This window comes from Nocardia sp. NPDC050412 (assembly GCF_044458825.1).
In the GTDB taxonomy this organism is placed as follows: Bacteria; Actinomycetota; Actinomycetes; order Mycobacteriales; family Mycobacteriaceae; genus Nocardia.
In genome coordinates this window covers 1-230686 of the sequence record NZ_JBITIJ010000001.1, presented here as the reverse complement: position 1 = coordinate 230686, position 230686 = coordinate 1, and the positions used below count along the sequence as shown (strand labels likewise).

The 230686-nt window shown below is 64.7% G+C and carries 198 protein-coding genes and 10 pseudogenes (1 of these 208 cut by a window edge); 104 read left to right on the top strand and 104 right to left on the bottom strand.

What is annotated here, in order from left to right:
* Positions 1 to 580, bottom strand: the start of a protein-coding gene (locus tag ACIBI6_RS01040; RefSeq protein ID WP_396954940.1) for an LLM class flavin-dependent oxidoreductase. The gene continues 851 nt to the left of window position 1, outside the view; only the first 580 of its 1431 coding nucleotides appear in the window; its start codon is at positions 578 to 580; its stop codon lies off the left edge, out of view.
* The gene (locus tag ACIBI6_RS01035; protein WP_364349882.1) at positions 577 to 1800 is read right to left on the bottom strand and encodes an acyl-CoA dehydrogenase family protein; all 1224 of its coding nucleotides are present in this window, start codon (positions 1798 to 1800) and stop codon (positions 577 to 579) included. Before ACIBI6_RS01035 ends, ACIBI6_RS01040 begins: the two co-directional genes overlap by 4 nt.
* 180 nt (positions 1801 to 1980) lie before the next feature.
* On the opposite strand from ACIBI6_RS01035, the gene ACIBI6_RS01030 reads away from it, so the two are divergent.
* Complete coding sequence (locus ACIBI6_RS01030) at positions 1981 to 3123, top strand: LLM class flavin-dependent oxidoreductase (protein ID WP_364349879.1); 1143 nt, start codon at positions 1981 to 1983, stop codon at positions 3121 to 3123.
* Between the two features lie 74 nt (positions 3124 to 3197).
* Here the strand turns inward: ACIBI6_RS01030 and ACIBI6_RS01025 are convergent, their stop codons facing one another.
* Both ACIBI6_RS01025 and ACIBI6_RS01020 read right to left on the bottom strand, forming a co-directional pair.
* Positions 3198 to 3326, bottom strand: coding sequence for a hypothetical protein (locus tag ACIBI6_RS01025; RefSeq protein WP_364349875.1), 129 nt, complete (start codon positions 3324 to 3326; stop codon positions 3198 to 3200).
* A complete protein-coding gene (locus tag ACIBI6_RS01020; RefSeq protein WP_396954939.1) occupies positions 3323 to 4702 on the bottom strand; it encodes a lipase family protein in 1380 nt (459 codons plus the stop codon). Before ACIBI6_RS01020 ends, ACIBI6_RS01025 begins: the two co-directional genes overlap by 4 nt.
* 273 nt (positions 4703 to 4975) lie before the next feature.
* On the opposite strand from ACIBI6_RS01020, the gene ACIBI6_RS01015 reads away from it, so the two are divergent.
* Together ACIBI6_RS01015 and ACIBI6_RS01010 are read left to right on the top strand one after the other, a co-directional pair.
* Positions 4976 to 5452: a GNAT family N-acetyltransferase gene (locus ACIBI6_RS01015; protein WP_364349866.1), complete on the top strand. Its 477-nt coding sequence runs from the start codon at positions 4976 to 4978 to the stop codon at positions 5450 to 5452.
* 99 nt (positions 5453 to 5551) lie between these two features.
* On the top strand, positions 5552 to 7192 hold the full coding sequence (locus ACIBI6_RS01010) for a GMC oxidoreductase (RefSeq protein WP_396954938.1): 1641 nt from the start codon (positions 5552 to 5554) through the stop codon (positions 7190 to 7192).
* A gap of 26 nt (positions 7193 to 7218) precedes the next feature.
* Here ACIBI6_RS01010 and ACIBI6_RS01005 read toward each other — a convergent pair whose 3' ends face one another.
* Positions 7219 to 7539 (bottom strand): DUF3349 domain-containing protein, encoded by a 321-nt coding sequence (locus tag ACIBI6_RS01005; RefSeq protein WP_364349859.1) that lies wholly within the window; start codon positions 7537 to 7539, stop codon positions 7219 to 7221.
* Between the two features lie 422 nt (positions 7540 to 7961).
* Here ACIBI6_RS01005 and ACIBI6_RS01000 point away from each other — a divergent pair, with 422 nt between their 5' ends.
* Positions 7962 to 8237 carry a hypothetical protein gene (locus ACIBI6_RS01000; RefSeq protein WP_364349856.1) on the top strand — a complete coding sequence of 92 codons (276 nt, stop codon included), beginning with the start codon at positions 7962 to 7964 and terminating at the stop codon, positions 8235 to 8237.
* Positions 8238 to 9004: 767 nt separating this feature from the next.
* On the opposite strand, the gene ACIBI6_RS00995 is transcribed toward ACIBI6_RS01000, so the two are convergent.
* A complete protein-coding gene (locus ACIBI6_RS00995) occupies positions 9005 to 10165 on the bottom strand; it encodes a lipase family protein (protein ID WP_396954937.1) in 1161 nt (386 codons plus the stop codon).
* A 680-nt stretch (positions 10166 to 10845) separates the two neighbouring features.
* On the opposite strand from ACIBI6_RS00995, the gene ACIBI6_RS00990 reads away from it, so the two are divergent.
* Positions 10846 to 12336 carry a wax ester/triacylglycerol synthase family O-acyltransferase gene (locus ACIBI6_RS00990; RefSeq protein WP_364349850.1) on the top strand — a complete coding sequence of 497 codons (1491 nt, stop codon included), beginning with the start codon at positions 10846 to 10848 and terminating at the stop codon, positions 12334 to 12336.
* 112 nt (positions 12337 to 12448) lie between these two features.
* Here the strand turns inward: ACIBI6_RS00990 and ACIBI6_RS00985 are convergent, their stop codons facing one another.
* Positions 12449 to 13267, bottom strand: coding sequence for an SDR family NAD(P)-dependent oxidoreductase (locus tag ACIBI6_RS00985; protein ID WP_396954936.1), 819 nt, complete (start codon positions 13265 to 13267; stop codon positions 12449 to 12451).
* 127 nt (positions 13268 to 13394) lie between these two features.
* On the opposite strand from ACIBI6_RS00985, the gene ACIBI6_RS00980 reads away from it, so the two are divergent.
* Positions 13395 to 14042, top strand: coding sequence for a TetR/AcrR family transcriptional regulator (locus ACIBI6_RS00980; protein ID WP_364349844.1), 648 nt, complete (start codon positions 13395 to 13397; stop codon positions 14040 to 14042).
* 135 nt (positions 14043 to 14177) lie between these two features.
* Here the strand turns inward: ACIBI6_RS00980 and ACIBI6_RS00975 are convergent, their stop codons facing one another.
* Positions 14178 to 14822 carry a helix-turn-helix domain-containing protein gene (locus tag ACIBI6_RS00975; RefSeq protein WP_364349841.1) on the bottom strand — a complete coding sequence of 215 codons (645 nt, stop codon included), beginning with the start codon at positions 14820 to 14822 and terminating at the stop codon, positions 14178 to 14180.
* 173 nt (positions 14823 to 14995) lie between these two features.
* Here ACIBI6_RS00975 and ACIBI6_RS00970 point away from each other — a divergent pair, with 173 nt between their 5' ends.
* Positions 14996 to 16276 (top strand): cytochrome P450, encoded by a 1281-nt coding sequence (locus ACIBI6_RS00970; protein ID WP_364349838.1) that lies wholly within the window; start codon positions 14996 to 14998, stop codon positions 16274 to 16276.
* A gap of 292 nt (positions 16277 to 16568) precedes the next feature.
* Here ACIBI6_RS00970 and ACIBI6_RS00965 read toward each other — a convergent pair whose 3' ends face one another.
* Positions 16569 to 18125 carry a carboxylesterase/lipase family protein gene (locus ACIBI6_RS00965; protein ID WP_396954935.1) on the bottom strand — a complete coding sequence of 519 codons (1557 nt, stop codon included), beginning with the start codon at positions 18123 to 18125 and terminating at the stop codon, positions 16569 to 16571.
* A 119-nt stretch (positions 18126 to 18244) separates the two neighbouring features.
* Positions 18245 to 19897, bottom strand: a complete 1653-nt coding sequence (locus ACIBI6_RS00960; protein ID WP_396954934.1) for an MFS transporter — start codon at positions 19895 to 19897, stop codon at positions 18245 to 18247.
* Between the two features lie 370 nt (positions 19898 to 20267).
* Between ACIBI6_RS00960 and ACIBI6_RS00955 the strand changes: the two genes are divergently transcribed.
* Positions 20268 to 21209, top strand: coding sequence for a LysR family transcriptional regulator (locus ACIBI6_RS00955; protein WP_364349826.1), 942 nt, complete (start codon positions 20268 to 20270; stop codon positions 21207 to 21209).
* 60 nt (positions 21210 to 21269) lie between these two features.
* On the opposite strand, the gene ACIBI6_RS00950 is transcribed toward ACIBI6_RS00955, so the two are convergent.
* From ACIBI6_RS00950 to ACIBI6_RS00940, 3 genes are all read right to left on the bottom strand, one after another.
* Entirely contained in the window at positions 21270 to 22079 is an 810-nt protein-coding gene (locus ACIBI6_RS00950; protein WP_396954933.1) for a sugar phosphate isomerase/epimerase family protein, read from the bottom strand.
* 21 nt (positions 22080 to 22100) lie between these two features.
* Positions 22101 to 23177 (bottom strand): dihydrodipicolinate reductase, encoded by a 1077-nt coding sequence (locus ACIBI6_RS00945; protein ID WP_396954932.1) that lies wholly within the window; start codon positions 23175 to 23177, stop codon positions 22101 to 22103.
* Positions 23178 to 23375: 198 nt separating this feature from the next.
* A complete protein-coding gene (locus ACIBI6_RS00940) occupies positions 23376 to 23993 on the bottom strand; it encodes a TetR family transcriptional regulator (protein WP_396954931.1) in 618 nt (205 codons plus the stop codon).
* A gap of 158 nt (positions 23994 to 24151) precedes the next feature.
* Between ACIBI6_RS00940 and ACIBI6_RS00935 the strand changes: the two genes are divergently transcribed.
* From ACIBI6_RS00935 to ACIBI6_RS00915, 5 genes are all read left to right on the top strand, one after another.
* Complete coding sequence (locus ACIBI6_RS00935) at positions 24152 to 24985, top strand: mycofactocin-coupled SDR family oxidoreductase (protein WP_396954930.1); 834 nt, start codon at positions 24152 to 24154, stop codon at positions 24983 to 24985.
* An 11-nt stretch (positions 24986 to 24996) separates the two neighbouring features.
* Positions 24997 to 25818 carry a mycofactocin-coupled SDR family oxidoreductase gene (locus ACIBI6_RS00930; RefSeq protein ID WP_364349811.1) on the top strand — a complete coding sequence of 274 codons (822 nt, stop codon included), beginning with the start codon at positions 24997 to 24999 and terminating at the stop codon, positions 25816 to 25818.
* A 69-nt stretch (positions 25819 to 25887) separates the two neighbouring features.
* Positions 25888 to 26718 (top strand): carboxymuconolactone decarboxylase family protein, encoded by an 831-nt coding sequence (locus ACIBI6_RS00925; RefSeq protein WP_396954929.1) that lies wholly within the window; start codon positions 25888 to 25890, stop codon positions 26716 to 26718.
* A gap of 8 nt (positions 26719 to 26726) precedes the next feature.
* A complete protein-coding gene (locus tag ACIBI6_RS00920) occupies positions 26727 to 28205 on the top strand; it encodes an aldehyde dehydrogenase family protein (RefSeq protein ID WP_364349805.1) in 1479 nt (492 codons plus the stop codon).
* A gap of 324 nt (positions 28206 to 28529) precedes the next feature.
* Positions 28530 to 29342, top strand: a complete 813-nt coding sequence (locus ACIBI6_RS00915; RefSeq protein WP_396954928.1) for an SDR family NAD(P)-dependent oxidoreductase — start codon at positions 28530 to 28532, stop codon at positions 29340 to 29342.
* 58 nt (positions 29343 to 29400) lie between these two features.
* On the opposite strand, the gene ACIBI6_RS00910 is transcribed toward ACIBI6_RS00915, so the two are convergent.
* The gene (locus ACIBI6_RS00910; RefSeq protein ID WP_327099085.1) at positions 29401 to 29820 is read right to left on the bottom strand and encodes a winged helix DNA-binding protein; all 420 of its coding nucleotides are present in this window, start codon (positions 29818 to 29820) and stop codon (positions 29401 to 29403) included.
* Between the two features lie 168 nt (positions 29821 to 29988).
* Between ACIBI6_RS00910 and ACIBI6_RS00905 the strand changes: the two genes are divergently transcribed.
* Complete coding sequence (locus ACIBI6_RS00905; RefSeq protein WP_396954927.1) at positions 29989 to 31875, top strand: hypothetical protein; 1887 nt, start codon at positions 29989 to 29991, stop codon at positions 31873 to 31875.
* A 461-nt stretch (positions 31876 to 32336) separates the two neighbouring features.
* The gene (locus ACIBI6_RS00900; RefSeq protein ID WP_364349794.1) at positions 32337 to 32981 is read left to right on the top strand and encodes a hypothetical protein; all 645 of its coding nucleotides are present in this window, start codon (positions 32337 to 32339) and stop codon (positions 32979 to 32981) included.
* Positions 32982 to 33049: 68 nt separating this feature from the next.
* Here the strand turns inward: ACIBI6_RS00900 and ACIBI6_RS00895 are convergent, their stop codons facing one another.
* The 6 genes from ACIBI6_RS00895 to ACIBI6_RS00870 all read right to left on the bottom strand — a co-directional run bounded on the left by ACIBI6_RS00895 (position 33050) and on the right by ACIBI6_RS00870 (position 39243).
* Complete coding sequence (locus ACIBI6_RS00895; protein ID WP_396954926.1) at positions 33050 to 33868, bottom strand: NAD(P)-dependent oxidoreductase; 819 nt, start codon at positions 33866 to 33868, stop codon at positions 33050 to 33052.
* 154 nt (positions 33869 to 34022) lie between these two features.
* Positions 34023 to 34859, bottom strand: a complete 837-nt coding sequence (locus ACIBI6_RS00890) for a mycofactocin-coupled SDR family oxidoreductase (protein ID WP_396954925.1) — start codon at positions 34857 to 34859, stop codon at positions 34023 to 34025.
* 5 nt (positions 34860 to 34864) lie between these two features.
* Positions 34865 to 35545 carry an SRPBCC family protein gene (locus ACIBI6_RS00885; RefSeq protein ID WP_364349785.1) on the bottom strand — a complete coding sequence of 227 codons (681 nt, stop codon included), beginning with the start codon at positions 35543 to 35545 and terminating at the stop codon, positions 34865 to 34867.
* Positions 35542 to 36033, bottom strand: coding sequence for a (2Fe-2S)-binding protein (locus ACIBI6_RS00880; protein ID WP_364349782.1), 492 nt, complete (start codon positions 36031 to 36033; stop codon positions 35542 to 35544). Before ACIBI6_RS00880 ends, ACIBI6_RS00885 begins: the two co-directional genes overlap by 4 nt.
* Positions 36026 to 36901 (bottom strand): xanthine dehydrogenase family protein subunit M, encoded by an 876-nt coding sequence (locus tag ACIBI6_RS00875; protein ID WP_364349780.1) that lies wholly within the window; start codon positions 36899 to 36901, stop codon positions 36026 to 36028. The genes ACIBI6_RS00880 and ACIBI6_RS00875 overlap by 8 nt, the downstream gene beginning before the upstream one ends.
* On the bottom strand, positions 36898 to 39243 hold the full coding sequence (locus ACIBI6_RS00870) for a xanthine dehydrogenase family protein molybdopterin-binding subunit (protein WP_396954924.1): 2346 nt from the start codon (positions 39241 to 39243) through the stop codon (positions 36898 to 36900). Before ACIBI6_RS00870 ends, ACIBI6_RS00875 begins: the two co-directional genes overlap by 4 nt.
* A gap of 352 nt (positions 39244 to 39595) precedes the next feature.
* Between ACIBI6_RS00870 and ACIBI6_RS00865 the strand changes: the two genes are divergently transcribed.
* On the top strand, positions 39596 to 40672 hold the full coding sequence (locus tag ACIBI6_RS00865) for an XdhC family protein (RefSeq protein WP_396954923.1): 1077 nt from the start codon (positions 39596 to 39598) through the stop codon (positions 40670 to 40672).
* Here ACIBI6_RS00865 and ACIBI6_RS00860 read toward each other — a convergent pair.
* From ACIBI6_RS00860 to ACIBI6_RS00840, 5 genes are all read right to left on the bottom strand, one after another.
* Positions 40636 to 41262, bottom strand: coding sequence for a helix-turn-helix domain-containing protein (locus ACIBI6_RS00860; protein WP_364349773.1), 627 nt, complete (start codon positions 41260 to 41262; stop codon positions 40636 to 40638). The two genes, ACIBI6_RS00865 and ACIBI6_RS00860, sit on opposite strands and share 37 nt — an antisense overlap.
* 42 nt (positions 41263 to 41304) lie before the next feature.
* On the bottom strand, positions 41305 to 41913 hold the full coding sequence (locus ACIBI6_RS00855; protein ID WP_396954922.1) for a TetR family transcriptional regulator: 609 nt from the start codon (positions 41911 to 41913) through the stop codon (positions 41305 to 41307).
* 113 nt (positions 41914 to 42026) lie between these two features.
* Positions 42027 to 42458 carry a nuclear transport factor 2 family protein gene (locus ACIBI6_RS00850; protein ID WP_364349767.1) on the bottom strand — a complete coding sequence of 144 codons (432 nt, stop codon included), beginning with the start codon at positions 42456 to 42458 and terminating at the stop codon, positions 42027 to 42029.
* A gap of 87 nt (positions 42459 to 42545) precedes the next feature.
* Positions 42546 to 42734, bottom strand: a complete 189-nt coding sequence (locus ACIBI6_RS00845) for a ferredoxin (RefSeq protein ID WP_364349764.1) — start codon at positions 42732 to 42734, stop codon at positions 42546 to 42548.
* 428 nt (positions 42735 to 43162) lie between these two features.
* Complete coding sequence (locus tag ACIBI6_RS00840) at positions 43163 to 43366, bottom strand: cold-shock protein (RefSeq protein WP_327099590.1); 204 nt, start codon at positions 43364 to 43366, stop codon at positions 43163 to 43165.
* Positions 43367 to 43623: 257 nt separating this feature from the next.
* Here ACIBI6_RS00840 and ACIBI6_RS00835 point away from each other — a divergent pair, with 257 nt between their 5' ends.
* The 3 genes from ACIBI6_RS00835 (at position 43624) to ACIBI6_RS00825 (ending at position 47264) form a co-directional block, all read left to right on the top strand.
* The gene (locus tag ACIBI6_RS00835) at positions 43624 to 44682 is read left to right on the top strand and encodes an endonuclease/exonuclease/phosphatase family protein (RefSeq protein WP_396954921.1); all 1059 of its coding nucleotides are present in this window, start codon (positions 43624 to 43626) and stop codon (positions 44680 to 44682) included.
* An 18-nt stretch (positions 44683 to 44700) separates the two neighbouring features.
* Positions 44701 to 44982, top strand: a complete 282-nt coding sequence (locus tag ACIBI6_RS00830; protein ID WP_396954920.1) for a hypothetical protein — start codon at positions 44701 to 44703, stop codon at positions 44980 to 44982.
* A 269-nt stretch (positions 44983 to 45251) separates the two neighbouring features.
* Positions 45252 to 47264: a caspase family protein gene (locus ACIBI6_RS00825; RefSeq protein ID WP_396954919.1), complete on the top strand. Its 2013-nt coding sequence runs from the start codon at positions 45252 to 45254 to the stop codon at positions 47262 to 47264.
* Here ACIBI6_RS00825 and ACIBI6_RS00820 read toward each other — a convergent pair.
* Together ACIBI6_RS00820 and ACIBI6_RS00815 are read right to left on the bottom strand one after the other, a co-directional pair.
* Positions 47239 to 47619 (bottom strand): hypothetical protein, encoded by a 381-nt coding sequence (locus ACIBI6_RS00820; protein WP_396954918.1) that lies wholly within the window; start codon positions 47617 to 47619, stop codon positions 47239 to 47241. The genes ACIBI6_RS00825 and ACIBI6_RS00820 overlap by 26 nt on opposite strands.
* A gap of 499 nt (positions 47620 to 48118) precedes the next feature.
* Complete coding sequence (locus ACIBI6_RS00815) at positions 48119 to 49294, bottom strand: SRPBCC family protein (protein WP_396954917.1); 1176 nt, start codon at positions 49292 to 49294, stop codon at positions 48119 to 48121.
* A 95-nt stretch (positions 49295 to 49389) separates the two neighbouring features.
* Here ACIBI6_RS00815 and ACIBI6_RS00810 point away from each other — a divergent pair, with 95 nt between their 5' ends.
* Both ACIBI6_RS00810 and ACIBI6_RS00805 read left to right on the top strand, forming a co-directional pair.
* Complete coding sequence (locus ACIBI6_RS00810) at positions 49390 to 49995, top strand: TetR/AcrR family transcriptional regulator (RefSeq protein ID WP_364349742.1); 606 nt, start codon at positions 49390 to 49392, stop codon at positions 49993 to 49995.
* A 151-nt stretch (positions 49996 to 50146) separates the two neighbouring features.
* Positions 50147 to 51052 (top strand): hypothetical protein, encoded by a 906-nt coding sequence (locus ACIBI6_RS00805; protein WP_396954916.1) that lies wholly within the window; start codon positions 50147 to 50149, stop codon positions 51050 to 51052.
* A 43-nt stretch (positions 51053 to 51095) separates the two neighbouring features.
* On the opposite strand, the gene ACIBI6_RS00800 is transcribed toward ACIBI6_RS00805, so the two are convergent.
* Positions 51096 to 51974 (bottom strand): SDR family NAD(P)-dependent oxidoreductase, encoded by an 879-nt coding sequence (locus ACIBI6_RS00800; protein ID WP_396954915.1) that lies wholly within the window; start codon positions 51972 to 51974, stop codon positions 51096 to 51098.
* A 54-nt stretch (positions 51975 to 52028) separates the two neighbouring features.
* Positions 52029 to 52577, bottom strand: a pseudogene (locus ACIBI6_RS00795) (LLM class flavin-dependent oxidoreductase); the annotation flags it as partial.
* Between the two features lie 425 nt (positions 52578 to 53002).
* On the opposite strand from ACIBI6_RS00795, the gene ACIBI6_RS00790 reads away from it, so the two are divergent.
* From ACIBI6_RS00790 to ACIBI6_RS00740, 11 genes and pseudogenes are all read left to right on the top strand, one after another.
* The gene (locus ACIBI6_RS00790; protein ID WP_396954914.1) at positions 53003 to 54208 is read left to right on the top strand and encodes a cytochrome P450; all 1206 of its coding nucleotides are present in this window, start codon (positions 53003 to 53005) and stop codon (positions 54206 to 54208) included.
* Positions 54208 to 55005 carry an SDR family oxidoreductase gene (locus tag ACIBI6_RS00785; protein ID WP_396954913.1) on the top strand — a complete coding sequence of 266 codons (798 nt, stop codon included), beginning with the start codon at positions 54208 to 54210 and terminating at the stop codon, positions 55003 to 55005. Before ACIBI6_RS00790 ends, ACIBI6_RS00785 begins: the two co-directional genes overlap by 1 nt.
* A complete protein-coding gene (locus ACIBI6_RS00780) occupies positions 55002 to 55202 on the top strand; it encodes a ferredoxin (protein ID WP_329408583.1) in 201 nt (66 codons plus the stop codon). The genes ACIBI6_RS00785 and ACIBI6_RS00780 overlap by 4 nt, the downstream gene beginning before the upstream one ends.
* 55 nt (positions 55203 to 55257) lie before the next feature.
* Positions 55258 to 55380: pseudogene (locus tag ACIBI6_RS00775) on the top strand (nuclear transport factor 2 family protein); the annotation flags it as partial.
* Between the two features lie 183 nt (positions 55381 to 55563).
* Positions 55564 to 57189, top strand: coding sequence for an acyl-CoA synthetase (locus ACIBI6_RS00770; RefSeq protein WP_396954912.1), 1626 nt, complete (start codon positions 55564 to 55566; stop codon positions 57187 to 57189).
* A gap of 71 nt (positions 57190 to 57260) precedes the next feature.
* On the top strand, positions 57261 to 57854 hold the full coding sequence (locus tag ACIBI6_RS00765) for a TetR family transcriptional regulator (RefSeq protein ID WP_364349723.1): 594 nt from the start codon (positions 57261 to 57263) through the stop codon (positions 57852 to 57854).
* Between the two features lie 782 nt (positions 57855 to 58636).
* On the top strand, positions 58637 to 59989 hold the full coding sequence (locus ACIBI6_RS00760; protein ID WP_364349720.1) for a cytochrome P450: 1353 nt from the start codon (positions 58637 to 58639) through the stop codon (positions 59987 to 59989).
* A 49-nt stretch (positions 59990 to 60038) separates the two neighbouring features.
* The gene (locus tag ACIBI6_RS00755) at positions 60039 to 61280 is read left to right on the top strand and encodes a cytochrome P450 (RefSeq protein ID WP_364349717.1); all 1242 of its coding nucleotides are present in this window, start codon (positions 60039 to 60041) and stop codon (positions 61278 to 61280) included.
* Between the two features lie 43 nt (positions 61281 to 61323).
* Positions 61324 to 62580, top strand: a complete 1257-nt coding sequence (locus ACIBI6_RS00750) for a glycosyltransferase family 4 protein (RefSeq protein ID WP_396954911.1) — start codon at positions 61324 to 61326, stop codon at positions 62578 to 62580.
* A gap of 40 nt (positions 62581 to 62620) precedes the next feature.
* Complete coding sequence (locus ACIBI6_RS00745) at positions 62621 to 63352, top strand: class I SAM-dependent methyltransferase (protein ID WP_396954910.1); 732 nt, start codon at positions 62621 to 62623, stop codon at positions 63350 to 63352.
* Entirely contained in the window at positions 63339 to 64364 is a 1026-nt protein-coding gene (locus ACIBI6_RS00740) for a prenyltransferase (protein ID WP_396954909.1), read from the top strand. The genes ACIBI6_RS00745 and ACIBI6_RS00740 overlap by 14 nt, the downstream gene beginning before the upstream one ends.
* A gap of 48 nt (positions 64365 to 64412) precedes the next feature.
* Here the strand turns inward: ACIBI6_RS00740 and ACIBI6_RS00735 are convergent, their stop codons facing one another.
* A complete protein-coding gene (locus tag ACIBI6_RS00735; RefSeq protein WP_396954908.1) occupies positions 64413 to 65090 on the bottom strand; it encodes a class I SAM-dependent methyltransferase in 678 nt (225 codons plus the stop codon).
* Between the two features lie 282 nt (positions 65091 to 65372).
* The gene (locus ACIBI6_RS00730; RefSeq protein ID WP_364349702.1) at positions 65373 to 66113 is read right to left on the bottom strand and encodes a glucose 1-dehydrogenase; all 741 of its coding nucleotides are present in this window, start codon (positions 66111 to 66113) and stop codon (positions 65373 to 65375) included.
* Positions 66114 to 66230: 117 nt separating this feature from the next.
* Between ACIBI6_RS00730 and ACIBI6_RS00725 the strand changes: the two genes are divergently transcribed.
* The 3 genes from ACIBI6_RS00725 to ACIBI6_RS00715 all read left to right on the top strand — a co-directional run bounded on the left by ACIBI6_RS00725 (position 66231) and on the right by ACIBI6_RS00715 (position 67887).
* A complete protein-coding gene (locus ACIBI6_RS00725) occupies positions 66231 to 67331 on the top strand; it encodes a diacylglycerol kinase (protein ID WP_396954907.1) in 1101 nt (366 codons plus the stop codon).
* Between the two features lie 83 nt (positions 67332 to 67414).
* Positions 67415 to 67681, top strand: a complete 267-nt coding sequence (locus ACIBI6_RS00720; RefSeq protein WP_364349696.1) for a hypothetical protein — start codon at positions 67415 to 67417, stop codon at positions 67679 to 67681.
* A gap of 53 nt (positions 67682 to 67734) precedes the next feature.
* Positions 67735 to 67887, top strand: a complete 153-nt coding sequence (locus tag ACIBI6_RS00715; RefSeq protein WP_364350141.1) for a DUF1059 domain-containing protein — start codon at positions 67735 to 67737, stop codon at positions 67885 to 67887.
* A 358-nt stretch (positions 67888 to 68245) separates the two neighbouring features.
* Here the strand turns inward: ACIBI6_RS00715 and ACIBI6_RS00710 are convergent, their stop codons facing one another.
* The 10 genes from ACIBI6_RS00710 to ACIBI6_RS00665 all read right to left on the bottom strand — a co-directional run bounded on the left by ACIBI6_RS00710 (position 68246) and on the right by ACIBI6_RS00665 (position 78005).
* Positions 68246 to 68851, bottom strand: a complete 606-nt coding sequence (locus ACIBI6_RS00710) for a hypothetical protein (RefSeq protein ID WP_364349693.1) — start codon at positions 68849 to 68851, stop codon at positions 68246 to 68248.
* A gap of 47 nt (positions 68852 to 68898) precedes the next feature.
* A complete protein-coding gene (locus ACIBI6_RS00705) occupies positions 68899 to 69855 on the bottom strand; it encodes an MlaD family protein (RefSeq protein ID WP_364349690.1) in 957 nt (318 codons plus the stop codon).
* Positions 69852 to 70949 carry an MlaD family protein gene (locus tag ACIBI6_RS00700; RefSeq protein ID WP_396954906.1) on the bottom strand — a complete coding sequence of 366 codons (1098 nt, stop codon included), beginning with the start codon at positions 70947 to 70949 and terminating at the stop codon, positions 69852 to 69854. Before ACIBI6_RS00700 ends, ACIBI6_RS00705 begins: the two co-directional genes overlap by 4 nt.
* Positions 70946 to 72055: an MlaD family protein gene (locus ACIBI6_RS00695; protein WP_364349684.1), complete on the bottom strand. Its 1110-nt coding sequence runs from the start codon at positions 72053 to 72055 to the stop codon at positions 70946 to 70948. The genes ACIBI6_RS00700 and ACIBI6_RS00695 overlap by 4 nt, the downstream gene beginning before the upstream one ends.
* On the bottom strand, positions 72049 to 73083 hold the full coding sequence (locus ACIBI6_RS00690) for an MlaD family protein (RefSeq protein WP_396954905.1): 1035 nt from the start codon (positions 73081 to 73083) through the stop codon (positions 72049 to 72051). The genes ACIBI6_RS00695 and ACIBI6_RS00690 overlap by 7 nt, the downstream gene beginning before the upstream one ends.
* A complete protein-coding gene (locus tag ACIBI6_RS00685) occupies positions 73071 to 74027 on the bottom strand; it encodes an MlaD family protein (RefSeq protein WP_396954904.1) in 957 nt (318 codons plus the stop codon). The genes ACIBI6_RS00690 and ACIBI6_RS00685 overlap by 13 nt, the downstream gene beginning before the upstream one ends.
* 47 nt (positions 74028 to 74074) lie before the next feature.
* Entirely contained in the window at positions 74075 to 75130 is a 1056-nt protein-coding gene (locus tag ACIBI6_RS00680) for a hypothetical protein (RefSeq protein ID WP_396954903.1), read from the bottom strand.
* Between the two features lie 4 nt (positions 75131 to 75134).
* Complete coding sequence (locus tag ACIBI6_RS00675; protein WP_396954902.1) at positions 75135 to 75998, bottom strand: ABC transporter permease; 864 nt, start codon at positions 75996 to 75998, stop codon at positions 75135 to 75137.
* Positions 75998 to 76855, bottom strand: coding sequence for an MlaE family ABC transporter permease (locus tag ACIBI6_RS00670; RefSeq protein WP_396954901.1), 858 nt, complete (start codon positions 76853 to 76855; stop codon positions 75998 to 76000). The genes ACIBI6_RS00675 and ACIBI6_RS00670 overlap by 1 nt, the downstream gene beginning before the upstream one ends.
* 508 nt (positions 76856 to 77363) lie before the next feature.
* A complete protein-coding gene (locus tag ACIBI6_RS00665; protein WP_396954900.1) occupies positions 77364 to 78005 on the bottom strand; it encodes a TetR/AcrR family transcriptional regulator in 642 nt (213 codons plus the stop codon).
* 88 nt (positions 78006 to 78093) lie between these two features.
* On the opposite strand from ACIBI6_RS00665, the gene ACIBI6_RS00660 reads away from it, so the two are divergent.
* From ACIBI6_RS00660 to ACIBI6_RS00650, 3 genes are all read left to right on the top strand, one after another.
* On the top strand, positions 78094 to 78807 hold the full coding sequence (locus ACIBI6_RS00660) for an SDR family oxidoreductase (protein WP_364349666.1): 714 nt from the start codon (positions 78094 to 78096) through the stop codon (positions 78805 to 78807).
* Between the two features lie 80 nt (positions 78808 to 78887).
* On the top strand, positions 78888 to 79700 hold the full coding sequence (locus ACIBI6_RS00655; RefSeq protein ID WP_396954899.1) for an oxidoreductase: 813 nt from the start codon (positions 78888 to 78890) through the stop codon (positions 79698 to 79700).
* A gap of 32 nt (positions 79701 to 79732) precedes the next feature.
* Positions 79733 to 80584, top strand: a complete 852-nt coding sequence (locus ACIBI6_RS00650; RefSeq protein WP_364349660.1) for an alpha/beta hydrolase — start codon at positions 79733 to 79735, stop codon at positions 80582 to 80584.
* A gap of 165 nt (positions 80585 to 80749) precedes the next feature.
* On the opposite strand, the gene ACIBI6_RS00645 is transcribed toward ACIBI6_RS00650, so the two are convergent.
* From ACIBI6_RS00645 to ACIBI6_RS00635, 3 genes are all read right to left on the bottom strand, one after another.
* On the bottom strand, positions 80750 to 82348 hold the full coding sequence (locus tag ACIBI6_RS00645; RefSeq protein WP_396954898.1) for an AraC family transcriptional regulator: 1599 nt from the start codon (positions 82346 to 82348) through the stop codon (positions 80750 to 80752).
* 277 nt (positions 82349 to 82625) lie between these two features.
* A complete protein-coding gene (locus ACIBI6_RS00640) occupies positions 82626 to 82820 on the bottom strand; it encodes a hypothetical protein (protein WP_396954897.1) in 195 nt (64 codons plus the stop codon).
* Positions 82820 to 84433, bottom strand: a complete 1614-nt coding sequence (locus ACIBI6_RS00635; protein WP_396954896.1) for a GMC family oxidoreductase — start codon at positions 84431 to 84433, stop codon at positions 82820 to 82822. Before ACIBI6_RS00635 ends, ACIBI6_RS00640 begins: the two co-directional genes overlap by 1 nt.
* 208 nt (positions 84434 to 84641) lie before the next feature.
* Between ACIBI6_RS00635 and ACIBI6_RS00630 the strand changes: the two genes are divergently transcribed.
* The gene (locus ACIBI6_RS00630; protein ID WP_364349642.1) at positions 84642 to 85637 is read left to right on the top strand and encodes an alpha/beta hydrolase; all 996 of its coding nucleotides are present in this window, start codon (positions 84642 to 84644) and stop codon (positions 85635 to 85637) included.
* A 300-nt stretch (positions 85638 to 85937) separates the two neighbouring features.
* On the opposite strand, the gene ACIBI6_RS00625 is transcribed toward ACIBI6_RS00630, so the two are convergent.
* A complete protein-coding gene (locus tag ACIBI6_RS00625; RefSeq protein WP_396954895.1) occupies positions 85938 to 86852 on the bottom strand; it encodes a D-alanyl-D-alanine carboxypeptidase family protein in 915 nt (304 codons plus the stop codon).
* A 496-nt stretch (positions 86853 to 87348) separates the two neighbouring features.
* On the opposite strand from ACIBI6_RS00625, the gene ACIBI6_RS00620 reads away from it, so the two are divergent.
* Complete coding sequence (locus tag ACIBI6_RS00620; protein ID WP_396954894.1) at positions 87349 to 88782, top strand: aminobutyraldehyde dehydrogenase; 1434 nt, start codon at positions 87349 to 87351, stop codon at positions 88780 to 88782.
* A 491-nt stretch (positions 88783 to 89273) separates the two neighbouring features.
* Here ACIBI6_RS00620 and ACIBI6_RS00615 read toward each other — a convergent pair whose 3' ends face one another.
* Positions 89274 to 89774 (bottom strand): hypothetical protein, encoded by a 501-nt coding sequence (locus ACIBI6_RS00615; protein WP_396954893.1) that lies wholly within the window; start codon positions 89772 to 89774, stop codon positions 89274 to 89276.
* A 133-nt stretch (positions 89775 to 89907) separates the two neighbouring features.
* On the opposite strand from ACIBI6_RS00615, the gene ACIBI6_RS00610 reads away from it, so the two are divergent.
* Both ACIBI6_RS00610 and ACIBI6_RS00605 read left to right on the top strand, forming a co-directional pair.
* Positions 89908 to 90219: a DUF3467 domain-containing protein gene (locus tag ACIBI6_RS00610; RefSeq protein ID WP_396954892.1), complete on the top strand. Its 312-nt coding sequence runs from the start codon at positions 89908 to 89910 to the stop codon at positions 90217 to 90219.
* An 18-nt stretch (positions 90220 to 90237) separates the two neighbouring features.
* On the top strand, positions 90238 to 90396 hold the full coding sequence (locus ACIBI6_RS00605; protein WP_364349627.1) for a hypothetical protein: 159 nt from the start codon (positions 90238 to 90240) through the stop codon (positions 90394 to 90396).
* Between the two features lie 62 nt (positions 90397 to 90458).
* On the opposite strand, the gene ACIBI6_RS00600 is transcribed toward ACIBI6_RS00605, so the two are convergent.
* Complete coding sequence (locus tag ACIBI6_RS00600; RefSeq protein ID WP_364349624.1) at positions 90459 to 90881, bottom strand: low affinity iron permease family protein; 423 nt, start codon at positions 90879 to 90881, stop codon at positions 90459 to 90461.
* Between the two features lie 151 nt (positions 90882 to 91032).
* Between ACIBI6_RS00600 and ACIBI6_RS00595 the strand changes: the two genes are divergently transcribed.
* Positions 91033 to 91539 carry a flavin reductase family protein gene (locus ACIBI6_RS00595; RefSeq protein ID WP_364349621.1) on the top strand — a complete coding sequence of 169 codons (507 nt, stop codon included), beginning with the start codon at positions 91033 to 91035 and terminating at the stop codon, positions 91537 to 91539.
* 199 nt (positions 91540 to 91738) lie between these two features.
* Complete coding sequence (locus ACIBI6_RS00590; RefSeq protein ID WP_364349618.1) at positions 91739 to 91867, top strand: CDGSH iron-sulfur domain-containing protein; 129 nt, start codon at positions 91739 to 91741, stop codon at positions 91865 to 91867.
* A 767-nt stretch (positions 91868 to 92634) separates the two neighbouring features.
* On the opposite strand, the gene ACIBI6_RS00585 is transcribed toward ACIBI6_RS00590, so the two are convergent.
* From ACIBI6_RS00585 to ACIBI6_RS00575, 3 genes are all read right to left on the bottom strand, one after another.
* Positions 92635 to 93105: a VOC family protein gene (locus tag ACIBI6_RS00585; RefSeq protein ID WP_396954891.1), complete on the bottom strand. Its 471-nt coding sequence runs from the start codon at positions 93103 to 93105 to the stop codon at positions 92635 to 92637.
* A 25-nt stretch (positions 93106 to 93130) separates the two neighbouring features.
* Positions 93131 to 94081: a DUF5996 family protein gene (locus tag ACIBI6_RS00580; RefSeq protein WP_364349612.1), complete on the bottom strand. Its 951-nt coding sequence runs from the start codon at positions 94079 to 94081 to the stop codon at positions 93131 to 93133.
* A gap of 79 nt (positions 94082 to 94160) precedes the next feature.
* Entirely contained in the window at positions 94161 to 94316 is a 156-nt protein-coding gene (locus tag ACIBI6_RS00575; RefSeq protein ID WP_396954890.1) for a hypothetical protein, read from the bottom strand.
* 658 nt (positions 94317 to 94974) lie between these two features.
* Between ACIBI6_RS00575 and ACIBI6_RS00570 the strand changes: the two genes are divergently transcribed.
* A complete protein-coding gene (locus ACIBI6_RS00570) occupies positions 94975 to 96255 on the top strand; it encodes a GNAT family N-acetyltransferase (protein ID WP_364349609.1) in 1281 nt (426 codons plus the stop codon).
* Positions 96256 to 96378: 123 nt separating this feature from the next.
* Here ACIBI6_RS00570 and ACIBI6_RS00565 read toward each other — a convergent pair whose 3' ends face one another.
* From ACIBI6_RS00565 to ACIBI6_RS00555, 3 genes are all read right to left on the bottom strand, one after another.
* Positions 96379 to 96714: a calmodulin gene (locus ACIBI6_RS00565; RefSeq protein WP_364349606.1), complete on the bottom strand. Its 336-nt coding sequence runs from the start codon at positions 96712 to 96714 to the stop codon at positions 96379 to 96381.
* A gap of 162 nt (positions 96715 to 96876) precedes the next feature.
* A complete protein-coding gene (locus ACIBI6_RS00560) occupies positions 96877 to 97908 on the bottom strand; it encodes a MauE/DoxX family redox-associated membrane protein (RefSeq protein WP_364349603.1) in 1032 nt (343 codons plus the stop codon).
* 197 nt (positions 97909 to 98105) lie between these two features.
* Complete coding sequence (locus ACIBI6_RS00555) at positions 98106 to 98711, bottom strand: TetR/AcrR family transcriptional regulator (RefSeq protein WP_396954889.1); 606 nt, start codon at positions 98709 to 98711, stop codon at positions 98106 to 98108.
* Positions 98712 to 98803: 92 nt separating this feature from the next.
* On the opposite strand from ACIBI6_RS00555, the gene ACIBI6_RS00550 reads away from it, so the two are divergent.
* Together ACIBI6_RS00550 and ACIBI6_RS00545 are read left to right on the top strand one after the other, a co-directional pair.
* A complete protein-coding gene (locus tag ACIBI6_RS00550; protein ID WP_396954888.1) occupies positions 98804 to 99652 on the top strand; it encodes an alpha/beta fold hydrolase in 849 nt (282 codons plus the stop codon).
* A 33-nt stretch (positions 99653 to 99685) separates the two neighbouring features.
* A complete protein-coding gene (locus ACIBI6_RS00545) occupies positions 99686 to 100564 on the top strand; it encodes an alpha/beta fold hydrolase (protein WP_396954887.1) in 879 nt (292 codons plus the stop codon).
* Here ACIBI6_RS00545 and ACIBI6_RS00540 read toward each other — a convergent pair.
* From ACIBI6_RS00540 to ACIBI6_RS00530, 3 genes are all read right to left on the bottom strand, one after another.
* A complete protein-coding gene (locus ACIBI6_RS00540; RefSeq protein ID WP_396954886.1) occupies positions 100561 to 101217 on the bottom strand; it encodes a winged helix-turn-helix transcriptional regulator in 657 nt (218 codons plus the stop codon). The genes ACIBI6_RS00545 and ACIBI6_RS00540 overlap by 4 nt on opposite strands.
* Before the next feature lie 193 nt (positions 101218 to 101410).
* Positions 101411 to 102262 (bottom strand): alpha/beta fold hydrolase, encoded by an 852-nt coding sequence (locus ACIBI6_RS00535; RefSeq protein ID WP_396954885.1) that lies wholly within the window; start codon positions 102260 to 102262, stop codon positions 101411 to 101413.
* Positions 102263 to 102332: 70 nt separating this feature from the next.
* The gene (locus tag ACIBI6_RS00530; RefSeq protein ID WP_396954884.1) at positions 102333 to 103424 is read right to left on the bottom strand and encodes an alkene reductase; all 1092 of its coding nucleotides are present in this window, start codon (positions 103422 to 103424) and stop codon (positions 102333 to 102335) included.
* Between the two features lie 242 nt (positions 103425 to 103666).
* On the opposite strand from ACIBI6_RS00530, the gene ACIBI6_RS00525 reads away from it, so the two are divergent.
* On the top strand, positions 103667 to 104374 hold the full coding sequence (locus ACIBI6_RS00525; RefSeq protein ID WP_364360235.1) for an SDR family oxidoreductase: 708 nt from the start codon (positions 103667 to 103669) through the stop codon (positions 104372 to 104374).
* A 49-nt stretch (positions 104375 to 104423) separates the two neighbouring features.
* Here ACIBI6_RS00525 and ACIBI6_RS00520 read toward each other — a convergent pair whose 3' ends face one another.
* The 5 genes from ACIBI6_RS00520 to ACIBI6_RS00500 form a co-directional block, all read right to left on the bottom strand.
* Positions 104424 to 105080, bottom strand: a complete 657-nt coding sequence (locus ACIBI6_RS00520; protein ID WP_396954883.1) for a winged helix-turn-helix transcriptional regulator — start codon at positions 105078 to 105080, stop codon at positions 104424 to 104426.
* A gap of 70 nt (positions 105081 to 105150) precedes the next feature.
* Entirely contained in the window at positions 105151 to 106629 is a 1479-nt protein-coding gene (locus ACIBI6_RS00515; protein ID WP_364359966.1) for an amidase, read from the bottom strand.
* The gene (locus ACIBI6_RS00510; RefSeq protein ID WP_364359969.1) at positions 106619 to 107494 is read right to left on the bottom strand and encodes an SDR family NAD(P)-dependent oxidoreductase; all 876 of its coding nucleotides are present in this window, start codon (positions 107492 to 107494) and stop codon (positions 106619 to 106621) included. Before ACIBI6_RS00510 ends, ACIBI6_RS00515 begins: the two co-directional genes overlap by 11 nt.
* A gap of 313 nt (positions 107495 to 107807) precedes the next feature.
* Positions 107808 to 108416, bottom strand: a complete 609-nt coding sequence (locus ACIBI6_RS00505) for a TetR/AcrR family transcriptional regulator (protein WP_396954882.1) — start codon at positions 108414 to 108416, stop codon at positions 107808 to 107810.
* A gap of 338 nt (positions 108417 to 108754) precedes the next feature.
* Entirely contained in the window at positions 108755 to 109936 is a 1182-nt protein-coding gene (locus ACIBI6_RS00500; RefSeq protein ID WP_364359978.1) for a helix-turn-helix domain-containing protein, read from the bottom strand.
* Positions 109937 to 110065: 129 nt separating this feature from the next.
* Between ACIBI6_RS00500 and ACIBI6_RS00495 the strand changes: the two genes are divergently transcribed.
* From ACIBI6_RS00495 to ACIBI6_RS00485, 3 genes are all read left to right on the top strand, one after another.
* Positions 110066 to 111775, top strand: coding sequence for an aldehyde dehydrogenase family protein (locus ACIBI6_RS00495; RefSeq protein WP_396954881.1), 1710 nt, complete (start codon positions 110066 to 110068; stop codon positions 111773 to 111775).
* A gap of 13 nt (positions 111776 to 111788) precedes the next feature.
* Positions 111789 to 113366, top strand: coding sequence for a GMC family oxidoreductase N-terminal domain-containing protein (locus tag ACIBI6_RS00490; protein ID WP_364359984.1), 1578 nt, complete (start codon positions 111789 to 111791; stop codon positions 113364 to 113366).
* Positions 113367 to 113511: 145 nt separating this feature from the next.
* Positions 113512 to 113745 carry a hypothetical protein gene (locus ACIBI6_RS00485; protein WP_364359990.1) on the top strand — a complete coding sequence of 78 codons (234 nt, stop codon included), beginning with the start codon at positions 113512 to 113514 and terminating at the stop codon, positions 113743 to 113745.
* Positions 113746 to 114129: 384 nt separating this feature from the next.
* Here the strand turns inward: ACIBI6_RS00485 and ACIBI6_RS00480 are convergent, their stop codons facing one another.
* Entirely contained in the window at positions 114130 to 115122 is a 993-nt protein-coding gene (locus ACIBI6_RS00480; protein ID WP_364359993.1) for an NADP-dependent oxidoreductase, read from the bottom strand.
* Positions 115123 to 115649: 527 nt separating this feature from the next.
* On the opposite strand from ACIBI6_RS00480, the pseudogene ACIBI6_RS00475 reads away from it, so the two are divergent.
* Positions 115650 to 115712: pseudogene (locus ACIBI6_RS00475) on the top strand (nitroreductase family deazaflavin-dependent oxidoreductase); the annotation flags it as partial.
* 170 nt (positions 115713 to 115882) lie between these two features.
* Here ACIBI6_RS00475 and ACIBI6_RS00470 read toward each other — a convergent pair.
* Entirely contained in the window at positions 115883 to 116707 is an 825-nt protein-coding gene (locus ACIBI6_RS00470) for an SDR family oxidoreductase (RefSeq protein WP_364359996.1), read from the bottom strand.
* 302 nt (positions 116708 to 117009) lie between these two features.
* Positions 117010 to 117912 (bottom strand): alpha/beta fold hydrolase, encoded by a 903-nt coding sequence (locus tag ACIBI6_RS00465; RefSeq protein ID WP_396954880.1) that lies wholly within the window; start codon positions 117910 to 117912, stop codon positions 117010 to 117012.
* Positions 117913 to 118004: 92 nt separating this feature from the next.
* Here ACIBI6_RS00465 and ACIBI6_RS00460 point away from each other — a divergent pair, with 92 nt between their 5' ends.
* From ACIBI6_RS00460 to ACIBI6_RS00450, 3 genes are all read left to right on the top strand, one after another.
* On the top strand, positions 118005 to 118601 hold the full coding sequence (locus ACIBI6_RS00460) for a helix-turn-helix domain-containing protein (protein WP_364354282.1): 597 nt from the start codon (positions 118005 to 118007) through the stop codon (positions 118599 to 118601).
* 662 nt (positions 118602 to 119263) lie between these two features.
* Positions 119264 to 119965, top strand: a complete 702-nt coding sequence (locus ACIBI6_RS00455; protein WP_364354285.1) for a WHG domain-containing protein — start codon at positions 119264 to 119266, stop codon at positions 119963 to 119965.
* Positions 119966 to 120100: 135 nt separating this feature from the next.
* Positions 120101 to 120994 carry an SDR family oxidoreductase gene (locus tag ACIBI6_RS00450; RefSeq protein ID WP_364354288.1) on the top strand — a complete coding sequence of 298 codons (894 nt, stop codon included), beginning with the start codon at positions 120101 to 120103 and terminating at the stop codon, positions 120992 to 120994.
* Positions 120995 to 121063: 69 nt separating this feature from the next.
* Here the strand turns inward: ACIBI6_RS00450 and ACIBI6_RS00445 are convergent, their stop codons facing one another.
* A complete protein-coding gene (locus ACIBI6_RS00445; protein WP_364354291.1) occupies positions 121064 to 121768 on the bottom strand; it encodes a WHG domain-containing protein in 705 nt (234 codons plus the stop codon).
* 164 nt (positions 121769 to 121932) lie between these two features.
* Here ACIBI6_RS00445 and ACIBI6_RS00440 point away from each other — a divergent pair, with 164 nt between their 5' ends.
* From ACIBI6_RS00440 to ACIBI6_RS00425, 4 genes are all read left to right on the top strand, one after another.
* Entirely contained in the window at positions 121933 to 122898 is a 966-nt protein-coding gene (locus ACIBI6_RS00440) for an enoyl-CoA hydratase/isomerase family protein (RefSeq protein ID WP_364354294.1), read from the top strand.
* Positions 122899 to 122906: 8 nt separating this feature from the next.
* Complete coding sequence (locus ACIBI6_RS00435) at positions 122907 to 123854, top strand: alpha/beta fold hydrolase (RefSeq protein ID WP_364354583.1); 948 nt, start codon at positions 122907 to 122909, stop codon at positions 123852 to 123854.
* A gap of 11 nt (positions 123855 to 123865) precedes the next feature.
* Entirely contained in the window at positions 123866 to 125383 is a 1518-nt protein-coding gene (locus ACIBI6_RS00430; RefSeq protein ID WP_364354297.1) for an AMP-binding protein, read from the top strand.
* Between the two features lie 301 nt (positions 125384 to 125684).
* Complete coding sequence (locus ACIBI6_RS00425) at positions 125685 to 126929, top strand: NADH:flavin oxidoreductase/NADH oxidase family protein (protein WP_364354300.1); 1245 nt, start codon at positions 125685 to 125687, stop codon at positions 126927 to 126929.
* Positions 126930 to 127336: 407 nt separating this feature from the next.
* Here the strand turns inward: ACIBI6_RS00425 and ACIBI6_RS00420 are convergent, their stop codons facing one another.
* The 5 genes from ACIBI6_RS00420 to ACIBI6_RS00400 all read right to left on the bottom strand — a co-directional run bounded on the left by ACIBI6_RS00420 (position 127337) and on the right by ACIBI6_RS00400 (position 132608).
* Complete coding sequence (locus ACIBI6_RS00420; protein ID WP_364354309.1) at positions 127337 to 128287, bottom strand: ABC transporter substrate-binding protein; 951 nt, start codon at positions 128285 to 128287, stop codon at positions 127337 to 127339.
* Between the two features lie 33 nt (positions 128288 to 128320).
* A complete protein-coding gene (locus ACIBI6_RS00415; RefSeq protein ID WP_364354312.1) occupies positions 128321 to 129028 on the bottom strand; it encodes a class II aldolase/adducin family protein in 708 nt (235 codons plus the stop codon).
* Positions 129029 to 129040: 12 nt separating this feature from the next.
* Complete coding sequence (locus ACIBI6_RS00410; RefSeq protein WP_364354315.1) at positions 129041 to 130204, bottom strand: LLM class flavin-dependent oxidoreductase; 1164 nt, start codon at positions 130202 to 130204, stop codon at positions 129041 to 129043.
* Positions 130201 to 131331 (bottom strand): LLM class flavin-dependent oxidoreductase, encoded by a 1131-nt coding sequence (locus tag ACIBI6_RS00405; protein ID WP_396954879.1) that lies wholly within the window; start codon positions 131329 to 131331, stop codon positions 130201 to 130203. The genes ACIBI6_RS00410 and ACIBI6_RS00405 overlap by 4 nt, the downstream gene beginning before the upstream one ends.
* A gap of 227 nt (positions 131332 to 131558) precedes the next feature.
* Complete coding sequence (locus ACIBI6_RS00400; RefSeq protein WP_396954878.1) at positions 131559 to 132608, bottom strand: ABC transporter substrate-binding protein; 1050 nt, start codon at positions 132606 to 132608, stop codon at positions 131559 to 131561.
* Positions 132609 to 132837: 229 nt separating this feature from the next.
* On the opposite strand from ACIBI6_RS00400, the gene ACIBI6_RS00395 reads away from it, so the two are divergent.
* Positions 132838 to 134022, top strand: coding sequence for an IS110 family transposase (locus ACIBI6_RS00395; protein WP_396954877.1), 1185 nt, complete (start codon positions 132838 to 132840; stop codon positions 134020 to 134022).
* A 37-nt stretch (positions 134023 to 134059) separates the two neighbouring features.
* Here the strand turns inward: ACIBI6_RS00395 and ACIBI6_RS00390 are convergent, their stop codons facing one another.
* Genes ACIBI6_RS00390 through ACIBI6_RS00380 form a run of 3 tightly spaced genes read right to left on the bottom strand, consistent with a single transcriptional unit; the run spans position 134060 to position 136708 of the window.
* Positions 134060 to 134821 carry an ABC transporter ATP-binding protein gene (locus ACIBI6_RS00390; protein ID WP_396954876.1) on the bottom strand — a complete coding sequence of 254 codons (762 nt, stop codon included), beginning with the start codon at positions 134819 to 134821 and terminating at the stop codon, positions 134060 to 134062.
* Positions 134818 to 135663, bottom strand: a complete 846-nt coding sequence (locus tag ACIBI6_RS00385; protein ID WP_364354327.1) for an ABC transporter permease — start codon at positions 135661 to 135663, stop codon at positions 134818 to 134820. Before ACIBI6_RS00385 ends, ACIBI6_RS00390 begins: the two co-directional genes overlap by 4 nt.
* A gap of 1 nt (position 135664) precedes the next feature.
* Positions 135665 to 136708: an NrtA/SsuA/CpmA family ABC transporter substrate-binding protein gene (locus ACIBI6_RS00380; RefSeq protein WP_364354329.1), complete on the bottom strand. Its 1044-nt coding sequence runs from the start codon at positions 136706 to 136708 to the stop codon at positions 135665 to 135667.
* A gap of 284 nt (positions 136709 to 136992) precedes the next feature.
* On the opposite strand from ACIBI6_RS00380, the gene ACIBI6_RS00375 reads away from it, so the two are divergent.
* On the top strand, positions 136993 to 137751 hold the full coding sequence (locus ACIBI6_RS00375; protein ID WP_364354331.1) for an IclR family transcriptional regulator: 759 nt from the start codon (positions 136993 to 136995) through the stop codon (positions 137749 to 137751).
* 313 nt (positions 137752 to 138064) lie between these two features.
* On the top strand, positions 138065 to 139015 hold the full coding sequence (locus ACIBI6_RS00370) for a TIGR03564 family F420-dependent LLM class oxidoreductase (RefSeq protein WP_396954875.1): 951 nt from the start codon (positions 138065 to 138067) through the stop codon (positions 139013 to 139015).
* Positions 139016 to 139115: 100 nt separating this feature from the next.
* On the opposite strand, the gene ACIBI6_RS00365 is transcribed toward ACIBI6_RS00370, so the two are convergent.
* Together ACIBI6_RS00365 and ACIBI6_RS00360 are read right to left on the bottom strand one after the other, a co-directional pair.
* Positions 139116 to 139304, bottom strand: a complete 189-nt coding sequence (locus ACIBI6_RS00365) for a hypothetical protein (RefSeq protein WP_396954874.1) — start codon at positions 139302 to 139304, stop codon at positions 139116 to 139118.
* A 403-nt stretch (positions 139305 to 139707) separates the two neighbouring features.
* Entirely contained in the window at positions 139708 to 140646 is a 939-nt protein-coding gene (locus ACIBI6_RS00360; protein ID WP_396954873.1) for a class I SAM-dependent methyltransferase, read from the bottom strand.
* Between the two features lie 153 nt (positions 140647 to 140799).
* Between ACIBI6_RS00360 and ACIBI6_RS00355 the strand changes: the two genes are divergently transcribed.
* Together ACIBI6_RS00355 and ACIBI6_RS00350 are read left to right on the top strand one after the other, a co-directional pair.
* Positions 140800 to 142563: a helix-turn-helix domain-containing protein gene (locus tag ACIBI6_RS00355; RefSeq protein ID WP_364354343.1), complete on the top strand. Its 1764-nt coding sequence runs from the start codon at positions 140800 to 140802 to the stop codon at positions 142561 to 142563.
* A 282-nt stretch (positions 142564 to 142845) separates the two neighbouring features.
* On the top strand, positions 142846 to 143514 hold the full coding sequence (locus ACIBI6_RS00350) for an alpha/beta fold hydrolase (protein WP_396954872.1): 669 nt from the start codon (positions 142846 to 142848) through the stop codon (positions 143512 to 143514).
* A gap of 106 nt (positions 143515 to 143620) precedes the next feature.
* Here the strand turns inward: ACIBI6_RS00350 and ACIBI6_RS00345 are convergent, their stop codons facing one another.
* Positions 143621 to 144214, bottom strand: coding sequence for a TetR-like C-terminal domain-containing protein (locus ACIBI6_RS00345; protein ID WP_364354349.1), 594 nt, complete (start codon positions 144212 to 144214; stop codon positions 143621 to 143623).
* Between the two features lie 713 nt (positions 144215 to 144927).
* Between ACIBI6_RS00345 and ACIBI6_RS00340 the strand changes: the two genes are divergently transcribed.
* The 14 genes from ACIBI6_RS00340 (at position 144928) to ACIBI6_RS00275 (ending at position 160056) form a co-directional block, all read left to right on the top strand.
* Positions 144928 to 145191, top strand: a complete 264-nt coding sequence (locus ACIBI6_RS00340) for a phosphopantetheine-binding protein (RefSeq protein ID WP_040699456.1) — start codon at positions 144928 to 144930, stop codon at positions 145189 to 145191.
* A gap of 38 nt (positions 145192 to 145229) precedes the next feature.
* The gene (locus ACIBI6_RS00335; RefSeq protein ID WP_364354352.1) at positions 145230 to 146366 is read left to right on the top strand and encodes a 3-oxoacyl-ACP synthase; all 1137 of its coding nucleotides are present in this window, start codon (positions 145230 to 145232) and stop codon (positions 146364 to 146366) included.
* The gene (locus tag ACIBI6_RS00330; protein WP_396954871.1) at positions 146363 to 147376 is read left to right on the top strand and encodes a hypothetical protein; all 1014 of its coding nucleotides are present in this window, start codon (positions 146363 to 146365) and stop codon (positions 147374 to 147376) included. The genes ACIBI6_RS00335 and ACIBI6_RS00330 overlap by 4 nt, the downstream gene beginning before the upstream one ends.
* Positions 147373 to 149061, top strand: a complete 1689-nt coding sequence (locus tag ACIBI6_RS00325) for an FAD-dependent monooxygenase (RefSeq protein WP_396954870.1) — start codon at positions 147373 to 147375, stop codon at positions 149059 to 149061. Before ACIBI6_RS00330 ends, ACIBI6_RS00325 begins: the two co-directional genes overlap by 4 nt.
* Positions 149058 to 149552, top strand: a complete 495-nt coding sequence (locus ACIBI6_RS00320) for an SCP2 sterol-binding domain-containing protein (RefSeq protein WP_396954869.1) — start codon at positions 149058 to 149060, stop codon at positions 149550 to 149552. The genes ACIBI6_RS00325 and ACIBI6_RS00320 overlap by 4 nt, the downstream gene beginning before the upstream one ends.
* A complete protein-coding gene (locus ACIBI6_RS00315) occupies positions 149549 to 150826 on the top strand; it encodes a beta-ketoacyl-ACP synthase II (protein WP_364354364.1) in 1278 nt (425 codons plus the stop codon). Before ACIBI6_RS00320 ends, ACIBI6_RS00315 begins: the two co-directional genes overlap by 4 nt.
* A gap of 3 nt (positions 150827 to 150829) precedes the next feature.
* Positions 150830 to 151282 carry a DUF3237 domain-containing protein gene (locus tag ACIBI6_RS00310; RefSeq protein WP_396954868.1) on the top strand — a complete coding sequence of 151 codons (453 nt, stop codon included), beginning with the start codon at positions 150830 to 150832 and terminating at the stop codon, positions 151280 to 151282.
* A gap of 66 nt (positions 151283 to 151348) precedes the next feature.
* Positions 151349 to 152161, top strand: coding sequence for an ABC transporter ATP-binding protein (locus ACIBI6_RS00305; RefSeq protein ID WP_364354370.1), 813 nt, complete (start codon positions 151349 to 151351; stop codon positions 152159 to 152161).
* 8 nt (positions 152162 to 152169) lie between these two features.
* Positions 152170 to 152895 carry an ABC transporter permease gene (locus ACIBI6_RS00300; RefSeq protein ID WP_364354373.1) on the top strand — a complete coding sequence of 242 codons (726 nt, stop codon included), beginning with the start codon at positions 152170 to 152172 and terminating at the stop codon, positions 152893 to 152895.
* A gap of 27 nt (positions 152896 to 152922) precedes the next feature.
* Complete coding sequence (locus ACIBI6_RS00295) at positions 152923 to 153939, top strand: DUF1702 family protein (protein WP_396954867.1); 1017 nt, start codon at positions 152923 to 152925, stop codon at positions 153937 to 153939.
* Positions 153940 to 155568, top strand: a complete 1629-nt coding sequence (locus ACIBI6_RS00290; RefSeq protein ID WP_396954866.1) for a fatty acyl-AMP ligase — start codon at positions 153940 to 153942, stop codon at positions 155566 to 155568.
* 23 nt (positions 155569 to 155591) lie between these two features.
* A complete protein-coding gene (locus ACIBI6_RS00285) occupies positions 155592 to 156266 on the top strand; it encodes an LppX_LprAFG lipoprotein (RefSeq protein ID WP_396954865.1) in 675 nt (224 codons plus the stop codon).
* A 75-nt stretch (positions 156267 to 156341) separates the two neighbouring features.
* The gene (locus tag ACIBI6_RS00280; RefSeq protein WP_364354385.1) at positions 156342 to 156782 is read left to right on the top strand and encodes an SCP2 sterol-binding domain-containing protein; all 441 of its coding nucleotides are present in this window, start codon (positions 156342 to 156344) and stop codon (positions 156780 to 156782) included.
* Positions 156783 to 157035: 253 nt separating this feature from the next.
* Positions 157036 to 160056, top strand: coding sequence for an AAA family ATPase (locus ACIBI6_RS00275; RefSeq protein WP_396954864.1), 3021 nt, complete (start codon positions 157036 to 157038; stop codon positions 160054 to 160056).
* 47 nt (positions 160057 to 160103) lie between these two features.
* Here ACIBI6_RS00275 and ACIBI6_RS00270 read toward each other — a convergent pair whose 3' ends face one another.
* Positions 160104 to 161336 carry an alpha/beta hydrolase fold domain-containing protein gene (locus ACIBI6_RS00270; protein ID WP_396954863.1) on the bottom strand — a complete coding sequence of 411 codons (1233 nt, stop codon included), beginning with the start codon at positions 161334 to 161336 and terminating at the stop codon, positions 160104 to 160106.
* A gap of 108 nt (positions 161337 to 161444) precedes the next feature.
* Between ACIBI6_RS00270 and ACIBI6_RS00265 the strand changes: the two genes are divergently transcribed.
* The 3 genes from ACIBI6_RS00265 to ACIBI6_RS00255 all read left to right on the top strand — a co-directional run bounded on the left by ACIBI6_RS00265 (position 161445) and on the right by ACIBI6_RS00255 (position 164338).
* Complete coding sequence (locus ACIBI6_RS00265) at positions 161445 to 161876, top strand: alpha/beta hydrolase (protein WP_396954862.1); 432 nt, start codon at positions 161445 to 161447, stop codon at positions 161874 to 161876.
* A gap of 18 nt (positions 161877 to 161894) precedes the next feature.
* Positions 161895 to 163118 carry an FAD-dependent monooxygenase gene (locus ACIBI6_RS00260; RefSeq protein WP_396954861.1) on the top strand — a complete coding sequence of 408 codons (1224 nt, stop codon included), beginning with the start codon at positions 161895 to 161897 and terminating at the stop codon, positions 163116 to 163118.
* 254 nt (positions 163119 to 163372) lie between these two features.
* Positions 163373 to 164338: an alpha/beta fold hydrolase gene (locus tag ACIBI6_RS00255; RefSeq protein ID WP_396954860.1), complete on the top strand. Its 966-nt coding sequence runs from the start codon at positions 163373 to 163375 to the stop codon at positions 164336 to 164338.
* Between the two features lie 182 nt (positions 164339 to 164520).
* Here the strand turns inward: ACIBI6_RS00255 and ACIBI6_RS00250 are convergent, their stop codons facing one another.
* On the bottom strand, positions 164521 to 165411 hold the full coding sequence (locus ACIBI6_RS00250) for an alpha/beta fold hydrolase (protein WP_396954859.1): 891 nt from the start codon (positions 165409 to 165411) through the stop codon (positions 164521 to 164523).
* Between the two features lie 112 nt (positions 165412 to 165523).
* Here ACIBI6_RS00250 and ACIBI6_RS00245 point away from each other — a divergent pair, with 112 nt between their 5' ends.
* Both ACIBI6_RS00245 and ACIBI6_RS00240 read left to right on the top strand, forming a co-directional pair.
* On the top strand, positions 165524 to 166621 hold the full coding sequence (locus tag ACIBI6_RS00245) for a glycosyltransferase family 4 protein (protein ID WP_396954858.1): 1098 nt from the start codon (positions 165524 to 165526) through the stop codon (positions 166619 to 166621).
* Positions 166621 to 167490, top strand: a complete 870-nt coding sequence (locus tag ACIBI6_RS00240) for a hypothetical protein (protein WP_364354409.1) — start codon at positions 166621 to 166623, stop codon at positions 167488 to 167490. The genes ACIBI6_RS00245 and ACIBI6_RS00240 overlap by 1 nt, the downstream gene beginning before the upstream one ends.
* Here ACIBI6_RS00240 and ACIBI6_RS00235 read toward each other — a convergent pair.
* The 4 genes from ACIBI6_RS00235 to ACIBI6_RS00220 are packed head-to-tail and all read right to left on the bottom strand — an operon-like array spanning position 167474 to position 170832.
* Complete coding sequence (locus ACIBI6_RS00235; protein WP_396954857.1) at positions 167474 to 168973, bottom strand: CocE/NonD family hydrolase; 1500 nt, start codon at positions 168971 to 168973, stop codon at positions 167474 to 167476. The genes ACIBI6_RS00240 and ACIBI6_RS00235 overlap by 17 nt on opposite strands.
* On the bottom strand, positions 168966 to 169715 hold the full coding sequence (locus tag ACIBI6_RS00230) for a PIG-L family deacetylase (RefSeq protein ID WP_364354415.1): 750 nt from the start codon (positions 169713 to 169715) through the stop codon (positions 168966 to 168968). Before ACIBI6_RS00230 ends, ACIBI6_RS00235 begins: the two co-directional genes overlap by 8 nt.
* Entirely contained in the window at positions 169712 to 170452 is a 741-nt protein-coding gene (locus tag ACIBI6_RS00225) for a lysophospholipid acyltransferase family protein (protein WP_364354418.1), read from the bottom strand. Before ACIBI6_RS00225 ends, ACIBI6_RS00230 begins: the two co-directional genes overlap by 4 nt.
* An 11-nt stretch (positions 170453 to 170463) precedes the next feature.
* Positions 170464 to 170832 (bottom strand): hypothetical protein, encoded by a 369-nt coding sequence (locus ACIBI6_RS00220; RefSeq protein ID WP_396954856.1) that lies wholly within the window; start codon positions 170830 to 170832, stop codon positions 170464 to 170466.
* 621 nt (positions 170833 to 171453) lie between these two features.
* Here ACIBI6_RS00220 and ACIBI6_RS00215 point away from each other — a divergent pair.
* Positions 171454 to 171909, top strand: coding sequence for a site-specific integrase (locus tag ACIBI6_RS00215; RefSeq protein WP_396954855.1), 456 nt, complete (start codon positions 171454 to 171456; stop codon positions 171907 to 171909).
* A 146-nt stretch (positions 171910 to 172055) separates the two neighbouring features.
* Here the strand turns inward: ACIBI6_RS00215 and ACIBI6_RS00210 are convergent, their stop codons facing one another.
* Entirely contained in the window at positions 172056 to 173180 is a 1125-nt protein-coding gene (locus ACIBI6_RS00210; protein ID WP_396954854.1) for an FAD-dependent oxidoreductase, read from the bottom strand.
* A 95-nt stretch (positions 173181 to 173275) separates the two neighbouring features.
* On the opposite strand from ACIBI6_RS00210, the gene ACIBI6_RS00205 reads away from it, so the two are divergent.
* The 4 genes and pseudogenes from ACIBI6_RS00205 (at position 173276) to ACIBI6_RS00190 (ending at position 175456) form a co-directional block, all read left to right on the top strand.
* Positions 173276 to 174103, top strand: a complete 828-nt coding sequence (locus ACIBI6_RS00205) for a TetR/AcrR family transcriptional regulator (RefSeq protein WP_396954853.1) — start codon at positions 173276 to 173278, stop codon at positions 174101 to 174103.
* A 78-nt stretch (positions 174104 to 174181) separates the two neighbouring features.
* Positions 174182 to 174307, top strand: a pseudogene (locus tag ACIBI6_RS00200) (recombinase family protein); the annotation flags it as partial.
* Positions 174308 to 174628: 321 nt separating this feature from the next.
* Positions 174629 to 174775 carry a hypothetical protein gene (locus ACIBI6_RS00195; protein ID WP_364354433.1) on the top strand — a complete coding sequence of 49 codons (147 nt, stop codon included), beginning with the start codon at positions 174629 to 174631 and terminating at the stop codon, positions 174773 to 174775.
* A gap of 426 nt (positions 174776 to 175201) precedes the next feature.
* Positions 175202 to 175456, top strand: coding sequence for an IPT/TIG domain-containing protein (locus tag ACIBI6_RS00190; RefSeq protein ID WP_364354435.1), 255 nt, complete (start codon positions 175202 to 175204; stop codon positions 175454 to 175456).
* 740 nt (positions 175457 to 176196) lie between these two features.
* Here ACIBI6_RS00190 and ACIBI6_RS00185 read toward each other — a convergent pair.
* Positions 176197 to 177036: a dienelactone hydrolase family protein gene (locus ACIBI6_RS00185; RefSeq protein WP_396954852.1), complete on the bottom strand. Its 840-nt coding sequence runs from the start codon at positions 177034 to 177036 to the stop codon at positions 176197 to 176199.
* A 74-nt stretch (positions 177037 to 177110) separates the two neighbouring features.
* Here ACIBI6_RS00185 and ACIBI6_RS00180 point away from each other — a divergent pair, with 74 nt between their 5' ends.
* Both ACIBI6_RS00180 and ACIBI6_RS00175 read left to right on the top strand, forming a co-directional pair.
* Complete coding sequence (locus ACIBI6_RS00180) at positions 177111 to 178100, top strand: GlxA family transcriptional regulator (RefSeq protein WP_396954851.1); 990 nt, start codon at positions 177111 to 177113, stop codon at positions 178098 to 178100.
* A gap of 493 nt (positions 178101 to 178593) precedes the next feature.
* A complete protein-coding gene (locus tag ACIBI6_RS00175; RefSeq protein ID WP_396954850.1) occupies positions 178594 to 180243 on the top strand; it encodes an FAD-dependent oxidoreductase in 1650 nt (549 codons plus the stop codon).
* Positions 180244 to 180248: 5 nt separating this feature from the next.
* Here the strand turns inward: ACIBI6_RS00175 and ACIBI6_RS00170 are convergent, their stop codons facing one another.
* Positions 180249 to 180623: a hypothetical protein gene (locus ACIBI6_RS00170; protein ID WP_396954849.1), complete on the bottom strand. Its 375-nt coding sequence runs from the start codon at positions 180621 to 180623 to the stop codon at positions 180249 to 180251.
* A 27-nt stretch (positions 180624 to 180650) separates the two neighbouring features.
* Between ACIBI6_RS00170 and ACIBI6_RS00165 the strand changes: the two genes are divergently transcribed.
* Entirely contained in the window at positions 180651 to 182057 is a 1407-nt protein-coding gene (locus tag ACIBI6_RS00165; RefSeq protein WP_396954848.1) for a cytochrome P450, read from the top strand.
* Here ACIBI6_RS00165 and ACIBI6_RS00160 read toward each other — a convergent pair.
* Positions 182054 to 182368 carry a hypothetical protein gene (locus ACIBI6_RS00160; protein ID WP_396954847.1) on the bottom strand — a complete coding sequence of 105 codons (315 nt, stop codon included), beginning with the start codon at positions 182366 to 182368 and terminating at the stop codon, positions 182054 to 182056. The genes ACIBI6_RS00165 and ACIBI6_RS00160 overlap by 4 nt on opposite strands.
* 347 nt (positions 182369 to 182715) lie before the next feature.
* The gene (locus ACIBI6_RS00155; RefSeq protein WP_396954846.1) at positions 182716 to 207216 is read right to left on the bottom strand and encodes a non-ribosomal peptide synthase/polyketide synthase; all 24501 of its coding nucleotides are present in this window, start codon (positions 207214 to 207216) and stop codon (positions 182716 to 182718) included.
* A gap of 622 nt (positions 207217 to 207838) precedes the next feature.
* On the opposite strand from ACIBI6_RS00155, the gene ACIBI6_RS00150 reads away from it, so the two are divergent.
* Complete coding sequence (locus tag ACIBI6_RS00150; RefSeq protein ID WP_396954845.1) at positions 207839 to 208156, top strand: hypothetical protein; 318 nt, start codon at positions 207839 to 207841, stop codon at positions 208154 to 208156.
* A gap of 442 nt (positions 208157 to 208598) precedes the next feature.
* Complete coding sequence (locus tag ACIBI6_RS00145; RefSeq protein WP_364354453.1) at positions 208599 to 208787, top strand: IPT/TIG domain-containing protein; 189 nt, start codon at positions 208599 to 208601, stop codon at positions 208785 to 208787.
* Positions 208788 to 208981: 194 nt separating this feature from the next.
* Here the strand turns inward: ACIBI6_RS00145 and ACIBI6_RS00140 are convergent, their stop codons facing one another.
* Positions 208982 to 210286: a cytochrome P450 gene (locus tag ACIBI6_RS00140; protein ID WP_396954844.1), complete on the bottom strand. Its 1305-nt coding sequence runs from the start codon at positions 210284 to 210286 to the stop codon at positions 208982 to 208984.
* A gap of 189 nt (positions 210287 to 210475) precedes the next feature.
* Entirely contained in the window at positions 210476 to 210646 is a 171-nt protein-coding gene (locus ACIBI6_RS00135) for a hypothetical protein (RefSeq protein ID WP_396954843.1), read from the bottom strand.
* 91 nt (positions 210647 to 210737) lie between these two features.
* On the opposite strand from ACIBI6_RS00135, the gene ACIBI6_RS00130 reads away from it, so the two are divergent.
* Together ACIBI6_RS00130 and ACIBI6_RS00125 are read left to right on the top strand one after the other, a co-directional pair.
* Positions 210738 to 210926: a hypothetical protein gene (locus tag ACIBI6_RS00130; protein ID WP_364354462.1), complete on the top strand. Its 189-nt coding sequence runs from the start codon at positions 210738 to 210740 to the stop codon at positions 210924 to 210926.
* A 122-nt stretch (positions 210927 to 211048) separates the two neighbouring features.
* Entirely contained in the window at positions 211049 to 211378 is a 330-nt protein-coding gene (locus tag ACIBI6_RS00125; protein WP_396954842.1) for a hypothetical protein, read from the top strand.
* Between the two features lie 784 nt (positions 211379 to 212162).
* Here the strand turns inward: ACIBI6_RS00125 and ACIBI6_RS00120 are convergent.
* Complete coding sequence (locus tag ACIBI6_RS00120) at positions 212163 to 212567, bottom strand: spore-associated protein A (RefSeq protein ID WP_364354465.1); 405 nt, start codon at positions 212565 to 212567, stop codon at positions 212163 to 212165.
* A 343-nt stretch (positions 212568 to 212910) separates the two neighbouring features.
* On the opposite strand from ACIBI6_RS00120, the gene ACIBI6_RS00115 reads away from it, so the two are divergent.
* Positions 212911 to 213126: a hypothetical protein gene (locus ACIBI6_RS00115; RefSeq protein WP_396954841.1), complete on the top strand. Its 216-nt coding sequence runs from the start codon at positions 212911 to 212913 to the stop codon at positions 213124 to 213126.
* Between the two features lie 34 nt (positions 213127 to 213160).
* Here the strand turns inward: ACIBI6_RS00115 and ACIBI6_RS00110 are convergent, their stop codons facing one another.
* Together ACIBI6_RS00110 and ACIBI6_RS00105 are read right to left on the bottom strand one after the other, a co-directional pair.
* Entirely contained in the window at positions 213161 to 213541 is a 381-nt protein-coding gene (locus ACIBI6_RS00110) for an IS110 family transposase (RefSeq protein ID WP_364354468.1), read from the bottom strand.
* A 130-nt stretch (positions 213542 to 213671) separates the two neighbouring features.
* Positions 213672 to 214100: pseudogene (locus ACIBI6_RS00105) on the bottom strand (transposase); the annotation flags it as partial.
* An 824-nt stretch (positions 214101 to 214924) separates the two neighbouring features.
* On the opposite strand from ACIBI6_RS00105, the gene ACIBI6_RS00100 reads away from it, so the two are divergent.
* Both ACIBI6_RS00100 and ACIBI6_RS00095 read left to right on the top strand, forming a co-directional pair.
* Positions 214925 to 216535 carry an MFS transporter gene (locus ACIBI6_RS00100; RefSeq protein WP_396954840.1) on the top strand — a complete coding sequence of 537 codons (1611 nt, stop codon included), beginning with the start codon at positions 214925 to 214927 and terminating at the stop codon, positions 216533 to 216535.
* Positions 216536 to 216549: 14 nt separating this feature from the next.
* Positions 216550 to 217491 carry a ketopantoate reductase family protein gene (locus ACIBI6_RS00095; protein ID WP_396954839.1) on the top strand — a complete coding sequence of 314 codons (942 nt, stop codon included), beginning with the start codon at positions 216550 to 216552 and terminating at the stop codon, positions 217489 to 217491.
* A gap of 183 nt (positions 217492 to 217674) precedes the next feature.
* On the opposite strand, the gene ACIBI6_RS00090 is transcribed toward ACIBI6_RS00095, so the two are convergent.
* Both ACIBI6_RS00090 and ACIBI6_RS00085 read right to left on the bottom strand, forming a co-directional pair.
* Positions 217675 to 219510 carry an acyl-CoA dehydrogenase gene (locus ACIBI6_RS00090; protein WP_396954838.1) on the bottom strand — a complete coding sequence of 612 codons (1836 nt, stop codon included), beginning with the start codon at positions 219508 to 219510 and terminating at the stop codon, positions 217675 to 217677.
* A 141-nt stretch (positions 219511 to 219651) separates the two neighbouring features.
* Positions 219652 to 220058: pseudogene (locus ACIBI6_RS00085) on the bottom strand (nuclear transport factor 2 family protein).
* A 121-nt stretch (positions 220059 to 220179) separates the two neighbouring features.
* Between ACIBI6_RS00085 and ACIBI6_RS00080 the strand changes: the two are divergent.
* Positions 220180 to 220418: pseudogene (locus ACIBI6_RS00080) on the top strand (PadR family transcriptional regulator); the annotation flags it as partial.
* A 3-nt stretch (positions 220419 to 220421) separates the two neighbouring features.
* Here the strand turns inward: ACIBI6_RS00080 and ACIBI6_RS00075 are convergent.
* The gene (locus ACIBI6_RS00075) at positions 220422 to 220661 is read right to left on the bottom strand and encodes a hypothetical protein (RefSeq protein WP_396954837.1); all 240 of its coding nucleotides are present in this window, start codon (positions 220659 to 220661) and stop codon (positions 220422 to 220424) included.
* 32 nt (positions 220662 to 220693) lie between these two features.
* Between ACIBI6_RS00075 and ACIBI6_RS00070 the strand changes: the two are divergent.
* Positions 220694 to 220846 (top strand): annotated as a pseudogene (locus ACIBI6_RS00070) (Tn3 family transposase); the annotation flags it as partial.
* Between the two features lie 2 nt (positions 220847 to 220848).
* On the opposite strand, the gene ACIBI6_RS00065 reads toward ACIBI6_RS00070, so the two are convergent.
* From ACIBI6_RS00065 to ACIBI6_RS00040, 6 genes and pseudogenes are all read right to left on the bottom strand, one after another.
* Positions 220849 to 220995 (bottom strand): hypothetical protein, encoded by a 147-nt coding sequence (locus ACIBI6_RS00065; protein ID WP_364354483.1) that lies wholly within the window; start codon positions 220993 to 220995, stop codon positions 220849 to 220851.
* Positions 220996 to 221156: 161 nt separating this feature from the next.
* Positions 221157 to 221825: a GPP34 family phosphoprotein gene (locus ACIBI6_RS00060; RefSeq protein WP_396954836.1), complete on the bottom strand. Its 669-nt coding sequence runs from the start codon at positions 221823 to 221825 to the stop codon at positions 221157 to 221159.
* On the bottom strand, positions 221825 to 222361 hold the full coding sequence (locus ACIBI6_RS00055; RefSeq protein ID WP_396954835.1) for a hypothetical protein: 537 nt from the start codon (positions 222359 to 222361) through the stop codon (positions 221825 to 221827). Before ACIBI6_RS00055 ends, ACIBI6_RS00060 begins: the two co-directional genes overlap by 1 nt.
* Entirely contained in the window at positions 222358 to 222636 is a 279-nt protein-coding gene (locus ACIBI6_RS00050; protein ID WP_364354586.1) for a helix-turn-helix transcriptional regulator, read from the bottom strand. The genes ACIBI6_RS00055 and ACIBI6_RS00050 overlap by 4 nt, the downstream gene beginning before the upstream one ends.
* 458 nt (positions 222637 to 223094) lie before the next feature.
* Positions 223095 to 223535: a TY-Chap domain-containing protein gene (locus tag ACIBI6_RS00045; protein ID WP_396955246.1), complete on the bottom strand. Its 441-nt coding sequence runs from the start codon at positions 223533 to 223535 to the stop codon at positions 223095 to 223097.
* 96 nt (positions 223536 to 223631) lie between these two features.
* Positions 223632 to 223977: pseudogene (locus tag ACIBI6_RS00040) on the bottom strand (reverse transcriptase domain-containing protein); the annotation flags it as partial.
* Positions 223978 to 224547: 570 nt separating this feature from the next.
* Here ACIBI6_RS00040 and ACIBI6_RS00035 point away from each other — a divergent pair.
* The 3 genes and pseudogenes from ACIBI6_RS00035 (at position 224548) to ACIBI6_RS00025 (ending at position 226056) form a co-directional block, all read left to right on the top strand.
* Positions 224548 to 225030, top strand: a pseudogene (locus ACIBI6_RS00035) (CAP family protein).
* Positions 225031 to 225263: 233 nt separating this feature from the next.
* Positions 225264 to 225467 (top strand): cold-shock protein, encoded by a 204-nt coding sequence (locus tag ACIBI6_RS00030; RefSeq protein WP_194815528.1) that lies wholly within the window; start codon positions 225264 to 225266, stop codon positions 225465 to 225467.
* A 184-nt stretch (positions 225468 to 225651) separates the two neighbouring features.
* Positions 225652 to 226056, top strand: a complete 405-nt coding sequence (locus ACIBI6_RS00025) for a LapA family protein (protein WP_396954834.1) — start codon at positions 225652 to 225654, stop codon at positions 226054 to 226056.
* A gap of 11 nt (positions 226057 to 226067) precedes the next feature.
* On the opposite strand, the gene ACIBI6_RS00020 is transcribed toward ACIBI6_RS00025, so the two are convergent.
* The 3 genes from ACIBI6_RS00020 to ACIBI6_RS00010 form a co-directional block, all read right to left on the bottom strand.
* On the bottom strand, positions 226068 to 227012 hold the full coding sequence (locus tag ACIBI6_RS00020) for a YihY/virulence factor BrkB family protein (RefSeq protein WP_364354499.1): 945 nt from the start codon (positions 227010 to 227012) through the stop codon (positions 226068 to 226070).
* A 296-nt stretch (positions 227013 to 227308) separates the two neighbouring features.
* Entirely contained in the window at positions 227309 to 227677 is a 369-nt protein-coding gene (locus tag ACIBI6_RS00015) for a hypothetical protein (RefSeq protein ID WP_396954833.1), read from the bottom strand.
* 469 nt (positions 227678 to 228146) lie between these two features.
* The gene (locus ACIBI6_RS00010) at positions 228147 to 228743 is read right to left on the bottom strand and encodes a hypothetical protein (protein WP_396954832.1); all 597 of its coding nucleotides are present in this window, start codon (positions 228741 to 228743) and stop codon (positions 228147 to 228149) included.
* A 373-nt stretch (positions 228744 to 229116) separates the two neighbouring features.
* Between ACIBI6_RS00010 and ACIBI6_RS00005 the strand changes: the two genes are divergently transcribed.
* Entirely contained in the window at positions 229117 to 230448 is a 1332-nt protein-coding gene (locus tag ACIBI6_RS00005) for a hypothetical protein (protein ID WP_396954831.1), read from the top strand.
* The last annotated feature ends 238 nt before the right edge of the window (positions 230449 to 230686 follow it).

Genomic DNA, 230686 nt, shown 5'->3' with positions numbered 1-230686 from the left:
CAGGGTCGACGTAGATGCCCTGCGCGGCATCACGAACCACCGCGTCGTCCTCCCAGGAGCCCTCCCACAGCTTGTACAGGACCTCCAGGTATTCATCGGCCTGGTTGTAGCGCTCGTCGTGGTCCAGCTGGTCGTCGGCACCGAAATTCCTTGCGGCCGAAGGCAAGTAGCCGGTCACGACGTTCCAGCCGATGCGGCCGTTGGTGAGGTGATCGAGGGTGGAGAGTCGACGCGCGAACGGATAGGGGTGTTCGAAGCCGGTGCCGGTGGTGATGCCGAAGCCGAGATGTTCGGTGACCGCGGCCATAGCCGAGACCAGCAGCAACGGGTCGGCCACCGGAATCTGAGCGCCCTGGCGCAGCGCGGCAATGTCGTTGCCGCCGTATACGTCGTAGGTCCCGAGTACGTCGGCGATGAAGATGCCGTCGAAACGGCCCTGCTCCAACAGCTTCGCCAATTCGGTCCAGTAGCTCAGTTCCTTGTACCGGTGCGACTGGTCCTCGGGATGTCGCCACAGACCCGGTGATTGGTGCGCGACACAGTTCATGTCGAAGGCATTGAAGCGAATGCGGCGTGTCACTGCTGGTCTCCCGTCGCGGGCTTGCGCTCACCCGCGCTCCAAGCGAACGGCAGTTGCGTGCCGTTCAGCAGATAATCACCGATTGCCCTTGCCTTTTGGATGGCCGGATTGTGCACCGAGATGGTGCGGGCATTGCGCCAGTGCCGATCCAGTCGCAGGCGCTCGGAGACGACCGACGCACCGCCTACCTCGAACAGCAATGTGGTGGCGGGCAATACGAGATCGATGACCGCGAGTTGTGCCTGTGCGGCGGCGAGTTCCGCTGCCACGATGGACTCTTCGTCCTGTGCACCGCCCGCGAGCACCTTGTCGAGCACATCGGCCACGGCGAGCACGGTCGCCTCGGCGGCGAATGCGGCGGCGGAAAGCCGTCCGATCACCTGTTGCACCAACGGATCCTGGCGTGGCAGGTCGGCGGCCGAATGGGTGTAGCCCCGGGTGCGCGCCGCCACCCACTCGCGGGCATCGCGCTCGGCTCGCTTCGCGATACCGGCGAGCACCGACAGCTGGACCAACTGCAGGTAGGAGGTCGCATAGGTCGGTCCGGGCGCGCCGTAGCCGGGCCCGAGAACGCGCTCCGGCTCGACCGCGACATCGGTGAATTCCGTTGTGCCGCTTGCGGTCAGCCGCTGACCGAAGCCGTCCCAGTCGTCGTGCTGGCGGACGCCGTCGGCATTCGCATCGACGAGCACGCCTACCCGCTCACCGTCGCGATCGGCCGCCGCGAGGATGTAGTCCGCGTAGAGCGAACCGGTGCTGTAGTACTTGGTGCCGTTGAGAAGCCAGCGATCGCCATCCTTGGTCAGCCGCGTGCGGTAATGGTCGACAGCCCCGATGCCCGGCTCGGTGATCGCATTGCCGACGAGCGTGCCACCGGCCGCGGCACGCAGCCAATGCTCACGGTTCTCCCCCGACTCGGCGAGCAACTGGTCCTCGACGAAGGAGAAGTGCACCCGCAATGCCTGCGGCAGATTCGATTCGGCGGCCGCCAATTCGATGAGCAACCGGAACAACTGTCGCACCGTGACGCCGTAACCGCCGAATTCGACCGGCACCCGCAACGCACCGAATTTGGCCTCGCGCAGCCAGCCCACCTCCTCGAAGGGCAGCCGACGATCGATCTCGCGCTCGACCGCGCCTTGCGCGATGCGGTCGAAGATCGGCCCGAAGATCGCATCCAGGTCGGAGTCTGTGGTGGATTTCGCCTCGATGGATGTCATCACCCCACGATCGCGCGGAGATGCCGTCAGCTCACCAGTTATCCGCACTGCGATCTAAACGCGCTGGCAGGAGGTAAGAACCACACAGATTCCAACCGGTGACACGGCTCGGCGACGCTGGCAGCATCGCGGTTGTCCGTGCCCGAAAGCGGCATCCGAACCGGCGAGGAGCAGTTGTCGATGTCACTGTCGTTCCATTGGTTTCTGCCCACCTACGGCGATTCGCGTGGCCTGATCGCCGGTGGTCACGGCACTTCGATGTCCGGTGACCGCCCGGCATCGCTGCGCTACCTCAACCAAATCGGCGCGGCGGCCGAGGACAACGGTTTCGAGGCGGTGCTCACCCCGACCGGCGCCTGGTGCGAGGACGCCTGGCTGACCACCGCCATGCTCGTCGAAACCACCGAAACACTGAAATTCCTGGTGGCGTTCCGCCCCGGACTGCTCAGCCCGACGCTGGCCGCCCAGATGGCCGGGACCTATCAGCGCCATTCCCGCGGCCGCCTACTGTTGAATGTGGTGACCGGCGGCGAACCACACGAACAACAGGCCTACGGTGATTTCCTCGATAAGGAGCAGCGCTACGCACGCACCGCCGAATTCCTGCACGTGGTGCGCGAGCTGTGGGAGTCCCGCGAACCGGTCAGCTTCGAGGGCACCCATATTCAGATCCGCGACGCCCTGCTCAACAACCATCCGGACCCGATCCCGCCGGTCTTCTTCGGCGGCTCCTCCGGCCCCGCCGGACCGGTCGCGGCCCGCTATGCCGACACCTACCTCACCTGGGGTGAACGGCCCGCCGCGGTCGGCAAGAAACTCGATTGGATCCGCGGGCTCGCCGCCGCTGAAAGCCGAGAACTCAGCTACGGCCTGCGCATTCACGTCATCAGCCGCGACACCTCCGAAGCGGCCTGGGCCGTCGCCGATCGACTGCTGTCCGGCCTAGACCCCGCCGAAATCGCCCGTGTGCAGGCCAGTCTCGCGCGCAGCGAATCCGAGGGCCAGCGCCGCATGCTCGATCTGCACGGCGGCCGCACCGACCGTCTGGAGATCGCGCCGAACCTCTGGGCGGGCGTCGGTCTGGTCCGCGGCGGGGCGGGCACCGCCCTGGTCGGCTCACACGAAGAGGTCGCCGACCGGCTGATCGAGTACGCCGAGCTCGGCATCACCCACTTCATCCTCTCCGGCTACCCCCACATCGAAGAGGCCTACTGGTTCGGCGAGGGCGTGCTGCCCATCCTGGAACGCCGCGGCCTGTGGACGCACCCGAACCGCACCGAATCAGGACCGGTAGCAACGCCTTTCGCCACCGCCACGCACTAGCGGGTACCGTCCGGCGTTCTGTGGCGTGCCGCCGTCGGTGATCACGGCGGGGCAGTGGTAGGCGGCGCCGAGCATCAGGCCCGTTGGGCGAAGAGCTGGTCCGACCAGGGCAGGTCGATGCCGGTCTCGGCGGCTTCGCCGTCTTGACGCTGCTCTCTGCGCCGGTTCTGGGCTCGGCCCGCGATCCGCTGGTCCGAGCTCACCGCCCTGGGCATTCACTCGGGGCCGGCTCGCCGCGCAAACGTCCGTCGATCCAGCCGATCTCCCCGGGAAAGCCGGTGAACAGGGCGATGACGTGCTCGCCGGGTTCGGTGCGGTGCACGGCGGGGACGCCGCGCGCGCATTGGTCACGGTAGAGATCGTCACCGTTCTCGTGCGGGATCCAGAAGTCGCTTGCGGCGTGATAGATGTAGAGCGGCGCACCCGATTTACGGCCGGTCAGGCTGAGCTGCCCGAAGATTCGATCCGCGATACCGCTGGTCAGCGGGGCACTGATATTGGCGGCGACATCGATCGGAACGCCGACCACGCCGAGCGGGCCGTTGCTGTCACCACAGGTGTCCTTGATCGGCGAGGTCGCCGCCCACTGGGCCAGATGATTCAAATAGCCGAGAATCTCCGGATGCTCCCGGCTCATCGCCAACGCGACAACCAGCAGAATGCCGGATGCGGAGTTTCCGTTGAAGCGGCTGGCGACCATTCGATAGTCGGTCACGAGTCCACCCATGGCCGCCCCGACCAGCACACCCGACAGTTCCGGCGCGTACTCGTCGAGCAGCATGGCGGCCGCATACGATGCGATCGCGCCACCGGAATATCCGGTAATCGCGAAACGACTGTCCGTGAACTCCGTCGGCAGCATGTGGCGCACCGCGCGAATCGAATCCAGCAGCACATGCCCGGCGACCTTCGGTTCGGCGTAGGCCATCCACGGACCCTCGTGATCGGGAATCAGCACCGCGTAGCCGCGGCTGAGGCCCCAGGCTGTGTTCGGCGGAAACAGATCACCCACATTGAACTTGCTGTGCAACCCGTGCGCCATCGCGTAGCTCGGCGTGCAGCTGAGTCCGAGCGAATTGATCGGCAGGGCATTCACCAACACCGGCCGATCCCCCGGACCCGTCCATGCGGCGGCGGGAATCACCAATGTCGCGGTCCCGAAGGATGGCACACCGGATGCGTCCGTCGTCCGGAACTTCAGCAGGATCGCACGCTGTATCGGCGAAATCGCCAGTGGTGCGGAAGTCGCTGTCACATCACGCCACTCGACGATATCGCCGGGAGCTAGACCATCGAGCCCATCCGGCCACGCGTCGAACATCCGATCCCCCGACGGCGCGGACCGCACTGCCTGCCACAACGCCGCCAAGTCCGCGGGCACCTCACCGGACGGCGGTGACGCGGCAGGCGGAAACGATGGCGCGGGGATATGTGCGTCGATCCACCGCTGCGGATCGGACGGGCCGGGCGACACCGGCGCGGCTGGGCCTCCGGTCGGGTCGGCGTGTGCCGGCGCCGGCCCCACCAGCAGCGAGCAACCCAACGTGCTCGCGACGACGACAGCTCGGAGACTCGACATCTGACACCTTCCGAATTCGACACCCCCGACGGGGGCCAGACTATGTCCCGGTGGAATCACAGCTCGGATCTGTTTGGATTTGTCACGACTGAGCCCGCCCGACATGCTGGCCGAACCCAAAATTTCGAAAACCACTGGCGCACAAGCAACCTTCGATGATCCCCCGGCTCTGCCGCGACATCCGATGCACTGCCGATCACAGATGCTGGTCAGCCGCGTATCGTTCTTGGTGCAGTGGTCCGCGATGACCTATGCCCCGGCACTAGGAAGCTCATGGACATCGTAAGAGCGCCGCAGCCGCAATACCGGCAGGCACGCTTGGCCGACATCGAAGATATCGCGGCCATCGAGGCCGAGGTGTTCGCCGAGCCGTACCTGTATCTGATGCTGCGACAGCTCTACGACCTGCATGGATCCGATTGGCTGGTCGCTGAGCTGGACGGCCGGGTGATCGGCTATGCGCTGACGCTCCATAAGGCGGGCCGGGCGCTGCTGTTCACGTTCGCGGTGGCCGAGCAACACCGGGGCAAAGGCTACGGTCCCGCCCTGCTGCACCAGATGCTGCAGCAGTGCCGGACAGATGGAGCCGAGGTCGTTTATCTGACGGTACGGCCCGACAACCAGCCGGCCGCGGACTTGTTCAAGCGGGCTGGGTTCGAATTCGTCGAACATGATGACCAGTATTTCGGGCCAGGTGAACCGCGAGGTGTGTTCGAGTACCGATTGCGTAGCCGACACCTGGACTCCTGACCGTCAACATCACAATTCGCTCGAGCGCTCAACTAGAACCTGTTACAGTCTGCCGACTCGAGGCACTCTCCTATGCCTCACATCGGAAGGTTTTCGCTCATGTACGACCGACGCCCCTCGGCCAACACCGGCGTTCGCCAAGGGATGAATCGCCGGAAATTCTTGGCGGGCACTGCAATTGCCGCCGGGGCGATGGCGCTCAGCCCGGCCGCGTGGACCGCGAAGGCGTCGGCGGCACCCATCGGCAACGGGGATCACGTGCCGAATCTGATCATCGGCAGCGGCTACGGCGGCGCGGTCGCCGCGCTGCGCCTGTGCCAGGCGGGCAAGCAGGTGGCGATGATCGAGATGGGACAGAACTGGACCACACCCGGCTCGGACGGAAAAGTGTTCTGCACCATGCTCGATCCCGACGAGCGCTCCTATTGGTTCCGGACCAGAACCGAGCAGCCGGTCGGCTATTTCGTCGGGGCGGATATCAACCGGGACATCAGCCCGAGCGACGCCGGTGTGCTCGATTCGGAGCATTTCGCGGCGACCAGGGTGTATCAGGGCCGTGGGGTCGGCGGCGGCTCGCTGGTCAACGGCGGCATGGCTCCGCTGCCGAAACAGGACTACTTCCAACAGATCCTGCCATCGGTCGACGCGACGACGATGTACTCCACCTACTTCCCCCGGGCACAGTCCGCGCTCGGGGTCAACAATGTCGACTCGGCCTGGTTCGAATCCGCCGAATGCTACAAATACGCGCGGGTCAGTCGCACAACCGCCAACAAAGCAGGCTACACAACAACATTCGTGCCCAATGTCTACGACTTCAGCTATATGCAGAAGGAGCAGGCGAATACCGTTACCCGCTCGGCGCTGGCCGGCGAGGTGATCTATGGCAACAACTACGGAAAACGTTCGCTCGACAAGACTTATCTGGCGGTGGCCGCCGCGACCGGCAAGCTGAGCATCTCACCACTACACAAGGTCACCAGCGTGACACCGGCCGCGAGCGGCTACACGGTGGTCATCACACAGATCGATGTGCTCGGCAATACGGTGGCGACCAAAACCGTCACCGCGGACAAAGTCTTCTTCGCGGCGGGCAGCGTCGGCACCAGCAAACTGCTTGTCACCATGAAGGCGCTGGGAAAGCTGCCCAACCTGGCCGATTCGGTCGGCGCGGGCTGGGGCAACAACGGCAATGTGATGGTCGGGCGCGCCGGACTGGATTTGTCCGGCGAGCTCCAATCCGCGATTCCCTGTATGGGCATCGACAACTGGGCCGATGCGAATGGTCCGGTATTCGCCGAAATCGCCCCGTTCCCAACGAGTACCGAGAACGGCGTGAATCTCTATCTGGCGATCACCAAGAACCCCAACCGCGCCGAGTTCACCTACAACTCCGCCACCGGCGGGGTGGATCTGTCCTGGCAGGCGTCGTACACCCAGCCTTCGATCGATGCGGCGAAACGCGTCTTCGATGCCATCAATTCCAAGGCGGGCACGGTTTATCGGTCTGATCTGTTCGGCGTCTACAAGGTCTGGGGCGACGACTTCGTCTACCACCCCCTCGGCGGCTGCCTGCTCGGACAGGCCACCGATAACTACGGCCGACTCAACGGCTACTCCGGGCTATACGTCATCGACGGATCGCTGATTCCGGGCAGCACCGGCGTCAACCCCTTCCTGACAATTACCGGTCTCGCGGAACGCAATATCGAAAAGATCATCGCCACCGACCTGGCATGACACTCGGCCGGTCCGTGCGGGGTCGGTTAGCTTACTTCCCCGTCCGGATCGGACCAGGCGTCATCGATCGGCCAACCCGCGGCCAGCAACTGCGCTCGGACGCGCGCGATATCGGATTCGAGCGGCATCTCATTGGTCAGTTTGGTGATGAGCACGCCGATATCGACCCGGTCAGCTGGTATGGCACCTTGCTGAATGAGCTCATCCGCCACCTGCCGCACCTCCGCTTCGGGCAGCCTCCGCGACAATAGAGCCAGCAGCGGCACATAGTCCGGAGCCGGCACGCCGTGCGGATATCCGGCACGCAACCACGCGACGATTCTGGTGAGGAGATCGGATAGGGCCATAATCCTCCGATCAGATGGGTGACCGACCTGGTTCGCGCCTACCTGCCACCTTCGGCCGCCAAATATCTTGCCGCGCTATCGGATTCGGACCGAGACAACTCTCTCGCCCAGAACGCGTCGCTGTCCTGGTCCAACGGGCAAATCCACCGTCGCCTGGCGTTCGGGTTCGAACATGACGGCGTACGGTCGTATCCGCAACATTGCCACACGATCGGCGGCAAGGGCCGACTGCACAGCCGACTACGAGTGCTGACGACTCCGCGGAAGCTCCGTATCGCTCGAAGGGATGGCGAGCGCCGAAGTCGCGATGGTCGGGGCCGGATCGCGTTCACCATCGGTGGGAAGGTTCGGGCGACGGTCCTGAACGAGTATTGGAATACCGCCTCACCGAGGACCTAGCTGTTCGGAATTTGCGTGAACCGATGATCTGGCACCCCGCACCACGGTCGACCATGCTCACCGACGCCCACCCACCCCCGGGTGACGCAGCGAGCGCCAGAGCATCCCATGAGCCGGACGTGCACCTCCGGGTAAACCTGCGCGGAGTGATCCTGGACTTCATCGCACGGGCCAGCGCCGCCGAGCAGTTCATCGAGGACCACAAGACCCACCACTATGTCGACGCCGTTTCGGTAATCCCGGGCGACGGGCGTGGCCTGCCGCGGCTCCCAAACGAGGAGTTATACGTCGGGCCCTAGAACCGGCCGGCCCGTCCACCAGAGAATGAGTTCTGCATGATGTGACCCGAACTCCACATCGGCTGGAGCATTGACGACGCGGGATGGACTCTATTGCTGCGGCAAGCCCCAGCAGGGGTAATCACGGCCGGCGTCGACAAGGCCGACGCTCTGCGGTGTTCGGCAGATGACGTGCGGTTTGTGGCGATAATCCACCACCAAGTGCGAAGTCGCAGCCTTGTCGCCCGTGAACGTCTGATGGCATTGGGAACAATGGCACACGTTGTGCGCACTCAATGGCCACCAGCACCGGCATCCCCGGCATTTCACCGTCTCCGGCGATCTCGTCTTCATGATCACTCACCCACTCGCACAACCCGGATGCGGTCCGCCATCGCCACTTCGGTCGTACCCGCACCGAGCGGCGGCACACCTTCATCCTCGACCCGCCGAAAAGACCATCCTGCCACGGCATCGTCTCACCCACTTGTCACCCGAACACGAGGAGACCCCTTCCGAGCACTTGGAAGGGGTCTCCTTGTCAACCCAATCGAATCGTTCCGCACTGGACCGAACCAGCCCGGCCACAACCACTTTCACGATCTGCTCAGATAACCACACGGCGATCGTTGTCATCGTGGATCCGGCGACGGGAACTCTTACCGGTCCGATCTCAGCCCGTTACGTACGTCTCGAACTCGAGGCCCCAGCCCGGTCGAGCACTGCGGACCGATGCCGTAGCAACTACGCCGCCGCAACGCGACCGTCGGTGGGCGAGTGCCGATCTCTCAGCAGCTGGCGGGTGCGGGCTCGCCGAGCATCCGGGCGTTCAGCCAGGTCATTACTTCTGGTGCGCCGATCAATGCGGCCGACAGATGCTCGAACGCGGGCACTCGCAGCGTCTGCACCGGCACCCCGGCCGCACACCAGCGGCTGTCGACGTGGTCGATCGCGTCGATCGGAATCAGGGGGTCGGTCGGCGAATGCCATTCGAACACCGGTATTTCCGGCACATCATTGTAGAATTCCAGGCTGTTCTCCCTCAATACCGCCCGAGCTTCAGGGAGGGCAGCGGTAGGGCTGCTGGCGAGGAATTCGCCGGCGCTGCCGCCGACACCGGTGACGAGGATCTGGTTGGTGCAGCTGTTGGCCATGGCGTCCCGGACCGCCAGGCCGCGCTTATTGAGATACGCGCTGACCGGTATCCGCTGCGGGTATTCCCGCTCCAGACCGATCGCCGCCGCCATGGCAAGCCCGAAGGCCGGATGCGTCTCCATGCCCACCGCCTCCGCCATTACCTCCATGTTCATCGGGGCGCCGCCGATGGCCGCGCCCGCAAGCTCCAGTTCCGGCGCGTACGACGGCTGCAGCGCCGCCGCCCATCCGGTGGCCATGCCGCCGCCGGAGTAACCGGCCAGCACCACCCGGCTGTGCTGCACGGCGAGTTCGGGCAGGCGTTTCACCGCCCTGACACCGTCCAATACGATCTTGCCGCCCAAACGCGCAGCCCCGAAAGCGAAGTTCGGGCCGAGATGATCCGGCAGCGCGACACTCCAGCCCTGCGCCAGCGCCGTGTTCAAAATCGACGCCGTGGTAACCAGATTCGGATCGCCGCTGTACAGCTGGTGCGATACCGAGCAGGCGGTGCCAAGAGCATTGATGAAGTGCTGAAACGACAGCAGCGGCCCGTCGGGCTGATGGCCGATGGGGGTAAGGATCGTGGTGGTCGCCGCTATCGGCGCGCCCTGCGAGTTGGTCGACCGGAATTTCACCAGCGTGACGGTGGCGCCGGGGAAGAGGAGCACCGGCGGCAGCGGACGCACGTCGAGCACATCACCGGGCCGGTGCGCCGCCAGATCCGCCGGTGCGGCGTAGAAGGGGTCCGGATCGGGCTCCGGGTACACCGGTTGGGCGGTTGCCGTTGTCGCCAGCAGTAGCCCGAATGCCACGCTACCGAGCGCAGTCAGGACCTTTACTGAACCGCTGCGCCCGCGGCGAGGAAAGCGAAGAAACCGACGAGTCAAGACCATGACCTCCATGAGTAGTTCACGGAATTCGTTTGACCAGCAAGTTCGAGCTCACGTGCACCTTATCGGACGATGATCTGAAAACGGACGAAAGACGAGAAGACTCTGATCTTGACCGAACCACACGCTGCCCACCGACCCACCACCGATCCGAGCCGACAGCGGCGGCGCGGAAACGTCCCCGGCGGCTATGCGGTCAAGGTGTGGGCACCGTAGGCCGATAGATCATCAACGGAGATCGACGCCGCCGTACCGCAGACGCTGCGCGCCGAATCCGTTGATACAGCTACGGGTTCGGCATTGCGCTGGTTCGCCGAAGCTGACGCAGTGCCGGCGCGCTCGCGAGTAATGGGGAGGGCTCGCACGTTTGCACAGAATTAACGTAAAGAGCACACGATCGCGGCCGACTGCACCCCGCCGACCACTAGGCTCAATGACACGTCTTCGACACGGAGGTCGGCGTCACCGCAAGAGCGGAGCGGCTCGAACGGTTCTCATCGCCCACAGATATCGACAGACCATCAATGTGGCGCGGCACCATCACCGCCGGTTGAGCTGAATCGGCAGTCTGTCCTGAAACCCAGCGACAACGCGGAGACCCCATGCCCCATGCCGACCTGAAACCCGCCCGCCACCTCGACGTCCGCATCATGACACCAGGCCAAATCGCCTCCTGCACATCCGCTGAACCAGCGATACCGTCGCAAAGAATTCCGCTATCGGGTGAGAACGGGCCATCCCGGCAACTCAGTTCGCTCGACGTCCTACTGCTCGATGCCGAATCACCCACCATGCTGCTCCACGTCGGGTCGGTCACACTGCTGGAACCACCCACCACAGGTCGCGCACTGGACGTCACCGTACTGCGGCGGTTGATCGCGAGCCGACTACACCTGGTCGCACCCCTGAGGTGGCGACTGCGCACCGTCCCGCTCGGGCTGGACCTCCCCTATTGGGAAGACAGCGACACCATCGACCTCGGATATCACGTGCGCGATGCGCGCCTCCCCGAAGGCTCGACCGATATGGCGCTGGCCGATCTCGCCGCACGTCTGCACGCGCAGCCGCTCGACCGAAATCGACCACTATGGGAATGCCACCTGATCTCGGGATTGACCGACGGCCGCCAAGCCATCTACACCAAGGTCCATCACGCCCTGATCGATGGCGTGTCGGGGGCCGAGGTCATGGCCGCGCTCTTCGATATCGTGCCCGACTCCCAGCCGCCACCGCCACCGCCCGACGGGCTCCGTTTGGGACGAACGCCCAATCCCGCCGAAATACTCGGCCGCGGCATCGCACACACGATGACCCGCCAAACCGATCGGATGCGCCTGCCCATGCGCCTGGGACCGATGCTGCCGAACGCACTCGCCGACATGCGCAAAGCCAATCCCACGCTGCCGAGCAACCGCCCCAACGGCACCGACCGGTCCTTCGCCTTCGTCTCGCTCTCACTCGACACTGTCAAACAGGTCAAGAACAGCTTCGGCGGCACCGTCAACGACGTGGTAATGACTTTGTGCACCACCGCATTTCGCCGCTGGCTACACGACCACGACACACTGGCCGACGACCCGGCCATGGCCGCGATCCCGGTATCAGTGCGCACCCAAGAGCAACTCGGCACCGCGGGCAACCAGTTCTCCATCATGCTGTGCGAACTACCGATCGGCGAACCCGACCCACAACACCGCATGAAACTCACCCACGCCGCCATGCTGGCCGCCAAGGACCACTTCCACGCCACCCCACCGGCCCTGCTGCATTACGCCACAGCGGCCCTCCCCCAGATCCTGCACGGCCTGGCCACCCGCCTACTCCTGCGCGTCGCCGCCCCCGCACTACCCCTGGCCAACATGGTCATTTCCAACGTGCCCGGCCCGCAGATACCGTTGTACGCCGCAGGAATTCGGGTGGCCGGAAGCTACCCCATCTCCGTACTCACCGACCTGTCCGGCCCACTCAACATCACCGTCATGTCCTACAACGGCCACCTCGACTTCGGCATCCTCGCCAGCACCGACACCATCCCGGACGTCTGGAACATCGCCACCTACCTACAGGATGCACTCACCGAGCTGGTTCAATAGCCGCCCAGCCGCAGCAGCGGCTCATGGCTACCGTCTCCGCAGGTCGATCTCTGGGGTCAGCGCATGCGTCCTCCCCCGACTCGACCACCCCACCGATCCACGAGGCTCGCGGTCAGATGGTGCTTCCGCCGTCGGCGAGTAGCGTGCTGCCCGTCATGAAGGCCGAGAGGTCGGATGCGCAGAACAGCACGACTCGGGCGATGTCGTCGGGAACGCCGATACGTCCGATCGGTCCGTTGAGCATCAAGGGGGTGGGCGGGGTAACGCTGTCGGCAACCGGAGCGGTGGCCGCGGCCATCTTCATATTGCCCTCCGTGGGGACGAAACTCGGCGCGACTCCGAGCACTCGGATGCCCAGCGACGCGAGTTCGAGTGCCAGCTCGCGGGTGAGGCCGCGCACAGCGTGCTTGGAGCTTACATAGGCGGCCAAACCCGGTGCGCTACCACGGAATCCGGCGGTCGAGACGATGTTCACGATGACGCCGCCAGTACCCGCATCGGATATGCGCCGCGCTGCCTCGCGTGCGCCGAGGAAGACGCCGCGCGCGTTCACGGCGAATACCTTCTCCCAATCCTGCTCGCCCATCTCGAGCAGCGGGATGCTCGGGAAGACGCCGGCGTTGTTCACCCAGATCTCCAGGCCGCCCAGCTCCGCGACCGCACGGTCGGCCGCCGCCGCCACGGAGGCCGCGTCGGTCACGTCCATGGCAGCGCCGATCACGTGCACGCCGTGCGCTCGTGCCAGCTGCTCGGCGGTGGCTACGGCCAGCTCTTCGTCGATGTCGCCGATCAGGACGTCGGCGCCGGCCTCAGCCAAGCGCAGCGCGATCGCCTTGCCCAGCCCACGAGCACCTCCGGTCACGACCGCCCGCCGGCCCCGCAACGAGACGAGGTCGGCGAGAGATTTGCTCGATACGTCCGCGATGGACATACATGGCCTCCTGTAGCTGCACCGAGTCGACACCTTCGCAGTAAAAGTAACCATGGTGGTAACTTTTTGCAATACTAGACTACGGCGATCGAGAGACTCTGCCCCCGAGAACTGACGAAGGACGCTCGTGACCCCTCCCGCGCAGGCCGATAATCCCGCCGAACAGACTCGGCCGGGGCGGCGCCGCCGCGGCCCGAACGCGGCCACCCCGGCGCGGCGCGCGCAGATCGTTCGCGCCGCACTGGAGAGCTTCGCCCAGCACGGCTACGAGCGCGCCTCCCTGCGCGACATCGCCGCGCGGGCACAGGTGACGCATGCGGCGCTGCTGCGGCACTTCTCCGGCAAGGACGAGCTTCTCGTCGCCGCTTTGAACCAGCGGGACGAGGACGAGGAAAAACTGGCGGCACAGATCCTCGAGGCCGGTACGGCCGGGGAGAGCGTGCTGGGCGAAGTCCTCCGCGCCGAGTTCGACGACCCCGATTACCAGCGCAACTGGATGTCACTCGCTGTCGCGGCGACCGACCCCGCGCATCCGGCGCACGAGTTCTTCACAGGTCGCCGTGAGCGGCTGCGCGCACACCTGGCCAACAGCCCGCTGCCCACCGCCCACGACAGCGAGTACCTTTCGGCCGACGAGAAGGTCACCCTGGTGCTGGCGATGATCGATGGCCTGCGCATCCAATCCCTGCTCGACCCATCTCGCGAAACCCTCGGTCTGCTGGAGGTTTTCATGAAACTGGTGATCACGCCCCGGGACGACAGGCCTGGCGCCTGAGCCAACCAGTCGGCACCGCTCGCACCGGATCGAACTGGGGATCACGATCCGGGCGGCCAGCATGTCCGCCATCCCGCCGGTCGGCACCGACGGCGATGCCGCTGACATGGAACCGGTTGATGTTCCCGCAATCAGCTACTCGTCACCGACCGCTTCTCGCATTGGTGGCGCAAGGGCCACAGCCGACTCACGCGGCGGCAACGGTGTGCCGAAACGTCGCAGGTAGCGTTCGACGAACGCACGCAATTCGGCATGGCCCTGCTCGACCCCCACCGCACTTTCGTTACCGAGAATGCGCGCCGCCCCGGTAAGCAGCATCGACATCACCACCGGTGGAAACTCATCCAGGTCCATGCCGTACGCGCGCAGGACCAGGGTGACGGCGGCGGTCTCGATGTCACGCACCCGTTCCGCATACGCCTTGAGCTCGGCGCCGATCACCTTGCGATGGTTGGCCAATGCCATGAATTCGGTATTCAGCTGAATGAATCGGGAGTCGGCGTTGATCGACCACAAAGCCCGCAACGGATCCTCGTCGGTAAGCACTCGACGCACCCGAGCCAGCTCGCGCTCGGCGCCCGCACGCAGCACGTCGAGAAACAGGTCGTCCATCGTGGGGAAGTAGTAGTACAACAATGCGGGCTTCACCCCGGCCTTGGCCGCCACCCTGCGCGATGTCGCCGCGGCGTACCCCTCTTCGCGCATAATTTGAGCGGTCGCCTCCATGAGTCGGCTACGCGCTCCCGCATCCTTGCCGCTGGCCGCACGCTTGTTGGGCATCAGTGAAACCTCTCGAGAAGAACACCAATACAAGGCATTTCAAGGACATTCACGTCCCTTGACCGTTCACTTCGAGCCGTGGTAAGCATGCATCACCCTAACAGTTTGATCGATCGCTCAGTCTTCTGTCGACTGATCGAGCGCTCCACCCGCCACGAAAGGCCGGCGAGAAAATGACCGATCTGGCCGCAGTCGACTACTTCTCCGACCCCGCCGTCACCCAGAACCCCTACCCCTACCTGGAATACCTGCGTAGTCAGAACCCGGTGTTTCGCGAACCCCGCTACGGCGTCATCGCCGTCACCGGATACCAGGAAGTCATCGAGGTCTTCCGCGACACGGATACCTACTCCGCCGCCGTCTCCATCGGCGGCCCCTTCCCGCCGTTGCCCTTCGAACCCGAAGGCGACGACATCAGCGCCCAAATCGAAGAACACCGACACCAGTTCCCGATCAACGAGTTCATGGTGACGATGGATCCGCCGAACCACACGCGGACCCGGGCGCTGCTGAGCCGACTGATCACCCCCAAACGGCTGAAAGAGAACGAGGACTACATGTGGCAGCTGGTGGATCGCCAGCTCGACGAGTTCCTCGCGAACGGGCGGTGCGAATTCCTGGCCGAGTACGCCAAACCCTTCGCCACCCTCGTCATCGCCGACCTGCTCGGCGTCCCCGACGACGACCGCGACGAATTCCGCGCCACGCTGGCCGGGCACAAGACTCCAGGAAGCCGAGTGGGTGCGCTCGACGGCGAACCGGTGGGCACCAACCCGCTGCAGTGGCTGGACGACCAGTTCAGTGCCTACATCACCGACCGGCAGCGCACTCCGCGCGGGGACATCCTCAGCGTGTTGGCATCAACCACCTACCCCGACGGGACCAACCCCTCGGTCATCGAACTCGTCCGCCCCGCCACTTTCCTGTTCGCCGCCGGGCAGGAAACCGTCACCAAACTGCTCAGCTCCGCCGTTCGGGTGCTGGGCGAACGGCCCGACCTGCAACAGCGGGTTCGTGAGGATCGCAGCCTGATCGGTGGCTTCATCGAGGAATCGCTGCGCATGGAAAGCCCGACAAAAGTCGACTTCCGGCTCGTGAAAAAGACCACCACACTCGGCGGCGTCGACATCCCCGCGGGCACCGTGGTGATGCTGTGCCTGGGTGCCGCCAACCGCGACCCCCGCAAATTCGAGAATCCGGATCAATTCCACATCGACCGCCGTAATGCCCGCGAACACATCGCCTTCGGCCGCGGTATCCACACTTGCGCCGGCGCACCATTGGCCCGAGTCGAAGGCCAGGTCACCCTGAACCGTCTCCTCGACCGCGCCCACGACATCACCATCGATGACACCGCACACGGTCCAACCGGCGAGCGCACCTACAAATACGAACCCACCTTCCTGCTGCGTGGACTCCGCGAACTGCACATCACCTTCACACCCAGCGCGTAGAGAATCGAAGGAGCCGCCGTGGTCGAACGTCGCCGAGTACAAAGACCGCTACGCCTCCTACCGCTTCGAGCTGAGCGACGATGACGTACTGCTCATGTAGTGCCACACACAACCGTGGCCGATACCTCCTGCTGACCGGTGAGAAGCTGACCGCCCGGGAGGCCATGGAGTGGGGCGCGGTCGCGGAGGCGCATCCGAAAGACGAGCTCCTCGACCGCGCCTGGGACCGGCCCTGGACGCGCCGCCAATCGCGGACTGCACGTCCTTCGCCGAGTCTCGCTCGGCACTATCGCTATACGCGTCGCTGCCGCGACGGCTGTAGCAGGGGCATGGCACCGAAGGTGTATTGCTGCCAGAGCCGCCGGGAGGCCTCCTCCGGATACGGGGCAACGGTCGGCTTCGCATCGAGGAGCTGAACCAGCCGCCGGCCCGGCTCGTAAGCGGGCCAGCCCGGATCGCCCGTCGCGGCGAAGCGACCCCAGGTGGCGCGCATCCGGGCCGACAGCTCCAGCGCCTCGGCTGGGGGCTCGGGACCCAGCAGCAGTGGCCCGAGATGCGTTTCGTACGTACCGAACAGCAGCGTTTCGTCGAGTGCGTGGCATGCGCCGAAAGCCCCGCGCCTGTTGGGCGCCGCCCATGTGAGTTCATACATGTGAACACGTCCACCGGCGCCGGCCTGGGCATCCGCGAGATGTAGTGCGGGCATGCGGTATTGGTTGTCGGACTGCACCAGTTCGCACAACTGCGCAGCGGTGGCGTCCGGGAATGCCGCACGATAGGCCCGCTCGCTGCCGGGCCCCGGGCCGTAGAGCCGTAGGTCGAATTCGGCGCGCTCGTCATCGATCGCTTCTAATTCTCCGGTCAGCACCAGAAAGAGCTGGCATTCGTGCCGGTTGTGTCCGATGATGAGGTCGATTTCCCGACCGGCACCGTCCGCGATCGCCTGCCACGGCGTCGTCGGCAGGACCTCACCGTCCACTACGGGAGCGAAGGGCGCGAGCAGGTACGCGGCCGAGCCCCAGGTTTCGGCATACTCACGCATTACGCCGCCCACGGCCGCACCGGCATCCGGCAGTCGCCGCGGGTCAACGCCGGCCAGGTCCGCCACCGTCGGGCGGCGGCCCACGGCCTTCGCGATCACCTCGGCGATGTCGGCGGCCAATTCGTCGGAGAAGTACTTGCCGGGCATGCTCTGCAGGACGGCCCGCCGGAAAAGCCCTGCGGCACTGGGCATCGCCAACAACGCCGCCACCGATCCAGCGCCGGCGGACTCACCGCACACGGTGACCCGGTCGGCGTCGCCACCGAATGCGGCGATGTTCTCCTGCACCCACCACAGAGCGGCGACCTGGTCGAGCAGGCCACGATTCGCCGGGGTTCCGGATATCCGGGCGAACCCCTCCACACCGACCCGGTAGTTGAACGTCACGACGACGACGTCTGCCTCGCGGGCAATCCGGTATGCGTCGTAACCGGGGCTACCGGAAAAACCGAGTTTGTATGCCCCGCCGTAGATCCACACGATAACCGGCCGGCGTTCAGCCGAATCCGGTTGCGGCGTCCAGACATTCACCGTCAACCAGTCGTCGCCCTCCGGGATATCCGACATACCTGTCAGCCCGGCGATTCCCGCTTCCTGCGGTGGTGGCGGACCGAACTCGAATGCGTCGCGGACGCCCGGCCAAGGGGTGGCCGGGCGCGGCGGCGCAAATCGAGCATCGCCCACTGGGGGCTGCGCGAACGGAATCCCACGGAAGACGGCTACCCCGTGCTCGATTCGGCCTCGTACCGCGCCACCACTGGTTCGGACAACAGGTTCGGCCGGCTCGTGGAAAGACGCTTCGGACATAGTCAACCTCGCATTCGGTCGGCGCCGTACGACCGGCGCGCGAAATCGCCTCGGGCCCAAACGCACAAGGCGAGCAGAGCCGACATGCGGCGCCCGGGTGGACGCCGCTTTCTCGGCGATCAGACCTCGAACCCGCCGGTCGCCGGCTTGTCGAACTGGCGCATGGCCACCACGGCGAGCACCAGCGCCACCGCGGCCGCGATGGCGAACATATAGAAGGCGTCGATGTAGGCCGACTCGCTCGGCAACTGCGCCATCGGCCCGGTGTCGAGCTTGCGGTCCTCGACGTGCCCCGGCGCGTTGATATGCAGGATGAGCGGATGTGCCGAGAAGATCGCCGCCGTGGCCGCGGCGGCCGCGGCGGTACCGAAACTGTTGAACGCCCCATACATTCCGGCGCTGATACCCTGCTGTTCCTGCGGTACCGATTCCACCACCATGTTCGGCAGCGTGCCCAGGAAGGCGCCCGCGCCGATACCGGCGATCATCGCAATCAAGGCCAGCTGCAACGGATTCTCGTGATAGAGCGCGAAAAGCACCGACGCAAGAGCGAACATGACTGGCGAGATGATGTAGGGACGCCGTAGCCCGAAGCGGGTGGACAACCAGCCGCACAGTGGTGACACGATCACGTACACCACCGTCATCGCCAGCAGTGCCCGCACTGTGAACTGCAGCAGTGTCAGGTTGAGCCCCGGCAGCTCTCCCTCGACCGAGAAGTACTGCATCATCATCGACGGGGAGATGTTCATTTGCGTCTGCTGCGACGCCTGCGCCGCCGCCTGCTGGGCCGCACCCTCGACGACCTGCCGCTTGATCGCCTCACCGGCGGCGCCGCCGGGCGTCTCGGCAAGGTAGCTCATCAGATAGCCGAGGCCCTGCATGATGCCCACCGATAGGAATGCCGCCGCCATGATGGTGACGAACCGCGGCGTGCGCAGCAATTTCGGGTCCATGATCGGTTCGGGCGTGACCAGTTCCCAGCCGTAGAAGACAATCAGTAGGACAACACCACCGATCAGCCAGGCCAGCGTCGAGAGGCTGGCCCATCCCCAGACGACTCCTTGGCTGAGGTAGATCAGCACGCCGCCGATTCCCGCGCCCAGCAGGACCGCGCCGACCCAGTCGATGCGGCTTTTCACCCGCAGCTTCGTCTCGGGCACGAGGATCGCCAGCGGGATGATCGTCAGCACGGTCCAGCCGACGCAGAACCAGAACAGCGACCGCCAGCTGAAGTGATCGGTCAACAATCCACCGGCCACCGGGCCGAGCACGGCGCCGACCCCGGTACCGCCACCGGCGAGGGCGATGGCCATATTGATGTGCCGACGCGGCATCAGATCGCGAATCAAGCCGTAGGAGACGAATATCGCCGGGAACGCCACCGCCTGCAAACCGCGGCCCAGCAACATCAGTGGCCACGTCGAGGTGACCGCGACCAAGACACTTCCGATCAGAGATGTTCCCAGGCAGGCCAGGATGATCTTCTTCTTGCCGAGGCGATCGGACAGTTTGCCGGCCACCGGGACCAACACTCCGCCCACAATCGCATACAGCGTCGACATCCAGGTCAGCTGACCCGCGCTTTGTTGCGGGAAGTCGGCACCAATGTAGGGCGTGGCCATCGAGACGAAGGTGAAGTAGTACGTCCCGACCTCGGTGGCCAAGACGATCGCCAGAATTATCAGGATCACCCGCATGCGCGAGGCGCCTTCGAGTCGTCCGGTGCCGACCTCGTCAGGACGAGCGACATCCACAGACGGTGTTGCCATGGGCTTGCTTTCTCCCTTCGTCCGCATCCAGCGCGGACTGCTGTGTTCCCCTCCAGAACTACGGATCATCATTATCCAAAAAGGAGAATCACATTTACATGGAATGTACACATCACATATCTCGATGCAGGTTCAGCATCCACACCAGCCCGCCACACCACATGTAGGGCGACTGAACAAATTGTCGAACGCCTGGGTCTGCACCGGCCCCTTCGCGACCACGCCACATCTCACCAGCTCTATCCGGCTATTGACTAGATACCTCACCCGGTGCTATCCATAGCCGAACCCCGTAGTTTGGGCAGACGTCTAGCATCCTGGGCGAACCCGAACAAACTTCGGAATCGAACCAGAGGGCTCGCCGATTGTCATGGACATCAAGCAGCTGACCGCCTTCGTGACGGTCGCCGAGCTGGGCAGCGTGACCAAGGCGGCCGACTCGTTGCATTCGACCCAGTCCTCGGTCACCCGGCAGATCCAGGCCTTGGAGCAGGAACTCGGCGTCACGCTGTTCGAGCGGAACCGCCACGGCATGACGCTGACCATCGCCGGACGGGTGATGGCCGAGCGCAGCCGATCCGCCCTGCTCGAACTCGGTCGCGCACGGGCGGAAATAACGCCGATGCCAGCCGCCACCGGCACGGTCACCGTGGGACTGCTGGAGAGCATGGCCGAGACGATCGGCCTACCACTGGCCACGACCGTTCTTCACGACTATCCCGGGCTGGACCTGCGTGTGGTCGTCAGCGATTCCGGTCACCTACAGCGCAGGATGGACGCAGGCGAGCTGGACGTCTGCCTCACCGCGGAGCGCCCGGGCAGCACAGGACTGTCACCGACACCGTTGGCGACCGAGCAGTTGTGGGCAATCGCCCCGGCGGATGCGCTATTGCGTGCCGACGCGCCGGTTGCGCTGCGCGACGTCGCCGAACACCCGATGGTGCTGCCGCCCCTCGGCAGCGCGTTGCGCGATTTGCTCGACAGCATGGACGTGCGTTTCCAGGTTGTGGTCACCGCTTCGCTGCGGATACAGAAGCAGTTGGTTGCCGGAGGGCGGGGGTGGGCAGTCCTGCCACCCATCGCTTTCGCGGAAGAGCTTGTGGCGCACTCGATCAGCGCTGCGCCGCTGCACGGTCCGCAACTGCAGCGCCGGATCGTCCTGGCCATCGCCCGAACCGCTCGTTCCAACCCGGCGGCGGAAGATGTGGCCCGGCTACTTGCGCGGCTGGTGCGATGCGAGATCCGCGACGGCCGCTGGCCGTCGGCCCGGCTGATCGGCTATCGCGGGGACGACAGCCGTCTCTGCCGTTGACTGGCGCCGGTGAACCCACCGCGGAAGCCGAAAACCGACGCCTGGCAACTTCATTCGTGATCACGGAATGGTGCGACCAGCATCGATCAGGATACGGCGGTTCGTGGCGAGAAGCTCGAACGGATCGGCCTCCGTGATGTCGATCTCGGTGATGTGCCAACAGCCGTCGGGGGCCGCACTTGCCGCGGCGAACACGTCGACGACGCCGGCACCGATCGGGACCTGAGGCTTGGGCTGCATCGGGTCGTCCAGCCCACCTGGGCCGTCCTTCAGATGCAGGGCTGCCACTCGCGCACCCAGCCGGGCCAGAATCTCGACGGGGTCCTGCCCGGCCGACACCGCCCAATAGACGTCGAACTCGGCCACGACGATCGGGTCGAGCAATTCCCACAACACGTCGAAACCGAGTTCACCGCCACTCAATTCGGCCCATTCGAATTGATGGTTGTGATAGCCGAGCCGGATACCACGATCAGCGAGCTGATGCGCGACCCCGTTCATGCGCCCTGCGAACCTCGTGAGCGCCTCCCGGTTCCCGAACACCTCACCGCCGAATCCCTCGACAAGCAGCGGAATCGCCACGATGACGGTGTCCGTCTCCAGGATGCGACACACTTCGGCAACGGCATCCTGGCTGCCCGCGGGAATGGCTGCGTGCACGGTGCTCACGGCGAGCTCGGCAGCGTCGAGGTCCGCCCGCAAGACGCGGGCGTTGGCAAGCAGTTGCTCGGTCGGCGTATTCCAGAAGCCGAGCGCAAACGGCTCGACGTACCGGTAACCGATTTGCGCCAGCCGGGCAAGGGTTCCGGGACGATCGGCCGCGAGCGCATCGCGGACGCTGTAGAGCTGCACACTGAGCGTGCCGGACATGGCGGTACTCCTACGGTCCGATCATGCCAGCGACGCTGTAATAGTAGGCAGATCGACCGCGGTGCGGATGCCGGGTGGGGCTGCGCAGACGAACGGAATCGCGTTGACCGGCCGATTGGCGGTATAGGCCGGTGAGATCTCGTTCATCTGCGTCAGCGGGAACGGAAAGCGCATATCGATGTCCAACGGCGCGTCACCGTCGACCCGCACGCGCCACCCGGTCGGGCGAAGATCCCAGGCGGCGTCGATGTCGGTGGTGCAGTACCAATTGGCGCGAAACTGCAGCAGCACAGTCCCCTTATGATGTCCGGAGATCGTGATTCGTTGCGCCGCAACAGTTCCCGCCTCCAGCGTGCCCGCAACGATCTCTGTCCTGCGGCGAGCGAGCGCGACCTCGGCGGTGGCGTCGACGGTATCCAGCGGCCTGCCGATGGCGTCGGCGACCAGCTGCAGCGACGGGCCGAAGGCGTGCCGCAGATTATCTGCCCGCCGAGTGTCGAACTGCGCGGGCGGGCGGCCGAAGCCCATGATCTCGAACGGGATCGCCGGTGAATCCCGTTGCGACATATCGGCGTATTCCTCGATCGTGAGGCCGCGCAACTCTCGCTGAATCGAGGACAGCACAAGCGGTACCGCTTCGGTGATGAAGCCGGGACTGCTTCCGGTGCTGTGTATCGAGGTGTTCCCGGCCCGGCAGGCGGACTCGACGCGTGCGCGGACGGCCGGGTCCATACTCGCAGGGCGGTGGAATTCGCCGCAGGTGGTGACGATATTGGCCCCCGATTCCAGCAACCGGCACACGGTATCGATATCACAGCGCAGCGGCATGTAGAGCACACAATCGGCGTGGAGGGCGAGGATCTGATCGAGACTGCCGGTAGCCGTGACACCGGTGGCGCCCAGCCCACACAAGTCCCCCGCGTCGCGCCCGACCTTGTCAGCCGAGTAGGCGTAGACACCGGCCAGGGCTAGGTTCGGATGCTCGATCACCCCCCGCAGTGCCCGTGTTCCGACATCGCCGGTAGCCCATTGGACCACCCGATAGGAGGAAGTGGTGGGCGAGTCGACGACGGTGTGGGGCAACGGAACCGATTTCATGCCTGCCTCGTTCGTTCGGTCTTCCTCGACGAGCGTCGGCGGTGGGTCCGGTTGGTTCCGCATGAAGCATGCGTAGTTCGCGTGCACCCTCGACGAGAATGACAATCTCATATTTTGGTAACAGTATTACCACAGGTCAGCCTCCCGGCGGCCAGATTTCCGCGTCACCGCGGCTCGACGAGGCACGGCCGGCTCCGGTCAGGACCCCAGCGCTTCGCCCTCGTGCGCAGCCTCGTACCCGGAGGTCAGCCAGTACACCGTGCGGTCGACGGCGGGCACGATCGCGGATACTTCGATCTCGCCGCACGCGAAGCGTCCCAGGAGGCCGTAGACCAGGCTCGAAAGGATCGTCTCGAGATCTCGCACGAAATCGGCGTCGACGTCGGCCAGCACCGCCATGGCGGCGGGAACGACGGCGTCGAACCCGCGTCGGATCAACTTCTCGCCACCGGGCGTAGAGCGGGCCCGGAAATAGGCGACAAGCAGGGCGGGGTGGCGCTCCCACGGCTCGAAAATGCTGCGCAACACCCGCATCAGACCGGCGTACAGGCTCTCGTCGGCACCGGAGACCTGCGCGTCCAGCCCGGCGTACCGGTTCTCCGCCATCCACCAGTCCAGCGCCGCCAGGATCAGCTCATCCCGGGTGCCATATAGCTTGTAGATCTTGGTCAGCGATACCCGGGCACGCCGTGCGACCTCGCGCAACAGCAATGCTTCGTAGCCCTCGGTCTCGAGCAGTTCCACGACCGCCCGCCGGATCCGGTCGCTCGCCTGCTCCGGCGCCTCTCCCGACTCCACACCCACCCTCGCGATCAAATCCGATTCCTTCCCGCACGCCAGCGAGCGTGCTACTCTCCAATTCTGGTAATCAGATTACCGCAGTACAGCGCACACTTTTGCGCAATATGATAACCGTGTTCTCGCCCGACTCGGCCGGGGCGGCACGGATCCGCTCGGCATGAAGTGAGGATCAAATGGGTTCGTTAGATGGCAAAGTCGCCTTCATCACCGGTGTAGCGCGTGGACAGGGCCGAAGCCACGCTGTGCGATTGGCTACCGAAGGTGCCGACATCATCGGTGTGGACATCTGTTCCGACATCCCCGCCAACCCGTACCCGCTGGCCACGCGTGAGGAGCTCGACGAGACCGTCGCACTCGTGGAGGCCAAGGGCCGTCGCATGCTCGGCTCGGTCGCCGACGTCCGCGACTTTCATCAGATACGTGCCGCCTTGGACTCCGGTGTCGCCGAATTGGGCCGCCTCGACATCGTTTGCGCCAACGCCGGGATCGCCCCGACATCGTTCGACGAGGTTCCGATCGAGACCGAACTCGAAATGTGGAACGCCGTGATCGGAGTCAATCTCTCGGGTGTTTTCCATGTGACCCGCGCAGCGATCCCGCACCTGATCGCCGGTCAGCGTGGGGGCGTCATCACCTTGACCAGTTCCACCGCCGGTCTGGTCGGCCTCGGCGGCATGGAGGGCGGTGGCCTCGGCTACGCCGCCGCCAAGTCCGGCCTCGTCGGCATCATGCGCGTACTGGCGAATGTTCTTGCACCGCACAGTATTCGGGTCAACACCGTGCATCCGACCGCGGTGAACACCATGATGGCCATCAATCCGGCGATGATGGAGTGGGTGCAGAACCATCCCGAATCCGGGGGGCCGCACCTGATGAACCCCATGCCGGTCGCGATGCTCGAACCGGAGGACATCAGCGCGGCGATCGCCTTCCTGGCCTCCGATGAGGCCAAGTACATCACCGGTGTGGCACTGCCCGTCGACGCCGGCTTCTGCAACAAGTTGTGAGCAGGGCCGAGATGACCGAAAACACGCAACCTATCGGACGCGTAGCCGGCAAGCGGGTGCTCATCACCGGCGCGGCGCGCGGTATGGGTCGCAGCCATGCGGTCCGGCTGGCAGAAGAGGGCGCCGACCTGATCCTGATAGATGTCTGCGGACCGCTGCCGGAGATCGAGTACCCACTGTCCACGCCAGCGGATCTGGCGGAGACGGCTCGCCTGGTCGATAAGCACAACCGTCGCGCGATCACCAAAACGGTAGACATCCGGGACGCTGCGGCACTGGCGGCTGCCGTCGCCGACGGCGTGGCACAGCTGGGCGGCCTCGACGCCGTCGTGGCCAATGCCGGTGTACTGACCGCGGGCACATGGGATACGACGACACCCGAGCAGTGGCGGACGGTGGTGGATGTCAACCTCATCGGTACGTGGAACACCTGCGCCGCGGCGCTTCCGCATCTCATCGAGCGCGGCGGCAGCATCGTCAACATCAGCTCGGCGGCCGCTCTCAAGGGCACTCCGCTGCACATCCCCTACACCGCCTCGAAGCTCGGCGTTGTGGGAATGAGCAAGGCACTCGCCAATGAACTTGCGGCACAGAGTGTTCGCGTCAATACGGTACATCCGACCGGAGTCCCCACCGGAATGATCCCGGAGTCACTGTTCAAGCTGCTCACCGAAGCGCGGCCGGATCTGGCGCCGCTGTTCGGCAACGCACTGCCGGTCCCGATGGTCGAGGCCCTCGACATCAGTAATGCCGTGCTGTACCTGGTCTCCGACGAGGCGCGCTACGTCACCGGCATGGAGTTCAAGGTCGACGCCGGCGTCACCCTCAAGTAGCACTCCGCTCCCGCACGCGAGACCCGATCACCGCGCGCCCGGAGCACCGACACAGAAGGCACACAATTCATGACAACAAACACGGTGGGTACCGCGGACCTGGCCCGCTCGGAACGCGGCAAGCGCGAGTTCGCCGAGGTGATGACGTTCCCTGCCCCGGACGATTCGAGCCCGACCATCGCCAATGGCCTGGTCGACTTCGTGTTCGCCGAGATTTGGACCCGTCCCGGCCTGACCCGGCGGGAACGGCGATTCATCACGCTGTCCTGCGTCGCCGACGCCGACGCCGAGCAGCCGATCCTCGACCACGTCTACGCGTCGCTGAACAGCGGTGACATCACCATCACCGAAATACGCGAGGCGGTCCTACATTTCGCGGTCTACGCCGGCTGGCCCAAGGCCTCCCGGTTCAACATGATCGTCGACCAGCAGTGGGAACGCATCAATCGCGAACGCGGACAGGAGGTTCCGCCGCAGGAACCGCTGCTGCCGCTGGTCACTCCCAGCGACCCACAGGCCCGGCTGGCCCGCGGTGAACAGTCCTTCATGGACGTCAACTGCCTGCCCTACTTTCCCGACCGCAACAACCCGTACCAGGGCGCGGGAATTCTCAACTTCGTCTTCGGCGAGATGTGGCTACGGCCGGGGCTGGGGATGAAGGAGCGGCGCCTGATCACTGTCGCTTGTGTGGCATTCCAGGACGCGCCGTACCCGATCATGTCACACGTCTATGCCGCGCTGAAGAGCAAGGATCTGTCCTTCGCTGAAATGGACGAATTCGCATTGCATTTCGCCGCCTATTCCGGTTGGCCGAAGGCGTCCCAGCTCAATCAAGTGATCGCCGAGCAGAAGCCGCGGGTGCTGGAGGAATGGCACGCCGCAGACGGAAAGACACCGTAGGAGCACTCATGTCTACGACAACGGAAACTCTGCAACCGCCCGAACCTCCACTGCGGGGTGGATTGGTCATCGGCGGTGACCGGCTCGAACGGACGTCCGGAGGCAGCCAGGAGCACATCTACCCTGCCACCGGGCGACCCAACGCGACGCTTCATCTGGCAGGACCCGCGGAGATGGACCAGGCAGTCGATTCCGGGTGGGAGGCGCACCGGGAATGGATGTCGTTCACCGCCGACCGCCGCCGAGATCTGCTCATCGATCTGGCGGACGCGGTCGGGCAGGGCATGGCCGACTTCTCGCGGCTCAACGTGCAGGATTACGCGGTACCGGTGTCGCTGGCCATCAATACCGTGCTGCTCGAGCGTTTCCTGCGCCATTTCGCCGGATATGTCGACAAACCGCACGGCCTCAGCACGCCGGTGGCCGGCTCCCTCGACCTCAACTTGATCGAGCGCGAACCCTACGGTGTGGTCGGTGTAATCGCGCCGTGGAACGGCGCCATGGTCGTGGCCGCGTCGTGTGTAGCGCCGGCGTTGGCCGCGGGCAATGCCGTCGTGCTGAAGCCGTCGGTGCTGGCGCCGTTCGCCGCACTGCGTTTCGGAGAGCTGTGTGCGGAGGTCGGGCTTCCGACGGGGCTGGTCAACGTGGTGCCCGCCCGGGCCGAGGGCGGTGACGCGCTCGTGCGGCACCCCGGCATTCGCAAGATCCATTTCACCGGTGGCGGCGACACCGCGCGCAAGATCCTGGCGAGTGCGGCGGTTAATCTGACGCCAGTGGTGGCCGAATTGGGCGGCAAGTCGGCCAACCTTGTCTTCGAGGACGCGAACCTTGATGCGGCGGCACAGCTGGCGGCGTACCAGGGTCCGATCGTGCAGTCGGGGCAGAGCTGCGCTTGCGCCAGCCGCATCCTCGTGCACGAGTCCGTTTATGATGCGTTCCTCGAGAAGTTCGTCGCAGTTGTCGAGGCTGCGAAGATCGGCGATCCGTTCGATCCGACCGTCACGTTCGGACCCGTGATCAGTGCGGGCGACGCCGAACGAATCCTCGGTGTGATCGACCAAGCGGTTACCGACAAATCCGGAGAGCTGATCACGGGCGGCAAACGCATCGGCGGCGATCTGGCCGAGGGCTACTACATCCAGCCCACGGTGTTCGGCAACGTCGACAACTCGTCGGCGCTGGCACAAGTCGAGACCTTCGGCCCGGTCGTATCGGTGATCAAGTTCGCCGACGAGGCGGAAGCGATCCGGATCGCCAACGATTCGCCGTACGGGTTGAACGCCTTCATCCAGACCACCAACCTCACCCGGGCACACCGGGTGGCGCGGCAACTGGAGGCGGGTTCGATCTGGATCAACCAGATCAGCGACATCTCGCCACAGGGACCTTACGGCGGCTACAAGCAGAGCGGCTATGGCCGCACCGGCGGCCTCGATGGCCTGTACGAATTCCTACAGATCAAAAACATCCGGATCGGGATGACCTGAGACATCGACCACGACATCAGCGGGCGTACCGACGATGCGGGCCCGGTGACCGAAACGGCCGCTGGACCCGCACCTCGCCCGTCGATATGCCCGGGGTCGAGCCGCATCCAGACGTTTGACAAATCCGTAGCTACGAGTACGTTCGATTCCGAACTATCTAGTTCGTTACATTTCGGTCCGATGGCTGATCGTCCGAACGGAACGCGGTGATCGTCCAGACCGCCCCCAACGCGGCCGGATCGAAGACAAGCAGCGCCTGGAACGGCCGGAACTTCCACCGCGCATGCGCCGCTGGCGGACACCACTGCCGAGTAAGGAGTCGACATGACTGACCGAACCGTTCTGATCACCGGTTCTACCGATGGTCTCGGGCGGCATCTGGCCACACGTTTGGCGCGGTCCGGAGCGCGGATCCTCGTGCACGGACGCGACAAGGAACGGGCGGAGCAGGTACGCGAGGAGATCCTGGCGGTCGGCGGGCGGGAACCGGAGGTCCTGCTCGCGGATCTGGCCTCGCTACGAGAAGTGGACCAGTTGGCCGAGCAGGTTCGGCGGCGGACAGACCGCCTCGACGTGCTGATCAACAACGCCGGCGTAGGATTCGGCGCACCGGGTGCACCGCGACAGGTCAGCGTCGACGGCGTGGAATTGCGCTTCGCGGTCAATTACCTGGCGGTGTATCGCCTCACTCGGCAGCTGCGGCCGTCGCTCATTGCCTCGGCGCCGTCGCGAGTGGTCAATGTCGCCTCGATCGGGCAGCAGGCACTCGACCTCGCCGACCTCAATTTCGAACATGACTACGACGGGGGTGCGGCCTATCGGCGTGCCAAGCTCGCCGAGATCATGTTCACCTTCGATTTGGCCGAGGAACTGCGCTCGTCCCGCGTTACGGTCACGGCCGTGCATCCGGCCACCTACATGGACACGTCGATGGTGGCCGAGTTCGGCGGATCACCGCTGAGCACCGTCGAAGAGGGCGGCGACGCCGTGATGCACCTGGTCGACGACGAAGTTCCCACCGGCACATACTTCAACGGCAAAGCCGAATCCCGTGCCGACGACCAGGCCTACGATCCCACCGTCCGTGCAGCGCTGCGCCAGCGCTCGGACGAGCTGATCGCCGCGGCCATCGGTTAGGCCCTTCGCGCGTTGCTTCGCCCGCGTGCCACCGGCGTCGTACGCGACGATGGCACGATCATCGATCCGGCAGCAGCACGTCAGCGAGCTCAGCAAGCAGTTCCTTCGCCCGGCGAGCCGCGACCGGATCGCCCAGTGCGGCAACCAAGGCATCGTCTATGCGCGGCGCAGTTCGTCGTGCGATGGCCTTGAACAGGACATCGGTTGGATAGACGAGGGTGCGCCGCCGGTCGGCCGGGTCGATGTCGGTAGCCAAGAGCGCATCGTCGACCAGCCGCGCGACACAGTCGGATACATGGCCCTGAGAGAATGCGACCCGCTCGGTAATCTCGCCGACCGAACTGCCCGGATTGTCGATCACATCGGCCAGTACGGCAATCTCCCCCTCCGGGGGAAGTTCGTCAGCGGATTCGAGACCGGCCTGGCGCGCGAGCTCGATCAGATATCTACCCAGCCGGTGCAGCCGTCTCCCGTCCATTGGACAAGCATACGGCATCATGTATCCATTGGTGCCGATACATTATCATGAATGTATCGGTGCCGATACTATTTCGGAATCGTATCCACACCTCGGGCATCCGCATTACGGTGTTCCGATAACAGCGTTACCAAAGTAGGTAGCGAGCATTACTGTAGGTAGGTGCACATGGGCGATGTGACTCACGTTCGTTCGGCTGGGCGGATCCGGCACTGGTGGCGCATCGCCGTCGTGGTGCTGTCGGTGTCGGCAAGTCTGTCCTGGCAGCCGGCGTGGGCGGAACCACCGGCAAGCGTGGTGACCGCGGACCCATCCGATCAACTGCACATCAAGGCCGACGTCAACGAGCTACCGGTACCGCCCACGGCACCGTCCATCGACGCGGGCTCGTGCACAGAGGCGGTCAACCCGCACAACACCGGCTGCGTCAGCCCTGCCTGGGGCGCGCTGGGCGCGGCGGGTACGTACTACCCCTCGAGTGATTACGCGCTGGTGGGCGCGGTCCTCGCCGGCGCACCGGCGTCGGAGCCCGCCAGCAGTTTCAACGGCCCGCAGGTGCTTCTGGTACACACCGACGGCAACACGTTCCCCAACGGCGATGGCTGGAAGTGCCTGACCTGCGGTGTGTCGTACCCGGCGAGTTGGAGCGACAACAACAATTTCACGTATGCGCTCAACAGTTTCCATGACGGTAAACGGGCCCTGGCAGGCTCGGCCATCATCGACTGCGGCCAGTACCAGTTCGCCGATGAGGAATGCACACCGGCGCAACTGCACGCCTATCCGCTGTACTGGGACGATGGCTCCGGTAAACCCGGCACGCTGCGAGAACCACGCCTGAATCCGGACGACAAGCACATCGGATTCAGCTACATACCGCCGTCGAAGGAAGTCCTCGCAGAGTATGCCTTCGCGGGCACACTGAGATTCGATCAGGCGAACAGCCGCTACGACATCGACAACGTGCGGACCATGTACAATCCGGATCCCGAGTTCCAGCCGTACACGGTCGATGGCAACCAGCTGAAGTTCAACATGGCCGGGATGATCGGCGAGTTCCGCGGCTGGAGCGCCGACGGCACGTCCGCTCTCGGCATCCAGAGCTACGAGTCCGGCGGCATCGACCTGTGGGCAACCGACAACGCCACCGGAAAGTCGCGGCCACTCACCCGCCAGGCGATGTACACCGACCCGAACTCCGGCTCGCCCGACGGCAGGTACCTCCTGTCCGAGCAGGTGATCGGTTCCGGCAGGCTGGACTTCATCTCCGGTCTGCGGGGTATTCCGCCGATCACCGACCAGATGCCGACCACCGGACACATCTCCGGCATTCGCAACAACGGCCAGCGGCGGTTCTTCCTGCCATATCTGGTCGACGCCGACACCGGACGCAGCATGCACGTCGACACCCCCGCCGAACCGAACTGGAACGCCGCCGCCGACCCCGCCTGGCTGGCCGACAGCACCGCAGCGGTATGGGCGGAGAACCTGGTGACAACACCGGCCTGTGGCGGCAGCAACCCGCTGCCCTGCCCGACGTCCGACGAGCCGGGCGGCCGCCACAGCCGGGTGATGATCGCCCGTTTCGATGGTCTCCGGCCGACACCACCGCCCACTGTGGCGTCGGCGCCGGATGTGACGTGGGGCCTGCCGTACCACCCCGGCGACACACTGCCCGCATTCCCGCACCTGCCCGGCGGGACCTACACGCTCGATGGCGCGAAGGGTGGCCAGGCGAAGGTGATGATCACCGAGGACTCGTCGAAGGCACTGATCTCGAAGATCGAAGTCACCTACACCGATTTCCAGAACGACCCCGATGCCACGATCAACGGCAGCGAGAGCGTGGAACGCGGGTCCGACGCCCAGATCTCCGCGATCACCTGGCACGAGAACCTGCGGGTGTCAGGCAGGCATCAGGGAACCAAGGTCACCAGTGAGCCCGGCGGATTCACCCTGTCACCGGCAGTGCTGGAAAACAACTTCCAAGCCACGGGCACCATGACAACCACTATCGATGGGACGACCTACACACAGCCAGCCAACGGGGCATAGCCGAAGCCCGAACGAATCTCCGGCGGCGGACGTATATTCCGCCGCCAGAGATATCAATCTCGGGCGAATTACAGTCGGCGGTTGCGATTCGCAGTCGTCGGATTGGTTGTGCCTTCGAAAGAAGGATTCACGCAGCGCGCAGTTGTGAAACTGCGCCGACAAATTCTTCGGTGCGTCCCTTGTCACAGTCGGCAAACCTACTTACGGTGTATCTGTAGCGATCGAACGCAGAGTCCCGAGATCCAATGGCACACCCCTTTCGGTAGCTGTCCGATAAATCCGCACGGATGGCGACACATTTCGAATGCCTGACGAATTCAGCATTTGCCGCACTGTCGACCGAATACAAGTAATCGGACATCGCGCTCCCCCGATCGGCTACGGAGCGATGTCGCTCCCGAAGACCGTCGATGAAACGGTGCGGGACGACGCCGCTCCAGAATCGGCACGGCACCAGGGCCGTGACGATCACCGCTTTGCTCGACGAGATGGAAACACCGATGGCTGCTCGACCCGTTGATCTCACTTCCCACAAAGCCAGGCGAGCGCACCCGCTCGCCCGCGCGGCAGCAGAGGCCCGCAACCATCGTCAGCGATATCAGTTGGTGGTGGTCGCGCCAGGAATTGCCGAGGTCGTCCGATATGCCGGCGGCTGGCTCTTCGATCGAGTAATGGCTGGATGGGATGTCACCGCGATGATCGCAGATCACACGGACACCCGGCCGCTCGACATTCTCGGTGTGCAGGTCGTCGGCCTCGATGAGGCATTGGAGTCGAGGGTGCGAAGCCCACTGCCACAGACCATCGCCATCGATGCCGGACTGTATGCCGCGGATGCCCGGGTCCGGGACGGGATGCTCGATGTCTTCGATCACATGCTGATCGATCAAGTGATCCTCTGGGGTGATGAGTGTCCCACCGAGATCGACCGTCGGGTCGACTCGGTGCAGCACCGGCTCAGCGTGGCCGCGCGGGCGTTCAAGCTGCGCGCCCTCTCGGCCATCGTCGCCGCGGTGGATACAGCCGAGCCGACCGAGCGATTTCGCAACTGCGCCCTCTATCCCGGAAGTGGCGATTTCGGAGATCTCGTTCCGGCCGCACGGTAGCCGGACTGCTGGAACGAGCCGCCGGGTGCCGAGAAGGACGCAGCAGTTGTTGGCGAATCCGATATCTCTCAGCGGAGTTCGTCCATCAGGGCAAGCGTGGTCTCGGCCGCCGTGAGCACCAGGCCCTTCGGCGCGTCGGCTCGCACAGCGAGATCGGTTATCAGTCCGACGTCCTTGCGCAACAGGTCGGCGGCGTAGATTGCCAGCTGCTGAAGGCTTCCGGCCAGCGGCGCGATCGTGCCCAGCGCAACGCTGTTTCCGCTGCCATGGGCGATGACCTCACCGAGCCGCGTGGTGTCCACACCGAGTTCGCGTCCGAGGTCGAACGTCGTGGCGGCGGTGGCGAGGTTCGCCGTGAACAGCAGATTGTTCAGCAGCTTGGCGACCTGCCCGGCGCCCAGTTCACCGAGATGGACGACATGCCCAGCGTAGGTGTCGAACACCGGCCGGCAACGCTCGACCACCTCGGTCTCGCCGCCGGCCATCACCAACAATCTGCGCTCGGCGGCGGCCTGCCCGCCGCCGCTCACGGGTGCGTCTAACACCGAAATACCCTGGGCTGCAGCTTTTTTCGCCAACTCACGGCAGGTGTCGGGATGCACGGTGCTGTGTACCGCGAGTACGCCACCACTCGCCAGTCCGGCCAGGACCCCTTCCACGCCGTCGACAACCTCGACGACATCAGCGTCGCCGACCACACACACGCACACCAGATCGCTGGCCGCGGCGAGCGCGGCGGGAGAAGCCGCCACCGTCGCGCCGGTGTCCGCGAACGCCGCCAGCGTCTCTGGTCTGCGCGCCCACAATGTGGTCTGGTAGCCCGCATCGATGATGCGGCGCGCCATGGGTCCGCCCTGGCTGCCCAGTCCGATAAAGCCTATGCGCATAGTCAGTCCTTCAGGTGAATTCGAATACTCACGTCGATGGTCTCCGGTAAATCCACACCAGTGGGGTGGACATCAAGCCGGATGACCTGAACGTTGACGAACGGGTTGCGGACGATCGCCTCGACTCGCAGCGCGAATTCCTTTGGTCTTCGGCTTACTTCAGCAGCATGCCGGCGTCGACCGGCAGGGCGACACCGGTAATGAACCTGGCCTCTTCGGAGACCAGGAACAGTGCCGCGTTGGCGATGTCTTCGGCATCGACCCAAGGGGTGGGCAGTACGTGCATGGACTGCGATGCCGGAGCGAAGTCCTCCTTGGTCGGGTTCTCCAGGTCGGGCCGAAACATCCGGAAAGTCTCGTCATTGAGCAGCAGCGGTGTGCCGACCTGGGTCGGGCAGATCGCATTGACGCGAATACTCTTGTCACCCAGCTCTATTGCCAGCGTTCGCATCACACCGATGACGCCATGCTTGGCGGCGATGTAATGTCCGATGTTCGGGTGCGCGCGCAGACCACCGCTGGAGCTGGTGATCACGATGGAACCGCCGCGACCACCCGCGACGAGATGCGGGATGCCTGCCTTTGCAGTGAGCCAGACCCCGGTCAGGTTGACATCGATCATGTCGCGCCAGACCTTCTCACTCATCCGGTCGAGCCGCTTGCCTTCGCTGCCCAGGCCGGCGTTCGCCACCACGATGTCGAGCCGTCCGAACTGCGCGACGCCCTCGTCGACGACCGCTTTCATCGCGTCGTAGTCGCGCACATCCACCTCGGCGGCGATGATTCGGCGGCCGAGCGCCTGCACCTGGTCGACAGTCTCGGCCAGATCCGCCGGCGTCGACATTGGAATGATGACGCCATCGAGCTGCTTGCAGACATCGACGCAGATAATGTCGGCGCCCTCTTGGGCGAGGCGCACGGCGTGGGCACGACCCTGCCCGCGGGCGGCACCGGTAATGAAGGCGACCTTGCCATCAACTCTTCCAGCCATCTGTCTCACCTTTCACGGTGGCGGCGGCGAAGCAACACCACAATGTTCAGCGCCAGTAGCAATGCCACCGCCGGCGGACCGAACCGCTTCAAGCGGCCCATACCGGCCGCTTCGAGCAGGTCGATGGGGTCGGCCGCTACGCGCGGCGCGGTAGCCGACGCCGTCACCCCGGCGCCGACCGCATTGCCGTCGTCTTCGGAATCCGACTCCAGTGCAACGACTTCCGCCGAATCCCGGTCCTCGGCGGCGGTGATCTCCTTGGCCAGGTTCGCGGCGAACCGGCCGATGAGCGTGCCGGCCACCTCGGCCAGGGTGCCGCGACCGAACTGCGCGGGCTTGCCGGTGATAGCCAGGTCCGTCTCCACGACAACGTCGGTAGCACCGTCGGATTCCGCCAGTCGACAGGTGATGACGGCGTGCGCGGTGCCATTGCCACGAGCTTCTCGCCCGCCGCCCTCGAGCACGGCGACCTTGGTTGCCTCGTCGGTCGACCGGAATTTGATAACGCCGGTATAGGTCAGACCGACGGGACCGAGTTTGACTTTGATCTTGCCGGTGTAGCCGCCGTCGTCCTTCCCCGTGAGCATGGCCCCGGGCACACAGGGCGCGATCCGCTCGATGTCGAGCAGCACGTTCCACGCGTCCGACACCGGGACGGGAATGCTGAAGGTGTTCTCGAGCTTCATGCGGGGTCCTTCACAATGCTGCTCTTTTCCGCCGCCGCCCGGACGGCCTTGATGATCCCCTGGTACCCCGTGCAGCGGCACAGGTTTCCGGATATGGCCGCGCGAATCTCCTGGTCCGTGGGATGCGGATTGTCGCGCAGGAATGCGGTCGCCGTGACGACGAAACCCGGTGTGCAGAAACCACATTGCAGGCCATGGTGCTCCCGTAACGCGGCTTGCACGGGCGACAGCTCACCGTCGGCCGCGGCCATCCCCTCCACGGTTGTGATCTCGGCGCCGTCGGCCTGTACAGCGAAAACCAGGCAGGCCCGTACCGCGTCCCCATCCAGCAGTACCGTGCAGGCCCCGCAAACCCCGTGCTCGCAGCCGAGATGGGTGCCGGTCAGCCCGCAGTCGATCCGCAGGAAATCGGCGAGGGTACGCCGGGGTGGCACGACCTTACGCCGCGCAATCCCATTGACCCGCACTTGAATTTCGACATCAGTCATCACTAGCCTCCTGCACCGCACGCCGCCACGCCCGCGCCACCATGACCGCACCGACGCGGCGGCGATAGTCGGCTGATCCATGTAGATCCGACGGCACCGAATCCAGCCCGGACACCGCGGTACGTCCGACGTCCCCGGGGTCCACCTCGCTTGCGGCACGACCGATCAACTCGACCTCGGCCGCACCCGCTCGTACCGCCATCGGTCCGAGTCCGAACAATCCGATCGCACACCAGTCGATGCGCGAATCCGCATCCAGACGCACCGCGACCGTGGCGCCCGCGATAGCGAAATCGCCGCTGCGACGGGCGAATTCCTCGATCGCAAAGCCGCACCGCCCCTGCCGTACCGGAAACACGATGCCGGTCAGCAGTTCATCTTCGGCCAGTTCGGTGCTCCACATCCCGGTGAAGAATTCGGCTACGGCGATCCTCCGGCGCCCGCGCGGTGACAGCGCTTCGAGCTCCGCATCGAGTGTCAGCGCCACCGCCGGATATTCGGCCGCCGCATCGGCATGGGCGATTGATCCACCGATGGTGCCACGGTTGCGGATCTGGAAATGGCCGATCAGCGGGGTCGCCCGCGACAATAGTGGGACCGATCCGCGGATTTCCGCGGACTTGCCGACCGCGGAATGCGTTGTTCCGGCACCGATCCACACTGAATCATCGCGACTGTCGATGCCGCGCAATTCCTTCAGGCGGCGCAAGTCGACGAGGTGGTCGAAGACCGCGAGGCGAAGGATGAGCATCGGCATCAGGCTCTGCCCACCGGCGATCGCCTTGGCTCCGTCGCCGAGTTCGGCCAACAGTTCGACCGCCTCCTGCGCAGTGGCCGGCGCGTGGTACTCGAACGCTGCCGGCTTCACGCTGTCACCGCCCGGGTATCAGCCGCATCGATCAACGCGAGGATCGCAGCGGGGGTGAGCGGCAGCCGGGAGATTTCCACACCGAACGGGGCCAGCGCATCCGCGACCGCGTTGACCACGGCCGGCGAGGAACCGATCGCGCCGCCCTCCCCGACCCCCTTGTAGCCGCCGGGCCCCGGTCCCGGTGTTTCGATGTGACCGAGCTCGATGACCGGCACCTCCGTGGCCGTCGGAATCAAGTAGTCCATGAAAGTGGTGGCGACAGGGTTTCCACTCTCGTCGTAGGCGAGATTCTCGTAGAGCGCCCCACCGATGCCCTGCACCGTGCCGCCGTAGATCTGGCCCTCCACCACACTGGGGTTGATCATGGGGCCGCAGTCCTCGCTGACGATGTAGCGCAGCAGTGTGACCTCGCCGGTCTCGATGTCGACTTCGCACGTGCACAGGTGGGTCGCGTTGGCCCAGATCATCGGGCTCTGCGCTCGATAGCGCCCGCTACATTCCAATCCCGCAGGAACGCCCGACGGCAGCGCATCCGGCTGAAAATAGGCAATTGCGGAGATCTCGGGCAACGACAATTCGGCATCGGGCGCCCCGCGCACCATGGCCCGCCCGTGCGTGAACTCCACCTCGTCGACCGCCACACCCAAGCGATGGGCTGCGATGGCCACAATCCGTTCCCGCAGTACCGATGCCGTCTCGGCGATCGCCCCTGCCACCATCGAGCCGGAACGGCTGCCGCCGGTGCCGGCCCCGAACGGTGTCACAGCCGTATCACCCTGGATGGTGTGGACATCTGCGATGTCCACACCGAGTGCGTCGGCGGTCAGCTGAATCGCGGTTGTCTCCAGGCTGTTTCCCGAGGATCCACCGGCGAGATATACGTTGACCTTGCCCGAGGGCTCGATGCGGATCGTCGCGCCTTCTGTGCCGTGGTACGGGGTCGACGCTGCGGTCGGCTCCAGATATGTACAGGTGCCGACGCCGAGGAAGCGGCCCTGCGCGCGAGCCAGTTCCTGCTCACGGCGGAAGGCCGGATAATCGAGCATCCCGAGCGCCTGCTCGAACGTCTCCAGCGGCGTGACATCGCTGTACCGCATGCCGCTCGGGTTGAGTAGCGGCAGGTCCTCGCGGCGCAACATGTTCCGGCGGCGCAACTCGGCCGGGTCGATGCCCAGTCGCCGTGCGGCGGTGTCGAGCAACACCTCCCGCGCCATCGATTCGAACTGCCACGGTCCGCGATACGCCACTCGCCCGGCAGTGTTGGAGTACAGCATCTTCATCGTGAATGTCGCCGCGGGCACCCGATACGGCCCGGGGAACAGCATCCCGACAACTGCTGCGGCCGTCATGGGCGACGGCACCGGATACGCCCCGACGTTCTGCACGTAGTCGAGAGAGGCGGCCAGAATCGTGCCGTCCCGGCCGAAGGCCATGCGGGCCTCGCCATGGTCCTGGCGTGCCAGCCCCGCTGAGATCAGGTGTTCCTGCCGGTCCTCGATCCATTTCAGCGCGACCGGTACCTTCGTCGCCGCCAGCATGACACAGATGTCTTCGCGCTGGACCACCACCTTCTGCCCGAAGCCACCTCCAGTGTCGCGCACTATGACTCGCACCCGATGCTCGTCGACACCGAGCAGCCGGGCGCAGAAGCCGCGCACCTCGTGCGGCGCCTGGGTCGAGGTCCAGATCGTCATCTCACGGGCCGATGCCGACCACTCCGCGACCACGCCACGGGTCTCCATCGGCACTGGCGTATACGCCTGCTGAAAGATGGTCTGCCGCACCACATTCGGTGCGGCATCGAACAGCGGCGCCATCTCTTCGGCCGGCCGACCGGACAGCTGGCCGGCGACGTTCCGCGGAAAACGGGCGTGCACGAGGGCCTGCGAACCTTCTGCCGTCGTGTAATCGACCACGGCAGGCATCGGCTCGTAGTCGACCACGACCAACTCCGCCGCGTCTTCGGCTAGATATCGGTCGGAGGCGACAACCAGCGCGACCGGATCCCCGACGAACCGGACCTCGTCCTCGGCCAGCGGCGGCCAATTCGACGCAGGCAGGTGCGGCCCATCGATCCGGTACGACTGATCGTGCACGCCGAGATTGAGGTCCGCGGCCAGAAAGACAGCGTAAACCCCGTCGAGCGCAACAGCTTCCGTGGTATCTATTCCGGTGATCCGGGCGCGGGGCAGTGGACTGCGCACAAAGCAGGCGTGCAGCATCCCCGGCCGCGACACATCATCGACGAATGATCCGGCGCCCGTGAGCAGCCTCAAATCCTCGATCCGGCGGACGCGTGTACCGGCATAGGTATCGGCCCTGGTTTGTGCGGTACTCACCGCTCACCCTTTTCCTCGGTATGCCGTGCGATCGACCAACGCCCAGGTGCTCGACTACCCCGGTACTTCGGTTCGTGCATTTGGCCTCCATGTACATCGGATGGCTTCGCGCGACATCGGCGCATACCGCTTTTCCTCAGCTCTAGCCCCGCCTCCAAGTGGACGGCGTTGCGCTGCTCGATCGAATCGAGCGACCCGGATCCGTCATCCGCGGCGGTCCTGTCGGCGCGGCTCTTTGGATCTATATCGTGCTGTCCAACTGTCTAGCATCGGACTCGAACGCCTGTCAATATAGGTGTATGTCGGATATGAGAATGATATTCTCGCCCTGGTACGGCTCGAGAGGATGATCATGCGCGAATTGTCGGCACAGCTGCTGCAATGGCATGCGCAGCGCGCCTCGTATGCCGTAGCCACGGTTGTCGACGTAACCGGAAGCGCGCCACGGCTGCCCGGCGCGACTATGGCCGTGAACGACGCCGGCGCCGTCATCGGCAGCATCTCGGGCGGCTGCGTGGAAGCGGCCGTCTACGACCTCTGCCGTCAGGTACTGCGGTCGGGTACGCCGGCGCGGGAGACGTTCGGCTACAGCGATTCCGACGCCTTCGCGGTCGGGCTCACCTGTGGTGGCGAGGTCGCGGTTCTCGTCCATCGAGTCACCGCCCAGGAGTACCCGGCCATCGAAGCGGTCGTGCGAGCCGAGCATCCGATATCTCTGGTTCGCGATCTGAGAACGGGCGAGATCAGCGCCGTCGGACTACGAGAAACTGCCGGCACGAAGTTCGATCCGGCAGTGGTGCAGCAGGCTTTGGGCATGCTCGACGCGGACTCATCCGGCGTCCGGGTAATCGGATGCGAGGATGCCCAACGCACAGTGTTCATCGAGTCCTTCGGCTCGCAGCCACGCCTGATCGTTTGCGGGGCAACCGATTTCAGCGCCGCACTGTGCCGGGTCGGGCGATTGCTTGGTTACCGGGTCACCATTTGCGATGCGCGATCGGTGTTCACTACACAGGCGCGATTCCCCGACGCCGACGAGGTGGTCGTGGACTGGCCGCATCGGTATCTAGGCCGCACCACGGTTGATTCGCGCACAGCGGTGTGCGTGCTGACACACGATCCGAAGTTCGATATTCCGGTCCTGCAGCTGGCATTGCGGCTACCGATCGGATACGTCGGTGCGATGGGCTCACGCCCCGCCGATGCAGATCGTCGGTCACGTTTGCGGGCAGCAGGTCTCACCGAACCCGAGCTGCGTCGTCTGCACTCACCGATCGGTTTGGAACTGGGCGGACGGACTCCCGAGGAGATCGCGGTGGCGATCGCCGCAGAGATCGTCGCCGTGCGGCGCGGTGGGTCGACCCGGCCGTTGTCCGCGACGAACCGGCCTATTCACGCCGTGTCGGATACGCAGCCGTCACCGGCCTGACCTGCGGCAGCCGCCGGTGGTTCCAAGATGTCGAGGTAGTGTTCGACCAGAGCGAGCATCTCGTCATGACCCATGTCGAAACCGAAGTTGGCTTCCGTCACCATGATTCGCGGCAGGCCTGAGAGCAGCATCGACAGCGTCACCGGCGTAATCTGCGCGGCATCGATCCGGCGCTCCCGCAGGATGAATGTGAAAGCGGTGACCTGGATTTCCCGGTACCGCCGCGCATAAGCCATCAGCTCGGTACGAATTGCCTTGCGATGGTTGGCCAGCGCGATGAACTCCTGCATCAGCGCGTTGCCGCGCGGATCTCGGGACAGTTCCCACAGGGCATGCAGCGGCCGATCCGAGGTCAGCGCTTGCATTTGGCGTTCGAAGTTGGCCTCGGTTCCTTCACTGAAGACCGCGAGGAACAAATCCTCCAAGGTTGGGAAGTAGTAGTGCACCAACGCCGGCTTGACACCCGCCTCGACGGCCACTCGGCGGGTCGTCGCGGCTGCGTACCCCTCCTCGGTCATGACCCGGGCAGTGGCTTCCAGAAGAGTGCGCCGCGTCGCCGAGTCCTTCGCGCCTCGCCTGCGGGTGGACATGACGCGAGGCTATCACTGGGCAGTCGGACAGCAGCGGCTGACTCACGCGGTCAGCGCGCCGCTCGCTCCTGATCGGTCATCCCCGGCGGCAAAATGATCGGTGAGCACGCGAACCGCGTCGGCGATGGCGGGGCGCAGGCGGTCCGCCGGGTATTCCGGTCCGAACAGCATCCGCCGCAACTGTGGCAGGGCCAAACTCCAGTCGACCATCGCGAGAATCAGGAAGACCAGCGTTCGGGGATCACGCTCGCCTGAACCCATCGCAGCCCGCGCGGCCCGGACTTTGTCCGCATAATGTTCGGTGCGTGCCGGTTCGTCGGGAACCAGACCAGCCCCCATTTCGAGCGCCTCCCACATCACCAATCGCAGCGCCCGCGGATGCGCCTGATGGTAGTCGAACAGCCGGACAGCATAATTGCCCAGGTCGGACTCGTCGAGCGGTACCGCCCGAGCCAGTTCCGCCATCGACCGTTCCAGGACCACCGCGAACAATGCCTTCTTGTCGCCGAAGTAGTCGTAGATCGCACGCTTGTTGGCCTTGGCATTGGCCGCGATGCGATCCACTCGCGCCCCGGCAATGCCGTATTCGGCGAACTCTGTCGTAGCGGCAGCGAGAATCCGTTCCTTGGTCGCAGCCGAATCGTATGCCACGAAATCATTGTAACGAAACAGTTCGTTTCACAGCTCGCGCAGGTGGCAGGCGCTTTCAAGCCTGCCACAAGCACATTGCGGCGTATGCCTACTCACTGGTTCACTCAGGGACCTTATGGCAGCACGACACCGGGATTACCGTCAGTCCAGGTGCTCGACAACAACCGGGACGCGATCCGCCAGCCGGACTCGGTGCGACGCAGCAGATCCTGATAGCGACCGGCCGCGAGGAAGCGTTCATCGCCGCGCATATGCTGGGCCAGGTAGTAGCAGCTGTGGGCGGCCTCGTCTCCGGTGATCGTCACGACATGGTTGGTAACGAAATGTTGAGTGGCATCGAGCCTTTCGATCCCCGCCCGAACTCGTGCGAGGATCTGGGCGGGGCCGGTACACCGCTGCTCGGCCGCCGAGTAATCCCAGACGGCGTCTGGCGTAAACAGGCTCTCGAACAGCAGCCAGTCGCGATTGTCGAGGGCAGTGGAGTATGCGGTCACGATGTCGACGACCGCGATCCGGTCAGCGAGCAGTTCTGTGGCGGTGGTCATCTGCGTTCCTGATCGATAATGGTGATAGGAATTTCAAGGGGCCGCTGCGAGCGGATTCGTCCGACATCATCGACACCACGCTGCGACTCAACTCGTTTCGATTGCCTGTTCGGGGCAGGCCTGCGCAGCAGATTCGACCGCCGCGCTGAACTCCTCCGGTACGTCGGACATCTGGACCTGCGCATAGCCGTCGTCGTTGATGGCGAACACCTGCGGACACAGACCGGTGCAGACGCCGTGACCCCGACAACGATCCGAGTCGACGGAGACCTTCATCCGGCACCTCCCTTCCCTACATCGAACTCCACGTGCAACCCGATTCGGCCGCGCCGGAACGAAGGTCGGCACGCCCCTTCGTCGCTCCATTGCGCACTACGGTTGTCAGAGCCACGGACTTCGCAGTCCACGCCGGGCCGCCACTTCGCGAATCCGGGAGAATCTTACTCTCAATATGTGGCAACAATATTCTCGTGAAGTAAGAACGTCAACTGGTCCGATCACCGTAGCCGCTCCTGATCGCGGCACTGTGGATGGTCGGGAGGTAGCGGATCGCACTCCCGACGAGCACGCCGACGCGCACCGCACACCGGTGCGAAGCCAGCCCGAGTTGGTGCTGTCCGGGGTCAGCAGCGCCGCATTCATCGCCCCGAAACACGCAACAGCCCCGCACCCTGAGGGTGCGGGGCTGTTGTGAGCCGCGTCGATCAGATAGCGCGGACGTCCTGGGCCTGCGGGCCCTTCTGTCCTTGTCCGACCTCGAACTCCACGCGCTGTCCTTCTTCGAGGGACTTGAATCCCGAGCCGGATACGGCGGAGTAGTGCACGAAGACGTCAGGGCCGCCACCGTCCTGCGCGATAAAACCGAAGCCCTTTTCGGCGTTGAACCACTTCACACTGCCTTGAGTCATTGCTTACTTCATTCTTTTCTGTAGATGAGCCAAGCGGATCACGTCGATAAGCCTGATCTCACCGGACAATCGTCCCATGGATTCACGGCAGAATACGCATAGTGTGATCCAACCAACCCTCAGCGCCGGTACGGTCACCGACGCGCGACCATCGCTCTGGCGCCCCGGAGATGAGCGTCGGTACCCCACCTGAGCCCTGGACCTGCTGCAACACTGCTCGCAATAGTTGGCATTTCGATGGAGGCGATGATGGGTTGATGACGCGAAGCAACGAGGACATGGGGTCGGCGGGAGCGGGCGGAGCGCTCGCGGCCGGTGCGGTGATGTCCGTTGTCGCTACTGCACCCGCGCCGCTAGAGATCCGGGTGCTCGCATTGAACACGTGGCACAGTGGCAGCAAAGTCTCCAATGGTATTCAACTGATCACTGATCTCATCATCTCGACACAGGCATCGGTCGTGCTGCTCTCGGAGGCAACCGAAGCGACGACCGCCGTCGCGGCCGAACTGGCGCGGCGGGGGCACGAATTCAACGCCGTCGCCTCGCACGACACGGGAATTCTGTCGGTGTCTACGGTCCAGGACAGCGCCGATCTGCAATGGATGGTCAAGGCGCGGTTGAACATTGACGGAAAGCGCCTTACCGTCTACTCCGCACACCTGGAGTATCGCTGGTACGCCTCCAACCTGCCCCGAGGGTACGGACCCGGGGCCCCGGCGCCCGGTGAGTTCGCCGAGCACGAGTGGAACAAGCTGCCGGACGGCCCCGTGACCGACGCCGCCGTGATTCAGCGGGTCAACGCGGCTTCGGACCGCCCCGAAGTCATCAGCAACTTTCTCGCGGACGCGAAAGCCGAGATCGCCGACGGGGCCTCGGTGATCATGGGTGGCGACCTGAACGAGCCGTCGCTACTGGACTGGACGCCCGCCGCAGCGAACTTGTTCGATCACAACGGTGTCGTGTTGGCGTGGGAGACCACTCGACGCCTGCACGAAGCCGGATTCATCGATGCCTACCGATCGATGTATCCGGACCCGGCCACCCATCCCGGCCTCACCTGGCCCTCGGACAACGTCGATGTCGATGTCTCCGAACTCGCCTGGGCTCCCGAGGCCGACGAACGCGACCGCGTCGACTACATCTTCGCCCATGGTGCCGCACTGCGCCTGTCTGCGGTGGGCATCATCGGCCCGCGCGGGTCCATCGTGCGCGGTACCCGAGCGCAAGAACCAACCCAGGACAATTTCCTCGTCACGCCAGCGCAGTGGGGCAGCGACCATAAAGGCATCTTGGCGACATACCAACTCATCGACTGAGGCCATTTCCTGCGCGGGATGTCACCGGTGGCCGGTGCCGTCCTGCCGTGGCGGTTCGACGCGTACCAGCCCGGGCTGGAAGGCGATCACGACGAGTTGGGCGCGGTTCTGGACGCCCAGTTTCGACATGGCGCGCTGGACGTCGGCTCTGTCGTCGGCATCGTGCGAGTGAAGGCCGTTGCGCGTACTGCGGATGCAGTACGAACACCCGCCGAGTACTCGATCCGCAGGCCGCGTGCGATAAAACACCGGCCCGTTCATCGCAGCCATCCGAGCCATGGACGGCATCTGTTCGACTGATCCCGGAATATCGACGACCCCACCGAATTCGTCCTGGGGAGTCCGGCTGGTGTTCTCTGGAACATTAGTGACCGCACCTGATTGCGGCAGTCGGGTACCGCACTACTCATGCAATTGGTGGGCGATGCGATCAGTATTGAACAGTATCCGGGATATTTTTTACCGATGCAATTAATTGAGCGGTGAACTATATGCACTCCCACGAACAGCAATCGGACCAAAGAAAATGTAGACAACGGCAGTGATCGGTGTGCCAGGGTAGGTGAATTGTGGCTGGTCAACGCAGCGCATTGATAGTTGCTTGCGATAGCTATCTGGATCCCAGTCTGCGTAAGTTGCGCGCTCCGACCCGTGACGCGCAGGCGCTTGCCGACGTTCTGCAGGATCCACTGATCGGAGGCTTCGAAGTGCATACGTCGGTGAACGAGCCGGCACATGTGGTGGGCGAGGCGGTCGAGGGGTTCTTCGCTGACCGAGTACCTGAAGATCTGCTGCTTCTGCATTTCTCCTGCCACGGTGTCAAGGATGAGGACGGAGAGTTGTACTTCGCCGCGTCGAACACGAAGCTGGGGCGCCTGGGCGCCACAGGTGTGGCAGCGGAGTTCGTGAACCGCCGGATGAACCGAAGTCGATCGCGGCGCATCGTGTTGCTATTGGACTGCTGCTACGCGGGCGCCTTCGAAAGGGGCATGACGCACCGGGCAGGAACCGGAATGCACCTGGAACAGTTGAGCGGGCGAGGCCGTGCGGTGATCACCGCGTCGAGCGCGATGGAATATTCGTTCGAAAGCGGAGAACTCACCGACACCGCCGATGGTGACCCGTCGGTCTTCACCGGAGCGTTGGTCGATGGTCTTTCGACAGGCGAAGCGGATCGAAACCAGGACGGTTTCATCACCCTCGATGAGTTGTACGACTACGTGTACGGCAAAGTCCGATCTTCCTCGCCGAACCAGACACCCGGGAAATGGGTATTCGGTGTACAAGGTGAGCTGTATATCGCCCGACGCAACCGGCGGTTGGCCGAACCCATGCCCTTGCCTGCCGAACTTCAAATGTTGATAGACAATCCCCTGTCCAGTGTTCGCGCTGTCGCTGTTCGTGAGCTCGAAAAGCTCCTGCGCGGTGTGCATCTCGGGCTGGCCGAGGCCGCGCAACAGAATTTGCGCGACCTCGCCGAGGACGACAGCCGCGCAGTATCGGCGGCAGCCGAAGCCGCGCTCCACGCGGACATCCCCTCCCCCGGTCCGCTGTTTCCCGCGCCGATCACCGACCAGACGAAACCGCCGCCACCGGCAGCTGCTGACACCATCGCACCACAGCCACCGCACCCGTTCACCGATGAAGCCGCCACCGCTTCCTCGACTGAACCGCAGCGACTCCACCCACAGCGCAGGACGCGGATCCCGCCGCCTCCCGCCGAACCGTCCGGGGAATCTCGGCAGCCGAGCAGAAAGCCGGTCCAGACGGCCGATGCCCGTCAATCCGACCCGGTCATGCTGCCACGCATCGCCGGTGCTTTGATGCTGTGCGGCGCCGTTTTGATGGCCTGCAACCCCTTTGTGCCGTATGGCCGAGCGTCCGACGCGAGGGTGCTCGCCCTCGGTCCTGAGGCAGTAGCGCCGGCCTTCGTAATGGCCGCGCTGGCAGCGTGCGCCGGAATAAGCCTGCTCGGTGCGCATAGAGGGCGGTTGATCGGCGCAGGCATTGCGTTGGGATTCAATGCCACGGTGCCGTGGTTCCTATGGAATCAGTGGGGCCCGTGGACAGACTGGGGGGCGGCGACGTGGTTGTGGTTCGTCGCACTCCAGTTATCGGTGCTCGCCGCGGGTTTCGCGACGTCGACAGTCATTCGAACGGCCGGAGTGCACCTCCGGTTTCAGCTGCCCACCGACCCCGGCGCCCGGACGATGGGATGTCTCGGCCTCGGTATAGCGCCGCTTCTCCTCTACGCCGTCACTACGTGCTCAGATGCGCCACAACGCTGGGGAGTCCTCGCCTTGATGGTCATGGCGGTGGCGGTACCGATCTGCGCCGCGATCGCGGCGCCGCGCGAGTTCGGAGTCGCGCTTCTCGCCGGCTGGTGTGGCGCGGCCGGGCTCGTTGCCTATTCTTCGATTCGCCTGCCCACGCCCGATAACCTCAACACCGAAGTCGTCATCGTCTTCGTACTGACAATGACGGTGGCGGTCACGACCGCGGCCATCGCCGCCGCATCTGAATCGAGGGCCGCACGGTCGCGCACGGCCCCCATGCTCACCCACTCGCGTGACGCTCGATAAAAGCGGATACCAATTGCATCTCGGTCTCCGAGGAGGCATTCGTCAGCTCGAGTCGATCCTCGCCTATCTGCACGCTGATCGCGAGATGCTCTTGGTTGGACCGCCAGCCACGCAGCGTGTCCAAAAGCTGACGCAGCGCTACCAGGCCCGGACCGATCCCGACGACGAGCTGACCGACCAGCTCCGTACCGAGTCCGCGGGTACCCGTCGGAGCGGGTCCACCGCTGACAGCGGAGACGTGATCGACATCCAGATCCAGCAATTCCGATCGAAGTTGCCGGGCGCTGCCATCGAGCTGCTCGATGTCGAGATCTTCGCCGAACAACCTGACGTTCACATCGACGACGCGGGGCATAGAACCTCCACGATGAGGAAATGGTCGCTGCCGGTAGGTTACGAGACTTTTCCTCGCCCGAGTGTAGCCCGACGAGATCAGACCTACCTGTAGGAAGGCCAGACGTTGGTGACGCCGGTCGTGAGCCGTGACCCTGGTGGCTGGCCGTCGGCTCCGCTGTGCGGTCGGTGGTAGTTGTAGTGGACTCCATCTCTGCTGCCACGTGGGCAATCGGTCGAGTCCGGCAGCGCTCGATCCCAACTACCCCATGATCGCCCACCCCGCCGCCCTCGATGGGCTCGACGAGCTCGATCTGGACGAAACCACCGTCAGCTGTACCTACACGGCAACGCCGCCCGAGTCTTCCACCTCGACTGATCACGTCACGGTCCAGTGTCCCGCCACTGCGTGCCCCTCGGCGCGACACCCGTTCACAGCAACAACTTCGACCCCCTCGCCACCCAACCGATAAGGACAACTCCGCTCTGTTTCGCAGGGGCCGTCCAAGCCGACCTCGATGTCAGTCGAGCAGCGATATTCCGAGTGCGTCGGCGAACACCCGGATCATGTTCTGCACGCCGATCTCGTTGCGGCCGATGATCATGTGGTCGTGCTGGCCTTGGCGGACGCCCTCACCGCATTGCGGGAGCATGACGAAGTCCTCGTCGCGCACCGCGGCGTGGACCTGGTTGTAGATCTGGTCATATAGATCGCGCTGCTCGTCGGTGGTAGCCGGGATGCGGCCCATCCAGCTGTGACGGACGGTGCAGCGGGTGGGTGAGGCGGCCGGCAACATATCGATGATCTCCACCCCTACCGGGCTGTTCGCCAGGATGAGGTTCGGGTAGATCCAGTAGATGACACCCATCTGTTGGGAGGGATCCCATGATGCGGAGGGGTCCGTCTCGAGGTTGGTGATCCAGGTGAAGGGAAAGCCCATTCGGTGGTGGTTGCCGAATTTGTCGAACACCATCGTGTTGGGCAGCGTGTTCTGGCCGATCACGCCTCCGCCGTGCACGAACGGGAAGTGGTATCCCTCGGCGAAGGCTTCAAGAGCGCCTTTCCAGCTGACTTCGGACTGGAATTCGCGGTCGTCGTGGTAGCCGTAGTCGGCGTAGTTCCATTGCGCGAGTTCAGCATCCAAGGGGCCTAAGTGAGCGCTGAGCTCGATGTCGGCTCCGGCGGTCAGTACGGCCCAGATGAAGCCGTGGCGTTCTTCGCTGGGTAGTTCGACCAGACCGTAAGTGGCACGGTCGATCCCGGTGAATCCTTCCTTGCCGGGCATACCCACCAGCTGGCCGGTGGTGTCATAGGTCCACGCGTGGTACGGACAAGTGAAGCGCTTCGCGTTGCCGGCGCCGCAGGCGGGCATGGCCCCGCGGTGGCGGCAATAGTTCAGGAACACATGGCTTTTGCCGCCGCTGTCGCGGGTTATGAGCAGCGAGTCGCCGAGCACGGAGCGCACTACATAGTCGTTGGGTGCGGCGAGCTGGGCGCTGGGCACGATGGCCAACGGCGTGCGCCGCAGGATGGCGTTGATCTCTAGTTCGGTCAGCTTCTCGTCGCGGTAGTAGTTCAGCGGCACCCGCAGTACGTCCTCGGCCATCTGGGTGCTGCTTTTCAACGCGAAGTCGAGGGCGCGGCGGGTGAGGTTCTCGTCGAGGGGTGCGGGACCGATGAGGGGCTGATTGTGCATCGCGTACTCCTTCCATACGCAACGACCATACATTAAATGTCAAGTCGTATGGTCTCGCCTTATCGCGGCTCTCACCGACGCGATAGGGTGACGAAATGCGCACCCACGGCTGGGCCGGAGCCAGGCCAACCAGCGACGCAGAGGCCGTCGATCGAATCCTCGAGGCGGCCCGCTCGGCGATCGAACGCGGCATCGAGCCCGGAATCGCCGACATCGCGCGCACACTCGGAGTCACCAGGCAAACGGTCTACCGCTACTTCCCTGGCACCGAAGCCCTGCTCGAGGCGGCCGCGGTACGTGCGGCCGGCGACTTCCTCGATCGACTCGCCACGGATCTGGCCGGTATCAGCGACCCCGCGACCGCCGTCGTCGAAGGCATCGCCCTGACACTCGAGCGGCTACCGCTCGAGCCGCAGGTGGCGCTGTTGATGACCCCGGGCCGACGCAGTGGGCTGGCAGCGGGCGTGACCTCGTCGATCGCCCGGGATTTCGGCCGCTCGATCCTGGACCGTTTCGACGTGGACTGGGCGGCAGCGGGATTCGACGACGGTTCACGCGACGAGCTGGTCGAGATGATGCTGCGCACGCTGCAGTCGTTCATCATCGATCCCGGCGAACCGGCACGCGATGGCGAGGACATGCGGCGCTATCTACGGTGCTGGGTTGCGCCGGCGTTGGAGCCGGGCCGGGTCAGGCCCTGATGCCACTCCGATCCAGCTTGTAGCCCAGAAACAACATCACCGGAAATCGTGCACGATCTCCGGATCGGAATTGCTGTAAGGACAGGCGAGGAAGATTCGCCGATCATGACAGCCGGGAGACCCATTCGCTGTCGAGGTCGGCAACGGCAATGTGGCGCTGGATGTCGCCCGGGTACTCACCGCAGATCCGGACTCCCTGGCCCGCACCGACATCGCCGATCACGCGGTGGATGCGTTGCGCCACAGCGGTATTCGGGAGGTCATCCTGCTGGGCCGCCGCGGGCTGCCACAGGCTGCGTATACCGGCCCGGAGTTCCTCGCCCTCGGACAGCTGCCCGGGATCGACATCGTGGTCGACCCCGCCGATCTCGATGACACCGTGCGGGCCGCACTCTCGGATCCGGGCACGGATCCGGCGACGCGGCTCAAACTGACCTTGGCCGCCGAGTACGCCTCGCGTGCGCGGACCGGAGCCAGGAAGCGAATCGTGTTCCGATTCCACGTCTCGCCGACGAGCCTGAGTGGGAAGCAACGAGTCGATGCCGTACACCTGGTCCGCAACGAACTCCACGAAACACCGGATGGCCTCATCGCGGTGCCGACGGCCCACGCCGAAAGGCTGGACGCCACACTGGTGCTGCGGGCGGTCGGCTATCGCGGCGCACCCGTCCCCGATGTACCGTTCGATCCCACGGCCGGAGTCATCCCGAATGAACACGTCCGAGGCCTCGACAGCGCGGCAGCGGTGATACCGGGTGTCTATGCCACAGGATGGATCAAACGCGGTCCACGTGGCGTGATCGGAACCAATCGGCGCGACGCGGAGGAGACCGTGGCCGCTGTGGTAGACGACTTCCTCGCCGGACGTCTGACGCCGCCCCGCAGCGATCGAGAGGCCCTGTCGGCGTTACTGACTCGACGATGCCCGAATCTGGTCGATCGCGACGGCTGGGGACTGATCGACGCCGCCGAGCGTGCGAACGGCGAGAAGACGAAGCGCCCTCGAGTCAAGTTCATCCGGCTGAACGAGATGGTCGACACCGCCCGTCGCGGCTGACCGTCGGGGCGGGACGATCGCTCTCGCCCGCCCCGACACCGACTCAACGCCGGTCGATCATGTGGTTCAGTTCCTCCATCGACCACGGCTGCTCGTGCGCATGGTCGCGGTAACCCAGCGGCGTCGCCACCGGACGTTCGAACCTGCCGACGAATCCGCCTGCGGCGATGAAGATCTCACCGGTCACGGCACGAGCGGCATCGGAGGCCAGATAGACGTAGAGCGCGGCGGCGTATTCCGGTGGCGGTGCGTCGAGCGATCCACGCATACTCATCTCGTCGAGCAGGCCCCGCCGGTGCAACTGACGAATATGCGCTTCGTAGTCGGGGCCGGAGGACAGCCGGGTCTTCGCCCCCGGGCAGATGGCGTTCGCTCGAACGCCGGACTCCTTCAGCTCGGCGGCCATCGCCATGGTCAGGCTCGCGACCGCGCCCTTGCCAGCGGGATAGCCCGTACCCCCGTAATCACCGAGGTAGGCGAACGATCCGGTATTGATGATCGAACCGGCACCACGCGCCGCCATCAGTGGCGCCGCCGCGCGGCAGGTGTTGAAGACCGTCGTGAGATGTGAATCGAGAAGCTCGCGCCACTCGGCGGCTGTCACGGTCAGTATGGATGATCCGGACGGCTCGGCGATTCCCGCGCAGTTCACCAGGATGTCGATACGGCCGTACGCCGACTCACAGGTCGAGACGAGCAGTTCGGCGACCCCCTCGTCCGCGGCGGAGCCCGCTATGCCCAGCGCCTTTCCACCACTGTGGGAAATGGTTTCGGCCGCTCGGCGCACCGCCGTCGCACTGCGCGAATTGACCACGACGCCCGCGCCATGGGCGGCCAGTGCGCTCGCGACGGCCAGGCCTACGCCGCTGCCACCTCCCACGACAACGGCCCCGCGGCCGGTAAGTTTCTGGTCTACGGACATCTCCGGCTCCTCACTGCCGCGCGGTCGACGCGGCGATATGGACTTGTCAGCGGGTCACGCGCGAGAGGATGGATCCAAGGCGGCCAGCTTGGCGCTGAGGCGATCGAGATAGTGCAAGACTTCCTCGGTGGATCGGTCCGGAAGCCCGTAGAGCACATCCGTGACCCCCTCGGCGGACCAGCGCGCGAGCTTGTCCGGATCCGGTTTGAAATCCAGCGCGACAACGCGGGGCCGCCCCGATCGACCGGCATCGGCCCAGATCTTTTGCAACAGCTCGAGTCTGACGGAGATGTCGGTTTCGGTCGGGGTGGTGATCCAGCCGTCACCGCTGCGTGCGATCCACTGGAAGGTCTTCTCGGTACCGGCGGCCCCGACGAGAACCGGGACGTGGGACTGTATCGGCTTGGGCCAGGCCCAGCTGGGACCGAAGCTCACGTACTGGCCGTCGTAGCTCGCCTCCTCCTGAGTCCACAGCTCCCGCATCGCCTCGACGTATTCGCGCAATACAGTGCGCCGCTTGTTCGGCGGTACACCGTGATCGGTGAGTTCGTCTGTGTTCCAGCCGAACCCGGCCCCAAGGGTGACGCGGCCGCCGGGATCATGGGACCAATCGGTCTCGGCGAAGGCGTTCTGTGCCGCGCCGACGGCCGCGTCCATGTCCTCGGCCGAGGCGTTGGCGGCGTGGCCGAGGACTGCCTCGGTCGCGGATTGATCGTCTCGAAGAAGGCCCGAGCCGCCAGGGACCAGCTTGCCGCCGATCAGCAGGGGCGTTCCCACGGGAGGGACGAAGCCATTCAGGATGCAAGCTCCGATATATGTCTGGACAAGTGTTCGGAATATAGTTCGGATAGATGACCGGGCGCAAGACCAACGCCCCGCGCCAATCTCCTTCGTCTCCTTCGCCACGGCGGCGAACCCCGTTCACGCTGGATCGTGGCGACATTCGGAGTTGGCCTTTGTGATGAACAGCAGTCGGTGATACTGTCCAGACACATGTCCAGCTGTGTGTCTTCCTGGAGAGGGGCGCAATGACTTCGGCCACAGTGGAGCCGTTCACGTTCGACCCTTACGACTATCGGTTCCATGACGATCCCTACCCGACCTACGAGCGCCTGCGCACCCACGCCCCGCTGTACCACAATCCGGAGCTGAACTTCTGGGCACTGTCGCGGCACGCCGACGTCATCGCTGCCTTCCGGGACAACATGCGCCTGTCCAGTGCCAATGGTGTGTCGCTGGATCCCGCCGCCTGGGGCCCGCACGCGCACAGGACGATGTCCTTTCTCGCCATGGACGATCCGCGGCACGTGCGCATGCGGCGGCTGGTCTACAAGGGCTTCACGCCGCGCCGGGTGACCGAAATGGACAGCCGGATCCACGAATTGACCCTCGAGCACCTGGAACCGGCGCTGGCGCGCGGAACCTTCGATTGGATCGAGGATTTCGCCGGGAAGCTGCCCATGGACGTCATCTCCGAGCTCATGGGCGTGCCGGAATCCGATCGCGCCGAGGTACGCCGGCTCGCCGATCTGGTCGTCCACCGCGAGGAGGGCGTGCTCGATGTGCCGGTCGCGGCCATCGAAGCCGCGCTGAAACTACTCGGCTACTACAGCGACATGGTCGCCGAACGGCGGCGCACGCCCACCGAGGATCTCACTTCCGCACTGCTGCAAGCCGAGATCGATGGCGATCGACTCAGCGACGAAGAGATCATCGGATTCATGTTCCTGATGGTGGTGGCCGGGACCGAGACCACCACCAAACTGCTCGGCAACGCCCTGTACTGGTCGGCACGCAACCCGGGCGAATACGCCAAGGTCTTCGCCGACGCCGACCTGGTACCGGACTGGGTCGAAGAGACACTGCGCTATGACACCTCGAGCCAGATCGTGGCGCGTAGCGCCGCGACCGATATCGACATGCACGGCTTGACGATTCCGGCCGGTTCGAAGGTACTGCTGCTCATCGGCTCGGCCAACCGAGACTCGGAGGTGTTCGAAGACGGCGACTCTTATCGGATCGACCGTCCCGACAAAGGCAACCTCGCCAGTTTCGGTGCGGGAGTGCACTTCTGCCTCGGCGCTCACCTGGCTCGCTTGGAAACCACGATCGCCCTGCGCGAATTCGCCTCTCGCGTACGCGGTTACGACCTCGTCGAGGCCGGCATCGAACGCGTGCACTCGACGAACGTCCGCGGATTCGCCAAACTTCCCATCACCGTGGAGGTCCGGTAATGCCACGGTTCGAACCCCACCCCGACCGCCGGCCTGCCCTGATCGCCGGGGCGTCCTCCGGCATCGGCAGAGCCACTGCCGAAGCGCTTGCCGAACTCGGCTATCCCGTGGCCCTGGGTGCCCGTCGCATCGAGCAGTGCGAGGCCCTCGCGGCCAAGATCGCGAGCAACGGAGGTGAAGCCTTCGCGCACTACCTCGACGTCGGCGACACCACATCGGTCGACGCCTTCGTCACGGCCGCCGAGGCCGCGCTCGGCCCGGCCGAGATCGTGGTGTCCGGAGCCGGCGACCTGTCGTTCTCCCTCGTGCACGAGATGAGTCCCGAGCACTTCCTGCAACAGATCAACGTTCACCTGATCGGCGTGCAACGGCTGGCCAACCGCGTCATCCCGGGCATGATCGCCAGACAGCGCGGCGATTTCGTGATCATCAGTTCCGACACCGCGAACAACCCCCGCCCGCGCATGGGGGCCTACCCCGCCGCCAAGACCGCGGTCGAGGTCATGGCCCGGCAGATGTGGATGGAGTTGGAAGGCACCGGCGTTCGGGCCTCGCTCGTGCGGCCCGGCCCGACTCTCACCGGCATGGGCATGGACACCACCGCGGAGATCATCGGCCCGGTACTCGAGGACTGGTCGAAGTGGGGTTTCGCGCGGCATCCCGAAATGCTGCGCGCCGCCCATCTGGCCACCTCCATCGTCGCGGTCGTCTCCGCACCGCGCGGCGCCCATATTCAGCTCACCGAAGTCCAACCCGAGGCCCGGGTGCTCTCCGGCGACGCAGGGAGCGGCTCATGAAGATCACCGTCGATCTGGATCTTTGCCAAGGCCACGCCGTGTGCCAGGCCGAGGCGCCGGAGGTCTTCACCGTGCCCAAGCACGGCAAGGTCGAAATCCTCGACCCGAATCCGGGTCCCGCTGCCCGTGCCGCCGTCGCAGAAGCCGTCCGCTACTGCCCCACCCAAGCGCTGTCGATCACCGACGGCGACGACTGACCACCGACCGAGAACCGAAAGGATCCCTGCCATGGCCGATTTCGACCGCGCCGAACTCGACATGATCACCGACAACGCGCTGTCGGACGGCATGCGCAAGCGCATCGAACGGGCCACTTCGGGTGAGAAGCTGCCCGGCTGGTACACGATCGGCGAAGCGCCGGTGCCACTGTGGTGAGTGCGAAGTCCGAGCGCGCCGGGAGCTGGCGATTTGTTTTCTACGAGCCGACAAGCCCTTCGCCGAAGCCGGTGAAGTCGCGATCACCCGGTTCGGTACTACTGGCGCCGAGTTCCGCTTCGCCGACCGCGGCATCCCGCTGCCCTTGACCGTGGTCTGAGCACCACTGAGAGACGAATTCCCATGGCGTGCAACTTCGCTGACCTATTCGAACATTCCGTCGACGCGATGCCGGAACGCATCGCGCTGATCCACGGCGGGCGGCGCATCACCTTCGCCGAACTCGACGCCCGGGCCAATCGGCTGGCCGATCACCTCGCTTCGATCGGTGTGCGCACCGGCGCCCATATCGGTTTCCAGATGCACAACAGCATCGAGACCATGGAGACCCTCCTCGCCTGCTTCAAGCTGCGGGCGGTCCCGATCAATGTCAACTACCGCTACGGCGTCGAGGAGCTGTGCTACCTCTACGACAACGCCGATATCGAAGTCCTGGTATATCACCGCAGTTACGAACCTGCTGTGGCACAGGCACTCTCGCGCGTGCTCGGAGTGCGCCACGCCATCGTGGTGGACGACGATCTGTGCAGCGAGCACCTCGACAGCACGGCTGGCATCTACGAGGCGGCCCTCGCCGCCGGATCGCCCGCGCGTCGCGAGATCGAGCGCAGCGCCGACGACCTGTTCATGATGTACACCGGCGGCACCACTGGCATGCCCAAAGGCGTGATGTGGCGTCAGGAGGACATGTGGCGGGTCCTCGGCGGCGGCATCGATTTCTACACCGGCGAGCCCGTCGCCGACGAATTCCAGCAATCCCGGGTCGGCGCGCAGACCGATCCCAGCACCTGGCTGATCCTGCCGCCGCTGATTCACGCCGCGGCGATGATGCCCACGTTCACCGCGCTGTGGACCGGCAACGCCATCGTGTTCGAGTCGAAGTTCGATGCGCGACAGGTGTGGCGAACGGTGGAACGCGAACGGCCGCAGGTCATGGTGATCACGGGCGACGCCATCGCCCGCCCACTGCTCGACGCCTATGCCGCCGTCCCGGTGGACGCGTCCTCGCTGCTGGCCATCGCCTCCGGCGCGGCGCTGCTGTCCCAGCCGGTGAAAAACGCTCTGCTGGAGAAGTTTCCGTCCACGGTGGTCTCCGACTCCATCGGATCATCCGAAACAGGTTTCGGCGGAATCGGTTTCGCCACCAAGGACGATGATCCGGGCCGCGGACCGCGCGTGCAGACCGGACGCGGCGCTGTGGTGGTCGACGACTCCGGGCGGCCGGTCGCGGCCGGCGCGCAGGGCTGGCTAGCGAAAACCGGCTCGGTGCCGCTGGGTTACTACAAGGACAGTGCAAAGACAGAGCGCCTGTTCAAGACCGTCGACGGAGTCCGCATGGTGGTCACCGACGACCGCGCCCGCGCCGAGGCCGACGGCTCCATCACCTTGCTCGGCCGCGGCAATATGGTGATCAATACCGGCGGCGAGAAGGTGTACGTGGAGGAAGTCGAAGGTGTTCTGAAATCCCATGATTCGGTGTTCGACGCCGTGGTTGTCGGCATCGCGCACGAGCGCTGGGGCCAGCAGGTCGCCGCGGTGGTCTCCATCGCAGGCGATGGGCCGCTGGACTTCGGCACGCTGACCGCCCACGTGCGCCGCCACCTCGCCGGCTACAAGGTGCCTCGCACCATCTGGGTCGCCGAAACCATCACCCGCTCCCCCAGCGGCAAACCCGATTACCGGTGGGCCAAAGACTATGCCGCCACCCACATCCCGGACCACCGGGGCGGATGGAGAGACGATCGATAGCGAATCGCCGGACAGGGCATCGGGGCCATGTCAATTGTCCTGGTCATGAGACTACAGTAGGATCCAGACACATGTCCGAACTCGCATCTACCGGCATCGAAGCAACTCGACGGCGTCTCACCGAGAAGCAGGCCGACACCGTCGACCGCCTGACCGCGGCGGCAGTCGATGTGTTGTCCCGCGAAGGATACTCCGGCACAACGATACGACTGGTCGCCGCCGCTGCGGGTGTCGGTACAGCCACCGCCTACACGTATTTCTCCTCAAAGGAGCATCTGGTCTCGGAGGTGTACTGGCGCCGCCTGATCGCCGCTCCACCACTGGAGACCCGCGACGAGGACCCGGCCACGCGTGTGGTCGCGGTCCTGCGTCAGATTTCCATGTTGGTAGCCAACGAACCAGCATTGGCGAGCGCGGTCAGCAATGCCCTACTCGGCGACGATCCCGACGTACAGCATCTGCGGGTGCGAATCGGCAGAGAGATTCGCAGCCGACTCGCCGATGCGCTCGGATCGAAAGATTCCGAACGTCTCTCGATGCTGGAATTGCTCTACGCGGGCGCACTGTTGCAGGCAGGCATGGGCCTGCTCTCCTACGAAGCGGTCGCCGACCTCCTGGAAACCTCCACGCGGCGCCTGCTGGCCGATCCGGGCGCCGGCAACTGATCGGCGGACGCCGGCGAGGACGAGTCCCTCGTCCATCCGGCTCGTCGTGTCCGAATGCTCCACGCGGCGATGGTGCGGGCGGCAAGTGTCGCCCAGGCGTAGAAAATGATCCGCTCACCTCAGCAGGGCCAACACCTCCGGCGTCTTCCTCGCGACCCGCCGGTCCACACTGAAACTTCCCGATTCGATACGGCCGAAGGCCGGGAACAAGCCAGTAGGTGATCGGGACAGCACACTAGGCCTTTGCTCCGGCGATGCATGCCCGGCCGAACCGCTGTCCGGCGCGGTTGCGGTCGCCGTGGTCGTCTCGATGCCTTACTCGTGCGCCTGGCGTCGGAGGACCGACCGCTACCGCGGCAACGACCACAGGATCACCTGCTGCACCTCGCAGCTTCGGCGCCTCGGATCTCTCTTCGTCTTCTTACCGGCTCGAGCAGCGTGCCGCCTGAAAGACGCTGCGGCGCAAGCCGACATCGTTCTCCTCTCCCGCGACTCGTCGGACATGCGCAACGCAACGGCACATTCCGCGGCGATGTGGCCGTCGTACGCGCCGCGCATCGCACAGGCACTGGCGGCCCACAGCATTCACAGCTGCGCAATCGGCGGACTTCGCGAACATTCCCCGGCCCACGAGATCAGCGCACTGGCAGTCGTCATCGAGCGCCGGTGGTGGTACCGGGCCTGGCAAAACGCTGGAAGCCTTGTCGCGCAGCTTTAACCATAGTACTGTCCGGACACATGTCCATCATGTGTCTGGACAGGTATCCCGGGAAGGATTTCCAATGACGCTGGTCAAGCCGCAGCGAGTGTCCGGAGGCGAGGACGAGCACGGGCACCTGGAGGAGTTCCGCACCGATCCGATCGCGCTGATGCGGCGAGTTCGCGCCGAATGCGGAGATGTCGGGTCATTCGTGCTCGCCGGGCGCGATGTGATCCTGCTGTCAGGCGCCGAGGCCAACGAATTCTTCTTCCGCGCCAGCGACGAGGACCTCGATCAGGGCGCGGCGTACCCGTTCATGAAGCCGATCTTCGGCGAGGGCGTCGTCTTCGACGCTCCACCCGAACGCCGCAAAGAGATGCTGCACAATTCGGCCCTGCGTGCCGACCACATGCGCGGGCACGCCGCCACCATCGCGCGCGAAGTGGACCAGATGCTGGCTCAGTGGGACGACGAGGGCGAGATCGATCTGCTCGAATTCTTCGCCGAGCTGACCATCTACACCTCCTCGTCCTGCCTGATCGGCGTGAAGTTCCGCAACCAGCTCGACTCCCGCTTCGCGCATCTCTATCACGAACTCGAGCAGGGCACCGATGCCCTGGCCTACGTCGATCCCTACGCGCCGATCGAGAGCTTCCGTCGCCGCGACGAAGCCCGCGTCAAGCTTGTCGAACTCGTGCAGGCGATCATGGATCAGCGCGAGGCGAACCCACCGACAGGCAAGGACGACCGCGACATGCTCGACGTCCTGATCTCAGTGAAGGACGAGGACGGGTCGCCGCGGTTCTCCGCCAGCGAAATCACCGGCATCTTCATCTCCATGATGTTCGCCGGCCACCACACCACCTCCGGCACCGCGGCCTGGACGATCATTGAGCTGTTGCGCCACCCGGAAACACTGGCGAGCGTCGTCACCGAACTCGACGAGCTGTACTCGGACGGTTCGGAGGTCAGCCACAATGCGCTGCGCCAGATTCCGAATCTCGAGGCGGCGCTCAAGGAGGCGCTGCGGCTGCATCCGCCGCTGATTATCCTGATGCGCATCGCCCGCGACGAATTCGAGGTGTGTGGCAACCGGATCGCGCCGGGCGACATGGTGGCCGCGACTCCGGCGATCTCCAACCGGATTCCGGAGGACTTCCCGGATCCGGACACCTTCGATCCGAGCCGCTACCTCGATCCTCGGCAAGAGGACACCGTCAATCGCTGGACCTGGATCCCCTTCGGCGCGGGCCGTCATCGCTGCGTCGGGGCGCCGTTCGCGCTCATGCAGCTCAAGGCGATCTTCTCGATTCTGTTGCGGGACTGGGAGTTCGAACTGGCACAGCCGTCGAACACCTATCGCAATGATCACTCCAAGATGGTGGTGCAGCTACAGCAGCCGTGCCGTGTCCGCTACCGCCGCCGGCCGCGGTGAGTCCCGCACATTTCGGTCCACAAAGACGTCGGCCTTTCAGGAGGAAGCTGTGTCAGCGCCGTCCATTCCCCCCGGATTCGATTTCACCGATCCAGCGCTCTGGGAAACCCGCAACCCCGTCCAGGAATTCGCCGAGTTGCGCCGCACCGCGCCGGTGTGGTGGAACCCACAGACCGATGCGCAGTCCGGAGGATTCCGCGACGGCGGCTACTGGGTGGTCACCAAACACGAGGACATCAAAGAGATCTCGCGCAAACCGGAGCTGTTCTCCTCGCAGCAGAAAGGCTCCATCATCCGGCTGCCCGGGCAGATCACCATCGAGCAGATCGAACTAACCAGCGCACTGCTGGTGAACATGGATCCGCCGAAGCACTCCAAGATCCGACGCATCATCTCCAGAGGCTTCAGTCCGCGCGCCGTCGAGGGGTTGCGCGCCGCGCTGACCGAACGAGCGGCCGCTATCGTGCACGCGGCCGAGAAGGAGGGCGGCGGCGACTTCGTCGAACAGGTCGCGTGTGAACTTCCCCTGCAGGCCATCGCGGAACTCCTCGGCGTACCGCAGGAAGATCGCCGCAAACTGTTCGACTGGTCCAACCAGATGCTCAATTACGACGACCCGGAATACGGCGACGCCACGACCACGACGGCGGGCACCAACGCGTCGGTGGAAATCCTCGGCTATGCCTGGAACATGGCCGAGCAGCGCCGCAATGATCCGCTCCACGATATCGTCAGCCAGCTCGTGCAGGCCGACGTCGACGGGGAAGCCTTGGGCTCGGACGAATTCGGCTTCTTCGTCATCCTGCTGGCGGTGGCGGGCAACGAGACCACTCGTAACGCCATCACCCACGGCATGAAGGCGTTCGTCGACAATCCGGACCAGTGGGAGCTCTACAAACAGCAGCGTCCGCGCACCGCGCCCGACGAGATCGTGCGCTGGGCGACTCCCGTGACCGCATTCCAGCGCACCGCCACCGTCGACACCGAACTCGGCGGACAGCTGATCCGTCAGGGGCAACGCGTCGGATTGTTCTACGGCTCTGCCAATTTCGACGAGGACGCCTTCGAGAACCCGTTCAGCTTCGACATCCTGCGCGACCCCAACCCGCATCTGGCCTTCGGCGGCACGGGCGCACACTACTGCGTCGGCGCCAACCTGGCCCGGCTGGAAATCGATCTGATGTTCAACGCCATCGCCGACGCGATGCCGAACCTGTCGCAGGTGTCCGAGCCCGAGCGCCTGCGTTCGGGCTGGATCAACGGCATCAAGCATTGGCAAGTGCGGTACTGATGATCAGCGCGAATTGTGCCGAACTGCTGAGGGCGGAGGGCATATGCGCGTAGCCCTGCTGTCCTACCGCAGCAAGACCCACTGTGGTGGGCAAGGGGTTTACGTCCGATACTTGAGTCAGGGACTGGCAGAGCTCGGCCATGAGGTCGAGGTCTTCTCCGGCCAGCCCTATCCGGAACACCTCGATCCGCGTGTGCGGCTCACCGAGGTGCCCAGCCTGGACCTGTACCGCGACGACGCGCCCTTCCGCACACCCCATCCGCGCGAGATCCGCGACCGGATCGACCTGCTCGAGCTCGCCACCATGTGGACCGCCGGATTTCCCGAGCCCAGGACGTTCAGTCTGCGTGCCGAGCGGCTGTTATGGTCGCGCACACGGGATTTCGATGTCGTGCACGACAACCAGTGCCTCGGCTACGGGCTGCTCGACATCACCCGGCACCTACCGGTGGTGGCGACAATCCACCATCCCATCACCCGCGACCGGGCGGTGGACCTGGCGGCCGCACCATGGCGGCGCAAGCCCTTCGTGCGGCGCTGGTACGGATTCCTCGGCATGCAGCAGCGGGTAGCACTGCAGATTCCGGACCTGATCACGGTGTCCTCGTCGTCGGCGACCGACATCGCAGAGGACTTCGGGGTGTCGCCACAGCAGTTGCACACCGTCCCGCTGGGCGTGGACACCGAGCTGTTCCGGCCGCGCGAGACGCCTCGGGTGCGGGGCCGCATCGTCGCGGTAGCCAGCGCGGACAAGCCGCTCAAGGGCATCGCGCATCTGCTCGAAGCCGTTGCCCGGCTGCGTCATACCCATGACATCGAGCTGCGGCTGGTGGCGAAGTTGGAGCCCAACGGGCCGACCGAGAAGCTCATCGCCGAACTGGGGCTGGCCGACATCGTCACCGCTGTCAGCGGATTGAGCGACGAGCAAGTCGCCGAGCTGCTCGCCTCGGCGCAGGTCGCCTGTATTCCGTCCCTGTACGAGGGTTTCTCGCTGCCGGCCGTGGAGGCCATGGCCAGTGGCACGCCCCTGGTCGCCAGCAGGGCGGGGGCGCTGCCCGAGGTCACCGGCACCTGCGCGGAGCTGGTCGAGCCCGGCGATGCGATGGACCTGACCCACACGCTGGGCCAGCTGCTGCGCGATCCGGATCGCCTGCACCACATGGGAAATGCGGGACGGCGGCGCGCACTGGAGGTGTTCAGCTGGGCCGCCGTCGGCGCACGGACCGTCACGGTCTACGAGCAGGCGATCGAGCGGCACGGCCGCCGCGCGCCAGTCGAATCGGCCGGAGCGAACCGTTGATTCATCTTCGACACTCATCACTGGCAGACAGGAGGGTCACATGCTGACCGTCGATTTCGATCGTCTGGGCGTAGGTCCGGGAGTGCGGGTGATCGATATCGGCTGCGGGGCCGGGCGGCACTCATTCGAGGCGTACCGGCGCGGCGCGGACATCGTGGCCTTCGACCAGAACGCCACCGACCTCGCCGATGTCGGCGTTATGTTCGAGGCCATGGCCGCGGCCGACGAGGTGCCGGAGTACGCGAAGGCCGAGACCGTGCGCGGCGACGCGCTCGATCTGCCCTACGGTGACGGCGAATTCGATGTGGTCATCGCCTCGGAAATCCTCGAGCACATCCCGCAGGACGAGCAGGCCATCGCCGAGCTGGTGCGTGTCATCAAACCAGGTGGCGCACTGGCCGTCACGGTCCCCCGCTGGCTGCCCGAACGCGTCTGCTGGGCGCTTTCGGACGAGTACCACGCGAACGAAGGCGGCCACGTCCGCATCTACCGGTCCGACGAGCTGCGCGACAAGATCACCGCGCAGGGCGTGCGCCACATCCACCGGGAGTTCGCGCACGCCCTGCACTCCCCATTCTGGTGGCTCAAGTGCGCGGTCGGGGTCGCAGACGACGCGCATCCGGCGGTGACGGCCTATCACCGGATGCTAGTGGGGGACATGATGTCCGCGCCCGCGCTCACCCGCACGGCCGAACGCATGCTCAACCCCCTCATCGGCAAATCCGTCGCCCTCTACTTCACCAAACCTGCGGTGCACAGTGACGCACGCTGAGCTGCCCGCCGTTCCCGGCGTCCTCTCCGGCCCCGACATCCGGCGCAGCGGTGAATCCATCGCGGCCACACAGGAACCCGACGGCGCCCTGCCATGGTTCACCGGTGGGCACACCGACCCATGGGATCACATCGAGTCGGCCATGGCGCTCACCGTCGCCGGACTGTGGGATGAGGCTCGCGACGCCTACATCTGGTCGGCCAAGACTCAGCGCGACGACGGCTCCTGGCCCATGCAGTTCCGGCAGGGCGTCATCGAGAACCACGACGCCGACACCAACTTCTGCGCTTACCTGGCCACCGGTGTGCTGCATTTCCTCACCGTCACCGGTGATTCCGGATTCGCCGCCGAGATGTGGCCCACCGTCCGCGCCTCGGTCGAGTTCGTACTGGGCCTGCAGCAGGGTGAGCACGGCGAGATCCACTGGTCCGCAAGCGAATCCGGCAGCTCGGGCGAGGCCCTGCTCACCGGCTGCTCCAGCATCTTCCACAGCCTCGGCTGTGCGGTGACCCTGGCCGAGCGCCTCGGCGATCCCCGGCCGAACTGGGCCGCGGCCCGCCGCCGCCTCGGTAGCGCCTTGCGCGACCACCCGGAAGCTTTTCTGGATAAGAACCGCTATTCCATGGACTGGTACTACCCGATCCTCGGCGGCGCGGTCCGCGGCCGCCAGGCCCGCGACCGCATCCGACGCCACTGGGACGAATTCGTTGTTCCGGGCCTGGGCATCCGCTGTGTGTCCGATGCCCCGTGGGTCACCGGCGCGGAAACCTGCGAACTGGTATTGGCGCTCGACGCCGACGGTGACACCGCCACCGCCGCGACGCTCTTCACCGAGATGCAGCATCTGCGTGAATCGGACGGATCGTATTGGACCGGAATGGTATTCACCGACGGCAAACGCTGGCCCGAGGAGCGCACCACCTGGACCGCCGCCGCGGTCATCCTGGCCGCGGACGCACTGTCGCGCACCACGGCCGCCAACGGGATCTTCCGCGACGCGCTCCCCCGCTGACGCCGGCCACTCGCGCAGTGCGCGAATGGCCGACAGAAGTGGGTCCGGTCAGCGCCCGTTGTCCGCAACGCCCTGGTCACGGACGACGACGCGCCGCAGAATCCGCAGCGAACCGGTCACCGAGACTTCCTGGAACTCACCGGAATCCAGAGCGCGGCGATAGATATTGAACGGGGCCCGGCCACCGTCGGCCGGGTCCGGGAAGACGTCATGAATGGCCAGCAGGCCGCCGATCGCCACCCAATGGGCCCAGCCCTCGTAATCGCGCTGAGCGGCTTCCTCGGTGTGGCCGCCGTCGATGAACAGCATGTGCAGCGGTGTGCACCAGATGCGAGCGACGACCGAGGAGGAGCCGATGATGGCGACGACGGTCTCGGCGAGTTCGGCGCGCACGATGCTGCGCCGGAAGGCCGTCACAGTGTCGAAGACGCCGGTTTGCGGATCCACCAGCGAGATGTCGTGATACTCCCAGCCGGGCTGGTGCTCTTCGGACCCGCTGTGGTGGTCGACGGTGAAGACGGTGGCTCCGTTTTCCGAGGCGGCAGCACCCAGATAGATGGCGGATTTGCCGCAGTAGGTGCCGATTTCGAGAATGGTGCCGTCACCGGCGCAAGCGCGGGCCGCGTCGTAGAGCGCGCGGCCTTCCTCGGGAGGCATGAATCCGGGGACCTGCTCGGCGAGAGCGAACAGGTCCCGGGCACGGGTGGCGATATCGGCCTCGGTCATGCGAAAACCTTTCTACGGATCACCATCCGCGGGCGATCCACTCGTCGAGGTGTGGACTCTCGGTGCAAGCGGGTTCGCACGGTTCGGCGAAAGTCATCGATGCCTCCATACGCGGTTCGATCATGGTTCGGGCCCGGGCCGACTCACCGCTGCGCTCTGCGGGTGCGCGCGGGGGCCTCGACGAGGGCCTGGCGGCTATCCGGGCGCGGATACGGCCAGGGCCGGGTACAGGATGGACCTGCCGCCACGCCCGGAGCTCAGGAGGTATGCCGCGCGGGCCTCTCAAGAGGTCTTGTGTGGCACCGCTGCGACGAGACCGCCGTCCACGACGAACTCCGAGCCCGTCGCATACGAGGATTCGTCACTGGCCAGGAAGAGCACGAACGTGGCGACCTCCGAGGGCTGCGCGGGCCGGCCCAGCGGAATGGTCACCAGGTCATCGGGAATGTTCTCCGTCATCGGTGTCCGGATCAGGCCCGGATGCAGCGAGTTGACACGAATGTTGTGGGGCGCCAACTCGAGTGCCGCCGACTTGGCCAAGCCGCGCACAGCCCACTTCGAGGCAACATAGCCGTGCGCCCAGGGCGCGCCCCGTAATCCTTCGATCGAGGAGACGTTGATGATCGACCCGCCGCCCGCGGCGACCATCGGTTCCACGACGGCTCGCATCCCGAGAAAGGTGCCGGTCAGGTTCACGTCGATGATCTGACGCCATTTACCGAGATCGAACTTCCCCAGCGGACCGCCGTTGACGATGCCGGCATTGTTCACGAGGACATCGAGCTTCCCGAACGTATGCAGCGCCTCGTTCACCGCCGACTCCCAGTGCACCGGCTCGGTGACATCGAGATGGACGTAACGCGCTGCGTCGCCGAGTGATTCGGCGACCGCTTTACCGTCCTCGTCCAGGATGTCGCCGATGACAACCTTGGCCCCTTCGGCCACCAGCAATTCCGCGTGTGCGGCGCCCATCCCGCGCGCGCCGCCACTGATGAGTGCAACTTTGCCGTCTACACGTCCCATGGCGGCCACGCTAACATATCAACTGGAACACAATCCAGACTACTGTCCAGAAATATGACCGGACTCCGGAACAGGTCCAGTTGACCGGCCGTGAGCCACAATTCGCGAGGAGAATCCATGCCCATCCGCGTCGCCCACGTCGGCACCGGGAATGTCGGCCGCCTTGCCCTTACCGGCCTCATCGAGAGCCCCCGATACGAGCTGACCGGCGTATGTGTGTCGACCCCCGGCAAGGTCGGGCGAGACGCCGGCGAGCTTGCCGGTCTCGACATCACGACCGGAATAGCGGCCGTCGGCGACATCGATGCACTGCTCGCGACCGAACCGGAGTGCGTCGTCTACTGCGCGATGGGAGACACCCGTCTACAGGAGGCGATCGAGGATTGCCGGCGGATCCTCACGGCCGGGGTGAACGTCGTGGGCTCTGCCCCCGGATTGTTGCAATATCCGTGGCGAGTGTTGCCCCAGAAGTACATAGATCCGGTTGAAGAGGCTGCACGGCAAGGTGACTCGAGTCTGTTCATCACCGGCGTCGATCCCGGATTCGCCAACGATCTACTGCCCTTCGCACTGACGGGTACCTGCCAGACCGTTGAGCAGGTCCGCTGCATGGAAATCGCCGACTACGCGACCTACGACGGCGTGACGGTCATGTTCGACGTCATGGGCTTCGGAAAGCCTCTCGACGAAACCCCGATGCTGTTGCGGCCCGGCGTGCTGAGCTACGCGTGGGGGCCCGCGATACGGCAGCTCGCCACCGGGCTCGGCATCACCGTGGACACGATCACCGAACACTACGAACGGATTCCGGCCGCGGAGGCGTTCGACATCGCCGCCGGACACATCCCCGAGGGCGGTCTGGCCGCACTGCGGTTCGAACTGCGCGGCATGGTCGGCGATCGCCCGGCGATCGTCATCGAGCACATCACGCGCCTGCGCGAGGACTTGTGCCCGGATTGGCCGCAACCCGCACAGGCGGGCGGCTCGTATCGTGTCGAGATCACCGGCGAGCCATCCTATTTCGTGGACATCTGCCCAACCAGCCGCAAGGGCGATCACAACCACGCCGCGATCGTGGCGGCAGCGGGACGCATCGTGAACGCCATTCCCGCCGTGGTCGCCGCCGCGCCCGGCATCCGTACGATGCTCGACCTCCCCTTGGTGACCGCACCCGGCGTATTCACGACGCCGGTGCACGACCTGAAACTCGACCGATGACGACTCCGACCACAGCCGGCGATCACCGAACCGACCAGGCATTACCTTGCGCTGCACAGCATGCCGGACTATCATTCGGACACATGTCCGAACTATTGTCTGCCACCAGTCAGCTGCTCGACAACTCCGAGACAGATCGGGCCGAGATACTCGACCGACTACGCGATTCGGGTGAGATACAGCGCAGAATCCGGGCCGCGCTGGGGCCGCGTGCCGACCCCGCGATCATCCAGAACCTGGAGGCGATCTACACCGCCGCCCTGTTCGACGCCGCAACCGGATATGCCGCCGATTCCTGCGGCGACCGCTCACCCGAACAACTCGTGCAGCGCATACTCGACCGTCGCTGACCTGCCAGGCGTCGACCTGCACGACAACCCCGAGCACGTCGAACAAGGGGATGATGATGAAGAAGACCCGCCTCAGCTGCCCGTGCGGTGAGTACGTCCGCGGCACGGACGAGGACGACCTTGTCGAGAAGACACAAGCCCACCTGGCCGAGAAACACCCCGAGCACGAGTACACCCGCGACGAAATCCTCTTCATCGCATACTGATTCGAACCGATCACGGCGCACACCGCAGGACACCATCGGCACCGGGACCGTACGAGGTTCCAGGTGGCGCGTCACCGCACCGAACCCCTGCCCGTCGTCCATGCTGCTGATGTGGTCCAGCGATCCCGCGGTGAGCCGCAGCGAACCAAATCGGGAACCCGCCGCGCTGGCTGAATCTTCCGCCTTCGACAGGAGCGGACTCGAACAGGCGCTGCAGGCGCTATCGCCGCATCATGTTCGAGCGGTCGCCTAGCTGGCTCGTGGCTGCGCCCAGCAGTGGTTCGCCTCCGCCGAGATACTCGAACATGCAGCGCCGGGCTGCGAGTGCGCAGCATTACGAATCACCCGGCGCCGACCGCTATTTCGACGGCAACGCGTTCTGCAGCCCCCCGACGTCGGTGACCTTCCAACCTGAATTGCGGTCGATGGTCAGCGAATACGTGACGGTGGTCTGGGCCCCGTCCGGCGTCTGCGCACTGCTGGAGGTCACATTGAGATAGGCGTTGACCTTGTATATCCCGCCGGACTCGGAAGTCACGCCCGCGGACAGCGGTGACGCTTTCGATGTCCACTGCAGTGGCAGCAGGATCTGCTCGAGCTGCGGGGCCGTGGCGTCGAACTTGGCCGAGAGCTGAGGGGTCGTACCGGCCTGGAGACGGCCCAGCCAGCCCTTGACGTCGTGATAGTCGATCGTCGACGCGCCCAGCGAGTAATCCATCGCGACCTGTTCGGCATGCCGGTCATCGGCGGCTTTCGCATCGCGGTCCGCAATGGTGGATCTGGCCGACCAGTAGAGCGCCGCGAATGTCACTGCGGCGGTAGTTAGAACGCAGATCGCAGCTGTGACCAGTACCGTCGACAGTCGAATCGATACGGTGCGCGGCTGCTTACCCCGCTCACCGGAAACCTTTGATTCGCTTGTGGGTTCGGTTCGGGCGGCGTCTTCGTCGGTGATTGTGCTCATGTTCAGTGTCCTTCCGCCGATTCGGCGATGTCCGGCAGTCACTCCGGCTACCTGACGCCGACTCGGAAATGCACTGCGCCGTCGTCTCCTACGCCGTGTAGCGCTTGGTCGATCAACGCACTGATATCGATGGCGGGCGCTCGGCGCACCGCATCCTTCACAACCGGTTCCAAGGCCGGTCCCAGCGGGGCGATACCGGGACCGATCTTATTCACCAGTGCCGTCAGGTTGCCGAGAAACGGGACGAGGCCGTCGCCTGTGAAATAGTCGGCCACCGGCCGGCTTTCGGAAAGCGCGGCTCCCGACTCCACAATCTGGTTCAGCGTGACGCCGAACGCACCGAATTTCGGACCGGCGTCGGCGAGTGAGGGCCCGAGCCAGTCCATGTTGCCGCCCAATGCCTGCACGTCGGCGAACAGCTGGCGGATGGATGCCTTGCGACTCAGGAGGGCAGCCGCGAGCAGATCGGTCGACCGTTGCAATGTCTGCATCGCGGTATCCGTTCCCGCCAGTGCACGGTTGAAGGTATCGACCAAGCGCGCGACGGACTCGGGATGAATCTGCTTCAGCAGTTCGACCACCCTGGCGGACAGTGCCGTGATCGTCGTCGGCGTCCTGACTCGATCCGCCGCGATGACCTGCCCGTTCTCGAGATACGGTCCCAAGCCGGTCTGCGGCGCGAACTCGATGTACGGCTCGCCGAGCGCAGACAACTGCTCGATGCGGACGTCGCTGGAAACGGGGATGCGGTAGCGGTTGTCGATTCGCAACCGCACGAGTACGCCGGTGGCCTGTTTGCTCACCGACTCAGTGCGGCCGACTTGAATACCCGCCAAGAGAACCGGAGCGTTCGGACCGAGCCCACCCGAGTTGTCCATTCGCATGTCGGCGGTGATGTAGGTCCGCCTGGGGTCCAGATGCAGAACGCCGACCGTCATGTAGCCGACGCCGAGGACCAGTACCGCGGCGATCGCCGAGAGCGACACCGTCGCACGAAGATTCATCTGACCGCGCCGATCATCCGGAGGGCGTCGACGATGCGGCTGGTCTGTTCATCGGGAGACATCGTGGCGGCTCCCGCCGCGGGGGTGAGCGTGACATCGACCATGTTGACCTTCGGACCTCGTTCGACAAATGGAATGATCTTGTTTTGAATGAGATCGACGAGCTGCTTCATGTTCGACGGCGAGCCGGTATCGAGCGGGTGGCTACCGAAGAGCATGGGCACCACTGCCCGCGTGGTGCCGTCGAGCGATTGCAACAAGGGAGCGAGCCATTTGGCAGCGGGGGCGAGCGGGCCGAGCGACGTCAGCACGAAGATGACACCGATCTGGGCGTTCACCGCGTCGGTAGTGTGTTGGACTCCGTAGGGGGTGAGCAGGTCATCGAAGATCGGCGCGTTCTTCTGCAGACCGTCGTCCACCGTGGCCTGCAGGCCGTCGAGCAGGGCGTCGACCGAGTTCAGATGTTCGCCCAGATCGGACAGATCCGAACCCAGTACGCCGGCGATCCGAGCCGTGTCGGTCGGATCCCTGGGCATCACCGCGTTCATCTTGCGGACGATGCTCTGGAAATCCGAAACCGCTCCGCTGCCGACGAACGTGGACAGTCCGGCCAGGATGTCTTCGATCGACGGTGATTGTGCGGTATCCGAAAGCGGGATCGTCGCGCCCGGTTCCAACTCGCCCGAGCCGGCTTTCGCCGGTTCGGTGAGAGCGATGTGCACATCTCCCAGCGGAGTCTCCTGACGCAGTTCCGCCGTGGTGCCCACCGGCAGTCGCACCGACTTCCGAATAACGATGTCGGCGATCGCGTATCCCCGGCGCGCGACTCCACCGGGGGCGGCGGCGACCGGGTCGACGAGAGTGACCCGGGTCAGCTGCCCCACCCGGACACCGTCGGCGATGACCTTGGCGCCCTGCGGAAGATTGAGCACATTGCCGAACTCGATCCGCAGAGGGTAGGTGGGCCCGCCTACGCCGGCCCCGGGCACGGGCAGATCGGCCGGCTGCAAGTCGCATCCGGTGGCGGTGAAAACCATAGCGACGCAGGCGATTGCGTGCATGCCGATGCGGCGTGTCCGATGGCCTGTTCTCATCGCGCGCTCGCCGCCGCCAGGAGCACGGACAGGGCAGGCACCGTCACCGCACCGCCGTCGGACCTCTGGCACTGCTGCCCGGTGATGGTTTGCACGGCTGCGCAGATCCGTTCGGTATCTTGTTGGGCGAGTGCGAGTTTCGGCGGCAGGTAACCTATCGTCAGCTTGCCCGAGACCGGATCGATCGCGGTCGCGAATCCGGTTGCCACGGCCGGTGCCATCCGAATGACTTCTGAGAGCGACCCGACCCCGGACGCGATCATGTGAGATAGATCGGGGATCGCATCGAGCGCCCGCAAAGCGGGTGACCCGAACATCATGATGGCGTCGTTGCCCTGCGGCAGCAGCTCGGCCAGCGCGGCGACGAGTTCGATGATGGGCGGAAACGCGATGGTGACGATGTCTCCGAAGGTTTGGGGTAGCCCGGTCACGGTCGTCTGCACCTGCGGCCATCCCCCGCGGGCCCGATGCGCGAGTTCGGCGAGTGCGTCCAGCAGCTTCCCGATATGGCCGATGGCGGCGTCGGGCGCGGTGAGCGCCTTGGACAGCTGCAGGAGGATGCCGTTGATCTGGTCACCGGATCCGGCCGTAGCGTCGTCGAGCGCATCCAACCCGTCAGCGAGCGCGGTGCGCTGCGCGGGATCTCCGGAGCCGTTCAGCCGATCGACAAGGCCGGTCAGCGCCTCGAAAGTCTGCGAAAGACTCTTGGGCGTCAGGGTTTTGGTGATGCATCGGTCGGCTTCCCAGCCCGGGCCGGCCGGTTCGGCGCCGATGAGAGCCAGTTTCCGATCGGCGACCAAAGTATCGCTCACGGTTACGGCGCCCACGTCCGGCGGAAGCTTGCGGTCGGCCCGGACCGTGAATTGCACACGGGCCGAGGTGCCATCCGGCTGGATCTCGGTGACCCGGCCGACCGGCACACCCATGATCGTGACCGCGCTGCCCTTGTACAGCCCGATACTGTCGGGCATTTCGGCGCAATATCCGCGCATCTGCGGGCTCGGCTTGCTCAGCTTCAGCCCGATCGCGGCGGCCAGTACGAGCGTGATGACCACGGCGGCCGACATCAGCCCTCTGGATCCGAGAATTCGCTTCACTTTCAGCATCCCCCTCCGGGAACGGGCACGCATACCGCCGGCAGCGGGATCGTGACGGCGGCCTGGTCGACGGTCACCCCGCCACCGGCCGACATGAGCGGAAGCAGGCGCTGTTCCAAGCCGCGCAGAGAATCGACGAGCGCGCCGAGGCGGCCGCCGAGCTCTTGCAGCTTCGGGATCGCATCAGCGAGCGGCTGGGCTCGCTGTTTCAACGACTCATCCCACGCACGTCCCAGCGGTGTCAGATCGTGCAGGACCGCCGCTAGATCGTTCAGGGCCTGGGCGACCTGCACCTTATTGTTCTGGACAATCGTTTCGAGGGTGCCCAGCGTCGTCAGCAGTTTCGCCAGCACATCGGAGTTCTCGTTCAGTGCCGTCAGATACTCGTCGGCGATGGACAAGGTGCGGGAGATGTCCGCGTTCTGCTTGTCCAGCATTCCGACCAGGTCACCGGCCGCCTGTACGGCTACGCGAAGGGAAGCCGGGCTGTTGCCGACCGATTGCGCAACTGCGGCCAGATCCTTCCGCAACATGTCTCCGTCGATCTTCTGGACCGGTTGAACGGCATCCTGGAACGCCTGAGTAAGGTTGTACGGGAGCATGACTCGCTCCTGCGGTATCACCCCAGCCCCTAGCGGTTTCGTTCCCGCGGACTCGACTGCCACGTAGTTGCCACCCACCACGGTCAGCATGCGGATGTCGAGGGTGGTCTGATCTCCGATGAATGCCTGTTTCGCGACGGTGAATTCCATCCGGACCCGATCCGACAGCAGGGTCAGCGATTTCACTTTTCCGACCGGAATCCCGGCGATGCGGACGTCATCACCGGACCGGACGGCTCCGGCCTGCGCCAGGTCCGCCGAATACGTTCGTTCCGGGGAAGTTCCGGTCACGTAGACCGTCCCGATGGCGATGATCAGCAACACCGCGGCGCCTATCCCTGCGAGCCCCCACCGAAGATCGTTGGCAGGCAAGCGTTCCGCGGCGCGTTCTCTGCGGCGATCGGCGAATCGCCGCCGGAGTGTCACTTGTGACATAGGACGATCCTCTGTCCGGCGATCAGCATTCGAAGGGGCTCGGGTGCGGCTGCGGCGCCGTGCGAGCAGGTGAGTTCGGCCCCCGGCCCGGTTTGCGGAACGGCTGCCGTCATCTCCTGGATCAGGCCGGGCAGGCGGTCGAAGACGTTCACGGCCTCCTGCGGGTCGGGAAACGCCTGCTTCAGCGCGGCGTCCAGATCCCGGTCCCGGTCACCGGTGACGCCCAGCACGGTCAGCATGCTCCGAAGTGGTTGCAGCACAGGCGGAATCTCGATCGAGAAGCTGACGAGTCCGGGCAACTGATCGCTGATGGTGATGAACAGATCGGTCAGATTCGTCAGCAGCTTCATGGCGTTGCCGGACTTGCCGCCGAGGTGATCGGAGATCTGGGAGAGATTGCCCACCAGCGTCGACAGCACCGCCTGGCGATCGGAGGCGTAACGGCTCAATTTCTCGATGGCGCCCAGCGCCGGCCCCAGCCCGGTGCCGTCGCCCTGGATGACCGCCAGCATGCTGGTGGCGAACTGATTGAGATCATCAGGCGACAGCTGCGCCAGGACCGGTTGCAGGCCCTTGAACAAGGTCGTGATGTCGAAAGGCGGCACCGTCTCGGACGTGCCGAAGACCGTTTTCGAGTCGCGCCGCGCGCCCGGCTGGTCGGGCTGCTGGATTTCGAGATACCGGAACCCGGTGAGGTTCTGGTATCGGATCGCGACCTTGCTGCTGGCGAACAGCGGATGGTCGCGGGTGACGGTGAAGCGTACCCGCGCGAACGTGCCGTCCAGACTGACGTCTCGCACCTTGCCGACCTGTACCCCGTACAGGCGCACGTCATCACCGAGGCGCAATCCGTTCGCGTCTGTGAACATCGCTGTGTAGGTATCGGTTTCGCCGCTTACGGGGCGCTCGACCAAGCGGAACACACCCGCCAGCACCACACCCATCAGGAGTATCGCGACGGCGACGCGCAGCAGCAGGGAACGCGTGGTCATCAGCGCTCCCCCGTGGCGGGACGCTGCGCCAGCATGGCCGACAGCGGTGCGGCCAGGCCGGGCACCACATCCAATTCGACCGCGGCGTCGAGCACCGGCCCCTCAGGTGTGTCGTGAAATGCCGCGCCGACACGCGCGAGCAGTTCGCTCAACTGCTGCGCGGACCGGTCCGGTGTGCTCACCGACGCGGACAGTTGGTCGAGAATCGTTGTGCCGATGGGCAACAGCCCGGAAAAGTACTGTCGCGAGGTACCGAGCAAGGTCGTCGCGGTCGGCAGCAGGTCCGTCCGGACCCTGGTGAACATCTCGCTGAATCGCGCGAGGCGCTCCGGAGACTCCAGATACTTGTTCGTGTAGGTCGCCTCCAGCACGGCCAATCCACCCGTCAACATCGGCGGGAGTCCGACCAGCGCCGAACCGAACCGATCGAACAGCAGAGACGGCGGCAGCTGCTGGGTCTCGGCGAACGAACGTGCGGTCACGCCGATGGCCTGCAACAGCGGAGTGAACGCATTGAGGTCCCGTGACACCTTGCTCAGCAACTCGGCGAGTTCAGGCGTGAGCACGTCGCCGGTGAGCCTGCCCGTCGACTTCAGCAGGGCCGCGAGCGTGGCATCCCGGACCCGATCGGTGTCGCGGGTCAGATCGACCGTCGATCTGTTGGCCAGCGCCGCGCCACCCTGGTTGGCGTGCAGTTCGATGGCACTGATTCCGAACAGATTTCCCGGCGCATAGTCGACGGTTACCGCATCGGTGAGGCCGAAGAGCTGGGATCCGTTCAGGCTCAGTTCGATTCGCTGTCGACCGGGCGCGGCGGAGTCGATAGTGGCGACCGCTCCGACGCGCACGCCGTCGAGTCGCACATCCGTCCCCGGCCCGACGCCCTCGCCTACCCGGCCGACCAGCAGCGCGACGTGAATCTCGTCCGCGGGCTCGACGTCCGGCCACACCCGCCAGCCGATGGCGGTCAGGACTGTCAGCAGAATGGCGCAGGCACCGAGTATGCGGGCGCGGCGGGGCCCGACTTCCGTTCCGGGCAGAGCATAAGCAGGCATGACCTCACCCGGTGAAGGAGATGGGAGACTGGAATCCCCACAGCACGATGGTGGCGACCATGTCGAGGGCGATGATCGACACCAGGCTGGCCCGGATGGCGCGCCCCGAGCCGATGCCGACCCCCTCGGGCCCACCTGAGGCGAAAAACCCCTGGTAGCAATGGATCAGCACGACAGCGACCGCGAACACCATCACCTTGATGGTCGCGGCGATCACGTCCCAGCCCACCACGAACTGATCGAAATAATGGTTGTAGGTTCCCGACGGCGTGCCGTGGATGGTGGTCACGATCAATTCGCACGAGAAATAGCTGAGTATCAGCGCGACGACGAATGCCGGTGCGACAGCGACGATTCCGGCGATGACCCGGGTCGTCACCACGAACGGCACCGATCGGATGCCGAGCGACTCGAGTGCGTCGATCTCCTCGGAGATCCGCATGGACCCGATTTCCGCTGTCATCCGGCATCCGGCTTGCGCCGCGAACCCGACGCCCGCGGCAATCGGTGCCAGTTCACGCGTGACGCCGAATGCCGAGATGAGACCACTGAGCTGACCGAGCGACAACAGATTCAGGGCGCTGAATGCCTCGATACCGATGGACGCGCCCATCGCGGCGCCCAGCAACAGCATGAGGGGGACCACCCCGCCACCGATGATGACCGAGCCGCGCCCCCATGTCATATCCGTGATGACCGCAACCGTCTGGCGCCGGTAGTGCACCAGCGTGTAGGGCAGCGACGACAGCACCTGCCAGCCGAATCCGATCACGAACCCGATCGACTCGACCGGGCGCAGCGGATCAACCCGGCGCTGCAACCAGCCCACCCACCGCAGCCCGGCGGGGAAGTACGGGGTCGGCGTCATCACGCCATCCTTACCGGGAAGAACATGGTGACCACCTGAGTGATCGCGGTGTTGAGCACGGCGACCGCCGCAACGGACATCACCACCGCGGCGTTGACGCCGTCCGCGACACCACGCGGTCCCCCCTTGGCCTCCAGACCCCGCTGGCACGCGATGACCACCACCAGGAAACCGAAGATCAACGCCTTGACCAGCGAAACCCAGATATCGAGGGGCGTTGTGAAGGAACCGAACGACTGCCAGTAGCTGCCCGGCGTGACGCCGAGCGCGGATACCGCGACAACAAAGCCCGACGTGATTCCGATGAAGATGATCAGGATATTGAGCAGCGGAGCGACCAGCATCATCGCCACGATGCGAGGAACAACCAAGCGCTGTATCGGATCCACCCCCATGACACGCATGGCGTCGACCTCCTCGCGAATGGTCCGCGCCCCGAGGTCGGCCGCGATAGCGGCAGCGCCCGCACCACCGAGCAGCATCGCGGTGGCCATCGGAGCCCCCTGCTTGATCACCCCGAGCCCACCGGCCGCTCCGATCATCGAGTCGGCGCCGAGCTGAGACACGATATTGCCGACCTGCGCGGAAACGATGACCCCGAACGGAATCGCCATCAGCACGCTCGGCAACGCGGTGACCCTGATCAAAAACCATGCCTGCGTGAGGGTTTCGTGCACCTGGAAGCGCAGGCGCACCGCGTCTGCCACTCCGATGCGGACCGCACCGACGCCGATGCGCAATGCGCGACCGAGCGTGGCCAGGCTCGACAGGACGGTATCGGCGAAATTCCGACGGAGAACTCCCCCCGCCGTCATCTCATCGACATCCGCTCGAAAGGACAGATCTGCCGCCGACATCGAACCTCCTTGTCCGGCCGAGCAATCCCCCGCGAGGGTGTGAACTGGACGTCGGGCACCGGTACCCCCTAGTCCCACGCGGCCGCGCGAACCAACTCAATCTCTGCGCGGTGACGCTACCATATGAAATGGACCACATTCCAGACACCATTCCGGAATAGTGCTCGTTCACTTGTCGCGGTGTGTGGCGCCACAGCGCCCGAGGTGAGAGCGGCCCTGGATGACTACAGCTCCCGTGCCCGATCCCAGTTGCTGGTCGTTTCGCCGCAGCGAATGCTCATGAGACCGCACCGCGATCGCGTCGGCGTGCGCGGACGCTGCACTGAGGAGCGGAAGGTGTGAGAATGACGGTGACACAGGACAATTGGTCAGCGTCGGTCACTCCGGCCAGGCCGTCGCAGATAATGGCGCGCGCGTTGCATGTCCGCCAGCGATGCCGAGCGCCTGCGCGACTACCAACACCAGGCTGACCCAAGCAGCACCGAGGTCGCCGGTGCGGGTGTCAGTCCTACGCGCCCGCGTTGGAGCCTGTCGCATTCTGGGCGAAACCGTTGGACGGCAGGGAATTACCAACACCGGCAGCGTCGAGGAGTGTGGTGGCGGTGGCTACGGCGAGACCGTCGAGGTCGTGGGCTTGGACAACCGATCGGGCGCTGGCCCCGTCGAAAACGAGGGTCAGTTGCCGGCCGAGCAGGACGGGGTCGGGTGCGCCGCCGCGCTCGGCCTCGTATTGGAAGAACGAGGTCAGACCATCCTTGTGTCGGCGAGCGACCAGACTGGCCGGATGCTCGGGTGACTTGAGTTGGACCGCCGCCGCGACATAGGGGCAGCCGCGAAAATCTTGCGCCGGTTCCAGGTATTCCAACCGTTCGAAAACGTGCAGGATCCGCTCGCGCGGCGACCCGACATCGTCGGCCGGCAGCAGGGCGGCCCGATAATCAGGCGCGATCCGTTCCAGGCTCGCGGCCACCAGCTCGTCTTTGCTGTTGAACAGCTGGTACATCGAGCGCTTGGACACTCCGGCCGCTTTGCACAGCGCGTCGACACCGATGTGGACGCCCTGTTCGTAGAACAGCTGTCCGGCGGTGTCGAGCAACCGGTCGCGGGTGGAGGTGGAACCGGAGGCTACCGGCGGTATCGGGTCGGTCATAAAACTCAGATTAGCCTTCCTCTTGCATTTTGGAAACCGATCTGTTTTTCTTGAGGAAACAGATCGGTTTCCAAAGGGAGTTCAGTCCATGACCAGCATCAAAGATTCGGTAGCACTCGTCACCGGCGGCAGCCGCGGCATCGGCAAGGCACTGGTGGAACAGCTCTACGCACGCGGCGCCGCCAAGGTCTACGCCACCGCCCGCGACCCGCGGACCATCACCCATCCGGATGCGATCCCTCTCGCGTTGGAACTCACCGATCCGGATGCCGCCGCGGCGCTGGCCGAGCACGCATCCGACGTGACGATCCTGATCAACAATGCCGGGACCGCGCTCGGCACGTCATTCCTCGACTCACCGATCACCGATATCCGCCGCGAGTTCGACATCAACTTCTTCGGAGCGCTGCACGTCACCCGCGCCCTGGCCCCGATTCTGGAAAGCAACGGCGGCGGCCACATCCTGACCATTCACTCGGCGTTGTCCTGGATCGCAGTCCCGGGCACCGATGCTTACGGCGCGGCCAAGGCGGCACTGTGGTCGCAGACCAACGCGCTGCGCCTCGCCCTGCGGCCGCGCGGTATCGGCGTCACCGGACTGCATGTCGGCTACGTCGACACCGATCTGAGCGCGGGGGTCGACGCCCCCAAGACCTCCCCGTACAGCGTCGCGACCCAAGCCCTCGACGGCATCGAAACCGACGCCCTCGAAGTCATCGCCGACGACCTGACACGACAGGTCAAGGCCGGGCTCGCCGCAGACCCGGCGATCCTCTACCCCCAAGTCATCGCGACCAGCTAGTCGGCTCGGATGCCCGCCATCTCCGGTGGCACACGAATCTCGTTACAGCACACCGAAACCACCACTATTAGGAGCTCACAATGATCACATCACGCCCTGTAGCCCTGGTCACCGGCGCATCCTCCGGTATCGGAAAATCGGCCGCCCTTGCCCTGGTCGAGGCGGGATTCCAGGTAATCGGAACCGGCCGCAACACCAGCGCGTTGACCCCGCCCGATGGGGTGACCTTCCTCGACCTCGACGTCACCAGTGACGAATCGGTCGCCACTCTCGTCGCGAAGGTGATCGCGCAGTTCGGCCGGATCGACATCCTGGTCAACAATGCGGGCATCGGCTCGGCCGGCGCAGCCGAGGAAAGCTCGGTGGAACAGGCCCGAAATGTCTTCGATATCAACGTCTTCGGCGTCATCCGCATGACCAACGCGGTCCTGCCGCACCTGCGCGCCCAAGGCAGCGGACGCATCGTCAACATCTCCTCCATCGTCGGGTTCATGCCGCAGCCCTACATGGCCGTCTACGCCGCCTCCAAGCACGCGATCGAGGGCTACACCGAATCACTCGACCACGAGATTCGCGAATACGGCGTCCGGGCCCTGCTCATCGAACCCGCTTGGACCAGCACCGCTTTCGACGCCAACAGTGTGCTACCCGACCAGCCCTTGGACGTCTATGCCACGCACCGACTGGTCTTCGAGGAATACATGGCCGAGGCGGTCAAGGCGGGCGACGATCCCGCCCTTGTCGCCAAGGCGATCGTCGCCGCGGCCACCGACACGAAGCCGAAGCTGCGCTACCCCGTCGGCCAGACCGCTCGGGTCAGCACGATGCGCCGCCTCGTGCCCGCCCGCATGTTCGACCAACAGCTCCGCAAGCTCAACCGGCTCCCCGCCTGACTCCCCCACCACAACAGAAAGCGACGCTCGCCATGAGCACCTATCTGTCAGACACCGCCGAGAATCGGACCGTAGACGCTGCGTCCGCGCGGTTCACTTATCGGCGGATCGGCCCACGCGGTGGCACCCCGCTGATCCTGCTGAACCGCGTCCGCGCAACCATCGACTGGTGGGACCCGCAGCTACTGGACCTCCTGGCCGCCGACCACGACGTGATCGTGTTCGACGACATCGGCGTCGGCTACACCACCGGTGAACCCCGCGACTCTGTCGACGGATTCGCCGACGGCGCAATCGAATTCATCGAAGCACTCGGGCTGACCCAGGTCGATCTGCTCGGCTGGACCCTCGGCGGCACCGTCGCCCAGCGGGTGGCGCTGTGGCGGCCCGACCTGGTCCGCAAGCTGGTGCTGGCGGCAAGCAATCCCGGCGGTCAGGTGCCCGGCGCACCTGCTCCGAACCAGAATGTGCTGGCCACCATGACCAAACCGGAGGTCACCGGCGACGACTTGGTGTACCTGTTCTTCCCCGAGACCGACACGGGCCGCGCCGCCGGACACGAATACCTCGCCAGGGTCGCCACCCGGTTGACCACCGGCGGGCCCGCTGTGTCCGAGGCAGCGGGCAAGGGCCAGATCACCGCGATCGGAAAAAACATGTCGATCCCGCTCGAGCAGGTGGTGACCGACCTGCAACGCCTCGACCAGCCAGTCCTGTACGCCACCGGCCTACGCGACATCATGACGCCGGCCGTGGTGTCCTACACCGCCGCCGAACACACCCGCAACGCCACTCTGCTCGGATACAGCGACGCCGGTCATGCCTTCCTGTTCCAGCACGCCGAAGCCTTCGCTATCCAGGTAGCCAACTTCCTCGATGACTGAAGAACACCGCTCGGAACCAGATCGCCCCGCACGAATCCATCCACTGCCGGGATCCAGGCACGGCTGCCCCAGTTCGGCACGCTCATCGGCCAGATCGGACTCGACGAGGTCGAGAAGAACCTGGGTGAATACCTCGGCATGGCAAGCCAGTAGGCGCCTCGCGGCTCAGTTCCGTTCGTACCGTGCCGCAGTCGGTGAGCGTCCGGTCCAGCGGATGTAGGCCCGTCGGAATTCACGACCATTGCTGAATCCGACCTCACGGGCAATGGCGCCGATGGTCAGGGCAGACTCCTGCAGCAGGACGGTCGCCCATCGTTCGCGGACCCGGTCACGCACGGTGCTGAAACTTACACCGGCAGTGGTCAATTGGCGGCGTAGCGTGCGTTCGGTGAGGTTCAGGTGGCGGGCCACGGCGGTCACTGTCAAGAGGATGCGGGCCTGGCCCTCGAGCAGGGTTTCGACCGCGGTGATGATGTCGCTCTCGAAGGTGTGCAGGCTGATCAGTTGGCGGCAGGCGGCCGCGGCCACGCTGCGGGTCGGTTCGTGGTGGTGTGTAAGTCGGGAAGCCAGCAGGGAAGTCGGGAAGCGCACGCGGGTGGCTTCGGCATCGAACTCGATCGGACAGCGGAAGAACTGGGTGTACTCGCGGGCGTACGCCGGTGCCGGATAGGACAACTCGACCGAGAGCGGTGATCGGTTGGCGCCGAGCATTGTTCGCACGAATGTCAATGCGGTGCACAACGCCTCTTCGAAAAGGAACATCGTCAGCTCCGGATCGGTTTCACGCTGACGCAGAATCAGCACTACCTCGCCGTCGACGGTCTCGAACTCGATGTCGACCAGACTGCCGGAGGCCACGTGCAATTCGGCACCTAGTACGAGGGCGTCGGCGAGCGACGCGCACGCGCTCAGCGCGATTCCCAGCATCCCCATCGAGACCAGGACGTCGCGCTGGCCGAGTCGCATACCCCAGGGACCGGGAGGAAGCGCGCGCAAGGCGCGTCGCAACACGGTGGCCGCTTGATCGTAGGAGACCTTGACGATGTCGGACTCGAATAGTCGCTCCGAATCCAATCCGGTTCCCCAGAACCACGACTCGACCGATATGCCGAGGTTATGTCCTATCTCCACCACTCCGGACAACACAATGGGTGGAATGATCGCGTCATTGAGCGCGTGGGGTCGTGGCACCATGCTGTGAACCTCGCGCCTTCGTACCGATGTGCGGATGGAACCCGAGCGTTGGCCGCTAGCGCCCAGCGGCGGCGAGCGCGGTGGCGCGATCGGTGTATTGCTCGGCAAGCCGATCGAGTTTGTGCTGTAGAATGGCGACCCCGCCGGGTTCACGGGAATCCGCGAATCCTTGACGCTGTACAGCTCTGCGCCGACTTCCGCTATCCGACTGATTACCGTTCCGATGGTCTCGCCCGGTTCGACCTGAACGTCACCGTCCTGTCGGACATAGACTTCGATCCAGAAGTCGATGATCCGGATGATCCGCACCGCCGGCACCCGCGTATCGCCAGAGTGCTGGTTGTGGCCTTGTAAACAAATGTGGGCGAGCTCGCCCGCCCATCGCGCGATCGTATGTTGTTCCCGCGCAGCCGCTGTGGACTGTGCGCCGAGTACCGCGGCCAAGATTTCTCGCACGCCCGGCAGACCGTGGGCCTGCGAACTCTGGTGGGATACCCGGGTATGCGCCAACTCTTGGACATCGACCAGTTTCAGCCACCGGTCTCGGGAAGGCGAGGTGGGTCGTTGCATGGGCGCCTCCTGGTAGGTGCACCCGGCGTGGCGACCAGACACGGTGGATTGGATTGCCGTGTAACGGTTCTGGCGCTACCGCTGTACGCGCCTGCGGAGACGGGTACCGACCTCAGCGGCTGCCACGCCGGGTGCGTTTCCAGCTTTGCCGAGCGGCCGTGTCCAGCAAAGCGCCATAACTGATCCGAAAGTCGCACACTTCCGCTACATACCGTCCGCGGCGGTGCCCAAGTCGACAAACCGAGCACACTGCGGCCATCGATCAACACCGATCAGATCATCTGGGATTTCTTCCAGGCGCACCCGCTGCCGGGCTGACATCGATTGATGTCAGCAGGTACTCGAGCGCTCCAGTCGCGATGAGCACCACGAGCACCGCGCGCAGCAGCCCGAGCGCCGCCAAGGCAGGCAGATTGGTGGCTATCGGAATCAGCGCGACCAAGATCGCGGCGGCCACCATGGCCACGGGCATCAGCCGACGGCACCGAGTAGCTCCGCGCACTTCTCACCGATCATGAGCGACGGCGCGTTGGTATTGCCGCCCGTGATGCTCGGCATGATCGAAGCGTCAGCGACCCGTAGACCTTCGATGCCGCGCACCTTCAGCGCGGGGTCGACCACGGCCGCCTCATCGACGCCCATGCGGCATGTGCCGACCGGATGATAGATCGAATGCACCCGGTTGGGCAGTTCCCGGCGCAGCGCGGATTCGTCCATCAGTTCCCTGCCGGGCGTGTGCTCCTCGACGATGTCACCGGCAATACTCTTGTGCGCCATGATTTCCCGGACGATTTTGATGCCTTCGATCAGGAATTCGGTATCGCGGGGATCGCTCAGATAGCCGGGGTCGATGAGTGGCGCGGCGAAAGGGTCCGTCGAGGCCAATTTCAGCTCACCACGGCTCTTCGGATAGATCAGGCTGGGCAGCACCGTCAGTGCGGGGCGGCGCTCCACCAGGTACATCTTGTCCTCGTCCTGATTGGGCACCGGATAGTTCCACGGCAGACCGTGCAGCTGCATATCCGGGTACCCGGCCTCGGCGAATCTGGTCTTGACGAAGCCGACGGCCTCGAACACGGTGCGCCCCATCCAGGAACTGCCCGGACGGCGCAGTTCGCGCAGCAGCGCGCGGGCGAAATACGTGGGTATGCCGCGGTGGATGGCTTTCTTGGAGATGTAGGTCATGGGCACGAACATGTGATCGTGCAGGTTCTGGCCTACCGGTAGATCCGCGTGCACGGTGATTCCGAGTTCACGAAGGTGTGCTGCCGGGCCGATGCCAGAGAGCATGAGCAGTTGCGGGGAGCCGATCACGCCGCCGGAAACGATGATCTCCTTGCCGGCGTGGACGATTCGGCGCGCGCCGTTGTTCTCCTCGATTTCGACGCCGGTGGCGCGGCCGTTGTCGATAACGATGCGGGTCACGTGGACCCGCGTGATGACCTGCAGGCCCGCACTCGGCCGTTCGGTGATGAATGCGCGAGAAGAGCTGTAGCGCAAGCCATTGCAGACACTCTGCTGGAAGATCGAGATGCCTTCCTGTGATTCGCCGTTGTAGTCCTCGATAATCGGTGTCCCGAGCGTTTCGGACGATGCGGTCATGAACTCTTCACCGATCGGGGTGAGGTCCTTCTGGCGGGTGACCTGGATGGGCCCTCCGGCGCCGCGATAGGCGTCGGGGCCGCCCTCCCAGTTCTCGAGGCGCTTGTAGGCGGGCAGGATCTGCTCGTAGGTCCAGCCGGTATTGCCTTGCGCTGCCCAAGAATCGAAGTTTGCTCGATTTCCGCGTACGTAAAGCATGCCGTTGACCGAGCTAGAGCCGCCGAGCACCTTTCCGCGGGTCATGGGGATTGTGCGGTTGTTGGCGTGCTTCTGCGGTATCGAGTACTGCTTCCAGCACACTTGTTTTTTGAGCGCCGGAATGGTGTGGACCATCGTGATCAGCCCGGGGCTGGTGACCAGTCGGGTGTTGTCCGCACGTCCCGCCTCCAGCAGGAGCACGTTGGCACCGTGCTCGGCCAGTCGGCCCGCGATGACGGCGCCGGCGCTGCCCGCGCCTACGACGATGTAGTCGGCTTCGCTCATGATTTCGCCTGTCTGCTCACGTCCTGATCGAGGGTAATGCGCTTCAGGACATGCGTCTGGATGCTATTCCGGACAGACTTCCAAATCAACACTGCGCCTTGTGAGCAGGACGGATTGACGCCCACATTGACCGATCAGCTGTCTGGACAGTTGTTCGTAGATGGTTCCGCTTTTGTGATAGCGTCACCGCACCTTCGGGAGGTTCGGCATGAAAATCAGCGACGCGATGATCGACAAGCAGTTGCGGCGCACCGGCGTGTGGATTCGCCGGTTGATGTCCTCGCACGATGAACGGCGATTGCGGCGGACGGCCGAGCTCGTCGACGCGGTGGCGCCGCTGGCACGCATCGGTGTGTCGAGAACGATGCGGGTGCGACAGGTCGGCATCGAGCGAGGCGATGGCACCCGGCTGCGGATGCTGATCTACTCGCCGCTCGAACCGACCCCCGCCGCCACCGGCGTGCTCTGGCTGCATGGCGGCGGCTACTTCCTCGGACGGCCCGAACAGGATGTCGCGGTCTATCGCCGGATGGTCGTCAAGACCGGATGTGTCATCCTCGCCCCGGACTATCGACGCAGCGTCGAACAGCCGTATCCCGCGGCTCTGGACGATTGCTACACCGCGCTGATCTGGATGCGCGACAACGCGTTTCGGCTCGGTATTCGTCCCGATCAGCTGGTCGTGGCAGGCGAGAGTGCGGGTGGCGGACTGACGGCCGCGCTGACACTGCTCGCCCGCGACCGCGGTGAGGTGAATATCGCCTTCCAGATGCCGATCTACCCGATGATCGACGACCGGGTTTGCACTGCCTCCTCGTGTGACAATGACGCCCCAATGCTCGACACCGTCACCTTGGTGACCGCATGGAAGCTGTATCTACGCGATCTTTATGGGACACAACGTGTTCCGATATATGCCGCGCCCGCCCGCGCAATCGATCTGCGGGGCCTGCCACCCACTTTCACCTACGTCGGCGAACTCGAGCCGTTCCTGGACGAGACAGTCGCTTATGTGGATGGTTTGCGTACTTGCGGGGTGCCGGTGGACTTCGAGGTTTACCCGGGTTGCTGGCACGGCTTCGACCGTCTGGTACCCCGCGCCGAGGTGAGCCGGCGGGCCTTGCGGTCACGGGAACGCTGGTTCCGCCACGCGGCCGCCACCTACGTCGCTCCGCAGCCTGCACTGGACCGAGACCGGATCTGAGCTGTGGCGTACTGCCTTCGACAGCGCAGCGGCCGATTACCCGGCGACAGCATCGTCACCAATGCGAAATCGCTGGGCCGAATCTCGCGCCGCCGCAAGGAGCGCTTCGACCTGCGGGTGCGAAAGCCCCAGCGTCGGAGACTCGTTCACTACTCGTGGACCAGCGCAAGTACTCCGCTGGCGAAAGCTCCAGCACGCCGGCGATAACGCAGGAGCGGCGGGCGGCGGACACGGTCGTCGTGTGGCCGCGGATCGTCCTGGTGCGCACCGGGATCCGCAGGCGGCCTGCCGCATTCGACGCTAACTGATCGGCAGCGCGCTCAGGATCGGGCCGTAGGCCCAGTTCAACATGCGCTCGGCGTCGTCCTTTGCGGCGACGGCACTGTCGGGTGAGCTGTGCAGGACCACACCTATGAGCGGTATTCCTGCCCTGACCGTCTCGAACAGCAGGCAGGTTCCGGCGGCGTCGGTGGATCCGGTTTTGATGCCGATAGTGCCGGGATATTCGTGCAGCAGCCTGTTCGTGCTCTGCCAGAGGTGCGCCCGGTTGTCCGGGCCGGCGGGCAGGTGATAGCTCTGCGACCTGGCGATGTCGCGGAACACTGGCAGGCTCATGGCGCGCAGGCCGAGCGCCACCAGGTCCGTCGGTGTGGAGTAGGTGGAGTAGTCGGTGGGGGCGGGCAGCCCGCTGGGATCGGTGAAATGTGTTCCCGCAAGGCCCATTTGATGCGCGGTGTCGTTCATTTTGGCGATGAAGCCGTCTTGGCCGGGTCCGTATGCCTCGGCAAGGGCATAGGCGGCGTCGCAGCCGGACGGCAGCATCATCGCGTACAGGAGCTGTCGCGCGGTGAGCACCTCGCCGGGGACCAGGCCCGCGTTGCTTCCGTCGTACTTGGTGCCGTAGGCGATGATTTCTTGCGGCACGGTGATGGTCCGGTCGAGGTCGCCGGCGTTGATCACAACCAATGCCGTCATCACCTTAGCGATGCTGGCTATCGGGACCGGGGTATTCGGCTGCCGCGACCAGAGCACCGTGCCGGTGATTCCGTCTGCCAGCGCTGCTCCCGGCGCCTGCACTGCGTCCGGCTCAGAAGTCAGCCAGGGCAACTGAATATGGGCCTCGCTCGCGGCGGGGGCGGCCGTGACGCCATGACCGGCGACCACGACCAGCGCCCCGGCGACCGCCGCCTGCAACAATCGAGCAAATGTCCGCATGGCCGCATTCTGCCGTGCGACACCGTCAACCAGTGGGATTTCACCGACCGAACAACCGCGCCGCGCTGGCGGCAGCATGCAATCGGCTAATCCAGGATGCGCTCGGGAAGGAATGGCGGCCTTCCTGGAAAAGCGCCCCACCCGCCTGGCCGGATCAGCGCCCCAACGGCGGCACCTTCGTGTGCTGATGCCCGCTCACCGACCGCCCCGAGCGTCGCAGACTCGTACCCCGCAGCGCCTCGGCGGCGTCGAGGATCGCTTTCCTGCACGCGACGCCCCGGCGCGGCACAGCAACCTTGCGTACGGACTACCGCTCGACAAACTCGACCACGGTTCGCGATCAGCCGAGAACGCTTGAAGAGTTCGAGCTGAATAGCAGCCGCATCGTGATCGAACGAGCGGATCTTGTCGGGACGCTACGTCAGCATAGACAGGGGCGGGTGAAACGTTCCACGTCAGAGAGTTGGCGACTGAACAGAGCTATCGAGGAGGCTTCATGGTAATGGTCCAGAACTTCATCGACGGTAAGCTCGTCGACTCGGTCGGCGGTGCGACGATGGCCCTCGTCGACCCTGCCACCGGCGATCAGTACGGCACCGCCCCGGTGTCCACCGAACAGGACATCGACAACGCGTACGCAGCGGCGGCCAAGGCATTCTGCGACTGGAAGCGCACAACGCCGTCCGGCCGCCAGAAGGCGCTGTTGGATTTCGCCGACGAGGTGGAGAACGCCACCGACACGCTCGTTGCGGCCGAGGGCCGCAACACCGGCAAGCCGAAGCACCTCACCTTGGCCGCAGAGATCCCGCAGATGCTGGACCAGATCCGATTCTTCGCGGGGGCGGCACGGGTACTCGAGGGCAAGTCGACCTGCGAGTACCTGGCGGGCCATACATCGTGGATCCGCCGGGAGCCGATCGGCGTCATCGGACAGGTGACGCCGTGGAATTACCCGATGATGATGGCAATCTGGAAGTTTGTTCCCGCGATCGCGGCGGGAAACACCGTGGTGATCAAGCCGAGCGACACCACCCCGGTGACGACGGTGATGCTGGCCGAACTGGCCGCCGAGCACCTGCCGCCAGGCGTGCTCAACGTGGTAACCGGTGACAGGGTGACCGGTGCGGCGGTGGTCGCGCATCCGACCCCGCAGATGGTATCGATCACCGGTTCGTTGGCCGCAGGCCGTGCGGTCGCGGAGTCGGCCGGAACCCACCTCAAGCGCACGCATTTGGAGTTGGGTGGCAAAGCACCGGTAATCGTGTTCCCCGACGCCGATATCGCTGCTGCCGCCGCGGGCATCACGGCCTCCGGCTATTTCAACGCCGGGCAGGATTGCACGGCGGCCACCCGGGTGCTCGGCCACGCATCGGTGGCCGAAGATCTGACCGCGGCGCTGGCCGAGCAGGCCGGCAATGCCACAACGACGTTCGGCAAAGCCACCGAGGACGAGAACGCCTGGGTGCCACCTGTCAATAACGCCAACCAACTACAGCGGGTGCTCGGTTTCCTCGATGAGGTGCCCGATCACGCTTCGGTCGTGGCCGGTGGGCACCGGCAGGGCGACCACGGGTATTACGTCGAGCCGACGGTCATCGGTGGGCTGCGGCAGGCCGACCGACTGAGCCAGAACGAGATATTCGGCCCGGTGATCACCGTGCAGTCGTTCACCGACGAAGACGAGGCGATCCGGTGGGCCAACGGCGTCGAATACGGGCTGGCATCCTCGGTGTGGACCAAGGATGTGTCGAGGGCGCTCCGCGTGTCGGCCGCGCTCGACTTCGGCTGCGTGTGGATCAACACCCACACCGCGCTGATCGCCGAGATGCCGCACGGCGGGTTCAAGTCTTCCGGGCATGGCAAGGACCTGTCGATGTACGGGCTGGAGGACTACACCCGCGTCAAGCATGTGATGGCCAAGATCGACTAGCGCAGCTACCGCGCCGCACTTCCGAACTCGTTTGCGTGGGCCGGAATCCGAGACCACGATCTTCTCGTCAGGCACCCCGAACACTGCGGCCGCGGCGACGTGGGGGCGTCATGTCACCTTCCAGGGTTCGACCGATGAGATCCATGCCCGCATCAACAAATCCTGTTTTTGCTACCGCCGAGTGCCAGTGACCGAGTGTCCCGAATACGGTTCGGCGATGCGACACATCGACACACCGACTAGATAACCACGTCATAGCTGAGCGGGAGCGAAGGTAGATCGGCATGACACTAATCATGCTGGCTGGTCGCGCCGATCAGCAGAGAAGTCATACCCGCATCGGCGACCGTAGCCCGGTCGCGGACCAATGAACGCAACCGGGACTGGATCGACCCGACGCGTTCACGTCCATTACCAAACGGTTGCAGTGAAGTTGCTGACAGGGTGTTGATCTTCGGTCAGAATGAGTTCGGTCAATCGAGTCTGTCCACTCAACCAACCCTTGGAGGGAAGCTCATATGGCTCAGGAAACAAGCACTGACAGCAAGCGTGGCGACGTCCTCGACATGCAGAACCTTCGGGACATCGAGATGGTGCTGCGGCTTCAGATCGATGAGGCGCGGCAGGAAGCTCAAAGCGCTCGTCAGTACGCCCAGCAGGCACAGAACCTTGCCCGGCAGGCGCAACACCAGACTCGTCAAGTCCAGCACCAGGCGCAAATCGCCCAGCACGAGGCCAACCAAGCCAACCAGCAGGCCCAGCAGGCCCGCCAACAAGCCCAGCAGGCGCAAAACCAGGCTCAGCAGGCCCAAGGCGAGGCCGATCGGGCGCAGAGCCAGGCCCAGCAGGCACAGGGCGAGGCCAACCAGTCCAACCAGCGGGCTCAGTCGGCACAGGATCAGGCCGAGCAGGCCAGCCAGTTGGCCCAGCAGGCCGAGGATCAGGCCAGCCGTACCCAGGACCGGTCCGGGCAGTGGGAAATGCAGCTGCATCACCTTCGCGAGCAGGCACGCCAGGCACAGTTCCGCTAGTCACCGAATCTGCTGTCGATGAACGACGTGTCGACGAAAGGGGCCACCGCCCAGCGATGTGCTCTTTTCGTCGACCGGTGAAAGGTGACCGCGGATGAACGAACCGACTCTGCCGCCCCCGAACGACGTCGAGGTGATCGTGCCGGAGGTGATGAGCGCCGGTGCCTACTCCAACGGGTTCACCTGCTGGTACAACCGGACCGACTTCACCCTCGACTTCCTCGTATATCTACCGACCGATCAGGGTGTCGACGACGCTGGACAGCCGGTGATGCGGCAACCGGCTGAAGTGGTGTCGAGGGTGAAGTTCCCGCCGGCGATGATCTTCCGGCTGATGCAGATCTTGAACGACAGCATGAGCAACTACGAACACCAGTTCGGCCCGATTACCCACCTCGGAGAATAACCGGACAGGAGAAAAACGATGCTCCTATCCAGTCCCATCATTATCCTCGCGAGCCCACGCGACCGGGCAGTCGTGATCGACTCCGCCATCTGCTACCGGCCCGCCAAGATCGCGGGCCGCCGCTACCACGTCACCACCACCACGCCGGAACGCGCAGACCAACCCGCCTTCGAATGAGCGCTGCCGGTCTCATCGACCTCGCGGCGCTGCGTCTCGAGCGCTCTGTTTAGCGCCGCCGATCAGGTTGATTCTCGTTTTTCCAGACCTACTGCGTCGGCGAGTTCTTTGCGGTGGCGGTCGAGTTCTGGATGCTCGGTGCGGAGTTCGCCCATGAAGTCGGCGAGGGCGTCCGCGATGGCGTTGAGTTTCTGCTGAACGGCTTCGTCGGCACGAGATTGCGTGTTCTGCAGCAGCGCTACCAAGAGAAAAGTGACGATAGTGGTGGCTGTGTTGATCACCAGTTGCCATGTGTCGATACTCGGCATTACCAGGAACGTCGGTGCCCACACCAAAACCAGGAGCACGCAGAAAACGAAGAATCCGGCCTTGGAGGCAAAAGCAGCAGCTGCCGTTGCGAAGCGGTCGAAAATCGTCAACCGGCCCCGCACATCCGACGGCATCGTGCCGGGCTCTTGGTCGGCTTGCTGTGGATTGTCCTGCATCGAACCCGCCCTTCCAGACAACGTACCGGGCAGCTCACCGCCCTGTGACACGCATAGCCGCGCCGTCGGCGCGCAAACAACCTCGCGCCAGCGGAGACGTGCTCATAGACAGTCGCGGCCGAAGTCAACAGCGGTCTGATATACACACACGATGTCGGATGCTCCGGTAGACGGTCCCAGCGCGTTCGAGTCAATGGTGGCCATGGCCGATGCCCCGGTGTTCATCGTGACGGTCGCGGTCGGGGATGAGCGCAGTGGTTGTCTGGTGGGGTTCGCGTCGCAGGTAAGTATCGATCCGGCACGGTTTCTGGTCTGTTTGTCGAAGAACAACCACACATACCGGACCGCCACGGGAGCCGCATATATGTCGGTGCACCTGGTCGATCGAGACAACCTCGCGCTGGCGCAACTGTTCGGTGCGGAGACCGGCGACGAGGTCGATAAATTCAGCCGGTGCCGATGGCGGGTCGGCCCGAACGGAGTACCTGTGTTGGTGGACGCGGTCGCATGGTTTTCCGGAACGATCCAGGCTCGCAACGACTTCGGTGACCATGTGGGCCTGGTCTTGGCACCCGAAGCTGGATACGCGCCCGGTCGAACAGTTGATGCGGTGCGATGGAGCTCTGTCGCCGACCTCGAGCCCGGTCACCCGGCTTAACACCCACGTAAAGCGTCGGCTTACCAGGGGTTTCGTTGCATTCGGAAATGCGGAGACGCGCCAGCCAGTGTTGGTTACGCCGTACCCAATGCCTCAGCAGGTTGACATCCCCAAGGAACGCGGCGTCGGGCCGCAGCGCGTGACGGCCGCCTCGGATCCTGATCGGCGATAAATCACCTTCGTCACCGATGGTCCCGCGTTGGTCCAGGGGCCGGTCGAGCTGATGCGCGAGGACGGCACGACGGTGCATTCGGATCGGTTCCTGGTGGCTGTGTGTAGGTGCCGTCGGAGCAAGACCTTGCCCTGCCTCCGCCAGGACGGCCGCTGACACGGCTGGCGTCACGCCATCGAGGCGTGGTTACCCGACCCCCGGTCGTCCGGACCGATGATGAGTTGAGCGACCGGGTGCTCGCCGTCGTTGAACTACTGTGTCACTGCGGCCTGGATTCGCGGGGCTGGTCCTCGGCTCTGCGTACGCCGCTCTGATGGCCGCCCTCTACACCCTCGTCGGCGGCTTCGGTTTCCGGGGCCTGCGATGCCGGTTGCTCGTCAGCCGGGGACGCGGTGGCCCCTCCGGGAGTGTCATCGGGGTCAGGCGCTTTGAACTTCGAGTCGCTCACCGGATGTACAGCGCCCGCGGTGTTGGCGCCGGTCCCCTCGCCCGCACTGCTGCTGGCAATTCTTTCGGCGCTCGTTTGGCGGCCTTCGTAGGGCGGTATGGCCGGTTCCGCGTCTCCCGGAGGGACGGTCCCGGTCGTGCCGATGGTGTCGTCCGTCGGGTTGTGGTCGCGTGTTGAGGTGACTTCTTCTTGGTCGAATGTGCCGACCGGGCGATCCGCCGATCCGCCGCCCTGAATATCCGACCCGGTGTCTCGCGAGCCTTTGGCTCCTCGCTCCGATTGGGGCTCTTCAGATAGATGTTTGCTAGACATACCTCCATCGTCTCCTCTGATAGAGCGCTGGATTATCTACTCTGCATTTCAAGCGTGATGCCCGATCCAACCTCAGTCAAGCCATCGTGATGACGATGTGACGACCAAATCGGGCCAGCGTGAACGACTCGGCCGCGCATTCGCTCGGCATTTGCCGGAGCCTCTATCTTTCTCCGATTTCAGCGCCCCCCGCATGTCGGTCGGCGTATATGCCGCGGAGCATGCCGGTGGCCTGGCCGATCTCGATGAGGTAGCCGTCTGGGTCGCGGAGATAGCACCGGATCTCGGCTTTGCGGTCGAGTGGTTCGGTGAGGAATTGTGCCCCTTTGGATTTGGCGTCGGAGTAGAACGCGGCGATGTCGGCGACCCGCACATTCAAGAATGACGAGATCGGATCACCTGGTTCAGGGGAAGCCAGAGTGACGTCGGGCTTGTCCGGGGTCGGGCCGCCGCCCGGGTTCAGGATGATCCAACTGTTGGCGACCTTCACGATGGCCGGGTTCTCCGCCAGCACGACCCGGCCGCCGAAAATTTCGGTGTAAAAATCTCGGGAGCGAGCGACGTCGCGCACGGTCAAGAAATGCGTCAGGAGCAGTCCCTGTTCGGGAGCAGGTAGGTCGTTCCGATTGGTCACGATTCCCTCCTGGGTTCAGTGTTCGCTATTTCTGGGCCCACCGGTGCGGATCGCATTCGAGTGCTGCTCGGTCCCACTTGCCGCGTTCAGCGGCCGCTTGATAGGTGGTGTGCAGGAATTCCAGAAGGGTTCGTTCCGGATCTGCGGCGGTGCGTACCGCCTCGTAGGGCAGCAGAAACTGGCCGTTATCGGCGCTGTAAAAGGCGTGCCGAGGACCGACCGGATAGTCGGCGAAGCCGTCGGGTTCGGGATAGGCGTAGGCGTAGAAGGCGCCTTCGTCGCCACCACCCGGCCAGAAACCGCAGCTACTCAACTCGTGGGAGTAGCCCTCCACCATCACCCAATTACCGCAGTTGGGTGCGCCGCCCGGATGCTTCGGCGCGGTGCGGCCGGAGAACCTGGTACAGGCCAGATCCATGGCGCCCCAGAAGAAGTGCACCGGGCTCACTTTGCCGATGAAATGCGAACGAAACTCGCTCATTACTCGATGGGCCGCGACGAGTTGGCGCCAGAACAGATGCACGGCGTCGCGATCATAAGAAGCATGCGCATAGTCGTCGGCGAACGGGATCGCAGGATCGACCTCGTTGGGCTTCGCCTGAATCTGTACCGCTATGCCGAGTTCGTCGAGCGCACTCATCGTTTCGGCATAGAAATCCGCAACCGGCTTGGGTTCGAGCGCGACTTGACGGGCGCCGCCATCACTGGCTCGTATGTGCAACCGGTGCTCATTGAAGTCGAACTCGATGTCGAACACACCGGCCTCGTAGGGCATCGCGGAGGTGGTCAAACCCCGTGGGCTGACGTAGAGGGTGACCTGCCACCAGTGGTTGATCATCGGGGCATGAGCGAGTCGAATCTTGCCGATGATCTGGGTCCACATATGCACCGTGTCGCGGGTAGCGGTCCACTCCTCGACCCGCAACTGCGGCCAGCGTCGCGACGACGCGATCTCCGTGCGAGTGGTCTCGACCATCAGACCTCCTTGGTCCGTCTGTCGGTTTCGGTGCCGGTCGCGGTGCGGATGCCGTGGTGCTGCGGGCGTCGGCCTGGTATCAGGCACTCGGGAAAGCGAGCAGGTCCGCGTTGACGATCTGGGTGGTTGGCATGCCGCGCGGGAAGTCCTTATAGGTCTTCTGCGCACCGTTCTCGAGAAGCTGCCCGGACAACGGGCCGGAGGCCGGTACGGTATCGGGCTCACCCACTGCCACGTCAGCTGTCCGATCCAGTGGAGCCCGCCGCACGACAACCGTGTCAGCAAATGACGACCCGAAATGTCAGCAGCTGTCCAGCCGGAATTGACCGCTGAACTCGGCGAAGCGCGCCCCAGCTGACGCCCCGCCAGGCAGAACCCCGCGAGCAGGTGCACAGACAGGTTTCCGCCGTTGCGGCTGCGGACCTATGGCCAGAACGACGACGGCGGGGTAGAGGCCAACAGATTTTAATGACCCAGACCCCACTCGACCAGTGTAAATGCCCGCCCGCCAGCGATGGCCTGATTCGTCAGTAAGGCATCATCCTCAACGCTGGCCCCGAGGGGATTCGCGCAGGAGCGCCGGAGTGACGACATGGTCGGTCGCTCATGGCAGGCCAGCGGGAGGTCGCCACCCTCGGCTTCCCCCTGCCATGCCTTGACCAAACCGCGAACAAACACCCGAGCGCTACTGGCCGCTGCGCTGCATTCCTCGATCGAGCGGCAGCGCGGTCTGGATGAGACCGGCCAGCCCGACGGACGACGTGATTCCTGCGATGGACGTCACGCCGATTTGTATTTCCCGAGGTTCGCGCCCTGCCTTGCTCACACCCTCTATGGGTGTTTACTGAAAGAGCGTCTCAGTTGGCCCACTCCAATGGCAGTTCGAGGTGCGTATGCCGGTATGGCGACTGCGTGAATTTCGTGACGATGATCTGGATCAGGCAATCCAGATCTGGGAACAGAGCCGACGGGCGACCGGGGAGGAGCCGGTGTTCGCGTTGGCGGAGGTGCTGGCGTCCGCGCGAGCAGGGCAGCCGGCGGTGGTGGCGGAGGTCGGGGAAGAAATTGTCGGAATGGCCGTCGCCCAGATCCACAGCGAGCGTGCATGGGTCCTGCTGGTGGCCCTGGGTGCGCAGTGGCGGCAGCGCGGTATCGGTAGTGCGCTGCTGACCGAACTGGAGCGGCGGCTGCGGTCGAACGGCGTGCGGCGGATCTGCACGCTCCTCCCACAGGATGCGACCGGGTCGGTCGCGTTCGAGAATTCCGGATATCAGCACAGGACCGGTCTGGTCTACTACGAACTGCTGGAACCGTTGGCACCCGCGCAGTCTTATTTGCTGACCGAGCTGGGTGGGCGGCTGCTGCCACCCGGGTTGTGGCAGTCGATGGCGGGGATGGACCGCGAGAAAGAAATCATCGAACGACGGATCGTGTTGCCGTTGGCGAACCCCGATGTCGCGGAGCGTTATCGGGTTCGGCCACCCAAGAGCGTGATTTTGTTCGGTCCGCCGGGCACCGGAAAAACCAGTTTCGCGAAAGCGGTCGCCTCGAGACTGGAGTGGCCGTTCGTCGAGTTGTTCCCGTCTCGGTTGGCCGCGACGGCAAGCGGCGGGCTCGCGGCGTCCTTGCGTGAGGTGTTCGCGGACTTGGCCGAACTCGACGAACTTCTGTTGTTCATCGACGAGGTGGAGGAGATCGCGGGCGCACGCGAGGGGACGGCGACCAGCGCGGCGCATGGAGTAACGAACGAGCTTCTCAAGCTGATTCCGGCATTCCGAGAGGATTACAGCCGCCTGCTGATCTGCGCCACCAACTCGGTTCGTTCGTTGGACTCGGCTTTCCTACGGCCGGGCCGCTTCGACTACGTGATACCGGTCGGTCCACCTGATGAACCCGCCCGCGAAGCGATCTGGCGGCGCTACCTCGGCCCCGCCGCCGAGAACGTCGACCTCGGCCATCTGGTGCGCGTTACAGCCCACTTCACTCCCGCCGACATCGAGTACGCAGCCCGTGCCGGTGCACAATCGGCGTTCGAACGCGCGATGCGCGACGGAACGAACAAACCCGTCAACCTCGAGGACTACCTCACCGCCATTGCCAACACCCGCCTGACTTTGACACCGGACATCCTGACCGCGTTCGAACACGACCAAGCGAACTACACCAGACTCTGAGGCCCGCCGTCTCAGTTCAGCTCCGCCTTGCAGATTGCGGTCGTGAGTAGGGCTTCAGTGGTGGAGGCACCCGCGGACCCCGGCCGAAAGCACTCGACCGGGGTCTCGGCTACGGCGTCGCGATCAGCGGATCTCTCGAGTAAGTCGGGACGACCACGGACACCAGAAGCAACCCGGTAGGAAAGCACCGCAAGCCTCGTCCAGGTGATCCTCGAGGTAGGAGATTGACGAGTCACAGACCTCGATCGCCATGGTGAAGAAGGTGATCGTGTCCGGGTCGAGGTGGAAGCTCCAACCCGGGTTGTAGTCGACCTCCTGCTTCCTGATGCGTCCCATGACATGGATCGACATCTGCTCATCGCCAGACAGGATCCGACGCGCTTCCTCGATGCGCTGTTCGTTATTGAGCCGGATGACGAATTCCTTGCCGGAATAATCGGTGAATGCGAAGTCCGCCATGACATCTCCCTGCCAAAAGTGGTGGATGGGGGTCGCGCGCGGTTCTGCATCGATGCACTCAGCATCGTATCGACGGGAGAGCACTGTTGTATACGAAAATCTCTGTGCGACAAACAATTTCGACTGGCAGCCGGTTTTCGACGTAGCTAACCTGGCTGAGGGTCAATTCCGACCCTGGTTAGCGGCGTGGTGGCCGTTGCTTCGAGAGGAAAGCTGGGCTCGGATCGATTTCCCGGCGAGGATCAACTCACGGATCGCGATAGCGCCCCGCGCGACAGGCGCGGCGACCCTGCCCTCAGCGTCGATCAGCACAGCCGACGGTGTACCGCGGACGCGATATCGCAGCGCGGCCTCGTTGCCCTGCTGCACCAGCGACGGGATCTCGCCCAGACCTTGTTCGACACCCCAAACTGCCTGCTCATCGGCATCACCGTTTCCGACGACGACCATGGTCATGGCCGTGCGCGCCCGCCACCGCGGCAGCTCGCGGGCCAGCGCGGCGCACATCTCACAGCCCGGGTGCACAAACACCAGCAGCACTGCCCGGCCACCCGAGAGCAGATCCGCGAGGTTCGTGCGGGCACCCGAGACATCGAGCAACTCGAACTCCGGCGCGACCGAGCCGACCGGCAAACCCTCGGCCCCCAGCGTCGAGAGCGCCTGCTCGTCCAGCCGACGCCGCAGCGCGCCGACCTGGGCGACCAGCCACCCGAGGACCCCGCACAGCAGCGCACCGAATGCGAGCCCCGTCGCGGCATCGGCAGCCAGTCCGGCGGGCACCGAGGGACGGGCCAACGCGCCCCACAGGACCAACGCCGCGAGCATCATCAGCACACCGTTGCGCACGATGCTGCGCGCGCCGATCGGCGTCGTACTCGCCGCGCCGAAGCATGAGCATGCGGGACGCTTGCCGCGCCGCAACAAGCCGACCATGACCACCGTGAAGACCATCAGCAGGAGCAGCGCGCCGACCGCCGCCGCGACGGCCGTCCACGACAGGACGACGCCGACCGCCAATACCGCCTCGACGACCGGCAGCCCCCACGCCACGGCGGGCACCCACCGCACCGGCACCTCGAACTCCCCCACCGCCTGCCGCGTACCGGCGCGATCGGCCAGCTTCCCCCAGGCCGACAACCCGAACACCACGGCGAGCGCCAACCGCGTAACCCACACCCCGTATTCGATCAGCATGGGCCGCACCCTCCCACATCCGCGGTTATTCGAATTCGGAATCGCCGGAAGAGTATTCGAGGTGTTGCGAAGGTCTACTCTTGTCAGAAGCGCTGTGTCCCACCTGAGCGCGCACGTCTCGACACTGGCGGCATACTGAAAACCGCTGATGACCTGTCTTTAGAGCAGTGGCGGGCTCGGTGTCGGCGGCTTGCTGGTCAGGCGAATTCGTGCGTTGCTTGGTTTATGAGTGCCTCGGCTGTTGCTCGGGCGTGCGTCCAGGGTGCCGGATCGTTGAGGGAGGTGGATAGCGCGGCCGCCCCCTCGTATAGGACGGCGAGCTGGTTGCCCAGCAGCTCTGGGTCTGCGGCGCCGACTCGTCGGGCGAGTTCGGTGAGTCCGTCGATGTAGTGCCGCTTGTGCGCGTGGATGATGTCTTGAACACCGGGCATGGTCTCGGCTGCCTCAACCGCCGCATTGTGAAATGGGCAGCCGCGCATCGGTGTATCCGCGGCATCCGGGGTGTCGAATAAAGCGAGCAGCAGCGCACGCGGGTTCGAATCGGAGTCCGCTGACGGCTCATCGGTTAGGTTGCCCGCGGCTTGACGGAGCATGCGCAGATACTCTTCCACCAACGCGGTCTTACTTGGGAAGTGTTGGTAGAGAGTTCTTTTCGACACGGATGCTTTGGTCGCGATCAGTTCGACACCAGTGGTGTTGATGCCCTCGGTGTAGAACAGTTCGGCAGCTGCCTTCAGGATGCGCTGACGCGCGCCACGCCCTCCCCGACGGGTTGGTTCCTGAGTATCGGTGAGCGAAGTCATGAAGCAAGTATACCGATCTGTTTACAAGTTGGACGATCGAGGGTAGGGTCACCATTGAAAGTACACTAATCGGTTTACAATAGGAGGAAGTCATGACTAGTGCCAGCGGCACCTTGTACAAAGATGCGCCGTCGAAATCCGTGCGGGTCGGTACAACGCGGTTCGCGTACCGCGTATTGGGGCCCGATACCGGCGTACCGGTGATCTTCTTGAATCATCTGGGTGCGAATCTGGACAACTGGGACCCCAGGGTGGTCGATGGCATCGCATCCAGGCATCGCGTGATCACCTTCGACAACCGTGGGGTCGGCGCATCCGAGGGCGCGACACCGGACTCGGTCGAGGCGATGGCAGGCGATGCTGTCGCCTTCATTCACGCACTCGGTTTCGATCAGGTCGACATTCTGGGATTCTCCCTGGGCGGCTTCGTCGCGCAGGTGATCGCTCGCGAAGAGCCCGAACTGGTGCGAAAGCTGATCCTCGCAGGCACTGGCCCAGCGGGAGGTGAGGGCATCCTCAACGTCACCTCGGTGACCTACCGCGACACATTCAAGGCAGTAGCCACCCTCAAGGACCCGAAAGAGAATCTGTTCTTCACCAAAACCGCGCACGGCAAATCGGAGGCTCGCGCGTTCGTGAACCGGTTGAAGGAACGCAGCGTCGACCGCGACAAGGCGATCACACTGCGCGCCTTCCGCACTCAACTCAAAGCCATCCACGCATGGGGCGCACAAGAGCCAACCGACCTCGGCGGTATTCAGCACCCCATCCTCGTAGCCAACGGCGACGACGATCGAATGGTCCCGACCAGCAACTCCTTCGACCTACAACGACGCCTGCCGAACGCGACGCTCCGCATCTACCTCGACGCCGGACACGGCGGCATCTTCCAATACCACGACAGGTTCGTCGCAGAGGCACTCGAATTCCTGGCTTCCTGAGACCGGCGCGCGCCGAAGTAGGAGATCGCCCGTATGTTCACCGAATTCACCACCCACGACATCGATGTCGAGGGTGTCCGCATTCACGCACGTGTGGGCGGTGAGGGGCCACCTGTACTGCTGCTGCACGGCTACCCCCAGACCCATGTGATGTGGCGTGAGGTGGCAGCAGCGTTGGCGCAGTCGCACACCGTCGTCGTATCCGACCTACGTGGGTACGGCGACTCCGGCAAGCCTGCCTCGGAAACCGATCATTCGTCGTACGGCAAACGCGCTATGGCCGCGGACCAGGTCGGATTGATGACAGCTTTGGGGCACAACCGTTTCGCGATCGTCGGTCACGACCGCGGCGCCCGAGTCGCCCATCGACTCTGCCTCGACCACCCCGAACACGTCGATAGAGCCGCGGTCCTCGACATCGCCCCCACCCGACATGTTTTCGCGAACGTGGACCGCGCCTTGGCAACCGTCTACGACCACTGGTTCTTCCTCGCCGAGGAACCCGATCTGCCCGAAGTTCTCATCGGCGGCGCGCCCGAGTATTTCGTGCGCCGAAAGCTCGACCAATGGTCCGGCCCGGGCGCGGTATTCGACGAAGAGGCGATATCGGAGTACGTGCGCTGCTTCAGCGATCCGGAGGCGATCCGGGCGAGCTGCGAAGACTACCGCGCTGCGGCCTCCGTCGATCTCGAACACGACGAAGTCGACGCCGCGGCAAGCCGTCGCATCACCTGCGCACTGCTGGTCCTATGGGGCGCACACGGCTTTGTCGGAACTCACTATGACGTGCTCGAGGTATGGCGTCGATACGCCGACGACCTCCGCGGCCACGCTTTGGACTGCGGGCATTTCCTCCCGGAGGAAGCCCCCGAGCAGACCATCGACGCGTTGCGCGATTTCCTGGCGAGCTAGCGGGAGCCCGTCAGGCTGTAGGCGTGAAGAAAGGATTGCAGCTCGTCGTCGCCCTCGACCGTGATCGCGCCGGATTCTATGGCATCGGCTGCATTGATCTCATCGTTCATCAGCGCGATAAGTGTCGAGACATCGGTATTCAGACAGACTTTGGGCAACGTCGGCGCCGTTCCCGGTCGCAAAATGACTCCATCCGCCGAGGGCCCTATCCACGCGGACTCGTCGCCGACGTTGAACTGCACGACGCCGCCGAACCGATCGACGGCATCAGGCTCGGCACGCGCCAATATCCCCTGGACCACCCATTCCGCGCGCGTCATATCCGCGGCGTCGAATGGTGCACCATGCCTGAACCCCCATGCCGCGAGCTGACCGAGCGCCGGCCGCAACTCTTCGCCGACGCTGGTGAGGGCGTAAGCCGCGACCGGCGCCGGCGGCGCGAGCACCGTGCGCTCGATCAAGCCCGCCCCTTCGAGGCTTTTGAGACGACTGGCCAGCAGGTTGGTACCGATGCCCGGCAGTCCCTCGGCCAGGTCCCTGTATCTCCGTGGCCCCATACCCAGGTCACGCAGGATCAGAAGAGTCCATCGATCACCCAGGATGTCGAGCGCACGAGCAAGACCGCAGTTCTGGCCGTACGTGCGAGGTTGCATAACCATAGTATAGTAAATACTTCATTTTTATGTGTCATGGCTGCTGGCAGCCGATCGAACGTTCGCACCATGCCCAAAGAAGCCTGGCCGCCGCTCCCGACTGAAAACGAATCGGGAGTTTCGTCGAATGTCGTGAACGCTGACGAAAACGTTGTTCACGCAGATCGACTCACAGACAGCGCCGAATAGCAGCTCAGTCCGCGAGGAAAGATTTGACTTCTGCCGTGAACTCCTCGAGGTGCTGGAACAGGAATGCGTGGCCGGCGTCGCTGTACAGCACCAACTTGGCCGACGGCAGGTGTTCAACCGCGGAGTACGACGCGAAGGCGTGGATCATGACGTCGTGCATACCGTTGGCGTAGAGCACAGGTTGCCGGATGGTCGCGAGCCCCGCGACAACCTGCTCCCACGGAGTCGCCAACGCCGCGACGATTGCTTGGAGCTGACCCATCGCGGCCGCCTCGCTGACTACCGGGGCGTCGGCCGGCATCACGTCCGAGACCTTGTCGAAGTGTTCGAGCCCCAGCTTCCGAGCCCCTTCGGTTTCGGGATAGAACAGGTACAACATGTCATCGAGGTCGGCATCCGGCTTGGCCATGATTCCGAGGACCCGCTCGCTCATCGTCGGCATGTTGGGGGCGAGGCCCGATCCACTGCCCGCAACGATCAACTTGCGGACGAGATCGGGTCGGGTGAGCGTGACCGCCTGCGCGACGACACCACCGAAGGACCACCCGAGAAGGTCGACCTCGGTCAGCCCCAGCGCTTCGATGAATTCGATCGTGCCCGCGGTGAATCCCTCGACGGTGGTGAGAGCTTCACCGCCGGTGTATCCGATACCGATGTTGTCGAACAGGATGACGTCGCGCTCGGCGGCGACGATGTCGAGGAACTCCGGATCCCACCAGTCGACGGTGGCACGGAAGCGGTGCACGAGCACGAGCGGAACTCCGCCGCGCGGGCCCATGCGGCGGTAGGTGAAACGACCCGACGCGGCATCGACATGCAGGTTCTCGGCGGTGTTGACAGGTGTGTAGGTACTCATATCGTTCTCCTCGGGTGTGGTGCGGGATCGGTTGCGCGACTGCCAGCTGCGGGATGAAAAATCTTGCGGCTCAGGCGATCTCCGCGAGACTCGGATAGTCGGTGTACCCGCGCGAGTCGCCGCCGTACAGGGTGGTGAAGTCCACCGCGTTCAGCTCCGCGCCAGTGCGCCAACGCTCTACGAGATCGGGATTGGCGAGGAAGGCACGCCCGACGACAACGGCGTCAGCCACGCCCTTGTCCAGCAGCTCCTCGACCGTCTCCAGCGACGTCGCCACCGGTGTGGCACCGAGGTTCAGCAGCACCGAGCCGCCGAATCGCGTGCGGAGGTCGCGGACGAGCGGTTCGAGAGACTCGAACGGACTGGCCAAAATGCTCAGATACGCCAGACCTAACGGCGCGATCCCATCTACGACCGTCTGATAGGTCTGGTCGAGGTCGGCACCAGGCACCTCGCCGATGCCGTTCAACTGATGGCCGGGCGAGAGCCGCAGGCCGACACGGTCAGCGCCGATCGCCTCGGCGACTGCCCTGACCACGTCGATGACGAACCGAGCCCGATTCGCCGGCGTGCCGCCGAATTCGTCGTCACGGAGGTTGACCGTCGGATCGAGGAACTGGTGCAGCAGATAGCCGTTCGCACCGTGGATCTCGACGCCGTCGAGACCAGCACGGATCGCGTTGCGGGCGGCCTCGACGAACTCGGCGATGATTCCGGCGATTTCACCGGCCTCGATTGCCCGGGGCACATCATGATCGACCATGCCGGTCAGCGTGAACATCTGACCTGGAGCTTGGACAGCGCTGGACGAGATCGTGTCGACACCGCCCTTGTTGCCGGCATGAGCGACCCGCCCGACGTGCATCAACTGAGCCACGATCGTGCCGCCGGCGCCGTGAACGCCATCGGCGACGAGGCGCCATCCGGCGACCTGTTCGTCGGTGTAGAGCCCGGGCACAGTGGGGTAGCCCTGGCCGACGGCGCTGGGTGCAGTGCCCTCCGTGACGATGAGCCCGGCTTCGGCTCGTTGGGTGTAGTACTCGGCGTTCATCGTCGTGGGCACGTTGCCTTCCCCCGCGCGGCTACGAGTCAGTGGCGCCATAACGAAAGACTGCGGCAGGTCCCAAGGTCCGATCCGTACCGGTTTGAAAGCAACAGACATGCGGTGATCCTCCTGATTAGGGGCTGGGATGACGAACGACGACAGCACTGCAGCTGATTGTCACTTTAAAAAACGATAGTCTTTAGTATCTGATTTAGCAACGCCGCAGATGGCAGGTACTTCAATGCCTAGCGACGTTTACGTAAGTCGAGCGGCGACATGGACGCCCATTGCGAAAGGCGCGCCATCCGGGTAGCTTCACTAAAGTACACCGAACGGTTTACTTAATCCAGGAGGACAGCATGACTTCGCTCGCGGATCAAACGGTGCTCGTCACCGGAGCCAACCGCGGCATGGGCCGCGAGTACGTCGAGCAACTACTCGGCCGTGGTGTGGCGAGGGTCTACGCCGCCGCCCGCGACCCACAGACAATCCACGTGGCGGACCCACGCATCGTTCCGCTGCAGCTCGATGTCACGAATGCGATGTCGATCGCCGAAGCGGCCGCGACCGCAACCGATGTCAGCGTTCTGATCAACAACGCCGGTATCGCCCGCGGGGCCTCGGTGCTCGACCGGTCCACGGCCATGCTTCGCGCGGAGCTCGAGACGAACCTGTTCGGTCCACTTGCGCTGGCCTCCGCATTCGCCGATCGAATCGCCGAGCGTTCCGGCGCCATCGTCAACGTCTCGTCGGTTCTCGCATGGCTTCCGATCGGCGCGAGCTATGGCGTATCGAAGGCGGCGATGTGGAGCGCCACGGACTCGATGCGCACCGAACTCGCCCCACGCGGGGTCCAGGTGGTGGGCGTCTACATGGGACTCGTCGACACCGACATGGGCAAGTTCTCGGATTCGCCGAAGTCCGATCCCGCAGATGTCGTTCGCCAGGTACTCGATGGCATCGAGTCCGGCGATGCGGAGGTACTGGCCGACGAGCTCAGCCGCCAGGCACGCACCTGGTTGAGCGACCCCGTGCAGGAACGGGTCGCGCAGCTGATGAGCAGCTGAGGGACGCCGACGCGGCGTGTGTCGCGGATGAGCATTGAAGCTCATCCACTCACAGAGCCGCTGTGAACTCCCGGGTGGTGGCCGCGAATGCCGTGAACAACTTCGGAAGACCTGTCCCCTTGCCCAGCACGCGGGCCGCACCGACGCGGCGGGCCTCCGCCAAGGTGACCGCGCCCATGGTCAACGCGATGAAGGTTGCGGACGAACAGTGGAGCCTGACCGGCGACTCCGACTCTGATTCCCCGGACGCCACCGACAGCGCAGACTCGCGAACGCTCATCGTGAAGACCTCGGGAGTGTGTACAACGCACACGAGATTCAGACCAGACAGCAGATTCGGGGAGACCGCTCCCGTCATACAGAGCGCGACCATGTCGGGTCGGGCCGTTTCCGGCTCGATTCCCTCTGACATCAGACCGAGTCCCCAGAGCCCGAAGCCGATGACGGGCGTCCGCAGTCCCTCACCGAACTCCGTCAACGCGTAGGCACCGCTGGATGCCTTCGCCACGACGCCGACCCCTTGGAGCCGACGAAGCCGGCTCGTCAGGCGGTTCGGTCCGGCGGCCGGCAGCTTCGCACCGAGTTCGTTGAAGCGCTTGGGTCCGAGGAGCAACTCCCGAATGATCAGCAAGGTCCATCGTTCGCCGAGCACGTCCAAAGCGCTCGCGAGCGGACACCCTTGTCCGTACAGGCGACCCGTCTCCACATGACTGAGTGTAGGGACGGCCAGGAGTCGGCCAGGCACCGCCGTGGCGCTTGGGCCGGTGCCGTCACAGTCACGCACCATAGCCATCAGGGCGGAGATACCCGCCGAGTCGCTCGCCCAAAAGTGCCGCGAACTCGATCGTGGTCAGATCGCCGCCGGCGGGTCCCATCGCTTGCAGGCCCACCGGCAGCCCGGATCTGCCGAGACCAGTGGGAATCGTCGTGGCAGGCGCTCCGGCGATATTGGCGATGGCACACCATTTGACCTGGTCCCAGTAGGAGCGGGCCTTGCCGTCGACCTCGAATCGCCGACCGAACCGGTCGATCAACTTGTTGTGGTGCACAGGTGCCGCTGTGGGAGTAACCGGCATGAGCACGATGTCGAACTCGCTGAAGAACTCGTACCACCCCTCCCGTATTTCCTGACGCTTGGCGTCCGCCTGCATCCAGGCATAGTGCGACTGGAACGTGCCTCGAAAAGCGCGCGTGGCCGCTCCTCGTGGGTTCTGCGCGATACGCACCGCCATCGCGGCACCAGAGGCCGGGGTGATGCCGGTGCGATCGCCCGACAACTGTCCGTACACCAGTGGCTCGAAGACTCTATGCGACTCGCCGATACTGACCGGCAGCGCGGCAGGCTGGATCTGGACCTTCGCGCCCGCCTGCTCCAAGACGTCGATCGCGTTGATCATGGCGGCGTTGACCTCGGAGTCTATTGGGCAGTCCGGATCGTCGAACCAGACCGCGACGCGGAAGTCGCTCAGAGTGGTGGCTCGGGGGCCCGCAAGCCGATACGTAAAGCCGCCGTCACGCGCCAACGCGCCGGTGGTCGCCTCCAGGACGGGAATCAGGTCACGTGCGTCGCGTACCTGAGCGCCGGCGCAGGCAAGGTCGGGCTCAGCCCACCGGCCGGTCCCAGGACCTGGTGGGAGGTGGCCCACCAGCGGGATCGACCGCCAAGTCGCTTTGTGCCCGTACAAGCCGACAAAATGCGACGGGATCCGAGTCGAGCCACCGATTTCCGAGCCGAAGTCGAAAGCGGTGAGCCCGGCGGCGGTCGCCACCGCCCCTCCCCCAGCAGAACCACCCGATGTGCGTGAGAGGTCCCACGGATTGTTCGTCGGACCGAAAACAGGATTGTCCGCCTGCACGTCCTGATTTCCGGGCGGCATATTCGTCTTGCCCATGATGATTGCCCCGGCTCGGCGAAGCCGCGCAATCGGCTCCGCGTCCCGGGTCGGCACATGGTTGACGAGGTCGCGCCGACCGCACGCGGACCTCATGCCTGCCGTCTCGTAACTGTCTTTCGCGGTGATGGGCAATCCGTGCAGCGGTCCCAACGACTCATTGCCGCTGACCCGCTCCTGGTCCGCCTTGGCGGCCTCGGCGCGCGCACGCTCGACATCCAACGTGATCACCGAGTTCAGGCGACGGTCGTGCTTCTCGATTCGCTGCAAGTAGAGGTCGACGAGTTCGCGACTGGAAACCTCACCGCTGCGCAGATGTGCCAGTAGCTCGTGGGCGGGTGCGAAGGCAAGATCATCCGACATGGTTCCTCCGAGGGAGTTCGTCGACAGCGGCAAGATTCTCGAGTTGGGCAAGGGCTCGCTGCACGGTGACATCGCGCGCAAGTTTTCCGTCGACGATCGGTCCGGCCAGACCACGAAGGGCTGCGACTGGCCGCCAGCGTCCAGGGATAGTGATGGCGCGTTGCCGACGTTCCAGTCCGTCGGCGATCGCGGCGGCCGCGGTTTGCGGCTGAATTCGTTTGAGGATGAACTTGGGCATCGCGGCAAGCAGGGCGAGTACATGGGGATCCGCGTCCACGCCCTGTCGGATCATGTCGGTCTGGATAAGTGAGAAATAGGCCGTCATGGCAGACGCGCCATGCCTGGCCAACTCGACACCGAGGCCCCGGCCCAGTTGCTCGACGGCGGCCTTGCTCATCGCGTAAGGGATAGCGCCCGCGCCGTTGATGTAGGCGAATACCGAACTCACCAGGACGATCTGTCCCCGGTTCTCGATCACCGATTCCAGCGTGGCCGACACCGTGTTGACAACTCCATCGACGTTGACCGACAGAACATTTCCCACTTGTCGCGGTGTCAGTGCGCGGAAGGTGGCACCACGCCCCAGAACGCCGGCATTGGCGATCACGACGTCGATACGCCCGAACACCTCATGCGCTCGCCGCACAGCTTCCTGAACGGAATCGAGTTGGGTGACATCGCATTTCAGCGCCAACACTTGCCCGCTGGGCAGTGTGGCCGCAACTTGTTGCGCTGCAGCCAGATCAATATCCGCCAGCAACACCCGCGCTCCACGCCCAACCAGGGCTGCGGCGGTGGCCGCACCCAACCCGCGACCGGCTCCGGTAATCAGGACGACCTTGTCGGAAAGCGAATAACGTGTCATGTCACCACTCCTCGACGAGTTGCGACGAAGGGGACAGCATCGCCAGGGGAGCAACCAAAGATGTTGCTGCGCAGTATTTTCCGTATCGGGCCACGGTCTGGTGCAGTGCACCATAAAGCCGGACTCGATCCGCGAGCGATGCATGACGACGATACGTCGATGACGGTTGCATGTGACGCACGCTACAGGCCAGTATACGAAATGTATAGTGACTCTCTGACCGCGCGACACTCCTCGCGTCATGACGCGACGCACACTGGCTATTCCTCGGCACACGTGATGGCGGCTCGATTGCCACACCGCCATCCCGCCGTCAATGTGCGGTTCGCAGCACGCTCCACCACACCTCGGTGATTCCGGCGATGGCCGAGGGGTCGTCAAGGCCCGTTGTGCCGCGGACGGCCTGCTGATAGCACATGCGCTCGGTCATCCAGATCAGCGAGGTGGCAGTAGCCGCGGCTTCGGCCTCACCGAAACCCTCGGCCCGGAGTCGCTCCCGTGCGATATCGACGAACCGGCCGAGAATTCCGTCCCAGTAGGCGGCGATGCCCTCGTCGTAACCGGCCGCCTCGATCACGGCCCGCAACAGGGTGGCGCGTTCATGGAAGGTCGCGAGTATGCCCTGCACCGATGTCATGACCTGATCGCGCGTGATAGGGCCATCGACCGCCAGGAACGGTGCGATAGCTACCAGCACCTCGTCGCCGCCCTTTTCGACGAGGGCCAGCAACAACTCGCGACGATCTTCGAAGTGCGCGTAGAACGCCGTCCGAGTGCGGCCTGCACGTTCCGCGATGCGACTGACGTTGAGATCCGCATACGAAGCGCCCTCCTCGAGCAGCGCCTCGGTGGCGTTCAGGAAAGCGAGTTCGGTAGCACGCCGACGCGGATCGTCGCGGGTGCGTTTGTCGAGGACGGCCACCGAGACAGGCTATCGCGGGCGCCCAACTCAGCCAGAAATGAGTGACTGCTTGTGATGACACCGTGTCCGTTTTAGGCTCGCCAACGACGAGCCGATGGTAGCGATCGTGCACGGCATCGTGCGCCCTCGCGAGCTGACGAACTACACACTCCCCGATAGGTGATTCACATGAAGGTGACCGTCGACTACACGAAATGCACCGGGCTCGGAATTTGCGAGTCCATCGCGGCCAAGATCCGAGGGCTCATCCAGAAACACGCGACCTGGGATGAAGCTCTCGTGTTCGCAACGGTTCGTCGCGATGCGGCGCGCAGTAGAACTCGGGCAGCCGCCGCGCATTACATCGGGCGCAGCAGCCGGATCGCCTGCAGCGCAACGTAAAGTTCGGCTGCTTGCGCCGGGTCATCGCAGTCGCGGCCGGTGAGATCGCGAATCTTGCGCAGCCGGTAGAGCACGGTATTGCGGTGGTAGTGCATCTGTTGCGCGGCAGCCACGGTCGACCCTTTGCATTCGAACCACGCGTTGAGGGTCTGCAACAAAGCCGTCCGCTCCGTCTCCGGCAGGTGTATGACCGGTCCGAGGATTTGTGCGGCCGCACTGTGCGCCGCATCAGGTAGCCGGACCAGCAGTAGTGCCAAGGGGGCCGCTTCGTAGCGGGTAATCGCGGTCGCGCCGCTCGGTGTGCACTTCAGTGCGAGTCGCGCCTCGTCGAGCCCGGCAGCGATGCCTTGGGGACCGGTGAATGTGCGGCTGACACCGGCACGAGCTTCGATCACTTCACCGAGTAAGGCTATGGCAGTGTCGATTTCGGTGGCCGAGTGCGCGCAGATCACCCCGTTCTGGGTATCGGCGTAGCTATCCCAGATCGAGACGATGCCTCGGTCGTTGAGCTTCGTGATCGCGGCCGACATCGTCGTCCGGGTCGGACCGGCTTCGGCGGCGACTACCACGAATATCCCGGTCTCCGGTAGGCCGAGAGTGCGCGCCGCGTCCAATACCACGGCGGGATTCTCCGCATGGTCGTCGAACAGGGTCCGAATCACCCGGGCTCGCGACTCGATATCGGCCAGGGCGAGCAGGGTTGCGGTCTCACGGTAGGTCTCGGCCGCGGCATCGGAGCACCGGTCGACGATGGCCCACAACTCGGCCGGAATCTTCAGCAGTTCGCCGTCGGCGACACCGCCCGCGCGGACCAGCAACTCTTCCCAGATCAGCCGACCACCGAGCCGATACGCGTGCAGCATCGCGGCTATCGGCAAGCCCTGCTCGGCCTTCAATCTGCCTGCCGCACGCGCGGATTCCAGACGGACCGGATCGCGGCCCGCGAGGTAGCCGAGCATTGCGGTCAGGTTGTCCAGGCAGGCCCCGCGCAGTTGCGCACGGGTCAGTAGTCGGGAGTCCAAGTACGAACGTTCGGATGCGACGATCCGGTCGGCGAGCTCGTCGGCCAGCGAATCCACCGATTCCAGCAATTGCCTCGCGAGTTCGGTGGCCGCGATCGAATGCAACGGCCTGGCCACCAGCGCAGCGTACCACTCAGGAGTGTGCGCCACGCCACACCTCGATTGTGCCGCCGCACAAAGTCGATCACCCACTCCCGCGACCGTCGCCCATAGTGCGCGACGGCGTTGGTGCGGACAATTCGGGCTATGACCATCAACGATTCGCCGACCGACGTGCGGGGCGCCGTCGACGCCGCGCTGTCGGACCTTGTCGAGGGCGAAAAGGCTTGGGCCACGATCTCCCTGGCCGCACGCGCCGAGCTGCTCGGACGCGTGCGGGAACTCACCGCGAAATACGCCCGAGAGTGGGTCGATGCGGCGATCAGCTACAAGCGGCTGGATCCGCGGACGGCGCTGGTCGGCGAGGAATGGATATCCGGGCCCTATGCGATGGCAGCCGGGGCCGGGGCACTGGAGCGCAGCCTGCTCACCCTTGCCGACGGGCGTAGCCCGCTCGAGAAAGCACACTTCGGTACAACCGGCGGACGCACGACAGTCCGCGTGCTGCCCACATCGGTCTTCGACTCGTTGCTGTTGAGCGGATTCAGCGCCGAGGTGTGGCTCCAGCCGGGCATCGGCCGGGCCGAAGCCATCCGAGCGGCGGGGCTGGCACAGCTCGACCCGGTTCGCACCCAGGGGATAGGCGTGGTGCTCGGCGCGGGCAACATCACCTCGATCGCCCCGTTGGACGTGCTCTATGAACTGATCGCGCACAACCGCGTCGTCGCCTTGAAACTGAATCCGATCACCGATCCGCTATTGAAGCCCTTGACCGAGGTGCTGGAGCCGTTCATTGCGATCGGCGCGGTCCGGATCCTCACCGGCGCAGCCGATGTCGGCGAATACCTGGTACAGCATCCGGACGTCGCACACGTGCATATGACGGGCAGCGCAGCGACACACGACGCGATCGTCTGGGGCCGCGGCGAGGATGCCGCGGCACGCAAGGCCACCGGTCGACCTCGACTCGACAAGCCGATCACCAGCGAACTCGGCGGCGTCTCTCCGACCATCGTGCTACCCGGCCGGTGGAGCAAGGCCGATCTGCGATTCCAGGCCGAACACATCGCCACTCAGCGCTTGCACAACGGCGGATACAACTGTGTCGCGACACAGGCTGTGGTGATTTCGTCCGACTGGGATCAGAAGGACGACTTCCTTCGAGAGCTGCGCACCGCCTACGATGCCGCACCGAGCCGGCCCGCGTACTACCCGGGCAGCGACGATCGCGTCGCGTCAGCCGAATCGACCTATCCGAGTGCCGAACATTTCGGCGGTCGCTTGCTGCTGTCCGGCCTGCGCGGCGACCGCAGCGAAACACTGTTGCGGACCGAATATTTCGCACCCGTCCTCGGAGTTGTCGAATTGTCGGGCCTCGGAGCCGATTTCGCGCGCGCGGCGGCGGCTACGGCCAACGATGAATTCGTCGGCACGCTCGGGGTGAACGTCATCGCACATCCGGCGACCATCCGTACGTTGGGCGCAGCATTCGACGAACTGGTCGAGCAGTTGCATTACGGCACAATCGCGATCAATGCGTGGACCGGCGCCGGGTTCCTCACCGCCGCGGCGACCTGGGGCGCTTACCCGGGCCATACGATCGACGACGTACAGAGCGGAATCGGTGTGGTGCACAACGCGTTCCTGATCGACCGGCCCGAACGGACAGTCGTGCGCGGGCCGTTCCGCCCTGCGCCGCGCTCGGTGTTGCGCGGCGAGTGGTCCCTGACACCGAAGCCGCCGTGGTTTGTGAACAATACGACCGCAGCGACAACCGGTCGGCGGCTCGCCGCGTTCGCCGGAGCACCCGGGTGGGGAAAACTGCCGGGAATCTTCGCATCCGCGCTGCGCGGCTGACCCAGGAGCACACGTGGACACCTACGCCGATTACGTCGTTATCGGTACCGGATCGGCGGGCGCTGTGGTCGCCAACCGACTCAGTACCGACCCCGCCACCAGCGTCATCGTGCTGGAGGCCGGGCCGGAGGACACCAACAAGTTCATCCATATCCCCGCCGCATTCTCGAAATTGTTTCGCAGCGAGGTGGATTGGGATTACCGCACCGAACCGCAGCCCGGACTCGGCGGCCGTGAAATCTATTGGCCCCGAGGCAAAACGCTGGGCGGCTCGTCCTCCCTCAACGCGATGATGTGGGTGCGCGGATTCGCCGCGGACTACGACGAGTGGGCCGCGCGGGCTGGAAGCGAATGGTCCTTCGCCGAGGTCGTAAGGTACTTCCGCAAGATCGAAGTAGTCGAGGGAGCACGCGAAGCCGACGAGGGTGTCGCCGGTCCGCTACATATTGCGCGGCAGCGCAGTCCACGCCGGTTCACCGCGGCATGGCTGGCGGCAGCGGTCGAAGCCGGGCATACGGTGGAGCGCCCGAATCTGCCCGAGCCGAAGGGGTTCTGCGAGACCGTCGTGACGCAGAAGCGCGGCGCACGCTGGAGCACGGCGGACGCCTACCTGCGGCCGGCGCTCGGCCGAAAGAATTTGACGTTGCGCACCGAGGCCGTCGCGACGCGCATCATCTTCGATGGCACGCGTGCTGTGGCAGTCGAATTCGAGTCGGGCGGGAAGCGTGCGGTGGTGCACGCCCGCCGTGAGGTGGTGCTGTGCGGCGGCGCGATCAACAGTCCGCAGCTGCTGATGCTGTCGGGCATCGGCGATCGCGAACATCTCGCCGAGCACGGAATCGCCACTGTGCACCACGCACCGGAGGTGGGCGAGAACCTGATGGACCATCTGGTCGCGATGCTCGGCTTCGACGTCGACAACGACAGCTTGTTCGCCGCGGAAAAGCCACTGGAACTCATCAATTACGTTGCCAGACACCGCGGCATGCTCACTTCCAATGTCGGGGAGGCATACGGATTCGTGCGTAGCCGCCCGGACCTGGATCTGCCCGACCTCGAGCTCATCTTCGGACCCGCACCGTTTTTCGACGAGGGAATCGGGGAACCGTACGGCCACGCGGTGGTAATGGGATCTATTCTGCTCAAACCCGAGAGCAGAGGCCGGATCTCGCTGCGCTCCGCCGATCCGCTGGCAAAGCCGATCATCGATCCCCGCTACCTGTCCGACAGTGGCGGAGTGGACCGCGCGGCCATCCTGACGGGCCTGCGCATGTGCGCGGAGATCGCCGAAGCACCCGCTTTGAAAGCCCTGCTCGGCAAGGTCGCTCGGCCCGCAGGCGCGGCGGATACCGGTCCGGAAACGCTCGAACTGGCGCTCACTACCTGTTCGCACACGCTGTATCACCCAGTGGGCACCTGCCGGATGGGGAGCGACGAAACCAGCGTAGTAACACCGGAATTGCGGGTTCGTGGTGTCGAAGGTCTGCGCGTCGCGGACGCCTCGGTGATGCCGAGCATCATTCGCGGACACACCCACGCCCCGAGCGTGCTGATCGGTGAGAAAGCAGCCGAGCTGATCCGCGGCTCATAGTTCCAGCGACATCCCGCCGGGCGTTGGCCATCAGCTGGCGCCCGTCGGGTGAACCTCGTTCCTCAGCTCTCCGGATTGTCGCCGTTGGCCGGCTGATGACGGGTCGATCAGGCGCACCGGGGTCCGTCCACAAAACGACCGCGGTGTGGCGGCAGTCGAATCGGTAGCCGAGGCGGTCGCTGGCGCGATCGTCGGCCATCGGTGCCCCTTCGAGGACGAGGCTCACCAACTCGAACCGCTGCGCGTGGCTGTCTCGGGTGAGTTCGGCACGTTCGGATTCGAGCTGCTCAGCCAGCGCGGCGAGCGTGACATCGACGAAGTCGACCAGGGAGCGAGCAGCCACGTCGAGGGCTTCCTGGAGTGCGACCGGATCGGATGAGACCGTGAACGCGAGCCGCATCCAATGCCTCAAGAGTGCGTTGTGTCCCGAGTGATACGCCGTGACCAGAATCTGTTCGACCCCTCGGCGGAATGCGTCACGGGCTATGCCGACCACTTCCGCGCTCAGGTTCGCCGTGACCGGTTCCCGCGGAGCCCGCAGTAAGGAGGCAGCCCAGTGCAACAGGTTGGCGCGGGAACTGGCCGTGATCTCGCTTCGCCAGCGAAGGTTCGGTGCGAAAGGGGGTCGTCGGTGGAACTACCGGGCGTATCGAGCAATCTCCGCAGCGTCTCCCACAGCCGGGCCATGGACTCGTCATCGTCAGCGAGAGCACCGAGGATCCGCTGGACCATGCCTCGACATCGAGCTATCTCAGGCATTCACTCATCGCGTGACGACGATCTTGCCGTTGGCGCGGCCCTGTTCGACGTACGCCATGGCCTCGAGTGTTTGATCGAAAGGAAAGGTGCGGTCGAGCACCGTCCGCAGCGTGCCGTTGTCGTATAGCGTGGCCAGTTCGTTGAGTTGGGCGCCGTTGGCCTTCATGAAGAAGAATGAGTACCGCACTCCCCGCTTCTTCGCCTGCTTGCGGACCTTGCGGCTCAACAGCGCCATGACGGGTGCGAGGAGCGGTTGACCGACTTGCGCGGCGAAGGAGGGGTCCGGCGGGCCGACTACGCTGATGGCAAGTCCGCCCGGCTTGAGTACGGTCAGGGACTTCTCCAGGTTGGTGCCCCCGAGCGAGTCCAGTACGACGTCGTATCCGGTGAGTACCTCGGAGAAGTCCCGCTTGGTGAAGTCGATGACTTCGTCGGCGCCCAAGGCGCGGACCTTGTCGACGTCAGTGGTGCGGGCTGTGGTGGCGACGTAGGCGCCCAGATGCTTGGCGACCTGGATGGCGGTCGAGCCGAGTCCGCCCGCACCGGCGTGGATGAGGACCTTCTGGCCAGGCTTGACCTCGGCGAGGTCGACGAGTGCCTGCCAGGCGGCCAGCGCGACCAGCGGCACGGCAGCGGCCTCGTCGAACGACAAGGAGCGAGGCTTGAGTGCTACATCGTCCTCGTCGATCGCGATGAACTCGGCGAAGGTGCCGATCCGGTGGTCTCGCGGCCTGGCATACACCTCATCGCCGACCTTGAAGGCATGGACGTCCGAGCCGACCTCCGACACGACACCGGAGACGTCGTGGCCAAGAATGAACGGGCGCTTGTACTTCAGCAGCTGCTTGAACTCGCCGTTGCGAACCATCTTGTCCAGCGGGTTGATGCTGGCCGCGCGGACCTGGACCAGAACGTCACGACGGCCCACGCTGGGCTCGGGCACGTCTGCGGCCCGTAGTCCGTCCTTGCCGTAGGACTCGACAATGAACGCCTTCATGTCACCTACCTTCTCTTCTCTCGGGTAATGCGCGGTTTGGTGGCCCCGGAGCATGTGCTCGGCCACTTATGGAATTGCGCGGAAGTGTGTCCACAACATGATTGCGACCTGCAATCGGCGCGCCTCGGCATGGACGATGGACTTAGAATAACGAAGTTATCAAAGTGGGTCAACCTGCGCCGTCGGTGCCGTCGACTGAGGAGATCGCCGATCGCGCGCCTGATGGTGAGCTCGCCGCCCGTCGCGGAGCGGTGGGCCGCCCGATTCGCCATTGAGCTTCGAAATCTTGCGGCACAAGCGTCTGCTCGACGCCTGAGTAGAGGGCGACGCGTCTACATCACCGACGGTCCCAACATCATCATTGTCGCGTCGGCCGCTGGATCGCCCGAGAACCCGCAGTGGTAACTACAACCTGCCGGCACATCCTGACACCCATATCGAGATCAGCGGCGCTCGCCGCGCGGTGAGCGCGATCGAAGCGGGAGCGAGCGCGGCAGTGGCCACGACTTGTTGCGGCCTACGCCGACCTCGACTCGCGCCAGAGCTGGACTGACCGCGAAATCCCCGTGCTCGTCCTCGAGCAGCGCTGATATCAACGCGGCGGCCCCGTCGGCGCCGCGAATCTATTGCCGGTATGGCCGCCGAGATCGGCGCCGCGGATTAGGAGTCGTCCACTGCAGCCGGCCCGACGCGCCTTCTTCGAGCGCGGCGAGTTGGTTGCCCGGGTGGCTCGGGCCGGTTCCGGGCAACCGGCAAGGATTCACTTCGACGTGGTGGCCGCTGACAGGACCGCGTCGTTGACGGCTGTAGGAGTTATCGAGACAACGAACTTCTGCGCCCGACTGGCGTTGTCGCACAGGTATCGACGCTTCGGGCGTTTCGATGTCAGCGCGTGGTCGACGGCCTTCACGACCTTCTGGGGATCGCCCGCGAATTTTTGCATGCGGCCCAACAGCTTCCGACTCCCAGCAAGGTGTGATGCGTACAGTTCGCGATGCTCGTCGGTCAGTTGCGCGGTCATGCGGTCGTGCTCGTCGAGCATGCCACCCCACATGTCGGTACGGGTGGGCCCGGGCTCGATCAGCGAGACGGGGATCCGCCACGGGCGCAGCTCGATTCGGAGTGCATCAGCCAAGGACTCGACTGCATACTTCGATGCGCTGTAGGCGCCGGTACCCGGCGTGGTGATCAACCCACTGACCGATGACATGAACACCACCCGTCCACGTGCCTCACGTATTTTCGGCAGCACCGCCTGCGTCACACCGATCTGGGCTGTCACGTTGACCTCGAGTTGCCGTGACAACTCATCGAGGGCCAACCCCTCCACCGGTCCGTTCACGATGATGCCGGCATTGTTGACAACGCCATTCAGTTCAGCGGGGAGTCGATCGGGAAGCGTAGCGATGGCGGACCTGTCGGTGATGTCGAGACCGATCGCGTGCACATTGGGTAAGCGATCGAGACTTTCGAGGGCGGCATCGGATCGAGCCGTGGCATACACCTCCCAACCTCGTCCGCTCATGTGTTCGGTGATCGCCAGACCGATCCCCCTGCTGGCGCCGGTAATCAATACAGAAGGCATGCGTTTCCTACTCTCGTCGTCGAACGTCGACTGGTCAGGCTGCTCGGGCCGATGATCGATGCACCATCGATCGCTGATGTGTACCGATTGGTTTACTTCTTTGTGTGACGGTACGCCGTCCAGCGCCGCGATGTAAACCAATCGGTGTGCTTACGTATGCGTTCGTGGCGTGAGGCGCGAGACTTCGAGGGGCCATTCCCGCGATATGTGTTGTGCAGAAAGACCAAGAGGATTGATGCAGGCCCCTGCGCCAATCCCCTTTCGGCCTGGCGAACCGAGTGCGAAACCGATGCGCCCGAGGCTCAGGAAGCCAGGAATTCGAGTGCCTCTGCGACGAACCTGTCGTGGTATTGGAAGATGCCGCCGTGTCCGGCGTCGAGGTAGATGCGGAGCGTCGCGTTCGGCAGGCGTCGTTGTAGGTCGAAGGAGTTGCTGGTCGGGACCATTCGATCGTCGTCGCCGTTGGCTACGAGGATGGGGTGCTGAATACCGCCGAGGTCGGTTGGCTCTTGTGCGCCCCATGCGTGGATGGCTTTGAGTTGAGTGCGGAAGGCGCGCAGCGTGATCGCCTTGTCGCGGTCGACGCTGCGTTCCTTCAACCGGTTCACGAACGCGCGAGCCTCCGATTTGCCGTGCGCGGTTTTGGTGAAGAACAGATTCTCTTTCGGGTCCTTGAGGGTGGCTACTGCCTTGAATGTGTCGCGGTAGGTCACCGAGGTGACGTTGAGGATGCCGTCACCTCCCGCTGGGCCAGTGCCTGCGAGGATCAGCTTTCGCACCAGTTCGGGCTCTTCGCGAGCGATCACCTGCGCGACGAAGCCGCCCAGGGAGAATCCCAGAATGTCGACCTGGTCGAAACCGAGTGCGTGGATGAAGGCGACAGCATCGCCTGCCATCGCCTCGACCGAGTCCGGTGTCGTGCCCTCGGATGCGCCGACCCCACGGTTGTCGAAGGTGATCACGCGATGCCTGGATGCGATGCCATCGACCACCCTGGGATCCCAGTTGTCCAGATTCGCACCCAGATGATTCAAGAAGATCACCGGCACGCCGGTATCGGGCCCCAACTCGCGGTACGCGAACCGCGTTGTACCGACCCGCACGGATTTCGACGGCGCATCTGCATACGACGTGCCGCCCACACGAACACTCCACCCCTGCTGATGACGGTCGGAAACACGCTGAGTGGATCGCCGGTCTGTCATGACTTCCTCCTAATGTAAACCGATTGGTGTACCTTTGAGGACGACGGTAGCCGACATCGCCTCACTTGTAAACAGATCGGTATACTTAGCTCATGGCTTCGCTGACCGGTACCCAGGCATCACCCCGTCGAGGAGGGCGTGGTGCGCGTCAGCGCATCCTGAACGCAGCTGCCGAACTGTTCTACACCGAGGGCATCAACGCCACTGGTGTCGAACTGATCGCGACCAAAGCATCTGTGTCGAAAAGAACTCTCTACCAACACTTCCCGAGTAAGACCGCGTTGGTGGAGGAGTATCTGCGCATGCTGCGACAAGCGGCGGGTGACATCACGGACACGCCGTCGCGGGAGTCCGATTCGGATCCGCGTTCGCGGCTGCTCGCGTTGTTCGACAGCCCAGATGTCGCCGATGCGCCGATGCGCGGCTGCCCGTTTCACAATGCGGCGGTTGAGGCAGCCGAGACCATGCCCGGTGTTCAAGCCATCGTCCACGCGTACAAGCGGAACTACATCGACGGACTCGCCGAGTTGGCCCGACAAGCCGGCGCGGCAGACCCCCAGCTGCTGGGCGACCAGCTCGCTGTCCTGTTCGAGGGTGCAGCCGTGTCCACATCCCTCGACGATCCGGCGCCCTGGGCACATGCCCGGGGAGCGGCGGAAGCTCTCATCAGCCAAGCAACAAACCGCTGAGCTCACCTGATCCATTCCGGATCCTGATAGCGCCACGACCCGTGTCCGCCGCCCGGAGTCGAGGCATACAGGGCAGACGCAGCCCGGCGACGTCTCGATGGGCGCACGTCACGATTGTGGATCGCCGCCCACGATGGCGACAGCAGCAGCAAGCGCTGCTCGCAGCGCCCGTTGCTGAGCTGCGGCCTCAGCAAACAGCCCCGAGGACCCGCCCGCCTCCTCAACTGCCACCATTTGGCAGGCCAGCGCGTCCGCCCTGCAGGCAGTCCGCGTGACTGTCACCGCCAGGCAATACTTTGCGGCGAAGTCGATGATCGCGCGGAACCGCCAGATCCCACCACCGGTCGATTCGAACTCGCTGATATCGATCTGCCGATCTCGCTCAACGCGAGGAGATGCGCCTCTGCCAGGCAAGCATGATCGGCATTCCGGCGATTTCGAGCACGACCGCTGCCACCGAGACGGGGCATGGGACGGGACCGGCAAGGCAAGGAGCAGGTCACCGATAGACCGCAGACAGCGGTGAGTTGCCGCTGTATCGGCCCGGCGGATACGACGCCGCCATGATGCGCCGTGTTCGCCGTCTCGATCCTTCGCACGGATGCCCGGTAGCCTCGTTTCACAAACCCACGGCAGTCCGAACAGGGAGGTGCGCGGCTCCGATGCCGAAACCAAGCAAGGAAGCCGCCACTCGATTGACGCCAGATCAGATCGTCGAACGGTTGGTCGAGGCGGCCACGAGACTGCTCGCCGAGAAGGGGCCGTCGCAGATCAAGGCACGGTCGGTGGCCGAGGCCGCGCAGGTATCGACGATGGCGGTGTACTACCACCTCGGTGGCGTGCCCGAGCTACTCCGAGCCGTCGTCGAGCAAGGATTCCGAGACCTCGGCCGAACCCTCGTCGCAGTTCCACCGAGCGAAGATCCGGTCACCGATCTGTTCGCGATGGCGCTGGCCTATCGCGGGTTCGCCCAAGACAATCCGCACCTCTACGACGCGATGTTCGGCCTCTCGACACGTGGAAGCTATCGAGCACTGGAAACCTCGAACTCCGGCGCCATCAGACGCTCCAAGGAATTCCAGTCGGACTACGCACATCTGGTCGAGACATGCACTCGACTCATACGCAGCGGCCGCGTTCGCAGCGACGAGGACCCCGACGCCATCGCCACCCAACTCTGGAGTTGCGTTCACGGATTCATCACGCTGGAATTGGGCGGTTCCTTCACCCACGTCCAAGACCCCGTCCGCTTGATACTGCAACCGATGACAGTGAACCTGCTGGTCGGGTTGGGCGATACGACTGAGTCGGCGAATGCCTCCGAGACCGCCGCATCGCGCTCACTGAGCACCGACTCGAAATAGGCGGACAGCCACCGAACGACGGCGGCATCGGCATCGGCATCGGCATCGGCATCGGCATCGGCATCGGCATCGGACCATGACACCGCAATCGTCGGCGCTATTGCCTTCGGTCTATAACGAAGTTATCCTCGGCTGATGCAACGAAGCTTGGCGGGACGACGACTGGTAGTTACCGGAGCAGCACGCGGCATCGGGGAGAAGGTGGCACGTCTTGCCGCCGCCCGCGGCGCGCGCCTGGCCTTGATCGGACTCGAGCCCGAAAAATTGCGCGCACTCGCTGCCGACCTGGGCCCCACCGCATGTTGGCGGGAGGCCGACGTGTGCGATGGCACCGCGCTGCGATCAGCAATCGATGACTGCGCGGAGATCATGGGTGGCATCGACTTCCTTGTCGCCAATGCCGGAGTAGCGGCCTACGGGACCGTGCGGCAGATGGACGAGGCGTCGTTCGATCGAGTTCTGGACATCAACCTCAACGGCGTCTTCCGCACCCTCAAGCACGCGACACCGCATCTCGAGCGCACCCGAGGCCACGTGCTGGTCATCGCGTCCGCACTGTCCTTCATGCCCCTGGCAGGAATGGCCTCCTACGCTGCGAGCAAAGCCGGAGTCGAAATACTCACCCTGACGTACCGCCAAGAGGTGGCGCACCTCGGTATCACGGTCGGCGTGGTCCACCCCTCGTGGATCGACACCGATCTCGTCCGAGGCGCGGAAGCGGACCTCCCCTCTTTCCAGGGAATACGCGAAAAGCTGCCCTATCCGGGCAATGTCACCACGAGCGTCGATGAGGCAGCCACCGCGATCGTCGATGGACTCGCGCGCCGGCGTGCCCGCGTCTACGTACCGCGCGCGGTCGCCGTCGCCAACTGGGCGAAAGGCGCCGTGAACTCACCGCTGACCTGGCGTTGGGCGAGGCGCTTCGCGGCCGAACTGGTTCCGACCATGGAGCGTGAGGTCGCGGCACTGGGGCGTCATGACCAACTCACGCCGGGAGCCGACAAAACCCGTCCGGCACAACACCCGTAACCATCAGAAAGTGACGCCCTTGCCGCCTGGCTACGGACTATGCGATCGAGGCCACGCCGATGGCCCTGCTCATCGAGGATGTATCGGCCGAGGATTGAGCGCGTCGCAAGAGTGCAGTGCCGCCTCATGCGAGGCGTGTGCCCGTTCCCGCTCATCGCCGAGCCCGACCGAAAGGTTCACGCCCATCGGCAGCATCACCTGCACAACCGGGTCGCTGAAATCGGCGAAGTGCTCGGCCAGCTCGAGGGTGATATAGCCGTGCACGAAGCTCCACAACTGGGCGGCGACGACTTCGGGTTCCTGCTGCTCGATTCGGCCGGAGTCCAGGAGCCGCTGGCACGCTTCGACCATGTGCGCGTAGGCGTCCCGGAAGGCCGGCGACCGCCCGCTGAAACGTATGTCGGAATCCCCCATCGGCCGATATGTCGCGCGTGTGGACAGACCGAACATCAGGTCATAGAGGTGGGGGTTCTCCCGGGCGACGCGCCGGCATGTCAACGCCATCGTGAACAGATCCGCGATCGGATCCGCGGTCACCGGCATTCGGGAAAATGCCAGGTCGAGGTCCTTGAATCCCCGGTCGACGACAGCTCGAACGAGTTCGGGGATCCCACCGAAGTGGCTGTAGACCACCATCGTCGACAGTCCGGTCGCCGACGCCACAGTCCGCGCTTTGATGGCCGAAGGACCCTGCTCGGCCAGCAGACCGATGGTCGCCTTGACGAGCCGCTCCGGCACGCTTTCGCTGGTCGAATCCTCTGACACGTTCCTCATATTTCCACCCGACTCCACAGCTCGCCCGCCCCGCGACGGTACGACTATTGCCACACATCATGTAACTTCGTTATATTAGCCTTGTAACTTCGTTATTGGCAGCTCGGCCAGGCACCGGCTCGGCCTGCCGATCCCAATCCACTTGCATTACGGAGGCAGAGTCGATGAGACAACACAGCAAGGGCCACCTCGATATCGAGGACCGCGGCGCAGTTTTGATCGCCCGCGTCGACGGCGGCCCGCATGGATTGTTCGGCCTCGAGATCGCCAACCAGCTGGAAGCGTTGGTGGACCGCGTCGACGGCGACCCGAACGTGCACGCGGTCGTCTTCACCGGGGCGCATCCCGAGCGGTTCGTCAGCCACGCCGATGTCCGCTGGCTGCAGGAGGGAGGCGCCGCGGTGCCCTCGGTCAACCGACTCGGAGCCTCCGTTCTCGCGCGTACCGCGAAGAATGTGGACCGGGCCCGCCTGGGCCCCTTGGTAAACCGGACCCCGATGGGGCCCGCGGTCGAACTCGAGCGCCTGCACACGACGTTCCTTCGGATGAATCGCAGTGGCGTCATCTTCATCGCCGCTCTCAACGGTTCGGCACTCGGCCTCGGGGCGGAGTTCGCCTGGGCGAACGACCTTCGGGTGATGGCCGACGGCGACTTCTTAATCGGCCAACCGGAGGTCCTCCTCGGCATCATGCCGGGCGGCGGTGGCAGCCAGCGCCTGACTCGCCTGATCGGCACGCACAAGTCCTTGGTCGCGATCCTCGAAGGTAAGCCGTTCACACCCGCGCAAGCACTCGCCAACGGGGCCGTCGACGACGTGGTCCCACAGGACCAGGTCGTCGCGCGGGCGGTCGAACTCGCAGCCCACTTCGGCTCGCGGACAAAGGGATCGGTCGAAGCCATCAAGCGAGCGGTGTATTTCGGCGGGTCGATGTCGCTGACGGACGGCCTGCACGTCGAGCGCACCGAGTTCCTGGGCACCGCACTGTCGAAAGACGGTCAAGAACTGATGCTCGACTACATGCAGAGCACTGAATCCAACGGTGAACTCCCCCTCTACAACCCCGACATTTACAAGCAAGCGCTCGAACTGGGCATTGTGCCCGGGCGTCGCTCGACGAACGGACGATGAGACGACCCATGGCCGCCGAAAAGCCCTTTACCCGTCAGGACGTCTACTTCTCCTCCGGCACCAGCACATGTAGCGCGTGGCTCTACCTGCCGACCGGCGTCACCGCGCCACCCGTCGTCGTCCTCGGTCACGGCCTGGGCGCGACCCGGGAGATGCGGCTGGACGCCTTCGCCGAGCGGTTCGCCAAGGCCGGGATCGCCTGCCTGGCCTTCACCTATCGGCACTTCGGTGACAGCGGTGGCCAACCTCGCCAACTGCTGTCGATCCAGCGGCAGCTCGCCGACTGGGATGCCGCCATCGACTACGCCCGGGCTCGCCGGGACGTCGACGGCACACGAATTGCGGTCTGGGGCAGCTCCTTTGGCGGCGGCCACGCCATCACCGTCGCTTCCCGCCATCCCGAACTGCGAGCGGCCGTGGCCCAATGCCCGTTCACCGACGGTTTGGCCTCAGCGCTCGCGCTGGGCCCGGTCGCATCGCTCAAACTTGCTCCAGTGCTGGTCCGAGACCTGACGGCCATGATCCTCGGCCGCGCACCGGTGACGATCCCCCTGGCCGCACCCCCCGGCTCCCCTGCCCTGATGAACGCCCCGGACGCGCTACCCGGCTACCAGGCGCTGATCCCCAACGGGACGACGTTCGTGAACGAGGCTGCCGCGCGGGTCATTCCGACGATCGCCGCCTACCGACCCGGACGCGCGGCAAAGAAGATAACCATCCCGATCCTGTTCTGCGTCAGCAACACCGACACTGTCACGCCACCCACGCAGACCCTCCGATACGCGCGCACGGCGCCCCGAGGGGAGATCAAGACCTACGACGCGGGCCACTTCGACTTCTACCTCGGCGATGCCTTCGAAGCGTTGGTGCGTGACCAGGTCGAGTTCCTGACCCGCCAATTCGCCCCGGCGCCCGCCCCTTCGATTCCCGAACCGGATCGCGTCACATCAAGGTAGGTACGCTCGCGATGAATTTTGCTTCTCTGCCCGACCGCCGCGCCGAGCTGGACCCGCATGGGCCCGCGATCGCCGATGGGTCCCAGTCGCTGACCAATGCCCAGCTGCTGGACCGCGTTCGAGCGGCATCTCATCACCTTCGAGAGCTCGGGATCGGCCCCGGCGACGTCGTGGCTCTTCAGTTGCGCAACCGCCTCGAGTTCGTGCTGCTGCTGTTCGCGGCCTGGCGGCTCGGCGCCACCATCACCCCGGTCAATCCGAGCCTGACCGATAACGAGGTCGTTCGACAGCTCGACGACTCCGATGCCCGCCTGTTGGTGGTGGAGGACGACATAACCCCGGTCGGCGGCATCACCACACTCGCGGTGGGTGACCTGCCCACCGAGGTGGCGGATATCCCTGAGCCGACGTCCGCACTGGACCTCCTGCATCGAACGGCGCTGGAGTGGGTCCAGCAGCCGCAGGTGGACTCGTCCGCCCTGGCCCTGCTCATCTACACCAGTGGCACCACGGGCGTTCCAAAGGGCGTGATGCTCGATCACGCCAACATCGATGCCATGGCGCTCATGGGAGTCGAGGCACTGGTGGTGGGACCGACCGACCGGTGCTTGTTGATCCTGCCACTGTTCCATGTCAATGGGATCGTGGTCAGTATCCTCACGCCGCTGCTCGCCGGTGCGAGTGTCGTCATCGCGGGCCGGTTCGATCCCCGAACCTTCTTCGACCTCGTCGAATCCGAGCGTCCCACCTTCTTCAGCGGGGTGCCGACGATCTACAGCATTCTTGCCGCGCTCCCGGACGGTGTCCGGCCCGATACCTCGTCATTGCGTTTCGCCGTCTGTGGCGCGGCACCAGCCTCGGCCGAGCTACTGACCCGATTCGAGGCCCGATACGGATTTCCCCTCATCGAGGGCTACGGGCTGTCCGAAGGAACATGCGGCACAACGATCAACCCGCTCGCGGGTCCACGCCGCGCCGGGACAGTCGGACTTCCGTTCCCGGGACAAGAGATTCGGATCGTCGACGACTCGGGCACCGAGGTCGCGCCGGGAGTGGACGGTGAGCTCGTCGTGCGCGGGCCCAACGTCATGCGCGGCTATCTCGGCCGTCCGGACGACACCGCGCGCGTGATCGTCGACGGCTGGTTGCATACCGGTGACGTCGGCCATGTCGACGCGGAGGGCTATCTGACACTGGTCGGGCGATCGAAGGACATGATCATCCGCGGCGGCGAGAATATCTACCCCAAGGAGATCGAGGACGTCCTGGTCGGCGACCATTCGGTACTCGAGGCGGCCGTGATCGGCGCACCGGACGAAAAATGGGGCGAGATCGTCATCGCCTACGTCCAACCTCGCCCGGGCTCGACGATCGATCCCGCGGCTCTGAAAGAGCTGTGCTCCCGGCAACTCACGCACTACAAACGCCCTACCACGTTCCTGGTGGTCGATGCCATCCCTAAGAACGCGGTCGGCAAGATCGACAAGGTCTCACTACGGACAGACCACGCTCGAGCCGCTGGATCGTGACCTCGTCACGCTCGCGGGGTGCTGCGAGGGTGCCCGCCACAGGATCCTGCGGCGGGGCATTTTTTAATGTGCGATGTCCAACAGCGTGAGGACATTCCTGATGCCCTCCGCCAGCACGTCGTCAGCGAGCTGTCGGTCGGCGAGCGCACGGGAAAGCTGCAAGGTCCCGGCCAGGAGACAGCCCGGCCAGCGGCGCTCATTCGCAACGTTCGACCCGAGACCCAGAGGCCATCAGCGAGGCCGCGCCTCTACCCGCGCAAGAATCCGGCTCGAGGCCGACCTGATCGAAAGGAATATTTCTATGACCGCCCTGCACGACCCGCTGACACTGCCCTGCGGCCAGGTTCTCCCCAACCGGATCATGAAGGCCGCGTTGAGCGAAGCGCTGGGCAACAAGCAGAACTCCCCCGACGGCCGCCTGGAGCAGCTCTACGCGACCTGGAGCCAAGGCGGGTACGGGCTGCTCATCACCGGCAACGTCATGGTCGATCGCGCGCAACTCGGCGAGCCGGGCAACGTCGTCATCGAAGATGAGCGCGACCTCGACGCGCTGACCCGCTGGGCCAAGACGACCAAGGACGCGGGCGTCCCGATCTGGGTACAGCTCAACCATCCCGGACGCCAGTCGAATCCCCTCGCACTCGGACATACCCCCGTCGCCCCCAGCCCGATCCCCCTGAACCTGCCCGGCGCGACCATCCCTCGTGAGCTGACGCCCACGGAGATCGAGGACATCATCGAGCGCTTCGCGGCCGCTGCGGCCGTATGCGAGACGGCGGGCTTCGACGGCGTACAGGTGCACGGCGCGCACGGATATCTTGTGGCACAGTTCCTTTCGCCGTTGACCAACCAGCGCGATGACGCCTGGGGTGGTGACCCTGAACGACGCATGCGCTTCGCGCTCGAGGTCGTCCGCCACATCCGCGCGCGAGTGTCACCCGGTTTCGCGGTGGGCATCAAGCTCAACTCGGCCGACTTCCAGCGCGGCGGTTTCACCGAGGAAGAGTCCCGCGGCGTCGTGGCGGCACTGGCGCGCGAGGGCCTCGACCTGATCGAGGTCAGCGGTGGAAGCTACGAGGAGCCGGCCATGATGGGCACGGCCGCGGCCAGTACGCGGGCTCGAGAGGCCTACTTCCTGGAGTACGCCCGCACGGTCCGCGCCCTCGTCGGCGATATCCCGCTGGCGGTCACGGGCGGTTTCCGGTCCCGCACCGCGATGGACGATGCGGTCCGCTCCGGTGAGTGCGATGTCGTCGGCATCGGCCGACCGACCGCGACGACGCCCGACGCCGCCGACATAATCCTCGCGGGGCGCGCGCAGACCCTCACCGCGCACCAGATACAAGCCGGAATGCGCGGCGTCCTGAGCAAGGTCACCGATATCAAGGGGCTCGACGGATTTCTCGACCTCGGCTGGCACACAGACCAATTGCACCGTGTGGGTGCCGGTCTGGAGCCGGATCTGAATCGGGGTCGCATCGCCACTGCTCTCGCGCTGCTACGCCGCAACGGCCGGGCGTCTTTCGGATCCAAGCGCGGCCTGTAAGTAGATACCCCGAAAACTCCTGACTTCGAAATAGATTGCCCCGCAAACAATCCTGGTTGACACAACCGGACAGGAAAGGGTTCAACCCTCTGGGTAACCTTGATGAGTTCGAGCGGCGGCGGGATCACCCTTGCGATACTGATGGATTTATCACGGAGCCGGAGTGGTTGTGGTTGCGGCACTCGGTGCACGGCACCGCCACCCTCAACTCCAAGATCGGCAGCACGGTCATCGTCGTGGTTACACAGCACCTGTTGCAATCTGCTACGGAACCGTCGACTTATCTGAACGGCAGCGGTTCGTGGTCGGGGTCAGCTGCCCCGTAGCATCCTCGCTCAGCACCCAATTGCCTACGGTTGCACCGAGATGCTGTCCGGCCGCTCACTCGGGCGGCCGGATCAAGCTTGTCAGTTGGCGGTCGCCGGTTCGCGGCTCGCGGCGACGAACTCACCGATCGATGCGTCGACCGCTTCGCGCGTGCGAATCGTCTGGGGCAGTAGCCCGTTCGCGGCGAGTAGGTCCGCGGCGTGCTGCTGTTCGTCGAGGAATTCCTCGGTCACCGGGCCGATGCCGAACGGCCGCCCGCGCAGCGCCGCCTCCCATGCATCCAGATCGGCGCTGCCACCCCGGGCGACGATGTCGTCGACGAAGTACTGGGCGGCCGCGCGCGGGTTCTGCACGATCCACGCATCGGATTCCTGCAGCGCGGCAATGATCGCCGCGAGGGCTTCGCGATTGTTCTCGGCGAAGTCGCGGCGGGTGAACCACAGCGAAGGATGGCTGAACAGCGATTCGGTGTCGATCAGCGTCCGCAGTTCGGTGACGGCCTCCACGGCCGTCAACCCCGGGTAGGCGCCGACCCAGGCATCGAGGTCGCCGGCAATCAGCGCGGCGCCACCGTCGTGCACGTCGGTATCGACCGGTTCGATATCGGCCCAGCCCAGTCCGGCCTTCTCCAGCGCGAACAGCAGCAGCGTGGTCTGCCAAGAGCCGTGGGCGATGCCGACACGCTTGCCCTTCAAATCGGCGACCGATTCGATGCCACTGTCGGCCTTGGTGACCAGGCGCCCGTTCTCGATGCGCGGACCGGAGATGCCGACGTAGACGATGTCGCGGCCGTGGGCCAAGGCGGTGACCGGCGGGGTGAAGCCGGTGCCGATGAAGTCGTAGCCGGGATCGGTGAACAAGAAGTCCGAATGCAGCGACGGCAGTGCGGTTTTCACATCCACGCGCTCCGGCTGCGGCAGAGCGCGCAGGTCCACCCATTCCACCTCGGGCAGGGTCCGCTCGAGGATGCCGCGGTGGCGCAGGACGAACAGGGAGTTGTTGTGCGGGAAGTAGCCGACACGAACGGTCATGGAAAGGCTCCTGGGGATACTGGGGAGTGGTGGTCAGATCAGGCCGCGGCGGCGGGCTTCGTCAGCGAGGCCGGTGCGACCCCACTGGACGGCGAGGTTGGATTTGTCGAAATCAACCGAGCCGCCGAGTGTTTCGGCGATGGCCTGATATTGAGCGCCTTCCTCGAGCAGGACCACCAGCTTGGCCAGCTCCAGCAGTCCGGCGCGGCCGATAACGTTGGCGCCGCCGTTGGCTTCGAAGATGGCGATCAGGTCGGGGTCCCGCGTGAGCTGGTCGAGAATGAAATCGCCGGCGCCGATGCTGCGGTCGATATGCGGCGGAATCTGCCGCGACAGGGTCAGCCGCTGCACCGCGGCGTAGCGGATGGGGAACACGCGGTGAGTCTGGGCCCAGCCGCCCAGCCACGGGCTGTGCACGTGCACCACGGAGGTGATCTCCGGGTGCGCGCGGAACACCTTGGCATAGCCGGTGACGAACCCGGCGGATCCGGTGCCGGAGAGCACGTCTCCGTCGAAGCCGGCCACGACCGGCACGACGGTGCGGTCCTCGGCCCACGGGCCCGGTTCGTTGAGGGCGACGGCGATCTCGGTGCCCGGTACGCGTTCGACGAAATTGACGGTGCCGTTGCCGGTGACGGTGCCGGTCTCACGCAGCACTCGGAAGGCCTTCTCCGCGTCACGGGTCGCGGCGACGACGAAGGCCTGCACGGTCTCGTCGAGCCGAATCTCGGTGGTGGTCATGGCTTCTCCTAGTCAGGCGTGGGTGAGGACGGGAGTGCTCGGGGTGGTCAGACGGGTGCGACCCAGCAACGGCAGAACTTCCTCACCGATCCGGTAGGCCTCTTCCAGATGCGGGTTACCGGCCAGAATGAAGGCGTCGACACCGAGATCGATCAACTCGTCGAGGCGTTGGGCGACCTGTTCGTAGCTGCCGACCAGACCGAAGGCGGGCCCGCCGCGAATCAGGCTGAACCCGCACCAGACGTTGGGCTGCACTTCCAGATCGCGGTAGCCGGTGATGGTTTCGGGCACCCAGCCTTTGATGCGGGCCGCACCGACCGAATCACCTCGGGCGGCGCGGTTGGCAGCGTCGCGATCGACGAAGGCCCAGCCTTTGCGAATCTCGGCCCAGGCCGCTTCCTCGGTGTGACGGGCCACGATGTCGATGCGGACCGCGAATTTCGGGGTGCGCCCGATCGTTTCGGCGTGCGCGCGCACCCCATCGAACTTGGCGCGCAGATCGGCGTAGGGCTCGAGCCAGGAAAGATAGTAGTCGGCGTGACGGCCGGCGGCCTGCACTGCTGCACCCGAGGACCCGGAGAAGTAGACCTCCGGGAACGGTTGCCCTGCCAGGCCTGGCGGCAGGGCGGCGGCGTCGGTGCCAAAGAACCGGCCGGCGTGGGTGAAGGGCTGTCCGTCCCACACCCCGCGCAGCACGTCGAGGAATTCGCTGGTACGTGCGTAGCGGTCGTCGTGGGATACCTTGTCGCCCCACCACAATTGGGCCGGGCCACCGCCTCCGCTGATGATGTTGTAGACCAGTCGTCCGCCGGTGGCGCGTTGCAGGCTGGCCGACATGCGCGCGGCCTGCACCGGATGCAGGAACCCGGGTTGGAAGGCGACCATGAACCGATAGGTGGTGGTCTCGCGGGCCAGCGCAGCGGCAAAGGCCCACGGGTCCTCGGTCACTGGGAACGAGGGCAACAGACCGCCCAGGAATCCGGCAGATTCACTGGCTTTGGCGACAGCGGCGACGTGGTCGATGTAGCTGTAGCCATCGAGTGCGCCGCCGCGCACGGCCGGGGCGATATTGCCCGGGCCGTAGCCGTTGGCGTCGCCGCGGTTGTAGCGGCGCGGGGTACGCAGGGAGGCATGGTCGCCTTCCATGCCGATGCGCCAATAGATGTCGATGCTCATGCCGTGGTCTCCTGCAGGGTGCGGCCGGCCGGATCGGCCAGGAACAGCAAATGCTCACCGGCGCGGTGCACTTCCTCGATGTGCGGGTGCCCGGACAGCACAATGCTGTCGAAACCGGCGGCCTCGTAGACCTGCAACTGCTGGGCCACGTCCTCGTAGCTGCCGACCAGGCCGACCGGCTGCGGGTAGCCGAGCTCGGTGAACCCGGCCCAGCGGGCACCGTCGAGACTCAGCGACCGCGCGCCGGGACCGTCGGGATGTACTTCGCGCCATTGGCGTTCCGCGCGCGCCCATGCCTCGTCCTCGGTTTCGCGGGCGATCACCGGCAGCTCCAGCCCCGCACGCACACGGCGACCGGTCTCGGCGGTGCGCTCTCGCAGCTGCGCCAGCGCTGCGGCCGGACCGTCGGTGGATTCGGTGAACAGGTGCACATCACCGTGGCGGGCCGAAAGATCCAGTGCCGGCCCCGAAGTGCCCGACAGGTACACCGTCGGGAAGGGCAACCCGGACAGGATGCCGCGGAAGCCGCCGTCGATCACGTCGTAGTATTCGCCCGCGAAATCGAACCCGGTGCCTTGGAATCCCGCGCCGGGCACCGGGTCGGCATTCCACACACCCCGCGCCACGGTCAGGAACTCTGCTGCCCGCGCATACCGGTCGTCCCCGCTGACGCGGTCGCCGCGGGTACGCGCATCCTCGGCGTCGGTGTCGACGGCCAGCCGCCAGCTCAACCGTCCCGCGGATAGCCGTTGCAGGGTGGCCGAGACCTTCGCCGCGTACACCGGAGTGCCGAAAGCAGGCTGAAATTCTACGATCACGCGCGCGTGGCGGGTGGCGCGCAATGCACCGCCTGCCACGATCCACGATTCCTCGCCCAGCGGGTCGTACGGTGCGAGCACACCGTCGAGGCCCGCCAGCTCGGCGGCGTCGATCACCTGGTGCAGATCGTCGAAAGGCCCGAAGTGCCCGGGGCGTACATCGGTCGGTTCCCGGTCGTCCGGGCGCGCACCGAAGGGCCCGCCGGCCGGTGTCGGGACCGGGTCACCGAATCCACCGCGGTGACGTAACTGCGGGCGAGCTCGGCGGCCGTCACCATGGCTGGGCAGCCGCCACAGATACTCGGTCATGCGGTGTCCTTTCTGGCATGCCCGAGGAGCCCTCCGTGGTTACGCACGCTGCCTCCTCCGGGCCCTGACTCGGTCATGCGGTGTCCTTTCTGGCATGCCCGAGGAGCCCTCCGTGGTTACGCGCGCTGCCTCCTCCGGGCCCTGACTCGGTCATGCGGTGTCCTTTCTGGCATGCCCGAGGAGCCCTCCGTGGTTACGCGCGCTGCCTCCTCCGGGCCCTGACTCGGTCATGCCGCGACCTTCCCGGTGGCGACCAGCTCCCGCGCCCGCGCCAGTGGCTCGTGGGCGACCCAGGAGTCGAGGTCGAAATCGGCGGCCAGGAAACCGTGGGTATAGAGGAACTGCTTCTGCACCCCGAGTAGTTCCACGCGTTCGGGATCCAGCGAAGGATGCAGACCACGATGGAACTCGGTGCCGTAGGCGGCCACGACTCCCTCAGGCCCGGACAGGGTTTCGCGTTGCAGCACCTCCCGCACACCGTCGAGATTGTCGGTCGCCCAGTCCGCGGCCCGCAGGCTTTGAGCCAAGAACCCGATCACCGCGTCCGGGTTGGTGTCGAGCAGATCCTGATGCACCGTAATCGGGCGCGGGGTGCCGTTGTTGACGCGCAGACGTTTGGTGTCGGTGGCGTCCAGGTCCACCGCCACCCGCAGCCCGTGCTGCGCGGCGACTTCCTGAGCGCGGGCACCTTTGACGTAGATGGCGTCCACCTCACCCCGCAGCAACTCCTCGGCGCCCCAGGTGATGGACCGGGCACGCTGCTGAACCTCGGTGCGCACCTGCGGATCCCGCTCCACACCCAGTTCTACGACCTGCACGTCGGCGAAGGTGAGCCCACCCAGTCGCAGGGCACTGTTGAACCCGTGCAGTGCCATCGCTCGCGGGAAGCTGCGCGCCTGATCCTGCGCCCAGGCCGGGATGCCGATCCGCAGCCCCGCCAGTTCGGCCGGTGAACGCACCGGCGACTGCGGGCCGACCAGAATGGCCTGCGCTTCGTCGATCCAGGTCAGCCCGATCAGCCGGGTCGGTGAGCCCTGAGCGCGCGCGGCCAGCGCGGGCACGTTGCCGCCTTCACGCACCAAACCCTCGAGAGTGTGGTCGAAGTGGCGGGCGGCCAGCTCCGGGCCGGCGTCCTGCAGGACCCCGAAGTCCAGGCCGTGGGTACGGGCGATCTCGCCCAGCCAGCCCAGACTGTGAGCCAGCCCGCTGGCGGTCGGCACCGGGCAGCGGGTGTACCAGAGGGTGCCGGCGGGATCGGGCTGTGCTGTGTTGGTCATCTATGCCCTACCTTTCTTCATGGGTCGGTTGGGTCGGTAATATCCCGGCGGCCCAGGGGAACCGGGTGTGGCTTTCATCTCTGTGCCGTTGATGGCTCCAGGAGCTTGGCCGCCCGGTTCCCCGCGGCGACCCGGCTGCATATTGGGATGTGCGAATCAATCGCTGTGTAGGGCAACGTCGGCGCGGTCGTCTGCGGCACCTGGTTGAAACGAGCTGATGGAGGTGGGCATGGCCCAGATGTGGGCTGGCGTGGATATCGGCAAAACCGACCACCACTGTGTGGTCATCAACAGCGACGGCAAGCGGTTGTTGTCGCGGCGCGTGGCCAACGACGAAACCGAGCTGGTGAAGCTCCTCGACGACGTCGGTGGGCTGGCCGAGACCGTGACCTGGGCGATCGACCTCAACGACGGTGGCGCGGCCCTGCTGATCGGGCTGCTCGTGGCGGCCGACCAGCCACTGTTGTATCTGCCCGGGCGGACCTTGAACCGGGCCGCCGGCGGCTACCGCGGCGAAGGCAAGACCGACGCCCGCGACGCCGCGATCATCGCTGACCAGGCCCGGATGCGCCGTGACCTGCACCCACTGCGGCCCGGCGACGAGATCACGGTGGAACTGAAGCTGCTCACCGGCCGACGCGCTGACCTCGTCGCCGACCGCACCCGGGCGGTCAACCGGCTGCGGGGGCTGTTGACCGGGATCTTCCCGGCCCTGGAACGCGCGTTCGACAACCTCGTCCTGATCGGACCGCTGACGCTGCTCACTGGCTACCAGACCCCGGCCGCGTTGCGCCGCATCGGCACGGCAAGGCTCGAATCCTGGTTGCGGACAAGGAAAGTCCGCAACCCCGGCAAGATCGCAGCTGTTGCGGTCGAGGCCGCGCACCGCCAGCACACCCGTCTGCCTGGCGAGGAGCTTACCGCGTTGATGGTCGCCGGCCTGGCAGGGGAGGTGATGGCCCTCAACGAGCGAATCAAGGAAGTCGACAAGCTCATCGAGGGCCGATTTCACCGCCACGAACTCGCCGAGGTGATCGTCAGCCTGCCCGGTATCGGCACCCTGCTCGGCGCGGAATTCCTCGCCGCCACCGGCGCGGACATGGACTTCTTCGGCAGCCCGGACCGGTTCGCCGGTCTCGCTCCCGCGCCCTGGGACTCCGGGCGGATACGCGGGAACCTGCACCGGCCCAAGCGATATCACCGCGGACTCAACCGTGTCTTCTACATCTCGGCGATGGTCTCCATCAGCTGCTGTCCCGAATCGCGCCGGTTCTACGACAGGAAACGCGCCGAAGGCAAGAAACACACCCAAGCCGTCCTGGCCCTGGCCCGGCGGCGGGTCAACGTGTTGTGGGCATTGATCCGTGAGAAGCGCCCCTACGAGCCGCTGCCACCCCTTGCCGCGGCTGCGTGACCTGATCACCGAAACTCACCTCCCGGGCTTGACATCTTCATTGGGAAGCTCCTGAGTTCTTCGAGGGCGCGGTGCCGACGCCGAGTTCGGCGAGGAAGGCCGCGCGATAGCGCAGCGCGGCAGGGTCGTTGCCGTCGCGCGGTTGGGCCAGGTCGATCTCGGTGTCCACCGCGAACCGGCCGTGATCGAGAATGAGCACCCGGTCGGCCAGGCGCACCGCCTCGTCCACGTCATGGGTCACCATGAGTACCGCCGGGTGATGGCGGGTCACCAACTCCCCCACCAGGTCCTGCATCTGCAACCGGGTCAGCGCGTCCAGCGCGGCGAACGGCTCGTCCAGCAACAGCAGTTCGGGTTCGCGCACCAGCGCCCGCGCCAGCGCCGCACGCTGGGCTTCACCACCGGACAGGGTCGACGGCCACTGCCGGGCCTTACCGTCCAGATGCACCTCGGCCAGCGCGCGCAGGCCCGCCTCCCGGGTCTGCTTCGAACGGCGTTGCCCCACCGTCACATTGGCCAGCACCCGCTTGGACGGGATCAGCCGCGGCTCCTGATAGACGGTGGTGCGCACCGTCGGCACCAGTACCTGCCCGGCGTCGGAGGTTTCCAGGCCGGTGAGCAGGCGTAGCAGGGTGGTCTTGCCGGTGCCGCTGGGGCCGAGCAGGACCACGAACTCGCCGCGGCGAATGGTCAGATCGACCCCGTCGAGGACGATCTTGTCACCGAAGGCCTTGCGCAGTCCGGTGATCCGCACGGCGACCGGCGCGGTGGCACGCGGTGACTGTTCGACGGCGGTCATCGGATTGCCAACTGCCGCCGCCAGGGCATCGCATACCGTTCGGCCAACCGCACCACGGCGTCGAAGATCAAGCCCAGCACCGCGTACAGCACCACGCACAGCACCATGTAGTCGGTGCGGTTGTACTCCTGCGCCAACGTGACCAGATAACCCACACCCTCGGTGGTACCGACCTGCTCAGCGGCGATGAGGCCGGTGATGCTGATGGACAAGCACACCCGCAGCGCCATGAGGATCCCCGGCAGCGCCGAGGGCAGGATCACCTCCAGCACCAGCCGCGCCCCGCTCAAACCGAATCCGCGCGCAGCCTCGACCACTTTGCGGTCCACATTGCGCACTCCCAGATAGGTGTACGCGTACATGGGCGCGATTGTGGCCACAGCGATGAGTGCCACTTTGTACAGCTCGTCGATGCCGAACCAGGCGATGAACAAGGGCACCAGCGCCAGGAACGGCACCGCGCGCACGATCTGCATGGTCGAGTCCACCAATTCCTCACCGAGGCTGGACAATCCGGCGAGCAGGCCGAGCAGCAGCCCGACACCGACGCCCAGCCCGACACCGAACGCGGCCCGGGTGAACGAGGCCACCGCGAAGTCGAGCAGCTGGCCATTGCCCAGCAGTTCGGTGAACGCCGACCAGACCTTGGGCGGTCCGGCCAGCACCTGCGGCGAGAGCACACCGGTGGCCGAGCCGATCCACCAGGCGGCGACGATCAACGCGGGCAGCAGCACACGCAGCGGTACCGACAGCCAAGCCGGATGTGCTTTCTCGACCCGAGTCCGCGGCGGAGCCAACGCACCGAGGTCTTCCTCGGCGACGGGGACTGTGAGCACAGCCATGTCAGTGACCCGTCTCGAGTGCGGCCAGTTGCTCAGGAGTGAGCTTGGCCTTCAGGTCGTAGAAGATGTCGGAGGCACTGATCTTGCGGGTAATCACGCCGTTGTCGGCGAACAGATTTACTACATCGGCCAGATCGGTGGCATCGGAGTCGGCCGGCAGCCGCGGCACGGTCGCCTCCGCCCCGACCCGCAGAGCGTCGGCCAGGCGCGCACCACTGATCGCGCGCGGACCGGTCTGCTCGAAGACGTTCTCGAACCCGGCGGGATTGTCGTGCTGCTGAGCGGTCAGGCTCTGCAGCACTTCGAGGTACTTGGCCGCGACTTCGGGCCGCTTGTCGAGGATCTCGGTGCGGAACACCACCACCGAGTTGTCCTTGGAGCCGATGCTTTGTTCGGTGGCGATCTCCACGCCGCCGTTGGCCTTGGCCTCCTGATACGGCACCAGGAACGACGCCCACGCATCGACCTTGCCGGTCGCGAACGCCGAGGCGGCGTCCTTCTGCTGCAACGGAACTCGCGTCACCTTGTCAGCCGGGATACCGGCCTGCGCCAGTGCCTTGAGCAGGATGTATTCGCCCTTGGCAGCCGGGTTCACCGCGACCCGCTTGCCGACCAGATCCGCGACGGAGTGGATGCCGGAATCCTTGCCGGCGATGATGCCGCTCTGATCCTTGCCCGCCGGGTCCTGCACCGCGACGATACGCACGGCCACGTCCTTGGACAGCGCACCGACCACCGGGCTGAACGCGGCACCGGAGACATCGAGTTCCTTGGTGTTGAACAGTTTCAGCATGGAGCTGAATCCCGGTGTGGTCGTGACCCATTCGACCTTCGCGCCCAGCGGTGCGAGCGCCTTGTCGAAGGTACCGTCGCGCTTGGCCACCGCCAGCGGACCGGAATTGCCGGGGTCGGCCACCTTCAGTACCAGCTCCGCCCGCGAGCCCGCCTCGGTGGCGGTTCCCGAGCTACACGCCGCCACCAGAGCAACGACGGGGGCGAGCGCGAGCGCGAGACGCCAACGGCTTGGCCTGCGCGTGCAGAACATCGTGGAATACCTCTTCCGAGTCAGGGATCGAAGCCGATCAATGAGCAGCGACAGTAGGGGCGCAGCCGCGGCGTTGCGAGGTAATGCTTTCCGAGGATCGGAAGGCTTGACACGTACACAATGGAGGCGTTATTGGACACCTATTTTCGGTCGACCGGGCGAAATATAAGCTGCCGCCGCGCTTTTCGCTCGCCGTGAGCAGAACCCAGATAACGCCACTGTTTCCACATATCGGAAAGGACTGTCGCCCAGCGGCACCGCCGCGCCGTGTTACCGTCCCCGGCGTGGAAGCTTCCGGAGTGCAGACCGTCGCCCGTGCCCTGTCTGTGCTGGACTGCTTCCGCGGCGGCGAGGAACGCGGCGTATCAGAGATCGCCCGCCAGCAGGGCCTGGCGGTCAGCACCACCCACCGGCTACTGAGCGCCCTCGTGCAGGCCGGATTCCTCGACAAGAACGAAACCTCTAGCCGCTACCGCATGGGCGGCGCCCTAGCCGAATACGGCCAGATCGCCTACCGCCAGCACCGCATCTACCTCGCCGAACCCAGCCTCGAACAGCTCGCCACCACCACCGGCGCCAGCGCCTCGGTCGCCATCCGCCACAGCATCCACGCCGTACTGCTGGGCACCAGCCGCTGGCGCGACAGCGACGGCCACCGCCTCATGGGCGTTCGACTTCCCCTGCACGCCAGCGCCCTGGGCAAAGCTTTGCTCGCCTGGTCCGACACCCCCGACGACTTCCTGACCACCCTGCCCTACGACGAAGGCACCGCCCGCTCGGTCTCCACCCCCGCCGAACTGCGAGAAGAACTCACCCGTACCCGATCCCGCGGCTACGCCTACAACGACGAAGAACTCGACCCCGACTTCCGCACCATCGGCCTGCCGATCCTCACCCCAGCTGGCGACGCCCGCTTTGCCCTCGGCCTGCGCGGCCCCACCACACTCATGATCCCCGAGCGACTCCCGTTCCTCGTCGAGCTGGCCAAAGTGACCGCCACCGAGATCGCCACCCGCTTCGCCGCCGACCAGACCGGCGAATGACACCCGAACACATTGCCGTGCAAGGTATCCATGAGGTTCCCTGTCAGAGGTTTAACCGGTACCGAGCCGTCGACGACCGCTCCAGCAGGTCCGGACGCGCGTCGCGTGGCGGTCGGACTGACGACAGCGAGTCCTCGACGCGAGAGGTCGACGGTCCGGTGGCAACGACCAGGTTGGCACCATTACCACATCGGCGCGTCCCCTCCTCAGAAGATCGGCCCACAGTCTCCCAGACGACGAAAATCCTTGTGATCAAGCTGATTTCATCTCACCGTTCAGGAACAGGCGCGCACGCACGCGGGTTGCCCCTGGCATGACTCTCGGAATTGCGCTCGCTGCCTCGAATTCGGGCAACTACGTCGACCAGATCGTGGCGCAGGCCCGCTCGGTCGCCGAGCTGGGTATCGGGTCGGTGTGGTTCGGACAGCGGATGGACTACGACTCCCCCGCCCTCGCCGCCATCGTCGGCCGGGAGGTGCCGGGCCTACAGGTCGGCACCTCGGCCATCCCCGTGGTCGGCCGCCATCCGCTGCTGGTTTCCTCTCAGGCGCAGACCGCCCAAGCCGCGACGCACGGGCGCTATCACCTGGGTCTGGCCGTCGGTTCGACGCTCGCCGCCAGCGCGTTCGGCACAGCCTTCGATCGGCCCATTACCCGCTTGCGCGAGTTCCTCATCGGGTTGCGGGAGTTGCTCGACACGGGCACCGCCGGCTTCCACGGCGAACTGCTGACGGTCACACCGCCGCTGCCGACCGCGGTTCCCGGGGCAGAACCGCGTGTACCGGCGTTGGTGGCCGCGATGGGGCCGCAAGCATTACGCGTCACCGGCGAACTCGCCGACGGCACCCTGCCGTATCTGGCGGGCCCGAAGACCTTGAGCGAGCACATCGTGCCGGTGATCACGCAGACGTCGGAAACCGCACCGCGCATCGTCGCCTTCGTCCCGGCAGTCGTCACCGCCGATGTCGAGGGCACCCGTGCGACGGCGGTGCAACAGCTGGCGTTCTACGAGCAGGTGCCGTCCTATCGCCGGGTCATCGAACTCGAAGGTGCCTCGCGGGCAGCGGAACTGGCACTCATCGGCGACGAGGAAACCATCGCCGCCGGAATCCAGCGCTACTACGACGCAGGCGCCACCGAGGTCGTGCTGACCACGACGGATCTGGCCGGCCCGGACGATCAGCATCGCACTTGGGCGCTGGCCGGGGCACTCGCGGCAGACCGGGCCGGCTCCTCGTCTGCTGCGGCCCTGCCCGGGTTGTAGGCATCGCGCCATCGGCGAACTCGGCCCGGGCGCACCCGCGCACGGCGTCGCCGACCAACCCGAAGAGTGGCGAGGCTGGCGAGCGCGCACAACGCGGTGGTTACCAGTCCATGCGGTTCCAGGCGCCGACGCTTGTCGATGTGGCCTGGTCGAAGGCTCGTTGGCAGATCTCGTCGATGATCGGGTTCTTGGCCAGGTTGTAGTCGGCGGGAGTGTCGGCTGTCAGACCTTGGAACGGGCCCAGTTCGATGTCGAACGGCACGGACGGCCGCGGCCGCGGCCGCGCCAAAGTTGATGATCATGGTGTAGCCGAACATGGCGGCCGCGCAGATCGCGATGAACTGGTCCCACACGGCCCATGTCTGACGCTGAGCACGGCCTGCGCGTCATCGGATGCGATCGGCATGGACGCGCGGAGATTGCCTCCGGCCAGGTGGACGTTGCCCTCGTCGGCGGCACGGAAGGCGGGCCTCGCCTGAGGTGTCGGTGACGACGGTTTCGTGCCGGCCAGCGCCTACGCGCGCTACGGCTACTGGGCGCGCCCACGACGAATCCCCGGCTGGCTTGCCGCCCGCTCGACGCGGACTGCGGCGGCATGGATGGCGAAGGGGCAGGCATGTTCGTGCTCGAGAGCGCGGAACACGCCCGGTGCCGCGGCGCCCGGATCCACGCGTGGGCGCAGGGCTAGGCACCTACTGCGGTGTACCGGGTTTGGTGCAGACGAATTGCATGACGTCGATGCGGCCACAGCGAGCGTAGTCGGCGCATCCAGTCAAATACCGGATGCAGGCGTTGTAGGTATCGGGTCCGGCGAGTTCGATGGCGCGGTCGCGGTGCTTGTGCAATGCATCGGCCCAATGGTCGAGGGCGGTGGCGTAGTGCGGTCCCACCGACTGCATGTCGGTAACGGTGAATCCGGCGTCTTCGGCGTATGCGGTGACACCTTTGGGATCGCGTCCGCTTGGGGGCAGTAGCGGGCCGCCGCCGAAGATGGTTTCGGTGAGGAACCGCATGAACGCGTCATCGATGCTGGTGTGTTGAATTCCGTGTCCACGCAGTTCGTCGCGGTTGTCGCCGACGATTGCCTGCAGCAGCAGCACTCCATCGGCGGGCATTGTGCGGTAGGCGAATTCGAAGAACTCGCCGTAGCGGTCTCGTTCGAAGTGTTCGAACGCGCCGATACACACGATCCGGTCTGCGCGGCGGTCGAATTCCTCCCAGCCTTGCAGCCGCACCCCACCATAGGGGCGCCCTCGGATCACCCGGTCGACCAGCAGATTCCGCACATACCGGTACTGGTCACGGCTGGGAGTCAGCCCGATCACATTCACCCCATAGGTGTCCATAGCGCGCAACATGGTCGAACCCCAGCCACAACCGACGTCCAACAAGGTCATCCCCGGCCGCAGATCGCACTGGGCCAGAGCGAGGTCGATCTTCGCCAACTGGGCTCGTTCCAAGGTGTCGTCTGGCTGGGGGCAGAACGCGCGACTAGGGGTAAGGGTCGGGTCGAGGAACAGTGCGAAGAACTCATCCGGCAGCTCGGCGCGGGATCGGACCTCTGCGAAGGTCGGCTCCCCCGATAGGTCGGTGATCTTTCGATGGGCCTTGCTGAGGCTCTGGGGGCTCAAACGTCTTCCTCCTGGTTTTGCTGGGCGAAGCACATCTCCTTGTGCCCATAACACAGCGGAAGCGATAGACTGACGGTCTCAATCTGAGACGCGCGTCATCCATTGAGATGGCCGCCACCATGGGTTGAGCAACAAGCACCGAGGTATGAGCAGATGCCGGATCCTCGAGCCGACGTCGCCGTGAGCCTAGAGAAGGCGCGCGAACAATTCCTCACCGTGGGTTCGCTCGATTTCCCGCCGGTGCGCGACACTGTGCTCGATTCGTGGTACCGATCGCGCGCGCTGCAGATCCATCCCGACCGTGTGGAGCTGCCTTATGTGCGGGACCCGAATCTCGACTCCCCGCTGGTGAGCGCCGCTGCGCCGGTACTGCGGCGGCTCGCGAGCGACCTGGCCGACCAGGCTGTCAGCGTCATCCTGACCTCGTCGGATGGGCTCTTGCTCGAGCGCTACGCCGCCGATGCCACAATCATGCGCACACTCGACGGTGTGCAACTCGCTCCCGGCTACAGCTATGCCGAGGACTTCGTCGGCACCAACGGAATCGGCACCACCCTGGAAACAGCCACCCCGACGTTCATTCGCGGCGGCGAACACTATCTCGGCACCCTCGGCGGGCTCGCGTGTGCAGGCTCGCCCATTCGCCACCCGCTGACGCGCTCGATGCTGGGCGTCATCGATCTCACCTGCTGGGCCAGCAGATCAGATCCGCTGCTGCTCGCCCTCGCCAACAGCGCGAGCAGCCAGATCCAGGACCGGCTCCGCGCGCTCGCCAGCGAAACCGAGACCGCGCTGCTGGAGACGTATCTGCGCCAATGCCGCCAGTATCCGCTCGGCGTGCTCGCGATCGGTGGCGACGTGGTGCTGATGAACCACTACCTGCGCCAGGCTCTCGACCCGCACGACCAAGGAGCGTTGCTGCAATATTCGACCGACCTGGTTCGTCCCGGGGCCGTCGGCGCCCTCCTGGCCCCGCTGCCGAGCGGGCAGACCGCGAAAGTGACAGCAGTCGAACGTATTTCGATACGTGGCAGCAGCTTCAACACAGTCCTGCACGTTCAGCTGCTCATCGACCGCGCCGTGGACCACCCGATCGCACACGGCACCCTCGCATTGCCCGGCATCGCCGGTAGGAGCAGCTCGTGGCGGCGTAGCTGCCAGCAGGTCGAACGCTGCTGCCGGAATCGCGAATGGGTGGTCATCGATGGCGAAAAGGGTTCCGGACGAACAAAACTCGCGAAATCTGTCGTCGCGCATGTCAGCCCCGGCAAGATGGCCCGGGTGCTGCGGACGGCCGACTTCGCCGACACCGAGGGACTGCTGTCCGCGCTGCGCACCGAAACCGGCAACAGCAATTTCAACGTTGTCATCAAAGATATGGACCGCCTGCCGACCGAGGCGATCGAGCCGATCGCGGACATACTCCAGACCTGTGCCGGTCGCGGATGGATCGCGGCAACAATGCATTCGGCCACGCCCGCTACGGCTCTCGATTCGCTGCTGCCACTGTTCAGCCAGACCGTCGGCGTGCCCGCACTCCGGCACCGCATCGAAGACCTCGAAGAGCTGGTCCCCTTCCTGCTGGGCGAGCTGACCAACGGCGCCGAAGTCCGGCTTGCCCCGGACGCCATGCGCCAGCTCAACAAGCTATCGTGGCCAGGCAACGTCGCCCAACTACGCCGGGTGCTAGCCGAAACCATTTCACAGCAACGATCCGGTCTGATCCACATCGACAGCCTGCCACCACAATGCCATTCGCTGACCCGGCGCAAACTGAGCCGGATCGAGGCACTGGAACGCGACGCGATCGTGCGCAGCCTGCAGGAGAACAGCGGCAGCAAGGCCGAAGCCGCCGCGGCACTAGGGATATCGCGGGCGACCATCTACCGCAGGATCAAGGACTTCGGCATCGAGTAGGCACAGTTGCCCGGATCGCGCCCGACAGACATCAATCAGTTGAACCAGTACCCGCACCGCGCCAACACCGCCCGCTTCATCGCCGGGCTGAACTGAGCCTCAACAGCGAGGTTGGCTGCGAACAGGTATCTGTTGGCATTCTATCGGTAGCAAGCCACACCCTGATCTGGTGACACTGTCTTCATGCGGAGTGGTCCTCGGTCACGCAGAGCACCCGACCGAACCGCATGTCATCGAGACAGCGTGCCTCGACGCCGCGGCTCGAGAGAGAAGGAGAAACGCATGGCGACGTTCGTCCTGGTGCCCGGCGGTTGGCACGGTTCCTGGTCGTTCGAGGCGGTGGTTCCGCTGTTGGAGCGTGCCGGTCATGCCGTTCACGCCCTGACCCTGACCGGTCTGCGGTCAGACGACGACGACGCGTCGGTTGCGACCGCCAACCTCGACACGCACGCCGACGACGTATTGCGGCTCCTCGATCGTGCCCACATCACCACCGCGACCCTGGTCGGTCACAGCTACGGCGGGATGGTGATCGCTGCCGCCGCCGACCGCGCCCGCGGCCGGGTCTCACGCCTGGTGCATCTCGACGCATACGTCCCGCGCGACGGCGAGTCGTGCTGGTCTTCAACGACCGAGCGCTACCGACAAGTGTTCGCCGCCGGCGCTGCGAGCACCGGCTACGCCGTCCGACCGCCGGACGGCGGCGATCCTCGCCGCCGTCCCCATCCCCTCGCCTCGTTCTTGCAAACGGTCCGGCTCACCGGCGCACTCGCCCAGGTCCCTCGCAGGGAGTTCATCTATTGCTCGGGATGGGAAGACACGACGCCGTTCGCCGAACTCCGCACCCGACTCCAAGCCGATCCCGAGTGGCAGGTCCACGACCTCCCAACCGGCCACGACGCAATGCATGAGGCCCCGGATGCCGTCGCTGCACTACTGCTCAGCGAATGAATCGCGAATGCCTCGACCCACAACCGACCGGCCTGCCACTGACGGCAGGGTGATTGTTCGAGCCGCGGCTGGCGCGATGGCGCGCCTTGGGCATGGCGCCATGGCTCTAACTTCCGGACAGGACTCCGTCGACCACGACGCGGACCAACTTTTCGGGAAGATCCGGCGTTATCGGTCTGCCCGTCAAGATCACACGCAATTGGATCGAGGCGAATAATGGCTCGAGTACATCAACGGCTGCGATTCCGGGCCGGACCTCACCGCGGGTGATCGCGCGCTCGACGACAGGCGCCATCGCCCGAAGCCGGGTGTCGAAATACAATCGCCGCGCCTCGACCACAGCGGGGTTGTCCGTCGGGACAACACTCATTTGCAAAAGAGATCGCCCGACCGGACTGCCGAGATAATCACACGCCTGTTTCATGAGATCCGTCAGATCTTCGCGGAGCGAGCCGTGGTCGGGTACGACCAGCGACGCCTCGCTACGCGCCGTCAGCGCGTCGAGGATCATGCGTTCGCGGGTCTTCCAGCGACGATAGACCGATGTCTCGTGTACGCCGGCGAGCCGAGCGACCGCCGCGACAGACACAGCGTGTACCGGGGTGCCATTCATGATTTCCGACAGCACCGCGTCACGGACGGAAGTAACGATGTCTGTCGTGCTCTTGACCTGGGATGACACGCTCAACTCTTCAGGCATTCGCGCAGTATAACGACGCGAGAGCGCATTGCCCGGCAGTGGGATTTTATTGAGATTTTACCGAATGGGACTGGAGTTGAACGGCGCGTCGAGCCGGACGGGTCGGAAGAAATCTGGATCTCGAATTCGATTGTGGGCAAGTAGATCCGGACCGATTGGAGGAAGCGCTCGCCGATCTTGTCGTGGCGCATCGAATGCTCTGCACCAGGGTCCGCCGGATGACACTCAGCACCGGATGGCACCCGACAGATGATGACCGCATCGCTGTCGGCAGGTCGTCGCGATGCTCGTTCTGCCGCGTGCAGAGCCTCGAGGATCGCGCGCAGAACGCGGGTATGCGCGAGGCGCTACGCCCCCTCCCAGGTGGATCCGCTTCGCCACCACCAGGTTTCGACCCCAAACCGCAACCCCCTACTACGTCTGACTATGGATGAGTTGAGTCACAGCAACTCGTGTTGCGCAGTTGGGCCGACCCGATTATGGTCATACGCAAGTCGACTTGCGCGATGTCAGGCGGGGCCGGATAGGGGAGATCCTCGAAGCACTTGTTGTGTTGTGCATACGGTGACTATGCGGTAAGGAAACGCCGCGCCTGGAAGAAAGTCGACTTGAACGCGACATTGCCGTCGCCGCGTTCGACAATGCTGTCGCTACGTTCATTGCAAATAATTGGCCCGCTAGAGCCGTATCTGCACAGTGAATCGGAGATCCTGATGAGCCTCGAAACGGACGTGTACGGCGACATCGCCGACTATCTGGAAAACCACTACAGCATCGAGATCGACAAGGTAGACCCTTCCGCGACATTCGAGGAACTGGGTCTGGATTCGCTCGGCCTGCTTGGCATTGCGGACATATTGGAGCGAAAGTACACGATTTCGCTGAATGACGAGCGAATCGCCAGTATCAAGACTTTCGGCGAACTCGTCGATACCGTGCGGTCACGCTCGGAGGAATCCAGCGCGAAGTCCCTATAGAGGACCGAGTGTCACATTCGACAGCATTGGAGAATTCGGTGACCGCATATATCACCAGTACTGGTCGCTTTCTTCCGGGCGAGCCGGTAACAAACGACGAAATCGAAGACTTTATTGGCAAAGCGGGAAACGCGAGCTCTGCTCTTCGGGACACGATTCTCGCCAATAGTGGTATCAAAACTCGCTATTACGCCCTGGATCGGGAACAGCGAACTGTGTTCTCGAATACGGAGTTGGCCGCTCGGGCGGTGGAGGATGCCGTCGAGCGATCGGAGATCGCTGCGGAAGATTTACAGTTACTTGCCGCCGCCACGACGCTACCGGACCTGATGGGACCGGGTCACGCGAGTATGGTCCATGGCCGCCTCGCATATCCGCCGTGCGAGATCGTCACCGCGCACGGCATCTGCAGCTCGGGAATGATGGCGCTGAAGAACGCCTACTTGCAGGTGGCAATCGGCGAGAAGGCAGCCGCTGTCGCGGTCGCCAGCGAGTTCGCTTCTCGTGGATTCAAGAGCAGCCGATACAAGTCGCTGGAGAGCCGGACCGAGGAAGGTTCGCTGCCCATGGAGACCGCGTTTCTGCGGTATATGCTCTCCGATGGCGCGGGAGCGGCGGTCGTCCAGGACAAGCCGAGATCGAACGGGGTGAGCCTACGCATCGACTGGATTTCGCTGACCTCGTACGCCAATACCGAGAAAGCGTGCATGTATTTCGGCAGCGAGTCCAACGATGCCGAGAAGACCTGGATGGATTATCCGAACGCAACGGAAGCCGCTGACGCCGGTGCTCTGGTCGCACGACAGCGACTCTCGCTGCTACCACATCTGGTAAAGGTCGGTATCGACGAGTATGAGCGTTTGCTGAACGACGGGAAATTCGACCCGACTACTTTGAAATGGATTCCGGCGCACTATTCGAGCGAGCGGATGAAGTCGATGGTGCTCGGCGAATTGTCGCGGCGCGACGTTCCACGGCCGGGGCCCGAAGTGTGGTACAGCAATCTCACCCGTGTCGGGAATATCGGCAGCGCAAGTATTTTCGTGATCCTCGACGAAATGCTGCGCGACGAGCTCATCACGCCGGGCGACACGCTGCTGTGCATGGTCCCGGAATCCGGGCGTTTCGCGATTTCGTACATGCATCTCACGGCAGTGGGCGGCACGGGCTCATGAGTGCTGCGCCTCGGGATCTGCCCGTGCGGGACGTCGGCGCCGAACCGGCTGTGATCGCGGTGTATTGGTTTTCGCAGACCGGACAACTGCGTGAGTGTCTCGAACATTTTCTCGAGCCACTGGTAGAAGCCGGTTGCGACGTCCGGTGGATCGAAGTCACCACCTCCGGTGACTTTCCGTTTCCGTGGTCACTCGGTCGTTTCTTCGGGGTATTTCCGGAGGCCGCAGACGCCGAGGCGACCGTGGACATCTCCATCGAGGACGGCGGTCGACCAGCAGGCGATGATGTAGATCTCGTGCTCGTCGCGCACCAGGTGTGGTACCTCAACCCGTCGATTCCGATGCGAACGCTGGTGCGGCGCTACCCCGATCTGGTGACCGATCTGCCGGTCGTTCAGTTCATCGCATGCCGCAATATGTGGGCGTCCGCGGCGGTGAGTATGCGCACCATGCTCACCGCCGCGGGTGCTCGCCAAATCGGTGTTATCGCGGTTACGGATACCGCCAATCAACTTGTGTCACTGTTCACCACCCTGCGGTGGTTGTTGTTGGGCCGGCGGGAGGCGTCGTTCGGTCTGCGTGCCGCCGGTGTGCCCGATGCCGAGCATCAACGGCTGCGTCGGCTCGGTCGGCAACTGGTCGAGGCAGGCGCTGCCAGCGGCGAGCGGGTCACCGCTGTGATGCCCGAGGTGTTGGTGCGGGCCGAATCAGCACGCGAAAATGCCGCGGTGATCGGTCCGGACCTGCTGGCCGGCGCGGCATTTCGATTCGCGGCAGGACGGATCCGCCGCCACACCAGGCCCGGTGGGGTCGGTGAGAAAGCAGCACTGGCCGTTTTCGTCAGCGCGCTGGGTTCGGCGATCGCAATCGGCCTGCCGGTAGCCACAGTGGCGCGCATCGCTTTTCGTCATCGAGTGGACGCCGCCATCACTAAGTATCTCGACCGCACGCTGTACGCGGTTGCCGACGACGGCGTGCCCGTGCGGCCTCGACACGAGGTGCCACTATGAGTGTCGACGACTGCGAGGTATTGATTGTCGGTGGTGGTCCGACCGGCCTGATCGCCGCACATCTATTGGGCCGCACGGGGATTCGCACCCACCTGGTGGAGAGCCGATCGAGTGCGTCCACACATCCGCGGGCCACGATGGTCAATGTTCGCACCGCGGAAATACTGCGGGACCTCGAACTGCTCGGTCCGGCACAGGAGGTCGGCACCAGTCTGGAGGCGTCCAGTCGGGTCAGTTTCCACACCACCCTGGTCGGTGCTGAACTCGGCGAGATCGACATGGTGGGAGATGCCGAGAAACTCATGCGGACGGTGTCGGCGAGTCCAGTGCTGCCGCTGATCTGTCCGCAGAACGAGTTGCAGACGCTCTTGCTGCGTGAGTTACGCAACTACCCCTGCGTCAGCGTCGAGTCGGGTGTGGAGATCACCGATCTGATCGTCGACCCCGATGGGGTCGGCGCGGTACGAGCGGACAATTCCGCGCTACGCGCTTCCTACGTGGTCCTCGCCGAGGGAATTCACGGTCGGTTGCGTGAGCGCGTCGGCATTACAGTCCAGGCCTGCGCACCGCTCGGAACGATGTTGGACATCCATTTCACCGCCGATCTCGGCTCGGCGGTCGCAGGCAAGCAGAGCGCCCTGTACTGGGTCATCAACGATGACATACAGGGGGTGCTCATCACCGTCTCGCCGCAGCGCGGTACCTGGCTGCTCGAGCTGACCGGCATCGACATCGACCCATCGGCGATGCCCGACAAAAGCGAATGTGAGCGCCTGGTCCGAATGGCGATCGGTGCGGCCCACATCGACATCACGATCGAGTCGGTCCGGACGTGGGCGATGGGTACGACGGCCGTCGACCGGTGGAGTGACGTCCACCAACGGGTATTCGTGGCAGGCGACGCGGCGCACAGCTTCCCGCCGACCGGTGGCTTCGGCATGAATACCGGCATCCAGGACGCGCACAACCTCGCGTGGAAGCTGCACGGTGTGCTGCGTGGCTGGTCGAGTCCGCGGCTGCTGAACACCTACGAACCCGAGCGCCGCCGCGTCGCGGACTTCAACGCCGCGCGCAGCGTGCACAACGCCGTTGCCATGGACGAGTTCTTCACATCGGCACGGTCGCTGATCGGATCCGGAAAGGGATCCGACCCCGAGATCAGCGAGGCCGCCGCACTGGCCGACGGCATCGAACGACAACGGCCGCATTTCGACTTCTACGGTCAGGCAAGGGGATTCGTCTACTCCACCGACGAAGACCACCCGCAACCGGTTGTCGCGGACGTGGTCGACTATCACCCCAGAGTGATAGTCGGTGCCGTCGCACCACATCTGTGGCTGGAAGAGGATGGCCGACGCACGGCCGTCGCCGATCTGACCGACGGGGCCTTCGCGCTGCTGACTTCCGTCGAAGCCGCGCCCGAATGGCGGGACTCGTTCGGCGCGTGGGCGTCGGTGCTCGGTGACATACCGCTGCGGGTATGGCCGGTGTCCCCGGTACCGCGTTCGGACGCCTTACACGATTTCCGCGACGACGCCATCGGGGTCTTCGGTTTGTCCGACGCGGCGGCAGTCGTCGTGCGTCCCGACGGCCACATCGGCGCGATATTGCCCGGTGCGGATCCGCACGGCGAATTGGCCCGATACCTCAACTCGATACTCGGCGAGAAAGCAGTGACCGCATGACCGACATTTCCCAGGACGACACCTCCGGCGTCGATCCGCAGCTCGCCGCGGATCTGCTCAGCAATGACCGGGGTCGGGTCAAGCGCGCGATCGAGAGCATCTCCGCACAGCGGCTCGCGGACCATCTCGAGACCGACACCGGCACAGCGGGTTTGGTCGCGGCATTCGATTTGATGCCGACGTTCTATCGCGGCGGTCTGCCCGAGCGTGTGGTGATTCGCTGGGCCGTGACCCGGCGCTCGCAAGGCAAACTCGAACGCGACGTCGAGCTGACCCCCGACAGCTGCACAATCGGCGAAAAGGGCGCCTTCTCCGCGCAACCGGCGGCGACACTTACCGCACCCGCGTCGGCGTTCGTCGCGCTGGCCTGCGGTGCGACGCGCGGTGTCGAACTGATGTCGCGGGGTGATCTGCGGGTGGCGGGCAACGTGCAGCTCGCGATGAAGATGGAGCGCCTGTTCGATCTCGAGCCGAATGCGACATCGTCATGAGCGCGCCGAGCCTGCCGCGCGCGGTGACCGCGCGGCGCAGGGTCGCCATCACCGGGATCGGTGTGGTGTCGCCGGTGGGAAACTATCCCGGCGTGCTGTGGGACAACCTGCTCGAAGGTCGTTCGGGCGTCAGCCCCATCACCACGTTCGACGTTGCGAACAAACGGGTCCGGATCGCCGCGACGGTCGACGATTTCACGGCGACGGACTGGATGGAACGCAGGGACGCCATCCGGTTCGATCGTTTCTGTCAGCTCGCGATGGCAGCCTCCGACCTGGCACTCAAAGACGCCGGTGAGCTCAGCGCCGATCCGTCGGACGTTGCGGTGATCATCGCCAGCGCACTCGGCGGGGCCGACACGATTCGCACCACAGTCGGCAACGACCCGGACGGTGAACGGATCCCACCGACCTTCATCCCCGTATCAATGTCCAATGTCGCCGCCTCGGTGGTGGCCCAACGCCACGAATTCGGAGGGCCGAGCTACTCGCCGAGCAGCGCGTGCGCGTCCTCGGCCGACGCCGTCGGCCAGGGCATGCGGATGATCAGAGACGGATACGCCGACGCATGCGTCGTCGGTGGATCCGAAGCCTGCGTCAATCCCGTTATGCTGGCGGGCTTCGCCAGTATGCGGGCACTGTCGCGGCGCAACGACAGTCCCGAGCAGGCCGCGCGCCCCTTCGACGCCGACCGCGACGGATTCGTGTTGGGCGAAGGCGCAGCGGTGCTGGTGCTCGAGGACATGGATCACGCTCTCGCGCGGGGGGCGACCGTATACGCCGAAATCGCGGGCTACGGTCAAACGAACGACAGCCACCATCTGACCGCACCGCGGGCCGATGGTTCCAGCGCCGCTCGGTCGATTCGCAGCGCGCTGCGCGACGCGGGCATCTCGGCAACCGATGTGGACTACGTCAACGCCCACGGCACGGGCACAGTCCTCAATGACCGCGCGGAAATGGCCGCATTGCGTGCTGTTTTCGGTGCCGATCTCGCGAAAACCGTTGTGGGTTCTACCAAGTCGATGACCGGTCACCTCCTCGGCGCGGGAGGCGCGTTGGAGGCCGCCATTGCCGCGCTGGCCGTCAAGACATCGATGATCCCGCCGTCGGTCAATCTCGACCAGGTGGCCGAGGACTGTGCAGGCGCAGCGTTCATCTCGGCGCCGACCGACTCCGATGTCGCTGCCGTGCTGACGAATTCCTTCGCATTCGGCGGACACAACTCGTCATTGGTCCTGCGTCGCAACGACTGTTACCGCACAGAGGAGTAGCTCGTGGAACTGAAGCTCGAAGGTGAAGTCACCGCCTCATTGCATCCTCCTCGCATGGTGGGCAATACCCCGCACGGAATTCGTATGTTCATCGAAGTCGGTGAGGGAAAACTGGAGGGTGAGCGCATCAACGGGCGAGTGCTGCCCGGCGGTGGTGACTGGGTGCTGATCGGCACCGATCAGTGGGCGCGCGCCGATGTACGCGTGCAATTCGAGACCGACGACGGTGCGATCATCTACGCCCAATTCGATGGGCTGATCGAGATGACCGACGCCGTGCAGACAGCGTTCGCGGACGGGGTGCCCACCGCATTCGAGGACCAATACTTCCGGGTGCTGCCGCGCCTGGAGAGCGGTGATCCCGACTACGAATGGGTCAACCAGACGCTTTTCGTCGGTGAGGGCCGATTTACCGAAGGCTTCGGTCTGCAATACCGCTTCTACCGGATCACCTGATCCGAACTGACCGGCCTCGCACAGTGTCACATCCTTCCTCTGTCTGAAAGTGAGGTGATCGGCCCGATGAATTCATCGGATGCCAACTCGTCGTCGAGTGCGATCGACGTCCGATCGGTGACTGTGCGCCGGAAGCGGAAAACGATCCTCGACGACATCTCGTTCACCGTCGGCCAGGGCTCGGTGACGGGTTTGCTCGGGCCAAGTGGATGCGGAAAGACAACACTGATGCGCACCGTCGTCGGCGTGCAGAAGTTCTCGTCAGGCACGATCACCGTGCTCGGTCAGCCGGCCGGGCATCGGCGGCTGCGCCGTGACGTCGGCTACGTGACCCAGTCGCCGTCGATCTACGACGATCTGACCGTTCGGCAGAATGTCCGCTACTTCGGGGTGATGTACGGGACGAAGGCCGAGTCGGTGGATCGGGCCATCGAGGATGTCGGGCTGCTCACCTACCGAGACACGCTGACCGCCAAGCTTTCCGGCGGACAGCGTGCACGGGTGTCGCTGGCGTGCGCGCTGATCGCCCGGCCCAAGCTGCTGGTGCTCGACGAGCCGACGGTCGGCCTCGACCCGGTGCTGCGTCGTGACCTGTGGGCCTCCTTTCACAGCCTGGCCGATGACGGCACGACGTTATTGGTGTCGAGCCACGTGATGGACGAGGCCGAACGCTGTGATCGGCTCCTGCTCATGCGGGAGGGCAGCGTGCTCGCCGATTCCGACCCCGCGGGCTTGCTGGGGCGAACCGGTGCCGACACTTTGGAGGGCGCTTTCCTTCGGCTGATCGAGTCCAGTGACGGAGCACGATCGTCCACCACCGTGAAACACCTCTCGACTCACCAGGTTTCCGAAGAGATCCGGCCGGAGGTTTCGTTGTGAATGCCCACATGCTGTTGCACACGACCGCGCGTGTGCTCACCCAGATTCGCCACGACCGCCGCACGGTGGGGCTACTGCTCGTGGTGCCGAGCGTGCTGCTGACCTTGCTGCGCTTCGTCTTCAACGGTCGCCCCGACATCTTCGACCAATTGGGATTGATGCTGCTCGGCATCTTTCCGTACGTGTCGATGTTCATGGTCACCAGCGTCGCCATGCTGCGTGAACGCACCACCGGCACGTTGGAACGACTCATGAGCACGCCACTGTCGAAGATGGATCTACTGCTCGGCTATGGACTGGCCTTCGCCATGGTCGCCGTGGTGCAGGCCGCGGTGGCCGCCACGGTCGCCTACCAGTTCCTGGGGCTCGAATCGCAGGGGTCCATCGCCGCAGTGCTGCTGATCGTCATCGCGACGGCCGTGCTCGGCTCATCGACCGGTCTGCTGACCAGTGCGTTCGCGCAATCGGAGTTCCAGGCCATGCAGTTCATGCCCGCGTTGGTGATCCCGCAGCTGCTGCTCTGCGGTCTCGTTTGGCCGCGGGAGGATATGTCCGGATTCTTGCAAGGGCTGAGCAACGTCGTGCCGCTGCGCTACGCCGCGCAGGGGCTCACCGAGATAGGCACGTATCCACACCCGACCACCACGATGTGGATCGACCTGGTGGTCGTGGCAGCGTTCGCTGCGGCTTCCTTGCTCACCGGTGCGGTAACGCTACGCCGACGCAGTTCGTAACCATCCGATCGCAGCAGGAGCTTCCACGTGACAGCACTTCGCGTTCTTCGCCGAATACTGCCGGTACCCACTCAGGCCGACGCTTTGTTCGCACGCCGTGGGTTCCCGACATCGGCACCGATCACCAGCACACTCGAACAGGTTGGCGTGCAGGTGATCCGGGGTTTCGAGATGGGCGCAGACATTGCCGACATCGATGACCTCGCAGCGGCTCTCGACCATATCGACCCGTTCTATCGCAGCCTGGCCTACGAAGGGGCGGTGACCGCGCTCGTCACCCGCGACCTCATCGACCTTCGGCGGCGTCACCTGGCCCGGCAATTCGTCGAGGGTCCGGGTGCCCCACACGCCTATATGGCTTACGTCGGCTATGGGCTACTGATGCCGCGACTGCCCCGGTTCCTTTGGCGACGGTGCACGCCGAACCTCGGCGACGATGCGGTGTTGTCGCATCTGACCTGGCTGGCGGCCGACGGATACGGTTTCGACGGCGCGTTTTTCCAGACGCAGCGATGGGTCGACAGGCAGTGGCGGCCCAAACCGTACTCGTGGGAAGGTGACAGTTCCTACTTCCTGCGCGCCGTCGATCAGGGCGTCGGGCGAGCGTTGTACTTCGTCAACGACGCGGATCTCGAGGCGATCGCCAACCGGATCGAGCGTATGGATAAAGCCCGTCGGGCCGACATGTGGAGCGGTATCGGTGCCGCCATCGCCTATCTCGGTGGAGTCGCGGAGAGCGACATACGCACAGCGCAGCGTCGTGCCGGGCCCGCGGTCGCGGATATGGCACAGGGCGCCGCGTTCGCGATAAAGGCGCGAGCTCATGCCGGGTACCTACCGGATTGCTCGGTTTCGGCAGCACGAGTGCTCTGTAATTCCGATGTCGATGCGGTCGTCGCGGTCGTCGACGAGGCCAGCACACAACCGTTCGGCACGGGCGAGCCCGGTTACGAGCAATGGCGCCGCCGGTTACGCGAGCGGCTCACGCCACCAACGTTGTTGGGCGTGGACCGACAACCGGCCGATCAACCACGAGGAGCTTAGATGTCGCGCTTTATCGATGACGTACTGGCCAGCAGTGCCTCCGAGCGGGGTTTCTCCTACGGCGATCCCGATGCGCTGCGCAGGAAGACCTGGGCAGAGCTGCTGCGGCACAGTCGATGTGCTGCGCAGTCGCTGGCCGATCAGGGTGTGACCATGGGTTCGCGAGTCGCCATTCTTGCCGGTGAACCCGAGGACGTCGTGGTAGCGGTACTGGCCTGCTGGTTGCTCGGCGCCTCGGCCACCATGCTGCATCAACCGACGCATCGAACCGATCTGACTGTCTGGGCGCGTGACACCATCAGATCCCTCGATGTCATCGACGCCAAACTGGTGTTGATCGGACCCCCCTTCGACAGCGCGGCGACCATCCTCGCCGAGCACGATGTGCTCAGTGTGTCGATCGCCCGGCTGGATTCGTCGACACCGTTGGAGCCCACCGATGTTCCGGATGACACCTTGGCGCTACTGCAGCTGACGTCGGGATCCACCGGCAGCCCGAAAGCTGTTGCCATCACGCATGCCAACCTGTACGCGAGCGGTCACGCCATCGCGCGGGCATCCGATATGGATCCGGCCAGAGATGTCGGGGTGAGCTGGTTACCGCTGTTCCACGATATGGGCATGGTGGGGTTCGTGGCGACGCCGTTGCAGTTCGGGGTCGAGGTGGTGTGTGTGAGTCCGACGCATTTCCTACGTTCACCGCTGGTATGGATGGAACTCATCACTCGACATCACGGCACGATGACCGCCGCGCCGAACTTCGCCTACGAGATCGTGGCACGACGAATGGAGTCGGCTCCGGATGGGGCATTCGACTTGTCCAGTATGCGGTTCGCGTTGAACGGTGCCGAACCTATTGATGCGACCGCCGTCGCCCAATTCATCAGGGCCGGAGCGCGTTTCGGTTTGTCCGCAGGTGCAGTGGTGCCCGCTTACGGCATGGCGGAGGCCACGCTCGCGGTGTCGTTCAGTCCGATCGGTAAGGGCGTGCAAACCGATGCGGTGCGGCCCGACGCCATCGAGACGACCGGTGCCGCGACGCCGGCCGAGGGTGCGGACGCCCGGCTGCTGGTGACGCTAGGGGCACCGGTTCCCGGTGTCGAGGCACGAGTGCTGGACGACACCGGAGTATCTGCACAGCCCCGAACGGTCGGTGAGATCCTGATCTCCGGTGCCACGGTTACCGATGGTTACTTCACCGAAAACGGTTACAGCTCAGCGCGAAACGAGGGCGGGTGGTTGGCGACCGGTGATCTCGGCTACCTGACCGAATCGGGTGAGATCGTCGTCTGTGGGCGCAAGAAGGACACCATCATCGTCGCGGGCCGCAATATTTTCCCGACCGACATCGAACGCGCCGCCGCGACGGTGGCGGGTGTCCGACGGGGCAACACCGTCGCAGTGCGACTCGAGCCGGGGGAAATCCGCGAGAGTTTCGCGGTCGCCGTCGAGTCCGCCGATTGGAACGATGACCAGCACATCGTACGTATCCAACGGGAGGTCACCCGCGCCGTCCGCGACAGCGTGGGGGCAACACCGCGCTCGGTCGCCGTTGTCGCACCGGGTTCGATACCGAAGACACCGTCGGGCAAGGTGCGCCGAACAAACTCCGCCCACCTGGTCCGATGATCGGCCGACGCGCTGGTATCGCCGTGACCGTCCTCCTGTTGTCGATCGGCGGCACCGCCTGCACCGCCGATGGTGGTTTGCCACGTTCTGCCCAGTTGCTCCGCAACGCGGCGGCGGCGGCGCGTGCAACGACAAGCGCGCACATCACCTTGCAGCTCAGCGGCGCGCCCCTGAGCGGAGTGAGTGTGCGGGCCATGTCGGCCGACGTGGTCCGTGACGGTGACGCGCGAGCGAAAGGACAGCTGGTGGTGCCGTCGGTACTCGGTGACGCCCACGTTGATTTCGTCGAGATCGACTCGACCATCTATACCCAGGACGCCGTCGGCCGATTCGCGCCGGCGCCACCACAACAGAACGGGTCGGCTAATCCGTTACCCACTGCGTTGATAGACCCGCACCGAGGAGTCGCGAACCTCCTGACATCGATGTCTTCGGCACAGACCGAGGCAAAGGAGACCATCGCCGACGTCGAAGCGTTCCGCGTCACCGGACTCGTTGCGGCCCACGACATTGCACAGGTGGTGCCGAGCGTGACCACGGACGGGAGGTTGACCGTGTGGTTCAAAGTGGGTGGCCGACACGAGCCGGTTGCGACCCGGCTGGTGATCGGTCAGGGGGATCCCGCATCGCAATCCGTGCTCGACCTGACGGTCAGCGCCGTCAACCGTCCCGTACATGTCGCCGATCCCCGCCAATAGCTTGCGGTCGGCAAGCTACGAACACCATGCCGACGAACGGGCAACAACCATTCGGCGGCCGATGAAGGGAATCCGATGTACGACATCACCGAGATCGACCCCGAGCAAGTCTCACCGGGTGAGTTCAAGAACCTCATCGCCAACACGTCCGATGAAAAATTGCGCGCCGCGCTGGCTGATCCGAACATACGAAACACCATGCTCGACACCGTTTTCGCGCGCATGCCGGACCGGTTGAGTGTTGACGAAGCACGCGGTGTCGATGCAACCGTGCTATGGCGAGTGGGACAGACTCCCGACGAGTGGCTGGTGACGATTCGCGACGGTGCGTGCACCGTGACGAAGGCGACGGCAGGTGTCAAACCGACGGTGTCCCTGACGCTGGGAGATGTCCTGTTCCTCCGATTGTTGTCCGGGCAGGCGTCGGGGACGAAATCGATGCTTTCCGGCAAGTTGCGTGTCAAGGGTGATGTCCTCTTCGCCAGGCGAGTGGAGAAGCTGTTCAGCACGGATTGACGCCGGCTAGCGACTCGATTCCGCACCGCCCGCACATCTGGACGATTCAGCTCACCTATAGGTCGACAACAGTCGATCACCTTTCTCGGTTCGGTTGCCGACGTATACCAGAGGACAACGTTTCCGAGACGGGGATCGTAGCGGGATCGGGCTCCGCAATCGACAAGACACCGGTGCTGAAGCTGGCTACGATGCAGCCCGGAGATTTCGCGAATGCCCCGCGAAACCCGGCTGTCAGTGCCTGGAAGGTGATATGTCAGGGGTCTCGGCGGGTGGAGCGGCCCGGCCGCTGGTAGGGCGGGTCGAGGAGATGCGCGAGCTGACCCGAGTCCTCACTGCCGCGCGGAAAGGACGAACATCCGCGATCGCGGTGACCGGAGAGCCGGGTATCGGCAAGACCCGCCTCCTCCAGGAGATCCGCCGAGAAGCACTCGCCCAGGGTTTCCAGGTGCTGGAGGGCCGAGGCACCGAACTGGAGCGAGAATTTCCCTACGCCGTCGTGATCGATGCATTCGACGAACTGCTCGGCTCACTGTCCCGAACGAGCCTGAAGGCGCTCGGCGAGGAATGTCTGTCGGAACTGAGTCGAATTCTCCCATCCCTGCACCGATGGAGCGGGTCACCGACAGGATCCACCCAAATAGACCGGCACCGCTGTCACCGCAGTGTGCGGATGGTGCTGCAACGGCTGGCGGCCCAGCGCCCACTGTTGTTGGTTCTCGACGACATCCACTGGGTCGACCACGCCTCGCTCGAGGTGATCGCACACCTGCTGCGAAACCCCGTGCCGCGATGTGCGTTGATGCTGGCACACCGCTCCCGGCAACTCCCCACTGCACACGCGACAGCGCTGGCTCGAGCCGTGTACGACGACACCATTTCATCACTCGAACTCGGGCCATTGTCGATTGCCGAAGCCGCCGAACTACTGTCGGACAATGTCGACACGGCCGACCTGTCCGACTTTTATCGCGAATGTGGTGGAAATCCATTCTATTTACAGGAAGTTTCGCGTGCGCGAATTCGCCTCGACGGCCTTCTCGGCGGGCATCGGACCGGCATCGGTGATTCGTACGGTATTCCCACGATCGTTCATGATGTTCTGGAACAGGAAATACATGCCCTGTCCCCGCATGCACGCAACCTGCTGCAGGCCGCTGCGGTAGCAGGCGAGCCATTCGATCTCGAGCTGGCGAGCGATATTGCCGAACTGGTCGAAACCGAAATGTTCCAGACAACGGACGAGCTGGTCGCGAGTGGGTTGATCTACGAAACGGAAACTCCCGGGCGATTGGCCTTCCGCCACCCCTTGATTCGACGTGCGGTCTACGAACGAAGCGGATATGGCTGGCGCAGAAATGCGCACAAGCGGGCAGCGAAGGCGCTCGCGAACCGCAGCACCACCCTGTCGATCCGAGCGCACCACCTCGAACACTGCGGCGAGGCAGGAGACGAAGAGGCCATCACGGTACTCGTCGACGCTGGGAAAGCTGCCTCGCAGCGAGCTCCCGTCGCTGCGGCCCGGTGGTTTCGGGCAGCCTTGCATCTGCTGCCGAACGAGGAATCCGTCGATCGCCGACTCGCCCTGTCGATGTCGCTGGCCGAGGTGTTGAATGCCTGCGGTCGGCTTCGGGAGAGCCGAGAAGTGCTGAGCCGGACTCTGGAACTGACCGCGCCCGTCGACCCCGGTGAACGCGCCCGCATGATGGCCATGCTCGCCGTGATCGAACAGGGGCTCGGCAACGCCGTCGAGGGTCGGCATCTGTTGACGACAGCGCTCACCCTCGTCCCACCCGACAGTGTGGCGGCAGCCGCGCTCGAACTGGAACTCGCCAAAACCGACCTGGTGATGCGGGACTGGGCCGAGGCTGTGGCCGTCTCGGCGAAGGTGCGCCAATCAGCGCGCAAGCGAGGCGACCGACACCTGGACTTCCTGGGTACTGCGGCAAGCGCGTTCCTGAAGACGACGCAGCTCGGCGACATCCTGCGGGAAGCGGGCTCCGACCTCGACGAAGCCGTGCGCACCCTCGACACCCTCACCGACGCCGAAATACCACTCGCGTTGATCGACGGACTGGCCGATGTGGTGATCGCCGCGATTTCCCTGGAGCGGTTCACGATGACCGTCGAGTACACGACTCGGGGAATCCGGCTCTGCCGCCGAACCGGACATGGCAGACGTCTGGTCGACTTCCTGCATTTGCAGGGATTGGCTCTGCTGATGCAGGGGCAGCTCGAGCGCGGGCTCACGGTAGCCGACGAGGCCGTTGAGGTAGCGCTGATGCTGGATAACCCGCCGATGGTGGCGATGGCCGAATCGACACGCTGCTGGATCTTGGCCCTGCAGGGCCACACGGATCAAGCGTTCACTGCCGGTGCGGGCGCGGTCCGTATCACCGAACAACTGCCCAGAGGCCGCTACTCCTACTACCCACCGCTGATATACGGCATGGTCCTGATCCAGGCCGGTCGGTATCGACGTGGCCGTCGGCTGGTCCTGGGCGCCGGGGGCCAATTCGAGATCTACCCGTCATTGATCCCGCAATTCCATCCGTATCTCGTCGAGGCCGAACTGGCACTCGGACGGATCGACGCCGCGGAGCACGCGACTCGTCAGATCGAGCGCATCGCCGATGCATCGCCGTTTCTGCCTATGCGAATCGGCCACACCCGCAGTACCCGCGCCCGCGTACTGCTCGCGCGAGGCGAGTTCCGTGCTGCCGCAGCCCATGCCGAGCAAGCGGTCGCCGAGTACCAACGCAGCGGATGCTCGCTCGAAGTCGCCCGGGCGCGTCTGTTGCTCGGTCATGCCCTCGCCGAACTGGGCGGGAAGCAGGCCGCCAGACGCGAATTCGACAGCGCGCTCATGATCTTCGAGAGCCAGAACGCCGCACGTTTGGCCGAACAGGCGCGGCTGGCGCTGCGCCGAGTGGGCGAGCGACACGTGTCCGGCCGCCGAAGCCGATCCCGTGCGACCAACGTCGGATTCGGCGATCTCACCGAGCGACAGACCGAGATCGTCAACCGCATCGTCCTGGGCAGAACCAACCGCCAGATCTCCGAAGACCTCTACGTCAGCGAGAAAACCATCGAAGCCCACCTCACCCGCCTGTTCGCCAAGCTGGGCGTCTCCTCCCGAGCCGAACTCGCCGCCCTGGTCGCAGCTCAGCAAGACCACCACCAACCCCGACCGGCCCGTGGGCGAGACAGCGTATCTCACCGGTCGAATGACTCGACGGCATCGACGCCACGCCGCGGCGACGATGCGATGTGATCACTCGTCGCCTCCGTGCCGGGAGGTGTGGAACGCGGACACTCAGCCTAAGCGCTCGGCCGAACACGAGGGTGGGCGTGAATATCGGCAGTGTGGTCTTGGATGAAGCGGCCCGCGGCGCGGAGCGCGTCGGCGGCTTCGGGCAGAAAGGACCAGAAGATGTGGAAGTTGTGGGTATCCACGGGGTAGAGCTCCAAACTGATGGCCACATCGTGGGCGCGGGCGTGATCTGTGAGCCGGTGCGCGTCGGTCAGATGGTTATCGCCGGTACTGGCCTGGATGAGCATGGGCGGTAGGCCCGTCAAGTCGGCGAGCAGTGGGGCCACGAAGGGGTTGTCGTCGGAATGCCCGGCCAGATAGTCGCCGATGATGCGCTGATGGAATCGGGCCTGCGCAGGTTCGGGTGCAGGCTCGGACTCTGAGGGCTCGGGACAATGCAGATCGATACCGGGGCAGAGCAGTACCGCCGCGGCGGGCATCGGAAGCTGCTCTTCCCTGATCCGGAGCAAGGCGCACAGGATCAGGTGCGCGCCGATCGAATCGCCGGTCAAGGTGATCCGGCCGGGATCGGTGCCGGTTTCCAGCAGCCAGCGGTAGCCGCGCAGGGCATCCTCAACCGCAGCCGGGTAGGGGTGCTCGGGTGCGAGTCGGTAGTCCAGCACAAGGGTGGTGGTGTTGGCGGCAGCTGTCAGCGCACCCGCGAGCGCGCGGTAGCCGAAGGCCGATCCGGCGATGTAGCCGCCACCGTGCAGATAGAGCACGGTCCCGGCATCGGGGCGAGCGGGTGTCAGCAGCAGACTCGATACCCCGCCGGCGGTGATCGGCCGGATCGAAATCTCCGGCGGTGCCGGGAATTGCGCGTGTAGATCCTCGTATGCCGTACGCATCGCGTGCAGTTCGGCGTCGGCCGCACCTAAGAGCTCCCAGTAGCGGGTGATGTGAGCCAGCAGTTCTCCACCGACCGCTCGCGTCGCCACCACCGCCTCGTCGACCCCCTCGAGGATGCGGCGGGCTCGGTCCAGCAGCGCCTCGCCCGCCAGCGTGAGTTCCACCTGATGGGTGGTGCGGCGCAGTAGGTCACAGCCGATGAGTCGTTCCAGCGCGCGAATCTGCCTACTCAAGGCCGGCTGCGAAACGTAGAGCCGGGCGGCGGCCCGGCCGAAGTTGAGCTCCTCGGCCACCGTGACGAACGCCCGGAGGTGGCGCAGTTCGATCGCGTCCGGCGTGGTCGGCAGCGTGGTCGGCGCAACGGACATACTCTCATCCGACTGGGAACTCATCTCAGCAGTATTGCCGATTCACCGCCGCCGCGGTCATGCCGTACTCGCAAGACTGCCATGCGCATTCGGACCTTCCCTGCCGTACTCCCGGGGTGCCAACGTTGGCCTATGCCTTCCGCACCAGCACCGTGCCGGGTCGCCGAGTTGCACCTGCGCACCACCGTCGAAGACCGGAGCGCCAAGGTCTATTGGCCCGGTCCCACCGGCCCGCCGCCGCGGCCGCTACTGCTGCAATTCGAGATCGGCGGCCCGGAACCAGCAGACGATTTCGACGCATTGTGCCGAAGACTCTGCCGCAGCCACGGTTTCGTCGTGCTGTCGGTGCGCTACGGGCCGCGTTCCGGACAGGATCCGGCGATCGTCTCCGATGCGATGCACACCCTGGAGTGGGCCGCCGACCACGCATCCGCACTCGACGCCGACCCGGCCCGGTTGCTCGTCGAAGGCCGCGGCTCGGGCGGTGCTCTCGCCGAATCGGTGCGCCGCCGCACTCAGGAGTTCGGCTGGCCACCCCTACTACCTCCACTGCCCTTTCCTTGACTTCAGGAGATTCACAACATGATTCATCGCAGCATTCTGATCTCCGGCGCGAGCATCGCCGGGCTGACGTTCGCCCACTGGCTGGGCCGGTACGGATTCCAGGTGACCGTCGTGGAACGAGCGCCCGCTCCTCGTCCCGGCGGCCAGGCCGTCGATCTGCGCGGCGTGGCCAAGGAGGTCGCCGAGCGGATGGGTGTACTGCCTGCCATCGAACGAGCGCGCGTGCACGAGCGCGGACTGGCCTATGTCGATGCCGACGGTAAATGGAAGGCGAGCATGCCTGCGGAACTGTTCGACGGTGCGGGCGCGGTCGCCGAGATCGAGATCCTGCGCGGCGATCTCACCGATATTCTGTACGCGTCCAGTCGCAACGGCGTCGAGTACCTGTTCGGTGATTCCATCACCGAACTGCGGGAAACACCCGACGGCGTCGTGGTCGACTTCCAGCGCCACGCATCACGCGCCTTCGACCTGGTCGTGGGTGCTGACGGCCTGCACTCGAACGTGCGCAAGCTGGCTTTCGGACCTGAGTCCGAATTCGTCCACCACCTGGGTGCGTACCTGGCGTACTTCACCGTGCAGGTCGAGGGGCTGCAGCTCGAAGACTGGTTTGTCATGCACAACGCCCCCGGCGGCCTACTCGCCGCGATCCGGCCCGAGGGGCCCGACAGCGCCAAGGCCATGTTCGGCTTCACCGCGACCGATCTGGTCTACGACCGCCACGACCGGGTGGGCCAGCAGCGGATTCTGCGCGAGCGGTTCGCTGCAATGGGTTGGCACACACCGCAATTGCTGAGTTCGATGGGTCAGGCGCCGGATTTCTTCTTCGACAGCATCAGTCAGACCCGCATCGATCGATGGTCACGCGGACGCGTCGCGCTGATCGGGGACGCTGGGTATTGCGGCTCACCGCTGTCCGGCAATGGCACGGCAATGGCGATGGTCGGAGCGTATGTCCTGGCCGGGGAGCTGGCTCGAAGCCGCGACGACTATTCAACCGCGTTCACCCGTTATCAGGAAGTACTGCGCCCCTACGTCACCGAATGCCAAAAGCTGCCGCCCGGCGGTGTCAACGGCTTCCTGCCCGCCAGTCGCGCTGCCATCGCCATGCGTAACCTGTCGGTCCGGGCGATGACCTCCGCACCGTTGCGCGCACTGATGGCCAAGTCGCTTCAGAAGGCCGACGCCATCAGCTTGACGGACTACCGCGAATTCGAATCGGTCGCCGCCGGACATCATTGAACAGCCGAATGCGTTCTCGGGCGCTGAGCATGCCGGGGGCGGCTCAGAATATCGAACGGTCGCGGCACAGCGAACGGTCGCGGTCGCCGCGCCCTGCTCCGCCGTCGACAACGAGCTCGGCAATCGCCGCGCGGCTCGTCGGTGGGTAGCCCCCGGCCCGAATTACCTACAGACGGCAGATTCCCCGCCGCCCGGGCGTACCTACTGTCGAAATCCATTGTCACCGCATAACACTGAGCCGACACGGAGTAGCCATGCCTTACTTCACCGCCGCCGACGGAACCGAACTCGCCTACGAGGACTACGGCACCGGCACGCCGCTGGTGTTCCTGGCGAGCTGGGCGCTCAACGCCGAAATGTGGGAATACCAGGTCCCCTATTTCCTCGAGCAGGGGTACCGGTGCGTACTGCTCGATCGGCGCGGGCACGGCCGTTCCGATCGACCGTCGAGCGGATACGATGCCGACACTCGCGCCGACGACGCAGCCACCTTGATCGATCACCTCGACCTGCGTGACATCATGCTGGTCGCGCACTCGGCAGGCGGCGGCGAAGCCGTTCGCTACCTGGCCCGGCACGGCCACGACCGGGTCGCCGGACTGGTGCTGCTCGCCACCACCCTGCCGTATCTCGAACTGACCGAAGACAATCCCGAGGGTGTGCCCGCCGCGCTGTGCGATGCCACCGTCGCCGAGCTGCGCCGCGACCGCCCCAACTGGTTCGCCCGCCGCGCCCAAACCTATTTCGCCACCCAGTTCAACGCCGTGTCTCCGGCGGTGGTCGACAACGAGGTCCGCCGCTGCCTGTCGGCGGCCCCGTTTGCCTTGACCGCGGTGTGGCAGGCCACCTTCGCCACCGACTTCCGTCCCGACCTGCGCGAGCTGAGCGTGCCCACGCTCATCGTGCACGGCGGTGTCGACCAGTCGGCGCCGGTCGATCGCACCAGTCGGCGGGTCGCGAAACTGTTGCTCCACGCCGACTTCCGCGAATACCCGACCGCCGGGCACGGCCTCTACATCACCCACGCCGAGCAGCTGAACAACGATATCCACGAATTCCTTGTCGACCATGCGACGGTCGCACCACCAAGCTGTGTGACAGACGAGGTAGCGCCGCCTGGCCCGATCATCGATAGTCACGAAAGTTCATCCGAGGCAACAAATACCGGAGCACAGCCTAGGTGTTCTGCCATGGACGTTGGTAACGGCGTGGCGAGCTGACCTGGCGAAGACCTCCGGGTGAAGTGGGAGCTGCCAAGCAAACGCATTCACCGATCCGGAGGTCTTCGTGTCCCCCCGTAATGCGCCGCTGCCGCCGTCCCCGAAGCAGCCCGCAGCCACGAACGCCCGCGCCAACATGCGCGTCCCGCTGCTCTCCGGACCCAGGACGAGATAGGCGGTCTTCATGCCCGGCGCTCTGCGAGATCCAGACTCGTGATGAAAGCACGCAGGTGCCGGTCGACCTCTTCGGGCTTCTTGATCGAACTCAGATGTCCTGCGTCGGGAATGATTACGAGCTGTGCACCCGAAATACTCGCGGCGGCATCGGTTTTGTACCGAAGCGGGATGAACCGATCACCATCTCCCGCAACCACCAACACGGGAGTGGTCCCGAGTGTGGCCAACCCTGCGCTGTGGTCGCACAGGGCGGTGTCGGCGATCAATGCCAGCAGACTCATGGTTCGCACTGACGTGACGAGCCGGCGCGCACGGTCGATGTGCGCGAGCCGCATACGCGGACCGGTACGCGCCTGGCTGCTCGAGTCGTATGTCGGGTGTCGTCGCTCGCTGGTATCGGTGAGCAGCCGGCGCAGCGGAGGTACCACCCGCCAGAGCGCTCGGACCAACACGCGGGTCACGAAACCGGGCAGCCGCAGCGCGATTTCACCCCATCGTGATGGGACGGTGTCCAACAATGCGACGCCCACGATGCGGGTGCCGAAGAGCTCCGGCCGATGGGCAGCCAAGGCACATACGGCCATACCTCCCAACGAATGCGCGATCAAGACTACCGGTCGATCGGGCACGACGGAGTCGATGATCGCGGCGATGTCGAGGCCAAGTTGGCCGACAGTAGCGCTGTCGACCGGGGATTCGTCGGAGCGGCCGTGACCGCGATGGTCGAATAGGACGATCGCGCCCAGATCCGCGAGTGTCTTGCGCTGCCGGCTCCAGTAGACAAGTGCAGTGTTGATCCCGCTGACGAAGATGATGACTCGCTTGGCGTCGCGATCGCCATCGAGCTCGACATGCAGTCCGGTGCCATCGTCGGCGAGCACCCGAGTTTCGTTCACGCCGCCACCTTTGCCTCAGTGCCGCAAGAACACTGATCATTATAATTTACCTTCGCTATGATTCATGATCAGCGCACAGTGGGTGCGTTGGATCCAGTCGAGGGGTTGACGCGTGATCGTGCACCTTACTGATGTCTTCACTCCCCGCGTCGGTGGCATCGAGGTTCAGATCGAGCGGCTGGCGCGCGCCCAAACAGCTGCGGGCGAGGAAGTCCATGTGATCACTGTGACCAGCGGGACCGACGGCGATATGGCAATGCCGTACAGGGTGCATCGCATCACCCGGGCTGGGCACCTGCGTTCGTTGCTGCTGCGCCTACGACCACAGGTGGCGCATGTGCATCTGAGCGTCTATTCACCGTTCGCGTTGCGCTCCGCGAGACAGCTAGGGCTGCTCCGGATTCCGACCGTGATGACAGTGCACAGTATGTGGGACGCGCCCGTGCGAGCGTGCTATCGCCTGATCGGAAGGGCCGGTGACTGGCGACGTCGGTTCGTGCTGACCGCGGTGAGCACAGTGGTCGCCGACCAGGTCGCCCGCGCGTTGCCCGGGATCGCGACCGTTGTTGTTCCCAATGGCATTTCACCGGCATTGCAGCAGAACACCTCTCGCCTATCGGGAGAACTACATGTCGTCTCCGTCGGCCGGTTGGTGACCCGTCGGCAACCGTTGATCCTGCTGAAAGTTCTTCGGATGGCGCAGCAACGGCTCGATGGTGAGGTCGCGGTGCAAGCCACCGTTGTCGGCGCCGGTCCACGGACGGACGCGATGCGGCGGTACCTGTATCGGCATGGCATGACCGAGTGGGTGCAGTTGGTCGGGGTACAGGATCAGCACACCATCCGTGACCTCTTGGCCACCGCGGATGTCTACCTGAACGTGACCAGTCGCGAGGCGTTCGGGCTGGCCACATTGGAAGCGCGCACCGCGGGGCTGCCGGTGGTCGCCCGATCCGGTACGGGAGTGGCCGATTTCGTCGAGCACGGGCGTGAGGGGTTATTGGGCGACACGGCAGCCGAGCTGGTGACGGCGTTGGTGCAGCTCGGGCGCGATATGCAGCTGCACCACCGGATGACCTCGCACAACCGCACGGTGGCACCGTCGGAACACAGTTGGCCGGTCGTGCTGGATCGGCTTCGCCATTGCTATGACGAGGCGGAACGTCGGGCGTGCATGTCCCGCGCTACGACGGCGGGGAAGGCCGCCTGATGATTTCGCCTGTGCATGTTGCCCGGATCTCTTGGAGCAACGTTGATCATCTGCGCAAACGGTTCGGTAACGCCACCCTTGCCAGCCTGACTCGCGATGTGACCCGGGCGGCCCGATTACTGCGGAACGACCCGGCTCCGCGGATGGTGCCTGCGCGTGCCGAACGCGTCGTCGTGACACTGTCGACCGTGCCGCGACGACGCAGGCACCTGCGCCCGGTCCTGCGCAGCCTTCTGGACCAGACCGTCCCCGCCGATCGGCTGCTGCTGGCCTGGCCGCGGCATTCGCTCCGGTTGGGGGTTGCCTACCCCGACCCGCCGTCGCTGCCCACCGGGGTGGACATTGTGCGGTGCGAGGACGAAGGTCCGGCGACGAAGTTGCTGCCCGCGCTGCGGGCGGAGCCGAACGCGGTGCTGGTGGTCGTCGACGACGACGCGATCTACCCTGAGACCTTCCTCGAGGACCTGCTCGCCGCCCATCGCCAGGATTCGACCGCAGCGCTGGGATTGCGCGGCCAGCATGTCCGATTCGGTTGTGACCCAAGGTATCTCGAGCATGTTTGCGGGACGGCGGTACTCGAGCACGTCCCGGTCGACGTGTTGATGGGCATGTGGGGATATCTGATTCCGCCCGGATCGCTGGACGAGGCTGTGCATGATTTCGAAGGTTGGCCCGGCGAGGTGCGGTGGCAGGATGATGTGTGGATCTCGGCGCATCTGGCCCGGCGGCGAATATCGCGGCTCGTGGTACCCGTGAGCGGCACGCCACTCGAATCCACTGGTGCGTTCGTGGGAGCGTTGCATCACACGGTGAATCGCTCCGGCCACAACGAGGCGGTAGCGTTCGAGACGTTCAAGACGTGGTGGTGACGATCGGCAGCACCACCGCGCTCGGTCTTTGCGGGTCGTGGAAAACCTTCTGCTCCACGACCTCGCGGTGGCGGGCAAAGCGCGGCACCGCGGCACCACAAACATGCACTCGGAGTCGATGACCTGCCGCGAATTGGTGGGCTATCGGCCACAATTCGACCTCGACCTTGCCCGTTGTCTCGTGGCCGACCCGACGCACGCCCTCACAGATGTTGTATGAGCGACCGTCGGGATGCACATCGCACAGCCGCACCACGAAGTCTGCGCCCGTTGGCGGACTGCTGTGGAAATACAGCCGCGCCGCCGCAGTGCCGATTACCTCAACCGCAGCACTCAGCGGTTCGCTGGTGTAGGTCAGCAGGTCTGCGCGGGTCTCGATCCTCCGGCAGTCCTCGGGTCGAGATTGGCCAACGATCACCGGCCCTCGCGGTGCCGGGGTTGGGTCGGCGGGGTCATAGCGGTAACGGTCACCACCAGACTCGTCAGGGCCATTTCGGGCCAATCGCCCGCCCGTGCGCAAGAACCATGGGACCGGGCGGGTTCCGGGCAGGGGCCAGTCGGCGTAGTCGCGCCATTGCCGTGCCCCAGTGACGAACAGCCGGACAGGAAGCTCCCGCAAACCCGCGTGGTCACCGCACAGATGCGCCCGGAACCATTGCCGTGCTTCGCGGTTCGCGGTGAGAAACAGCTGGGGGTGATAGTGCCCCCACGGCCCGACCGTCAGGTGTGGTGCGGCGCCCGCCGCCCGCAGCGCGAGAAAGTCGCGAATCAGGCCGGGCAGGAAGATGTCATACCATCCGCCGACCAGATGCACCGATGCCATGACGCCGGATCGGGGCGCATGGCTGTGATCCAATCTTGCTCGCAGCGGGCTGCCTGGCCCTCCGTCAGCGATGACGGCTTGGTAGAACGGTACCGCTCTGCCTCCGGTCGCCACGTCGAGTTCGGCCGCGGGCCGACCGGACGCAATGGCGCGGCGCGCCCGCCTGGGTGCCAGCAGTGCGGTGGTGAAGCTGTGGTTGGAGCACCAAATGAGCACCGACTCCAGTGCGGTCGACCCGCCGGTAAAGATCGTGTCAGCGATCGACGACGACGCCACATGCACCGACATCGCGCGTAATTCGGTCACGTCGGCCGCAATAGCCCAGTGTGCGAACCCCATCGCGCTCATGCCGTGCAACGCGAGGGGCCCGCGAAACCAGGGTTGTCCGCGCAGCCACGCCACTGTGGCAAGGCCATCCTCGCGCTCGGTGCTCAAAGGCAACACCTCGTCGCAGGATCTTCCGTCCTGCACGACGACCTGGAAGCCGTGTCGAGCGAAGTAGCAGCCGTAGAGGATGCCCATCGGGCGGCGGCCCATCGGCGACCGAACCAGGATTGTCGCCTGTGCCGGGCTGTTGGCAGGCAGGTAGAGATCGGCGAGCAAGAGCGTGCCGTCAGCCATCGGGATGGACAGATCGCGTTCGATGCGGAGATCAAACATTGCGCCGCACAAACCATTCCGTGCCGAGTACCCATCGGAACAGCGGCTGCGGCAACCGCAGCAGAGCGGCCAACGTGCGCACTCCGTCACCGCCAGCCGCCTGGCTGGCATGCGCGGCCATGCTCGCCCGCTTGCCTGCTGCGTAGCCGCGTACGTTCACCCGGTGAGTGATCGCGCTGCCGGGCGAGTAGCTGCTGGCGAGCCGGTCCGGCGTCAGCCCGGTCGGTGTCAGGCGAAACAGGGCGGCGATCTGGATCGCCCGCAGCAACATGTCGCGGTCGACGGTGGCTTCCAGCAGTACTGGGGTTCCCGCGATCCGCGCCGCGAGCGAACCCACGTGGTGCAGATGAACGTGGTCGGGATGCCCATAGCCCCCCGCCGGGTCGTAGGACGTGACCAGCTCGGCGCGCTCCTCGACCAGGAGTGCGGCGATCCGCTCCGCAGCCTGCTCGACTGGCGTGGCGGAGAACGAGTTCGGTGCGGCACCATCCGATCCGGAATCGCCGTAGCCGAGGAACTCCACCCGCGCGCAGCCGAGGGCGGCAGCCGAGTCCATCGTTTCCCGCCGCCGTCGCGCGCCGAGTTCGGTCCCAGCAGGCGAATCCGTGAGTCCCGCTTCACCGTCTGTGGCGACCACCAGGACGACCCGATGGCCCTCAGCGGCCAGGCGCGCCATCGTGCCCGCGGTCAACAGGGACTCGTCGTCTGGATGGGCGTGCAGGAACACGCAGGTCGAGCTCACGAGACCTGCCCACGGCGCTTAGCGTTCTCATCGGCGTCCCGCGCCGCGGCCTCCTCAGGGCCGGGTGCGGTGCCACCGAGATGCTCAGGCTGCCACCACTTCTCGGTACCAGAGCACGGGTACTCGCGTTGTGCGCAGTCCAGTAGTGCCTGCATAGCTACGCGCAGTTGCTCGGTGACCTCCTCGGGATCGTCCTGGGATGTCGGGCGCAATGGTTCGCCGATGAGGACGGTGATCGGCAGCAGTGGCTGGATCAGCTCACGCCGGGCCTTGGTCCACAACCGGTGCGTTCCCCACACCGCAACAGGGATCAGCGGCACACCCGCCGCGCCTGCCAGTCGGGCTGCGCCGGTCCGCAGCCGCTGGACGGTAAACGACCGGGCAATAGTGGCCTCGGCGAACACGCCGACCACCTCGCCGGACTTCAGTGCGTCCGTGGCTGCGTCATATGCCGCGCCTCCGCTCATGGGCCGGATCGGAATCTGTCGCAGGCCGCGCATCATCGGCCCGTACACCCGGTGGTCGAACAACTCCTGCAACGCCAGGAACCGCACACAGCGCCCGGCTGCGCCCAAAGCGACTGCGAACGGGTCCAGGTAGGACACATGATTGGCGACGATCACCGCGCCGCCCGTTGCGGGGATGTTCACGTCGCCACGGATTCGGATCCGCAGCCCCAGCGCGCGAGACGCCACCCTGACAGCGAGAACTACTGCGGGATAGATGACATCACCCATACCGTGACAATCTAGTGTCCTGCGCCTGAAATGCGTTGAAGATATTTAGCGAGTGATTCGAGGATTTCCTCTGCGGTTTTGCGCCAGAAGCGTTGGGAGTTGGGACGCTTGGCAGGTGGCAAATCACGACGATCCTGTGCCGCCAGGCAGTTCGGACGATGACGTGGCCCCTTCCGCCGAGAAGGAGACTGCTGTAAGGCGGAGGCGTACAGCACCTGGTCGACAGCGAGGCCGACCGATGAACGAACCTCGAACAGCGTGATCCTGCGGGCAATCATCGAGGACTCGCGGCCTCCCGATCCGGTGTTCGACGGGCTGACACCCGCCCAAGCCAGTCCGGTGCAAGCCATGCTCGCGCGAATCGAGTCTGAAATAGCCACCGAGCCAAATGAACACGAGAAAACTGGTCAGCGTCTATACGACTCGCTCGACGACGGCCACGGACCGGCCCCGGCGATATCCGAGCCATCATCGGCGCCTGGCCGAACATCACGCGGGCGCTCGACAATGTTGATGACGCGGTCACTCGTCGGATCTCATTGGGCCAGATCGACACCGTTGTGCACTTGCTGCACACCGTCATCACATTCCTTCTCGATCGCCACGACCGCGCACGCACCTGCCGAGCGCCTCGCGGAATTGGTTCGCGGACATAACATCGCTGTGGAGTGGTTCCTCCAGACCACAGTTGTCGAGGCGGCATCGGCCGAGGCCGACAGCGTCGTGCTACTGGTTAGCCCGGAGTTGGCCGACATTCTCAGCACCATCGTCCAGCGCTTGCGCAATTCGGACGGCTCGATCCCGCTGGTCGTCTCCTACGACGTCAGGGAGAGAATCTGGAACCCGCCCGCGCCGGTGCTGTTCCAGCGCGGAACCGGCAACGAACGCCGGGCTTATACCCCGACCGCGATCCGCAAGCTGCTAATCAACGCCCTCGCCGCGACCCAGCTCACCGACCCCAACGGCGACCCACTGATTTTCAGGCCCACGACTTCCGCCACATGTTCACCACCGAGGCCGTCGGATCCGGGCTGCCGCTGCACATCGCCGCGGCCCTACTCGGCCACCTCGATCTCGACACCACCCGCGGCTGGACCGCCGTCTTCGCCGAGGATGTCATCAGGCATCACCAGCAATTCATCACACACCGCCGCGCCCTCGCGACCGACGAATACCGCCACGTCACACCCGAGGAATGGACCGAGTTCGAAAAGCACTTCCTGCTGCGCCGGGTCGAACTCGGCGACTGCTTCCGCCCCTACGGGACACCCTGCATCCACGAACACGCTTGCGTGCGTTGCCCATTCCTGCGACTAGACCCCACCCAACGCCCCCGACTCGAACAAATGCAACACAATGCCCGCGCCTGCCTCGACGAGGCCCGTCATCGCCAGTGGCTCGGCGAGGTCAGCGCCCTGCAGGAAACCCTGCGCCATATCGACGCGAAACTCGCCTGACGGGCCCGCGCCGCTGTCCGAGGTGGCTACATCGGTGAATCCTGACGCAGTTGACCGGCGAATCCTGAGGGCACCCCAGCCAGTCGAGATGAGTCCTTCGATGCGAGGAAAGACCGCAGTGCTGTTCTGCGAGGTGAAATTTCGGCTCAGGACAGTTTCGCTTCGGGGGCGAAGGCGGGCAGCTTCTCGAGACTGCTGCGCACGGCCTCGGCGCCGTAGTCGAACATCTGCCGCTCGTAGTCGTCGACCGCGCTGTGCAGGTCCTGGCGGTCGTCGATGGCCTCGATCAGGCAGCGGCGCAGCAGGTCGGCATCGCGCAGCGCGGTGTTCGCGCCATTGCCGCCGGTCGGGGAGGTGGCGTGGATCGCGTCGCCGAGCAGCGTGACTGGGCCGGGCGCCCAGCGCTGGCCGGGCTCGACCACCCGGATGGACAGCAGCGTGCTGTTGTCCGGGTCGGCCTGTTCGATCAGCGCGCGCAGCCGCGGGTGCCAACCTTGCATCCTGGACAGGACGGCGTCCTGCGCGCTCAGGTCCTCGAGCGAGCCGTTGGGCGGCAGGATCATGGCCCAGCGCACGTAGTCCCCGATGTCGGGCAGTGAGACTTCGGGGGCCAGTTGTTCGGCGGCCTGCTTGGGCGGGGTGGGGAAACGCATCGCGCCCAGCAGCAGGCTGACGCCGTCACCGGTGATCTTCGATCCGTAGGCCTTGGACAGGCCGGCGAACTCGTCGGTCAGTGGGGTGCGGCCGATGACGAACCGGACGCCGGTGTCGGTCGGGGTGGTCTGTGGCGACAGCACCCCGCGGACCGCGGAGGTGATGCCGTCCGCGCCGACGAGCAGGTCGGCGGTGGCCGGGTCGCGGCGGGCGAACTGGGCTCGGACTTTGCCACCGGCCAGGACGTCGTAGCCGGTGAGCGCGGCGTCGGTGTGCACGGTGAGGCCGGTCAGCAGTAGGTGTCGTAGCACTTGGCGGTCGACGACGATGCCAGTCCGGCTCGCGCCGAGCCTGCCGATCTCGTTCAATTGCGGGTCCAGGATCAGCTGCTCGGCGGAGGCGTCCATGACGATCTCATTCAGCAGCGGGTGCCAGCGCGTCGGCAGGCAGTCGCGCAGCGCCTGAAAACCGATTGGGTTCAGCACGAGCCGATAGCCCTGGAACCGCGCGACAATCCCCGGGTCGCGTTCGAACACCTCGGCCTCGATCCCGGCACCACGAAGGCCCTGCGCGAGCGCCAGACCTCCCAGACCGGCTCCGACAACGGCAACTCGCATCGCACACCTCCGCGAACATCGATACGAACTAAGTTCGTTATTACGATCAAAGTTCTATCTAACGAACTTAGATCGTGTCAAGGTAGAGTTCCGGCATGCCCGCCGCTCCCCGCCAACGCCGCGCCGCTCGCCACGCCCAGCCCGCAGCGGGGTCCGTCGCGGCAGCACCACGCAAGCAGCCGATCACCGTCGAACGGATCACTGACGCCGCCTTGGAAGTCGTCGCCACCGAGGGGTATGACGCCCTGACCGTCCGCCGGGTCGCCGCGGTGCTCGGTACCGGTCCGTCGTCGCTGTATGCGCACATCGTCAACAAGGACGACATCGCCGATCTGCTGATCGGCAGGCTCTACGCAGAGGTTGCGCTCCCCGAACCGGACCCGACTGCCTGGCGCGAGCAGCTACTCGGGGTGTACACGCAGATCCGCGACCAGTACCTGAAATACCCCGGCGTCTCGCGTGCCGCGCTGGCCACGGTGCCGACCAATCTCGAGACACTGCGCGTCGGCGAAGGAATCCTGGCGATCCTGCTCGCGGGTGGCATCGAGCCGAGGACGGCCGGATGGGCCCGCGACGCGCTCTCCCTCTACGTCAGCGCCTATGCGCTCGAACAGTCGCTGGTTCAGCAACGGCGCCGACGCCAGGATCAGGAATGGGTGCTCAGCCACGAGGAGTTGTTGGACCGCTTCACCGCCCTGCCCGCCGAGAAATTCCCGCTGACTCGACGTCATGCCGCCGAGCTGATCTCCGGCACCGGACCCGACCGGTTCGAGTTCACCCTTGGCCTACTCATGAACAATCTGCGGCCCGCATTCGATTGCCCCACGGCGCGCGGTGGCCACAAGGATCGACTACCGGAACGACAGCTCGATCCAGCCGACCGCGATCGAGATCCTGTCCGGAGTGGACCGTGGCCACCATGAGCCACCACCACGACCGCTGCGGCCTCGCCGGCAACCCAACATCACGCGCGATGGCGCTTGCTGCGACGGTCCAGCGATGTGGACCGGCTCGCCCGCAACCTCGACGATCTGCACCACCTGGTGCGGTTGCTGACCGGCAAGGGTCTGCGGGTCGAATTCATCAAGGAGGCATTGACTTTCGCTGGGGAGGACTCGGCGATGGCGCTACATGGCGGTGAATATCGCGCGGCTCATGGAAGGGGTACCCGCGCGGGGTTCAGCGAGCCGAAAAGTGTCGGTAAGCGGAAGGGGCATCTGCCGAGTCTGCGGGTCGGCCCTCGAGCACTTGAATCTGGTCGTGCGGGTTGGGCTCGTCTATTGTTCGTTAATTGTGACGGCGGTTGCTCACGAATCTCGACGGGCGTGTTGAGGAGTCGAGATTTTACGGATTCAGGCATCACCGTTGATTAATGATGTAACTGTAAAGAGTATAAGAGTGCGTAGACAAGGAGCGTGCCGACGTCTGAGATGTCGAAAGTCGAGCCTGTGTGCGACGACCCCCCACTGATCGGCCCGAGCTGCGACTCACTGCCGATGTTCATCGAGCCTGCTCAGCTGCAATTGCTCGACAACTGGGGCTCGCCGGTCGACCTCTTCCGCATCCATCGAGCAGCCCAGAAGCACAGCGACTGAACATATGTCCAGAATCCGGAACCTGTACCCCTCCGGCGGCGCTCATCGAAATAACTCGATCTGGACACGCGATCAAGCTTCTCGAGAAAACGCTTCCGGGATTCGTGAGTAAACATCGTCAAAATTCAAGAAATAAATTCCGGCGTTAATAGGGGACTTGATGATGTAGCCCAAAGAAGGCTGTTGTGCTGAGATCTTCGGCAACGTATCTTTGTGGATGGGTCTATATTTGATCCCATTTATGCGAGGGGGAAATGTAGGCGACGCGAAATTACTGGTGTGAACATGCGTGCCGATACTGCCGGTAACACCCCGGATGCTTGGTCGGCCCCAATACCTGATGATCCGGAGCTCCGGGCCTACAGGTCATCTGCGACACCGTTGCAGTACAACCCTTTTTCACCTTCTCCGTTTGGATTGATACCAATGGCACCTGTTCTCACCTCCCTGACACCCTCTTCCGGCCCTGCGACGGTTTTCAGCTCTGTGGTGATCACCGGCTCCGGGTTCAGTAATGTCGGTCCTTTGACCGTGCGGTTCGGTAGCCAGGCAACCACATTCACCATCGACTCCGACACTCAGATCACGGCCATCTCCCCGACGGGGACAGGCACGGTGAACGTCACCGTCACCGTGGAGCTGGACGGCACCAGCAACTCACTGCCCTACACCTACGTCTGACGGCTGGTGCGGCTGGGCCGTCGGCCGGATTGTCCTTGATCTGCACCGCGGCCCGGATCGCCTGCTCAGCCACCTCCCGAACCCGCACCATCCCTACTTCCAGCCGCCGCGAATTATCTGCCGTAGTGTGCCGCCCATCGCCCGGCCATTGATAGCGAAACCGCTCAACGAGACTTTTCGATGATTTGGACCCGCAGAGCCGTAGTGTGGTCGGTGCCCCAATTGAGTTGGGTGCGTATACATTCGAACCTCGGCCCCGGTCCCTGCAACTTGGGTTCACACGATCGTCGCAACACTCTCGATTCGAGAGGTTGCGGCGATCGTGTCGTTTTCGGAGGATGTGGTTCGGTTCGGTGATCAGCTGGCGCGGCTGGTCGATGCCGGGGTTGCGGTGAGGGATGCAGCTGGGTTGCTGGGGATCGGGCGGGGCGTTGCTATGCGATCTTGCGTGCGAAGGGTCGTCCAGCGATTCACTCGCGGCGGCCCGAAACACCCCACCTATCAAGCCCTCGAAGAGTTGGGACGGGCGGTGCGCACGATCTAATCCGAATTCCACGACCTGATCGGCGACAACGAACGCCGGGCGATGTCGCCGTTGTTCTGGTCGAATATCAACCCTTATGGCCGATTCCGGCTCGACATGGACACACGCCTGGACCTGAGCCGAGAACGTGTTGCGGGCTAGAGAATTCCTGTACGTCGGAAGTGGCCGCGAAGCTGGACCAGCAGTGGACGCGATGTCACTGCAACGGGACGTCCGCAGTCAGCCGGTCCACGAGAAAGGCGAGGATCTCGTCGCGGGCCGCGGCGGTCGGCTCCCCCGCCGTATCGACCAGATGCGCGGTGACCACACTGTGCGGGCAGCCGACGATCTGCGAGAAGAACGGCGGCGGAGAGGGGTTCGCCGCGTCGGCGGGCAGCACTCTCGGCTCGAAACGCGGACCCAGCGCTGCGGCGTAGGCGGCGAAACGCTGCGCGGTGCAGAAGCGGTCGCCCTCGAAGCGATAGGCGCGCACCACGAGATCATCGCGATCGAGTCGCTTCCGCACGGCCGCGAGCTCACCGGGCGAAATCTCTAGTCCGCCAGGCTCATCCAGTGGCAGCGACGGCTGGCACAGCACCGGCGCCAGCATCGCGGGCTCGAGCATCATGGTGAGCGCGAAATTCCCGGTGAAGCACATACCCAGCGCGCCGACGCCGAGACCGCCGCATTCGCGATGGGCCAGGGCTGCCAGCGCACGCAGCCACACCGCGACCGGGCTGGACTTGCCCGCGCCGAAGGCCCGGAATTCCGCGCTGACACAGGCTCGTTTGAAGACTTCCACGCCGGCCTCTGCCTCCGGATAGGCACCGTCGCGGCCGAACAGTGACGGCAGGTAGACGGTGAGCCCGGCGTCGCGCACCCAGCGGGCGAAGCGAGCCACATCGGGACTGATGCCGGGCATTTCCGCCATGACGATGACCGCCGGTCCGTTGCCGCTGACGTACACCGTGTGGGCTACTCCGTCGAGCGTGATCGACCGGGGTGCGAAATCGGCGAGGTCGTCGTCGAGAGAATCCTGTGGGAGAGGTTGCTGCACACCCCAAACCCTGCCGCAGCAGGTCAGCACACCGCCATTGGCAAGATCGCCACTCTTCGGTCTAATCTCGCCATATGATTACCCACCTCGCGCTGGACGGTGTGCTCGAAGGTGCGCTCGGCCTCGGCATCGACATCGTCGACACGGCAGCCGGGATCGCCGGTGACACGACGAGCGGGCGGCTTCGGCAGCGCGTCGCATCACTCGATGGGCTGCCGGTCCGATCCAGCGGTGGGCGGCTGATCAGCGTCGATACCGAAACCCCGCTCGGCGCGGCGGAGTTCGAACCCGGCGATATTCTGGTGCTGCCCGGGCCGTCCGCGTCCAGCGAAGCGCGTGTCGAGGAACTGCTGACCCGACCCCAGACCATGCAGGCCGTCGAAATCATCCGGCGTGCGGCAGATTCCGGCGCTACGGTAGCTGCCTCCTGCTCGGCTGTCTTCGTGCTCGCGGCCTCGGGGCTGCTGTCGGGCCGGGCCGCCGCCACCACTACTTGGTGGCTGGCGCCGCTGTTGGCCCGCCGCTTCCCCGATGTCACCGTGCACTCCGATCGCATGGTGGTCGACAGCGGCGCAATACTCACCGCCGGTGCGGCTTTCGCCCACACAGATCTGCTGCTGGCGCTGGTCGCCCGCCTCGGCGGCGGTGCACTGGCCGAGCAGGTGGCTCACTACCTGGTGCTCGATGCCCGCATGTCGCAGTCGCGCTACATGGTGCTCGAGCATCTACGGGCCACCGACCCGGTGCTGCGCGCCGTGCAACAGCACGTGCACGCCAATCTGCACCGGCAACTATCGCTGGACGAATTGGCCAGTGTCGCAGCGGTTTCTCCGCGCACTCTGACCCGCCGCATCCGCGACCGCGTCGGCGTCTCACCCACCCAGTACGTCCATCGCCTCCGGGTCGGGCAGGCGGCCACCCTACTCACAACCACGCGCGAACCCGTCGACGTGATCGCGGGCGCGGTGGGTTACGCCGATCCGGCGGCCTTCCGGCGCATCTACCGCAGGCACACTGGCGAGACACCGACCGCCACCCGCACCCGCGCGGCCGAATCGACCTAATAGGCCTATGCGGGCCGATCACCCGCGCAAACGCTCGTGTCCGCTCGCGCGACTCGGGGTTGACCGTCGACATGGCACAACCGGTGGACACGAGAACAAGACCGGACGCACCGTGGCCACATACGATGGCGAAAGCTGAACGCCCCAGCACTTCTCGCAATATTCGAGCAGTTCATCGCCAATAATCGCGCGGGTGGCCGGCGTCAGCTGAAACGCGAAAGTTGAACTCCCGCACCGGACATCGATGCGGGAGCATCCGGTCAATATCCGATTGTGAAGCGGCGCTGGATTAACCGCGGCAGTTTGGTGACTGGGCATCGCCAAGCCCAGCGACACCTGTTCAACAAGTTCCTCGACCAACTGCACCACTGACTGCAAACCGGCCAACCCTACAACGAAAATCGAGCCTTCCCACCGCCTTCCGAGGCCGTCGAAGTTTGACTCTTAGCTACATGAGATGTCTTTCTGTTGGAGCTTCGTTGGGACGGGACGTGTGCTGACTGCCGCTGAGCAGAACTGGATCGTGATCGCTCCCGTGACCTACAGCCGCCCTGCCAGCGGGTTTCCAGCACGGGGTGAATACGCGGCAACAAGAAACTTACGGTTTCAACGTTCGTTGACATCCGCGTTCGGTGGTGGTTGCATCAGCGGTAGCAGGGGGTTTGCCATGAAATGGTCCGACATGAAGCCGGTGCGGACACAGACATGCGATGTGTGCGTTATAGGGGCCGGGATAGCAGGGCTGAATGCCCTATTCGTCGCGAGCCGTTATCTGAGCCGCGACCAGAAAGTCATCCTTGTGGACCGGCACACGCGGGCTGGCGGGATGTGGGTCGACACGTATCCGTACGTCAGGCTGCATCAGCCCCATCCGCTGTTCACCGCGGGCAACATCAAGTGGACGATCCGGAAGGATCGTTCCTACCTCGCGACGAAGAGCGAGGTCCTGGAGCATTTGGAGCACTGCCTGCAGGTCATCGAACAACGCGTCCAGGTCGAGGAGCACTTCGGCTGGGATTACCAGTCGCACGAGGAAACCGGTGGCGGCGTGCGCGTCACCTGCACCGGCCCCGGCGGCGCCACGCTCGTGATCACGGCAACCAGGCTGATCAAAGCGTTCGGCACCAACGTCGTGCCGAAGGAACCGCTACATGTGTCGAGCAACCGGGTGCGGTCGGTGTCACCCAACTACTGCGACGTGCGGGGCGGCGAGATAGCCCGCAGTGACACACCGGTGTGGATTATCGGCGGCGGTAAAACCGCGATGGACACTGCTTTAGCGCTGATCACGACCTGCCCGGGCCGGGAAGTGAACCTCGTTGCCGGGCCCGGGACCATCTTTGTCAATCGCGAGCAGATCATGCCGCCCGGCGTACGCCGCTGGTGGGCCGGTGTCATGCCGAACCGCCTGTTCACCGACATCACGCGCCATTTCGACGGAACCAACGAGTCCGAGGTCCAGGATTGGCTGCTGGCCACCGCCGGACTGTCCGTGACCCCGGAAGCGGGTAACTTCTTCGCCGGCCTGCTGTCGCAGACAGAGCAGCAGATCATTCAGCAGGGCCTGAACACGGTCGTCATGGATCACTTCCAGGATGCGGTCGCCCGCGACGGCGCCGTCGAGTTGCTGTTCCGTAGCGGCGATACCGCGGCGACCAGGGCTGGCAGCTGGATCGTGAACTGTACCGGGTACCTGCTGCAGGCAAGCACACCCTATGAGCCCTACGTGTCCCCCAGCGGCTCGGTGCTGTCGATTCAGACACGCTCGGGGACATTCGGGTTCCTCTCGTTCGGCGGTTATTTCCTCACCCACCTGATGTTCCGGGACAAGCTCCGGGAGCTGCCGTTGTACGCCCTCGACGCAGAAGAGATGCGGACGAAGACAGCGACGGCAGCCGCACTCGCATACACCGCTCTGACGCTGCACCTACACAATCTGAGCATCATTTACGACGCGCTCGGGCCGTCGGTGTTCCTGCAGTGCGGACTCGATTTCGACCGGTGGTATCCGATACACCGGCGCCTGGGCAACACCGCGCATTTCATGCGGACACATCGGCGCGACCGGGAACACAACCGCCAGACCCTCGACACCATCCGGGAACGATTCAACGTCCGCTGCGGCCCGATCGTCGGCGTCTGAGGACGTCAGTCCCGCACCGACCGCACGCGCCGGGTGGTGATCTCGGCAAGTTCAGCTGGTTTCTGGTCGGAAATCCGTGGGGACCAGCCGCCGACGAAGTCAGCGAACACGACGCCCGCACCGTCCTCACCGACGCCGCCGTGGCCCACATCGTCGTCGAGGGATTCACCGCCGAACCCGTACCCGACGACATGGGAGGTCAGGGCGGAGAAGCGGTCCAGATTGTGAGGGCGCTGCGGCGCAAGCAATCTGGTGCGATGCCCGGCCAGTACCTTCGGCTGCAGGCCTCCGCGCCCGGCCGCGATGTCCTCGACGAAGCCACGAGCCCTGCCCAAGATCACCAAACACTGGAATGAAGCGCAGAAGTGCCCGGAAGCCATTCCATCACTGGACGGAGATAGAGCACGATGACCACGACGACACCGACCACAGACCGGATCCGAGCCAGCGATCGTGTCTTGCCGCATCCGCCGTATCGGCTCCCGATCCTGGGTGATGTCTGGGATCTGCACGTCACCGATTCGAGTCAGTGGGGAATGCGCGGCGCGCAGAAGTACGGAGATATCTACGAGCGCAACATCTTCGGTGCGCGGGTGACCTATGTGAGCTCACCGGAGTTGATGGGGGAGATCAACGATGACGAGAAGTGGGCGAAGTTCCTCGGTGTCCCCATCCGTGATCTGCGTTCGGTAGCCCGTGACGGACTGTTCACTGCCCACAACAGCGAACCGAACTGGGCCAAGGCTCATGCGATCCTGGCGCCGTCGTTCACCGCGGCCGCGATGAAGAGCTACCACACCACCATGCAGGCCTGCGTCGGCGAACTGATCGAGCACTGGGCCGACCGCGATGGCGAGTGGATCGACATTCCCGGCGACACGAACAAGGTGGCCCTCGAAGTCATCGGCCGCACCGGCTTCGGCTACAACTTCGACTCGTTCGCACGTACCGACGAGCACCCGATCGTAGCGGCGATGCTGCGAATACTCACCTACGTCAACCGGTCAGCGTATTCGCACCCGCTGGTGGAACACACCGTCTTCCGCAAGGAACGCGCCCAGCATCGCGCCGATGTCGAGTTCGTCAACCGGGAAGTGGACGCGGTGATTGCACAGCGACAACGGGAAGGAGCCGGCGAGCACGGGGACCTGCTGGACCGGATGCTGACGGCGGCTGACCCGGAGACCGGGCAGCAGCTGGATGCGCAGAACATCCGGCACCAGATCCTGACCTTCTTGGCGGCGGGGCACGAGACCTCCGCCGGCGTCATGGCGTTCGCGCTGCACTACCTGTCGGTCAACCCCGAGATCGCCGAGCGGGCACGCCAGGAGATCGCCGAGGTGTGGACGGGCGACGAGCTCGAGTTCGGGCAGGTTCCCAAGCTGCGCTACGTCCGCCGCATCGTCGACGAGTCGCTGCGTCTGTGGCCGACAGCGCCGGGCTACTTCCGCAAGGCTCGCCACGACACCATGCTGGGTGGGAAATACCCCTTCGAGAAAGGGGAGTGGGTATTCATCGTGCTGCTGCAGCTGCACCGTCACCGGCTGTGGGGGGATGAGCCTGAGCGATTCGACCCCGATCGCTTTCTGCCCGAGCGTGTTCGCGCCCGGCACCCCGAGTTGTACCGGCCCTTCGGGGTGGGAATGCGTGCGTGCATCGGCCGCCAGTTCGCGTACCACGAGATCGTGCTCGTGCTGGCCACCATCCTGCACAATTACGATCTGGTTCCGGATCCGAACTATCAGCTGAAAGTCAAGGAAACGATCACCCTCAAGCCGGATCAGTTGCGCCTGAAGGTATCTCGGCGCAGCTAGAGATCCTCGTCGCTCTGTAGTCGCGCACGTAGCGACTCGGTCAGAGATTGCCGGTCCGGCGTGCCGGGGCGTCCGCGTAATCGGACCCGCTGCACACCGGCTTCTCTGAGCGCGCGGAGCAGATCCAACTGGCTGTACGTATCGATGACTCGCTGCGCATCGCCGGGGTCCGTCAGATACCAGGGGGCCTGTCTGAAGTGATCGGCCAACGCGATCAGCAGCGGCCAGTGGCCGATGCCAGCACGTGGCGAATGGCGGTAGACCGGTAGTGCCGTCGAAACTGATACCCGCCACATGAACGGACGGGGCATCAGCCGACCTATTGCCGCCCAGGTACGGCCTTGGCGTTTCGAACAGAAACCGCCTGCGGAGTCAGCGTCTGGGCAACGCCAGAGCCACCGGCTCCTGGAACTATGCCAGGAAAATCCGCGACGACCACCACCACGTCACCAGCCAGGTCAACGGTGGGCGGCCCCGCTGACCGTCTTCGCCGACCTACTCGACCGACGAGACATCAGAGACATCAGCGGATCCTTTGGAAGAATGCCCAAACCGAACAGTGATCCAACTGCAGGGCGAACCCAGCCAGTCGTAGCGATGGCGTCCTTCGGCGATCACTACAACCGTCGGCGTTGAGTCGGAGCCGGTTGGACGGTGATCAGCATTCGCTCATAAACCTTTCCAGGATCGGGCCGACGACGGCCATAGCATGCGGGTGGCTGAGCTCGAGGTGGCGTGCGTCGACGACCTTGTTGTGAAGGTTGCCTGTCACGTACGGGTGCCATGCCTGCACGAGAGCGTCGTGGTCCATGCGGTCTTTGCCCGCGGTGAAGAAGAGCAAGTCTCCTTCGAAAACTTCTGGCCGGTGATCGGCCGCGATTTTGCCCGCTGTCTCGAAACTCTCCATCACTCGGTCCGTCTGTTCGGCGGTGAACAGCCCAGTGCCGACCACCTGGTCACGGATGACTGCCCACGCTTGGTCATGGGTGTCCACCTTCACCGCGTCACCAAGGTCGAACAGCTCCCGCCAACCGCCGAGCAGGTCCGCCATTAGCTGTCCCGGAGCGGGCTCGTCCACGGTGGTGATCGTCGAGGCGGCCGACAGATCCGCTGGGTCGACGGAGGTATCCAGCATGGCCAGCGTTCCGACGAGTTCACCACCGCGTTGGAGCTTTACCGCCATCGCATGCGCGATCTGCCCGCCCAACGACCAGCCGAGCAGGTGGTACGGTCCGCTCGGCTGTACTCGGCGAATCTCGGCTACATACCGCTCGGCCAATTCATTCACAGAGTCCGCGCGTGGTTCGCCCGCCACGACGTGCGGATCCTGCAAGCCGTATACCGGTCGATCCTTGTCCAAATGTTCGACCGCGCCGCCGTAGAACCACGCCAATCCCCCGGCGGGGTGCACACCGAATACGGCAGGCTTCGAGCCGCTGGCACGCAGCGGAAGCAGTACCTCCAGACCGGAGCCGCCCTCGGCCTCATCGACCTTGCGCGCCAGGGCCTTCGGTGTCGCATCATCGAACATCCATGGCAACGCGATCGTCACACCGCGAGCACGCAGTTCGGTGACCACCATCGTGGCCAGCAGCGAATTGCCGCCCAGGTCGAAGAAGCCATCCGATATCCCGACCCGCTGGACGCTCAAGACCTGCGCGTAAACGTCGCTGATCACTTTCTCGGTGTGGGTCCGCGGGGCGACGAACTCGTCCACCGATACATCGAAATCGGGAGCAGGCAATGCGTTTCGATCGAGTTTGCCGTTGACGGTCAACGGCAGATCGGGCAACACCATCACTGTCGAGGGCACCATGTAGCTCGTCAGTATCTGGGCAGCGACCTCCCGGACCTGGCCCGGATCGATCGGTTGGCCGTAGATGCCCACGACGTAACCGATCAACTGATCGACACCCGAGGCGTGGCGGTGCACCGCCCCGGCAGCCCGCGTCACGTGCGGGTGCTGCAGCAGCGCCGACTCCACCTCGCCCAACTCGATGCGGTAACCACGCAACTGCACCTGTGCGTCGGCCCGGCCAACGTAGTTCAACTCGAGCCCGGTGGCGGTCTTCTTCCACCGGCCGACATCGCCGGTCCGATACAACCGGCCACCCTGTGGATCGAAAGGATTGGCCACGAATCGTCCCGCCGTCAAAGCCGGGGCCCCCAGGTAGCCTCGCGATAATTGCTCACCGGCCACATAGATCTCCCCGGCGACGCCGATCGGCACCGGGCGCAGCCTGTCGTCGAGCACGTATACGCGCAACCCCGGCAGCGGCGATCCGATCCCGGCCACGTCTTTCCCACCGATCTCGGTGAACGTGACATGTACCGTCGTCTCGGTAATCCCGTACATGTTGATCAGTCGCGGCGATCCCGGCTCGTGCGCTGCAAACCATCCGGTCAAGCGGGACGCATCCAGTGCCTCGCCGCCGAATACGACGTAGCGCAAAGCGAGTTTGCCAGCGCTACAAGCGGATTCGCGATACTCGCGCTCTGCCGCAGCGAACCCGTAGAACGCCGACGGGGTCTGACTCAACACTGTCACGCCCTCTCGGGCCACAAGATCCACGAACGCCTCCGGCGATCTGGATGTGGGGTAGTCGACAACGACCAGCCTGCCACCGGACAGCAGCGCTCCCCACATTTCCCACACCGCGAAATCGAAGGCGTACGAATGGAACATCGTCCACACGTCATCCGGGCCGAAATCGAAGCGTTCGGCCGTGTTGGCGAACAACGTGACCACTTCGCGATGGCTGACCGTCACTCCCTTGGGGCGGCCGGTCGATCCTGAGGTGTAGATCACATAGGCCACGTTGTCCAGTCGCAGGTTCGGCGGCACCGGATCGCAGCCGTCCGCTGTCGCGTCCGCACTATCCTCGATGAGCACCACCGGCGCGGCGTACTGCGGCACCGCCGATGCCATCTCGACCGATGTCAACACCGCGGCCGGACGTGCGTCGTCGAGCATGAACCGCAATCGGTCCGGCGGATACGCAACATCCAGTGGCAGATACCCAGCGCCCGCTCGCACCACCGCGATCAGGCCCACGACCAACTCGATCGAGCGCGGCAACGCCACGGCCACCAGTGATTCCGGCCCGACTCCCTGCTCGATCAGCCGAGCCGCGACGTGGGTGGCCTGCCGATCCAGCTCCGCATAGGTCAACTGTGACGCACCGTCGGATACCGCGACCGCATCCGGCTGGGCCAGGACTCGGGCAGCGAACAGATCCACGAGCGTCGCGTCGGCGACCACGACGCCGTCTTCCCCTGCCGAGTCGAGCAATTCGCGGCGCTGCTTCGCATCGACGATCTCGATATCGCCGACCGCACCCGCCGGATTCGCGGTCACCTCCTCCAGAATTTGTATGTATGCGTGTGCGACCCGAGTCATCGTCTCTTCGACGAACAGATCGGTAGCGAAGGTGAGCCGACCTACCACGCCATCCGGACGGCCTCGATCATCGAGCTGCTCGACCAGCTTCATGCTCAGATCCGCCTGTGCCTGCTCGAAGCCGTTTTCCAGCGGCTCGATGCGCAGGCCCGGCAGCTCCAACGCGGCCTTGCTCAGGTTCTGGACGTCGAGGGTCACCTGATACAGCGGAAGATGCGCAGTCGACCGGGGCGGATTCATCGCTTCCACGACTTGTTCGAAGGGAACTTCCGCATGCGCGAACGCGGCCAGGTCCGTGTCACGGGTCGCGGCGAGCAATTCGGCGAACGGCTGGCTGGTCCGCACCCGTGACCGCAATACCAGCGTGTTGACGAACATACCGATCAGATCATCGAGCTCACGCTCGCCACGGCCGGCCACCGGGGTGCCGATCGCGACGTCGTCGACGCCGGCCAGCTTGGACAGCAGGACGGTCAGCGCGGCGTGCAGGACCATGAAGACTGTGGCGTTCGCGGCGCGCGCGACAGCAATGATCCGTTCGTGCAGTTGCGTGGGAAGCTCGAAATCGACGGCGCGGCCGCGCATGGACGCTACCGGTGGCCGGGGCAGGTCGGTCGGCAGTTCCAGCACCTCGGGCAACCCGTTGAGGGTGTCTTTCCAGAATCGCAACTGCCGGGACATGACCGAGTCCGGGTCGTCCGCCGAGCCGAGCACCTCCCGCTGCCACAGCGCGTAATCGGCGTACTGGACCGGAAGGGCCGGCCACATCGGTTCTGTCCCTTGCCTACTCGCCTCGTACGCCAGTGCTACATCCCGCGCGAGCGGCATCATCGACTGGCCGTCGGCGCAGATGTGGTGCACGCAGATGACCAGAACATGGTCCCGGTCATCGACCGAGAACAATTCGATACGCAACGGGGGTGCCTGGCGCACATCGAAGCCCGTCGAGACTACGGCGATCGCTCGTTCCAGCAAATGCTTTTCGTCCACCCGGACGGGAGTCGGTACGGATGCGATCTCATCCGCGGCGACCGCAACCTGATACGGCTGTCCGTTGGTCATCGGGAACTTGGTCCGCAGCGACTCGTGGCGGTCGATGACCAGTTCGCACGCGCGCCGCAGCGCATCGGTGTCGAGTTCGCCCCGCAGCCGGATCACCAGCGGGATGTTGTACGCGCCGACCGTGGTGTCGAACTGATTGAGGAACCACATCCGCTGCTGCGCCGGTGACAGCGGTACGAGCGGGGGCCGCAGTCGCGGCGTCAGTGGCATTCGGGTGTTGTGGTCGAAAGTCTGCAGGCGGGAGGCGAGTTCGGCGACCACAGGTGCCTCGAACAGGTCTCGGACCCCGATACGCACTCCGAGTGCCGTGCTCAACTGGGCAGTCACCCGTGTCGCCGACAGCGAATCGCCACCGAGGTCGAAGAAACTGTCCGTCGCCCCTACGCTGTCGACGCCCAATACGCTTGCGAACACGTGGGCGATGCGCCGCTCTGCGTCAGTGCGTGGCGCGACCCATTTCCGACCGGCCGCGAATTCCGGGCTGGGAAGCGCCGAGCGGTCGAGCTTGCCGGACGTTGTGAGTGGAATCTCGGCGAGCACCATGAACACGTCGGGCACCATGTGCGCGGGCAGTCGCAACCGCGCGGTGGCCCGAACCTCGTCCGGATCCACATCCTCGCCGACGACAAGGTAACCGGCGAGACGATCTATGCCGCGCTGGTCCTTCCGCAACAGCACGACCGCGTGTTCGACCCCGGGATGTTCGGCCAGAACAGCTTCGATCTCACCGAGTTCGATGCGCTGACCGCGGATCTTCACTTGGAAATCGCGCCGTCCGAGGTATTCCAGCGTGTGCTCCGGTGTCCAGCGGACCAGGTCGCCGGTGCGGTACATGCGCGAACCGGCCGCACCGAATGGATTCGCCACGAATGCACCGGCTGTAGCAGGGGCCCGGTTCACATATCCGCGCGCCAGCTGCACACCCGCGAGGTACAACTCTCCTACGACCCCGACCGGCACCGGCCGCAACCACGCATCCAACACGACAGCCTCGACACCACGGATCGGTCCGCCGATGGTCACCGCACCACCCGGGAGCAGCGCAGCACTGATACCCGCCAGAATCGTGGCTTCGGTCGGACCGTACCCGTTCAACAGGGTCCGGCCCGGCGCCCACGTCGCGACTGTTTCCGGTGTCACCGCCTCTCCACCGGCCATCAGTACCCGCAGCGAATCCATACCGGTCGGCGACATCGTCGCCAGCACGCTCGGTGTAATGAAAGTATGCGAAATCCGCTGTGCGCGAATCAGTTCGGCCAGCTCGTCGCCCCCGAATACCGTTGGCGGCGGCACCACGAGCATGGCACCGGCGGTGTGGGCGAGCAGCATATCGAGGACCATCGCATCGAAGCCCGGAGCAGCGGTCTGCAGCACTCGCGAACCAGTGTCCACACCGAACCGGTCCCGCTGCACGGCTGCGAAATTCGCCAGCCCCTCGTGGGTGACGGCGACGCCCTTCGGCGTTCCGGTCGAGCCGGAGGTGTAGATCACGTACGCCACATCTCGGACGTGCGGCGTACGCATGCGCTCACCGTCGGTCACGGCGGCCGCCGATCTCAGGGCGATCGACTTCGCGGTGTCCGCGTCATCGAGGACGAGCGGGCGCACCGTGTCCGGCAGCAGCTCCCGCAACGCCTCGACTGTGACCGCCACCTGCACCTCGGCATCCGCCACCATGTGCGCGACGCGCTCGACTGGATTCCGGGAATCGACGGGCACGAACGCCGCGCCCGCTTTCGTCACGGCCCACAGGCCGACCACGAATTCCACCGACCGCGGCATCATCAGCGCGACCTGAGCTCCCGGGCCAACGCCCCACGCGATCAACTGCCGCGCCACTTGGTTGGACCAGGCATCCAATTCCGCGTAGGACACGGTACGCCCGCCGAAAACAACGGCCGCCGCATCGGGACCGACCGCCACGCCCGCGGACAGCAGCTCCGCCATTACGCACGGTGCCACTGCGCTGCCACCGGAACCAGGCGCAAGCTCCCGCCGCTCGTCCGCGGACAACAGATCGATCGCACCGAGTCGCTTGGTCGGATCGGTCGTCACCGCACGCAGTACAGTTTCGAGACGGGCTGCGAGACCAGCCGCTGTCACCTCGTCGACGCGGGCCCGCTGGTAGCGGACTCGGACGTGCAACTCGTCGGTGTGGTGTGCTTGCACGGTGATCGGGTAGTGCGCGGCATCGCGGCCATCCGCCGCGACCACCCGCATACCGTCGATGTCGGCATCGCCCAGGCCACTGCTGTCGACCGGATACGACTCGAACACGACCAGAGTGTCGAACAGTTGGCTGCTGCCTGCGGCCACCATGATCTGTGAAAGTTCGAGGTAGTGGTGGTCGAGCAGGCGGGTGTTATTCGCTTGCAGTAGGCGCAGCGCGTCCTCGATCGGGAGATCCCGCCGCACATCGGCGGCGACCGGAATCGTATTGATGAACAGACCGATCGTCGACTCGACGCCCGGCAGTTCGGCCGGGCGGCCGGATACCGTGCCGCCGAAGGCCACCCGTTCGACACCGAGCAGATTGCCCAGCACCACGGCCCAGGCGAACTGCACGATCGTCGCCATCGTCACCGCTCGTTCTCGCGCGAATTTCACCAACTCTGCCGTCGCGGCACGATCGAGAACGATCGGCAGATCGATCGGGGTGTCCGCGGTCGTCGCCGTGTGTGGATCCGCAATCAATGTGGGCTCGCTGAAGTCCCGCAGCGCGTCCCGCCACACCTCGATGCTGCTGGCGCGATCGCGCAGGCTCAGCCATTCCAAGTAATCGCGGTACGAGGTCGCCGGGGGAAGCAGCTCCGACTGTGCGGCCACGGCATACAAACTGATCAATTCACGCCACAGCAGCGGCAAGGACCAGCCGTCGAGCAGAAGATGGTGCGCGGTCAACACCAGCCGGAACTCGTGCGGCCCGACGGCAACAAGCAGGAACCGCAGCAGCGGCGGGTCGGCGGGATCGAACACGACCGCCCGCTCGGCTTCGATCAGCTCATCCAACTCCCTTTTGTTGCCACAGTGATCGACGTTGAGCCAGCGCACCGTGGCGGTAGCCGGAATAACCTGCACGGGTACACCATCGGCGGTTCGTGTGAATGCGGCCCGCAGGTTGGGATGCCGCCCAAGCAAGGCTTTCGCGGCACGCTCGAGCCGATTCTCGTCGACCGCACCGGTAAGAGTGAGTACCGATTGCGCCGTGTAGACATCGAGTTGGCCCGCCGCGAATTCGGCGTGGAACAGCAAACCTTCCTGCAGCGGCGCCAGCGACCATACCTCGCTCAGCCGACCGTACCGGTCGGCGAACATATCCAGATCGCGCTGCGTGAGGTCGACCAGCGCAACATCTGCGCGCGACAGTCCCCATTCGTCGTCTGCACGAGCGATGCTGGCGATCTCGGTCACGGCGGCGACCCATCCGTCGACGAGTTCGGCCACGTCGTCGTGTTCGAGTAGCCGCGAGGCGTAGCCGACATGTGCCGACAGCTCAGGTCCCGCCGCGGTGTCCACGATGTTCACATCGATCGTGATCACCGCTGCGGCAGGCATATCCGGATCGAAGGCGGCCCGCCGATCGAACTGCTCGTCGGTCGGAACCCACGCGAGGTCCGACATCGATGTGAGGTCGACGCCGGCCCGGCCCAGATTGTTGAAACTGATCTGCGGCTGGGACGCCGACGCGAGCCGGTCGGCCGTGTCGGTGTTCATATAGCGCAGCAGGCCGTAACCGATGCCCTTGTCGGGGATTTCGCGCAGCTGGTCTTTGACGGACTTCACTGCCACGCGCAGGTCCGCACAGTCGATTCCACTGAGGTCGAGCGCGACTGGGTACGCATTGGTGAACCAGCCCACGGTGCGTGAGATATCCGCGCCCGCGGCGATCTGCTCTTCGCGGCCGTGTCCTTCCAAGAGGACTTTCATACCCGGGTGCGTGATGCCGCGGTGGCGGCGCCAACCGGCCAGCGCCACGGCCAGAGCGGCCAGCAGCGCATCATCGACGCCGCCGTGCACGGCTCGCGGCACCGTGTCCAGCAACGCCGAGGTCACTGCGGTCGGGATGGACACCGTCAGATGCCGCACCGTCGCCTGGGTGTCCACGGCGGGATCCCATTCCGCACTCCCGATTAGCGGATCGGCCGCCGCACTCATCCGCTGCCACAGCTCGAACTCGCCGCCGCGGGCAGCCGCGGCGGCGCTCAACGCGTGTGCCCACCGCCGCATAGATGTGCCCTGTGTCGGCAACTCGACCGCGCGTCCCTGGCTGATCTGCTGCCAGGCGGTGACAAAGTCGGGCAACAGAATCCGCCACGACACCCCGTCGACAGCCAGGTGATGAATCACGATAAGGGCGCGGGCATCGGCTTCGACGCCCGATGCGGGAAGCAGGCATACGACCTGCAGCATCCGGCCCTCGGCGGGATCGAGTCGGTCGGACGCCTCGGCAAGCGCCGCTTCCACCACAGCGGTGAAACCGTCGCTGCCCGGCACCTCATGCACCCCGAAGGTTCGGACGAACACCGAGCCAGCGGCATCGGCGGCGCCCACGGGAAGCACCTCCATGCATCGTTCGCGCAGCCGCGAGCGCAGCATGTCGTGCTGGTCGAGCACAGCCTGCACGGTCGCGGTCACATCACCGACTCGTGCGTCCCTCGGCAAGCGCACCAGCATCGACTGCGCGAACCGATCGGCTGGCCCGAGCCGCTCGACAAACCACGACACGATCGGCGTGAAGGGGATCTCGCCCACGCCACCGCCAGGCAGTTCCGCCAGCGTCACCCGTTCCGCAGCCGCGGCGACCTGTGCGAGCCCCCGAACGGACTTGCGCTCGAAAATATCGCGAGCCGTCACGATGACACCCGCTGTCTTCAGCCGCGATGCCAACTGGATCGACATGATGGAATCACCGCCGAGCGCGAAGAACGAGGTCGTCGCGCCCACCGACGCGATGCCGAGCACGTCCGCGAAGGCGGCGGCAATAGTGCGTTCCAGTTCGGTCGCCGCGGCGACGGCATCATCGTCATCGATCTCGAAAACGGGGTCCGGCAGCGCTTTTCGGTCCACCTTGCCAGTCGAGGCGAGCGGCATGTGGTCGAGCACGGTAATCGTCGACGGCACCATGTACGCAGGCAATACCGCGGCGAGGTGTTCGAGCACGGCGCTCGGCTCGACGACGGACGCGGGTTCGGCCACGACGTATGCGACGAGCATCGGTTGCCCACCGGATCCCTTATGGCTCACCGTGACAGCAGCAGCCACCTTCGGATGCGAAAGCAGTGCGGCGTCGATCTCGCCGAGTTCGATGCGCTGGCCACGGATCTTGACCTGGAAGTCGATGCGGCCGATGTATTCCAGCGCACCCTTCGCCGTCCAGCGCACGATGTCGCCGGTGCGATACATCCGTGATCCCAGCTCGCCGTAGGGATTGGCCACGAACGCACCCGCTGTCGCGGCAGGGCGACTCAGATAGCCCTGCGCCAATGCGGCACCGGAAAGGTACAGCTCCCCGGTCACCCCAACCGGCACCGGACGCAGCAGCGAGTCCAACACCACAGCCTCGACACCACGGATCGGACCACCAATGGTGATCACCTCGGACTGCTGCACCGGATCGCTGATCGTGGTCACGATCGTCGTCTCCGTCGGGCCGTAGATATTGTGCAATTGCCGCCCCGGCCCCCAAGCCGCGATCAGGTCCGCCGACACCATCTCACCGCCGACCGCCAGCACCCGCACCGACGCGAAGTCCGCAGGTGCCATCGTCGCCAGCACGCTGGGTGTCAGGAACGCATGCGTCACCCGATGCGCACGAACAAGTGCGGCCAGATCCGGGCCGCCGTACACCTCCGGCGGCGACACGACCAGGCAAGCGCCGGCCGCACACGCCATCAACGCTTCGAGCAGCACCGCGTCGAAGGCGGGCGCCGCCACTTGCAGCACACGCGAGGTGGCGTCCACGCGATAACGCGCACGCTGCTCGGCCGCGAATCCGGCCAATCCCGCATGCGTCACCACGACACCCTTCGGTATCCCGGTCGAACCGGACGTGTAGATCACATACGCCGCATCCTGAATCTGCAGTGCCCGCGCGCGATCCGCATCCGTGACGGCCTGGCTCGGTTGCGCGGCGATCTCGGCGGCCGAATCCAGGTCGTCGAGCACCACCCATCCGACATCTCCCGGAAGCGAGGGGTGCGCGGCCGCGACTGTGATCCCCACGGTGACACCGGAATCGTTCACCATGTGCGCAATCCGCTCCACGGGATATCGCAGATCCACAGGGACGAACGTGGCACCGGTCTTCGCTATCGCCCACATGGCGACGTGGTAGTCGACCGACCTCGGCACGGCAAGCGCCGTGAATACCCCTGGTCCGACCCCTCGGGCGAGTAGGTGCGCGGCGAGCTGGTTGGACCTGCGATCGAGCTCGAGGTAGGTGAGGGTCTCAGTATCCCCGAGCAGGGCCATCGCCGCCGGATCTGTTGCCACGGCCTCGGCCAACAGTTCAGGCAGCAGACACGGCGACGTGGTCACACCACCACGTGCCGGGACCAGCCGTTGGGCCTCCGCTGCACCGAGCAGATCGATATCGCCCACCGCGCGCCCCGGATCGACGGCGACCGCTTCGAGGACCCGGACGAACCTCTCGGCGAACGACTCCGCAGTCGATGCGACGAAAAGGTCCCTCGCATAGGTGATCTCGCCATCGATGCCAGCCGGCCGCTCACCGTCGACGCGTTCAGTCACCAGCACGGTGAGGTCGGTTTTGGCCTGCGCCAAGCCGGGGTCGAGCAGTTCGACATCGATACCGGGCAGGTCGAACCGGGCAGCGCGCATGTTCTGCAACCCGAACATCACCTGATACAGCGGCGTATACGCCGTGGACCGGGGACGGTCGAGGACATCGACCAGTCGTTCGTAGGGCACATCGGCGTGCGCGAGGGCCTCGAGGTCCACATCGCGCACCTGGGCCAGAAGTTCCCGGAACGACAGGTTCTCGCGGATACGCGTGCGCAACACCACGGTGTTGACGAACATGCCGACCAGATCGTCCAGCACCTGGTTGCCTCGACCGGCGACCGGGGTGCCGACCGTAATGTCCTCGCTGTGCGCGGTGCGCGCCAACAGGATCGCCAATGCCGTGTGCAGCAAGACGAACACGGTGACGCCCTCACGGTGTGCCAGCCGCACGATGTCATCGTGCAGCCGCGCCGACATCGCGAAGCGGACGATGCCACCGGCCATCGACATGGTGGCGGGCCGTGGCCGATCGGTCGGCAGGTCGAGCAGTTCCGGGGCGTCACCGAGAACCTCGATCCAGTAGGCGATCTGGCGCGCTATCAGCGACGCCGGATCGTCCTCGGTGCCGAGTATCTCGCGCTGCCATATCGCGTAGTCGGCGTACTGGACTTCCAGTGGTTCCCATTGCGGCGCTTCGTGATTCACACGCGCTTGGTAGGCAGCGAAGACATCACGGGCCAGCGGGGCCATAGATGAGCCGTCGGCGGCGATGTGATGGACCACGACCACGATCACATGCTCGTCGGTGCCGGTGCGATACAGCCTGGCCCGTACGGGCGCCGATTCCGCGACATCGAAACCCGTCCCAACGGCATGCCGAATCCGGTCGGCCAGCTCCGCCTCGTCGGCGACCGACTCCGGCTCCAACACCAGGCCCCTGGCCACAGCCGCAATGTCCTGCACGACCTGGCACGGTTCGCCGTCGACAGCGGGGTACAGCGTGCGCAGGGGCTCGTGCCGTGATACCACATCGAGTAATGCCGCCCGCAATGCATCGACATTCAGCTGGCCTGTCAACCGCGCCGCGAAACAGATGTTGTATGCCGCCGAAGCGGTGTCGAACTGGTTGAGGAACCACATCCGCCGTTGCGCCGCCGCCAACGGGACCACCGCCGGGCGTGGCCGGGCTGCAAGCGGAACCACCGTGGAACCAGTTCGCTCGCTGAGACATTGGGCCAATCCGGCGATCGTCGGCTCCTCGAAGACATCGCGGATGCCGACATCGACACCGAGCGCCGCGGCGGCTCGCGCCGCGATGCGGGCAGCGGTAAGCGAGTTGACCCCGATCTCGAAAACGTTCGCCGTCACGCTCACTCGGTCGATATCCGTAAGCGCGGCAACGATTTCCGCGAGGGCCGCTTCGTATTCGGTGCGGGGCGGCACGAATTCCTCGCCATCGTCGAACACCGGCTGCGGCAGGGCAGCTCGATCGAGCTTGCCGTTCGGTGTCAGCGGCATCGCATCGAGCACCTGTACAGCGGCCGGAACCAGGTACGAAGGAAGTGAGCGGTTGAGCTGGTCGCGAATCGCGCGCCCATCGGTCACCGCACCGGATACGAGCGTCACGTATCCGACGATGTGTTCGGCCGTGGCGACAGCGACGGCGCGTGCGACATCCGGCAGCGCGGACAGCGCCGCTTCGATATCACCTGGTTCCACCCGCTGACCACGGACCTTGACCTGAAAATCACTGCGGCCCAGGTAATCCAGCTCGCCAGCTTTCGTCCACCTGGCGAGGTCACCGGTCCGATAGAGCCGCTCACCTGCAGCACCGAACAGGTTCGCTACGAATACACTGCAGGTGAGGTCGGTGCGAGCGTGATAACCGCGCGCCAGCTGGATACCGGAGATGTACAGGTCGCCGACCACACCCACCGGCACCGGCCGCAGCCGCGAGTCCAAGACGTAGACCCGCATGCCCGATACCGGCGTACCGATCGGGACCATCGCACGGGTCGTCACACCCGGCAAGCAGCGTGCAGCCGTGACGACTTCCGCCTCGGCCGGGCCGTACCAGTTCACCACCTCGGCATTCGCGAACACGCGCGCCGCGGCGTCGACAGTGCGCTGCGCCAGCGCCTCACCGGCGACGAGTACTCGCCGGATCGATGGCAGCTCCGTGACAGCGGTGGTTTCGAGGAGAACGTCGAGCATCGAGGGTACGAAATGCACGGTAGTGACCCGGTGTCGCGCGATGACACCGGCAAGGTACGCCGGGTCGCGGTGCCCGTCGTGTTCGGCGACCACGATCTGCGCACCGGTCTGTAACGGCCAGAACAACTCCCATACCGCGATGTCGAACGTGATCGGTGTCTTGTACAGGATCATGTCGGAGGCGTCGTGCGGCCACTGCTGCTGTGCCCATGCCAACTGGCTCACGGTCGCGGCATGGGTCAGCGCGACGCCCTTGGGAACACCAGTGGAGCCGGAGGTGAACAGGACGTAGGCCACATTGGCTGGCCGCAGCGGCGCGCGGCGCTCCGAATCGGTGATCGGGGCATCGGGAAGACCGGCCACGTCCACTCGATCGATCCGCGCGGTCGCGAATCCATCCGGAAGTTCCTCGCCGTCGGCGGATGTGGTGAGCACCATCAGCGGCCGCGCCGCGTTCAGCACATCAGCGATTCGCGCGCTTGGATGATCCGGATCTATCGGAAGGAAAGCGGCGCCCGCCTTCACCACCGCATACAGCGCTGTGATTTGCTCGATCGATCGCCGGATGCACACCGCCACAACACTTTCCGGGCCGGCACCGTGCGCGATGAGCCATCGGGCGACACGGTTGACGCGGGTATCGAAATCCCGGTAGGTCAACACGGTGCCGTCGGGGACGCGGATAGCCGGAGCGTCCGGAGTGCGAATGGCCTGCTGGTCGAAGGCGTCAACCAGGGTCCGGCCTGCCGCGGCGGGAGCCGCGGTGTCGTTCCATCGCTCCAGCACCAGGTGCCGCTCGGCGGCATCGAGCAGCTCTATCGCGCCGACCGCCGCCTCGGCATCGATCGCGGCCGCGTCGAGTACCCGCACGAATTGTTCGGCGAAACGCCGCACGGAGTCCGCGTCGAAAAGGTCCGTGGCATAGGTCAGGCGCAGCGTCATGCCGGTCGGCTCGTTCTGGGCGCCGTGCCCCTCGGTCATCATCAGCAGCAGGTCGTAGATCGCGGCCCTATCGCCCGGATCCACGTTCTCGACGGTGAGGCCCGGAAGTTCGACACGCGCCTGCACCATATTCTGGTAGGCGAGCATGACCTGGAACAACGGTGTATGGGCTGTCGACCGCGCGGGATTGACTGCCTCGACCAACTGCTCGAATGGGACGGCGGCATGGTCGAATGCCTCGATATCTGTGCGCCGCACCTGGTTCAGCAGGCTCGAGAACGATTGATCCACCGTGACCCGGGTGCGCATCACCAATGTGTTGACGAACATCCCGACAAGGTTGTCGAGTGATCGGTGACCGCGGCCCGCATATGGCACACCGATGGCGATGTCGTCGCTGCCCGAAAGCCTCGACAGCAATACTGCCAGCGCCGTGTGCACGACCATGAACGTCGTCGCCTCGGCTCGCCGCGCCAGCGCCTCCAATCGGCCCTGCAGCTCACCGGGGATCGTGACATGCTCGACCGCACCACGCTGTGTCTGCACAATCGGCCGCGGCCGATCGGTCGGCAATTCGATCACATCGGGGATGCCCGCGAGTTGAGTCTGCCAATAGCCGATGTCGCGGGCCACATACGAGTCCGGGTCGTCCGCCGAGCCGAGCACCTCCCGCTGCCAGAGGGCGTAATCGGCGAACTGTACGGCCAGCGGAGCCCAGTCCGGCGGGTTGCCACTGGACCGCGCACGGTAAGCCGTCACGATATCGGCAGCCAACGGCGCTACCGAAAAGCCGTCGCAACTGATGTGGTGGATGGCTAACGCAACCACCCATGACTGGTCGGACAGCTGATACAACGCAATACGCAGTGGCGCGCCCTTCGACACGTCGAATCCGGCACCCGAGAACTCGGCCAACCGGTCCGACAGCGCGCGCTCACCGACCGGCTGCGGCGTGAGATCCCAGGTCCCGACAACGTCGGCCGCGTCGAGCACAACCTGCGTTGGCGTGCCATCAACAGCCGGATACACCGTGCGCAGGCTCTCATGCCGCACGATCACATCACCGACGGCCGCCGTGAGGGCAGCTATGTCGAGCACACCGTCGAGTCGGATCGCCAGCGGCACAACGTATCCGGGTGAATCCGGATCGAACTGGTTGAGGAACCACATCCTTGCCTGTGCCTGCGACAGTGGGACACGGTCCGGACGCGGCTTCGGAGTCGGCTCGGGCAGGTTCGGCAACTCACGCAGCCGCGAGATACGTTCGGCGAGGTCGGCAACGGTGGGCGCCTCGAATATCACCCGCACCGGTACCGCCACGCCGACGACATCGCCTATCCGGCTCAGCGCGCGCGTCGCGATGAGCGAATTTCCGCCCACGTCGAAGAAGTTGTCGTCCGCGCCGATCTCCGGGCGATCGAGCAGCTCGGCGAAGATCCCGGCGACCGCCTGCTCGACGAGTCCCTGCGGCGCGCGATACCCGGCTTCCTGGTTTCTCGGATCCGGCACCGGCAACGCTCGGTAGTCGACCTTGCCGTTGGCCGTGAGCGGGATCGCGTCGATCCGGATCAGCGAGGTTGGCACCATATACGCCGGCAGCCGTTCGAGCAGAAAGCTGCGGACCCGCTTGATATCCAACGCCTCTGTGGCCACCACGTAGGCCACCAAGCGCTGCTCGCCGCGATCGGTGCGCACCTGGACGACGGTTGCGTTCACCTGCTCGTGGGCGACCAGCGCGGCTTCGATATCACCGAGTTCGATCCGCAGACCGCGCATCTTGACCTGGGTGTCGGCGCGGCCGACATAGCGCAGGCTGCCATCCGCGTCCCAGCGGACCAGGTCGCCGGTGCGGTACAGCCGAGAACCACTCGCACCGGAGCAGGGGTCGGCGACGAACGTCGCTGCCGTGAGACCAGGACATTCGTGGTAACCGCGAGCCAGCTGGATCCCACCCAGGTAAAGCTCACCGGTAACCCCGACCGGAACTGGACGCAGCCGCGAATCCAGAACGCGCACAACCACATTCGCCTCGGGAACGCCAATCGGCACTGCGACGCCGTCGAGTGCGTCGATGCGGTGGTAGGTGACGCTGACCGCGGCCTCCGTCGGCCCGTACAGGTTGTCGATGCGCGCCGGGCTGAGATCCCGGAAGCGGCGAACGGTGTCGGCCGGCAGCGCCTCGCCGATGCACAGTACCCGCCGCAGGTCTGGGAACTCGTGCCCAGCAGCCTGCTCGAGGAATGCGGAGAGCAGTGACGGCACGAAATCCATAGTCGTGACTCGATAGTCGCCCATCAGTCGGGCCACGGCGTCCGGGTCGAGGTGCGCGTCGGGACCCGCGACAACCAACGCCGCGCCACAGGTCAATGCGGAAAACAGCTCCCAAACCGACAAGTCGAAGGTGAACGGCGTGCGCAACAGCATCACGTCGTCGCCGCCGAGCCCATACTGATCCCGCAGCCACCGCAGTTGATTCACCACCGCGGCATGCGTTACCGCCACACCCTTCGGCACGCCCGTCGAACCCGAGGTGTAAATGACATAGGCCAGATCGTCCGGACGCAAAGCACGGGTCCGGTCGGCGTCGGTCACCTTCGACGTATCCACGTGCTCGATACCGAACTGCTCTAACGTCCACACCGGCACGTCATCGGGCAAATTCGCCTCGTCGACCGGCCGAGTGAGGACAGCATTCGGCATCGCGTCGGTGAGGACCGCGCGCACCCGGTCGACTGGGTGATCCGGATCCAGAGGCAGATAGGCCGCGCCCGCCGCATGGATCGCGTACAGCGTGGTCAGCAGATCAACGGAGCGACGCATCGCGACGGCAACAACGGTTCCCGGGCCAACGCCCCGTCCGATCAGCGCGCGTGCCAGCGAATTCACCCTCGCCGCGAATTGTCGGTAACTGAGTCGGCCGCCTCCCTCTGCATCAACCACCGCGGTGCTGTCCGGGGTCGCCGTCGCCTGCGTGGTGAACAGGTGCGCGATCGTCGCGGACGACGGAGGCGTCGTGTCACCGGTCGACCGCGCGGTCAGCTCGCGCACCTCTCTTGCGGTCAGTAGATCGATATCACCGACAACGCGGGCGGGATCGACGACGATTGCCTGCAGCAGGTGCAGGTAACGGTCGAAGATCGAGGAGATCGTCGCCTCATCGAACAGGTCTGTCGCATAACCGAATTCGACTGCCATATCGTCCGGTTCACCGTCCGGCCCCAGCGCGTCGACGAGATTCAGATGCAGGTCGTACTTGGCTACGCTCGGATCAACCATTCGGGCCGAAACCGTCAGGCCCTCGAACCCCACCGTCGGGATCTCGATGTTCTGGAACGAGAATCCGACTTGGGTCAACGGCGCATGTGCTGTCGTGCGCGGCGGATTCAGCACCTCGACGAGCCGCTCGAACGGGATGTCGGAGTTCTCGAAGGCGGCCAGATCGGTGGCCCGGACTTGATCGAGTACCTGCAGGAAGGACGCGGCAGGCTCGATGCGTGTCCGCAATACCAGCGTATTGACGAACATTCCGACCAGAGCATCGAGTCCAGGCTCGCCGCGGCCGGCGATCGGTGTGCCGACCGCGATGTCACCGGTTCCCGACAGCCGCGCCAGCAGCGCGGCGTAAGCCGCGTGCATCACCATGAAGACCGTCGCGTCGTGGCGGCGGGCCAGCGCGATTACCTCACGATGCAGATCTGCGGGCACCATCATCGACACCGTCGCACCACGGAACGACTGTTTCGCCGGACGCGCGCGATCGGTAGGCAGGTCGAGCACCTCGGGCAAATCGGCGAGAGCCGCACGCCAGTAGTCGATTTGGGCGACGGTCTGGCTGTGCGGGTCGCTCTCGGTGCCGAGCAATTTTCGTTGCCACAGAGCGTAGTCCGCGTATTGCACAGGTAACGGCGCCCACTGCGGTACCTGTTGCCGGATGCGGGCTTTGTATGCGGCCATCAGATCTGCGGCAAGCGGCGCGAGCGATGACCCGTCGAAGCTGATGTGATGGACGACGAGCACCAGGGTGTGGTCGTCAGGTGCGCTGCGCAGCAAGGTGGTCCGGAACGGAACCTCGGCTGTGATATCGAACCCGGCGCTCACCTCCGCGGCAATGCTCGCCTCGACCTCGCTCGCCGCGACCGGCAACGGCGCCAGCCTGGGCAGTGCCGTCTCCACCGACACGACCACCTGGTGGGGTCCGCTGTCGCTGTCCGGGTAGACGGTTCGCAGGGATTCATGCCGGTCGAGCACATCCGCGATTGCCGCGTGCATGGCGGCCACGTCGAGGTCTCCCGACATGTGGACGACCATCGGAATGTTGTACAGCGCAGAGCTCGTGTCGAACTGATTGAGGAACCACATGCGCGCCTGCGCGGGCGACAGCGGGATTCGGACCGGGCGCTCCTGCGGCGCAAGGGGTTCCCGTCTCGCCGCGTCGCTGGTCCGGAGATTCTCCGCTAAAGCGGCGATGGTCGGCGCATCGAAGATCGCGCGCAACGAAACATCGACACCGAACGCAGCGCTCAGTTGTGCCGCTACCCGTGTAGCCGACAACGAGTTTCCGCCCAGATCGAAGAAACTGTCGAAGACGCCCACGCGCTCGATCCCCAGCACCGCGGCACACACGTCGGCGACGATCTGCTCGGCAGCATCGCGAGGTGCAACGAATTCGATTGTGGTGGCGGCGAATACCGGCTCGGGCAATGCCGCACGGTCGATCTTGCCCACCGACGACAGCGGCAGCGTGTCCAGCACCATCACCACATCCGGGACCATGTGCGACGGCAGGCGTTGGGCAGCGTAGCCCAGCAGCTCCGCGGTATCGACGGTGTCGATCGGCACGACGTAGGCAGCCAGTCTCGACCCGCCGTCGGTCGCGACGCCCACCGTCACCGCTACCGCCACGTCGGGGTGCGCGGCGAGGACGGCCTCGATTTCGCCGAGCTCGATGCGCTGGCCCCGGATCTTGACCTGGAAGTCGGTGCGACCGAGGTATTCCAGAGTTTCCTGCGGTGTCCAGCGGACCAGGTCGCCGGTCCGGTACATACGGGTACCGGGGGGACCGTACGGATTGGCCAAGAAGGTGGTGGCCGTAGCGACCGGCCGGTTGAGATATCCGCGGGCCAGCTGCGCTCCGGACACATAGAGCTGTCCCGTCACGCCGACCGGCACCGGCTGCAGGTCGGCATCCAGTACCACGGCCTCGACACCACGAATCGGGCCACCGATGGTGACGCGGTCTCCGACACACAACCGGTCGCTGATCGCGACCATGATCGTGGTTTCGGTCGGCCCATACCCATTGAACAACTGCCGACCAGGTGCCCATACCGCGACCGTCTCCGCCGACACCGCCTCCCCACCGGCCACCAGCACCCGCAGCGAATCCAAACCGGCCGGCGACATCGTCGCCAGCACGCTCGGCGTCACGAATGCGTGAGACACCCGCTGCGCCCGAATCAATTCCGCCAAGTCCTGCCCTGCGAAGACTTCCGGCGGCGACACCACCAACGCCGCGCCGTTCGCATGAGCCATCAGCAACTCCAGAACAACCGCGTCGAAACCCGGTGCCGCCAATTGCAACACCCGCGAGGAACTGTCGACCCAGTAACGCTCCCGCTGCTCGGCTGCGAAATTCGCCAATCCCTCGTGGGTGACTGCGACACCCTTCGGCGTCCCCGTCGAACCCGAGGTGTACAGCACATACGCCGTGTCCGAGATATGGCAGGACCGCACCCGATCTGCATCGGTCACCGCCGCCGAGGACTGCGAGGCGATGCAGACCGTGGTGTCTGGATCGTCGAGCACCAACTGCCGGACAGAATCCGGAAGCAGGTCTCGGGCGGCCTCGACGGTGATCCCCACCCGGACATCGGCATCGGCCACCATGAGCGCGACCCGATCGGCCGGATTTCTCGGATCAACCGGCACGAACGCCGCGCCCGCCTTGGTCACCGCCCATATCCCCACCACGAACTCCACCGACCGCGCCATCGCCAACGCGACCTGATCCCCCGGGCCTACCCCCGACCCGATCAACTGCCGCGCAAGACGGTTCGACCAGGCATCCAACTCCCCATACGACACCGTGCGCTCGCCGAAAACCACTGCCGCCGCGCCCAGGTCCCGTACCGACAACACCTCCGCCAACACCCTCGGTGCCTCGGCATGGCCACCCGACGCGGGCACCAACCCTGCTCGCTCGCCCCTCGACAGCACATTCACACCACCCAACCGGGCCTGCGGGTTGGACACGACCGCATCAAGTACCCGATTCAGCCGCGCGGCCAGCTCCTCGACCGTCGCCCGATCGAACAGATCCGTGGCGAAATTGATCCGCAGTGCGACATCGCCTCCCGCGGCGGTGTTTTCGGCGACGGTGACGATGATGTCCACCTTGGCCGGCTGCGGCCCAGGATCCAGGACCTCGACTGCGAGGTCGGATAACTCCAGACGCGGGCGGTCCATGTTCTCGAACGCGAGATATACCTGACACAGCGGGGCATGCGCGGTCGACCGCATGGGATCGATTTCATCCACTACGCGTTCGTAGGGCAGGTCGCTATTGGCAAAGGCATCGACATCGATCTCTTTGACCTGCGCCAGAAACGCGGTGAACGATTCGCCGGAACGTACCTGGGTGCGCAGCGGCACCGTGTTCACGAACATGCCGATGAGCGGTTCCAACGCCCGCTCGCCGCGGCCCGCGACGGGCGTCCCGATGGTGATGTCCTGCGAGCCCGAGAGCCGGGCCAGCACAACCGCCAGGGCGGCATGGACGACCATGAAAGTAGTGACGTTGGCTGTGCGAGCCAACCGCTCGATCCCGGCGACGGTTTCGGCCGGTATCACGGTGTCGGCGACGTCGCCGCGCATGGACTGGTGAGCAGGGCGCGGACGGTCGGTGGGCAGCTCCAGCAACGGCGGCATCCCCGCCAACTGCGCTGCCCAGAAACGCAACTGACGTGCCGCCAAAGACTCCGGATCGTTCTCGTCACCGAGCAAGCGGCGGTGCCAGATGCTGTAGTCGGCATATTGCACCGTCAGGGGCTGCCAGTCCGGCGTCTTTCCTTCCGACCTCGCTTCATAGGCCGTCACGACATCGGCCGCGAGCGGTCGAAGCGACGATCCGTCGCAGCAGATATGGTGCAAGACGATAACCAGCACATGCCGATGCCGGTCCGCGGACGTGAGAAGCGTGACCTGGATCGGGGGACTCGTACGCACGTCGGACCCGGTCGACGCCAAGTCACGGAGCCGATGCGCGATGTCGGCGGAGTCGATCGGTTCCGGCGACAGATCGAGACCCGCGACAACGTGCTCGACCGGCAGAACGAGCTGTGTCCCTTCTCCATTCACGACTGGATAGACGGTGCGCAGGGATTCGTGCCGATCGATCACATCCGTCAGGGCCGCGTGCAGCGCAGCGACGTCGAGACGGCCGCTCAGCTGAACCACCACTGGAATGTTGTAGGCCGCCGAGGCGGGATCGACCTGATTGATCAGCCACATTCGGTTCTGCGCCGGCGACAACGGAATCGGCTCGACGCGTGGCTGCGCGCGCAACGCGAGCCGGCCGGGGCGGTGCTCGGCGTCGACGTGCGCGGCGAGTTCGATGACGGTCGGTTTGCCGAACAAATCCCGGACCGACACATCGGATCGGGTCAGCTCGGCGATCCGTACGGCAGCGCTGGTCGCGGTGAGCGAATTGCCACCCAGTTCGAAGAAACTGTCCCGCGCGCCTACCCGCTCCAAACCCAGCACCTCGGCGAAGACATCCGCGATCGTCTCCTCCATAACGGTGCTCGGCGCAACGTAGGCCGCGGCCGAATCGAAGACCGGCTCAGGCAGCGCCCGATAGTCGACCTTGCCGTTGACGGTCAGCGGCAACTCGGACAACTCCACCACGGCGGCTGGGACCATGTATTCCGGCAGCATCGCCGCGACATGCGCGCGCAGGGCGTCGGCCCCAGCGGCAATTTCGCCGGTGAGCACGACATAGGCGACGAGCCGGGCCGCCTCCGTGCCGGGCAGATGCACGATGACGACTGCCGCTGAGACCGCGCTGTGGGTCAGCAGTGCGTTACGGATCTCGTCGAGCTCGATGCGGAACCCGCGCAGCTGCACTTGCCGATCGCCACGGCCGCGGTATTCCAGCTCACCCTTGTGATTCCATCGTGCGATATCGCCGCTGCGATAGAGCCGCTCGCCCGGCTCGCCGAACGGGTTGGCCACGAACCGTCCGGCAGTAAGTGAAGGCCGGTTGAGATAGCCCCGAGCGAGTTGCGTTCCGGCGACGTAAATCTCACCCCAGGCTCCCAGCGGCGCCGGGCGCAATCGTTCGTCCAGTACATATGTGCGCAGCCCCGGCAGCGCCGGGCCGATCGTGCTCGGCGCCCCCGGCATCGCGATCTGCGGTGTCAGGCCGAGGTAGGTGACGAAGACCGTGGTTTCGGTGATGCCGTAGCTGTTGGCCAGCACAGGAAGCTTCGGGTTGTGCCCGTACCAGTCCGCCAGCCCCGCCGGGTCGAGACGTTCGCCCGAGAGAATGACCAGTCGCACCGAAAGCTCACCGTCGGGCTCACCGGCGTCCGCGTAACGCTGCCGCGCCACGGCGAATTGATGGAACGCGGATGGCGTCTGGTTGAAGATGGTCACCTTCTCGAGCGCCACCAAGCGCACGACATCGTCCGGTGAGCGTGTGGTGAGGCTGTCCACGATGACCACTCGGCCACCACTGCCCAATGCGCCGAAGATCTCCCACACCGAGTAGTCGAACGCGAACGAATGGAACAATGTCCACACATCTTCAGTCCGGACGCCGATCTCAGCGCACGCGTTCACCAGGTACGTCGCGACGGCGCGATGGGTGATCGCCACGCCTTTGGGCCGGCCTGTCGATCCGGAGGTATAGATGACGTATGCGACGTTGTCGGGGCACAGTTGGCTTGGCCGATCGGCGTCCGTGATCGGTGCCGCTGACTGGTCGCCGACCCCGCCGTCGAACAGCACCACCCGTCCGGGATTTCTCGGCACGTATTCGCGCATACTGCGAGTCGTAACGACGGCGATCGGATCGGCGTCGTTCAGCACATATTCGAGCCGGTCAGCCGGATGCGCGGCGTCCAACGGCAAGTACCCCGCGCCCGACTTCAGGACGGCCAGCGTGACGACGATGAGATCGGCGTCCCGTGGCATCGCGATGGCTACCAGTGATTCCGGCCCGGCCCCGAGAGCGATGAGCGTGCGGGCGAACCGGTTGGATCGCTCGTCCAGCTCGCGATAGGTCAGGGCGGTCTCCCCCGAAGTGACGGCCACTGCCGATGGTGTGGCGGCGGCCTGCCGCGTCAGCAAATCTACGAGCGTCGCTGTGCCTGTTGCGCCGTCACGCCCGGCGAGCTGCCCAACGATGCGCGCCTCTTCGGCGGCGTCCACAATCGGGATCTCGACCAAAGAGGTTGCGATGGGCGAATCCATCAATCGCTGCAAGAAAGCGACGAACCGACCTGCGTGCGCATCGAGTTCATCCTGGCTGTACAAATTCGCATTGCCGTGAAGTTCGATCAGCAGTGGAGCGTCGGCTCCGGAACGGTACAGATTCAGCTGCAGATCATCCAGCGCACCCGACGTCAGTGCCCGATAGCGGCCGAGGGCCGACCCGAGGCGAATCTCCGAGTCGAAGAAGAGGATATTGACAATCGGACCGAACGAGTTCGCCGACGCGTCCAACGCATTCGAATCGCGACGCAGATCTTCGAACCTATAAAGCTGATGCCGCATCGCGGAGACGAGCTCAGATACGGACGCGTGGATTATTTGCTCCACAGTGGTCGTCGCGTCCATAGTGAACCGAATCGGCACCATGTTCGCCAACATCGCGGCAGCATTGCGCAGGCGCTTCGTCACACGAGCGCTTACTGGCATCGACAACACCACATCGTCGGTACCGGTCATCCGGGCGAGGAACGCAGCGAAGGCTGCGATGACCACTTGCGCGGGCGATGCGTGCAGGTTGTCGCAGAAACGGTCGAGCATGTCGGCCAATCGCGACGGAAGCTGCAGGCTCGCAACATTATCGACCTTGCTCCACCGGGCTGTGCGACCGGACAGACTTGTCGGCGTCGGCAGATCGGCAACCTTGTCGAGCCAGTATGCCTTGTCGGTGTCGAACCGCGAGCTAGCTCGATAGGCGCGCTCCGCCTGAATGATGTCGCGCAATCCGGCCGCCTTCAGCGGTACAACCGGCCGGCCTTCGAGCAAGGCGTTGTAGTGCTCGGCTATCCGGGTCACGACGTTGAACGCGGCGTAGCCATCAACGACGAGGTGATGGGCACGCGCGTACCACAGGTACCGATCTTCAGCGAGCTGGATCAGCCGCATCGCGGTGAGCCGGTCACGGCTCAAATCGACAGCCTTGGTGTTGTAGTCGCGCCGCATCCATTCCATTGCCGCTGCGAACGGATCGTCCTCGCCGCTGAGGTCGAGCACGGACTCGTCGTATGTAATGCTGCGGTCGACGAATTGATATGGGACGCCGTTCGATTCAACTACCCGAACACCAAGCGATTCGGTTTCCTGACCGGCGTCGTTCACCGCCTTGGTGAATGCGTCGACGTCGATCGGCCCCTCGATCTCGATGTAGTGTGCGATGTTCACCGCCGGCCTGCCCGAGAGGTTGTCCGCGAGCCACATGCCGTATTGCGCCCGCGATAGCGGAATCAGATCAAGCTGAGGATCAGCAGTTTCGGCTGACTCCAAATCCAGCTGAGGGTCAGCAGTTTCGGCTGACTTCAGATCCATCTAAACCTCTCACTCAGACTCGGAGGCACTGGAACACGGCAGACCACACCCCTACCCGTGCCCGAAATTTCCTGTATCTGCACTTCATCTAGGTCGAAGCAGCGCCCATATCTCTGATCTGGAGCGCGCCGGTCAGCACAGCGTGCGGCTCTCCAAGTCCGCGCCTGGAATCAACTCGGGCGCCGACGTTCTAGTGCGACGGAACCCCAAAACTCCCATTTGTCGACGTCTCCCAGCATCTCGAAATCTGAAAAGTCGGACACTTCGAACATCTGGCAAAGCAACACAGGCTCACATGCAACAGCTATCTGACAGCTTCCTCGAGCAGTCTACCGACTTCATAGCCATGGGCTATGTCGGAGGTGGTGTTTCGGGCCCGGTTTCCTGGATGACATCCCCGAGGGGGTCGCTCACCAGCCATATGCCAACACCAGCCAGCAATGCTAGATACGTTGATGCTCAGTAGAATTCGATCCAGCGCATCACACATCGAGCGCGGCCATTACAGTCCCGGGCATGCTCAGCTCTGAGCTGGAAGCGGCGACGTGTGAAGTTCTCTTTGAGGCAAGGGCAACGCTGTACGAACCATCATCGCGCTGCGGGCACACTATAAGCTAATTGCATGTCGCGCAAGCGGTTGCATCCGGTGACGGGTGTGCGGAGGGGTGGCTGGCTCAATGATCGGAGTGTCGTTGTCACCAGCCACGGTGATGGGTTCTGGCGCAAACAGTGTGATCAACTCGGCCGCAGTTGTTCTCCGGCATGGGGTGCATGGGCAGAATCCGCTTCGCAAGTCCAGCTTCGCCCTGCCGAAGCACTGGCGCTCGAGGGGCTTTCATTAATTGACGGTGCCGTCAGTTGGACGGTTGCTCCACGGCAGCATCAATCCGACCGTCACGGCCGCGAAGTCGTGTTGGAGGCCGGTGACGAACGAGTGTAGTACTGGGGCATCGGCACGGACTTCTGCGATCCACTCGGAGAGTTGCTCGCCGCGCAGGCCGCGCATCATGACCGTGAACGAGCCGATCTCGCGGCAGGTGGCCTCGAGTTCTCCTATCCGCGTCCGACACCCGTGTTCACTGCTTCGCAACCGACCGCGCTTCCATCGTCCCGCCCTCATGTCGACAGCGATCCGCCGGTGTTCAGGGCTGTCGATCCCCAGCTTCGGCTGCCCGGCAGCACATCCGGAAAAGCGAACCAAAGCGGATCACGAGATATCTTGCGCCAGTGACGGTTCAGGGGCGTTACTGGATATTGCCGCACCGTGGCAAGAGTCGGCCGACCCCAGCGCAGAGCAACCCGTTGCACACTGCGCACCCTCTTGACCGACACGGAGGCACCATCATGCCTGCTATCACTGCCGTCTCACCGTCCTCGGGTCCGTGGCTCTCACCGGCACCGGATTCTCCGGCGCCACCGCGGTAACCTTCGGCACCACCCCGGCGACCCTGTATCTCGTGCTGTCCGACACGCTGATTCTCGCGGTCACTCCCCCTGGGACCGGCACGGTGCAAGTCACAGTCACCACAACGGTCGGCACAAGGGCCGGGATACCCTTCACCTACGCCTGACCGCACCATTCGGATCCGGCGGAGCCGAGCCTCGATCGTCCTTCCCGGACGTGTGCACGAGACTCGGCTCCGACCCCACATGGTTCCCGGGGCGGTTAGGTCGGTGTGGTAGCTCGACAGCTGGGTCAGCTCGGCGATCAGATCGTCGGCGCACGAACCCTTTTCCGGCCGCGAGCACGCGCTGCAGGCGCAGATCAGCTGATGGGCTGGTGGCTGCGGACGCGCGGACCGGTGTGTGCAGGAAGGTGCTGGTAACCGTGCAGGGTGAATAGCGGCCGCCGCGTAGGCGGATCGGTCAATCGCAGGTCCGGAAACGCCTCGAACAGGGCGCGCAGGGCGTGCGCTGCTTCCATACGGGCCAGACCGGCGCCCAGGCACGCATGGCTACCGTTGCTGAAGGACAGGTGATTCTTGGCGTTGTCCCGGGTGATGTCGAAACGTGCCGGATCAGTGAACACGGCAGAGTCGCGGTTCGCACCGGCCAGCGATAGCACCACCGTCGACCCCGCGCGCAGCCGGACACCGCCGACCTCCAACGCTGTCCGGGTGGTGCGAGCGGTGGTCTGCACCGGCGGATCGATCCGGAGAATCTCCTCTACCGCATTGGGCCAGAGTTCCGGCTCAGCGCGCAACCGGTCCAGCTGATCGGGGTGGCGAAGCAGCCAGATGATGCCCTTGCCGATCAGGTTGACCGTGGTCTCGAAGCCTGCGGCCATCAGCAGGGTCGCCGACGCGCACAGTTCGTAGGTGGACAGATCGCCTGCGGTGACCAGGCTGCTGAGAATATCGTCGCCGGGTTCGGCGCGCAGGCGCTCGACGTGCTCGACGAGATACTGGTGCACCCGCTCCGAGGATTCCATCGCCCGCTGGTGCGTGCGCCAGGAGATTCCAAGGTCGAGCAACGGACTGATGTCATCGCCCCAACGCAGAAACATCTCGCGGTCAGAGTCCGGGAAGCCGAGCATCTCGGAGATGATGGCGATGGGCACCTGCGCCGCGTATCGCGCCACCAGATCGGTGGGCCCGTCGTCGGGGAGCGTCGAGAGCAGTTCCTCGGTAACCGTCTCGATCCTGTCGCGCAGCCGGGCGACGGCACGCGGGTTAAAGGCCGCGCTGACCGGTTTGCGCATCCGCGTGTGCTCGGGTCGGTCGATCACCAGCATCGACGGCGGATCGACAGGGGTCGGCGGGAGGGGCCGACGCTCCAGCGCGCGCAGAACAGGCTGCGGTATACCGAACACGGTCGGTATACCGACACCGAAACGGTTGTCGCGCAGTATCTCCCGGACCATATCGTGATCGAAGGTGATCCATACCGGAACGGCACGGTGCAACCCACCCTCCCCGCGCATCTCCTCGATCAGAGCGTACGGATTCTCGATACCCTTCGCGCTGCCGATCAACTGAGCGAACAGATCACCACGGCGGAGCGGTATCTTCTTGAACAGGCGGATCAACCCATGATTGTTCACCCACCGATACACGTAATGCGGTTTCATCGGGCCCCTCGGTCGTCGAATCGCGTCCCTGTGGCCGTAACGAATATCACAGGCATCGCTGGCGGAGTGGGATCTCGAGACCTGCCGTGGCAGAAGAGGTGGCCTTCAGACCGTGCGGATCACCGTTCGGTGGTACGCGTGACAACGACTTTCGACGCATTGTCCGCGCTGATCCGCGCCGCCGCCACGCTATAGCCCGCCGTCCCCACCGCCCTCGCGATCCAGCGCAGCCAGCGTCGCCACAGTCGCCAGCATCCGCACCACCGCCTCGAACCGGTCCGACAGGTGCATCAGCGGATTCGTACTCCACACGGTCGCGCCCGCCACACACGGACCGCGACGGGCGCTCCGCCGATCCATTCCCGGAACCTCGAAACCGTCTGGTCACGCATCGCCGCCGCAGGCACACGCCCGCATCCTGCCTACTCCGCTGGCTTTCCCAGGGCCTCGTGTGTGTTCTGCGCATCTTCTCAGCGGGCTCGTGCGTGCCGCCCAACTCCAGCCGGAACTGGCGGCTCAGTACGCCACGGTCGAGCACAACATCGGCCACCGATTCCGTCTGGATGTGTCCATGGCCGAGGTCATCGCTGAAGCCAATGCCAGCACGACGATACCCGCGATCGCCGATTGGAACCCCTGACCCGGATCGGACTAGCGGATGAAAGGAGCGCGCCGATGTTCGACGACGTCGATGGATTGTTTTCTTTGCCTTCACTTTTCGATGACGACGCGAAGCCGGTCTGCTGATCCTACGGTCTCGGGGTGGAGAGCACCGCAGCGGTTGTGCGGACGTTGTTGGATCCGGGGTTCCGGCCGCCGCAGTTGCGGGAGGATCTGTCGAATCTGATCGTGATGGTCGCCCAGACCGGCGATGAGTGGTCGAGCACTTGCGATCTGGTCGCCGAGCATGTCCTGCCGTTGCTGGCTCAGCGTCGGGTGCGGCTGGTCGCGCGAGCGGGTCCGAGCATCGCGGACGGGATCGTGGTCTTGCAGGACACCCGCACACCGCTACGGCTGCATCCCGACCGGACGAAAACGGCTTCTACCCGCTCAGTGCCGAGCACCGCCGCAACGGTGTCATGCCGACACTGAGTGGGCAGTGCACGTGCTCAGCCAAGGCAAAGGGGCAACCGCTCGATGCTTGGCGCGCAACCCATTTGGGTCACCAACCCTACATCCACGCGGTCGGGTTCAATGTCGAGGAGACCGTGCGGATCGCCCGCGACACCTCGGTCACGACGGGTGGGCGCCGTCACCCGATCTATCCGCTTCACACCGCGAACTGGTCCCGTGCACGGTGTCAGGGCTATTTGTTCGGGTTGTTCGGGGTGTGGTGGCCGAAATCGTGTTGCCGCCAGTGTTGTTTCGTGTCGGTGCCGAGCTGGCCGGACCAGCTCGCCCGCTACCGGGCCGCGCCTGGGGAGGCGTACAAGCATTTGGTCGATGAATTCGTGACCGTCGCGTTGAACCCAGTATTGTTTGGATCACGGATTACATAAGCGTTGGCGCCGTGCGGGTTCGGAGGCCAGGGCTACGTGGCGGCGATAGGATCGCCGGCTTGAAAACAAGCCGGTGGTCCGCGCCGACGGCGATCAGGTCGAGTTCCTCATCCAGCATCGTGAACGCCTGCCATGATTCTTGCTCGCCGACTGCTGCCTCACTGCAGGCTCGAGGACGACAAAGCGCACACTCACACACACCCGTGGAGCGGTTGTCCGCCAACCGATCTCGGACACTGCCAGAGCCAGCTCCGGCGACGCAGGCACATGCCGAATTGAGTATGTCCGTGTGGCGCTAGTACGCATCGGTGCTGCCGCCAGACCCCTGCGCACGAGCCCGTACCGGCCTGATATGAGCAGGTACGGGCACGTGCCGTTCAGCCGCAGTGCACTTTGAATACCTGCCACTCGTCATCACCGATGAGGCCGCCCCAGTCGATGCAATCGCCCTTTGCCTCGACCTTCACCGGACCCGCGAACTCGGTGTATTCAGCGTCGTCGACGACTACGGCGCGACTATCCCCTGACCGCCGGAGCCCGGCGCCCATCCGCACAGGTTTCCCCGGCCGGTCCCGGACGGTGACAACGCAATTGTTCTTACCGTTGAAGGTCAGAAAGGCGGTGCCACCGACGATGTCGTGCGAATCGATCACGTCATATCCCTTACCGCACTGACCACCGTAGGTGGCCGCGGATGCCGTCGCTGGGAGGAATACCGCCATCCCGGCAGTGATTCCGATTACGCTCGCACACACGGCAATTGTCTTCTTGGCGTTGATCACGTAGAAACCTCTTCTTCTTGACGTGCAGTCTCGCGTACGCGGGTAGCGCAAGATCTCCGAACAGCGCTCGACGCTATTGACACACCGTCGACGGCTTACCAGAAGAAACGCTGTGCACCACATGATGGTTCACTCTGTTTCGAAATTTTCCCGTTCCCCTCTGGCTGTCCGTGGAAGCATCGGACGACCGCAACCGACTCGCACCGCCCGAGAGTGATTCCATCTGCGTCAGTAGTTTGTCGTCGCGATCTGCGATCCCAGCAGGGATGCTGTCACCATCCGCCGTGCGGGCCGACCGACGATCTGTCTCGGCGCGGATCCGATCAAGGAGGGGCTGGACAGAGTGGGCAGGAGCAGAAGCCCAATACTTTTCGGGCACTGGTGCTACATCAAGCCCACGTCCACAACCCGGGAAGTCCTGATCGGATACGGTACGGGCGCCCTGTGGCTGACGTTCGTCATCGGTGTCGCCGTACCCGCCGCCGCAGTGCATGTCTGGTTGTCGACCGGCCTGGTCGCGGCAGGCACCTACTCCCGTTACCGGCCGACCGGGGCCTGAATCCGTTGCGTGTTGGCTTTTGTCGGATCGCTGATCATGAGCTGCTGACGGTCGCGGTATGTGCCGCATAGGTTTTCGTGTCCTGGTGGTATCGCAGCCGGACGATGACGGCGGTGTGCAGGGCCTGGTTGGCCTGCCTGTCTCGGCCACGGTGGAGGCGGTGCCGGTTGGTCTTCCCCGAAGATGCCGGGATCGGCACGACGCCGCAAAGGCGGGCGAATGATGCCTCGGATTTGAGTCGATCCGGGTTGTCGCCAGTCGAAATAACAAGGGCGGCAGCGGTATCCGGTCCGAGGGCGAAGAGCTGCATGGTGTGGGGAGCTACCCGCTCGAGCAAGTCGCCGAGGTGCTTTTTCAGTTGGTCGGCGTGGACCTGGCAGTCGAGAACGCGTTGCGCGAGCGAGCGCAGGGCCATTTTGGTCGCCTGCACCGGATCGGTGAGGCAGGCAGTCAGGCCGGAACCCGGCGCAGGTCGCGATCAGTTTGGCGCGGGAGAGCGAACGCAATTGGTTACGAAAAATTTCCGGGCTGGTTGTGATCAATGATCGCAGTGTGTTGAGCGCGGCGGTAACGGCCTTGACGGCGTTATTGCGGGCCACGCGCAACGCACGGACGGCTTCGATGGCGCCATCGCGGTTCTTCGGCGGCGTGGCATCGGATCCGTCGAGCAGCCGGCGCGCGGCGGCGTAGGCATCGATCATGTCGATCTTGCCCTGCGTGCGGCGCAGCTGTCTATTCGGCCGCGGCACCTCGGCGACGTCGTAACCCGGTCGGCGAAGATAGCGGGTCAATTCCGCGCCATAGGAGCCGGTGCCCTCGACACCGACGCGAACAACCTCACCGCATGAGCGGAGCCAAGTTTCGATCCCTGCGTAACCGGCTGCGGTCGTGGGGAATTCGCGATCTGTCGGCTTCTTGCCGTGTTCGTCGACGATCGCTACATGATGGGTGTCGGCGTGGGTATCGACCCCCACGAAGATCGGTTGCTGTGTGGCCGTCGTCAACTCGTTGCTGTCCTTCCGGTCGTCGACCTGCTCGAAGAGGGGTTGGACAGGCCAGTCAGGGGACGGCGGTATCGGCGCGACATGCTCCTATCAGGTCACAACCCCGTGCAGGCTGGTGGGCGCTGCCGCGGAACGGGCCGCACCACCGGCACGGACGGACCGACGGGTCCTTCGAAAGACACACGTTGATCTGCGCGTGTCGGCGGGGATTGCGATTCCTGTGATCACCCGCATCACGTCTGGAATTACAGCTACAAACCCGATCCGCGCTTCCACGGGAACGGGCCGCTGTATCTGGAGATGGAACTGGGAATCGTTGTCCCCGAATATCACTACCAGCGATGCGTCACACTCGCGGGGACACTCCCGGGGTGAGCCTCTTTCCCATGTCGATCTTGTCGCGAATGGAGACCATGGTGCCGACGGTTGTCTCGACGATGGCATCGTTGTTCTCTTGCCGGCCAGCTGATGAATGGTGTCTTCGTCAGCGCGCAGATGCATTCGATCTTCAAGGAATCAGCAGCACAGGCGCGCACGGCCGCAGAGGTACTGCTCGATGCCGCATTAGCCGCAGAGGCAAGCGCGCACACCCCTTCGGCGTCTGTTGCCTCCTGATCTAGTTCTCCCTGCGGGGTGCAGCCGGACCTGCTACTGGCGTGCCTCGTGCTCGCTCGAGCCGCCGCGTTTCGGTGGGACCGGGATCAGCGATCCGTCTGACTATTTCTTACTATAGTCAGCATGCTATCGTCGAGCCCGACTTCGTTCCTCAGAAGTTCGAGCAAAGGAACACACTCGTGGTTGCAGAAATCGAGATTCTTGTCGAACGAAGGCGGGAGCGGCGATCGGGCCAGAACATCAGACGCTGGTTCACACTGGCGGTGCTCTGCCTGGGCTCGATGACGGCCTTCGTCAACGTGTCCTCGACGATCACCGGCCTAGCCCGGATCCAGGACGAGCTGCACGCGTCACCGACTGAAACTGTATGGATCACAAGTACTTACAGCCTCATCGTCGCAAGCCTGATCCTGGCGGCCGGGACACTGGCCGATATCGTGGGCCGCAGCGTCATCTTCATGGTCGGCGCCGTGCTCTTCACCGGTGGGAGCGTCGTCGCCTTCGCTGCGAACGACACAGCATTGCTGATCGTCGGCCAGGCGATCATCGGTATCGGCGGTGCGGCCATCCTGCCCAGCAGCCTGGCGGTGCTGGCACATACGTTCGCCGACCCACGCGAGCGCACCGAGGCCGTCAGCATCTGGGCGGGCAGCTCGGGCCTCGGCTTAGCCGTCGGGCCGATCGTGACCGGCGTGCTGCTGGAGCACTATTCCTGGCACTCGATCTTTGTCACCAACATGGTGCTCGGAGTTATCGCCTTCCTCGGCGCCGTTCTCTTCGTGCCTGCAAGTCGCCAACCGGACCGCAAGCTCGACCCCGTGGGCCTCATGCTGGGCACGATCGCTGTCGCCTCATTGGCTTTCGCCATTATCGAGGGCAAGACACTCGGCTACTTCTCGACTGCAATCCTTTGCGCCTACACCACTTTCGCGGTCTCGCTGGTCATCTTCGCCTGGTACGAGTCTCGGCACCACGATCCGATGATCGACATCAAGCTCTTCCGATCGGGTTCATTCACCATGGTCATGGCCGTGGCCGCGACCACCATGTTCGGCTTCACCGGCACATCCCTGCTCGTGGTCCTCTACTGCCAGCACGTCCAGGGTGTCACCCCGCTCGGTGCGGGTGTCCGCGCGCTCGCCATGTTCGTGCCGTTCATCCTCATCAGCGCCCTCGCCGGCAAAATCGCGCACAGGATCGGTTTCAAGGTCATATTGACGGTCGGCTTGATCGTCATGGCCGCAGGGATCTTCGCGCTACGCGCGATCGAGGCAGGCCCGGATTCTTCCCGACTGTGGCCGGGTCTCATCATTGTCGGCATCGGGACCGGACTGCTCGTAGCCCCCTCCACCGCAGCCGCGGTCATCAGCGTCCACCGGTCCCAGGCAGGGATGGCCAGCGCGATGGTCAACATGTTCCGGCAACTCGGAAACGTGCTCGGCGCCAGCGTGACCGGAACCATCCTGACCACCAAATTTAGCGACGGACTCGGCGAGCGGCTGACCGAGCACCATCTCCCGCAGCAGACGATCGACTCCGTGGTCGACGCGGCACAGCGCGGCAACCACGATTCCGCCCGTCTCCCAACAGAACTCGCATCACTCGTCGCAGACAGCGCCCGACGGGCCTTCACCGACGCATCCCACCTGAGCGCCCTGGTCACCGCCACCATAATTGCCGCCATCGTGATACCCACCGTGTTGTTCATTCGCCACCGGCCGGCCGAACCAACGAACACTGATACCGCGAAGACTTCCCATCCTGGGACCGGAAAGTCTTTCGCGCCATAGGAGAGAAGCGACCCATGCGAATCCTTATCGTCGGCGTCGGCGCGGTAGGCGGATATTTCGGCGCTGAACTCGTCGCCGCTGGGCGCGACGTAAACTTTCTGGCACGCGGCCAGCGCGTCGCTCAGCTCCGAACGCATGGATTGACTCTCATGCGACCGCAAGGGGCCACGACCACGCGGGTTCGTGCGCTGACAGCCGCTGAACTCACCGAGCCCTACGATCTGGTGCTGCTGGCGGTGAAGGCAGGCGCACTGCTGCCGGCTCTGGACGACATCGCGCACGCCGTGGCGGAGCACACGAGGATCCTTCCGCTGCTCAACGGCATTCGTCACATCGAAACAATTCGCGAGCGCTTCGGTGAACGGGCAGCCCTTGGCGGCGTCGGTATCGTCGCAACTCAACTGGACGCGCGAGGGCGGATTCTGATGCTCGCCCCCGGTGCGCACATCACATACGGCGAGCTCGACGGAAGCCGAACTCCGGTTCTGGACCAGATCGCAGCGGAACTCTCGGCCGCCGAGATCGAACACACCATCTCGTCGACGATCGAGCAGGACATGTGGGAGAAATGGTTCTTCATGGCCGCCGGCGCAATCACGACCGTCCTGCTCGGCGGACCGGTCGGCCGGATCGTCGCCGAAGACGATGGCTCGGCGGCGATCACCGCGATCATCGACGAAACCGCCGTAGTCTTCGAACGATCCGGCCACCCCGTCCGAGCCGAAGCAATCGCACGCGTGACCACGACGCTGACCACCCCCGGCTCACAATTCACGACCTCCCTCTACCGAGACTTCCTGGACGGGAGAGGCACCGAGGTCGAGACGATCCTCGGCGATCTTCTGACGACCGCTGGCCGGCTGGAGATCGAGACACCGCTCCTTCGTGCGGCGACGGTCAGGCTTCGTGTGCATGCCGCGACCCTGACCCCGAGAACGATAGTCGTAGGCACATAGACTGCCACCATGCCGTAGGAGACCTCGCAGAGCGTGGATGCGGTCGCGAGGCACGGTGCGCCGTGGATAGATCGCTGACTCCGAGAAACCCGGGGAACATCAAAATCTCCGGAAATGCCGGGATGATTCATCCCCCCAATCATTGCCGGCGTTCTCTGCAGCGATCAACTCTGCGGGTGAGCCTCAGAACGCCCCGTCGGAAAGCTCCATCAGATTGGATTGCACCGACGCCACCACTTGTCTGGCCGCGGCGAGGTCTGGAAGGACGGTTGTCGCGAAGAAGTCGGCCACGGCGACCTTGCCCTCATAGAATTCGCGATCAAGGTCGGAGGGTCGGCCGTCCAGGGCCGTGCGGGCTATTTCGGCTTGCTCGAGCAACCGCCACCCGATCAACAGGTCGCCGAACGCCATCAGGAATCGCACCGATGCGAGGCCGATTTTGTAGAGCTCCTCCGGTCGTTCCTGGGCAGCCATCAGGTAAGCGAAAAGGCTTTCGGTCATCGCCTGGACATGTCCGAGTGCCGTCGCCAAGCTGATGCGCAGGCCTGCCAGGCGTGGGTCCGCGCTGTCGGATTCGAGGAAGTCCGAGATCGCGGCCTGCAGATGGGCCAAGGCGACGCCCTGGTCGCGGGCGATCTTGCGGAAGAAGAAGTCCATGGCCTGGATCGCAGTGGTGCCCTCGTAGAGGGAATCGATCTTCGAGTCACGAATGTACTGTTCGATCGGGTAATCCTGTAGGAACCCGGAACCACCGAAAGTCTGCAACGATTCGGTCAGGTACTGGTAGGCCCGCTCGGAGCCGACCCCCTTCACCACCGGCAGCAGCAGATCATTCACGCGCCGGGCCATGTCCGGTTTCGCGCCGGAAACCTGTGCCGCGCTGACCGGATCTTGGTGCGCGGCGGTGTACATGTACAGTGCGCGCAGTCCTTCGGCGTAGGCCTTCTGCATCATCAGGCTGCGGCGCACGTCGGGGTGTCGAATGATCGCCACTCGTGGCGCGGTCTTGTCGGTCATCCGGGTCAGATCCGGGCCCTGCACGCGGAACTTCGCGTAGTCGAGGGCGTTGAGGTATCCGGTGGACAGTGTCGAGATCGCTTTCGTGCCGACAGACATGCGTGCGTTCTCGATCACCTTGAACATCTGGGCGATTCCACTGTGCACGTCACCGACCAGCCAGCCCTTGGCCGGGATACCGTGACCGCCGAATGTCAGTTCACAGGTTGCCGAAACCTTGAGCCCCATCTTGTGCTCGACATTGGTGACGAACACCCCGTTGCGGTCGCCGAGTTCTCCGGTTGCCGGGTCGAAATGGAACTTCGGCACGAAGAACAAACTCAATCCCTTGGTGCCCGGCCCGGCTCCCTCGGGACGCGCAAGGACCAGATGAAAGATGTTCTCCGCCAAGTCGTCCGACTCGGCGCCGGTGATGAAACGCTTGACACCGTCGATATGCCAGCTGCCGTCGTCCTGCTGGTACGCCGTCGTGCGGCCGGCGCCGACATCGGAGCCCGCGTCCGGCTCGGTCAGCACCATCGTCCCGCCCCACCGGCGGTCGACCGCGAGCTTCGCCCACCGCTTCTGCTCGTCGTTGCCGACGCGGTAGAGCACATCGGCCATCACCGGCCCCAGCATGTAGAAGAACACGCCGGGATTGGCCCCGAGCAGAAGCTCGTTGAGCGCCCAGGTCACCGGCCACGGCGCCGCAGAACCCCCGAGGTCTTTGTGCATCCCGAGCAGGAACCACTCCGAGTCCTGCCAGACCCGCACCGACTTCTTGAAGCCGTCCGGTATAGCGACCGTATGGGTCACCGGGTCGAAGACCGGAGGATGGCGGTCCGCGTCCGAGAACGATTCGGCCACCGGCCCTTCAGCCTGGCGCGCCGCTTCGGTGAGCATGGCGCGAACAGTGTCGGAGTCCAAGCCCGCGAAGTCACCGGATCGCAGGATCGCGTCGAGGCCGAGCACCTCGAACAGATTGAACTCGAGGTCGCGGACATTGCTTTTGTAGTGACCCATGGGAACCTTTCGTGGTGCACTGCGGCACCGAATAACTTTGTGAAACTGCTTGCCGACGGCTCGCGAAGGAGAAGCCTGGCAGCTCGACGGCCGTGCCGAGCGGCTGCGATCAGGTGAGCGAGATCGACGCTCGCCCTCGACTCAGACGTCGGTCGTCTCCTGCAGGAGCGATGCGGTGGCCTCAGCTTTGATGTCGAACTTTTGCCCCATGCGCATTGCCAGCGCCTGCGCCGCCGAGACCGGACGCACCATCACCATGAAGTCATCGATCTTGCCGTCGTCATCGAAATGCAAGAAGTCGCAACCGGTGATTTGTTTGCCGTCGACGGCGGCCTCGAAAGGCGTGCTCGTGGCCGTCTTCGGACTCGATCTGACGCACGTAGACGAAATCCTCGAAGACTTCGATCACCGCGCGCAGAATCCCCGCGGTGAGCGTCTTACCGGTACGGCCTGTGAGCCACCGGGCTCGTGAACACGACGTCGTCGGCCAGCAGCGCCTCGTTGGCCGCGGTATCGCGGGCCTCGACCGCTTCACGGAACGGATGCATGAACACCTCCTATAGACAATTAGTTGAGTATTGAGAGGAACCGTAGCCGCGTATTGCCTCCATGTCCAGACCATTAATAGACAACTAATTGATTAGACAAGCTTCGTGATAGCCTGACCCGATGCCGCTACGCAACGCGGTGCTGGCCGCACTTCTCGAGGGAGAGGCGTCTGGATACGACCTGGCCAAAGGCTTCGATGCCTCGGTCGCAAACTTCTGGATGTCGACGCCACAGCAGCTGTACAAGGAACTCGAGAAGATGGCCGCCGACGGGCTCATCGAGACGCGGGTCGAACAGGAGCGCCGCCCCACAAGCGCCTGCACGCGATCACCGCGGCAGGGCGAGCAGCTCTACAACGGTGATCAGTCCAGGCCTTGCGTATTCGGGGCAGGACTGCGGTGCCGAGGAGCCATCACCGCCGCCTCCGACGAGCTCGGTCGCCTCGCCGTGCTCGCTTTCCTCGACCGCGGCACCATGGTCTGTTCGTAGTCGCGCAAGGCGGCGTGCAGCGGGCGGCGGGCGGCTGCACCGGTCAATGTCGTGGTGAGGGCGGCGGCGTCGCGTAGGGCGATGTTGGCGCCGTCGCCTGCGGCCGAGCTCATGGCGTGGATCGCGTCGTCGAGCAAGGAAGTAGGACCAGATGGTGAAGTACGCGACCCCGATCCGCACCGGCACCGCCTCGACGGAGGCGATCCTGCGCAGGTTCATGAAGGCCAACGCCAACCATCCGACATATCAGGCGATGATCGAGCTCGGCCGTGCCCAGAAGACGGTCTTTCTATGTCGCGTTCACAGGGCGGCGTCGATGGCGTCCAGGAAAGCAGTGAAGTTGGCTTCGAGCGTGAGTCGGGACCAGCCTATGAGTCCCGCGAGCAGGGGTGCGCGCGCCTCGACTTGATCGAGGGTGGTGACGGTGCCGTCGGGCGGTGCTTCCACTGGCCGATGCGCCGGTTGGGAGTGCTGAGCAGTCGGAAAGAGCCCAGGCAGCAACTTGTCCCGAGCGGGCCGTAAAGCAGCAGACTGCGGTCGAGATGATTGGGCGGCAGCCAGCCGCCGATCGGACTGGCTTCGGCGGTCTCGGTCCCTGTACCCGGAACCTACGCTGAGCCCGTTGCCACGGCACTCACCACGACGGCGGCAGTGAGCGCCGCGTCGACCGCCTGCACCGCGTCCCTGGCCGCCTTCGAGGCCCAGTTCCCGGCGGCGATCTCCTTGGCCCGCTGCGTCACCACTCGGCGGTCGCGGTCGGGGAAGATCTTCGGCACCGCGTCGGCCGCCGACAACAGCGAGATCAAGGCGGCGGCGCGAGGCTCGACAGGGGCGTCAGGGTGTGCGAACGGCGGTGTCAGCCGGTCCCGGAGTTCCTTGCGGTGCCCCCTCGGCATCCAGGCGGTCCGGGGAAAGATGCCCAGTGCCCGGTGGTGTTCGACGCGTACCAGGCCCTCGTCCGCTAGCCGGTGCAACACCTTCGGCTGCAACCCCTTCGACAGTTTCTCAATCGCAGCTCGGGGTTTCATCGAACGAGCCGCCTCGATCCTGGCGAGCGCGTCGCCCAGTATCGGATCGGCACTCTTGTTCGCGCTCACCACGATCCGGCCCGGTTTCGCCTCGTTGCCCGGCCCGGCCAGCCGGATTGCCCCGGCGTCGATCAGGTCCAGCAGCACTGCTCCGGCGAGAATCCTTGGGGTACGGGTGCTGTCGGCCATCGAGTGCCCAGTACGTTCGTCGAGAAGCAGCAGCATCACGTCTCCGGTGAGCAGGTTCATCACTCGTCCTCCGGTTCCGCGTCGGGCCGGGTCCAGGCCAGGATCATGGTCGGGGTGCAGGCGCCGACGAGCAGCGCGGTCAGCAGCATTACCCCGCCCGCGTAGGCCGCCTGGATATTGTCGAGGTCGGTGAATCCGCCCACGACGATCAGCCAGATCGCAGGAATCATCGCCAGCGTCTGTGTGAGGGTGAGCCCCACCGAGCGAGCCGCGTTGCGCTGCTCGATCTCCCATTCGTCCAGAGCGCCGAGGGGCGCGTCGGCTTGGCGTCCCGAGACGAGCTGCAGCGATATCCACAGCGGAAAGAACAGCAGACAGACCGGCGCCCACAGCAGAGGTCCCCGCTCCAGACCGCACGCGATCAGCACCGCGACGACCGCCAGAGCCAGGAACATCGTCGCGAGGGCCACCACTAGCAGCCGGCGGCGGCGACGCGTCCGCCACCGCGGCAACATATGGGCCCAGCGCTCGGCGTAGAACTCGAACCGGCGTGTCCGGCGAGCCTGGTAGCGCTCCAGCAGATTCGGGTGCGTCATCGAATATCCCCTCCGTCGTTCCGGTAGACCGCCGTGGACAGCGGCGCGAATTCCTTTCGCGAGAACACCGCCTCGACCGGCAAGCCGAACACATCGCAGATCCGCAGCGCCAGATCGAGGCTCGGATAGTGATCGCCCCGTTCCAGCGCCCCGACCGTCTGCGGATTCACCTCGATCGCCTCGGCAAGCTGGGCCCGGCTCATTCTCCGCTCGGCACGTAATACCCCGATGCGGTTGTAAATGGGAAGATTTTTCCCACGCCTCATGGGAGTCACACAACAAACTGTTGCATAAACCCAACATTTCGTCAATGGTGGAAGCAGCCCGTTGACGCTGAACTGCGAAGGCGTCGATAGCCGCGAGGGCCTTGCGAGATGCTCACGAATGTTCTCTGACCAGCATTTCGCTGTCTTGTCGATACTGCGGCTACCCCCGGTGCTCAGATGCAGCACCGCAGCAGGGCTTCGCGCAGGATGTCCGGGAGCCGGGAGGTACGCGAAATGCGGAGAGCCGTAACGGGATCGGACATCCAGCGCAGCTTCGGCTGCGATGGTTGCCGGAGAGCCGGATGCCGGGAAACTGGCACGTCCGGTTCAGGAACGCGGCATGAGGAAACGGACCCGATGAAATACCGGCACCGCGCCTCATGCCGACGTTCATCAGTTCCGGCAGGCGGGCGGCTGCCCGGAAGATTCCTGCCCGTCAATTTCCGTCGAGCGGTGCGAGGGAACGATCAGAGGTGGCCCAAACCCAAGCCCAGTAGGTTGACCCAGTCTGAGTACCTGCAGGTCGTGGAGTATTCGATCTGGTTCAACTCCAGCCCGTAGGCGCGCAAGGTGGTGGTGATGAGATCGGCCAGGTACTGCACATCCTCGTGGCTCGGTGCTTCACGAACCGCGAACCAGGCGTCGCCGTTCCCCGTCTGCCACCCGAGGGAGCCAAGGATCTCCCGGTCCATGTAGTGCGGTTGAGACGCGACGGCATGGATCCTCCCGGGTTCGATGAAGACTTGAATACTCCTCGCGTCACCATGTACCGGGGTCATGAGGAACGACAGATCCATATCGAGGATCGTGAGGTCGGACTCGAGAGTGCGGAGCGTATCGGTTGCCCACTCCTGGAAGGTATCCCAGTCCGGAGCCAGCTTGCCTCCGGGAGAATATCCGTTCCACATACCACCGTTGTCGAATTCGGCGACCCAAACACCGACCTCGGCGGCGACGTAGTCGCGATCGCCCCACTCGCAGGCGCGGTGCTCGGCCCTCTCGGTTTCTTCCTTGGGCACCAACGACATCCTGGCCAACAGCGGCGAGACTATGCCGCCCTGCGGGGTGCCGGTCATCGTGTCCTGATGCTCGCCGAGCTCGGTGAAGATCCCGGCTTTCAGGAACGCCTTGACCAGCATCAGGACGCGTTTGTCCCTGACCCGCAATCGAACTCGGTCCATCAGGGCCGTGTGGTCGATCCGGTCGGAGCACGCCTCGATATCCGCATCCAGCACCCAGCGGTAACCACGGGTGCCGTAGTAGTGGATCTCGGCAATCGCGTCCTGGGCCCGCCGGTTGGGGCCGGAACCCGTAGGAGACCGGCTCGAAGTCGGCCTCGAAAATCGGTTCGGTCTCCTCAGTGCTTGATCGCACTCGACGTCTGGCCTAGCGATTGTCGCTCACCACCCGACGGCCGATGGGTGAAACTCAAACTTGCCGTTAGCGGTTGGCACCCTGGTGAGCATCGAAACGCGCTCTGACGATTCGGGGTCTGCCCACCTTGAGCGCGTACCCGCTGGATGCGCACTTCTCGGCATGAGCGGATGTTCGGTCGGGTAGCTCGCCGCGACGGTCGAACGCGCGCCGCGCAGCAGCTCAGATGGACGCGGGCAGGTGCTCGGCTCCGACCCAAGGTGAACCCGCCCTACCTGCGGCATTCGTGTCTGTGAATCGTCAATCCTCGGATACGCCGGCACCAAATCAACGGTGCTACTCGCGGACTCGCGCCGGGATCGGAGGCGGTCCGTTCCAAAGATCTCGACACCGCTGAATTGGAGATGTGTATGCGCGAACTCCTGAAATTCCTCACCCTTCGCCGACTCGAGCGACCGAGCCTTCGCAGACGGGGGACTCCGGTGCGGAACTCCTGCGCCGCGATCGTTGTCGCCGTGGCTGCCGTGATCGGCGGATCGATCGCGAGTGCCGTTCCGGCGCAGGCGGCGGGCCCGACCCCCGCCTTCAAAAAACGAAGTTCTGACCGCACACAACAAGGTGCGGGCCCAGTACGGTGCGCCGCCACTGACCTGGAGCGATGCCCTGTACCCGGGCACCCTCCAGTGGGCCAGCACATGCAAGTTCCAGCACTCCAATTCCGGTGGGAAGTACGGGGAGAACCTCTAGTTCTACAACGGCCAGGACACCGCTGGCGCCATCAAGAAAGCGCTCGCGTCCTGGATGGCGGAATCCTCCAAGGACAACTACAACAACCCGGTCTTTTCCGGCGCGACCGGGCACTTCACCCAGGTGGTGTGGAAGTCCACCAAACAGGTCACCGCAGCTGCGGTCAACTGTCGAAAAGGCACCATCTCTGGTACCTCGGCCACCGTATATGTAGTGGCCCGATACAGCCCGGCGGGGAATTTCCAGGGGCAGTTCGAGCAGAACGTCGGTCGCCCGGTATAGCTGCGGGCCGAGACGAACCGGCACAAGGGATTGCGGATCCGGCCGTCGGGCGTGGTGCCCGGCGGATAGAGCTCGGTCGCTGGGCCCTCGGGTAGTCGAGGGCAGGCGGGCCTGGCCCATCGGCTGTGAGCCCGGGCGCGCGATCGTGCGGGTTGTGGCATAGTTGTCGGTTGAGACTGGGTGGATCGAAGTGGTCTGCACGGCTCACCTACAGAAAAGAAGTAGTAAACAACATGGCTCAAGGCAGTGTGAAGTGGTTCAACGGTGAAAAAGGCTTCGGCTTTATCGCTCAAGACGGAGGCGGCCCTGACGTCTTCGTGCATTACTCGGCTATCGGCGGGGCGGGTTTCAAGTCCCTCGACGAGGGCCAGCGCGTGGAGTTCGAGGTAGGCCAGGGCCAGAAGGGTCCGCAGGCGCAGGACGTCCGCGCTATCTGATCAGCGTGACTTGGTAGAGGCTCCGTACCATTGAGGTGCGGAGCCTTTTCTCGTTCGTGTGGCGGCGGCCGACTCCGGGATTGGTTCGGAAGTGACAGTTGGGCTACTCCGCTAGAGCGGAAGCCCGCATGAGAGCGGCGCACAACGCCCGATGTTCCGCTGATGTCGCGAACTGAGGAGAGCATTGTGGAGTCTGCCGAGCAAGGTAAACCGTCCTTACGTCCTGAGCGCGACGAAGCACCGCGCACACCGTCGCCTCCGACCAGCCCCCGCTGCCGCCGCCGACCAGGGTTTCCCGCACCAGAGCGGGCAGCATCTGGGTGAGCCTGGCCGCTGGCGGCGCATTCCTGATCGTGCTCCTGATTTTCGTAGTTCAGAACACGACCAGCGTTCGTTCGGCTCGGCTTCCTTGGGTGGCATTTCACTGCCGATCGGGGTCGCGATCCTGGTCGCCGCCGTCGTCGGGCTACTGGTCATGGCCGTGGCAGGAGGAATCCGAATCATCCAGCTCCGCCAAGCATTCAACAAGCTGGTCCGGTCCCGGAAAAGCGGCGCACGCCTGCAAAAATGGAACGCGAACACGCCGTGAACGACTGCTCGTCACGCGGCGGCGTCTCCTGGTTCGGGTTCGTCGCGCGCCGGTAGGAACGGCGTCGCATCCGGTGACCGTCCTTGCTCGATGCCGCGCCCACGCGCTAGTTCGGCATCGAACGCCGCTCCCATCAGCACAGCGAGATTCGTGATCCACACCCACACCAGGAAGACCACCGCAGCGGCCAATGAGCCATAAACCTTGTTGAAGGAGCCGAAATTCGCGACATAGACCGCGAATCCGGCTGAGGCAATGGCCCAGAGAATTACCGCGAGCACACTTCCCGGTGTCAGCCAACGGAACCCAGGGTGTCGAACATTCGGTGCGGCCCAATAGAGCAGCGCACACACCAAACTCACCAGCACAGCCAACACAGGCCACTTGAGCACATCCCACACGCGGACACCCGCCGAGCCGATACCGAGCCACCCGCCGACCTCGCGAGCCACCGCTCCGGTAGCGACCACCCCCACCGTGCATGCCGCGACAACGACCAGCATCACCACGGTCATTCCCAGCCGCAATAGCGACGTCTTCCACATCGCACGACCCTCATCGATCTCATAGATCGAGTTCGCAGCGCGAATGAAAGCGCCGAGGTAGGCGGAGGCCGTCCACACCGCGACAGCCAACCCCGCCACCGCCAAGGGCCCCGACAGCGAACGCGCACTCTGCAGATTCTTGATCGCATCGACCAAAAGTGCTGTACCACTACCCGGTCCGACCTGCTCAACGGTGTCGATCAGCGAATCCGTCGAGCTGGAGCCCAGCATGCCGAGAACCGCAATGAGCAGCATCAGCCCCGGAAAAAGCGACAGCACACTGTAATAGGTCAGCGCCGCAGCCCAATCCGTGAGCTTGTCCGACCAGACCGCACCGATCGTGCGCCACAGCGCACCACGCCAAGACCTCCATCGAAGATCCATCGGGCCCGACACCCGCTCAACAGCCATCCACCCACCTCCCGGCCAGCACCGGATACCCAGACACCCTCACCGAAAACACACGGCCGCTTGCTGATACACCCGCTGCACTTCGATCCATCCCCGGTGGCGCAGACGTGTACGGGCTCGGCCGCGAACCTTCGAGCCGATCGATCACCACGTTTCTACACAGCTCGCTACCGCGCAGGAGTGTCTGCGACGATCGCGTCTTGACCAATACCGTTGTCCGGCAAGGAATTATCGACGCCTGCGACATCGAGGAGTGTGGTGGCGGTGGCGACGGCGAGGCCGTCGAGGGCATGGGGTTAGACAACCGATCGAGCACTGACTCCATCGAAAATGAGGGTCAGCTGCCGGGCGAGCAGGCCGGGGTCGGGTGCACCACCGCGTTCGGCCTCGTGTTGGAAGAACGAGGTCAGACCGTCCTTCTGTCGGCGAGCGACCCGGCTGGCGGGATGCTGGGGCGATTTGAGTTGAACCGCCGCCGCGACATAGGGGCAGCCCCGAAAGTCTTGGACCGGTTCCAGGTATTCCAACCGTTCGAAAACATGCAGGATCCGCTCACGCGGCGACCCGACGCCCTCGGCAGGCAGCAGGGCGCCCTGAGTAGTCCGGGGCGATACGTTCCAAGCTCGCGGCCACCAGCTCGTCGACAACCGCGAAATCTGCTTCAACAGCCAATTCGCCGCCGAGGACGCGCTCGTCGTCTGCGTTCCGATGTTCGCCGCGCCCTGCCGGGGGCACGAACCTGCGGCAACCGGACCAGAACCGTCACGCCACCTGCTATTTGCCGATGACCAGCAATTTTCGGTGTTGCAGGAGGTTGGCGTACTGGTCAATACCCCCTCCGGACACCAGTGCTACCCCACAGGGGCTGTGCCCCGTCAAGATGGGCTCAGCTGCGCCGCTACCCGCAGGTGTCGCGCACTGCCAGAAAGCTCGCGGCGGCTGTGAAAGTGCTCCTCGACATGGCCGAGGTTGATGCGCAGATTCACTATCTGCGGTAGATCGTAGGCGCCGGATTCCGCGTGGATGCTCCTCGCCTCCTGGTTGCTCTACCCGCTGATGAAAAGCCGGCCCAGGGCCCTGAGAGGTGGTAGTGCAGCAGGTGTGGTCAGCGGCGGAACTCGCCGTGGCGGCCGCTCAGCTCGACAGGCTGTTCGGGAAGTCCTCGACCCTATTCTGCCAGGATTGGAACAACTCGGGCAGGCTGGGATAGAGGCCCGGGAACCGGCTGCCCTTCAACCCGTCGAACACAGCGGCGACCTCGCTCCAGATGCCCATAGCGAAGCCCACGAAATCGCGCAACAGGTTCAGGCTGACGCCCTGCAACTCCGGATGCGCTATAGCGATCTGTAACAACGCCGATTTCAGCTGGTCGGTCGCGCTGTCGAACTGGACCTCGTCGTCCGCCAGTTGTTTGTCCAGCAGGTCGGCGAAGTCGTCTGGGCTCATCTGGTCGTTCGCGCGTTGCTGGGCGGCCGGGAAGACGCCGTCGAGAGCGGTCTCGAGCTGGGCCTGCATGGGCTTGGTGCCGGATGCGACGAGGGCATCCAGAAGCAGGCCGGGAATCTGGTCCAGCTGGGTGCTGGGCAGCTGAGCAGGCAACTGGTAGGGCTGTTGTGCGTCGTGGCCGGCCGCGATGGATTCCATCCGCGCTCGCTCGTGAGCATGAACGGCGGCGAGGATAGCCTGGAGCTCCTCCGGCGAGAGCAGACCGGACGTGGTGGGTTTTGCCATCGTTTCCCCTTCCTAGGGGCGTATGTGAGACCTACCCTGACTCCGCGTATCCCCCGAACTCGACTCCCCCTGAACCGATCATCCCCTCACCGCAGGCAAATATCTAGCAAATGGCGGTTGGGAGTTCCGACCGGGCTGAACATTGCCGTTAACAGCTATTAATTAGCAAACTTTTGGGTCTTGAAACCGGGCCGCTGACCTTCGAGACTCGTCACCGCTGGGCATCGCTACCCACCTCGGCCGAATCCACCCGTCCGACGAAGCCATCTCACACACTCCACCGAGCACCTGCCAGGGCCGCCTAGGTCCACGACTCGACAACGCGCAACACCCCAAGAATCCACATACCGAGTACCGAAGGAGGAAAGCAGAATTGGGCGGCAGAATCCCCAAGCCCGTAGGAACCTTCGGCACACCGACGAAGCCGAAGAAGCAGAAGAACGGACGCTGGCGCACCACGGTGTACTTCTACGGCGCCGCTGGTCGGGTGCAGCTCGAACGCGTCGGGGAAAGTGCCGACGAAGCGCGCAATCGCCTGGCCGAGGCGATGCGAGATCATCGGGAACAGATCGGCTACGGGCGGATCACCCGAACGACCAAGCTGATCGATCTGGCCGCGGAACTACTGCTCGAGTTGAGCAACGACGACGCCTATACCGAGGGCAACATCGAGGATTATCGACGCGAGGTCTATGTGTCCAGGGATCGTCGCGCCAACCGGGCGACGATCAAGATCGAGAACTCGGTCGGGAACCTGCAGGTATGGCAGGCCACTTCCGGGGAGATCGATCGGCACCTCAAACGGCTGGTCGCGCTCGGGCTGCGTCGGAAGGCCAAGCAGCACAAGATCATTCTGCGGGCAATGATGCAGATCGCAGTCCGTCACGGCGCACTGGAGACAAACCCTGTGGATGGGGTCGGCGCTTTCGTGCGCCGTCGGAACCCGGCCCGAGGCAAGGTACAAGACCACACCGCGCTGCCGCAGTTCCGAGCCCAGGTACGGGCGTGGGCACGCGGTGAGGCCATCCCCGGCACACCTGCCTATACACGCGGACCGGCGCGGGATTGGACGGTGGTCTGGGTGGTGGATGTGATCACCGGAACCGGGATGCGCCCGCACGAGGTATTCGCGCTACTGCTCGATGACATAGACCTCGATGCCAGCGACCCCTACCTCGATGTCACTGGCACCTTAGTGGAGGTCAAGGGTGCCGGCGCGGGCGGCTGGGTGCGAAAACCCGCACCGAAGTCCGACAACGGGTGGCGGCGGATCCTGTTGCCCGAGCACACCGTCGAAGCCGTGCGCGAGGCGATCAAGGACCTCGAGGTCACCGATTGCCCCAACCCTGACCGGCTGTTGTTTCCCGCGCGCAACGGGTCGGTACGCAATCCCAACAACTTCGGCCGCATTTGGCGCGCCGCACGCGGCAGCGAATTCGCCTGGGTGACCCCTCGCACCTTCCGCAAAGGCGTGGCCACCGCGGTCGATCACGCTTCCGGAGATCCCGAACGCGCGGCCCGCCAGTTGGGCAACACCCGTGAGGTCGCCAAGACCACTACATCGACGTGCCCGAGACCGTGCCCGACAACAGGGCCGTGCTCGAGGCCTGGGCACGTGGACGCGAGCCGAAAGTATGAGATTTTGACTGGCTCGGTTCGAATCCCACGGCGTGTCGCGGAACGAGAAAACCCCTTCCGATGCTGATCGGAAGGGGTTTCATGTGTCGGGCTGACAGGATTTGAACCTGCGACCACCTGACCCCCAGGTATCACCGCTGGCCATCGTCGCACGTCACGCACGGTGCGCGCTCGAGGCGGCCATGCGCCCGACCTGGGGCTGTTCATATCCGCTGATAGCACTACCTTCTTTCATGGCCGGGACCTCCGGGGAACGCTTTCGTCGCTTGTCCTTCGAGGACTGACATGAGACGGCGTCCCCGGGG

What these genes read in the sequence shown, in the direction of transcription:
- ACIBI6_RS00215 (WP_396954855.1), top strand. Translation starts at nt 171,454, where the DNA reads ATGTTCACCACCGAGGCCGTCGGATCCGGGCTGCCGCTGCACATCGCC.
- ACIBI6_RS00945 (WP_396954932.1), bottom strand. Translation starts at nt 23,177, where the DNA reads ATGAAATCGGTTCCGTTGCCCCACACCGTCGTCGACTCGCCCACCACT.
- ACIBI6_RS00860 (WP_364349773.1), bottom strand. Translation starts at nt 41,262, where the DNA reads ATGTCCACCCGCAGGCGAGGCGCGAAGGACTCGGCGACGCGGCGCACT.
- ACIBI6_RS00895 (WP_396954926.1), bottom strand. Translation starts at nt 33,868, where the DNA reads ATGCGCATAGGCTTTATCGGACTGGGCAGCCAGGGCGGACCCATGGCG.
- ACIBI6_RS00170 (WP_396954849.1), bottom strand. Translation starts at nt 180,623, where the DNA reads ATGGCTTCCGGGCACTTCTGCGCTTCATTCCAGTGTTTGGTGATCTTG.
- ACIBI6_RS00885 (WP_364349785.1), bottom strand. Translation starts at nt 35,545, where the DNA reads ATGAAGCTCGAGAACACCTTCAGCATTCCCGTCCCGGTGTCGGACGCG.
- ACIBI6_RS00530 (WP_396954884.1), bottom strand. Translation starts at nt 103,424, where the DNA reads ATGTCTGTTGCTTTCAAACCGGTACGGATCGGACCTTGGGACCTGCCG.
- ACIBI6_RS00385 (WP_364354327.1), bottom strand. Translation starts at nt 135,663, where the DNA reads ATGGCTGTGCTCACAGTCCCCGTCGCCGAGGAAGACCTCGGTGCGTTG.
- ACIBI6_RS00110 (WP_364354468.1), bottom strand. Translation starts at nt 213,541, where the DNA reads ATGGCCCTGCGCTCGCTCGCGCAACGCGTTCTCGACTGCCAGGTCCAC.
- ACIBI6_RS00580 (WP_364349612.1), bottom strand. Translation starts at nt 94,081, where the DNA reads ATGGTCGAGACCACTCGCACGGAGATCGCGTCGTCGCGACGCTGGCCG.
- ACIBI6_RS00430 (WP_364354297.1), top strand. Translation starts at nt 123,866, where the DNA reads ATGAATTTTGCTTCTCTGCCCGACCGCCGCGCCGAGCTGGACCCGCAT.
- ACIBI6_RS00905 (WP_396954927.1), top strand. Translation starts at nt 29,989, where the DNA reads ATGGGCGATGTGACTCACGTTCGTTCGGCTGGGCGGATCCGGCACTGG.
- ACIBI6_RS00510 (WP_364359969.1), bottom strand. Translation starts at nt 107,494, where the DNA reads ATGACACGTTATTCGCTTTCCGACAAGGTCGTCCTGATTACCGGAGCC.
- ACIBI6_RS00750 (WP_396954911.1), top strand. Translation starts at nt 61,324, where the DNA reads ATGCGCGTAGCCCTGCTGTCCTACCGCAGCAAGACCCACTGTGGTGGG.
- ACIBI6_RS00850 (WP_364349767.1), bottom strand. Translation starts at nt 42,458, where the DNA reads ATGACCACCGCCACAGAACTGCTCGCTGACCGGATCGCGGTCGTCGAC.
- ACIBI6_RS00815 (WP_396954917.1), bottom strand. Translation starts at nt 49,294, where the DNA reads ATGCACAATCAGCCCCTCATCGGTCCCGCACCCCTCGACGAGAACCTC.
- ACIBI6_RS00400 (WP_396954878.1), bottom strand. Translation starts at nt 132,608, where the DNA reads ATGACCAACACAGCACAGCCCGATCCCGCCGGCACCCTCTGGTACACC.
- ACIBI6_RS00155 (WP_396954846.1), bottom strand. Translation starts at nt 207,216, where the DNA reads ATGGATCTGAAGTCAGCCGAAACTGCTGACCCTCAGCTGGATTTGGAG.
- ACIBI6_RS00260 (WP_396954861.1), top strand. Translation starts at nt 161,895, where the DNA reads ATGATTCATCGCAGCATTCTGATCTCCGGCGCGAGCATCGCCGGGCTG.
- ACIBI6_RS00235 (WP_396954857.1), bottom strand. Translation starts at nt 168,973, where the DNA reads ATGTTTGATCTCCGCATCGAACGCGATCTGTCCATCCCGATGGCTGAC.
- ACIBI6_RS00955 (WP_364349826.1), top strand. Translation starts at nt 20,268, where the DNA reads ATGGACATCAAGCAGCTGACCGCCTTCGTGACGGTCGCCGAGCTGGGC.
- ACIBI6_RS01030 (WP_364349879.1), top strand. Translation starts at nt 1,981, where the DNA reads ATGTCACTGTCGTTCCATTGGTTTCTGCCCACCTACGGCGATTCGCGT.
- ACIBI6_RS00760 (WP_364349720.1), top strand. Translation starts at nt 58,637, where the DNA reads ATGACGCTGGTCAAGCCGCAGCGAGTGTCCGGAGGCGAGGACGAGCAC.
- ACIBI6_RS00660 (WP_364349666.1), top strand. Translation starts at nt 78,094, where the DNA reads ATGACCAGCATCAAAGATTCGGTAGCACTCGTCACCGGCGGCAGCCGC.
- ACIBI6_RS00975 (WP_364349841.1), bottom strand. Translation starts at nt 14,822, where the DNA reads ATGCCCAACAAGCGTGCGGCCAGCGGCAAGGATGCGGGAGCGCGTAGC.
- ACIBI6_RS00965 (WP_396954935.1), bottom strand. Translation starts at nt 18,125, where the DNA reads ATGTCCGAAGCGTCTTTCCACGAGCCGGCCGAACCTGTTGTCCGAACC.
- ACIBI6_RS00930 (WP_364349811.1), top strand. Translation starts at nt 24,997, where the DNA reads ATGACCGAAAACACGCAACCTATCGGACGCGTAGCCGGCAAGCGGGTG.
- ACIBI6_RS00320 (WP_396954869.1), top strand. Translation starts at nt 149,058, where the DNA reads ATGACCGACATTTCCCAGGACGACACCTCCGGCGTCGATCCGCAGCTC.
- ACIBI6_RS00445 (WP_364354291.1), bottom strand. Translation starts at nt 121,768, where the DNA reads ATGAGGAACGTGTCAGAGGATTCGACCAGCGAAAGCGTGCCGGAGCGG.
- ACIBI6_RS00620 (WP_396954894.1), top strand. Translation starts at nt 87,349, where the DNA reads ATGGTAATGGTCCAGAACTTCATCGACGGTAAGCTCGTCGACTCGGTC.
- ACIBI6_RS00465 (WP_396954880.1), bottom strand. Translation starts at nt 117,912, where the DNA reads ATGACAGACCGGCGATCCACTCAGCGTGTTTCCGACCGTCATCAGCAG.
- ACIBI6_RS00315 (WP_364354364.1), top strand. Translation starts at nt 149,549, where the DNA reads ATGAGCGCGCCGAGCCTGCCGCGCGCGGTGACCGCGCGGCGCAGGGTC.
- ACIBI6_RS00735 (WP_396954908.1), bottom strand. Translation starts at nt 65,090, where the DNA reads ATGACCGAGGCCGATATCGCCACCCGTGCCCGGGACCTGTTCGCTCTC.
- ACIBI6_RS01005 (WP_364349859.1), bottom strand. Translation starts at nt 7,539, where the DNA reads ATGGCCCTATCCGATCTCCTCACCAGAATCGTCGCGTGGTTGCGTGCC.
- ACIBI6_RS00765 (WP_364349723.1), top strand. Translation starts at nt 57,261, where the DNA reads ATGTCCGAACTCGCATCTACCGGCATCGAAGCAACTCGACGGCGTCTC.
- ACIBI6_RS00270 (WP_396954863.1), bottom strand. Translation starts at nt 161,336, where the DNA reads ATGAGTTCCCAGTCGGATGAGAGTATGTCCGTTGCGCCGACCACGCTG.
- ACIBI6_RS00180 (WP_396954851.1), top strand. Translation starts at nt 177,111, where the DNA reads ATGATTACCCACCTCGCGCTGGACGGTGTGCTCGAAGGTGCGCTCGGC.
- ACIBI6_RS00730 (WP_364349702.1), bottom strand. Translation starts at nt 66,113, where the DNA reads ATGGGACGTGTAGACGGCAAAGTTGCACTCATCAGTGGCGGCGCGCGC.
- ACIBI6_RS00390 (WP_396954876.1), bottom strand. Translation starts at nt 134,821, where the DNA reads ATGACCGCCGTCGAACAGTCACCGCGTGCCACCGCGCCGGTCGCCGTG.
- ACIBI6_RS00265 (WP_396954862.1), top strand. Translation starts at nt 161,445, where the DNA reads ATGCCTTCCGCACCAGCACCGTGCCGGGTCGCCGAGTTGCACCTGCGC.
- ACIBI6_RS00160 (WP_396954847.1), bottom strand. Translation starts at nt 182,368, where the DNA reads ATGCCCCGTCCGTTCATGTGGCGGGTATCAGTTTCGACGGCACTACCG.
- ACIBI6_RS00225 (WP_364354418.1), bottom strand. Translation starts at nt 170,452, where the DNA reads ATGGGTGATGTCATCTATCCCGCAGTAGTTCTCGCTGTCAGGGTGGCG.
- ACIBI6_RS00325 (WP_396954870.1), top strand. Translation starts at nt 147,373, where the DNA reads ATGAGTGTCGACGACTGCGAGGTATTGATTGTCGGTGGTGGTCCGACC.
- ACIBI6_RS00410 (WP_364354315.1), bottom strand. Translation starts at nt 130,204, where the DNA reads ATGAGCATCGACATCTATTGGCGCATCGGCATGGAAGGCGACCATGCC.
- ACIBI6_RS00020 (WP_364354499.1), bottom strand. Translation starts at nt 227,012, where the DNA reads ATGGCTGTTGAGCGGGTGTCGGGCCCGATGGATCTTCGATGGAGGTCT.
- ACIBI6_RS00540 (WP_396954886.1), bottom strand. Translation starts at nt 101,217, where the DNA reads ATGCAACCTCGCACGTACGGCCAGAACTGCGGTCTTGCTCGTGCGCTC.
- ACIBI6_RS00395 (WP_396954877.1), top strand. Translation starts at nt 132,838, where the DNA reads ATGGCCCAGATGTGGGCTGGCGTGGATATCGGCAAAACCGACCACCAC.
- ACIBI6_RS00190 (WP_364354435.1), top strand. Translation starts at nt 175,202, where the DNA reads ATGGCACCTGTTCTCACCTCCCTGACACCCTCTTCCGGCCCTGCGACG.
- ACIBI6_RS00010 (WP_396954832.1), bottom strand. Translation starts at nt 228,743, where the DNA reads ATGGCAAAACCCACCACGTCCGGTCTGCTCTCGCCGGAGGAGCTCCAG.
- ACIBI6_RS00650 (WP_364349660.1), top strand. Translation starts at nt 79,733, where the DNA reads ATGAGCACCTATCTGTCAGACACCGCCGAGAATCGGACCGTAGACGCT.
- ACIBI6_RS00970 (WP_364349838.1), top strand. Translation starts at nt 14,996, where the DNA reads ATGACCGATCTGGCCGCAGTCGACTACTTCTCCGACCCCGCCGTCACC.
- ACIBI6_RS00350 (WP_396954872.1), top strand. Translation starts at nt 142,846, where the DNA reads ATGGCGACGTTCGTCCTGGTGCCCGGCGGTTGGCACGGTTCCTGGTCG.
- ACIBI6_RS00670 (WP_396954901.1), bottom strand. Translation starts at nt 76,855, where the DNA reads ATGTCGGCGGCAGATCTGTCCTTTCGAGCGGATGTCGATGAGATGACG.
- ACIBI6_RS00785 (WP_396954913.1), top strand. Translation starts at nt 54,208, where the DNA reads ATGCCACGGTTCGAACCCCACCCCGACCGCCGGCCTGCCCTGATCGCC.
- ACIBI6_RS00480 (WP_364359993.1), bottom strand. Translation starts at nt 115,122, where the DNA reads ATGAAGGCGTTCATTGTCGAGTCCTACGGCAAGGACGGACTACGGGCC.
- ACIBI6_RS00920 (WP_364349805.1), top strand. Translation starts at nt 26,727, where the DNA reads ATGTCTACGACAACGGAAACTCTGCAACCGCCCGAACCTCCACTGCGG.
- ACIBI6_RS00770 (WP_396954912.1), top strand. Translation starts at nt 55,564, where the DNA reads ATGGCGTGCAACTTCGCTGACCTATTCGAACATTCCGTCGACGCGATG.
- ACIBI6_RS00545 (WP_396954887.1), top strand. Translation starts at nt 99,686, where the DNA reads ATGTTCACCGAATTCACCACCCACGACATCGATGTCGAGGGTGTCCGC.
- ACIBI6_RS00330 (WP_396954871.1), top strand. Translation starts at nt 146,363, where the DNA reads ATGAGTGCTGCGCCTCGGGATCTGCCCGTGCGGGACGTCGGCGCCGAA.
- ACIBI6_RS00790 (WP_396954914.1), top strand. Translation starts at nt 53,003, where the DNA reads ATGACTTCGGCCACAGTGGAGCCGTTCACGTTCGACCCTTACGACTAT.
- ACIBI6_RS00300 (WP_364354373.1), top strand. Translation starts at nt 152,170, where the DNA reads ATGCTGTTGCACACGACCGCGCGTGTGCTCACCCAGATTCGCCACGAC.
- ACIBI6_RS00030 (WP_194815528.1), top strand. Translation starts at nt 225,264, where the DNA reads ATGGCTCAAGGCAGTGTGAAGTGGTTCAACGGTGAAAAAGGCTTCGGC.
- ACIBI6_RS00800 (WP_396954915.1), bottom strand. Translation starts at nt 51,974, where the DNA reads ATGTCCGTAGACCAGAAACTTACCGGCCGCGGGGCCGTTGTCGTGGGA.
- ACIBI6_RS00550 (WP_396954888.1), top strand. Translation starts at nt 98,804, where the DNA reads ATGACTAGTGCCAGCGGCACCTTGTACAAAGATGCGCCGTCGAAATCC.
- ACIBI6_RS00640 (WP_396954897.1), bottom strand. Translation starts at nt 82,820, where the DNA reads ATGCCCGTGGCCATGGTGGCCGCCGCGATCTTGGTCGCGCTGATTCCG.
- ACIBI6_RS01020 (WP_396954939.1), bottom strand. Translation starts at nt 4,702, where the DNA reads ATGTCGAGTCTCCGAGCTGTCGTCGTCGCGAGCACGTTGGGTTGCTCG.
- ACIBI6_RS00600 (WP_364349624.1), bottom strand. Translation starts at nt 90,881, where the DNA reads ATGCAGGACAATCCACAGCAAGCCGACCAAGAGCCCGGCACGATGCCG.
- ACIBI6_RS00615 (WP_396954893.1), bottom strand. Translation starts at nt 89,774, where the DNA reads ATGCAGCTGCATTTCCCACTGCCCGGACCGGTCCTGGGTACGGCTGGC.
- ACIBI6_RS00565 (WP_364349606.1), bottom strand. Translation starts at nt 96,714, where the DNA reads ATGGCGGACTTCGCATTCACCGATTATTCCGGCAAGGAATTCGTCATC.
- ACIBI6_RS00380 (WP_364354329.1), bottom strand. Translation starts at nt 136,708, where the DNA reads ATGTTCTGCACGCGCAGGCCAAGCCGTTGGCGTCTCGCGCTCGCGCTC.
- ACIBI6_RS00780 (WP_329408583.1), top strand. Translation starts at nt 55,002, where the DNA reads ATGAAGATCACCGTCGATCTGGATCTTTGCCAAGGCCACGCCGTGTGC.
- ACIBI6_RS00880 (WP_364349782.1), bottom strand. Translation starts at nt 36,033, where the DNA reads ATGACTGATGTCGAAATTCAAGTGCGGGTCAATGGGATTGCGCGGCGT.
- ACIBI6_RS00665 (WP_396954900.1), bottom strand. Translation starts at nt 78,005, where the DNA reads ATGACCGACCCGATACCGCCGGTAGCCTCCGGTTCCACCTCCACCCGC.
- ACIBI6_RS00455 (WP_364354285.1), top strand. Translation starts at nt 119,264, where the DNA reads ATGCCGAAACCAAGCAAGGAAGCCGCCACTCGATTGACGCCAGATCAG.
- ACIBI6_RS00680 (WP_396954903.1), bottom strand. Translation starts at nt 75,130, where the DNA reads ATGCCTGCTTATGCTCTGCCCGGAACGGAAGTCGGGCCCCGCCGCGCC.
- ACIBI6_RS00675 (WP_396954902.1), bottom strand. Translation starts at nt 75,998, where the DNA reads ATGACGCCGACCCCGTACTTCCCCGCCGGGCTGCGGTGGGTGGGCTGG.
- ACIBI6_RS00405 (WP_396954879.1), bottom strand. Translation starts at nt 131,331, where the DNA reads ATGACCGAGTATCTGTGGCGGCTGCCCAGCCATGGTGACGGCCGCCGA.
- ACIBI6_RS00090 (WP_396954838.1), bottom strand. Translation starts at nt 219,510, where the DNA reads ATGGGTCACTACAAAAGCAATGTCCGCGACCTCGAGTTCAATCTGTTC.
- ACIBI6_RS00515 (WP_364359966.1), bottom strand. Translation starts at nt 106,629, where the DNA reads ATGTCGGATGATCTTGCCTTCGCACCCGCCCACGAGCTACTGGCACAT.
- ACIBI6_RS00700 (WP_396954906.1), bottom strand. Translation starts at nt 70,949, where the DNA reads ATGAGAACAGGCCATCGGACACGCCGCATCGGCATGCACGCAATCGCC.
- ACIBI6_RS00135 (WP_396954843.1), bottom strand. Translation starts at nt 210,646, where the DNA reads ATGGATCGGCGGAGCGCCCGTCGCGGTCCGTGTGTGGCGGGCGCGACC.
- ACIBI6_RS00345 (WP_364354349.1), bottom strand. Translation starts at nt 144,214, where the DNA reads ATGCCTGAAGAGTTGAGCGTGTCATCCCAGGTCAAGAGCACGACAGAC.
- ACIBI6_RS00985 (WP_396954936.1), bottom strand. Translation starts at nt 13,267, where the DNA reads ATGTCCATCGCGGACGTATCGAGCAAATCTCTCGCCGACCTCGTCTCG.
- ACIBI6_RS00610 (WP_396954892.1), top strand. Translation starts at nt 89,908, where the DNA reads ATGAACGAACCGACTCTGCCGCCCCCGAACGACGTCGAGGTGATCGTG.
- ACIBI6_RS00605 (WP_364349627.1), top strand. Translation starts at nt 90,238, where the DNA reads ATGCTCCTATCCAGTCCCATCATTATCCTCGCGAGCCCACGCGACCGG.
- ACIBI6_RS00710 (WP_364349693.1), bottom strand. Translation starts at nt 68,851, where the DNA reads ATGAGCACAATCACCGACGAAGACGCCGCCCGAACCGAACCCACAAGC.
- ACIBI6_RS00560 (WP_364349603.1), bottom strand. Translation starts at nt 97,908, where the DNA reads ATGCTGATCGAATACGGGGTGTGGGTTACGCGGTTGGCGCTCGCCGTG.
- ACIBI6_RS00340 (WP_040699456.1), top strand. Translation starts at nt 144,928, where the DNA reads ATGAGCCTCGAAACGGACGTGTACGGCGACATCGCCGACTATCTGGAA.
- ACIBI6_RS00705 (WP_364349690.1), bottom strand. Translation starts at nt 69,855, where the DNA reads ATGAATCTTCGTGCGACGGTGTCGCTCTCGGCGATCGCCGCGGTACTG.
- ACIBI6_RS00425 (WP_364354300.1), top strand. Translation starts at nt 125,685, where the DNA reads ATGACCGCCCTGCACGACCCGCTGACACTGCCCTGCGGCCAGGTTCTC.
- ACIBI6_RS00950 (WP_396954933.1), bottom strand. Translation starts at nt 22,079, where the DNA reads ATGTCCGGCACGCTCAGTGTGCAGCTCTACAGCGTCCGCGATGCGCTC.
- ACIBI6_RS00055 (WP_396954835.1), bottom strand. Translation starts at nt 222,361, where the DNA reads ATGACGCACCCGAATCTGCTGGAGCGCTACCAGGCTCGCCGGACACGC.
- ACIBI6_RS00305 (WP_364354370.1), top strand. Translation starts at nt 151,349, where the DNA reads ATGAATTCATCGGATGCCAACTCGTCGTCGAGTGCGATCGACGTCCGA.
- ACIBI6_RS00595 (WP_364349621.1), top strand. Translation starts at nt 91,033, where the DNA reads ATGTCGGATGCTCCGGTAGACGGTCCCAGCGCGTTCGAGTCAATGGTG.
- ACIBI6_RS00205 (WP_396954853.1), top strand. Translation starts at nt 173,276, where the DNA reads ATGCCCGCCGCTCCCCGCCAACGCCGCGCCGCTCGCCACGCCCAGCCC.
- ACIBI6_RS00555 (WP_396954889.1), bottom strand. Translation starts at nt 98,711, where the DNA reads ATGACTTCGCTCACCGATACTCAGGAACCAACCCGTCGGGGAGGGCGT.
- ACIBI6_RS00845 (WP_364349764.1), bottom strand. Translation starts at nt 42,734, where the DNA reads ATGAAGGTCTCCGTCGACTCGGATCGTTGTCGGGGTCACGGCGTCTGC.
- ACIBI6_RS00290 (WP_396954866.1), top strand. Translation starts at nt 153,940, where the DNA reads ATGTCGCGCTTTATCGATGACGTACTGGCCAGCAGTGCCTCCGAGCGG.
- ACIBI6_RS00935 (WP_396954930.1), top strand. Translation starts at nt 24,152, where the DNA reads ATGGGTTCGTTAGATGGCAAAGTCGCCTTCATCACCGGTGTAGCGCGT.
- ACIBI6_RS00370 (WP_396954875.1), top strand. Translation starts at nt 138,065, where the DNA reads ATGACTCTCGGAATTGCGCTCGCTGCCTCGAATTCGGGCAACTACGTC.
- ACIBI6_RS00625 (WP_396954895.1), bottom strand. Translation starts at nt 86,852, where the DNA reads ATGCGGACATTTGCTCGATTGTTGCAGGCGGCGGTCGCCGGGGCGCTG.
- ACIBI6_RS00355 (WP_364354343.1), top strand. Translation starts at nt 140,800, where the DNA reads ATGCCGGATCCTCGAGCCGACGTCGCCGTGAGCCTAGAGAAGGCGCGC.
- ACIBI6_RS00150 (WP_396954845.1), top strand. Translation starts at nt 207,839, where the DNA reads ATGTCGCGCAAGCGGTTGCATCCGGTGACGGGTGTGCGGAGGGGTGGC.
- ACIBI6_RS00695 (WP_364349684.1), bottom strand. Translation starts at nt 72,055, where the DNA reads ATGCTGAAAGTGAAGCGAATTCTCGGATCCAGAGGGCTGATGTCGGCC.
- ACIBI6_RS00685 (WP_396954904.1), bottom strand. Translation starts at nt 74,027, where the DNA reads ATGGGTGTGGTGCTGGCGGGTGTGTTCCGCTTGGTCGAGCGCCCCGTA.
- ACIBI6_RS00745 (WP_396954910.1), top strand. Translation starts at nt 62,621, where the DNA reads ATGCTGACCGTCGATTTCGATCGTCTGGGCGTAGGTCCGGGAGTGCGG.
- ACIBI6_RS00060 (WP_396954836.1), bottom strand. Translation starts at nt 221,825, where the DNA reads ATGAACCTGCTCACCGGAGACGTGATGCTGCTGCTTCTCGACGAACGT.
- ACIBI6_RS01010 (WP_396954938.1), top strand. Translation starts at nt 5,552, where the DNA reads ATGTACGACCGACGCCCCTCGGCCAACACCGGCGTTCGCCAAGGGATG.
- ACIBI6_RS00840 (WP_327099590.1), bottom strand. Translation starts at nt 43,366, where the DNA reads ATGACTCAAGGCAGTGTGAAGTGGTTCAACGCCGAAAAGGGCTTCGGT.
- ACIBI6_RS00960 (WP_396954934.1), bottom strand. Translation starts at nt 19,897, where the DNA reads ATGGCAACACCGTCTGTGGATGTCGCTCGTCCTGACGAGGTCGGCACC.
- ACIBI6_RS00910 (WP_327099085.1), bottom strand. Translation starts at nt 29,820, where the DNA reads ATGGACGGGAGACGGCTGCACCGGCTGGGTAGATATCTGATCGAGCTC.
- ACIBI6_RS00440 (WP_364354294.1), top strand. Translation starts at nt 121,933, where the DNA reads ATGAGACAACACAGCAAGGGCCACCTCGATATCGAGGACCGCGGCGCA.
- ACIBI6_RS00460 (WP_364354282.1), top strand. Translation starts at nt 118,005, where the DNA reads ATGGCTTCGCTGACCGGTACCCAGGCATCACCCCGTCGAGGAGGGCGT.
- ACIBI6_RS00275 (WP_396954864.1), top strand. Translation starts at nt 157,036, where the DNA reads ATGTCAGGGGTCTCGGCGGGTGGAGCGGCCCGGCCGCTGGTAGGGCGG.
- ACIBI6_RS00690 (WP_396954905.1), bottom strand. Translation starts at nt 73,083, where the DNA reads ATGTCACAAGTGACACTCCGGCGGCGATTCGCCGATCGCCGCAGAGAA.
- ACIBI6_RS00140 (WP_396954844.1), bottom strand. Translation starts at nt 210,286, where the DNA reads ATGAAACCGCATTACGTGTATCGGTGGGTGAACAATCATGGGTTGATC.
- ACIBI6_RS00915 (WP_396954928.1), top strand. Translation starts at nt 28,530, where the DNA reads ATGACTGACCGAACCGTTCTGATCACCGGTTCTACCGATGGTCTCGGG.
- ACIBI6_RS00210 (WP_396954854.1), bottom strand. Translation starts at nt 173,180, where the DNA reads ATGCGAGTTGCCGTTGTCGGAGCCGGTCTGGGAGGTCTGGCGCTCGCG.
- ACIBI6_RS00525 (WP_364360235.1), top strand. Translation starts at nt 103,667, where the DNA reads ATGACTTCGCTCGCGGATCAAACGGTGCTCGTCACCGGAGCCAACCGC.
- ACIBI6_RS00165 (WP_396954848.1), top strand. Translation starts at nt 180,651, where the DNA reads ATGACCACGACGACACCGACCACAGACCGGATCCGAGCCAGCGATCGT.
- ACIBI6_RS00255 (WP_396954860.1), top strand. Translation starts at nt 163,373, where the DNA reads ATGCCTTACTTCACCGCCGCCGACGGAACCGAACTCGCCTACGAGGAC.
- ACIBI6_RS00810 (WP_364349742.1), top strand. Translation starts at nt 49,390, where the DNA reads ATGCGCACCCACGGCTGGGCCGGAGCCAGGCCAACCAGCGACGCAGAG.
- ACIBI6_RS00925 (WP_396954929.1), top strand. Translation starts at nt 25,888, where the DNA reads ATGACAACAAACACGGTGGGTACCGCGGACCTGGCCCGCTCGGAACGC.
- ACIBI6_RS01035 (WP_364349882.1), bottom strand. Translation starts at nt 1,800, where the DNA reads ATGACATCCATCGAGGCGAAATCCACCACAGACTCCGACCTGGATGCG.
- ACIBI6_RS00990 (WP_364349850.1), top strand. Translation starts at nt 10,846, where the DNA reads ATGCCCCATGCCGACCTGAAACCCGCCCGCCACCTCGACGTCCGCATC.
- ACIBI6_RS00495 (WP_396954881.1), top strand. Translation starts at nt 110,066, where the DNA reads ATGACCATCAACGATTCGCCGACCGACGTGCGGGGCGCCGTCGACGCC.
- ACIBI6_RS00655 (WP_396954899.1), top strand. Translation starts at nt 78,888, where the DNA reads ATGATCACATCACGCCCTGTAGCCCTGGTCACCGGCGCATCCTCCGGT.
- ACIBI6_RS00720 (WP_364349696.1), top strand. Translation starts at nt 67,415, where the DNA reads ATGTCCGAACTATTGTCTGCCACCAGTCAGCTGCTCGACAACTCCGAG.
- ACIBI6_RS00820 (WP_396954918.1), bottom strand. Translation starts at nt 47,619, where the DNA reads ATGCCCCGCGTCGTCGATGTGAACGTCAGGTTGTTCGGCGAAGATCTC.
- ACIBI6_RS00450 (WP_364354288.1), top strand. Translation starts at nt 120,101, where the DNA reads ATGCAACGAAGCTTGGCGGGACGACGACTGGTAGTTACCGGAGCAGCA.
- ACIBI6_RS00865 (WP_396954923.1), top strand. Translation starts at nt 39,596, where the DNA reads ATGCGCGAATTGTCGGCACAGCTGCTGCAATGGCATGCGCAGCGCGCC.
- ACIBI6_RS00570 (WP_364349609.1), top strand. Translation starts at nt 94,975, where the DNA reads ATGCCGGTATGGCGACTGCGTGAATTTCGTGACGATGATCTGGATCAG.
- ACIBI6_RS00435 (WP_364354583.1), top strand. Translation starts at nt 122,907, where the DNA reads ATGGCCGCCGAAAAGCCCTTTACCCGTCAGGACGTCTACTTCTCCTCC.
- ACIBI6_RS00420 (WP_364354309.1), bottom strand. Translation starts at nt 128,287, where the DNA reads ATGACCGTTCGTGTCGGCTACTTCCCGCACAACAACTCCCTGTTCGTC.
- ACIBI6_RS00075 (WP_396954837.1), bottom strand. Translation starts at nt 220,661, where the DNA reads ATGAGCTCGGCCGCAGGCGACGGCGCCAACATCGCCCTACGCGACGCC.
- ACIBI6_RS00470 (WP_364359996.1), bottom strand. Translation starts at nt 116,707, where the DNA reads ATGCCTTCTGTATTGATTACCGGCGCCAGCAGGGGGATCGGTCTGGCG.
- ACIBI6_RS00630 (WP_364349642.1), top strand. Translation starts at nt 84,642, where the DNA reads ATGAAAATCAGCGACGCGATGATCGACAAGCAGTTGCGGCGCACCGGC.
- ACIBI6_RS00635 (WP_396954896.1), bottom strand. Translation starts at nt 84,433, where the DNA reads ATGAGCGAAGCCGACTACATCGTCGTAGGCGCGGGCAGCGCCGGCGCC.
- ACIBI6_RS00725 (WP_396954907.1), top strand. Translation starts at nt 66,231, where the DNA reads ATGCCCATCCGCGTCGCCCACGTCGGCACCGGGAATGTCGGCCGCCTT.
- ACIBI6_RS00890 (WP_396954925.1), bottom strand. Translation starts at nt 34,859, where the DNA reads ATGGCTGGAAGAGTTGATGGCAAGGTCGCCTTCATTACCGGTGCCGCC.
- ACIBI6_RS01015 (WP_364349866.1), top strand. Translation starts at nt 4,976, where the DNA reads ATGGACATCGTAAGAGCGCCGCAGCCGCAATACCGGCAGGCACGCTTG.
- ACIBI6_RS00045 (WP_396955246.1), bottom strand. Translation starts at nt 223,535, where the DNA reads ATGTGGAACGGATATTCTCCCGGAGGCAAGCTGGCTCCGGACTGGGAT.
- ACIBI6_RS00835 (WP_396954921.1), top strand. Translation starts at nt 43,624, where the DNA reads ATGACGCGAAGCAACGAGGACATGGGGTCGGCGGGAGCGGGCGGAGCG.
- ACIBI6_RS00415 (WP_364354312.1), bottom strand. Translation starts at nt 129,028, where the DNA reads ATGACCACCACCGAGATTCGGCTCGACGAGACCGTGCAGGCCTTCGTC.
- ACIBI6_RS00535 (WP_396954885.1), bottom strand. Translation starts at nt 102,262, where the DNA reads ATGAGTACCTACACACCTGTCAACACCGCCGAGAACCTGCATGTCGAT.
- ACIBI6_RS00095 (WP_396954839.1), top strand. Translation starts at nt 216,550, where the DNA reads ATGCGAATCCTTATCGTCGGCGTCGGCGCGGTAGGCGGATATTTCGGC.
- ACIBI6_RS00715 (WP_364350141.1), top strand. Translation starts at nt 67,735, where the DNA reads ATGATGAAGAAGACCCGCCTCAGCTGCCCGTGCGGTGAGTACGTCCGC.
- ACIBI6_RS00830 (WP_396954920.1), top strand. Translation starts at nt 44,701, where the DNA reads ATGTCACCGGTGGCCGGTGCCGTCCTGCCGTGGCGGTTCGACGCGTAC.
- ACIBI6_RS00280 (WP_364354385.1), top strand. Translation starts at nt 156,342, where the DNA reads ATGTACGACATCACCGAGATCGACCCCGAGCAAGTCTCACCGGGTGAG.
- ACIBI6_RS00645 (WP_396954898.1), bottom strand. Translation starts at nt 82,348, where the DNA reads ATGCAACGACCCACCTCGCCTTCCCGAGACCGGTGGCTGAAACTGGTC.
- ACIBI6_RS01000 (WP_364349856.1), top strand. Translation starts at nt 7,962, where the DNA reads ATGATCTGGCACCCCGCACCACGGTCGACCATGCTCACCGACGCCCAC.
- ACIBI6_RS00240 (WP_364354409.1), top strand. Translation starts at nt 166,621, where the DNA reads ATGATTTCGCCTGTGCATGTTGCCCGGATCTCTTGGAGCAACGTTGAT.